Annotated in this window: 207 protein-coding genes, 5 tRNA genes, 2 pseudogenes and 1 riboswitch (1 of these 215 cut by a window edge); of the genes and pseudogenes, 119 read left to right on the top strand and 95 right to left on the bottom strand. The window is 70.1% G+C overall.

The features are described from left to right. Positions 1–124 carry the final stretch of a bifunctional DNA primase/polymerase gene (locus tag ABZY12_RS05570; protein ID WP_356887424.1) on the top strand. 815 nt of this gene lie to the left of the window's left edge, so the window shows 124 of its 939 coding nt (coding positions 816–939); its start codon lies off the left edge, out of view; its stop codon occupies positions 122–124. A gap of 24 nt (positions 125–148) precedes the next feature. Here ABZY12_RS05570 and ABZY12_RS05565 read toward each other — a convergent pair. Further along, positions 149–235, bottom strand: a tRNA-Ser gene (locus ABZY12_RS05565). Between the two features lie 190 nt (positions 236–425). Here ABZY12_RS05565 and ABZY12_RS05560 point away from each other — a divergent pair. Both ABZY12_RS05560 and ABZY12_RS05555 read left to right on the top strand, forming a co-directional pair. Beyond that, entirely contained in the window at positions 426–746 is a 321-nt protein-coding gene (locus ABZY12_RS05560) for a hypothetical protein (protein ID WP_356887422.1), read from the top strand. Between the two features lie 79 nt (positions 747–825). Further along, on the top strand, positions 826–1131 hold the full coding sequence (locus ABZY12_RS05555) for a hypothetical protein (protein ID WP_356887420.1): 306 nt from the start codon (positions 826–828) through the stop codon (positions 1129–1131). Between the two features lie 286 nt (positions 1132–1417). Here ABZY12_RS05555 and ABZY12_RS05550 read toward each other — a convergent pair whose 3' ends face one another. After that, positions 1418–2887 carry a trypsin-like peptidase domain-containing protein gene (locus ABZY12_RS05550; RefSeq protein WP_356887418.1) on the bottom strand — a complete coding sequence of 490 codons (1470 nt, stop codon included), beginning with the start codon at positions 2885–2887 and terminating at the stop codon, positions 1418–1420. A 177-nt stretch (positions 2888–3064) separates the two neighbouring features. Here ABZY12_RS05550 and ABZY12_RS05545 point away from each other — a divergent pair, with 177 nt between their 5' ends. The 3 genes from ABZY12_RS05545 to ABZY12_RS05535 all read left to right on the top strand — a co-directional run bounded on the left by ABZY12_RS05545 (position 3065) and on the right by ABZY12_RS05535 (position 5870). Further along, the gene (locus ABZY12_RS05545) at positions 3065–3886 is read left to right on the top strand and encodes a glycerophosphodiester phosphodiesterase (protein ID WP_356887416.1); all 822 of its coding nucleotides are present in this window, start codon (positions 3065–3067) and stop codon (positions 3884–3886) included. A 72-nt stretch (positions 3887–3958) separates the two neighbouring features. Continuing rightward, entirely contained in the window at positions 3959–4561 is a 603-nt protein-coding gene (locus tag ABZY12_RS05540; protein WP_356887414.1) for an ATP-binding protein, read from the top strand. 340 nt (positions 4562–4901) lie between these two features. Next, positions 4902–5870 carry a DUF5926 family protein gene (locus tag ABZY12_RS05535; protein ID WP_356887412.1) on the top strand — a complete coding sequence of 323 codons (969 nt, stop codon included), beginning with the start codon at positions 4902–4904 and terminating at the stop codon, positions 5868–5870. 1020 nt (positions 5871–6890) lie between these two features. On the opposite strand, the gene ABZY12_RS05530 is transcribed toward ABZY12_RS05535, so the two are convergent. Further along, positions 6891–7583, bottom strand: coding sequence for a bifunctional DNA primase/polymerase (locus ABZY12_RS05530; RefSeq protein WP_356887410.1), 693 nt, complete (start codon positions 7581–7583; stop codon positions 6891–6893). A gap of 415 nt (positions 7584–7998) precedes the next feature. On the opposite strand from ABZY12_RS05530, the gene ABZY12_RS05525 reads away from it, so the two are divergent. Together ABZY12_RS05525 and ABZY12_RS05520 are read left to right on the top strand one after the other, a co-directional pair. Continuing rightward, a complete protein-coding gene (locus ABZY12_RS05525) occupies positions 7999–9504 on the top strand; it encodes a PP2C family protein-serine/threonine phosphatase (protein ID WP_356887408.1) in 1506 nt (501 codons plus the stop codon). Positions 9505–9631: 127 nt separating this feature from the next. Continuing rightward, the gene (locus ABZY12_RS05520; RefSeq protein ID WP_356887406.1) at positions 9632–11089 is read left to right on the top strand and encodes an aminopeptidase P family protein; all 1458 of its coding nucleotides are present in this window, start codon (positions 9632–9634) and stop codon (positions 11087–11089) included. Between the two features lie 159 nt (positions 11090–11248). Here ABZY12_RS05520 and ABZY12_RS05515 read toward each other — a convergent pair whose 3' ends face one another. Next, positions 11249–11701 carry an ATP-binding protein gene (locus tag ABZY12_RS05515; RefSeq protein ID WP_356887404.1) on the bottom strand — a complete coding sequence of 151 codons (453 nt, stop codon included), beginning with the start codon at positions 11699–11701 and terminating at the stop codon, positions 11249–11251. A 205-nt stretch (positions 11702–11906) separates the two neighbouring features. Between ABZY12_RS05515 and ABZY12_RS05510 the strand changes: the two genes are divergently transcribed. From ABZY12_RS05510 to ABZY12_RS05470, 9 genes are all read left to right on the top strand, one after another. Beyond that, complete coding sequence (locus ABZY12_RS05510) at positions 11907–12731, top strand: hypothetical protein (protein ID WP_356887402.1); 825 nt, start codon at positions 11907–11909, stop codon at positions 12729–12731. A gap of 113 nt (positions 12732–12844) precedes the next feature. Further along, complete coding sequence (locus ABZY12_RS05505) at positions 12845–13600, top strand: YcnI family protein (protein ID WP_356887400.1); 756 nt, start codon at positions 12845–12847, stop codon at positions 13598–13600. 30 nt (positions 13601–13630) lie between these two features. Continuing rightward, positions 13631–14341 (top strand): SCO family protein, encoded by a 711-nt coding sequence (locus ABZY12_RS05500; RefSeq protein ID WP_356887398.1) that lies wholly within the window; start codon positions 13631–13633, stop codon positions 14339–14341. Beyond that, complete coding sequence (locus ABZY12_RS05495) at positions 14338–14796, top strand: copper chaperone PCu(A)C (protein ID WP_356887396.1); 459 nt, start codon at positions 14338–14340, stop codon at positions 14794–14796. The genes ABZY12_RS05500 and ABZY12_RS05495 overlap by 4 nt, the downstream gene beginning before the upstream one ends. A gap of 24 nt (positions 14797–14820) precedes the next feature. Continuing rightward, positions 14821–16881, top strand: a complete 2061-nt coding sequence (locus ABZY12_RS05490; RefSeq protein WP_356887394.1) for a copper resistance protein CopC — start codon at positions 14821–14823, stop codon at positions 16879–16881. Between the two features lie 4 nt (positions 16882–16885). After that, positions 16886–18148 (top strand): iron uptake transporter deferrochelatase/peroxidase subunit, encoded by a 1263-nt coding sequence (efeB, locus tag ABZY12_RS05485; RefSeq protein WP_356887392.1) that lies wholly within the window; start codon positions 16886–16888, stop codon positions 18146–18148. A gap of 47 nt (positions 18149–18195) precedes the next feature. Next, positions 18196–19131, top strand: a complete 936-nt coding sequence (gene pheA, locus ABZY12_RS05480) for a prephenate dehydratase (protein ID WP_356887390.1) — start codon at positions 18196–18198, stop codon at positions 19129–19131. A 573-nt stretch (positions 19132–19704) separates the two neighbouring features. Then, a complete protein-coding gene (gene serS, locus ABZY12_RS05475) occupies positions 19705–20994 on the top strand; it encodes a serine--tRNA ligase (protein WP_356887388.1) in 1290 nt (429 codons plus the stop codon). Beyond that, the gene (locus tag ABZY12_RS05470; RefSeq protein ID WP_356887386.1) at positions 20991–21797 is read left to right on the top strand and encodes an HAD family hydrolase; all 807 of its coding nucleotides are present in this window, start codon (positions 20991–20993) and stop codon (positions 21795–21797) included. Before serS ends, ABZY12_RS05470 begins: the two co-directional genes overlap by 4 nt. A gap of 92 nt (positions 21798–21889) precedes the next feature. Here ABZY12_RS05470 and ABZY12_RS05465 read toward each other — a convergent pair. The 3 genes from ABZY12_RS05465 to lpdA all read right to left on the bottom strand — a co-directional run bounded on the left by ABZY12_RS05465 (position 21890) and on the right by lpdA (position 24186). After that, positions 21890–21992: transfer RNA gene (locus tag ABZY12_RS05465), tRNA-OTHER, on the bottom strand. 86 nt (positions 21993–22078) lie between these two features. Continuing rightward, positions 22079–22738 (bottom strand): rhomboid-like protein, encoded by a 660-nt coding sequence (locus ABZY12_RS05460; RefSeq protein ID WP_356887384.1) that lies wholly within the window; start codon positions 22736–22738, stop codon positions 22079–22081. 44 nt (positions 22739–22782) lie between these two features. After that, positions 22783–24186 carry a dihydrolipoyl dehydrogenase gene (gene lpdA, locus ABZY12_RS05455; RefSeq protein WP_356887382.1) on the bottom strand — a complete coding sequence of 468 codons (1404 nt, stop codon included), beginning with the start codon at positions 24184–24186 and terminating at the stop codon, positions 22783–22785. A 118-nt stretch (positions 24187–24304) separates the two neighbouring features. Between lpdA and ABZY12_RS05450 the strand changes: the two genes are divergently transcribed. Both ABZY12_RS05450 and ABZY12_RS05445 read left to right on the top strand, forming a co-directional pair. Then, positions 24305–24982: a FadR/GntR family transcriptional regulator gene (locus ABZY12_RS05450; protein ID WP_356887380.1), complete on the top strand. Its 678-nt coding sequence runs from the start codon at positions 24305–24307 to the stop codon at positions 24980–24982. A 54-nt stretch (positions 24983–25036) separates the two neighbouring features. Then, positions 25037–26317 carry an MFS transporter gene (locus tag ABZY12_RS05445; protein ID WP_356887378.1) on the top strand — a complete coding sequence of 427 codons (1281 nt, stop codon included), beginning with the start codon at positions 25037–25039 and terminating at the stop codon, positions 26315–26317. A 110-nt stretch (positions 26318–26427) separates the two neighbouring features. Here ABZY12_RS05445 and ABZY12_RS05440 read toward each other — a convergent pair whose 3' ends face one another. Genes ABZY12_RS05440 through ABZY12_RS05425 form a run of 4 tightly spaced genes read right to left on the bottom strand, consistent with a single transcriptional unit; the run spans position 26428 to position 29990 of the window. Further along, positions 26428–27147, bottom strand: coding sequence for an ABC transporter permease subunit (locus ABZY12_RS05440; RefSeq protein WP_356887376.1), 720 nt, complete (start codon positions 27145–27147; stop codon positions 26428–26430). A 14-nt stretch (positions 27148–27161) separates the two neighbouring features. Continuing rightward, complete coding sequence (locus ABZY12_RS05435) at positions 27162–28073, bottom strand: ABC transporter ATP-binding protein (protein WP_356887374.1); 912 nt, start codon at positions 28071–28073, stop codon at positions 27162–27164. Between the two features lie 49 nt (positions 28074–28122). Next, positions 28123–29025, bottom strand: coding sequence for an ABC transporter permease (locus tag ABZY12_RS05430; protein WP_356887372.1), 903 nt, complete (start codon positions 29023–29025; stop codon positions 28123–28125). Next, positions 29022–29990 (bottom strand): ABC transporter ATP-binding protein, encoded by a 969-nt coding sequence (locus tag ABZY12_RS05425; RefSeq protein ID WP_356887672.1) that lies wholly within the window; start codon positions 29988–29990, stop codon positions 29022–29024. The genes ABZY12_RS05430 and ABZY12_RS05425 overlap by 4 nt, the downstream gene beginning before the upstream one ends. A gap of 249 nt (positions 29991–30239) precedes the next feature. On the opposite strand from ABZY12_RS05425, the gene ABZY12_RS05420 reads away from it, so the two are divergent. The 7 genes from ABZY12_RS05420 (at position 30240) to ABZY12_RS05390 (ending at position 37283) form a co-directional block, all read left to right on the top strand. Beyond that, entirely contained in the window at positions 30240–31091 is an 852-nt protein-coding gene (locus ABZY12_RS05420) for a M24 family metallopeptidase (protein WP_356887370.1), read from the top strand. Positions 31092–31093: 2 nt separating this feature from the next. Beyond that, entirely contained in the window at positions 31094–32869 is a 1776-nt protein-coding gene (locus ABZY12_RS05415; RefSeq protein WP_356887670.1) for an SDR family oxidoreductase, read from the top strand. 226 nt (positions 32870–33095) lie between these two features. Beyond that, complete coding sequence (locus ABZY12_RS05410) at positions 33096–34043, top strand: MerR family transcriptional regulator (protein ID WP_356887368.1); 948 nt, start codon at positions 33096–33098, stop codon at positions 34041–34043. A gap of 162 nt (positions 34044–34205) precedes the next feature. Beyond that, positions 34206–34748 carry an RNA 2'-phosphotransferase gene (locus ABZY12_RS05405; RefSeq protein ID WP_356887366.1) on the top strand — a complete coding sequence of 181 codons (543 nt, stop codon included), beginning with the start codon at positions 34206–34208 and terminating at the stop codon, positions 34746–34748. Positions 34749–34859: 111 nt separating this feature from the next. Further along, positions 34860–35312: a hypothetical protein gene (locus ABZY12_RS05400; RefSeq protein ID WP_356887364.1), complete on the top strand. Its 453-nt coding sequence runs from the start codon at positions 34860–34862 to the stop codon at positions 35310–35312. Positions 35313–35438: 126 nt separating this feature from the next. Next, positions 35439–36341 carry an LLM class flavin-dependent oxidoreductase gene (locus ABZY12_RS05395; RefSeq protein ID WP_356887362.1) on the top strand — a complete coding sequence of 301 codons (903 nt, stop codon included), beginning with the start codon at positions 35439–35441 and terminating at the stop codon, positions 36339–36341. Between the two features lie 84 nt (positions 36342–36425). Then, entirely contained in the window at positions 36426–37283 is an 858-nt protein-coding gene (locus ABZY12_RS05390; RefSeq protein ID WP_356887360.1) for a Cof-type HAD-IIB family hydrolase, read from the top strand. 155 nt (positions 37284–37438) lie between these two features. Here the strand turns inward: ABZY12_RS05390 and ABZY12_RS05385 are convergent, their stop codons facing one another. From ABZY12_RS05385 to ABZY12_RS05370, 4 genes are read right to left on the bottom strand one after another with little or no spacing between them, the layout of a single operon-like run. Next, a complete protein-coding gene (locus ABZY12_RS05385) occupies positions 37439–39166 on the bottom strand; it encodes a GAF domain-containing protein (RefSeq protein WP_356887358.1) in 1728 nt (575 codons plus the stop codon). A 20-nt stretch (positions 39167–39186) separates the two neighbouring features. Then, positions 39187–42879, bottom strand: coding sequence for a thiol reductant ABC exporter subunit CydD (gene cydD / locus ABZY12_RS05380; RefSeq protein ID WP_356887356.1), 3693 nt, complete (start codon positions 42877–42879; stop codon positions 39187–39189). A 15-nt stretch (positions 42880–42894) separates the two neighbouring features. Beyond that, positions 42895–43899 (bottom strand): cytochrome d ubiquinol oxidase subunit II, encoded by a 1005-nt coding sequence (cydB, locus tag ABZY12_RS05375; RefSeq protein ID WP_356887354.1) that lies wholly within the window; start codon positions 43897–43899, stop codon positions 42895–42897. An 18-nt stretch (positions 43900–43917) separates the two neighbouring features. Continuing rightward, positions 43918–45426 (bottom strand): cytochrome ubiquinol oxidase subunit I, encoded by a 1509-nt coding sequence (locus tag ABZY12_RS05370; RefSeq protein WP_356887352.1) that lies wholly within the window; start codon positions 45424–45426, stop codon positions 43918–43920. A gap of 206 nt (positions 45427–45632) precedes the next feature. On the opposite strand from ABZY12_RS05370, the gene ABZY12_RS05365 reads away from it, so the two are divergent. After that, positions 45633–46013 carry a cyclophilin-like fold protein gene (locus tag ABZY12_RS05365; protein ID WP_356887350.1) on the top strand — a complete coding sequence of 127 codons (381 nt, stop codon included), beginning with the start codon at positions 45633–45635 and terminating at the stop codon, positions 46011–46013. Here ABZY12_RS05365 and hisC read toward each other — a convergent pair. Continuing rightward, entirely contained in the window at positions 46010–47068 is a 1059-nt protein-coding gene (gene hisC / locus ABZY12_RS05360) for a histidinol-phosphate transaminase (protein ID WP_356887668.1), read from the bottom strand. The genes ABZY12_RS05365 and hisC overlap by 4 nt on opposite strands. Positions 47069–47517: 449 nt before the next feature. On the opposite strand from hisC, the gene ABZY12_RS05355 reads away from it, so the two are divergent. The 3 genes from ABZY12_RS05355 (at position 47518) to ABZY12_RS05345 (ending at position 51134) form a co-directional block, all read left to right on the top strand. Beyond that, positions 47518–48624 (top strand): LacI family DNA-binding transcriptional regulator, encoded by a 1107-nt coding sequence (locus ABZY12_RS05355; RefSeq protein WP_356887348.1) that lies wholly within the window; start codon positions 47518–47520, stop codon positions 48622–48624. A gap of 224 nt (positions 48625–48848) precedes the next feature. Further along, positions 48849–50147, top strand: a complete 1299-nt coding sequence (locus ABZY12_RS05350; RefSeq protein ID WP_356887666.1) for a metallophosphoesterase — start codon at positions 48849–48851, stop codon at positions 50145–50147. Positions 50148–50306: 159 nt separating this feature from the next. Continuing rightward, the gene (locus ABZY12_RS05345; protein WP_356887346.1) at positions 50307–51134 is read left to right on the top strand and encodes a hypothetical protein; all 828 of its coding nucleotides are present in this window, start codon (positions 50307–50309) and stop codon (positions 51132–51134) included. Positions 51135–51257: 123 nt separating this feature from the next. Here the strand turns inward: ABZY12_RS05345 and thiC are convergent, their stop codons facing one another. Continuing rightward, positions 51258–53039, bottom strand: coding sequence for a phosphomethylpyrimidine synthase ThiC (gene thiC / locus ABZY12_RS05340; protein WP_356887344.1), 1782 nt, complete (start codon positions 53037–53039; stop codon positions 51258–51260). Beyond that, positions 53033–53181: riboswitch (TPP riboswitch) on the bottom strand. It overlaps the preceding gene by 7 nt. Before the next feature lie 161 nt (positions 53182–53342). Here thiC and ABZY12_RS05335 point away from each other — a divergent pair. Next, entirely contained in the window at positions 53343–54623 is a 1281-nt protein-coding gene (locus ABZY12_RS05335) for a YibE/F family protein (RefSeq protein ID WP_356887664.1), read from the top strand. A gap of 34 nt (positions 54624–54657) precedes the next feature. Here ABZY12_RS05335 and ABZY12_RS05330 read toward each other — a convergent pair whose 3' ends face one another. The 4 genes from ABZY12_RS05330 to ABZY12_RS05315 form a co-directional block, all read right to left on the bottom strand. Further along, on the bottom strand, positions 54658–55092 hold the full coding sequence (locus ABZY12_RS05330; protein WP_356887662.1) for an SsgA family sporulation/cell division regulator: 435 nt from the start codon (positions 55090–55092) through the stop codon (positions 54658–54660). Between the two features lie 139 nt (positions 55093–55231). After that, complete coding sequence (locus ABZY12_RS05325; protein WP_356887342.1) at positions 55232–56002, bottom strand: helix-turn-helix domain-containing protein; 771 nt, start codon at positions 56000–56002, stop codon at positions 55232–55234. A gap of 279 nt (positions 56003–56281) precedes the next feature. Further along, positions 56282–56500: a DUF5326 family protein gene (locus ABZY12_RS05320; RefSeq protein ID WP_356887340.1), complete on the bottom strand. Its 219-nt coding sequence runs from the start codon at positions 56498–56500 to the stop codon at positions 56282–56284. Positions 56501–56665: 165 nt separating this feature from the next. Beyond that, the gene (locus tag ABZY12_RS05315) at positions 56666–56983 is read right to left on the bottom strand and encodes a cupin domain-containing protein (protein ID WP_356887338.1); all 318 of its coding nucleotides are present in this window, start codon (positions 56981–56983) and stop codon (positions 56666–56668) included. Between the two features lie 51 nt (positions 56984–57034). Here ABZY12_RS05315 and ABZY12_RS05310 point away from each other — a divergent pair, with 51 nt between their 5' ends. The 4 genes from ABZY12_RS05310 (at position 57035) to ABZY12_RS05295 (ending at position 60258) form a co-directional block, all read left to right on the top strand. After that, on the top strand, positions 57035–57412 hold the full coding sequence (locus tag ABZY12_RS05310) for a phage holin family protein (RefSeq protein ID WP_356887336.1): 378 nt from the start codon (positions 57035–57037) through the stop codon (positions 57410–57412). Between the two features lie 56 nt (positions 57413–57468). Then, entirely contained in the window at positions 57469–58623 is a 1155-nt protein-coding gene (locus tag ABZY12_RS05305) for a cystathionine gamma-lyase (protein ID WP_356887334.1), read from the top strand. Between the two features lie 223 nt (positions 58624–58846). Then, complete coding sequence (locus tag ABZY12_RS05300; protein ID WP_356887332.1) at positions 58847–59743, top strand: LysR family transcriptional regulator; 897 nt, start codon at positions 58847–58849, stop codon at positions 59741–59743. Between the two features lie 35 nt (positions 59744–59778). Beyond that, positions 59779–60258, top strand: a complete 480-nt coding sequence (locus tag ABZY12_RS05295; RefSeq protein WP_356887330.1) for an NUDIX hydrolase — start codon at positions 59779–59781, stop codon at positions 60256–60258. A gap of 15 nt (positions 60259–60273) precedes the next feature. On the opposite strand, the gene ABZY12_RS05290 is transcribed toward ABZY12_RS05295, so the two are convergent. After that, entirely contained in the window at positions 60274–61461 is a 1188-nt protein-coding gene (locus ABZY12_RS05290; RefSeq protein ID WP_356887328.1) for a globin domain-containing protein, read from the bottom strand. A gap of 108 nt (positions 61462–61569) precedes the next feature. Then, a complete protein-coding gene (locus ABZY12_RS05285; protein WP_356887326.1) occupies positions 61570–62226 on the bottom strand; it encodes an HAD-IB family phosphatase in 657 nt (218 codons plus the stop codon). A gap of 77 nt (positions 62227–62303) precedes the next feature. Here ABZY12_RS05285 and ABZY12_RS05280 point away from each other — a divergent pair, with 77 nt between their 5' ends. The 4 genes from ABZY12_RS05280 (at position 62304) to ABZY12_RS05265 (ending at position 64721) form a co-directional block, all read left to right on the top strand. Continuing rightward, positions 62304–62831 (top strand): DUF2269 domain-containing protein, encoded by a 528-nt coding sequence (locus tag ABZY12_RS05280; RefSeq protein WP_356887324.1) that lies wholly within the window; start codon positions 62304–62306, stop codon positions 62829–62831. Positions 62832–62836: 5 nt separating this feature from the next. Further along, positions 62837–63700, top strand: a complete 864-nt coding sequence (locus tag ABZY12_RS05275) for a GNAT family N-acetyltransferase (protein WP_356887322.1) — start codon at positions 62837–62839, stop codon at positions 63698–63700. Positions 63701–63779: 79 nt separating this feature from the next. Further along, positions 63780–64238, top strand: a complete 459-nt coding sequence (locus ABZY12_RS05270) for a MarR family transcriptional regulator (RefSeq protein WP_356887320.1) — start codon at positions 63780–63782, stop codon at positions 64236–64238. A gap of 30 nt (positions 64239–64268) precedes the next feature. Further along, on the top strand, positions 64269–64721 hold the full coding sequence (locus ABZY12_RS05265; RefSeq protein ID WP_356887318.1) for a GNAT family N-acetyltransferase: 453 nt from the start codon (positions 64269–64271) through the stop codon (positions 64719–64721). 78 nt (positions 64722–64799) lie between these two features. Here the strand turns inward: ABZY12_RS05265 and ABZY12_RS05260 are convergent, their stop codons facing one another. The 3 genes from ABZY12_RS05260 to ABZY12_RS05250 all read right to left on the bottom strand — a co-directional run bounded on the left by ABZY12_RS05260 (position 64800) and on the right by ABZY12_RS05250 (position 68275). Beyond that, positions 64800–66194, bottom strand: coding sequence for a serine hydrolase domain-containing protein (locus ABZY12_RS05260; RefSeq protein ID WP_356887316.1), 1395 nt, complete (start codon positions 66192–66194; stop codon positions 64800–64802). Positions 66195–66352: 158 nt separating this feature from the next. Then, positions 66353–66742 (bottom strand): cupin, encoded by a 390-nt coding sequence (locus tag ABZY12_RS05255; protein WP_356887314.1) that lies wholly within the window; start codon positions 66740–66742, stop codon positions 66353–66355. Between the two features lie 96 nt (positions 66743–66838). Beyond that, positions 66839–68275: an amidase gene (locus ABZY12_RS05250; RefSeq protein ID WP_356887312.1), complete on the bottom strand. Its 1437-nt coding sequence runs from the start codon at positions 68273–68275 to the stop codon at positions 66839–66841. Between the two features lie 122 nt (positions 68276–68397). Between ABZY12_RS05250 and ABZY12_RS05245 the strand changes: the two genes are divergently transcribed. Together ABZY12_RS05245 and ABZY12_RS05240 are read left to right on the top strand one after the other, a co-directional pair. After that, the gene (locus ABZY12_RS05245; RefSeq protein WP_356887310.1) at positions 68398–69246 is read left to right on the top strand and encodes a helix-turn-helix domain-containing protein; all 849 of its coding nucleotides are present in this window, start codon (positions 68398–68400) and stop codon (positions 69244–69246) included. 157 nt (positions 69247–69403) lie between these two features. Beyond that, positions 69404–69967: a dihydrofolate reductase family protein gene (locus ABZY12_RS05240; protein WP_356887308.1), complete on the top strand. Its 564-nt coding sequence runs from the start codon at positions 69404–69406 to the stop codon at positions 69965–69967. Positions 69968–70245: 278 nt separating this feature from the next. Here the strand turns inward: ABZY12_RS05240 and ABZY12_RS05235 are convergent, their stop codons facing one another. From ABZY12_RS05235 to ABZY12_RS05225, 3 genes are all read right to left on the bottom strand, one after another. Next, positions 70246–70641: a hypothetical protein gene (locus tag ABZY12_RS05235; protein WP_356887306.1), complete on the bottom strand. Its 396-nt coding sequence runs from the start codon at positions 70639–70641 to the stop codon at positions 70246–70248. Between the two features lie 103 nt (positions 70642–70744). Then, entirely contained in the window at positions 70745–71101 is a 357-nt protein-coding gene (locus ABZY12_RS05230; RefSeq protein ID WP_356887304.1) for a hypothetical protein, read from the bottom strand. Continuing rightward, a complete protein-coding gene (locus ABZY12_RS05225; protein ID WP_356887302.1) occupies positions 71098–71523 on the bottom strand; it encodes a hypothetical protein in 426 nt (141 codons plus the stop codon). Before ABZY12_RS05225 ends, ABZY12_RS05230 begins: the two co-directional genes overlap by 4 nt. 109 nt (positions 71524–71632) lie before the next feature. Between ABZY12_RS05225 and ABZY12_RS05220 the strand changes: the two genes are divergently transcribed. The 3 genes from ABZY12_RS05220 to ABZY12_RS05210 all read left to right on the top strand — a co-directional run bounded on the left by ABZY12_RS05220 (position 71633) and on the right by ABZY12_RS05210 (position 74006). Then, positions 71633–72883: a hypothetical protein gene (locus ABZY12_RS05220; RefSeq protein ID WP_356887300.1), complete on the top strand. Its 1251-nt coding sequence runs from the start codon at positions 71633–71635 to the stop codon at positions 72881–72883. Between the two features lie 326 nt (positions 72884–73209). Further along, a complete protein-coding gene (locus ABZY12_RS05215) occupies positions 73210–73608 on the top strand; it encodes a hypothetical protein (protein WP_356887298.1) in 399 nt (132 codons plus the stop codon). 8 nt (positions 73609–73616) lie between these two features. Next, positions 73617–74006: a hypothetical protein gene (locus tag ABZY12_RS05210; RefSeq protein ID WP_093895167.1), complete on the top strand. Its 390-nt coding sequence runs from the start codon at positions 73617–73619 to the stop codon at positions 74004–74006. 12 nt (positions 74007–74018) lie between these two features. Here ABZY12_RS05210 and ABZY12_RS05205 read toward each other — a convergent pair whose 3' ends face one another. The 6 genes and pseudogenes from ABZY12_RS05205 to dnaB form a co-directional block, all read right to left on the bottom strand. Beyond that, positions 74019–76037: a LysR family transcriptional regulator gene (locus ABZY12_RS05205; RefSeq protein ID WP_356887660.1), complete on the bottom strand. Its 2019-nt coding sequence runs from the start codon at positions 76035–76037 to the stop codon at positions 74019–74021. Between the two features lie 243 nt (positions 76038–76280). Next, a pseudogene (locus tag ABZY12_RS05200) lies at positions 76281–76673 on the bottom strand (TniQ family protein); the annotation flags it as partial. Then, the gene (locus ABZY12_RS05195; protein ID WP_356887296.1) at positions 76670–77788 is read right to left on the bottom strand and encodes an AAA family ATPase; all 1119 of its coding nucleotides are present in this window, start codon (positions 77786–77788) and stop codon (positions 76670–76672) included. The pseudogene ABZY12_RS05200 and the gene ABZY12_RS05195, both read right to left, overlap by 4 nt. Further along, positions 77785–79914 (bottom strand): transposase, encoded by a 2130-nt coding sequence (locus ABZY12_RS05190; protein ID WP_356887294.1) that lies wholly within the window; start codon positions 79912–79914, stop codon positions 77785–77787. The genes ABZY12_RS05195 and ABZY12_RS05190 overlap by 4 nt, the downstream gene beginning before the upstream one ends. Then, positions 79911–80618: a TnsA-like heteromeric transposase endonuclease subunit gene (locus tag ABZY12_RS05185; protein ID WP_356887292.1), complete on the bottom strand. Its 708-nt coding sequence runs from the start codon at positions 80616–80618 to the stop codon at positions 79911–79913. The genes ABZY12_RS05190 and ABZY12_RS05185 overlap by 4 nt, the downstream gene beginning before the upstream one ends. A 199-nt stretch (positions 80619–80817) precedes the next feature. After that, complete coding sequence (gene dnaB / locus ABZY12_RS05180; RefSeq protein WP_356887290.1) at positions 80818–82305, bottom strand: replicative DNA helicase; 1488 nt, start codon at positions 82303–82305, stop codon at positions 80818–80820. Positions 82306–82730: 425 nt separating this feature from the next. Between dnaB and ABZY12_RS05175 the strand changes: the two genes are divergently transcribed. After that, on the top strand, positions 82731–84068 hold the full coding sequence (locus ABZY12_RS05175) for an MATE family efflux transporter (RefSeq protein WP_356887288.1): 1338 nt from the start codon (positions 82731–82733) through the stop codon (positions 84066–84068). Between the two features lie 98 nt (positions 84069–84166). On the opposite strand, the gene rplI is transcribed toward ABZY12_RS05175, so the two are convergent. The 4 genes from rplI to rpsF all read right to left on the bottom strand — a co-directional run bounded on the left by rplI (position 84167) and on the right by rpsF (position 85854). Further along, on the bottom strand, positions 84167–84613 hold the full coding sequence (gene rplI, locus ABZY12_RS05170) for a 50S ribosomal protein L9 (RefSeq protein WP_356887286.1): 447 nt from the start codon (positions 84611–84613) through the stop codon (positions 84167–84169). 18 nt (positions 84614–84631) lie between these two features. Then, complete coding sequence (rpsR, locus tag ABZY12_RS05165) at positions 84632–84868, bottom strand: 30S ribosomal protein S18 (protein ID WP_005315025.1); 237 nt, start codon at positions 84866–84868, stop codon at positions 84632–84634. Between the two features lie 43 nt (positions 84869–84911). Continuing rightward, positions 84912–85490, bottom strand: a complete 579-nt coding sequence (locus tag ABZY12_RS05160) for a single-stranded DNA-binding protein (RefSeq protein WP_356887284.1) — start codon at positions 85488–85490, stop codon at positions 84912–84914. A gap of 73 nt (positions 85491–85563) precedes the next feature. Further along, complete coding sequence (gene rpsF / locus ABZY12_RS05155; protein WP_004950685.1) at positions 85564–85854, bottom strand: 30S ribosomal protein S6; 291 nt, start codon at positions 85852–85854, stop codon at positions 85564–85566. 285 nt (positions 85855–86139) lie between these two features. Between rpsF and ABZY12_RS05150 the strand changes: the two genes are divergently transcribed. The 3 genes from ABZY12_RS05150 to ABZY12_RS05140 all read left to right on the top strand — a co-directional run bounded on the left by ABZY12_RS05150 (position 86140) and on the right by ABZY12_RS05140 (position 88814). Next, a complete protein-coding gene (locus ABZY12_RS05150; RefSeq protein ID WP_356887282.1) occupies positions 86140–86454 on the top strand; it encodes a hypothetical protein in 315 nt (104 codons plus the stop codon). 112 nt (positions 86455–86566) lie between these two features. After that, a complete protein-coding gene (locus ABZY12_RS05145) occupies positions 86567–87685 on the top strand; it encodes a peptidoglycan bridge formation glycyltransferase FemA/FemB family protein (protein WP_356887280.1) in 1119 nt (372 codons plus the stop codon). Between the two features lie 97 nt (positions 87686–87782). Then, complete coding sequence (locus ABZY12_RS05140) at positions 87783–88814, top strand: alanine racemase (protein ID WP_356887278.1); 1032 nt, start codon at positions 87783–87785, stop codon at positions 88812–88814. Between the two features lie 54 nt (positions 88815–88868). Here ABZY12_RS05140 and ABZY12_RS05135 read toward each other — a convergent pair whose 3' ends face one another. Both ABZY12_RS05135 and ABZY12_RS05130 read right to left on the bottom strand, forming a co-directional pair. After that, on the bottom strand, positions 88869–90362 hold the full coding sequence (locus ABZY12_RS05135; protein WP_356887276.1) for a glycosyltransferase 87 family protein: 1494 nt from the start codon (positions 90360–90362) through the stop codon (positions 88869–88871). 119 nt (positions 90363–90481) lie between these two features. After that, complete coding sequence (locus ABZY12_RS05130) at positions 90482–93190, bottom strand: transglycosylase domain-containing protein (RefSeq protein ID WP_356887274.1); 2709 nt, start codon at positions 93188–93190, stop codon at positions 90482–90484. Positions 93191–93558: 368 nt separating this feature from the next. Between ABZY12_RS05130 and ABZY12_RS05125 the strand changes: the two genes are divergently transcribed. From ABZY12_RS05125 to ABZY12_RS05115, 3 genes are all read left to right on the top strand, one after another. Then, positions 93559–94248 (top strand): helix-turn-helix transcriptional regulator, encoded by a 690-nt coding sequence (locus tag ABZY12_RS05125; RefSeq protein ID WP_356887272.1) that lies wholly within the window; start codon positions 93559–93561, stop codon positions 94246–94248. 49 nt (positions 94249–94297) lie between these two features. After that, complete coding sequence (locus tag ABZY12_RS05120) at positions 94298–95380, top strand: inositol-3-phosphate synthase (protein ID WP_356887270.1); 1083 nt, start codon at positions 94298–94300, stop codon at positions 95378–95380. A 73-nt stretch (positions 95381–95453) separates the two neighbouring features. Beyond that, positions 95454–96722, top strand: a complete 1269-nt coding sequence (locus tag ABZY12_RS05115) for an MFS transporter (RefSeq protein WP_356887268.1) — start codon at positions 95454–95456, stop codon at positions 96720–96722. 75 nt (positions 96723–96797) lie between these two features. Here the strand turns inward: ABZY12_RS05115 and ABZY12_RS05110 are convergent, their stop codons facing one another. Continuing rightward, the gene (locus ABZY12_RS05110; protein WP_356887266.1) at positions 96798–98240 is read right to left on the bottom strand and encodes a CCA tRNA nucleotidyltransferase; all 1443 of its coding nucleotides are present in this window, start codon (positions 98238–98240) and stop codon (positions 96798–96800) included. Between the two features lie 182 nt (positions 98241–98422). Between ABZY12_RS05110 and ABZY12_RS05105 the strand changes: the two genes are divergently transcribed. From ABZY12_RS05105 to trxA, 7 genes are all read left to right on the top strand, one after another. Beyond that, complete coding sequence (locus tag ABZY12_RS05105; protein ID WP_356887264.1) at positions 98423–100711, top strand: DUF6049 family protein; 2289 nt, start codon at positions 98423–98425, stop codon at positions 100709–100711. A gap of 45 nt (positions 100712–100756) precedes the next feature. Further along, on the top strand, positions 100757–102979 hold the full coding sequence (gene murJ, locus ABZY12_RS05100; RefSeq protein ID WP_356887262.1) for a murein biosynthesis integral membrane protein MurJ: 2223 nt from the start codon (positions 100757–100759) through the stop codon (positions 102977–102979). A gap of 116 nt (positions 102980–103095) precedes the next feature. After that, positions 103096–104808: a protein kinase family protein gene (locus ABZY12_RS05095; RefSeq protein ID WP_356887260.1), complete on the top strand. Its 1713-nt coding sequence runs from the start codon at positions 103096–103098 to the stop codon at positions 104806–104808. Positions 104809–104832: 24 nt separating this feature from the next. Continuing rightward, positions 104833–105537, top strand: coding sequence for an RNA polymerase sigma factor SigM (gene sigM, locus ABZY12_RS05090; RefSeq protein WP_356887258.1), 705 nt, complete (start codon positions 104833–104835; stop codon positions 105535–105537). Beyond that, positions 105534–106451, top strand: coding sequence for a hypothetical protein (locus tag ABZY12_RS05085; protein WP_356887256.1), 918 nt, complete (start codon positions 105534–105536; stop codon positions 106449–106451). Before sigM ends, ABZY12_RS05085 begins: the two co-directional genes overlap by 4 nt. Before the next feature lie 127 nt (positions 106452–106578). Continuing rightward, entirely contained in the window at positions 106579–107553 is a 975-nt protein-coding gene (gene trxB / locus ABZY12_RS05080; protein WP_356887254.1) for a thioredoxin-disulfide reductase, read from the top strand. Between the two features lie 50 nt (positions 107554–107603). Next, positions 107604–107948 carry a thioredoxin gene (trxA, locus tag ABZY12_RS05075; RefSeq protein WP_356887253.1) on the top strand — a complete coding sequence of 115 codons (345 nt, stop codon included), beginning with the start codon at positions 107604–107606 and terminating at the stop codon, positions 107946–107948. 87 nt (positions 107949–108035) lie between these two features. Here the strand turns inward: trxA and ABZY12_RS05070 are convergent, their stop codons facing one another. The 9 genes from ABZY12_RS05070 to rpmH form a co-directional block, all read right to left on the bottom strand. After that, complete coding sequence (locus tag ABZY12_RS05070; RefSeq protein WP_356887251.1) at positions 108036–108653, bottom strand: GNAT family N-acetyltransferase; 618 nt, start codon at positions 108651–108653, stop codon at positions 108036–108038. Positions 108654–108813: 160 nt separating this feature from the next. After that, on the bottom strand, positions 108814–109932 hold the full coding sequence (locus ABZY12_RS05065) for a ParB/RepB/Spo0J family partition protein (protein WP_356887249.1): 1119 nt from the start codon (positions 109930–109932) through the stop codon (positions 108814–108816). Continuing rightward, on the bottom strand, positions 109929–111005 hold the full coding sequence (locus ABZY12_RS05060) for an AAA family ATPase (protein WP_356887247.1): 1077 nt from the start codon (positions 111003–111005) through the stop codon (positions 109929–109931). The genes ABZY12_RS05065 and ABZY12_RS05060 overlap by 4 nt, the downstream gene beginning before the upstream one ends. Before the next feature lie 267 nt (positions 111006–111272). Further along, entirely contained in the window at positions 111273–111989 is a 717-nt protein-coding gene (gene rsmG, locus ABZY12_RS05055) for a 16S rRNA (guanine(527)-N(7))-methyltransferase RsmG (protein WP_356887245.1), read from the bottom strand. 117 nt (positions 111990–112106) lie between these two features. Next, positions 112107–112619, bottom strand: a complete 513-nt coding sequence (locus ABZY12_RS05050) for a R3H domain-containing nucleic acid-binding protein (protein ID WP_356887243.1) — start codon at positions 112617–112619, stop codon at positions 112107–112109. A 14-nt stretch (positions 112620–112633) separates the two neighbouring features. After that, a complete protein-coding gene (yidC, locus tag ABZY12_RS05045) occupies positions 112634–113932 on the bottom strand; it encodes a membrane protein insertase YidC (RefSeq protein ID WP_356887241.1) in 1299 nt (432 codons plus the stop codon). 3 nt (positions 113933–113935) lie between these two features. Further along, positions 113936–114262: a membrane protein insertion efficiency factor YidD gene (gene yidD / locus ABZY12_RS05040; RefSeq protein WP_015034858.1), complete on the bottom strand. Its 327-nt coding sequence runs from the start codon at positions 114260–114262 to the stop codon at positions 113936–113938. Continuing rightward, a complete protein-coding gene (rnpA, locus tag ABZY12_RS05035) occupies positions 114259–114630 on the bottom strand; it encodes a ribonuclease P protein component (protein ID WP_356887239.1) in 372 nt (123 codons plus the stop codon). The genes yidD and rnpA overlap by 4 nt, the downstream gene beginning before the upstream one ends. A 24-nt stretch (positions 114631–114654) precedes the next feature. Continuing rightward, complete coding sequence (rpmH, locus tag ABZY12_RS05030) at positions 114655–114792, bottom strand: 50S ribosomal protein L34 (protein WP_015659252.1); 138 nt, start codon at positions 114790–114792, stop codon at positions 114655–114657. 394 nt (positions 114793–115186) lie between these two features. Between rpmH and dnaA the strand changes: the two genes are divergently transcribed. From dnaA to ABZY12_RS04975, 11 genes are all read left to right on the top strand, one after another. Continuing rightward, on the top strand, positions 115187–116977 hold the full coding sequence (gene dnaA, locus ABZY12_RS05025; protein ID WP_356887237.1) for a chromosomal replication initiator protein DnaA: 1791 nt from the start codon (positions 115187–115189) through the stop codon (positions 116975–116977). An 890-nt stretch (positions 116978–117867) separates the two neighbouring features. Continuing rightward, a complete protein-coding gene (dnaN, locus tag ABZY12_RS05020) occupies positions 117868–118998 on the top strand; it encodes a DNA polymerase III subunit beta (RefSeq protein WP_356887235.1) in 1131 nt (376 codons plus the stop codon). 111 nt (positions 118999–119109) lie between these two features. Continuing rightward, on the top strand, positions 119110–119988 hold the full coding sequence (gene gnd, locus ABZY12_RS05015; RefSeq protein WP_356887233.1) for a phosphogluconate dehydrogenase (NAD(+)-dependent, decarboxylating): 879 nt from the start codon (positions 119110–119112) through the stop codon (positions 119986–119988). A gap of 56 nt (positions 119989–120044) precedes the next feature. Further along, the gene (gene recF / locus ABZY12_RS05010; protein WP_356887231.1) at positions 120045–121166 is read left to right on the top strand and encodes a DNA replication/repair protein RecF; all 1122 of its coding nucleotides are present in this window, start codon (positions 120045–120047) and stop codon (positions 121164–121166) included. Continuing rightward, a complete protein-coding gene (locus ABZY12_RS05005) occupies positions 121163–121723 on the top strand; it encodes a DciA family protein (protein ID WP_356887229.1) in 561 nt (186 codons plus the stop codon). Before recF ends, ABZY12_RS05005 begins: the two co-directional genes overlap by 4 nt. Before the next feature lie 394 nt (positions 121724–122117). Next, a complete protein-coding gene (gyrB, locus tag ABZY12_RS05000) occupies positions 122118–124163 on the top strand; it encodes a DNA topoisomerase (ATP-hydrolyzing) subunit B (protein WP_356887227.1) in 2046 nt (681 codons plus the stop codon). Positions 124164–124204: 41 nt separating this feature from the next. Then, on the top strand, positions 124205–126835 hold the full coding sequence (gene gyrA / locus ABZY12_RS04995) for a DNA gyrase subunit A (protein WP_356887225.1): 2631 nt from the start codon (positions 124205–124207) through the stop codon (positions 126833–126835). A 105-nt stretch (positions 126836–126940) separates the two neighbouring features. Then, a complete protein-coding gene (locus tag ABZY12_RS04990) occupies positions 126941–127522 on the top strand; it encodes a DUF3566 domain-containing protein (protein ID WP_356887223.1) in 582 nt (193 codons plus the stop codon). A gap of 74 nt (positions 127523–127596) precedes the next feature. Further along, positions 127597–127670: transfer RNA gene (locus tag ABZY12_RS04985), tRNA-Ile, on the top strand. 158 nt (positions 127671–127828) lie between these two features. After that, entirely contained in the window at positions 127829–127963 is a 135-nt protein-coding gene (locus ABZY12_RS04980; RefSeq protein ID WP_003958712.1) for a DLW-39 family protein, read from the top strand. 324 nt (positions 127964–128287) lie between these two features. After that, complete coding sequence (locus tag ABZY12_RS04975; RefSeq protein WP_356887221.1) at positions 128288–129622, top strand: hypothetical protein; 1335 nt, start codon at positions 128288–128290, stop codon at positions 129620–129622. A 44-nt stretch (positions 129623–129666) separates the two neighbouring features. Here ABZY12_RS04975 and ABZY12_RS04970 read toward each other — a convergent pair whose 3' ends face one another. Both ABZY12_RS04970 and ABZY12_RS04965 read right to left on the bottom strand, forming a co-directional pair. Then, the gene (locus tag ABZY12_RS04970) at positions 129667–131001 is read right to left on the bottom strand and encodes a protein kinase (RefSeq protein ID WP_356887219.1); all 1335 of its coding nucleotides are present in this window, start codon (positions 130999–131001) and stop codon (positions 129667–129669) included. A gap of 85 nt (positions 131002–131086) precedes the next feature. Continuing rightward, positions 131087–131635 carry a DNA-binding protein gene (locus ABZY12_RS04965; RefSeq protein ID WP_356887217.1) on the bottom strand — a complete coding sequence of 183 codons (549 nt, stop codon included), beginning with the start codon at positions 131633–131635 and terminating at the stop codon, positions 131087–131089. A gap of 129 nt (positions 131636–131764) precedes the next feature. Here ABZY12_RS04965 and ABZY12_RS04960 point away from each other — a divergent pair. The 3 genes from ABZY12_RS04960 to ABZY12_RS04950 all read left to right on the top strand — a co-directional run bounded on the left by ABZY12_RS04960 (position 131765) and on the right by ABZY12_RS04950 (position 133795). Then, positions 131765–131837, top strand: a tRNA-Ala gene (locus tag ABZY12_RS04960). A 178-nt stretch (positions 131838–132015) separates the two neighbouring features. After that, a complete protein-coding gene (locus ABZY12_RS04955; RefSeq protein WP_356887215.1) occupies positions 132016–133275 on the top strand; it encodes an MFS transporter in 1260 nt (419 codons plus the stop codon). A 145-nt stretch (positions 133276–133420) separates the two neighbouring features. After that, on the top strand, positions 133421–133795 hold the full coding sequence (locus ABZY12_RS04950; RefSeq protein WP_356887213.1) for a DUF6344 domain-containing protein: 375 nt from the start codon (positions 133421–133423) through the stop codon (positions 133793–133795). A 45-nt stretch (positions 133796–133840) separates the two neighbouring features. Here the strand turns inward: ABZY12_RS04950 and ABZY12_RS04945 are convergent, their stop codons facing one another. Further along, complete coding sequence (locus ABZY12_RS04945; protein ID WP_356887211.1) at positions 133841–134584, bottom strand: DUF5324 family protein; 744 nt, start codon at positions 134582–134584, stop codon at positions 133841–133843. 213 nt (positions 134585–134797) lie between these two features. On the opposite strand from ABZY12_RS04945, the gene ABZY12_RS04940 reads away from it, so the two are divergent. Together ABZY12_RS04940 and ABZY12_RS04935 are read left to right on the top strand one after the other, a co-directional pair. Beyond that, entirely contained in the window at positions 134798–135331 is a 534-nt protein-coding gene (locus tag ABZY12_RS04940) for a peptidylprolyl isomerase (RefSeq protein ID WP_356887209.1), read from the top strand. A gap of 228 nt (positions 135332–135559) precedes the next feature. Beyond that, entirely contained in the window at positions 135560–136426 is an 867-nt protein-coding gene (locus ABZY12_RS04935; protein ID WP_356887207.1) for a rhomboid family intramembrane serine protease, read from the top strand. A 295-nt stretch (positions 136427–136721) separates the two neighbouring features. On the opposite strand, the gene crgA is transcribed toward ABZY12_RS04935, so the two are convergent. Further along, on the bottom strand, positions 136722–136976 hold the full coding sequence (gene crgA / locus ABZY12_RS04930) for a cell division protein CrgA (RefSeq protein WP_356887205.1): 255 nt from the start codon (positions 136974–136976) through the stop codon (positions 136722–136724). Between the two features lie 140 nt (positions 136977–137116). Between crgA and ABZY12_RS04925 the strand changes: the two genes are divergently transcribed. The 6 genes from ABZY12_RS04925 to ABZY12_RS04900 all read left to right on the top strand — a co-directional run bounded on the left by ABZY12_RS04925 (position 137117) and on the right by ABZY12_RS04900 (position 141379). After that, on the top strand, positions 137117–137884 hold the full coding sequence (locus ABZY12_RS04925) for a DUF881 domain-containing protein (protein WP_356887203.1): 768 nt from the start codon (positions 137117–137119) through the stop codon (positions 137882–137884). A 46-nt stretch (positions 137885–137930) separates the two neighbouring features. Then, complete coding sequence (locus ABZY12_RS04920) at positions 137931–138635, top strand: class E sortase (protein ID WP_356887201.1); 705 nt, start codon at positions 137931–137933, stop codon at positions 138633–138635. A 63-nt stretch (positions 138636–138698) separates the two neighbouring features. Next, on the top strand, positions 138699–138860 hold the full coding sequence (locus ABZY12_RS04915) for a hypothetical protein (RefSeq protein ID WP_356887199.1): 162 nt from the start codon (positions 138699–138701) through the stop codon (positions 138858–138860). Beyond that, positions 138857–139495, top strand: coding sequence for an aminodeoxychorismate/anthranilate synthase component II (locus ABZY12_RS04910; RefSeq protein ID WP_356887197.1), 639 nt, complete (start codon positions 138857–138859; stop codon positions 139493–139495). Before ABZY12_RS04915 ends, ABZY12_RS04910 begins: the two co-directional genes overlap by 4 nt. Beyond that, complete coding sequence (locus ABZY12_RS04905) at positions 139492–140661, top strand: class E sortase (RefSeq protein WP_356887195.1); 1170 nt, start codon at positions 139492–139494, stop codon at positions 140659–140661. The genes ABZY12_RS04910 and ABZY12_RS04905 overlap by 4 nt, the downstream gene beginning before the upstream one ends. Positions 140662–140698: 37 nt before the next feature. After that, positions 140699–141379, top strand: coding sequence for a class E sortase (locus tag ABZY12_RS04900; RefSeq protein ID WP_356887193.1), 681 nt, complete (start codon positions 140699–140701; stop codon positions 141377–141379). Between the two features lie 109 nt (positions 141380–141488). Here the strand turns inward: ABZY12_RS04900 and pknB are convergent, their stop codons facing one another. The 6 genes from pknB to ABZY12_RS04870 form a co-directional block, all read right to left on the bottom strand. After that, positions 141489–143450: a Stk1 family PASTA domain-containing Ser/Thr kinase gene (gene pknB, locus ABZY12_RS04895; protein WP_356887191.1), complete on the bottom strand. Its 1962-nt coding sequence runs from the start codon at positions 143448–143450 to the stop codon at positions 141489–141491. Positions 143451–143615: 165 nt separating this feature from the next. Continuing rightward, the gene (locus ABZY12_RS04890; RefSeq protein WP_356887189.1) at positions 143616–145082 is read right to left on the bottom strand and encodes a penicillin-binding transpeptidase domain-containing protein; all 1467 of its coding nucleotides are present in this window, start codon (positions 145080–145082) and stop codon (positions 143616–143618) included. Next, positions 145079–146509 (bottom strand): FtsW/RodA/SpoVE family cell cycle protein, encoded by a 1431-nt coding sequence (locus ABZY12_RS04885; RefSeq protein ID WP_356887187.1) that lies wholly within the window; start codon positions 146507–146509, stop codon positions 145079–145081. The genes ABZY12_RS04890 and ABZY12_RS04885 overlap by 4 nt, the downstream gene beginning before the upstream one ends. Positions 146510–146535: 26 nt before the next feature. Further along, positions 146536–148014, bottom strand: coding sequence for a Stp1/IreP family PP2C-type Ser/Thr phosphatase (locus ABZY12_RS04880; RefSeq protein WP_356887185.1), 1479 nt, complete (start codon positions 148012–148014; stop codon positions 146536–146538). A 176-nt stretch (positions 148015–148190) separates the two neighbouring features. Beyond that, complete coding sequence (locus ABZY12_RS04875; protein WP_356887183.1) at positions 148191–148715, bottom strand: FHA domain-containing protein; 525 nt, start codon at positions 148713–148715, stop codon at positions 148191–148193. A 10-nt stretch (positions 148716–148725) separates the two neighbouring features. Continuing rightward, positions 148726–149571, bottom strand: coding sequence for a DUF3662 and FHA domain-containing protein (locus ABZY12_RS04870; RefSeq protein WP_356887181.1), 846 nt, complete (start codon positions 149569–149571; stop codon positions 148726–148728). A gap of 564 nt (positions 149572–150135) precedes the next feature. Here ABZY12_RS04870 and ABZY12_RS04865 point away from each other — a divergent pair. The 3 genes from ABZY12_RS04865 to ABZY12_RS04855 all read left to right on the top strand — a co-directional run bounded on the left by ABZY12_RS04865 (position 150136) and on the right by ABZY12_RS04855 (position 152847). Further along, positions 150136–150222 (top strand) — tRNA-Leu (locus ABZY12_RS04865). A gap of 249 nt (positions 150223–150471) precedes the next feature. Next, a complete protein-coding gene (locus ABZY12_RS04860) occupies positions 150472–152148 on the top strand; it encodes a histidine kinase (protein WP_356887658.1) in 1677 nt (558 codons plus the stop codon). A gap of 39 nt (positions 152149–152187) precedes the next feature. Next, positions 152188–152847, top strand: coding sequence for a response regulator transcription factor (locus ABZY12_RS04855; protein ID WP_356887179.1), 660 nt, complete (start codon positions 152188–152190; stop codon positions 152845–152847). 84 nt (positions 152848–152931) lie between these two features. Here ABZY12_RS04855 and ABZY12_RS04850 read toward each other — a convergent pair whose 3' ends face one another. After that, a complete protein-coding gene (locus ABZY12_RS04850) occupies positions 152932–153387 on the bottom strand; it encodes a MarR family winged helix-turn-helix transcriptional regulator (protein WP_356887177.1) in 456 nt (151 codons plus the stop codon). Positions 153388–153481: 94 nt separating this feature from the next. Between ABZY12_RS04850 and ABZY12_RS04845 the strand changes: the two genes are divergently transcribed. From ABZY12_RS04845 to ABZY12_RS04830, 4 genes are all read left to right on the top strand, one after another. Next, a complete protein-coding gene (locus ABZY12_RS04845) occupies positions 153482–154561 on the top strand; it encodes a hypothetical protein (protein WP_356887175.1) in 1080 nt (359 codons plus the stop codon). A 152-nt stretch (positions 154562–154713) separates the two neighbouring features. Then, complete coding sequence (locus ABZY12_RS04840) at positions 154714–156162, top strand: DUF2252 domain-containing protein (protein ID WP_356887173.1); 1449 nt, start codon at positions 154714–154716, stop codon at positions 156160–156162. Positions 156163–156507: 345 nt separating this feature from the next. Further along, positions 156508–157329, top strand: a complete 822-nt coding sequence (locus ABZY12_RS04835) for a J domain-containing protein (RefSeq protein WP_356887656.1) — start codon at positions 156508–156510, stop codon at positions 157327–157329. Positions 157330–157384: 55 nt separating this feature from the next. Beyond that, complete coding sequence (locus ABZY12_RS04830) at positions 157385–157729, top strand: rhodanese-like domain-containing protein (protein WP_356887171.1); 345 nt, start codon at positions 157385–157387, stop codon at positions 157727–157729. Between the two features lie 50 nt (positions 157730–157779). Here the strand turns inward: ABZY12_RS04830 and ABZY12_RS04825 are convergent, their stop codons facing one another. From ABZY12_RS04825 to paaA, 6 genes are all read right to left on the bottom strand, one after another. After that, a complete protein-coding gene (locus tag ABZY12_RS04825) occupies positions 157780–158913 on the bottom strand; it encodes an acyl-CoA dehydrogenase family protein (protein WP_356887169.1) in 1134 nt (377 codons plus the stop codon). A 115-nt stretch (positions 158914–159028) separates the two neighbouring features. Beyond that, on the bottom strand, positions 159029–160117 hold the full coding sequence (locus ABZY12_RS04820; RefSeq protein ID WP_356887167.1) for a 2Fe-2S iron-sulfur cluster-binding protein: 1089 nt from the start codon (positions 160115–160117) through the stop codon (positions 159029–159031). Continuing rightward, positions 160118–160615: a 1,2-phenylacetyl-CoA epoxidase subunit PaaD gene (gene paaD, locus ABZY12_RS04815; RefSeq protein ID WP_356887165.1), complete on the bottom strand. Its 498-nt coding sequence runs from the start codon at positions 160613–160615 to the stop codon at positions 160118–160120. Then, a complete protein-coding gene (gene paaC, locus ABZY12_RS04810; protein ID WP_356887163.1) occupies positions 160609–161331 on the bottom strand; it encodes a 1,2-phenylacetyl-CoA epoxidase subunit PaaC in 723 nt (240 codons plus the stop codon). The genes paaD and paaC overlap by 7 nt, the downstream gene beginning before the upstream one ends. Further along, positions 161328–161615 (bottom strand): 1,2-phenylacetyl-CoA epoxidase subunit PaaB, encoded by a 288-nt coding sequence (paaB, locus tag ABZY12_RS04805; protein WP_356887161.1) that lies wholly within the window; start codon positions 161613–161615, stop codon positions 161328–161330. Before paaB ends, paaC begins: the two co-directional genes overlap by 4 nt. Next, the gene (gene paaA, locus ABZY12_RS04800; RefSeq protein ID WP_356887159.1) at positions 161612–162733 is read right to left on the bottom strand and encodes a 1,2-phenylacetyl-CoA epoxidase subunit PaaA; all 1122 of its coding nucleotides are present in this window, start codon (positions 162731–162733) and stop codon (positions 161612–161614) included. The genes paaB and paaA overlap by 4 nt, the downstream gene beginning before the upstream one ends. 111 nt (positions 162734–162844) lie before the next feature. Here paaA and ABZY12_RS04795 point away from each other — a divergent pair, with 111 nt between their 5' ends. The 3 genes from ABZY12_RS04795 to ABZY12_RS04785 are packed head-to-tail and all read left to right on the top strand — an operon-like array spanning position 162845 to position 165545. Then, positions 162845–163552: a DUF5819 family protein gene (locus ABZY12_RS04795; RefSeq protein ID WP_356887157.1), complete on the top strand. Its 708-nt coding sequence runs from the start codon at positions 162845–162847 to the stop codon at positions 163550–163552. After that, complete coding sequence (locus ABZY12_RS04790) at positions 163549–164829, top strand: HTTM domain-containing protein (RefSeq protein ID WP_356887155.1); 1281 nt, start codon at positions 163549–163551, stop codon at positions 164827–164829. The genes ABZY12_RS04795 and ABZY12_RS04790 overlap by 4 nt, the downstream gene beginning before the upstream one ends. Then, the gene (locus ABZY12_RS04785; RefSeq protein WP_356887153.1) at positions 164826–165545 is read left to right on the top strand and encodes a TrmH family RNA methyltransferase; all 720 of its coding nucleotides are present in this window, start codon (positions 164826–164828) and stop codon (positions 165543–165545) included. The genes ABZY12_RS04790 and ABZY12_RS04785 overlap by 4 nt, the downstream gene beginning before the upstream one ends. An 18-nt stretch (positions 165546–165563) precedes the next feature. Here the strand turns inward: ABZY12_RS04785 and paaN are convergent, their stop codons facing one another. Beyond that, the gene (gene paaN / locus ABZY12_RS04780; protein WP_356887151.1) at positions 165564–167258 is read right to left on the bottom strand and encodes a phenylacetic acid degradation protein PaaN; all 1695 of its coding nucleotides are present in this window, start codon (positions 167256–167258) and stop codon (positions 165564–165566) included. Between the two features lie 121 nt (positions 167259–167379). Here paaN and ABZY12_RS04775 point away from each other — a divergent pair, with 121 nt between their 5' ends. Further along, positions 167380–169017, top strand: a complete 1638-nt coding sequence (locus ABZY12_RS04775) for a 3-hydroxyacyl-CoA dehydrogenase (protein WP_356887149.1) — start codon at positions 167380–167382, stop codon at positions 169015–169017. Next, positions 169014–169607: a TetR/AcrR family transcriptional regulator gene (locus tag ABZY12_RS04770; RefSeq protein ID WP_356887147.1), complete on the top strand. Its 594-nt coding sequence runs from the start codon at positions 169014–169016 to the stop codon at positions 169605–169607. The genes ABZY12_RS04775 and ABZY12_RS04770 overlap by 4 nt, the downstream gene beginning before the upstream one ends. A 20-nt stretch (positions 169608–169627) precedes the next feature. On the opposite strand, the gene ABZY12_RS04765 is transcribed toward ABZY12_RS04770, so the two are convergent. Beyond that, a complete protein-coding gene (locus ABZY12_RS04765) occupies positions 169628–170125 on the bottom strand; it encodes an Lrp/AsnC family transcriptional regulator (protein WP_356887145.1) in 498 nt (165 codons plus the stop codon). Positions 170126–170302: 177 nt separating this feature from the next. Here ABZY12_RS04765 and pdhA (ABZY12_RS04760) point away from each other — a divergent pair, with 177 nt between their 5' ends. The 7 genes from pdhA (ABZY12_RS04760) to ABZY12_RS04730 all read left to right on the top strand — a co-directional run bounded on the left by pdhA (ABZY12_RS04760) (position 170303) and on the right by ABZY12_RS04730 (position 178639). Further along, positions 170303–171463, top strand: coding sequence for a pyruvate dehydrogenase (acetyl-transferring) E1 component subunit alpha (gene pdhA, locus ABZY12_RS04760; protein ID WP_356887654.1), 1161 nt, complete (start codon positions 170303–170305; stop codon positions 171461–171463). Further along, positions 171463–172488: an alpha-ketoacid dehydrogenase subunit beta gene (locus ABZY12_RS04755; RefSeq protein WP_356887143.1), complete on the top strand. Its 1026-nt coding sequence runs from the start codon at positions 171463–171465 to the stop codon at positions 172486–172488. The genes pdhA (ABZY12_RS04760) and ABZY12_RS04755 overlap by 1 nt, the downstream gene beginning before the upstream one ends. Further along, positions 172488–173978 (top strand): 2-oxo acid dehydrogenase subunit E2, encoded by a 1491-nt coding sequence (locus ABZY12_RS04750; protein WP_356887141.1) that lies wholly within the window; start codon positions 172488–172490, stop codon positions 173976–173978. Before ABZY12_RS04755 ends, ABZY12_RS04750 begins: the two co-directional genes overlap by 1 nt. Positions 173979–174152: 174 nt before the next feature. Continuing rightward, positions 174153–175160 (top strand): DUF6457 domain-containing protein, encoded by a 1008-nt coding sequence (locus ABZY12_RS04745; RefSeq protein ID WP_356887139.1) that lies wholly within the window; start codon positions 174153–174155, stop codon positions 175158–175160. Next, positions 175157–176563 carry a molybdopterin molybdotransferase MoeA gene (locus ABZY12_RS04740; protein WP_356887137.1) on the top strand — a complete coding sequence of 469 codons (1407 nt, stop codon included), beginning with the start codon at positions 175157–175159 and terminating at the stop codon, positions 176561–176563. The genes ABZY12_RS04745 and ABZY12_RS04740 overlap by 4 nt, the downstream gene beginning before the upstream one ends. A 20-nt stretch (positions 176564–176583) precedes the next feature. Then, on the top strand, positions 176584–177642 hold the full coding sequence (locus ABZY12_RS04735; protein ID WP_356887652.1) for a potassium channel family protein: 1059 nt from the start codon (positions 176584–176586) through the stop codon (positions 177640–177642). Positions 177643–177652: 10 nt separating this feature from the next. Continuing rightward, positions 177653–178639 carry an NAD(P)H-quinone oxidoreductase gene (locus ABZY12_RS04730; protein ID WP_356887135.1) on the top strand — a complete coding sequence of 329 codons (987 nt, stop codon included), beginning with the start codon at positions 177653–177655 and terminating at the stop codon, positions 178637–178639. A 71-nt stretch (positions 178640–178710) separates the two neighbouring features. Here the strand turns inward: ABZY12_RS04730 and ABZY12_RS04725 are convergent, their stop codons facing one another. From ABZY12_RS04725 to ABZY12_RS04705, 5 genes are all read right to left on the bottom strand, one after another. Continuing rightward, the gene (locus ABZY12_RS04725) at positions 178711–179256 is read right to left on the bottom strand and encodes a bacterial proteasome activator family protein (protein ID WP_356887133.1); all 546 of its coding nucleotides are present in this window, start codon (positions 179254–179256) and stop codon (positions 178711–178713) included. Positions 179257–179352: 96 nt separating this feature from the next. Then, the gene (locus ABZY12_RS04720) at positions 179353–182208 is read right to left on the bottom strand and encodes an ABC transporter permease (RefSeq protein ID WP_356887131.1); all 2856 of its coding nucleotides are present in this window, start codon (positions 182206–182208) and stop codon (positions 179353–179355) included. Further along, positions 182205–182939 (bottom strand): ABC transporter ATP-binding protein, encoded by a 735-nt coding sequence (locus ABZY12_RS04715; protein ID WP_356887129.1) that lies wholly within the window; start codon positions 182937–182939, stop codon positions 182205–182207. Before ABZY12_RS04715 ends, ABZY12_RS04720 begins: the two co-directional genes overlap by 4 nt. Positions 182940–183089: 150 nt before the next feature. After that, positions 183090–183737 carry a PadR family transcriptional regulator gene (locus tag ABZY12_RS04710; protein WP_356887127.1) on the bottom strand — a complete coding sequence of 216 codons (648 nt, stop codon included), beginning with the start codon at positions 183735–183737 and terminating at the stop codon, positions 183090–183092. An 84-nt stretch (positions 183738–183821) separates the two neighbouring features. After that, positions 183822–183944, bottom strand: a complete 123-nt coding sequence (locus ABZY12_RS04705; protein ID WP_356887126.1) for a hypothetical protein — start codon at positions 183942–183944, stop codon at positions 183822–183824. A gap of 367 nt (positions 183945–184311) precedes the next feature. Between ABZY12_RS04705 and ABZY12_RS04700 the strand changes: the two genes are divergently transcribed. Further along, the gene (locus tag ABZY12_RS04700) at positions 184312–184719 is read left to right on the top strand and encodes a hypothetical protein (protein ID WP_356887124.1); all 408 of its coding nucleotides are present in this window, start codon (positions 184312–184314) and stop codon (positions 184717–184719) included. Between the two features lie 123 nt (positions 184720–184842). Further along, positions 184843–185085, top strand: a complete 243-nt coding sequence (locus ABZY12_RS04695; RefSeq protein WP_356887122.1) for a hypothetical protein — start codon at positions 184843–184845, stop codon at positions 185083–185085. A gap of 213 nt (positions 185086–185298) precedes the next feature. Here ABZY12_RS04695 and ABZY12_RS04690 read toward each other — a convergent pair whose 3' ends face one another. Then, positions 185299–186936 (bottom strand): protein kinase, encoded by a 1638-nt coding sequence (locus tag ABZY12_RS04690; protein WP_356887120.1) that lies wholly within the window; start codon positions 186934–186936, stop codon positions 185299–185301. Positions 186937–187214: 278 nt separating this feature from the next. On the opposite strand from ABZY12_RS04690, the gene ABZY12_RS04685 reads away from it, so the two are divergent. Next, complete coding sequence (locus tag ABZY12_RS04685; RefSeq protein ID WP_356887118.1) at positions 187215–188873, top strand: protein kinase; 1659 nt, start codon at positions 187215–187217, stop codon at positions 188871–188873. Positions 188874–188883: 10 nt separating this feature from the next. Here ABZY12_RS04685 and ABZY12_RS04680 read toward each other — a convergent pair whose 3' ends face one another. The 3 genes and pseudogenes from ABZY12_RS04680 to ABZY12_RS04670 all read right to left on the bottom strand — a co-directional run bounded on the left by ABZY12_RS04680 (position 188884) and on the right by ABZY12_RS04670 (position 191219). Further along, a complete protein-coding gene (locus ABZY12_RS04680) occupies positions 188884–189900 on the bottom strand; it encodes a phosphotransferase (protein ID WP_356887116.1) in 1017 nt (338 codons plus the stop codon). Positions 189901–190074: 174 nt separating this feature from the next. Next, positions 190075–190464: pseudogene (locus ABZY12_RS04675) on the bottom strand (pyridoxamine 5'-phosphate oxidase family protein); the annotation flags it as partial. Positions 190465–190559: 95 nt separating this feature from the next. After that, on the bottom strand, positions 190560–191219 hold the full coding sequence (locus tag ABZY12_RS04670) for a response regulator transcription factor (protein WP_356887114.1): 660 nt from the start codon (positions 191217–191219) through the stop codon (positions 190560–190562). A 348-nt stretch (positions 191220–191567) separates the two neighbouring features. Here ABZY12_RS04670 and pdhA (ABZY12_RS04665) point away from each other — a divergent pair, with 348 nt between their 5' ends. From pdhA (ABZY12_RS04665) to ABZY12_RS04645, 5 genes are all read left to right on the top strand, one after another. Beyond that, positions 191568–192734: a pyruvate dehydrogenase (acetyl-transferring) E1 component subunit alpha gene (gene pdhA, locus ABZY12_RS04665; protein ID WP_356887112.1), complete on the top strand. Its 1167-nt coding sequence runs from the start codon at positions 191568–191570 to the stop codon at positions 192732–192734. A gap of 2 nt (positions 192735–192736) precedes the next feature. Further along, positions 192737–193717: an alpha-ketoacid dehydrogenase subunit beta gene (locus ABZY12_RS04660; RefSeq protein WP_356887110.1), complete on the top strand. Its 981-nt coding sequence runs from the start codon at positions 192737–192739 to the stop codon at positions 193715–193717. 31 nt (positions 193718–193748) lie between these two features. Continuing rightward, positions 193749–195164: a dihydrolipoamide acetyltransferase family protein gene (locus ABZY12_RS04655; RefSeq protein WP_356887650.1), complete on the top strand. Its 1416-nt coding sequence runs from the start codon at positions 193749–193751 to the stop codon at positions 195162–195164. Positions 195165–195385: 221 nt separating this feature from the next. After that, entirely contained in the window at positions 195386–196027 is a 642-nt protein-coding gene (locus tag ABZY12_RS04650; RefSeq protein ID WP_356887108.1) for a GntR family transcriptional regulator, read from the top strand. Then, the gene (locus ABZY12_RS04645) at positions 196024–197337 is read left to right on the top strand and encodes an MFS transporter (protein ID WP_356887106.1); all 1314 of its coding nucleotides are present in this window, start codon (positions 196024–196026) and stop codon (positions 197335–197337) included. The genes ABZY12_RS04650 and ABZY12_RS04645 overlap by 4 nt, the downstream gene beginning before the upstream one ends. 19 nt (positions 197338–197356) lie before the next feature. Here the strand turns inward: ABZY12_RS04645 and ABZY12_RS04640 are convergent, their stop codons facing one another. Further along, positions 197357–198184 carry a maleylpyruvate isomerase family mycothiol-dependent enzyme gene (locus tag ABZY12_RS04640; protein WP_356887104.1) on the bottom strand — a complete coding sequence of 276 codons (828 nt, stop codon included), beginning with the start codon at positions 198182–198184 and terminating at the stop codon, positions 197357–197359. Positions 198185–198339: 155 nt separating this feature from the next. Here ABZY12_RS04640 and ABZY12_RS04635 point away from each other — a divergent pair, with 155 nt between their 5' ends. Further along, positions 198340–199137 carry a carbon-nitrogen family hydrolase gene (locus tag ABZY12_RS04635; protein WP_356887102.1) on the top strand — a complete coding sequence of 266 codons (798 nt, stop codon included), beginning with the start codon at positions 198340–198342 and terminating at the stop codon, positions 199135–199137. A gap of 521 nt (positions 199138–199658) precedes the next feature. Here ABZY12_RS04635 and ABZY12_RS04630 read toward each other — a convergent pair. Beyond that, complete coding sequence (locus ABZY12_RS04630) at positions 199659–201095, bottom strand: PLP-dependent aminotransferase family protein (protein WP_356887100.1); 1437 nt, start codon at positions 201093–201095, stop codon at positions 199659–199661. Positions 201096–201180: 85 nt separating this feature from the next. Here ABZY12_RS04630 and ABZY12_RS04625 point away from each other — a divergent pair, with 85 nt between their 5' ends. Then, positions 201181–202389: an aminotransferase class I/II-fold pyridoxal phosphate-dependent enzyme gene (locus ABZY12_RS04625; RefSeq protein WP_356887098.1), complete on the top strand. Its 1209-nt coding sequence runs from the start codon at positions 201181–201183 to the stop codon at positions 202387–202389. Positions 202390–202538: 149 nt separating this feature from the next. On the opposite strand, the gene ABZY12_RS04620 is transcribed toward ABZY12_RS04625, so the two are convergent. Further along, positions 202539–203030: an LURP-one-related family protein gene (locus ABZY12_RS04620; protein WP_356887096.1), complete on the bottom strand. Its 492-nt coding sequence runs from the start codon at positions 203028–203030 to the stop codon at positions 202539–202541. 30 nt (positions 203031–203060) lie between these two features. Continuing rightward, complete coding sequence (locus ABZY12_RS04615; protein WP_356887094.1) at positions 203061–203669, bottom strand: hypothetical protein; 609 nt, start codon at positions 203667–203669, stop codon at positions 203061–203063. Between the two features lie 16 nt (positions 203670–203685). On the opposite strand from ABZY12_RS04615, the gene ABZY12_RS04610 reads away from it, so the two are divergent. From ABZY12_RS04610 to ABZY12_RS04600, 3 genes are all read left to right on the top strand, one after another. Next, a complete protein-coding gene (locus ABZY12_RS04610; protein WP_356887092.1) occupies positions 203686–204924 on the top strand; it encodes a hypothetical protein in 1239 nt (412 codons plus the stop codon). Between the two features lie 147 nt (positions 204925–205071). Continuing rightward, on the top strand, positions 205072–205335 hold the full coding sequence (locus ABZY12_RS04605) for a hypothetical protein (RefSeq protein WP_356887090.1): 264 nt from the start codon (positions 205072–205074) through the stop codon (positions 205333–205335). Between the two features lie 868 nt (positions 205336–206203). Beyond that, positions 206204–208009 carry an NHL domain-containing thioredoxin family protein gene (locus ABZY12_RS04600; RefSeq protein WP_356887088.1) on the top strand — a complete coding sequence of 602 codons (1806 nt, stop codon included), beginning with the start codon at positions 206204–206206 and terminating at the stop codon, positions 208007–208009. 14 nt (positions 208010–208023) lie between these two features. On the opposite strand, the gene ABZY12_RS04595 is transcribed toward ABZY12_RS04600, so the two are convergent. From ABZY12_RS04595 to ABZY12_RS04560, 8 genes are all read right to left on the bottom strand, one after another. Beyond that, positions 208024–208368, bottom strand: a complete 345-nt coding sequence (locus tag ABZY12_RS04595; protein ID WP_356887086.1) for a hypothetical protein — start codon at positions 208366–208368, stop codon at positions 208024–208026. 53 nt (positions 208369–208421) lie between these two features. Next, a complete protein-coding gene (locus ABZY12_RS04590; RefSeq protein ID WP_356887085.1) occupies positions 208422–208649 on the bottom strand; it encodes a DUF6458 family protein in 228 nt (75 codons plus the stop codon). 68 nt (positions 208650–208717) lie between these two features. Next, positions 208718–210022, bottom strand: coding sequence for a M18 family aminopeptidase (locus ABZY12_RS04585; protein WP_356887083.1), 1305 nt, complete (start codon positions 210020–210022; stop codon positions 208718–208720). A gap of 143 nt (positions 210023–210165) precedes the next feature. Then, a complete protein-coding gene (locus ABZY12_RS04580; protein WP_356887081.1) occupies positions 210166–211992 on the bottom strand; it encodes an acyl-CoA dehydrogenase in 1827 nt (608 codons plus the stop codon). 212 nt (positions 211993–212204) lie between these two features. Then, positions 212205–212687: a hypothetical protein gene (locus tag ABZY12_RS04575; protein ID WP_356887079.1), complete on the bottom strand. Its 483-nt coding sequence runs from the start codon at positions 212685–212687 to the stop codon at positions 212205–212207. 194 nt (positions 212688–212881) lie between these two features. Then, entirely contained in the window at positions 212882–213361 is a 480-nt protein-coding gene (locus ABZY12_RS04570; protein ID WP_356887077.1) for a hypothetical protein, read from the bottom strand. A 58-nt stretch (positions 213362–213419) separates the two neighbouring features. Beyond that, on the bottom strand, positions 213420–215189 hold the full coding sequence (locus ABZY12_RS04565; RefSeq protein WP_356887075.1) for an alpha/beta hydrolase: 1770 nt from the start codon (positions 215187–215189) through the stop codon (positions 213420–213422). Between the two features lie 7 nt (positions 215190–215196). Next, positions 215197–215637, bottom strand: a complete 441-nt coding sequence (locus tag ABZY12_RS04560; RefSeq protein ID WP_356887073.1) for a hypothetical protein — start codon at positions 215635–215637, stop codon at positions 215197–215199. A gap of 171 nt (positions 215638–215808) precedes the next feature. On the opposite strand from ABZY12_RS04560, the gene ABZY12_RS04555 reads away from it, so the two are divergent. The 3 genes from ABZY12_RS04555 to ABZY12_RS04545 all read left to right on the top strand — a co-directional run bounded on the left by ABZY12_RS04555 (position 215809) and on the right by ABZY12_RS04545 (position 218711). Next, positions 215809–216309, top strand: coding sequence for an SseB family protein (locus ABZY12_RS04555; protein ID WP_356887071.1), 501 nt, complete (start codon positions 215809–215811; stop codon positions 216307–216309). Positions 216310–216490: 181 nt separating this feature from the next. Beyond that, positions 216491–217453 carry a pirin family protein gene (locus ABZY12_RS04550; RefSeq protein ID WP_356887069.1) on the top strand — a complete coding sequence of 321 codons (963 nt, stop codon included), beginning with the start codon at positions 216491–216493 and terminating at the stop codon, positions 217451–217453. Positions 217454–217592: 139 nt separating this feature from the next. Continuing rightward, the gene (locus ABZY12_RS04545; protein ID WP_356887067.1) at positions 217593–218711 is read left to right on the top strand and encodes an AI-2E family transporter; all 1119 of its coding nucleotides are present in this window, start codon (positions 217593–217595) and stop codon (positions 218709–218711) included. 73 nt (positions 218712–218784) lie between these two features. Here ABZY12_RS04545 and ABZY12_RS04540 read toward each other — a convergent pair whose 3' ends face one another. Then, positions 218785–219603, bottom strand: a complete 819-nt coding sequence (locus ABZY12_RS04540) for an MBL fold metallo-hydrolase (protein WP_356887065.1) — start codon at positions 219601–219603, stop codon at positions 218785–218787. Positions 219604–220013: 410 nt separating this feature from the next. After that, the gene (locus ABZY12_RS04535; protein ID WP_356887063.1) at positions 220014–222137 is read right to left on the bottom strand and encodes a SpoIIE family protein phosphatase; all 2124 of its coding nucleotides are present in this window, start codon (positions 222135–222137) and stop codon (positions 220014–220016) included. 136 nt (positions 222138–222273) lie between these two features. Between ABZY12_RS04535 and aspS the strand changes: the two genes are divergently transcribed. Then, complete coding sequence (gene aspS, locus ABZY12_RS04530; RefSeq protein ID WP_356887061.1) at positions 222274–224049, top strand: aspartate--tRNA ligase; 1776 nt, start codon at positions 222274–222276, stop codon at positions 224047–224049. 146 nt (positions 224050–224195) lie between these two features. Then, positions 224196–224762 (top strand): Uma2 family endonuclease, encoded by a 567-nt coding sequence (locus ABZY12_RS04525; protein WP_356887059.1) that lies wholly within the window; start codon positions 224196–224198, stop codon positions 224760–224762. An 88-nt stretch (positions 224763–224850) separates the two neighbouring features. On the opposite strand, the gene metG is transcribed toward ABZY12_RS04525, so the two are convergent. Next, positions 224851–226467: a methionine--tRNA ligase gene (gene metG, locus ABZY12_RS04520; RefSeq protein ID WP_356887057.1), complete on the bottom strand. Its 1617-nt coding sequence runs from the start codon at positions 226465–226467 to the stop codon at positions 224851–224853. Between the two features lie 123 nt (positions 226468–226590). Between metG and ABZY12_RS04515 the strand changes: the two genes are divergently transcribed. Further along, the gene (locus ABZY12_RS04515; protein WP_356887055.1) at positions 226591–227244 is read left to right on the top strand and encodes a response regulator transcription factor; all 654 of its coding nucleotides are present in this window, start codon (positions 226591–226593) and stop codon (positions 227242–227244) included. Beyond that, positions 227241–228356 (top strand): ATP-binding protein, encoded by a 1116-nt coding sequence (locus ABZY12_RS04510; RefSeq protein ID WP_356887053.1) that lies wholly within the window; start codon positions 227241–227243, stop codon positions 228354–228356. Before ABZY12_RS04515 ends, ABZY12_RS04510 begins: the two co-directional genes overlap by 4 nt. 55 nt (positions 228357–228411) lie before the next feature. Here ABZY12_RS04510 and ABZY12_RS04505 read toward each other — a convergent pair. Continuing rightward, positions 228412–229313, bottom strand: a 902-nt coding sequence (locus ABZY12_RS04505; RefSeq protein WP_356887051.1) for a VWA domain-containing protein, incomplete at its 5' end; no start/stop codon positions are given.

Raw genomic sequence — 229313 nt, 5'->3', positions numbered from 1 at the left:
CACGGGCCTCCCCGAACACGAGGCCCGCGCCACGATCCTCTCGGCCGCCCGCCTGACCAGCCGCAGCCCCGCCCCCTCAGCGAACGCCGAAGGCGGGCCCCCGATTCGGAGACCCGCCCTCTGACCTGCTACTTCTCTGACCTGCAAGCGGTGGGTGTGGGATTTGAACCCACGGTGACATCGCTGCCACGACGGTTTTCAAGACCGTTCCCTTAGGCCGCTCGGGCAACCCACCCACGCCCCGCACTCACCTGCTGCGGAGCGGGACACAGCCTACCGGCTGGCGGCCGGAACCCGTCAGCTCTGAACACAGGATGACCACAGCCCCACTCACCGGCCGCGAGAACCATCCCGGCATGCGCTCTGACTGTCGCCCTCGCGCCGTGCCGCAGGGAGCATGAGCGCGCTCCGGATGCTTCTCGCCAGTGACGCTACCGTCCACCCCGAGGTCGACGCGCGCCTCCTCGTGGGAGTTGTCGATCCCGCGGACAACGGCGCGGTTTCGCTCGCAGGAGGCCCACCGCAAGGCCCTCCCGAAGGAGGACCTGAAGACTCCGCTCGCTGAAAAGCCGTACTCACTCCGCCACGCGGGCGTCTCCCTGTGGATCAAGGCGGGCGTCGACCCGGTCGAAGTCACCCGCCGCGCCGGCCACAGCATCGCGGTCCTCTGGCGCTTCTGCGCGAAGATCCTGCGGGGCCGGCAGCACAAGGCGAACGAGCTCATCGGCGCCGCGCTGGACGCTTGAACTCGCCATCACCGATACCTCCCGGGGCCAATTCCGCTGCCTGCACTGCGTGTTGGTCGCGTGAACTAGTCTCAGCGCCATGGCTGCACAGAAGCGGATAGTCGCGCTGACAGCACTGCTGAGTGCGCTCTGCGGCTCGGCATCGACAGCGGGTGTGGTCGTTGCGATGAGCGGAAACGGCACTGTCTCGGTGGAGGCTCACAGGGCCGAGCCGCAGACACGCGAGGACTACCTTCGGCTCTGGGAGGCGGCTCTGGCGAAGTCCGGTAAGCAGCTACCGGCCAACGTGGACAGGATGACCGACCGGGAGATCTTCGAAGCGATGTGGTCGGAGTGGCGAAAATACGCCGTTCTTGAAAAGCAGCCCACGGGCCCGGCTGGCTGAGACAAATCGGCGACGGGCCTCTCTCCGCTCCGAGAGGGCCCCGTCGCTGCATGACCATCCAGGAATCACACACCGTTGGCGGTGTTGATCACCGCAGCCGCATAGCTTCCGTGTTCAGAAGGGAACAGGTCATCATCGGCCCGCTCCTGCCGCGGAAGTCGCTGGTGTCCGCCCGAAGCTCGCCCGGAAACCGATCGCGGCCTTCAAGACCGTTCCCTCAGGCCGCTCGGGCAACCCACCCCGCGCCAGGGCCCGTCAGGGGTGGCGCGGGGGGATGCCTAGCCGGTCAGTTGTCGCCCGTGCGTTCGCCGAGGGTGACCGTGGTGGTCGACGTCTTGCCGTCGCGTTCGTAGGTGACCTTGACCGAGTCGCCCGGCTTGTGGGTCCAGATCTCGCTGATCAGGGTCGGGCCGCTGTCGATCTGACGGTCGCCGAAGCCGGTGATCACGTCGCCCGCCTTCAGGCCCGCCTTCGCCGCCGGGCCGTTCGGGGTGACCGGCGGCGTACCGCCCGCGCCCTGGTCCGCGATGGTCGCGCCCTCGCCCTCTTCGGTCATGTTCACCGTCGCGCCGATCACCGGGTAGACCGGCTTGCCCGTCTTGATCAGCTGCTCGGCCACGTTCTTGGCCTGGTTGACCGGGATCGCGAAGCCGAGGCCGATCGAGCCCGCCTGGGACTGGCCGAAACCGTTGCCGGTCGACTGGATCGCCGAGTTGATGCCGATCACCGCGCCGCTGGCGTCGAGCAGCGGGCCGCCGGAGTTGCCCGGGTTGATCGAGGCGTCGGTCTGCAGGGCGCTCATGTACGAGTTCTTGCCGCTGGAGCCGTCGCCCGAGGCGACCGGGCGGTTCTTGGCGCTGATGATGCCGGTGGTGACCGTGTTCGACAGCCCGAAGGGCGCGCCGATCGCGATCGTCGAGTCGCCCACCGCCACGCTGTCGGAGTTGCCGAGCGGCAGCGGAGTCAGACCCTCCGGCGCCTCCTTCAGCTTCAGGACGGCCACGTCGTAACCCTCGGCCCGGCCGACCACCTGGGCGTCGTACGTCTTCCCGTTGGAGAAGGTGGCCGAGAGCGTGCCGCCGCCCTCCGCCGCGGAGGCCACCACGTGATTGTTGGTGACGATGTGGCCTTCCTTGTCGTAGACGAAGCCGGTGCCCGTGCCGCCCTCGCCCTCGTTGCCGCCGGACTTCGCCTGGATGGTCACGACGCTCGGCAGCGCCTTGTTGGCCACGGCCGCGACCGTGCCCGGGTCGCGCTTGAAGGAGGCCGGGGAGTCGCCCGCGGACACCGTCGTCGAACTCGTGCCGGTCTCCCCGCGCTCGGCCGCCCAGTAACCGATGCCACCGCCGACGCCGCCGGCCACCAGAGCGGCCGCGAGGACCGCCGCGACGAGGCCACCGGTCCGCTTGCGGGGGCCCGCCGGCGCGGGCGGGACGGGCGCGCCCCAGGCCGGCATGGTCGGCGGAGGCGGAGACCAGCCGCCCGCGTGCCCCGACGCCTGCGCGGCTCCCGGGGCGTGCGCGGCCGGGGCGTGCGCGGACGCCCCGGCCGGAGCCTCGGCCGGGGGTGTCACAGGCAGCGGCGCCGTGGCGGGCTCGGACCGGGGGGAGTGTCCGGGCGCCGCCTCCGGCACCGCTGCCGGCTCGGGTGCGTCCACCGTCGACGCAGGCGGTACGGGAGGGGCGGGAGGCGTGGGAGGGGCGGACGGGGCAGTCGGGTCCGCCGGAACCTCCGTGCCCTCGTTCTCGGTGCTCACAGCTCTCTCCTCGTTTACTGCGCGGGTGGATGAAATGGGGCTCTGTGTGCGAACAGCTTTTCCCACAGGGCGTCAGGCCACTGTAAGCCGGAGCTGTGCGTCCGCACGCCTTTCTTTATTTACGGACAGAACGGACCTGATCCGGTACGACCGCCCCGCCAATGGCACCATGTCGCGGTGACCCACGCACGGCAGCACACGAACCGCGGCCCCGTCCAGGTGGTCGCCCACCGCGGAGCATCCGACGACGCCCCGGAACACACCCTCGCCGCTTATGTGAAAGCCATCGAGGACGGAGCCGACGCCCTCGAGTGCGATGTCCGCCTCACCGCCGACGGCCACCTCGTCTGCGTCCACGACCGGCGCGTCAACCGCACCTCCAACGGTCGCGGCGCCGTCTCCGCCCTGGAGCTCGCCGACCTCGCCGCCCTCGACTTCGGCGTCTGGAAGGGCCGCGAGGAGGCGGGCGAGAGCCCGGACTGGAAGGACCCGGGCCTCACCTCCGTACTGACCCTGGAACGGCTCCTCGAGCTGGTCTCCGACGCCGGGCGACGCGTCGAGCTGGCCATCGAGACCAAGCACCCCACCCGCTGGGCGGGCCAGGTGGAGGAGCGGCTGATCCAGTTGCTCCAGCGGTTCGGCCTCGCCGCACCGTCGGCCCCGGAGGACTCTCCCGTACGCGTCATGAGCTTCTCGGCCCGCTCGCTGCTCCGGATCGCGGCCGCGGCACCGCACCTGCCCACCGTCTCCCTGACGCAGTTCCTCACTCCCCGGCTGCGCGACGGGCGCCTGCCGGCGGGCGCCCGGATCGCCGGACCGTCGATCCGGATCGTCCGCCACCACCCCACCGTGATCATGCGGCTCCAGAAGGCCGGGCACCAGGTCCACGTGTGGACGGTGGACGATCCGGAGGATGTCGAGCTGTGCGAGCGGCTCGGTGTCGACGCGATCATCACCAACCGACCGAAGCAGGTCCTGTCCCAATTGGGACGCCTTTAGCCCCTTTCCCCTCCCGTATCGCGGCTTACACGGAGTGCACCGGCGCGTTCGGTCCGTACTCGATCGTCACGAGTGCGTCACCGCACGCGTATCGGCCGGTTTCCGGTCCAGTCCATTGGGGCATCCACACCGTGGCGTGGGGCAAAGGAGGTCTCGGGGGTGGCGTTGGTGGTGGCACAGGAGGTGCCCACGTCGTCGAGCATGGCCGTACCCCATGGCCCTGCGGGCGTGGGTAAGGCGCGACACCGTATGCGGGAGCAGTTGCACCGCAGCGGCATGTCCGAATCGGTCGTCGACGACGCGGTACTGATCCTTTCCGAATTGCTCAGCAATGCCTGCCGGCACGGCAGGCCGCTGGGCCGGGCAGAGATGGGCGACGGGGACGTCCGTGCGGCCTGGCACATCGACACGTCGGGCGGTCTGACGGTCGAGGTGACGGACGGCGGTGGTCCCACACGGCCTGTTCCGTCGACGCCCTCGGTCACCGCACGCGGCGGCCGCGGGCTGAACATCATCAGCGCGCTCGCCCGGGACTGGGGCGTACGGGACAGCGCGACCGGCGAGGTCACGGTCTGGGTGGTCGTCACCGAAGGCCATCGCCGCGAGGACTTCGCGGCCCGGGTCGGCGGCGGCTCCGGCTTCGACTTCCTGGACGCGTACGACGACCTTGACTGAACGGCGCGGGCGGCACGTACGACAACCCGAACCCCGGCCAGTGGGCACGACGGCCGGCGACGAACCCCGGCCGGTGGGGACGAGGACCAGGAACGAACCCCGGCCAGTGGGCACGACGGCCGGCGACGAACCCCGGCCGGTGGGGACGAGGACCACGACCGCGCGCTCGTACGGCCCGCACGACGACATGGACTGAACGTCGGGCGGACCGAACTCCCGGCCTGAACTCCCAGCCTGATCCCCGTGGCGCGTTCGGGCGGCTAGGCTCGCCCGACACAGAGCCGTGCACCGCGCACCGCACTGCACCACCGCACCGCCGCGATCGGGAGAAAGCCACACCATGGCCAAGAAGCGCCCCCAGACGAAGGCCGCCAAGGCACAGGTCACGAACGGGGAGATCCCGGTCGTCGGCGCACGCGAACCGTGCCCGTGCGGCTCGGGCCGCCGCTACAAGGCGTGTCACGGCCGGGCCGCCGCGCACGCCGTGACCGAGCTGGTCCAGCGCCCCTTCGAGGGCCTGCCGGGCGAGTGCGACTGGGTCGCGCTGCGCGAACTGGTGCCCGCCGCCACCGTCCCGCTCACGCTGAAGAACGGGCTGCCCGAGGGCGTACCGTCCGTGACCCTCGCGACCGTGCTGCCGATGGCGTGGCCGGCGCTGCGCCGCGACGACGGCTCCGTGCTGCTCGCGCTGCAGAACGACTCCACCTCCGGCGACCTCGCCCGCGATCTCGCGGACACGCTCCAGCGCGCCCTGGAGGCGGAGCCCGGTACGCCGGTCGCCGCCCGCCGCGTGCCGGCCGAGGGGCCCCGCCTGCAGGATCTGCTCGACCCGAACGGCGATTTTGCGCCGGTCGTGCACTCGGGCTTCGAATTCTGGATTCCGGAATCCGCGGAGAACTCCAACCCCGAGGTCGCGGCCTCCCTGGAGCGCGCCAACGCCGCCGCTATCCCCACGGTCAAGCTGACCGGTGTGGAATCGGCGTACTGGTGCGAGACCCCGGAGAAGAACCACCTGCGCTGGGTCATGCCGCACCCCGAGGAGAAGCTCCTCGACGCGCTCGCCCGGCTGCACGCGGCCGGTACGTCCTCGCTCGGCGACGACACCCGTCTGGTCGGCTCCTTCCGCGCCCACGGCCTGATGGTTCCCGTCTGGGACCTGCCGACGGCGATGGGCGCCGAGGAGTGCGAGAAGCCGGCCGCCGAGTTCGCCGAGCGGCTGGCCGCGGCGCTGGCCTCCGACGCCCCGCTCACGCAGGAGGAGCGCCGGGCCCGTGGCGGCCTGACCAACCGCCAGGTCACGCTCAGCTGATGCCCGGGGTGGCGGCGGTGACTGACAGACCGACCGGTCGGTGACTTCGGCCACAACTCCCGCAGAGGCCAGGAAAATACCTGTCCGAATAACCGAGATCGAATTTGCGAACAGCAGATCTCTTGTTACCGTTCTAGAAGCCCGGTCGCTGGTGCATCCCCCGTCGCCAGCGACCGGGCGTTCTCATGCCCGCATCCGGCTCCCGGATCAACTCAACTCCCGGCCGCTCCCGCCGGGTTGCTCCCGGAGCGCAGAAGCAGTGGCGTACTCGCGCCCTCCCCCGCTCCCGCGAATTCCGCGACAGCCGAATATGCCGAAGCCTCTCCCCGGGAGCGCTCCTTCGGCGTCTCACACGCCCCCGGTTCGTCCTGTGCCGTGATCGGGCAACGCACTTGTACGGTCCGTCCGCCGGGCCCCATCAGGGTGAGGACGGATTCGAGCTCCTGGCCGCCGGCATTGCGGTAGTACGTACGCCCCCAGGTGTCGGGCCCCTCCGTCAGGACGCAGGTCTGCGCCTCGATCCCGTGGGGAGAGGTGAGTTCGGGGCCGCAGCGCGAGGCCCGCGCGGGCGGCCGAGCGGGCGCCGGCGACGAAGGGGACGCGGAAGTCGGAGCAGTACCCCCGACTGCCAGGCCGGTCCCCGGCAACAGGCCACCGCCGCCATCACGGCGGCCGTCGTCCGTCGCCTTCGCGTCGTCGGAGGGCCCCGGGCCGGCCGCGGGCCCCGCGAGGGCGGCCAACGGCAGAAGCGTGGCGCTCACCACGACGGCCCCGAGCCCGATCATGCGGAGATTCAAGGGACCCACCTGCCCGGCTGACTGCGACTCGTGAACGGTGGGCCGAAGATATCGGCGGATCGCGGGCGCGCGGCACGCTCCGCGCCCGTTTCCGTACAAGTCGGGCCGACTCACACCCGTACGGGTGACAGAAACGGTCCCGACAACCCGAGGTTGTCGGGACCGGTGCCCGTACTGCGTCGGCCGGCGTGCGCGTACGTCCCGCGCCCCGGCCGGGATCGGATCAGTAGGCGAGTCTGCTGCCGCCGCCCGGCGCGCCAGTGCTGGCCTCCACCAGCGCGTCGACCACGGCCTCCACGTCCGGCAGCCACGGACGGGCCGAGCCGGCCAGCGGCGCGCGCTCCCAGCGCACCTGTCCCGTACCCGCGACCGACGGCGGCAGCAGGAGATACCCGCCCTCGCCGTGGAAACGCAGCGAACTGGGCACGCTGTCCTTCGCGTAGAGGAGTTCGCCCAGCCGCTCCAGGCTGTACGGGGCGACCATCAGCGACCATCGCGTCGGGGTCGCCAGCACCGGGCCGAGCCGCATGCCCATCGCGTCGAGCGCGACCAGGGCCCGCGCCCCCGCCACGGCCGGCAGGCTCACCGCGCACGGCGCGCTCCCGCCGGTCGCCAGGAGGAGCGGCGCGTCCGGCCGCCGCGTCCACCACCAGCGGACCATGCGCTCGTCCGTGGTCGCCGCGAGGAGTCCCGGGTCGAAGGGGTGCGCGCCGGGCACCACGCACTCGGGGTCCGGGCAGGCGCAGCCCGCCCCTCCGGACGTACGGGCCGCGGCCCGTGTCGTCGCCTTCAGCCCCACGCCGGGCAGTACGGGCCAGTCCCACTCGAGAGCGCAGGTGAGCGCCGCGTCGAGCTGAGCGGTCCTCTCCTTGCGCCGGAACCGGAGCCTGCGTCGCCTTCCGAGGATCTCGCGCATGAGCGCTCGTTCCTTTCCGTTGAACGCCGAATCCACATCACACCACGTGCAGATCACTTCACTGTGCGTATCAGCGCGTACAAGGTCGGCGGTTCGCCGCCCCGTGCCGATGGGGCGGGACGGACCGAGCCGCAGCTCGTCATCCACTCGGGCCACTCGAAACACGTTCCCCGCCACTCGGGGACGGGTGCGGCCTGCGGCGATGAAGACGCCCGGGCTCCGCGTCAGGTTCCGGAGCAGCGTCAACTGCCCCTGAGTATCACCGTTTACGTACCCAGCACGCTCGGAATGACGCGCTTTCAAACGTCGCCAGTCGACCGCAAAAGGTGCACACCGAGGGCAATTTTCGGCCAACTTCCCTCGCACTTCAACCCTTCTGCAGAACCCCATAGACACCACAAGTCCCGTGGGGACAATGCTGGACATCGCTCCTCTTGTGCGTGTACATGTGGATGCATGGATAGCGGCGCAGAATGACATGGGGGTTTGCGATGCTATTGCGCGAAACGCACCAGTCGGAAAGCCGACGGCTATGAGCGCCCCTCACCTGCCGAAAGTGGCTGGAATCGATTCAACGGTTCCCTCTCCCGCGCACACTGCGACGCCCCTCCCGGGCGTGCCCGCCGCGCCCCTCCCGCCCGGCGCGCTGATCCAGGACCGGTTGGCCGGCTGGGTCTCCGACCTCACCACCCTCCATGAACTCACCGAGCGCCTGGTCAGGACCGGTTCGCTCGACGACGCGCTGCACGAGCTGCTCAGCGCCGGCGCCACCCTCGTCGGCGCGCGCCGCGGCATGGCGGTCCTCGAACCCGCCGACGGACTCGGCCCGGCCACCACCATCGGCCTGGGCCTCGCCCACGCCGACCTCGGCACCATCGAGACCGTGCCGCGCAGCGCCACCTCCTACGGCCGCATCCTCGAAGGTCTTCCCGATCCGGTCGCGATCCCCGACCCGATCGCCGTCCCCGACCTGCTCGGCGAGGCCGAGCTCGACCCGCGCCACCGCGAGGTCGCCGCCCGCCTGGGCTACGCCGCCAGTTACGCCCTTCCGCTGGCCACCGAGGCCGCCGGAAGACTCGGCGCCGTCGTCTGGCTGTACGACGAACCCGCCGAACCCTCCGAACGCCGGCGCCATCTCGTCGGCCTCTACGGCCGGTACGCCACCGAACACCTCGCCCGGCTCCTGGAGCTGGAGCGCGCCCGGGTCCAGGTCGCCACCGTCGCCGAGGAACTGCTCCCCAGCCGCCTCCCCCGCGTCCCCGGCGTCCAGCTCGCCGCCCGCCACCGCACCGGCCCCCAGGGCGGCGGCGACTGGTACGACGCGCTCCCGCTGCCCGAGGGCGCCCTCGGGCTCGCCGTCGGCTCCGTCTCAGGAACCGGCCCCAGCGCGCTCGCCGCCATGGGACGACTGCGCGCCTCCCTGCGCGCCTACGCCGTCATGGAAGGCGAGGACCCCGTCGCCGTCCTCTCCGACCTGGAACTCCTCCTCCGGCTGACCGAACCGGCCCGCTCCGCCACCGCGCTCTTCGCCTACTGCGAGCCCAAGCAGCACAAGCTCGTGCTGGCCGGCGCCGGGCACACCCCGCCGCTGATCATCGGAGACCACCGCACCGAATTCGTCGAGACCTCCCTGTCGGCGCCCCTCGGCATGCTCGCCTGCTGGGAGGCGCCCAGCGTCGAGCTCGCCCCCGCGCCCGGAGAAACGGTGCTGCTCTACACCGACGGGCTGCTCCGCCGCACCGGCGACCCCATCGACCGAGCCTTCGCCCGGCTGCACGCCGCCGCCGTGAGCGTCCCCAAGGCGGACCGGACCGACCCGGGCGCCGTCGCCGACCACGTCCTGCGCACGATGCTGCCCGACGGGCTCGGCGACACCGCCGACGGAGAGGACGTGGTCCTGCTCGCCGCCCGCTTCGAGTGAGCGGAACGCGACGCGGTAGGTGACCGGACGGCAGCTCACCGGTCAGGGGTCTTACGGCCCTGGGGCCCTCTTCCGTACGACCGTACGATGGTGAAGGTTCAGTGTCGTACCAAGAGGAGGCAGACCCGTGGCCGAGGAGCTCACCCCGGAGACCCCGGAAGAGACCGAAGAGCCGATCAAGCAGCGCAAGAACGGCCTGTACCAGGGCGTCTCCGACGAGCTGGCCGAGAACATGAAGTCCGGCTGGGCCGACACCGAGCTGCACGGCCTGGCGCCGATCGCGCAGGCCGAGCACACCGCGGCCCGCCGCGCCGCGCTGTCCGCGCGCTTCCCCGGCGAGCGGCTGGTGATCCCCGCGGGCAACCTGAAGACCCGCTCGAACGACACCGAGTACAGCTTCCGCGCCTCCACCGAGTACGCCTACCTCACCGGTGACCAGACGCAGGACGGCGTCCTGGTGCTCGAGCCGGTGAAGGACGGTCACCGGGCGACGATCTACCTGCTCCCGCGCTCCAACCGCGAGAACGGCGAGTTCTGGCTCGACGGCCAGGGCGAGCTCTGGGTCGGCCGCCGCCACTCCCTGGCCGAGGCCGAGCAGCTGCTCGGCATCCCCGCCAAGGACGTGCGCGAGCTGCCCGCCGCCCTCAAGGAGGCCACCGGCCCGGTCCGCGTGGTCCGCGGCCACGACGCCGCCATAGAGGCCGCCCTGACCGACAAGGTCACCGCCGAGCGCGACGAGGAGCTGCGGGTCCAGCTCTCCGAGGCCCGGCTCGTCAAGGACGACTTCGAGATCGCCGAGCTCCAGAAGGCCTGCGACGCCACCGCCCGCGGCTTCGAGGACGTCGTCAAGGTCCTCGACAAGGCCGAGGCGACCAGCGAGCGCTACATCGAAGGCACGTTCTTCCTCCGCGCCCGCGTCGAGGGCAACGACATCGGCTACGGCTCCATCTGCGCCGCCGGCCCGCACGCCACCACCCTGCACTGGGTCCGCAACGACGGCCCGGTCCGCTCCGGCGACCTGCTGCTGCTCGACGCCGGCGTGGAGACCAACGAGCTCTACACCGCCGACGTGACCCGCACGCTGCCGATCAACGGCCGGTACACCGAGCTCCAGCGGAAGATCTACGACGCCGTGTACGAGGCGCAGGAGGCGGGCATCGCCGCGGTGAAGCCCGGCGCCGCCTACCGCGACTTCCACGACGCCGCCCAGCGGGTGCTCGCCGAGAAGCTCGTCGAGTGGGGCCTGATCGAGGGCCCGGTCGAGCGCGTCCTGGAGCTCGGCCTCCAGCGCCGCTGGACCCTGCACGGCACCGGCCACATGCTCGGCATGGACGTGCACGACTGCGCCGCCGCGCGCACCGAGGCGTACGTCGACACGACGCTGGAGCCGGGCATGTGCCTGACCGTCGAGCCCGGTCTGTACTTCCAGGCCGACGACCTGACGGTGCCGGAGGAGTACCGCGGCATCGGCGTCCGGATCGAGGACGACATCCTCGTCACGGAGGACGGCAACCGGAACCTCTCCGACTCGCTGCCGCGCCAGGCCGACGAGGTCGAGGCGTGGATGGCCGGCCTGAAGGGCTGATCCGCCGCCGCCTTCGTACGCGAGCGCCAGTTCGTACGCGAGCATGAGAAAGCCCCCGCCGATCCGCATACGGGTATCGGCGGGGGCTTTCTCGCGCTCGGATGCGGGTATCGGCGGGGGCTTTCTCGCGCTCGCGTACGCGAGTCGGACCAGCGCGTGTCAGGTCAGCGCGAGCGGCGCGTCGGACCGCCACTTCACGATCTTGTCGAAGCTGACCACGGCCCCGCCCAGGCCCGCTCTGTTGCCGAAGTGGACATGGTCGGCCAGCTCCTCGATCAGCCGCAGCCCGCGGCCGTTCTCGCCGTCCGGAGCCGCCCGCTGGACCGTCGCGGGCCGGCCCTCCGGAAACCCGGGCCCCGAGTCGGCCACTTCGATACGGCAGGTCTCGCCGTCCAGATAGGCGGTGACCCGGTACGCCTCCGAAGCGTCTCCCATGGCCCGGTCGCCCCCGTGCTCGACGGCATTGGCGCACGCCTCGGTCAGCGCGACCGACAGCTCGTAGGAGATGTCCGGGTCGACGCCCGCCGTCTCCATCGTGCCGAGAAGAAGCCGCCTGGCGAGCGGAACGCTCGCAGCCTCGCGCCGCAGATGGAGAGACCACCACATGCTCATGCTCCAGCCTCCCGGCCGCGGCTCGACATTACCGTTACGTATTGCCGCGCTCTGCCGTTCGTAAGCCCTCCGGGAGCACAACAGCCCTCATTCGGCGGATGCACTCATGCCGCGCGCCGGTGTATGTCGCCGCGAAGACCCCCAAGTGTGATCTTCCGGACCTGCCGCATGGCGGCAGAGGCGCTGGTGCGATGATGGGCCCGCCATGTCTGCCCCCACGCTCGGTCCCCAGCTGCTGCGGGCCGCGGTGTTCGCCGCGGTCTGTGTCGTGCTGTCCGGCCTGGGCCACGCCCTCGCCGCCTGCGCGGGCATCGCCCTGTGGAGCGTGCTCGCCGGCTTCCTGGGGGTGTTCGCGAGCATCCTCCTCTTCACGGGGCGGGAACGCTCGCTGCCCTTCATCGTCGGCGCGCTGACCGTCGGACAGCTCGGGCTGCACACCCTGTTCGGGCTCGGGCAACGCCCCCTCGCGCTCGGGGCGGGCGCCTCGCCTGGCCGCGGCCTGGGCCTCGGCCCGGACGCGAACGACGCGCTCGTCCGCATGGCCGCCAAGCTGGTCTGCGGCGCGGGTGCCGCCTCCCTCAGTCCCGCCGACGCGAGCCGGATCATCACCGACGCCGGCCTCGACCCGGCCGACGCGGGCGCGCACCTCCACCCGGGCGGCCACCTGGCCGCCGGCGCTCCGCAGAGCGCCGAGCTGCTGCCGAACCTGCCCATGGCGATCGGCCATCTCCTGGCCGCTCTCGCCACCGGCTGGCTGCTGCGCCGAGGCGATCTCGCCCTGCGCCGGCTCGTGCAGCTCTCGGCGCAGGGCGCGACCGGGCTCGCCGAGGCCGCCCTCGTCCAGTCGCTGCGGGCCGCGCTCGCTCTCGTACGGGCGCTGCTCGCCGGCCTTCCCGGAGTTCCGGTGACCGGGCCGCTGCGCCCCGTCCGTACCGCGGCCGACGACCCGCCGCCGCAGGTGGCGGAGGCACTCCAGCACACGGTGATCCGGCGCGGCCCGCCGGCCGCCGCCTGCGTCCTCGCAGCCTGACGCGGACCGCTCGAAGGGAGCGGGTCCGCGGTCGCCCACGCGCGCACGACCGGTCGAGACCGTCGGCGTGCCGGGGCGCTCACCCTCTTCTCCGAGCTGGAGTGTCTTCCGCCATGAACGTTTCCCGTATCGCCGTCGCCGGCGGCGTCGCCCTCTCCTCCGTCGTCCTGCTCTCCGGCACCGCCTTCGCGCACGTCAGCGTGCAGCCCCAGGGCGAGGCCGCGAAGGGCGGCTACGCGACCGTCAACGTCAAGGTCCCCAACGAGCGCGACAACGCCTCCACCGTCAAGGTCGAGGTCAACTTCCCCACCGACCACCCGCTCGCCTCCGTCATGCCGCAGCCGGTGCCCGGCTGGAAGGCCGAGGTCACCAAGGCCAAGCTCGCCAAGCCGCTGGAGCTGCACGGCAAGAAGATCAACGAAGCGGTCGCCAAGGTCACCTGGACCGCCGACGGCTCGAAGATCGGCCCGGGGCAGTTCCAGCAGTTCCCGCTCTCCCTCGGACAGCTGCCGGAGAACACCGACCGGCTCGTCCTCAAGGCCATCCAGACCTACGACAACAACGAGGTCGTCCGCTGGATCGAGGAGCCCAAGGAGGGCGCGGCCGAACCGCAGAACCCGGCCCCCGTACTGAAGCTCTCCGCGGCCTCCGACGACCACCACGGCGGCGGCGCCACCGGCGACAAGGCCGGTGACCAGGCCGGGGACACGGCCGGTCACGGCGAGAAGGCCGGTGGCACCGCCCACACCGAGACCGCCGACGCCGGCAGCGGCGACACCACCGCGCGAGTCCTCGGCGTCGTCGGCATCCTCATCGGCATCGCGGGCGTCGCCTTCGGCGTGCTCGCCGGCCGCCGCCGCTCGGCCTGACGCCCCCGAATCCTCCCGAGAGAGAACACCATGTCAGTCCAGAAGAACGACGAGCAGGCCCGGCCCGGCCGGCGCGCCCCCCTGATCGTCGCCGCCGTCGCCGCCGTCGCGGCCCTCGGCGTGACGGCCGTCGTCGGCCTGTACGGCGACAGCACCACGAGCGCCGGAGTCGGACCCGTCGCCGAGGTCTCCAGCGACACGGACACCACCAAGGCGGGCACCGTCCTCGACCGCCCGTTCGCCAAGCCCGACCTCGTCCTCACCGACACCCAGGGCAAGAAGTACGACCTGCGCGAGCGGACCAAGGGCAAGCCGACCCTGATCTACTTCGGCTACACCCACTGCCCCGACGTCTGCCCGCTGACGATGAGCAACATCGCCATCGCCAAGAAGCAGCTCCCCAAGGCCGACCAGGACAAGCTCCAGGTCGTCTTCGTCACCACCGACCCCGAGCGGGACACCTCGGCCGAGCTCGCCAAGTGGCTGCCGGCCGCCGGCGACCCCTCCTTCACCGGCCTCACCGGTGACTTCTCCACGATCCAGGCGGGCGCCCGCCAGATCGGCATCGGCATCGACCCGCCGAAGAAGGAGAAGGACGGCTCGGTCGTCTCCATGCACGGAGCCCAGGTGATCGCGTTCTCGCCCACGACCGACCAGGGCTACGTCCTGTACGGCGAGGACACCACCGTCGACGAATACGCCAAGGACCTGCCGAAGCTCATCAAGGGGGAGAACCCGTGAACCGCCGCACCACCACCCTGTTCGCCGCCATAGCTCTCTCCGCCGGGCTGGCTCTGACCGGGTGTTCGACCGACAGCTCCGGCGACCAGCCCCGGCTGAAGGTCAGCGGCGCCTTCATGCCCCAGCCCGTGATGGACATGGCCGGCGGCTTCCTGACCATCGAGAACGACAGCGACACCGCGGACAAGCTCACCTCCGTCACCAGCTCCCTCTCGGACGACGTCCAGATCCACGAGACGAAGGACCAGAAGATGCGGGAGGTGAAGTCCTTCGACATCCCCGCCAAGGGCGAGCTGAACCTCGTCCGCGGCGGAAACCACATCATGTTCATGAACATCAAGCAGAAGCCGAAGCAGGGCGAGAAGGTCAGCATCGAGCTGCACTTCGAGAAGTCCGACCCCATCAAGGTCGACCTTCCCGTCGAGGCCGCCACCCACAACCCGAAGCAGCACTGAGCCAGTCGAGGGACTGACACACACATGCCAGCCACCGCCCCGCGCCTCGGAACCGCCCTGACCCGGCTGCTGCTCGTCGTGGCCGCGCTCCTGGGCACCCTGCTCGCCGGTGCCGCCCCCGCGTCCGCGCACGCCGCGCTCACCGGCAGCGACCCGAAGGACGGGGCGGTGGTCGCCACCGCCCCCAAGGACGTCAACCTCACCTTCTCCGAACAGGTCGCCATGAGCGCCGACTCGATCCGGGTCCTCGACCCGGCGGGAAAGCGCGTCGACACCGGCGAGATCCGCGACCTGTGCAGCGGATCGATCGTCCGGTACGGCGTGGGGCTCCGCTCCGGCCTGCCCGAAGGCACCTACACCGTGGCCTGGCAGACCGTCTCCGCCGACAGCCACCCCATCGCGGGCGCCTTCACCTTCTCCATCGGCGCCCCCTCCCAGACCTCCGTCGCCCTCCCCGACCGGGAGGCCGGCGGCGGACTCGTCGGCACGCTGTACGGCATCGCGCGCTATCTCGCGTACGCCGGTTTCACCGTCCTCGTCGGCGGCGGCGCCTTCGTCCTCGCCTGCTGGCCGCGCGGCGCGAGCGCCCGACCGGTACAACGGCTCGTGGTCCGGGGCTGGCTGACCCTCACCGCCGCCACCCTCGCCATGCTGCTGCTCCGCAACCCGTACACCGGATCGGGAGAGCTCGCCGACGCCTTCGACCTCAGCGGGCTGAAGGCGGTCCTGGAGACCAAGACGGGCGCCGCGCTGATCTCCCGGCTGATGCTCCTCGGCGCGGCGGCGCTCTTCGTGGCCGTGCTGTTCGGGGCGTACACGAAGCGGACCGACGAGAAGGAGAAGAAGGACCTCACCTTCGGACTCGCGATCGGCGGCACGGTGGTGGCGGCCGGGATCGCCGGCACCTGGGCGCTCGCCGAGCACGCCTCCACCGGCATCCAGCCGGGCGTCGCCATGCCCGTCGACATCCTGCACCTGCTCGCGGTGGCGGCCTGGCTCGGCGGCCTCGTGACCCTGCTCGTCGCGCTGTACCGGGCACCCGGGATCGAACGGGCCGCCGTGGAGCGCTTCTCGAAGATCGCCTTCGGTGCGGTACTCGTCCTGACGGCGACCGGGCTGTACCAGTCCTGGCGGCAGGTCGGCTCCTGGTCCGCGCTGACCGGCACCTCGTACGGCAGGCTCTTGCTGGTCAAGATCGGACTCGTCGCCGTGCTGGTCGGCATCGCCTGGGTCTCGCGCCGCTGGACCCAGCGACTCGGCGCACCGGCGAGGGCCGAGGCGTCCGCGGAGACGAACGCAGCCGCGGAGGACCCGGCCGCCGAGGACGAGGCGGCGGAGGACGAGGCCGCGGAGGAGACGCCCTCGGCCGAGGAAGCCGCCGAGGCTGAAGAAGCCGCGGAGGCTGAAGAAGCTGCCGAGACCGAAGATGCTGCCGAGACCGAAGAAGGCGCCGGGACCGCTGATACCGAAGAGGCCGCCGAGGCCGTACGAGCGGAAACCGTCGCCCCCGAGCGCGCCGCGCAACTCGCCCGGCAGCGGGCCGCCGTCGCCACCGCGCGCCGCAAGCGGGACCGGGACGCCGACCCCGAGCGCGCCGGACTCCGGCGCTCCGTACTCACCGAAGCCGCCGTCGCCGTGGTGCTGCTCGCCGTGACGACCGTACTGACTTCGACCGAGCCCGCCCGTACGGAGGAAGAGGCCGGCCGGTCCTCCTCCGCCTCCGGCTCGACCGCCGTACCCGACCGGCCCGTCGACATCCGCCTCCCGTTCGACACCGGGGGCGTGGACGGCAAGGGCACCGTACGGCTGAGCCTCGACCCGGGCCGCACCGGGGCCAACGCCCTGCACATCTACGTGGACCGGCCCAACGGACGCCCCCTCGACGTCCCCGAGATCAAGGTCGCCTTCACCCTCAAGGAGAAGGACGTCGGCCCGCTCCCCGTCGCGCCGGACCGGATCCAGACCGGCCACTGGAGCGCCAGCGGCGTACAGATCCCGATGCCCGGCGAATGGCAGATCCAGGTGACCGTCCGCACCTCGGACATCGACCAGACCACCATCGACAAGAACGTGAAGATCGGCTGACCTCGTGAGCGACGACAACCTTGAGATCTCCCGGCGACGGATGCTCGGCACGGTCGGTGCGGCGGGTGCGGCCGGTCTCGCGCTCGGCGCCGCCGGCGGCGCCGGGATGTACGCGGCCGTCTCGGGGGGCGGCCCGGACTCCGGGTCCGACACTTCCCCCGCACTGACCACGGTCGGTTCGACGGAGGTGATGTTTCACGGGAAACATCAAGCGGGGATCACCACTCCGCTTCAGTCCCGAGGCCATCTCGTCGCCTTCGACCTCGCCCCCGGCGCGGGCCGCAAGGAGGCCGCCGCCCTGCTGCGCCGTTGGTCGGCGACGGCGAAGGCGCTCATGGAGGGCAAGCCGTCGACCGACGACACGGGCATCGCGCTCGACGCCGGCCCCTCCTCGCTGACGGTCACCTTCGGCTTCGGTCACTCCTTCTTCAGCCGTACCGGGCTCACCGCGCGCCGCCCGGCGCAGCTCGACCCGCTGCCCGCCTTCTCCGCCGACGCCCTCGACCCGAAGCGGTCGGAGGGCGATCTGTGGGTACAGATCGGCGCCGACGACGCGCTGGTCGCCTTCCACGCCCTGCGCGCACTGCAGAAGGACGCCGGCGCCGCCGCCAAGGTCCGCTGGCAGATGAACGGCTTCAACCGCTCGGCCGGCGCCACCGCCCGCCCGATGACGGCCCGGAACCTCATGGGCCAGGTCGACGGCACCGGCAACCCCAAGCCGACCGACCCCGACTTCGACCGCCGGATCTTCGTCCCTCAGGGGGCGGCCGGGACGCAGGAGTGGATGGCCGGGGGTTCGTACGCCGTCGTCCGCCGGATCCGGATGCTGCTCGACGACTGGGAGAAGCTGTCCCAGGACAAGCAGGAGAAGGTCATCGGGCGGCGCAAGTCTGACGGCGCCCCGCTCACCGGCGGGACCGAGACGACCGAGCCGGACCTGGACAAGCTCGGCCCGGACGGGAAACCGGTCATCCCGGACAACGCCCATGCCCGCATCTCCGCCCCCGAACAGAACGGCGGAGCGGCCATGCTGCGCCGGCCCTTCTCCTTCCACGACGGGATCGGCCCCGATGGGACCCCCGACGCCGGTCTCCTCTTCATCTGCTGGCAGGCCGATCCGCTGCGGGGCTTCGTACCGGTCCAGCGCAAGCTCGACCGGGGCGACGCCCTGTCCCCCTTCGTCCGGCACGAGGCGAGCGGCCTCTTCGCCGTACCCGGCGGGCCCGCCGAGGGCGAGTACGTGGGCCAGCGGCTTCTGGAGTCATGACCCCGCTCGGCGCGGCGGGCGCCGTCGGCGCCTATTAGGGTGACCGTATGTCAGCCACGCGGTATACGTATCTCGGTCCCGAAGGCACTTTCACGGAGGCCGCGCTGCGTACGCTGCCCGAGGCGGCGACCCGGGAACTCGTCCCGATGGTCTCCGTCCCGGCCGCGCTGGACGCCGTACGCAACGGAGAGGCCGCTGCCGCTCTCGTACCGATCGAGAACTCGGTGGAGGGCGGGGTCACCGCCACCCTGGACGAGCTGGCCTCCGGCGAGCCGCTGATGATCTACCGCGAGGTCGTCCTCCCCATCGCCTTCGCCCTGCTCGTACGGCCGGGAACCAAGCTTTCCGAGATCAAGACCGTCACCGGCCACCCGGTCGCCCAGCCGCAGGTGCGGAACTGGCTGCGCGCTCATCTGCCCGACGCCCTGTGGGAGTCGGCCGCGTCCAACGCGGACGGGGCCCGGCTCGTGCAGGAGGGCCGTTTCGACGCGGCCTTCGCCGGCGAGTTCGCGGCCGCGACCTATGGCCTGGAGTCGCTGGTCACCGAGATCCACGACGCGGAGAACGCCGAGACCCGGTTCGTCCTCGTGGGCCGTCCGGCCCGGCCGGCGGCTCCCACCGGCGCGGACAAGACCTCCGTCGTGCTGTGGCTGCGCGAGGACCACCCCGGTGCGCTCCTCGAACTGCTCCAGGAGTTCGCGGTGCGCGGGGTCAATCTGATGCTGATCCAGTCCCGCCCCACGGGCGCGGGCATCGGCAACTACTGCTTCGCCGTGGACGCCGAGGGCCATATCTCCGACCGGCGCGTGGGCGAGGCGCTCATGGGGCTGAAGCGGATCTGCCCGCAGGTGCGGTTCCTCGGGTCGTACCCGCGGGCGGGCGTCGCGAAGAAGGACGTACGGGCGCTGCGGCTCGGGACGTCGGACGCGGAGTTCATGGCGGCCTCCGATTGGCTGGCGAGGGCCCAGGACGGTCGGGCCTGAGGCGATAGTCCCCGATCGCCCCCTTGCGTGGGGGCGGTCGTCCACAGGTTTGGACCACAAGTCCTACCTGCATACTTTTCGCTTACCCACAGAAGTTATCCACAGGCGTTCTCTCGACCTGGGGACAAGTCGATAATGCATGCCGACATGATCGACAAATCGCCCTAGCCACTCACATGCGTCCACAGCGCCGCACGGCAGCCCGTGTCAGCTCAATTCCCTTGATCAACTCTTTAGGGCGAGGAATTCCCACGGAATGAGTACGCGAGGGGGGTTTGGTCGGAGAATTCTCGGACCCCGGTGCCCGATTCGGAATGATCTCCTCCGTGATCCACAGAACTCCCGCACAGGCTGTGGATAACTTGACGGGTCCCCCTCCTCCTGTGGAGAAGTCACGTGATCCACTCGGCGGTTCGGTCAAGCCACCCCAGGCGATCCGCCCCTTTTCGGGGGCTCGCACACTGTTTATTGACGAATAGGGAGAGCATTTCCCAATTCTGGCAATTAGGGCAAAGCGACACGCTCGGCGATATCGGGTGGGGGGCCGCGAGCCCGCACCGGTAGCCTGGTGGGGTGATTGACCTTCGCCTGCTCCGTGAGGACCCCGACCGTGTTCGCGCCTCCCAGCGCGCCCGTGGAGAGGACGTCCAGCTCGTCGACGCCCTGCTCTCCGCCGATGAGCGGCGCAGGTCGTCCGGCGTCCGCTTCGACGAGCTCCGTTCCGAGCAGAAGGCGCTCGGCAAGCTGATCCCCAGGGCCACCCCGGAGGAGCGCGCCGAGCTCCTGCAGAAGGCCGAGCAGCTGAAGGCCGACGTCAAGGCCGCCGAGGCCGAGCAGAACGAGGCCGACGAGACGGCGCGCGCCCTTCTCCTCCAGCTCGGGAACATCGTCCACGAGGACGTGCCGGTCGGCGGCGAGGAGGACTTCGTCGTCCTGGAGACGCACGGCACCATCCGCGACTTCGCGGCCGAGGGCTTCGAGCCCAAGGACCACCTGGAGCTGGGCGAGGCGCTGGGCGCCATCGACGTCGAGCGGGGCGCCAAGGTCTCCGGCTCGCGCTTCTACTACCTCACGGGCGTGGGCGCGCTCCTCGAGCTCGCCCTCGTCAACGCGGCGATCGCGCAGGCCACGGAGGCCGGGTTCATCCCGATGCTGACGCCGGCGCTGGTCCGTCCGCGCGCCATGGAGGGCACGGGCTTCCTCGGCCAGGCCGCGGAGAACGTGTACCACCTGGAGAAGGACGACTACTACCTCGTCGGTACGTCCGAGGTGCCGCTCGCCGCGTACCACATGGACGAGATCATCGACGCGGACAAGCTGCCGCTGCGCTACGCCGGATTCTCGCCGTGCTTCCGCCGCGAGGCCGGCACGTACGGCAAGGACACCCGGGGCATCTTCCGGGTCCACCAGTTCGACAAGGTCGAGATGTTCTCGTACGTCGCTCCGGAGGACGCCGAGAACGAGCACAAGCGTCTCCTGGAGTGGGAGAAGCAGTGGCTGACCAGCCTGGAGCTGCCGTTCCAGGTCATCGACGTGGCCACCGGCGACCTGGGCGCCTCGGCCTCGCGGAAGTTCGACTGCGAGGCGTGGATCCCGACGCAGGGGAAGTACCGCGAGCTGACCTCGGCGTCGAACTGCGACGGCTTCCAGGCGCGCCGGCTGTCCGTGCGGATGCGTGACGACCGCGACGGCAAGAAGGTCGTCCAGCCGCTGGCGACGCTGAACGGCACGCTGTGCGCCGTACCGCGCACGATCGTGGCGATCCTGGAGAACCACCAGCTGGCCGACGGCTCGGTGCGGGTGCCCGAGGTGCTGCGGCCCTACCTCGGTGGCCGTGAGGTCCTGGAGCCGATCTCCAAGTGAGCCCCTTTCCCTACCGGCTCGTCGCGACGGACCTGGACGGCACGCTGCTGCGTGGCGACGATTCCGTCTCGGAGCGCACGCGTGACGCTCTCGCCGCCGTGGTGGCGGCGGGGGCGGCGCACATCGTCGTCACCGGCCGGTCCGTGCCCTGGACCCGGCACATCCTCGACGACCTCGGTTACGACGGGCTCGCGGTGTGCGGTCAGGGCGCGCAGGTGTACCACGCGGGTGAGCACCGCCTGCTGACCTCGCTCACGCTGGACCGGCAGCTCGCCGGGCTCGCCCTGTCGAAGGTCGAGGCGGAGGTGGGCCCGCTGGCGCTGGCCGCGAGCCGTGACGGCCTGGAGGGCGAGGTCCTGGTGGGCCCGGGCTACCGCGTCCTCGGGGGCGGCCTGCCGTCGGTCCCGTACGAGGACCCTTCGGAGCTGTGGTCGGCCCCGCTGAACAAGATCTACATCCAGCACCCGACGCTGTCGTCCGACGAGCTGGCGCGGGTCACCCGCGAGACGGTCGGCAGTCTGGTGGACGTCGTCATGGCGGGGGAGGGGATCGTGGAGATCCTTCCGCTCGGCCTGAGCAAGGCGACGGGGCTGTCGCTGGCGGCGCGCAGGCTGGGTGTGAAGGCGGCGGAGACGATCGCGTTCGGTGACATGCCGAACGACATACCGATGTTCGCGTGGGCGGCGCGGGGCGTGGCGATGGCGAACGCGCACGACGAGCTGAAGGCCGTGGCGGACGAGGTGACGTCGTCGAACGAGGACGACGGCATCGCGGTCGTCCTGGAGCGTCTGCTGGCGCGCTAGGGAATGTCTCGTCGATCAGGCCGGATCAGCCGCGAGCCCGGCAAGATCGGCGAGACGCCCCCCAGCCCGGGACACGACCTCGGGTGCCGCGGCGGAGGATGCGCGGATCGAACGCGCGCGGGGGCGACCCCGACCAGGACTCGCCGTGAATCAAACACAGCGCAAGCCCGTGCCTTCCCACTCGGCAAATCCTCCGGGAGGGCGGTCCGCGCGGACCGAGGTCCGCGCGCTCGAAGCGACCGCCCCGGCGAGGAAGGCGTCCCCCGACGTCCCCCGCGCATCTAGTCTGCGCGAGGCAGACGTAGGACGGCCATCGGTTTTCCGCGCGTCAGCGGACGGCACGCCAGGCCGATCACCAGCGAGAGCGCGTGACCGACGTCGGTGTACGTCTGCCGGGTGCACAGCGGTACGGCGAAGAACGCCACCGCCGCCGCCAGGTAGAGCCGTCGCCACGGCCGGGGCAGCCGGTACGTGAGGATGCCCGCCGATGCCGCGAGGCCGTAGCTGACGCCGATGTCCACGACATGCGCCATGCTGCGCGGCAGGTCGTGGTCCTGGATGGCTTCCAGGACCAGCTTCTGGCTGATGAGCGTCGCCGCGACGTGGGCCGTGGCGACGGTGAGGAGCCACCTCGGCGTTCCGATCCACCGCTCGACGGGCGCGTGGAAGACCTCGAAGAGCAGCGCGTACAGCAGCAGGGCCGACGGGTTCTCGATCCAGAACGCGCTGCCGAGCAGCGCCTGGACGGGGTGGTGGGAGAGCTGGTGCAGATTGCTGCTGTTGCGGTGCAGCAGGTAGTGCTCCAGGCCGTCGGAGGACAGCGCGATGACGAGGCCGGTGATCGCGATGATCAGCAGCCAGACATGCGTACCGGGTGACGAACGCACCCACGACCCGATCGGTCGGGACGGTTCGCCACCCGGGAGGGTTTCGCTCGGCACGTTTCCGTGCCTACCACGGTGAAGTGGGAGATTCCTGAGAAGCCTCAGAAATTGATCATGTGGCCGGCGAGGCCGTGGATCGCTTCCTTCACCGCTTCGCCCAGGGTCGGGTGGGCGTGCACGTTGCGCGCCACCTCGTGGACGGTCAGGTCCCACTGCTGCGCCAGGGTGAGCTCGGGCAGCAACTCGGTGACGTCGGGGCCGATCAGGTGGGCGCCGATGATCTCGCCGTACTTCGCGTCGCTGATGATCTTCACGAAGCCGGTCGAGTCGCCGAGGCCGTGCGCCTTGCCGTTCGCGGTGAACGGGAACTTGGCGACCTTGACGTCGAAGCCCTTCTCACGCGCCTGCGCCTCGGTCCAGCCGAAGCTGGCGATCTGCGGCTGGCAGTAGGTGGCGCGCGGGATCATCGGGTAGTCGAGCTCCATGGTCTCGGCGTCCGCGATGGTCTCGGAGGCGATGACGCCCATGGACTCGGCGGTGTGCGCGAGCATCAGCTTGGCGGTGACATCGCCGATGGCGTAGATGTGCGGCACGCTGGTGCGGCAGCGGCCGTCGACGTCGATCGCGCCGCGCTCGGTGAGGGCGACGCCGGTGTTCTCCAGGCCGTAACCGGTGACATTGGGCGCGAAGCCGATCGCCTGGAGGACCTTGTCGGCCTCCAGGACCTTCTGGGCGCCGTCCTTGCCGGTGACGGTGACGCGGACCTGCGGGCCCGACTCGTCGATGGTCTCGACGCGGGTGGAGGTCAGGACGTCGATGCCGAGCTTGCGGTACTGCTTGGCCAGCTCCTTGGAGACGTCCTCGTCCTCCAGCGGGGCGATCCTGTCGAGGAACTCGACGATGGTGACCTTCACGCCGTAGTTGTGCAGGACGTACGCGAACTCGATGCCGATGGCTCCGGCGCCGGCGATGACGATCGACTGCGGGACGTCCTCGGCGACGATCTGCTCCTCGAAGGTCACCACGCGCTCGCTGCGGGCGGTGCCGGGCAGCAGGCGGGGGGTGGCGCCGGTGGCGATGATGCAGTTGTCGAAGGCGATCGTCTGCGTCGTGCCGTCGGACTTGGCCACCTGGAGGGTGTTCGCGTCGAGGAAGGTGCCCCGGCCGTCGAACTCGGTGATCCCGTTCTTCTTCATCAGATAGTGGACGCCCTTGACCCGGCCGTCCGCGACCGTGCGGCTGCGGCGGAACGCCTCGCCGTAGTCGAAGGAGACCGTGCCGTCGACCTTGATGCCGAAGGTCTTGGCCTCGTGGTTGAAGATGTGGGCCAGCTCGGCGTTGCGCAGCAGCGCCTTGGTGGGGATGCAGCCGACGTTCAGGCAGACACCACCCCAGTACTTCTCTTCGACGACCGCGACCCGCTTGCCCAGCTGAGCGGCGCGAATGGCGGCGACGTAGCCGCCGGGGCCGGCTCCGAGCACGACGACGTCGAAGCGGTCTGACATGACTGACTCCCGAAGGTGGTGAGGATGTTCGTGTCCGCGTACGAGCCCACAGTAATCCCGGGCGCCGCAGCGACCCACTTGTAGGATGACTGGGCAACCGGGCGAATAGGGAGTGGTGATGGCGCTGAAGGCGGCGGGTCGGACCTCGCTGGTGGACTCCGTGGTGGAGCAGTTGCGGGCCCAGCTCGCTGAGGGCGAGTGGGCGGTCGGTGACCGTATTCCGACCGAGCACGAGCTCGCCGGGCAGCTGGGCGTCGGCCGCAACACCGTCCGCGAGGCGGTACGGGTGCTGGTCCACGCGGGTCTGCTGGAGTCCCGCCAGGGCAACGGCACCTTCGTCAGGTCGACGGCCGATCCGGCCGCCGTCCTGCGCGGAATGCGCCATGCGGGTGCGCGGGACGTCCTGGAGCTGCGGGTCGCTCTGGAGGCGGAGGCAGCACGGCTGGCGGCGGGACGGCGGGACACCCACGACCTGCTGCGGCTGCGGGCGGCCCTGGCCACCCTGCGCGAGGAGGGCGACCGCGACGCGGACGCGGACCTGGCCTTCCACCTCGCGGTCGTCGAGGCCACGCACAACGCCGCCTTCGTCGAGGTGTACCGCTTCTTCTCCGCCCAGGTGCACGAGGTGCTGGTGGAGGCGCTGGGCGACCGGCAGATGCCGCCGGTCGACATCGACGCGCACGAGGCGGTGGTCGGGGCGATCGAGGCGGGGGACCCGGCGGCCGCGGAGGCGGGTGCCCGGGAGCTGCTGCGCGTCCCGATGGAGACGGTCGCCTTGCTTTCCGGCGCCCCGTGACGCCGCCGCCCGTCCGCTGAACTCCCGTACGCAGAAGAAAAAAGGAACGATCTCTTGTCCCGCCCCGAAACACCTCTGCTCGTCGACGCCGAGGCCGGTGTCCGGCCCTCGCCTCAAGGGGCCGCCGCGCGGCGGGCGTTGCTCGCCCACCCCGCTCTGCTGATGGTCGGGATCGTGCTGGCCTCCCTCAACATGCGGGCCGCGCTGGCGAGCGTCTCGCCGCTGGTGAGCGAGATCTCGACGGCGTTCGGGCTGTCGTCGACGGCGAGTTCGCTGGTGACGTCCGTGCCGGTGCTCTTCCTCGGGGTCGGCGCGCTGGTGGCTCCATGGCTCGGGCGGCGCTTCGGCGCGGAACCGGTGCTCCTCGCCGCGCTGGTGCTGCTGGGGACGGGGATCCTGGTGCGAGTCCTGCCGTCGGTGTACGCGCTGTACGGCGGCGGTGTCCTGGTCGGTACGGCGATCGCGCTGCTCAATGTGCTGATGCCGGGCCTGATCAAGCGGGACTTCCCGGACCGGGCGGCGTCCATGACCTCCGTCTACACGGGGGCGATGATCGCGGGTGCGACAGTGGTCGCGGCGGCCTCCGTTCCGCTGGAGCGGGCCTTCGGCGGGAGTTGGGAGGCCTCACTCGCCTTCTGGTCGCTGCTCGCGGCGCTCGCGGCGGTGGCGTGGCTGCCGCAGGTGCTGATCGCCCGCGGCCGTACGGGCCATGAGGTGGGTGCGGGGGTACGGGCAGGGGGACGGGGCGTTCCGGCGGTGCCCGCCAGGAGCGTCTGGCGGTCGGCGCTCGCGTGGCAGGTGACCCTTTTCATGGGCCTGCAGTCGCTGTGGTCGTACGTCCTGATCGCGTGGATGCCGACGATCTTCACGGACCACGGGATGAGCCGGGAGACGGCGGGTGTCGTCTTCGCCTTCAACAACCTGATCCAGGTGGCGGGCGCCTTCGCCGTGCCGCTCCTCGCGGGGCGGATGCGGAGCCAGCGTCCGCTGGTCGTCCTGGTCACGACGCTGGTCGCGGCGGGGTACGCGGGGCTGATGGTCGCCCCGGTCCAGGGGGCGTGGCTGTGGTCCGCCGTCCTCGGTGTCGGGCAGGGCGGGGCGGTGGGCCTGGCCCTCACGTTGATCGTGCTGCGCTCGGGCGACGCGGTGACCGCTTCCCGGCTCTCCGGGATGGCCCAGACCGTCGGTTATCTGCTCGCCGCGGCGGGCCCGCTGGCCGCCGGGGCGGTGCACCAGACGACAGGCTCCTGGACCGTGCCGATCGTGCTGGTGCTGTGCGTCTGCGCGGCGGCCCTGGGCGTGGGACTGCTCGCGGCGAGGGACCGGAAGGTCTGAGACCACCGGTCCCCCGCGAGCCGTGGGCGGGGCGCCCGGCTGCCGGGGCGCCGGGGGGTGGGCGCTCGGGGGCCGGTCGCGGTGCTGGGTGCTGGGTGCTGGGTGCTGGGCTACTCTTCGCCCGCCAGCTTCAGCGTCCGCAGCTTCTGGCCGGCGTACCAGGTCGCCAGGACCGTCACCCCGACCAGCAGTGCCACGGCGGCCGGAAGGCCCACGTCCGAGGTGACCAGGCCCTCGCCGCTGACCTTCTGGGCCACCGCCAGCGCCCACTGCTGGACGCTGAGGGTCTTCGCCCCGGAGATCAGAGAGCCGAACAGGGCCTCCCAGACCAGGGCGTAGACCAGTCCGATGACCACCGCGTGGCGGCTGACCGTGCCGAGCAGCAGGAAGAGGGCGCTGTACGCGATGGAGGCGACCAGGGCGGCGACGGTGTAGGCCACCGCGACCTGCTGCCCGTTGCCGTTGAGGATCATGCCCGCGGCGAAGGTGGGGACGGCCGAGAAGACCATCGTCACGGCGATCGCCACGATCAGCTTGGTGAAGATGATCGCGGGCCGCTTCACCGGCTTGGAGAGCAGATAGACGATCGAGCCGTCGTCGATCTCGGGGCCGATCGCTCCCGTTCCGGCGATGACGCCGATCAGCGGGACCATGGTGGCGAGGGCGAAGCCGCCCAGGACGTCGGCGGCGATCTGGTCGTCGGCGCCGTTGAAGAAGCGCACCGCCGTGGCGATGACGATCAGGAGCGCGGGCAGCGCGAAGAGGATCAGGGCCCGTCGGCGGCCGAGCAGGGCCCGGTAAGTGAGCCGGGCGACTGTGGGGTTGTACATCGGTCAGGCTCCTTTCAGGCCGCTACGAGGTACGAGAAGACCGATTCGAGGGACTCGTCCGACGGCGACACCGTCAGGAGCCGGATCCCCTGGCTCCGGGCGACACGGGGCAGCAGCTCCGTGAAGCGGCCGAAGTCCACCGCCTGGATGCGCAGCGCGCCCTCCGCCAGGTCGACCTCGATGCCGGCCGTGGACGGATCGGCGATCAGCGCGGCGGCGAGCGCCCGGTCGTCGCTGGAGCGTACGAGATAGCGGTGCGGCCGGTCCGTCATCAGCCGGCGGATCTTGCGGAAATCGCCGGAGGCGGCGTGCCGTCCGGCCACGATCACCTCGATATGAGAGGCGAGCTGTTCGACCTCCTCCAGGATGTGGGAGGAGAACAGCACCGTACGGCCCTGGGCGCCCATGCGCCGCAGGAGGTCCATCAACTGCATGCGCTGGCGCGGGTCCATGCCGTTGAACGGCTCGTCGAGCAGGAGCACCGAAGGGTCGTGGACGAGGGCGGAGGCCATCTTCACGCGCTGCCGCATGCCCTTGCTGTACGTGGCGATCTTGCGGTCCTGCGCGTACTCCATCTCGACCGTGGCGAGCGCCCGCTGGGCCTCGGCGGCGCCCAGGCCGTGCAACTCGGCGTTGGCGACGACGAATTCGCGGCCGGTGAGGAAGTCGTACATCGCCTCCCGCTCCGGCACGACGCCGATCTGCCGGTAGACGGACTCGTTGCGCCAGATCGGCTGCCCGTCCAGGGTGACGGTGCCGGTGGAGGGAGCGAGGAAGCCGCCCATCATGTTGATGAGGGTGGACTTCCCGGCGCCGTTGGGTCCGAGGAGGCCGGTGACGCCCGGGCCGATCGTCATGGTGACGTCGTTGACGGCCACGACGTTGCCGAACCACCGCGAGGTGTGGTCGATGGAAAGAGTGCTCATGGGCGCGGCCCATCCGTGGAAAGGGTGGTCGTGGGCGACGGAAGGGAGGTCACAGCCCGACCTTTCGGTAGCGGCGCATCAGGACGGCGTACGAGCCGGCGATCAGCGCGAGGACGACGAGCAGATAGACCGCGCCGGCTCCGGCGCCCGGTCCCGCTCCTTCCCCTCCGGGGAAGGAGGTGGTGGCACCGAGGAAGGCGGTCTGCACTCCGTCGATCAGGGTGATCGGAGAGAACAGGCCCATCCACTTGATGGCGTCGAGGTTGTCCGTGCCGTAGGCGATGCCCTGCAGCGTGGAGACGGCGCCGTAGGAGATCACCAGGGTGGCGATGACGGCGGCCACTCCGAAGCCGCGGCGGGGCGTGAGCGCGGCCATGACCAGTCCGATGCCGCCGAACAGCAGCGACAGCAGGGTCACCGACACCAGGCCCTGACCGAAGCCCTTGGTCTGGTCGGCGAAGTCCATCTTGGCGAGCAGCGAGCCGATGTAGAGGATCACCAGAGGGGAAGCCGTCAGGATGAAGAGCGCCGAGGCCATCGCGCCGTACTTGGCGAGGACGTAGTCGATGCGCTCGATGGGACGCGAGAAGTACAGCGGAACGGTTTTGAACCGCAGGTCGCGGGAGACGGACTGGGGCGCCTGGGCGGCGAGGTACAGCCCGATGACGGCCTGGGTGAAGATCGCGTACCGCGTGTAGTCCAGCGGCAGGTCCTTCAGCTTGGTGGCGACGGCCACGGCCACGATGATCAGCGCGGGAACGCACATCACGGCGAAGAGGATCATCGGCAGCACCTTGGACTTGGCGCTGCGGCCGAGGCCGTACGCTCCGCGCAGCGACTGCGAGAACAGCGCCCGGCGCGCGTACGCGCGGCCGAGGCGCGCCCCGTCGTAGGTGCGGTAGCCGATGTTGTGGATCTGGGTGGTCTCGGGGGTCTGGGCCTGGGTGCTCATCGCGCCGGCACCTCCTGCTGCTGTTCCTGGGAGCCCTCGGGACGGAAGACCTCGGCGATGTGGTGCCGTCGCTGCTCCATGCGGACGAGACCGAGGCCGAGGTCGGCGACGGTGTCACGGACCAGGTCGTACGTCTCCTCACCCGCGGCCTCCACGAGGAGGATGTGGCCGGCGCCCGGCAGCCCGTCCTCCACCCCCTCGTGGAGGGTGACGCCCCCGCCGGCGAGCGCCGTGCGCAGGGCCGCCGCGCCGTCGGGGTGGGTGTCGGAGTCGGTGACCTCGACCGCGAGGGTCGTGGTGGTCTGGGTGAAGTCGCTGGTGGAGCTGGAACGCAGCAGCCGCCCGCCGTCGATGACGACGACGTGGTCGCAGGTGCGCTCCAGCTCTCCCAGGAGGTGGGAGGTGACGAGGACGGAGATGCCGAAGTCGGTCCAGACCCGCCGGATCAGGCCGAGCATCTCGTCGCGGCCGACGGGGTCGAGGCCGTTGGTCGGCTCGTCGAGGAGGACCAGCTGCGGGTCGTGGACCAGGGCCTGGGCCAGCTTCACCCGCTGCTTCATACCGGTCGAGTATCCGCCGATGGGGCGGTACCGCTCCTCGTACAGGCCGACGTGGCGCAGGGTGTCGGCCGTCCGCTCGCGGGCGGCGGTGGCGGGCAGGCCCGACATCCGCGCCATGTGGACGACGAACTCGGTGGCCGAGACGTCGGGGGGAAGGCAGTCGTGCTCCGGCATGTACCCCACGCGCTCACGGATCTGGGCGCCGGAAGTGGCGACGTCCAGGCCGAGCACGGCGGCACGGCCCTCCGTGGCGGGGGACAGCCCGAGCAGAATCTTGATCATCGTGGACTTGCCGGCTCCGTTGGCACCCACCAGTCCGGTCACACCGGGCCCGATGTCCAGGGAGAGCCGGTCGAGAGCGGTCACCCGGGGGAACCGCTTGCTGAGGCTTTCGGTGGCGATCACAGTCACGCTTCGACGGTAGTGGCGCACACCACAGCGGTCGTCAGCCCAACGGCTCGATCCGTATCAGACTCCAGGTGTACGGACCCGTAGGGGAGTCGAGACCAAAGTCGTTCGTCGCGCCCTCGCCCGGAGTTTTCCACAGGCCTCGCGCAGCACCCTTGACGCAGCCGCCGGGCATTGTCACATTCATCAGTGTCAAGTTACGGCCGCGTAGCGCACGCATACGCTCACACGGGACGGACGAGTGGCATGACCTCAGCAGTGACAGGCGAACTGACCCCGGAACTGCGGGGGTTCAGGGAGGTGCAACGCCTCGCGTACGCATGCGCGGAGGCCGTCGCGGCGCAGCTCAAGCCGGGGGTGACCGAGCGCGAGGCCGCGAAGATGCAGCGGGACTGGCTGCACGAGCGGGGCGTACGGGACTGGTTCCACCGGCCCTTCGCCTGGTTCGGTGACCGGACCGCCTTCGTCGACTTCAGGATCCCCCTCCAGTTCTTCCCCACCAACCGTCGCCTCGAAGCCGGCATGCCCTTCATCCTGGACATGGCCCCGGTGTACAAGGGCTACACCTCCGACATCGGCTATTCCGGCTGTCTGGGGCTCAACCCCGTGCACGACAAGCTGCTCGCCGATCTGCGGGCCCACCGTGAGCTGATCCTGACCGAGGTGCGCGAGCGGCGCTCGCTGCGGGAGATCTACGAGGACGTGGACCGTCTCATGGTCCGCCAGGGCTACGCCAACCGCCACCGCGCGTATCCCTTCGGCGTCATCGCCCACAAGATCGACCGGGTGAAGGAGCGCCGCTGGTCACCCACGCTCTTCGGCTTCGGCACCCAGTCGCTCAAGGGCCTCGCGAGCGACGCGATCCACGGCCACCGGGACGGCTGGTCGCCGCTCTGGTCGCCCTACAGGTTCTCCGACCACCCGCCCCGGCCGGGGCTGTGGGCGGTCGAGCCGCACCTCGGATTCCGGGGGACGGGCGCGAAGTTCGAGGAGATCCTCGTCGTCACCGACTCGAAGGACCCCGAGCAGAGCGCGTTCTGGCTGGACGACGACCTGCCGCACGTGCGGCGCTGGAACGAGAACGAGAGGGCGGCGTGAACGTGAATCTCGAGGGGGCGCGTGAGCGCTGGATCCGTACGGGCGGGATCGAACTGTGTGTCGCCGAAATGGGCGACGAGAGCCGGCCGACCGTCCTGTTGGTGCACGGATACCCGGACTCCAAGGAGGTCTGGTCACAGGTCGCGCACCGGCTCGCCGAGCGCTTCCACGTGGTGCTGTACGACGTCCGTGGACACGGCCGGTCCACGGCGCCGACCCCGCTGCGCGGCGGGTTCACGCTGGAGAAGCTGACGGACGACTTCCTGGCCGTGGCCGACGCGGTCAGCCCGGACCGGCCCGTCCACCTGGTCGGTCACGACTGGGGTTCGGTGCAGTCCTGGGAGTTCGTGACGGTGGCGCGCACCGAGGGACGGATCGCCTCCTTCACCTCGATGTCAGGCCCGTCCCTGGACCACTTCGGACACTGGATCAAGCGGCGGATGGCCCGGCCCACCCCGCAGAGGGTCGGCCAGCTCCTCGGCCAGGGCGCCAAGTCCTGGTACGTATACCTGCTGCACACGCCTGTGCTACCGGAACTGGCCTGGCGCGGACCGCTCGGCAGGCAGTGGCCCAAGATCCTGCAGCGGGTCGAGAAGCTACCGGCCGGGGACTATCCGACGCCCTCCCTGCCCACCGACGCCGCGCACGGTGCCTGGCTCTACCGCGACAACGTCCGCTCACGGCTGCGCCGGCCGCGCGCCGACGCCTACGCCCACGCGCCCGTGCAGCTGATCACGCCGACCGGTGACGTGTTCCTCTCCGAGCGGCTCTACGACGAACTGGGCTCCTGGGTGCCGGATCTCACCCGGCGCTCCCTGCCCGCCAAGCACTGGGTTCCCCGTACCCGGCCCGACCAGCTGGCCGCCTGGATCACCGAGTTCGTGGAGAACAACGAGGAGCCGGCCACCAAGGCGCCGAGGACGGCGGCGAGGGGCGCGGTGAAGCCCGAGTACGCCGAGCGGTTCGGCGGACAGCTGGTCCTGGTGACCGGCGCCGCCAGTGGCATCGGGCGGGCCACCGCCTTCGCGTTCGCCGAGGCCGGTGCCCGCGTCGTCGCCGTCGACCGGGACGGCGAGGGCGCGGCCCGGACGGCGGAGATGTCCCGGCTGATCGGCGCCCCCGAGGCATGGGGCGAGACCGTCGACGTGAGCGACGAGCAGGCCATGGAGAAGCTGGCCGCGAAGGTGGCGAGCGACCACGGCGTCGTCGACGTGCTGGTCAACAACGCCGGCATCGGACTGACCGGTTCGTTCTTCGACACCACCAGCGAGGAGTGGAAGAAGGTCCTCGACGTCAATCTGTGGGGCGTCATCCACGGCTGCCGGATCTTCGGCGGACAGATGGCCGAGCGCGGCCAGGGCGGCCACATCGTCAACACCGCCTCCGCCGCCGCCTTCCAGCCGTCCCGTGCCCTGCCCGCGTACAGCACCTCCAAGGCGGCCGTGCTGATGCTGAGCGAGTGCCTCCGTGCCGAGCTGGCGGGGCAGGGAATCGGGGTCTCGGCCATATGCCCGGGCATCGTGAACACCAACATCACCGCGACGGCCCGGTTCGCCGGCGCCGGCGACGAGGAACAGAAGCGCCGGCAGAAGCAGGTATCCCGCCTGTACGGGCTGCGCAACTATCCGCCGGAGAAGGTCGCGGACGCGATCCTGCGCGCGGTCCTGCGCAACGAGGCCGTCGTACCGGTCACCCCGGAGGCGCGCGGAGCCCGTTTCATGTCCCGGTTCGCTCCCAGGGCCCTGCGAGCGATAGCCCGGCTGGAGCCGCCGGCATGAGCGCCGAGGGGGCGGGGCAGCGGGCGGTCGCCTGCGACAGGTGCCGGCACCGCGGCGGGGGAGCGGCGCGCCGCTCTCTCCGGCGGTCGTACCATCCCTCGCAGGATGGGCGCCCGCGCAAGGCCGTGGAGTACCTCGCGGCCCAGGTGGCGAGGACCGCGGCCGGTGCGGCGGGCCACGCCGTGCCGGCGTAGGCGAGCGGGCGGAGCAATCGGTGGGAGCGGGTGTGTCGGAGCAGTCAGCACAGGCGGCCGGCGGTGGGCAGCCGTCCCCGCACGAGTACCGGATCGAGGATCTGGCCCACCACAGCGGCGCCACGGTCCGGACGATACGCGCCTACCAGGACCGTGGTCTGCTGCCCCGTCCCGAGCGCCGGGGCCGGTCCAACGTGTACGGGGACACGCATCTTGCACGGCTGCGGCAGATCGCGGACCTGCTGGACCGGGGTTACACCCTGGCCTCCATCAAGGAGCTCCTGGAGGCCTGGGACGCGGGGCGGGGGCTGGGCGGGGTGCTGGGTCTCGTCGCGGAGGTCGACGGTCCCTGGACGGACGAGGAAGCCGACCGCATCTCCCGCGAGGAGCTGGACGCCACGTTCGGCGGTAAGCCCGACGAGGAGGCGATCCACGAGGCGATCGAGCTCGGTGTCCTGGAGCGGATCCCGGGCCGCGAAGACGAATTCCTTGTGCCCAGTCCTCAGGAGCTGGCGGTGGCAGCGGAGTTGTACGCGGCGGGGGTTCCGCTCTCGGCAATCTCCGGTCATCTGAGGGAGCTTCGGGTCCAGGTCGAGCACATAGCGTCCCGTTTCCTGGAGTTCACCACCGAGCACGTCTTCGCACGCTATCTGGAGCAACGGCCACCGACCGACGCGGACGCCGCCGAGGCGGCGACGCTGGTGCGGCGGTTGCGGCCGCTCGCGCAGCAGACGGTTGACGCCGAACTCGCGCGCGCGATGCGGTTGTTCGCCACCCGCCACCTTCAGCACCACCTTTCGGCGGGCCCGGCTCCGTTGCGGGACGATGAGCCCCGCCCGGTGGCGTTGCCCGCCGGGACGGTCCGGGCCGTACAGAGGCTTGTTGGGCCGGAGCGCGTCGCCGACTTCATTGCCGCGGCAGCGGAACGCGAGGTACAGACACGCACATTGGATGCACTCAGCTCAAATCAACGCGAATAGACCTGAATAGATCAACTCCCCTCAACTCGCCCCAGAGTTGTCCACAGGATCGTCAATTCTCCTGTGGATAAGTCGAGTTGGTTGTGGATCAAACATCTGATCCACGAAAATGGAATGGTGGCGTGAAACACACTTCGGCATCCTGGCGCCATGGACAGACCCATGGACGAGAGACGCACCGTGAAGGTGTCGAAGTACCTCAGCAAGCATCTGCGTCACCAGCCGGAACGGATCGGGCTGGTCCTCGACGCGAACGGCTGGACCGAGATCGACGCCCTGCTGCGGGCAGCCGCCGCCCACGGCTTCCCGATCACGCGTGACGAACTGGACCATGTCGTCGCGAGCAACGACAAGAAACGCTTCGCGATCGACGGAACGCGGATCCGCGCCAGCCAGGGCCACACGGTCGCGGTGGACCTCGGTCTTCCGGCCGCCGAACCGCCCGCGTACCTCTACCACGGTACGGTCGCCGCCCGTTTGGACGCGATCCGGGCGGAGGGCCTGCGCCCCATGGCCCGCCACCATGTCCATCTCTCCCCCGACCGGGAGACCGCGACCCGCGTCGGCGCACGGCGGGGCCGCCCGGTGGTCCTGAGCGTGGACGCCGGCGCGATGCACCGGGCCGGTCATGTCTTCCACGTCAGCGCCAACGGCGTCTGGCTGACCGACGCGGTGCCCCCGGAGTTCCTCCGCTTCCCGGGCTGAGGCCGACCCCTCCGCTTCCCGGGCTGAGGCCGACCCCGACGACGGAGACCCCGACGACCGCCCTTCCCGGGCCGAGGCTTTGACGCCGCCCCCTGCGGCATGATCGTCCCCATGGGACACGCGCATCTGCCGACCACCGAGTCCGCCGTCGCCGCGATCCGGGAGATCGCCCGCGAGTACGGCCTCGACATGAGCGTCACGGACGACATCGGCGCCGACCAGACCTCCCGCCGGACCTCCTCCGGCGCCTTCACCGTTCTCGACCCGGACGGCTCCCTCCCGCACGAGGCGTTCGTCGAGCTCGGCGGCTCCCCGGCCGTGAGCGTGCGGCTCTTCCCCGAGGACGACGCGAAGATCACCGTCGACGGTGTGGAGTTCGACGACGTCCCGCGTGACTCCGTGCCGGCCTTCCTGCGCTCCGTCCACGGCGGACTCGCCCATGTGAAGGGCAGGTTCTTCCCGCCGGGATGGTGGCTGGTGGTTCCGCTGCCCGGCGACGAGACGTACAAGGAGCTCATCGAGCACGGGACGCTCAGCCCCTGGCTGAGCGGAAGGGTCCGCTGAGAGCCACGGAGGCCACCTGATACCCGCAGGAGTCGACCGGGACAAGGGAGGCGGGAGCCCACCCGGGACAGGGAGGCAGGAGTCGGCCGGGGACAGGAGAATCGTGGCGGTCGTAGGCTCGTGGGCATGACCTTGCGCCTGAGCACCGTGATCCTGCCCATCCACCGCTGGCACGAGGGCGGCCGTGACCGCTGGCTGCGCGCCGAGGAGCTGGGCTTCCACGCCGCGTACACCTACGACCACCTGTCCTGGCGGACCTTCCGCGACGGCCCGTGGTTCGGCGCCCTGCCGACGCTGACGGCCGCCGCGACCGCCACGGAACGCCTGCGCCTGGGGACGCTGGTCACGTCACCGAACTTCCGTCACCCCGTGACGCTCGCCAAGGAGCTCATCTCCCTCGACGACATCTCGGGCGGCCGCGTCACCGTCGGCATCGGGGCCGGCGGCAACGGCTTCGACGCCACCACCCTCGGCCAGGAGGCGTGGAGCCCCCGCGAGCGGGCGGACCGGTTCGGTGAGTTCCTGCCCCTCCTCGACCGTCTGCTCACCGAAGACGCGGTCACCCAGCAGGGCACCCACTACTCCGCCCTGGAGGCCCGTAACATCCCCGGCTGTCTCCAGCGCCCCCGGCTGCCCTTGGCGGTCGCCGCGACCGGGCCGCGCGGGCTGAAGCTCACCGCGCGGTACGGGCAGGCGTGGGTGACGACCGGCGACCCGAAGCTCTTCGAGGAAGGGACTCCGGAACAGTCGGTGGACGCCCTGCGCGGCCAGCTGGAGAAGCTCGGCAAGGCCTGCGCCGAGACCGGCCGGGACGTGGCCGAGCTCGACAAGATCATGCTCACCGGTTTCACCCCGGACCGGGGGCGCCCCCTGGAGTCGCTGGACGCCTTCGTCGACTTCGCCGGCCGCCACCAGGAGCTGGGCTTCACCGAGCTGGTGATCCACTGGCCGATCCCGGACTCCGACTTCGCCGCCGACCAGGCGGTCTTCGAGCGGATCGCGACGGAGGCCGTGGCCCAGCTCGGCTGACCGCACGCACGGGCAGGTCACCGTTCCGCACTCAGATGTGCGCCCTCTCGCACGACCGTGCATCTTGTACGGAAGAATGGATCGGTGACCTCACCTCACTCTGCGCGCCCCGCCGCCCCGGCCCCCCGGTTGATCGCCACCGACCTCGACGGCACCCTGCTGCGCGACGACAAGTCCGTCTCGGAGCGTACGGTCGCGGCGCTCGCCGCCGCGGAGCGGGCAGGTGTCGAGGTCTTCTTCGTCACCGGCCGCCCGGCCCGCTGGATGGACGTGGTCAGCGACCACGTCCATGGCCACGGTCTCGCGATCTGCGCCAACGGCGCGGCCGTCGTCGATCTGCACGCCGGCGGCACGTTCCTCGAGGTGCGGCCGCTGGACCGGTCGGTCGCCCTGGAGGTGGTACGGGCGCTGCGCGAGGCGGCCCCCGGCGCCTCCTTCGCGGTCGAGCTCACCACCGGCATCCACTACGAACCGGAGTACCCGCCCTTCTTCCTCGACCCGGGCGCGACCGTGGCGACCGCGGAGAAGCTGCTGTTCGAGGAGGAGCCGGGCGCGGCCGCCCCCGTACTCAAGCTGCTCGCGCAGCATTCGGAGCTCGACCCGGACGGTTTCCTGGCCGTGGCCCGTGCGGCCGCCGGCGACCTGGCCTCGTTCACCCGGTCCAGCCCGACCGCCCTGCTGGAGATCAGCGGGCTCGGCGTCTCCAAGGCGTCCACCCTCGCCCTGTGCTGCGCCGAGCGGGGCATCTCGGCGGACGAGGTCGTCGCCTTCGGTGACATGCCCAACGACATCGAGATGCTCAGCTGGGCCGGCCGCTCGTACGCGATGGGCAACGCCCACCCGGACGTGATCGCCGCCGCCTCCGGTCATACGGTCGCGAACAACGACGACGGAGTGGCCGTGATCATCGAACGCATCCTCGCGGGCACCCTCGACGACTGACACGCTGCGGGGCAGCGAAAGGGCCGGAGCCGGGCGGCCCCGGAGCGGGCGGACCTGGAGCGGGCGGGCCTGGAGCGGGCGGCCCCGGAGCGACCGAGCCCGGAGCGGGCGGCCCCGGAGCGGGCGGCCCCGGAGCGGGCTCCGGACCCGGCGGGCTACAGCGGGGCCTCCCACACCACCGTCGTACCGCCGCCGTTCTCGCCGATGCCCGGCCCGCACCAGCTCGATCCGCCCAGCGACTCGGCGCGCCTCGCCAGGTTGCGCAGACCGCTGCGCCGCCCGCCCTCGGGGATGCCGACGCCATCGTCGGCGACCGAGAGCCGCACGCCGGCGCTGCCGTCGGGCAGCTCGGTGTCCGCGTCGACCACGACCTCGATGCGCGTGGCCTCCGCATGCCGGAAGGCGTTGGAGAGGGCCTCGCGGAGGGCGGCGATGAGGTTCTTGCCGGTGAGATCACCGACGGCGGAGTCGATCGGACCCAGAAAGCGGTGCGCGGGCTTGAAACCGAGCGGCACGGCGGCCATGTTGATCTCCCGCAGCACACGGGTCCGCAAACCCGAAGGAGCCTCGGCCGGGCCTTGCTGGAGCGCGAAGATGGCCGTCCGGATCTCCTGGATCGTCACGTCCAGTTCGTCCACGGCCTTGCCGACCCCCTCCCGCACGGCGGGCACGATCGACTTGCGCTGCGCGCTCTCCAGCATCATCCCGGTGGCGAACAGCCGCTGGATGACGAGGTCGTGCAGATCGCGGGCGATCCGGTCACGGTCCTCGTAGACGGCGAGCCGCTCCCGGTCGCGCTGCGCGTCGGCCATCATCAGGGCCAGCGCCGCCTGGGAGGCGAACTGCGTGGCCAGCGTCCGCTCCGCCTCGGTGAACGCCCGGGCGCCCCGCGTGCGGGGCGTCGCGAGAGCCCCGAGCACCCTGCCTCCGCTGTGCAGCGGCAGCAGCATGCTGGGTCCGTACTCGGCGGCCACCCGGCTGAGCATGCGGGCATCGGTCGAGACGTCGTCCACGAACACCGCCTCGCCGTCGAGAAGACGCTCCACCACCGCGCTCTCCGGCGGGATCACCACGCCCAGGGACTCGCTGGGCGTGTCGGAGGAGACGGCGACGATCTCCAGGCCGCCCTCCTCGGCGGGCAACAGCACGATTCCGGCCGCAGCGTCGGCGAGCCGGCGGGCCTGTTCGGCCACGACCGCCAGGGCGTCGTCGGCGTCGCCGCCGGAGAGCAGGGCGGTGGTGACGGCGACCGAGCCGTCGATCCAGCGCTCCCGCTGCCGGGCGGCCTCGTACAGGCGGGCGTTGCCGATGGCGATCCCCGCCTCGGTGGCGAGGACCCGGACCATGTGGACGTCGTAGTCGTTGAACTCGCCCCCGCCGTTCTTCTCGGCGAGATAGAGGTTGCCGAAGTTCTCGCCCTGGACGCGGATGGGGACGCCGAGGAAGCTCCTCATCGGCGGGTGGCCGGGTGGGAAGCCGGCCGAGCGGGCGTCGGTGGACAGGTCGGTGAGCCGGATCGTCCCGGGGTTCCGGATCAGCGCGCCGAGGAGCCCGGCCTGGCCGTCGGGGAACCGCCCGATCCGACGGGCCACGTCCTCGCCGACGCCGTGGGTGACGAAGTCGGAGAGGCCCTCTCCCTCCTCGTCGACGACCCCGATGGCCGCGTAGCGGGCATCGGCGAGTTCGGCGGCGGTCTCGCAGATACGGTCGAGGGTCGCGTGCAGTTCGAGGCCCGTGCCGACCGAGCGCATGGCCTCCAGGAGCTGCGGCACCCGCGCGGTGAGCTCCGTGGACAAGCCCTGCAGGCTGCGGGTGGCCCGGGTCGCGGCGTCGAGGGAGTCGGGTTCCTGGGGCTCCGGGGCGTCGGGCACGGCGGCGGTCATGACCTTGAGCCTAGTAAGTCCTATTTGGCGAGAAAAGTCGGCTGCTCGGGCGTACGGTCTCCGGCGGCGAGCGCCAGGTCGCTCGCCCGTTCCCGCTCCAGCATCCGGCGCAGCGGACCGTCCACCCCGGCCAGCTCCGCGTACTGACCGCGCTGCACGGTCCGGCCCTCGTCCAGGACCACCACCTCGTCCACGGCGTCGAGGCCGCGCAACCGGTGGGTGATCAGAACGGTGGTACGGCCCTCGGTGGCCCGCAGCAGATCATCGGTGAGCGCGTCCGCCGTGGCGAGGTCGAGGTGCTCGGCCGGCTCGTCGAGGACGAGGACGGGGAAGTCGGCGAGCAGCGCCCGGGCCAGCGCGAGGCGCTGCCGCTGACCGCCGGAGAGCTTGGAGCCGTGCTCGCCCACCATGGTGTCGAGGCCGTCGGGCAGCCCGCTCACCCAGTCGAGGAGCCTGGCCCGGCCGAGCGCGGCGCGCAGGTCGTCGTCGCTCGCTTCAGTACGGGCCAGGCGCAGGTTCTCGCGCAGGGAGCTGTCGAAGGTGTGCGCGTCCTGGGCGCAGAGCCCGACGAAGCGGCGGACGTCGTCCCCGTCGAGCGCCGCCGCGTCCACCCCGCCGAGGCGGTAGGTGCCCGCGCCGGCGTCGAGGAAGCGCAGCAGCACCTGGGCGAGAGTGGTCTTCCCCGACCCGGAGGTGCCGACGACGGCGACCCGCCTCCCGGCCTCCAGGGTGAGCGCGAAGCCGGTGAGCGCGTCCCTCTCCTGCCCGGCGTGCCGGGCGGAGAGACCGGCGACCTCCAGCGGGAAGGGGCTCCGCGGCGGCGCGGCGGCGCGCTCCGGTTCGTGTACGGGAAGAGGCGCGTCGAGCACCTCGTACACCCGCTCGGCGCTCCGCTTGACGCGCTGGCGGTACTGGACGGCCAGCGGAAGGCCGATGACGGCCTCGAACGCGGCGAGCGGGGTGAGGACGACGACCGCGAGGTTCACGCCGTCCAGGCGACCGTCGCGGACGGCCTGGACGCCGGCGAACGCGGCGGCGGCGACCGTCAGACCGCAGGCGAGCGCGGACAGACCGGCGCCGAGTGCGGTCGCGGCCGCCTGCCGTGAAGCGATGCCGGTGAGGGTGCGGTCGGCGGTCCGGGCCTTGTCGACGCGGTGGCGCAGAGCGCCGGCGACCGTCAGTTCCGCGCAGCCCCGCAGGAGGTCGACGACCGTGGTGGCGAGGGCGCCCCGAGCGGGGGCGAGCTGCCGCTCGGCCCGGCGGGCGAGGACACCGCTCAGCGCGGGGACCGCCACGCCCGCGGCCAGCAGACCGGCGGCGAGGACCGCCCCGGCCTCGGGCAGGAGCCAGGTGGTGAACCCGACGGAACCGGCGCCCACGACGAGCGCGGCACCCACGGGGAGCAGCCAGCGCAGCCAGTAGTCCTGAAGGGCGTCGACGTCCTGGACGAGCCGGGAGAGAAGGTCGCCGCGCCGGGTGCGGCGCAGTCCGGCGGGGGCGATGCGCTCCAGACGCCGGTAGACGGAGACGCGCAGCTCCGCGAGCATCCGCAGCACGGCGTCGTGGGACACGATCCGCTCGGCGTAGCGGAAGACGGCTCGACCGATGCCGAAGGCGCGGGTGGCGGTGACGGCCACCATCAGATAGAGGACCGGCGGCTGTTCGGAGGCGCGGGAGATGAGCCATCCGGACACCGCCATCAGGCCGACGGCCGACCCGAGCGCCAGGCTCCCGAGGAGCAGGGCGAGCCCCATCCGCCCCTTGAGCTCCCCGGCCATGGCACGCACGCGCCCGAAGAGACCGCGACCGCCGTGGCCGACGGCGCTGGTGCCCTCACCGCGACCACCCTCGCCGGCGGGACCGGTGCCCTCACCACGACCGCCGAGACCCTCGTGACCGACGGGGTCGGCGGCACCGCCACGATCGTCGTGGCCGGCCGATTCGACACCCTCGGCGGTCGTGCCGCCGTCGCCGAACCGGTCGTCCGCCCCCGGCGTCGCCCCGAAGAGGTCGCCGCGCACGGGGGCATCGACACGATCAACACCGTCGACGCGAGTCGGCTCCGCCGCGGGCATCGGCGGGGTCAGCTCCACCACACGGTCGGCGACCGCGAGCAGCGCCGGGCGGTGGACGACCAGGAGCACCGTGCGACCCACCGCGAGGCGGCGGACCGCGTCGACGACGGCCGCTTCCGTCTCGCCGTCCAGCGCGGCCGTCGGCTCGTCCAGGAGCAGCAGGGGTCGGTCGGCCAGGAACGCCCGGGCGAGGGCGAGGCGTTGCCGCTGCCCCGCCGAGAGCCCCGCTCCGTCCTCGCCAAGGACGGTCTCCACACCGTCGGGGAGTCCGTCGACGAAGCCGTCCGCACCGGCGTCCCGCAGGGCCTGCTGTACCGCCAGGTCCGAGGCGTCCGGCCGGGCCAGGCGGACGTTGTCCGCGATCGTGCCCGCGAAGAGATACGGCCGCTGCGGCACCCAGGCGATCCGGGACCGCCACTCCGCCAGGTCCGAAGATCCGAGCTCGCGGCCGCCGACCCGTACCGTTCCGCCCGCCTCGGGCACCGCGAATCCCAGCACCACATCGAGCAGCGTCGACTTGCCGACGCCGCTCGGACCCACCAGCGCCACCGTCTCGCCCGGCTCCACCACCAGCGAGGCCGCGGCGAGCGACGGCTCGGCACGCCCCGCATGACGGACGGTCACGTTCGCCAGCTCAAGGCGCGGGGACGACGAGGGCACCGACGCGGCGCCACCCTGCCGTACCGGCGTCTCCAGTACCTCGAAAATCTCCTCCGCGGCGGCGAGCCCCTCCGCCGCCGCGTGGTACTGCGCACCGACCTGCCGGATCGGCAGATACGCCTCGGGCGCCAGGATCAGAATGACCAGACCTGTGTAGAGGTCCAGATCGCCGTGGACCAGCCGCATACCGATACCGACCGCGACCAGCGCCACCGAGAGGGTCGACAGCAGTTCCAGGGCGAAGGACGACAGGAACGCGATCCGCAGCGTCTTCATCGTCGCCCGCCGGTACTCCGACGTGATGGCGCGGATCGATTCGGCCTGGGCCTTCGCCCGCCCGAAGACCTTGAGCGTCGGCAGCCCGGCCACCACATCGAGGAAGTGCCCCGAGAGGCGTGACAGCAGCTTCCACTGCCGGTCCATCCGGGCCTGGGTGTACCAGCCGATGAGGATCATGAAGAGGGGAATGAGGGGCAAGGTGACGACGATGACCGCCGCCGAGACCCAGTCCTCGGTGACGATCCTCGCCAGGACGGCCACCGGCACCACCACCGCGAGCCCCAGCTGCGGCAGATACCGCGAGAAGTAGTCGTCGAGCGCGTCCACCCCTCGGGTCGCCAGCGCGACCAGCGAGCCGGCCCTCTGGTCGCTGAGCCACCCGGGCCCCAGCGCCGCCGCCTGCTGGAGCAACCGTCCGCGCAGCTCCGACTTGACCGCCGCCCCGGCCCGATGGGCGGCCAGCTCCGTCAGCCAGGAGACCAGCGCCCGGCCACCCGCGACGCCGGCGAGCAGCAGCAGCGGCGTGGTCAGCGCGGAGACCGCCAGCCCCTTCTGGAAGGCCCCCACCACCACCTCGGCGATGAGCATCGCCTGGGCGACGACCAGCGCCGCCCCGGCCAGGCCGAGAACCACCACCGCCATGAGGAAGAGACGGGTGGCCCGGGCGTACCGAAGCAGACGCGGATCGATCGGTTTCACGTGAAACATCCCCCACTAGTGAGCGGCGTCGGCGATGTGCTGCGTGCCGATCCGCTTGCGGAACACCCAGTAGGTCCAGCCCTGGTAGAGCAGCACGAGCGGAGTGGCGATCGCCGCCAACCAGGTCATGATCTTCAGCGTGTAGGGGCTCGACGACGCGTTCGTCACGGTAAGGCTCCACGCGGGGTCGAGCGACGACGGCATGACGTTCGGGAAGAGCGTCAGGAACAGCATCGCGAAGGCTGCCGCGATGGTCACGCCCGACAACGCGAACGACCAGCCCTCGCGCCCCTGCTTGATCGCGCCGATGGCGCCGACCAGCGCCGCCACGGCCACGACCATGGCGACCAGGCTCCAGGTGCCACCCTTGTCGGCCTGCGTCCAGAGCAGGAATCCGAGCGCGAGAACGGCGGTGGCGAGCCCCACCTTCAGGGCGAGCGCACGCGCCCGTACCCGGATGTCCCCCACCGTCTTGAGTGCGGCGAAGACCGCCCCGTGGAAGGTGAAGAGCGCAAGCGTGACGAGGCCGCCGAGGATGGCGTACGGGTTGAGCAGGTCCCCGAAGGTGCCCACATACTCCTTCTGCGCGTCGATCGCGACTCCGCGCACGATGTTGCCGAAGGCGACGCCCCACAGCACGGCGGGGATGAGGGAGGTCCAGAAGATGGCCTGTTCCCAGTTGCGCTGCCAGTTCTCCTCGGGCCGCTTCGCCCGGTACTCGAAGGCCACACCACGCACGATCAGGCAGACCAGGATGATCAGCAGCGGCAGGTAGAAGCCGGAGAAGAGGGTCGCGTACCAGTCGGGGAACGCGGCGAAGGTCGCGCCGCCGGCCGTCAGCAGCCACACCTCGTTGCCGTCCCAGACGGGGCCGATGGTGTTGATCAGGACCCGCTTCTCGCTGCGGTCGCGAGCGAGCAGCTTGGTCAGGACGCCGATCCCGAAGTCGAACCCTTCGAGGAAGAAGTAGCCGATCCAGAGGACGGCGATGAGTACGAACCAGACGTTGTGGAGTTCCATGCCTCGATCTCCTGAGCCTCAGTACGAGAAGGCCATGGGCCGGTCGGGGTCGCGGTGGTCCCCGCCGATCTTGGTGGGCGGGTTGAGGTCGGCCTCCGTGAGTTCGGGCGGTCCGGCCTTGACGTACTTGACCAGGAGCCTGACCTCGATCACGGCGAGCACGGCGTAGAGGAGGGTGAAGACGATCATCGACGTGAGGACCTCAGCCGTCGAGACGCCGGGGGAGACCGCGTCCCGGGTGCGCAGCACGCCGTAGACGACCCAGGGCTGCCGGCCCATCTCGGTGAAGATCCAGCCCCAGGAGTTGGCGATCAGCGGGAAGAGCATGGTCCACAGGGCGACGAGCCAGTACCACTTCGCCAGTCGGGGGCTGAGCGCCTTCCGCCTGAACAAGACGAGGTTCGGCACCTCGTCCTCACCGGTCCGCATCCCCGGCGACAGCAGGAACTTCTTACGGGTCAGCCAGAGGCCGATCATGCCGAGGGTCAGCGAGGCCATGCCGAAGCCGATCATCCAGCGGAAGCCCCAGTAGGCGACCGGGATGTTGGGCCGGTAATCGCCGGGCCCGTACTTCTCCTGCTGGGCCTTGTTGACGTCGTTGATGCCGGGGACGTGCGAGGTGAAGTCGCCGTTGGCGAGGAAGGAGAGCAGACCCGGGATCTCGATGGCGACCTTGTTGTGGCCCTTCTCGACATCGCCGTAGGCGAAGACCGAGAAGGGTGCGGGCGCCTCGCCGTCCCAGAGCGCCTCGGCGGCGGCCATCTTCATCGGCTGCTGCTTGTACATGACCTTGCCGAGCAGATCGCCGCTGACGGCCGTGCCGAGTCCGGCGATGATCAGTGTGATCAGACCGAGCCGCAGCGAGGTCCGCATCACCGGAACGTGCTTCTTGCGCGCCAGATGGAAGGCGGAGATGCCGACCAGGAAAGCGCCGCCGACCAGGAAGGCCGCCGTCATGGTGTGGAAGAACTGGGTGAGGGCGGTGTTCTGGGTGAGCACCAGCCAGAAGTCCGTGAGTTCGGCCCGGCCGCGCTCCTCGTTGATGCGATAGCCGACCGGGTGCTGCATCCAGGAGTTGGCCGCCAGGATGAAGTACGCGGAGAGGATGGTGCCGATCGACACCATCCATATGCAGCCGAGGTGGATCTTCTTGGGCAGCTTGTCCCAGCCGAAGATCCACAGGCCGATGAAGGTCGACTCGAAGAAGAAGGCGATCAGCGCCTCGAAGGCGAGGGGTGCGCCGAAGACGTCGCCGACGAAGCGCGAGTAGTCGGACCAGTTCATGCCGAACTGGAACTCCTGGACGATGCCGGTGACCACACCCATCGCGATGTTGATCAGGAACAGCTTGCCCCAGAACTTCGTCGCCCTGAGGTACTTCTCCTTCTCCGTCCGCACCCAGGCGGTCTGGAGACCGGCGGTGAGCGCGGCGAGGGAGATCGTCAGAGGGACGAACAGAAAGTGGTAGACGGTGGTGATGCCGAACTGCCATCGCGCCAGAGTCTCTGGCGCCAGAGCGAGGTCCACGTCGTCTTCTCCTTACATCGCCGTGGTCACAGGGAGCGATTTGCCCCTTCAATCCCACCCATCTCGGGATGAACTGCGACACGCTTGTGAACGCGTTCACATTCACAAGCATTATGGCTCATACGAAATCCGTACGTAAGACCGGGGTACCCCTACTCGAAGGTCACCCCTTCCCCGGACCTTCAACATATTGTTGAATCAGGGGCATGGACCTTCAGATCCGTATCTCCTGGCCGGCCGGACACACCACGGCCACTCTCGACGAAACCCCCACGAGCAAGGCGCTCGTGGGGGCTCTTCCGATCTGCTCCACCGCCCGGACCTGGGGCGAGGAGGTGTATTTCGACACACCGGTCTCCGCAGCCGTCGAAGCCGACGCGCTTCAGGTGGTCGAGCCGGGCACCGTCGCCTTCTGGACCGAGGGCGACGCGCTCGCGCTCCCCTACGGCCCGACCCCGATATCCCGGGGTGCCGAGTGCCGACTCGCCGGCCCGTGCAACCTCCTGGGCGCACTGGACGGCGACCCGCGCGTGCTGGCCACCGTCAGGGACGGTGACCCGATCCGCGTGGAGCTGGTGACGGACTAGCGGTCCTCGCGGAAGCTCTCCGCCGTCTTCAGGAACAGGTCGTTCGCCTCGCACTCACCGATCGTGACGCGCACGCCCTCGCCCGCGAACGGCCGCACCACCACGCCGTGCCGCTCGCACTCCGCCGCGAAGTCCACCGTCCGCTCACCGAGCCGCAGCCAGACGAAGTTCGCCTGGGTGTCCGGCACGGTCCAGCCCTGGGCCACGAGCCCCGCGTGGACCCGCTCGCGCTCGGCCACCAACGAGCCGACCCGCCCGAGCAGTTCGTCCTCCGCACGCAACGACGCCACCGCCGCGTCCTGCGCCACCTGGCTCACCCCGAAGGGCACCGCCGTCTTGCGCAGCGCCGCCGCCACCGGCTCGTGGGCGATCGCGAAGCCCACGCGCAGCCCCGCCAGGCCGTACGCCTTGGAGAACGTCCGCAGCACGGCCACGTTCGGGCGGTCGCGGTAAAGCTCGATGCCGTCCGGGATGTCGGCATCGCGGACGAACTCCCGGTACGCCTCGTCGATCACGACCAGGACGTCGGAGGGCACCCGGTCCAGGAAGCGCTCCAGCTCGGCCCGGCGCACCGCCGTGCCCGTGGGGTTGTTGGGGTTGCAGACGAAGATCAGCCGGGTCCGGTCGGTGATCGCCTCGGCCATCGCGTCGAGGTCGTGCACCTCGCCCTCGGTCAGCGGCACCTGCACCGGGGTCGCCCCACTGATCTGCGTGATGATCGGGTACGCCTCGAAGGACCGCCAGGCGTAGATCACCTCATCACCCGGGCCGGCCGTCGACTGGATCAGCGACTGCGCGATGCCCACCGAGCCGGTGCCGGTGGCCAGGTGCGAGACGGGGACGCCGAAGCGGTCGGCGAGCTCCTCCATCAGACCGGTGCACGCCATGTCGGGGTAGCGGTTGAAGTTCGCGGCCGCGGCCAGCGCGCTCTCCATCACTCCCGGCAGCGGCGGATACGGGTTCTCGTTGGAGGACAGCTTGAAGGCGACCGGGCCACCCGCGGCGGCCGGCTTGCCCGGCTTGTAGGTGGGAATGCCGTCCAGTACGGCGCGCAGCTTCGGGCCGCCCGCGCTCGTCCCGCCGACCCCGCCGGCCGCCTCGCCGGCCCCGCCGGTCTCGCTCACTGCGCTCACTGTGGTCCTCCTCGACCGTCCGTACCACCAATACTCCTCACCTTATGAGGATTCGCCCCCGCTGCGAATGGGCTGTGGACAACGAACGGCGCCAAGCTGTGGAAAACGGAAGAGAGCGCGGGGACGGGTGGCGTGCGCCGGTGGCGTGCGCCGTGGCGCGCGTCCCCCGTAGAGGTGAGTTGAGACCTCTTCGAGACATGACCCCCTTGGCAGGCTCATGCGCGTGGACAACCATAGATCTACCCATAGCCCCCGCAACTGCCTTGATTTCCAAGGCAGTTGACACTTGTCGATCATGCAAAAACGTGCCTGTCAACGAGTGAATATGCGACCGGCCCAACCACCGGACCTCGCCCTACTATCGGCTCGCCATGACAGCAGCAGGGAAGCACCAGGTGAGCCGGGCACAGACCCGGGGAGGCCGGCAGGGCAGAGCGGGCATCCGGGATGTGGCCGCCGCCGCCGGGGTCTCCATCACGACTGTCTCCGACGCACTCAACGGAAAGGGCCGGCTCCCGGACGCCACTCGTCGCCACGTTCGCGAGGTCGCAGACCGGCTGGGCTACCGCCCGTCCGCGGCTGCTCGCACCCTCCGTACCGGCAAGTCAGGACTCATCGGCCTGACCGTGACGACGTACGGGGATGAACCTTTCACCTTCACCGAATTCGCGTACTTCGCGGAGATGGCCAGAGCCGCCACCTCGGCCGCGCTCGCCCGCGGCTATGCCCTGGTCATCCTGCCCGCCACCTCCCGCCACGACGTCTGGTCGAACGTCGCTCTCGACGGGACCATCGTCATCGACCCCTCCGATCACGACCCGGTCGTCACCGAGCTCGTCCGCCAGGGCCTGCCCGTCGTCTCCGACGGGCGCCCCGCCGGCACCCTCCCGGTCACCGCCTGGGTCGACAACGACCACGAAGCCGCCGTCCTCGACCTCCTCGACCACCTCGCCGCCGCCGGCGCCCGCCGGATCGGCCTGCTCACCGGCACCAGCACCGACACCTACACCCGTCTGTCCACCACCGCGTACCTCAACTGGTGCCAGCGGGTCGGACAGGACCCCGTCTACGAGGCCTACCCGGCGCACGATCCGTGCGCGGGCGCCGTCGCGGCCGACCGGCTGCTCGCCCGCCCCGATCGGCCCGACGCCGTGTACGGACTCTTCGACCCCAACGGGACCGACCTCCTGGCGGCCGCCCGCCGCTACGGACTGCGCGTACCGGACGATCTCCTGCTGGTCTGCTGCAGCGAGTCGACCGTCTACGCCAACACCGAGCCGCCCCTCACGACCCTCTCGCTCAAGCCCCGCCGGATCGGCACGGCCGTCGTCCAGCTCCTCATCGACGCCATCGAGGGGACCGACACCGACCGACCGGTCGAGCAGGTCATACCGACCGAACTCATCGTCCGCACGTCCTCCCAGAGGCGTCCACCGCGGACGACCGTCAGTCCGCCCCGGTCTCCCTCGACGGACTGAAAGAACCTGTACGTGCCGCGGCTCGGCCCAAACCATGGGTCGGCCCGGCTCTTACCCTGGCCTGGACCTTCTCAATTCGGGCGAAACGACCGGTGAACCCGGAGTGGACCCGGATTCACCACCCCTGGTGCGTCACACAGGAGGACCCTCATTCCTATGATGGGCGCACGACACCGCGGACCACCCCGACCAGGCCGGTCCGCGATGTGCAGGGCATCGCGACGGTGGTGGAGGGGTCGATGACTCAGGGGGCCGGGCAGGAACCCGTGGTGCGCACGGCGACATTGCGGGACTTCCGCGTACCGCCGTACGCCCGGGTGCCCGTGCAGGGCCACGCCGTCGAACCGCCCACGGGAGCCGCCGGATTCCCGGGGGCCGCCGAAGCCGCCGCACCCACCGGCTCCCCCACCGCACCCGGCATCGTCGGCGCGCCCGGCGTCCCTGGCGCCCCGCTCGACCCGACGCTCCACCTCAGGCATGCCCCGGTGGGCCAGGGCCAGGGCGGCCAGGAGCGGTCCGGCCCGTCCATCGTCGCCGTCGCCACCGGCCACCCCGGCAACGCCTTCCCGGAGGACGGCCTCCCCGAGGGCTACACCCCCACCGAGCGTGACCTCCCGGTCATCAACCGTGGCGACACCGTGCAGGTCCGGGTCGACCAGGACCCTGTCCCCGCCCCCGCGCCGACCCCGGCGGCGGGCGAGGGCCCCGGCCCGCTCTACGTCGTCGGCGACGTCCACGGCTATCTCGACGAACTCCTCGACGCCCTGCGTGAGCAGGGCCTCATCGACGAGAACGGCGCCTGGGCCGCCGGAAACGCCCGTCTCTGGTTCCTGGGCGACTTCACCGACCGCGGCCCCGACGGCATCGGCGTCATCGACCTCGTCATGCGCCTCTCGGCCGAGGCCGCCGCCGCCGGCGGCTACTGCAAGGCCCTGATGGGCAATCACGAGCTGCTGCTGATCGGCGCCAAACGCTTCGCCGACACCCCCGTGAACTCCGGCGCCGGCACCGCCACGTTCCAGGCCGCCTGGCTGCTCAACGGCGGCCAGAAGTACGACATGGACCGGCTCCAGGACGTCCATCTGCAGTGGATGTCCCGGCTGGACGCCGTGGTGGAGGAGGACGGGCACCTCCTCATGCACTCCGACACCACCGCGTACCTCGAGTACGGCAGCACCATCGAGGACGTCAACGAAACCATCCACGAGATCCTCAACCGGAACGACGCCGACGAGGTCTGGGACCTGTTCCGGAAGTTCACCAAGCGCTTCGCGTTCCGTGACGACGCCGGCCCCCAGGCGGTGCGGGAACTGCTCGGCACCTACGGTGGACGCCGTGTCGTGCACGGTCACAGCCCCATCCCGTACCTCCTCGGCCAGGTCGGCACGGAGGACGGCGAGGGCCCGTCGGAGCCGGTCGTCGACGGCCCGCACGTGTACGCCGACGGTCTGGCGATCGCCATGGACGGCGGTGTGACCATGGCCGGAAAGCTTCTGGTCGTCCAACTCCCCCTGGTCGGCTGAGGCATAACCCTGCGCATCCGGGAAAGGCGATTTCAGGAAACCCCCTGTCACCCTGTGCCGTAACCGCAATACCATCGGCTCATCCGTAGCAGGCTCTCCTCCGTTTCCGCCCAACTGCCCGTGATCCGCGGGTGGCCAGGGCCTACGGAGCATCGGGGGATGCACATGAACGTGGCTCCGCACCTGCTGACCGAGGACCGCGCCGAGTACGAGCGCATCCTCGACGACGCACTGCGTAACGCGCACGCACGTCCGGAACTCGCCGAAGTCGGGAAACGGCTCACGGCCGAACAGCTGCGCACGATGGCGCTGAACGCGACAGCGCTGATCACCACCGCGGCGGCGACCGAGTACGACCACTTCGTGAAGATCCGCGAAGAGGGACGCTCACCGAGCGGTACGAGTGTCATGGGCGCCGTCCTCGCGGCGGACGGCGACGGTGCGACCGGTGGTCCCGGCGCCGGTGTCGTCGCGATCGTCACGGTCCTCGCGCCCGTGCTCGCCGGCACGGCCGCGGTGATCTTCCTGCTGGTCGGAGCCGCACTGAAGACACTGGCCCCGACACTGGTGTTCGCCGAGACCCTGTTGACGGCGGGCTGGTTCTTCGGCGCCGTCGCGGCGGCCGGGCTGCTCTGCGCGGCCGCCGGGCTCCTCATGACCGCGCTGCGCAACAGCGCCACGGAGGTGGCCGCGACGGGGCCCGCCCCGGGAGGAGACGACGAGCTGTCCCAGGCCAGGGAAGCCTGGCGCCGCGCGCTGCTGGAACGGGGAATCCTGCCGTTCCTGCGCGACGCGCTGGCCGACCCCGGCGCGGCCCGGCCGGCCTCGCCGCCCCGCCCCCTGCCGACCTCCCGAATACCGAAGATCGGCTACAGCGGCCCGGAGTTCTCCAGCCCAGGCGAGGGCGCGTCCGGCACTCGTCCGACGTTCAGCAGCCCGGACTTCAGCAGCCCCGACTTCGGCTCTCCGGAGAACCGACCGGAGTGAACGCCGGAGAACCAGCCGGAGTGAACGCCGGAGGGACGGCACGGGAGCGGACGCCAGGACGGACGGAACCGGGCCGGCCCGCGACTCCCCCCGGGGCCGCGGGTCCGCCCGGTGTCCTCCAGGTCAGTCCGCCAACGGGAGGTAGACCCGGTTGCCGGAGGCGGCGAACTCCTTGGACTTCTCCGCCATACCGGCCGAGATCTCCTCCGACTTGAGGTCGCCACCGTGCTCCCGGCGAATGTCCTGCGAGATCTTCATCGAGCAGAACTTCGGGCCGCACATCGAGCAGAAGTGCGCGGTCTTCGCGGGCTCGGCCGGCAGCGTCTCGTCGTGGAACTCACGGGCCGTGTCCGGGTCGAGGGCCAGGTTGAACTGGTCCTCCCAGCGGAACTCGAACCGCGCGTCCGACAGCGCGTCGTCCCATTCCTGCGCCCCCGGGTGCCCCTTGGCCAGATCGGCCGCATGCGCCGCGATCTTGTACGTGATGACGCCGGTCTTCACGTCGTCGCGGTTGGGCAGGCCCAGGTGCTCCTTGGGCGTGACGTAGCAGAGCATCGCCGTGCCCCACCAGGCGATCATCGCGGCGCCGATCCCGGACGTGATGTGGTCGTACGCGGGCGCGACGTCCGTGGTCAGCGGGCCGAGGGTGTAGAACGGCGCCTCCTCGCAGATCTCCTGCTGGAGGTCGATGTTCTCCTTGATCTTGTGCATCGGGACATGGCCCGGGCCCTCGATCATCGTCTGCACGTTGTGGCGCTTGGCGATCGTGTTCAGCTCACCGAGCGTGCGCAGCTCCGCGAACTGCGCCTCATCGTTGGCGTCCGCGATCGAACCGGGGCGCAGACCGTCGCCCAGCGAGTACGTGACGTCGTACGTCGCCAGGATCTCGCAGAGCTCCTCGAAGTTCGTGTAGAGGAAGTTCTCCTTGTGGTGCGCGAGGCACCAGGCGGCCATGATCGAACCGCCACGCGAGACGATGCCGGTCTTTCGGCGGGCGGTCAGCGGCACGTACGGCAGCAGTACGCCGGCGTGGACCGTCATGTAGTCGACGCCCTGCTCGGCCTGCTCGATGACCGTGTCCTTGTAGATCTCCCAGGTCAGCTCCTCGGCCTTGCCGTCGACCTTCTCCAGGGCCTGGTAGAGCGGCACGGTGCCGATCGGCACGGGGGAGTTGCGCAGCACCCACTCGCGGGTGGTGTGGATGTTACGGCCGGTGGACAGGTCCATGACCGTGTCCGCGCCCCACTTGGTCGCCCACGTCATCTTCTCCACCTCCTCCTCGATGGAGGAGGTGACGGCGGAGTTGCCGATGTTGGCGTTGACCTTGACCAGGAACCGCTTGCCGATGATCATCGGCTCGATCTCCGGGTGGTTGACGTTGGCCGGGAGCACCGCGCGCCCCGCGGCGATCTCCTCCCGTACGACCTCGGGGGAGACGTTCTCGCGAATGGCGACGTACTCCATCTCCGGGGTGATCTCACCCCGGCGGGCGTACGCGAGCTGGGTCACCGCCTGGCCGTCGCGGCCCCGACGGGGCTGGCGCGGGCGGCCGGGGAAGACCGCGTCGAGGTTCTTGAGTCCCCCGCGCGGCGAGGTGTGCTTGATCCCGTCGTCCTCGGGGCGGACCGGGCGGCCCGCGTACTCCTCGGTGTCGCCGCGACTGATGATCCAGTTCTCGCGCAGCGGCGGAAGACCCCGCCGTACGTCGGTGTCGATGGTGGGGTCGGTGTACGGACCGGACGTGTCGTACAGCGTCACGTCCTTGCCGTTGGTGAGGTGCACCTGACGGACCGGCACACGGAGGTCGGGGCGGGAGCCCTCGATGTACCCCTTGTGCCAGCCCGGTGTGCGCTCGTCCTGGCCGTCCTGGCTGGTGGCAGGCGTGCGTGCATCCTGAATGGTCATGAGACCGATCTCCCTACGCCGGCATTACCCGGTAACAGGTTCGGCGGTCGGCGCAGCCTCTTCCCGTACGTACGTCAGTACGCGCGCGTACGGTGATCAGCGCCCTCTCAGCCCGGTGCTCCGAGCTCCCGCGTGTGCAAAGGTGCCACCACGCTAGCGTCAACCCGGGCGTGCTGAACAGTGGGCCCCCGCCGTTCTTGCGATGATCGGTCGGTGACTTCCTCGCAGCAGACCCCCGAACCGCACGGCGACGGCACCGGCCACGGGCATGGGCACGGGCAGGACGACGGCCATGGCGGGCATGTGGCGCACGGCCACACGCACAGCCATGGGCCCGCCGCGCCCGTCTCCCTGCATCTGCGCAAGGTCATCGCCGCGGTCCTGATCCCGTTCGCCACCGCCGTCCTGGTCGGGCTCGCGGTCCTGTGGCCCGGCGGCACCCCGGCGCACGAGCGCACTGGCGTCGGCTTCGACCGGCAGACCGAGCAGGGCAAGGTCGTCTCGGTCGAGTACGTCGACTGCAAGGACGTGAACGCCGCGCAGGTGCCGCCGACCGGTGACACGACGACACCCCAAGGGCGGGAGGCGGTCAACGCCCAGCAGGGGCAGTGCGCGAAGGCGACGATCGAGGTCACCACGGGCAACGACAAGGGCCGCACCTTCATCGAGATCGTGCAGCCGGACGCGCCCCGGCAACTGCGCGAGGGGCAGGGCGTGGTGGTGGCGTACGCCCCCGACGCCCCGCGTGACCTGCAGTATTCGGTGACCGATGTGAACCGCAAACTCCCGATGGTGCTGCTCGCCGGAATCTTCGCGCTCGCCGTCGTGCTCGTCGGCCGGTTGCGCGGGCTGATGGCCCTGATCGCGCTCGCCGTGAGCTTCCTGGTGCTGACCTTCTTCATCCTGCCGGCGATTCTGCAGGGCTCGAATCCGCTGGTCGTGGCGGTGGTGGGGTCCAGCGCGATCATGCTGATCGCGCTCTACATGTGTCACGGGCTTTCGGCCCGTACCTCGGTCGCGGTGCTCGGCACCCTGATCTCGCTGCTGCTGATCGGGCTGCTGGGCTCGCTCTTCATCGGCTGGGCTTCACTCACTGGCAACACGGACGACAACACCGGCCTGATCCACGGCCTCTATCCGGACATCGACATGTCCGGTCTGCTGCTCGCCGGCGTCATCATCGGGTCGCTCGGGGTGCTCGACGATGTAACGGTGACCCAGACGTCGGCGGTGTGGGAGCTGCATCAGGCGGATCCGCGGATGGGGCCGCGCGCGCTGTACCGGGCCGGGATCCGCATCGGCCGCGACCACATCGCCTCGGTGGTGAACACCCTGGTGCTCGCGTACGCCGGTGCGGCCCTGCCCCTGCTGCTGCTCTTCTCCATCGCGCAGAGCAGCGTGGGGACCGTGGCCAACAGCGAGCTGGTCGCGGAGGAGATCGTCCGGACGCTGGTGGGGTCGATCGGTCTCGTCGCCTCGGTGCCGGTCACCACCGCCCTCGCGGCGCTGGTGGTCTCCGCCGACCGGCCGGGACCCTCGGAGAGCCGCCCGGCCAGGGGTGGGCGACGCCGCCGGGCGAAGTGACCGGCTTGCCGCCTGGTCGGCGGCTCTCCTCCGCTCAGCCGGCGTTCTCCTCCGCGAGGATCCGACCCAGCGCGGCCTCCAGGTTGTCCTCGAAGTCACCGAGTGTCCGTTCCTGACCGAGCGGAACCAGTTTGTCCGTTCGGTCGAGGAAGGCGACCAGTGGCGGCGCGCTGGCCCGGAACAGGGCGCGGTCGCTGCCCACCTGAAGGCGGATGGAGACGTCCGAGAGCGCCTCGGAGCCGGTCGGCGCGATGTGCACATCGCCGTCCCCGCTGGATCCGTTGATCCCGTCGAGCAGCAGCTCCCGTCCGAACGCCCAGGTAACGGGCGCGTCCCCGGGAAGATGGAAGGTCATCCGCACCGCGTAGGGATCCCGGCTCTCATAGCGCAGTTCCACGGGGATTCTGAAGGAGAGCTCCTCGGAGACGAGGAAGCTCATCAGGACTTCGGCCTGAACCGACTCTCGCATCATGTACCCCGCAGTAGATGAAGCAGTTGCGTAAAGACAGCTGCTGAAAGCTGTGATCCCAAACGGCCAGGAATGATCCCCCATGGCCCTCTTGACGCCATCGTGCTGGAAGCGCTAGCAGATCACAAGGAGTGATTTTTCAGATACTGATAGAGAAAGCGAGCGAACTGAAGAGCTTTCCGATCTCACTGCGTAGTCGATCGACTGCGGGCAGCAACCGTTCTTCCTGGTGAAGGGGCAGGGAAATCGCCATGGCGGCCGCGGTGGAGCCCGCCGTGATGGGAACGGCGGCGCAAACCGTGCCGAGGGCGTACTCCTGACGCTCCACCAGGGGCTCCATGCGCCCCATACCGCCCAAACGCTCCAAAAGGGCACGACGGTTACGCACCGTGTACGGAGTGATGGCCTCGACCGGATGGCGGTCGAGGTGGTCTTGACGGCTCCTCAGATCAAGTTGGCTGAGCAGGCACTGCCCGATCGCATGGGCGTGCCCGGTCTCCCGGAAGTCGGCCCACTCGTCCACGGCGGGGGCGGACGGGGTGTCGGCCACGGCGACGAGCTCGATCTCGCCCTCACGGTAGATCGCGAAGTAGATGGGGACGCCGATCTCGTCGCGCCAGCGCGCGAGGGAGTCTTCGATCTTGGTGCGACGATTCTGCAGAACTCCGCCACCGGCCAGACGGCCGGCGGCGTCGCCGAAGACGAACACACCCTTCTCGCGGCGGAGATAGCCTTCGTGCGTCAGGGTGCGGAGCAGGTGGTACGCGGTGGGAAGCGGGAGTCCCGTCTCGCGCGCGAGCTGTTTGGCGGGAGCGCCGTCCTCGTGGGAGCCCACGGCCTCCAGAAGTCTCAGCGCCCGCTGCACCGAGCCGATCAGGGTAGGGACAGCGGATTGCGAAGCCGTGGCCAAAGGTCACCCCCAGGCGTTTCGACGGGTGCCCTGCACCCGCCCGCGGGGGCCGCCCCCGCGCGCCCGCCGCGGCCTAGGATCCGTGGGGTCCGTGGGTGGACCCACCCGGGACAGAAAAGAACTCGCTGGTCAACGTGAGATCAACGCACTGTTTTCCCCGGGGCGGCGGAGCTTTTCCACTCTAATGGCACCCCATGGGCACCCAAGCGGTTTCAACCATCGGGTTCCCTCGCCCGGGCTAATACCCGGAAGCCGGTTCATACCAGCGAGTAGCCGGCGCTACCAGTCCTCGCGCGAGGTCGACGACGACATGAACTTCCGCACCACGTAGACGAGCCCGGCGACCAGCGCGACGAAGACCAGCACCTTGAAGAGCAGACCGATCACAAACGTCGCGATGCTGGTGATCAGACCGCCGAAGACGAACAGGGCGATGACAGGTATGGCCACCCACTTCACCCACCAGGGCATGCCCGCGAGAATCTCCCGTACCGCCATTGTCCTTACCCCATCTCCGAAGAGTCCGTTCCGCGCACTCTGCGCCGAACGCTTTCGATGCTAGGGGCGGCGGGGGTGCTCGCGGGGGCCTCACGGCCCTTGCTCTCCCCTGATCCACCCCCTAGGGGAGCTCGGACCCGGCCGGGCCTCGGCTTTCGGGGCGACTCAGCTCTCCGGCGGGGAGAAGACCACCATGACCCGCAGGTCCTCGGTGATGTGGTGGAACTTGTGGGCCACCCCGGCCGGCACGTAGACGACGCTGCCACGGGCCACCTGAGTCGTCTCCGTCCCCACCGTGATCGAGGCCCGGCCGCTGACGACGAAGTACACCTCGTCCTGGCCGTGCGGTTGCTGCGGGTCGAGCGCGCCCGCGTCCAGCGCGTACAGGCCGACCGACATGTTCCGCTCGCGCAGGAACTGAAGGTACGCGCCGTCGTTGGCGGCACGCTCCGCCTCCAGTTCGTCCAACCGGAATGCCTTCATCGTCCGTCCGCCCCTGCACTTGGCCCGATCATGTCTGCCACGATCAGACACATGAAGAATTTCGTAGTCAAGACACTCGCCAACGCGGGTGCCCTGGCGGTGGCCATCTGGCTCCTCCAGGACATCACGCTCACCGGTGAGAGCACCGGCAAGAAGGCCCTGACGCTCATCCTTGTCGCCCTGGTTTTCGGGCTGGTGAACTTCTTGGTCAAGCCCGTCGTGAAACTGCTCACGCTTCCGCTGTTCATCCTCACGCTCGGCCTGATCACCTTGGTGGTCAACGCCCTGATGCTGCTGCTGACGTCCTGGCTGGCCGACCAGCTCGACCTCAGCTTCCATGTCGAGGGATTCTGGACCGCCGTCCTCGGCGGCCTGATCATCTCTGTCGTCTCGTGGGCGCTCAACGTCGTGCTGCCCGACGGGGACTGAGTGCGAACGATGACGTACCGCCTGCGGGCGGTGCGCGAGAGTGTGGAGGAACCGGCGTGAACACGGACGCACGGGGCGCAGAACTCGGTGACGGAACGCGGGCGGTCCGGGCCGGGCTGCCCGAACCGGTCAAGTACGAACCCACCCTGCCGGGGCCGGTCTTCGCCGCCCACTTCCATCTGCCGGGCGATCCCACCGGCCCCTACACCTACGGCCGGGACGAGAATCCCACCTGGACCCATCTGGAACGCGCCATCGGCGAACTGGAGGCCCCGGGGGAGCCGGACATCGAGACGCTCGTCTTCGCCTCCGGCATGGCGGCCATCTCCGCCGTCCTCTTCTCCCAGCTCAAGGCCGGCGACGCGGTCGTCGTACCGGACGACGGCTATCAGGCGCTGCCCCTCCTCCACGAGCAGCTGAGGGCGTACGGGATCGAGGTCCGCACCGCGCCGACCGGCGGCGACGCCCAGCTCTCCGTACTGGACGGAGCGCGGCTGCTGTGGATCGAGACCCCCTCCAACCCCGGGCTCGACGTCTGCGACATCCGGCGCCTGGTGCGTGCGGCGCACGAGTCCGGAGCGCTGGTCGCCGTCGACAACACCCTGGCCACCCCGCTCGGACAGCGCCCCCTGGAGCTGGGGGCGGACTTCTCCGTCGCCAGCGACACCAAGGGCATGACCGGGCACGGCGACATCCTGCTCGGACATGTCAGCTGCCGCGATCCCCGCCGGGCCGCGGAGGTACGGCGCTGGCGCAAGGTCGTCGGGGCGATCCCCGGCCCCATGGAGGCCTGGCTCGCCCACCGTTCCCTGGCCACGCTCCAGCTGCGCGTCGACCGGCAGTGCTCGTCGGCCCTCGCGCTCGCCCGGACGCTGCGGACTCGCGGGGAGGTGACCGGGCTGCGCTATCCCGGGCTTCCCGACGACCCCTCGCACGCGGTGGCGGCCTCGCAGATGCGGCGGTTCGGTCCCGTCGTATCGTTCGTCCTCCCGGATCGGGAGTGGGCCGAGCGGTTCCTCGACGGACTGCGTCTGGTGGACGACGCCACCAGCTTCGGCGGTGTGCGCTCGACCGCCGAACGGCGCGGCCGGTGGGGCGGCGACGCCGTCCCGGAGGGTTTCATCCGCTTCTCCGTCGGCGCCGAGGACCCCGAGGACCTGATCGCGGATGTGCTCCGCGCCCTCGACCTGGCCGAAAAGGCCGTCGGCTGACGCGTCGCACACGGAACGGGGCGCTCCGAGCCTCCCCCCTCATGGCTCGGAACCCCCCGGTTCCACGCGCGGAGATCCCGCTCGCACAAGGCTAGTTGACTCTGCGTCAGTGTCCAATCACGGTAGCGACAGCGACCTATCGACTTATTTATAGTTGGACGGTCTTGAGGCGCCATCAGCCGACGCCTGAGTCGAACGGCCGCACGGCCGGGAGGGGGCGGGCATGGACTTGGCCCTGCTGCGCACGTTCGTCACGGTGCACCGGGCCGGCTCCTTCACCCGCGCGGCGGCGCTTCTCGGGCTCTCCCAGCCGGCCGTCACCAGCCAGATCCGCACCCTGGAGCGGCAGCTGGGCCGCCCCCTCTTCCTCAGACAGGCCCGTGGGGTCACCCCCACCACCATCGGGGACGAGCTCGCCCACCGCGCCGCCCCGCATCTGGACGCCCTGGTGGAGATCGCCGAGAGCGATCCGGACGAGGAGAACGGCGTCCGCACCCTCCATCTCGCCGGGCCTCCGGAGTTCACCTCGGCGCGTGTCCTGCCGGCCCTCACTCCTCTGGTCTCCCAGGGCCTCGCCGTCAGGGCCTCCTTTCTCGGCAGTGCCGAGGAGGTCCTCGACGGGCTCGCCGCCGGACATCACGATCTGGCCATCGCCACCGCTCGTCCGCGCGGCGGTCTGTTCACCTCCACACCGCTCTGCGACGAGGAGCACGTCCTGGTCGCCGCCCCGCGCTGGGCCGCCCGGCTGGGCCCCGAGACGCTGCTGCGCAAGGGATCGGTGGTCCTGGAGCAGCTGCCGGTGGTGGAGGTGCACGAGTCGCTGCCGTTCGTCTCCCGCTATTGGGCCGCCGTATTCGAGACGAAGCCGGCGGCCACCGGCACCGTCATCGCGCCCGACCTGCGGGCCGTCCTGGAGTCCGCGGCCTCCGGCGCCGGCCTGGCGGTACTGCCCCGGTACCTGTGCGAGGACGCCCTGCGGCAGGGCCGGCTGGTGGCGCTGCTCGATCCACCGGTGCCCCCTCTGCGGACATACTTCGTGATCGTGCGCACCGGCACCCTCGCGCTGCCCCCGATCGCGCGGGCGCACGAGTGGCTCCTGAGAGCCGCCGGGGACTGGTGAGTTTCAGGACACCTGTGGCGGGCCATTTTCTTCCCATGACCGAACGACCAGTGGTCAAGCGCACCGCACGCGCCATCCTGCTCGATGGAAACGACCTCATCCTCATCAAGCGCACCAAGCCGGGGATGGATCCCTACTGGCTGACGCCCGGCGGCGGGGTCGAGCCTTCGGACAGCACCGTCGTCGAGGCCCTCCACCGCGAGGTGCACGAGGAGCTCGGCGCCAAGATCACCGATGTGGTCCCCTGCTTCGTCGACACCGTCGAGCACATCGTCGACGGCGGCGTCTCCGGCGTGAAGGTCCAGCACTTCTTCGTCTGCCGGCTGGAGTCGATGGACACCTCCCTGCGTCACGGCCCCGAGGTCGAGGAGCCGTGCGGCGAGTACGAGATCGTCCGGGTGCCGTTCAGCCGGGTCGGGATCGCCGCCGTCCACCTCGTACCCCTGTCTCTCCGGCATTACCTGGACGGCAACATCGAGGGCGTCCGCGCGATGCACGCCCCCGACCTGGGCTGATCCACGGGACAGGACCTAACGGCCGCCGACCGCCACCAGGTCCTCGAGGGAGTCGTGGCGGATGCGCTCGGCGGGAATGCCGACGCCCCGGAGGGCGTCGACCCCGCTGCGAATCATTCCGAGCGGGCCTGAGAGATAGGCGTCGTACTCGTGCCAGGGGCCGTACCGGCACACGGCGTCCGGCAGGCGTCCCTGGTCGTCGGTGACCGGCCGCACCGACAGCCAGGGGAAGGCCTGCTGGAGCCGCATCATCGTGTCGATGTCATAGAGGTCATGGTCGCTGCGCGCTCCGTAGAACACCTCGACGGGGCGCCGGTCCCCGTGCTCGGCGACGTCCTCCACCAGCGCCTTGATGGGCGCGATCCCGGTCCCTCCGCCCAGGCAGAGCATGCCGTTGTCGGTGGAGTGGTCGACGGTCATGGACCCCGCGGGAGGCCCGAGCCGCAGCACGTCCCCGGGGCGCGCGTGGTGGACCAGCGCCTGGGACACCCACCCCGCCGGAACCGCCTTGACGTGCAGCGAGAGCAGCCCGTCGGGCCTGGGTGCCGAGGCGAAGGAATAGTGCCGCCACACGCGGGGCCACCGGGGCGTCTCCAGCGTCGTGTACTGACCGGCGAGGAAGGGATAGGGCTGGTCGGGCCGCAGGGTGATCACCGCGACGTCCGGGGTCCGCAGGTCGTGTGAGACGACCTCGGCGTGCCACCAGGCCGGCGCATGCTGCTCGTCCTCGGCCGCCGCGTCGATCATGATCTGCGAGATCGTGGCGTACGTGCGGACCCAGGCGGCCTCGGTCTCCTCGTCCCACGTCGTGGTGGCGTACCGCATGAGCGTCCCGATGAGGGCTTCACCGACTGCCGGATAGTGGGAGGGCTGAGTGCCGTATTTGCGATGTCCGCGCCCCAGGCTCTGGAGGTGTGCGGTGAGCACCGGGGCGTTGTCCATGTGCTCGGCGGCCGTCAGCAGCGCTCTGAGAAGGCGGTCGCGCTGGGTGTCCATCGCCGCGGGGAACATCGAGCGCAGTTCGGGCCTGCTGATGAAGAGCAGCGCGTAGAAGTACGAGGTCACCTTGTCGGCGACGGGTGCGATCTCCGTCAGGGTGCGACGGACGAGGAGGGCATCGGGAGAGGGCCCCGAAGGTATTCGGGGCGGCGCGTCGCCCACAGCGTCCTTCTCAGCGGCCGACGGGGTGGTCGGAGCGTTCATCGTGTGCCTCGCCCTCGCGCAACCGGCTGTTGTCGCCGCAGCATGGCAGTTTCGACCACCGGTTCGGACAGAGAGTGGAATTCTCGGGCATTCGCACCGGGATTCCGGTTAGGCTGCGCTTTTTCGCACCAGTTCGTACGCCTCTCGCAGATCGGTTCCCGTGTAGCTGTGACGGGAAAGCCCGGCCAGATGACGGTCCGCGTTCACTGCCACGGTCTCCGGAACCGCCGCGAAGAGCGCCGCGTCGGACATCGAATCGCCATAGGCGACGCAGTCCTCGAAGCTCACGCCGAACTCCGCACACAACCGCTGCGCGATGCTCACCTTCGCCGCGGCATTGAGAATCCCCGGGCGATGGATCGGCGCGGTGAAGGGAACCGACGGCCAGCGGGACCCATGGGCGGCATCGGCCCCCCAGTCCAGCAGACGCTCGACGAAGAAGTCGGGCGAGAGTGAGATGACGGCGCAGCGACCTCCCTGAGCCCGGATGTCGGCCCAGACCTCTCGGATGCCGGCGAGCCAGGGCGCCCCCTCGAAAGCGGCTGTGACCTGTTCCGTCGTGAGTTCGGACCACAGCTCACGGGCCCGGACCGCGAACTCGTCGGGTGTCAGCCCCCGTAGCAGGAAAGCCTCCTCCAGCGCGGCGATCTCCTCAGCCAGACCGAGCTGCCGCGAGATCTCCACAGCGGCGGCCGACCCACGGATCAGGGTGCCGTCGAGATCGAAGAGGTGAAGCCTTCGTCCACTGCCCGGAGGGGTCGTCATGTACGCCGAGGCTAGTACGCGCGGTTACTCCCCCCGTCAGACGCGGGGCGAGGAGGTCGAACGGCACGGTGTTTCACGTGAAACATCTCAAGCGTCCCGCTCGTCGGGCTCTCCTCGTCGTCCATGTCTCCGTCTCCGTGGCGTGGCTCGGGCTCAGTGTGGGGCTGCTGACGCTCGGCATCACCGCCTATGTGACGGGCGACGCCTCGCTCACGGAGGCGGCCTACCGTGCCATGAAGGTGTTCGCGGACTGGCTGCTGGCTCCGGTCGCCCTCGTCACCTTGATGAGCGGTCTGGTGCTCGCTCTGGGCACGCCCTGGGGACTGGCCCGCCACCGGTGGGTCTGGATCAAGTTCTGGATCACGCTGGCGACTGCGACCGCGACGGTGTTCGCACTTCGGCCGGAGATCGAACACGCGGCTGCGGCCGGAGTCCCGGACAGCAGCCTGGTGGCAGCCCCCACGGTGTCGACGGCGGCCTACCTCTTCATGACCGCGATCTCGGTCCTCAAGCCATGGGGACCGACCCGGCGGGGGCGCCACCTGCGGGTATCGGCCAGTTCCTGTAAAGCGGTGGACGGACGATCAGTGCGTCGGACAGCCTGAACGCCATGCCGACATCGCTCACCCCGCTCGACCAGCTACCCATCCGACGTCTCACCTCCGGCGACCTCCTTGCGTGCGCCGATCTCTCGGAAGACCGGGGCTGGCCGCGCGAGGAGCACAAGTGGGGCCTGCTGCTCGCCGCGGGGACCGGTTACGGCATCGACGACCCGGGCGGCAAGGGACTGGCCGCGGCTTGTGTCGTGACGTCGTACGGCCGGGGGCTCGCAGCCATCGGCATGGTTCTGGTCGCCGAGCGGCACGCCCGCCGGGGCGTCGGGCGCCGACTGATGCGGCATGTGGTGGCCGAGGCGGGTGACACCCCGCTCACCCTCCACGCCACTCCGAACGGACAGCCGCTCTACGAGGAGCTGGGATTCGCCGTCACCGGCCGCGCGGAAATGGTCCAAGGCCGCTTCACGCCCAAGGAACCGGATCCTGGTATCCCGACCCGGCCGGCCACAGCGGAGGATCTCCAGGCCATTCTGCGGCTGGACGCCGAAATCTTCGGACTCGACCGCACGCATGTGATCACACGCCTCCCGGCCTTCGCCGACCACCTTCGCGTCGCCGAGGAGAACGGCCGGATCACCGGCTTCGCCGCGGCCTGGCCGAATATGGAGACTCATGTCATCGGGCCTCTCATCGCCCAAGACTCCGCCACCGCGCAGTCACTCATCGCCTCGCTGGCCGCCGCCACGGACCGCCCGCTCCGTACGGACATCGATGTTCGGCACGAGTCCCTTCTACGGTGGGTGAAGGCGAACGGTCTCGCCCCGATCGCCTTCAACGCCGTCATGACGCGCTCCCTGCCCCACCTTCCCGGCGACTGGAGCCGCCGGTTCGCTCCCTTGACCGTGGCAGCGGGATAAGGATCAGGTAATTGCATACGCGGGCTATTGCGTTCATCGTCTACTCTGGGAGAAGCCGCTCCGGGACCGAGGAGAGACCATGACCGCGACCGACCCCGCACTCACCGCCCTCTCCCAGGGCTGGTGCGCCCTTTCCCTGCTGCACGGCAGGATCGAGTCGCACATCGAGCGGGAGCTGGAGGCCAAGCACGGCCTCAGCATGCGCGAGTACTCGCTCCTCGACGTGCTCAGCCGCCAGCACAGCGGCCCCGGGGGCCATCTTCAGATGAAGCAGGTCGCGGACGCCGTCGTACTCAGCCAGAGCGCCACCACCCGGCTGGTGACCCGGCTGGAGGACCGCGGTCTGCTCACCCGGTACCTCTGCGCCACCGACCGGCGCGGCATCTACACCGATGTCACCGAAGCCGGCTTGAAGCTCCTCGAAGAGGCACGGCCCACCAACGACCGTGCTCTGCGCGAAGCGCTCGACCAGGCTGCGGAGAACCCGGAGCTGGCTCCGCTGGTCCGTGTCGTCGAAGGGCTGCGCGTTCCCGCCTGACCGGCCGGTCCTGGGCGTAGCCTGCGCTCCATGAGCGATCTTGAGATACGACCCGCCACCGCGGGAGACCTCCCCGACATCGTCGCGATGCTCGCCGACGATCCCCTGGGCGCCCAGCGGGAGTCCCCGGGTGACCTCACTCCGTACACCGTGGCCTTCGAGCGGCTGGCCGGCGACCCGAATCAGCACGTGATCGTGGCCGTGCGCAGCGGAAGGACCGTCGGCACCCTTCAGCTCACGATCATCCCCGGACTCTCCCGCCGAGGCGCGACCCGGTCGATCATCGAGGGCGTCCGCATCCACTCGGAGGAGCGCGGCAGCGGCCTCGGATCCCAGCTCATCGAGTGGGCCGTCGAGGAATCCCGGCGCCAGGGCTGCCAACTGGTCCAGCTGACCTCGGACGCCACGCGTACAGACGCCCACCGTTTCTACGAGCGGCTCGGCTTCGAGGCCTCCCATCTGGGTTTCAAGATGAGCCTCTGAGTCTCGGAGCAGCACAGGATGCCGAGGCGGGCCCTCGGCATCCTGTTTCACGTGAAACGTCGGCACCGTGGCATCACCTCAGAGGCCGCGCCAACCTTCCTCGTCGACACCACCCGGAACCGCGTCGCCCTGCTCGTACGGCTCCCGCGTGAAGACGAAGGACGCCAGATCGAGATGGCCCACCGAGCCGTCCGCCCGCCGTACCGCCCGCAGGGTCTCCCCCGCGTAATAGCCGTCCAGCCCGATCCATCCACCGTCCGGCAGGGAATGGAAGGTCGCTCGCCGTCCCACACCGCGCAGTGGCTCCAGGACCACGCTGCGCTCCGGCCCCAGTCGCAATGCGTACGCATACGTTCCCCAGTACCAGGGACCGGTCAGTTCCAGCAGTTCCCGGTCGACCTCGGCATCCGGAAGCGGCCGCCACGGCTCGGGGAACCTCGGCTCGGCCTCCGCCACGATCCGTACGAGATCGGCGGCGACAACCGCGGTCAGCGGGCCTGAGGTGGCATTGGCGAGCGCGACCGCCGCCACGTCGTCGTCCACACTCACCCAGAGACAGGCGACGAAGCCGGGCAGCGATCCGGTGTGACCGACCAGGGTCCGGCCGTCCTTACGAAGCAGCTGCAGGCCGAGGCCGTAACCGCCTTCCCAGTCCTCGGCGCCGGGCGGAGCCGCCGGTGTACGCATCTCCTCGACCGAGGCCGCACTCAGGACCCGGTCATCGCCTTGGGCAAGGAACACCGCGAAGCGGCAGAGGTCTTCCGCCGTCGACCAGAGCTGTCCGGCCGGCGCCATCAGCCCCAGGTCCTCGGACGGCTCCGGGAGCATCACATCGGCCCACGGATGCACTGCCCAGCCGCCGGCATGGGGAGCGACCGGCTGGGTGCTCGTCCGGGTCAGCCCCAGCGGCTGCAGGATCTCACCACGCAACGCCTCTTCCCAGGACACTCCTCGGACCGCCTCGATCAGCGCACCCAGCAGCGTGTAGCCGGGGTTGGAGTAGTGATGGCGCCGCCCCACGGGGTGAAGGAGCGGCTGGTCGCCGAGGACGTCGGCCAGTTCCGGCCGTGCCGTCCCTGGCGTGCGTTCCCACCACGGCGCGGGTGTCTCTGCGCCGAGACCGGCGCTGTGCCCGAGGAGCTGGGCGATGGTCACCTCGCCGACGCCGTCGACCAGATCGGCGTGTGCGAGGTGCTTCTCCAGGGGATCGTTCAGATCCACGAGCCCCTCGTCCCGCAGCCGCATCACCAGGACGGCGGTGAACACCTTGGTGAGCGAGCCGATCCTGTACTGCGTGTCGGCGTCCGGGGCATGCCCGTCGACGCAACTGCGCGATCCGCTCCAGACCATCCCCCCACCCCGGGCCACGGCGCCGACGAAGGAGGGGGCGCGGCCCTCCGCTTGAGCGACGGCCACACGGTGTGACAAGGCCCGCTCGGTGCTGGGAAGCAGAGCTTCGAAAGATGACGTCATAAGGAGATCAAACGCCGCCTGCCCCGCTCGGTCGACCCCATTCCCGCGAGGCGGGCTGCCGACTCGACTCCGATGCGGGAATCCCGCTGTCCCGTCTCGCTCGACCGAGTCCGGGCAAGCGCTGTGCGCGCCCGCCCGAACACGCTTGTGGCTCTGGCCTAGGCTTCCGTCCGTTTCTCCAAGCGGCTGCCACGGGGCAGGGTGACGGACATGATGTCGCTGGGGGCGTCCAGGGCGATACGGTGCCATCGCCCGCGCGGCACGATGGCCGCGGTTCCAGCCGCCAGCTTGATCTCCTCCTCCTCATCGCCCGGCTGCTCCGGGCGGAAGTAGAGGCGTATCCCTCCGGTGAGGCAGGAGACGACCTCGTCCGCGGCGGTGTGGATCTCCCAGTGGTCGCCGTGGATGTCGGCGTCGGTCTCCACATGGAAGGTCATCACCTGCCAGCCGTCCCGTTCAGGATCGAACACCGGCTGCTCGGCACGCACTTGACCGCCTTGATGAAGGTGGATGAAGGAGGCGAAGAGATCGATCGGGGTCACGGTCACGCCGAGACATCCTTTCAGTGGTGATCTTTCATCTGTGGGCTGTGACGGGGGGCCGGGCCGGCTGGGGCCGCGTCGCTGCTGAAGTCTTCGAGGTCGTCAGCCGACAGCCGGGCGACGATCGGCCCAGGGGTGTGCGAGCTCGAGGGTCCGGGCCACCTGGAGCAGGAGGTCTTCCCGCCATGGTGCGGCGACGAGCTGGACGCCGACGGGCAGGCCGGTGGCGTCGTCGTGGTGGACGGGAACGGAGATCGCCGGTTGGCCGGTCACGTTGAACAGTGACGTGAATACGGCCAGTGGGTAGCTCTTGAGCAGTGGCGTCAGGGGATCGTTGTCGGCGCCTGTTCGCCAGAAGCCGACGGGCGGCGGCAGGCACGCCATCGTGGGCGTGACGAGCAGGTCGTAGCTTGTGACGAAGGCTTCGACGATGCGCCGCGACAGGCGTTGGGTCTTCTGCACGCCCTCTGCGTAGGTCCAGGAGTCGATGGCTCGCGCCGCCTCGCGCAACGCCCGGTTGTGGGGCTCGACCCGGTCCGGGTCCGCGAGGGCCACCCCGGCGCCCCCGACGTTCCAGATGGTCGTGAACGCCGCGACCAACTCCTCGGCCGGGGGCAGCGGAAGGGGAACGTCGACGATGTGGTGGCCGGCCGATTCAAGGGTCCGGAGGGTCTTGTCGACCGCTGCCGCGCACGCCGGGTCGACGTTCAGACCGTCGATGGGAGGAGCGAGGAGCACGCCGATCCGCAACCCTCTCGGCGGGGCCGTCGTCATCGCGTCGGCGAAGGACCGCCGCGGGGTCGGGGGCGACCACCACGCGGCAGGATCATGCCGGGCGAGCACGTCCAGGGTGGCCGCGGTGTCGGCCACAGAGCGCGTGAGGACGCCGTTGGTTGCCAGACCCTCGCTGTCGACGGCCACGTTCGTGACCAGGCCGCGGGTGGGCTTGAGTCCGACAAGGCCGGTGCAGGACGCCGGGACGCGGATCGACCCGCCCCCGTCCGCGGCGTGGGCGAGGGGCGCCATCCCGGCGGCGACGGCGGCGCCCGCGCCGCTCGACGACCCGCCCGGCGTACGGTCCGGGTCCCACGGGTTGCGGGAGATGCCCAGGGCCTCGCTTTCGGTGAAGGACACGGTGCCGAATTCGGAGGTCGTGGTCTTCCCGAGCAGTACGAACCCCGCGTCCACGAACCGTTGCACCACCGGGTCAGATACCCCGGCAGGCGCCCGGTCGGCACCGGCGGACCCATGGGTCGTCGGCCAACCGGCCACATCGAGGAGGTCCTTGATCGGTAGCGGAACGCCGTGGAACGGCGGGAGGTCCTCGGTCGAGGCGGCCCGCACCACCGCGTCAGCTGCCGCGGACGCGGCTTTGCGGACGTCGTGATCGGCCCGGTGGCAGAACGCGTTGAGCCGGGGGTCGAGCTCGTCCATCCGCTCCAGGTAGCTGTCGGCCACCTCGACGGGGCTCACCTCCTTGCGGCGTATGGCAGCGGCGAGTTCGACGGCCGGCGTGAACGGATCGATCGGATGGCGCATCACAAGCTGTCCTCTCCAGGGCGGTTGCTGGGCCGTCAGTGTTGTCGCGTGCCTGGAGGCGCGTCTTGGATAAATGTCGCGACGGCGGCGCTACCGCCGGCGGCGACTCGTAGCCTGAAGCCATGCGAAATGCCGAGTGCGCTCGTGCCGCCGCAGCGAGGTGGGAGATCACCACCCCGTCGCGGCCCGGTCGGCTTCCGGGAATCGGCATGGCTGGATTCCGGGATCGAAGAACGGACCTCGTCGACCTTCAGGTGGTCCCGTACCCGGCTGTCACGGTGGTCGTCGACTTCGGCGATGGGCTGCTCGTTGACGACGTCAGTCGTCGGCAGCAGCGAGGCAGCGCCGTTCTCGGCCTCGCGCCCGGCAGCGTTCGGGTGCACGGCCGGGATATCGAGTGCCTGCAGATACGGCTGTCACCGGTGGTCGCGCACGCGGTGCTGGGAGCCTCCCTGGAGGCGGGTGGGACGGTGGTCGCCCTCGATGATCTCTGGGGCCGCGATGCCAGGCGAACTCAGGAGCAACTGCGCGCTGCCGCGTCGTGGGAGGACCGGTTCGCGATCGCGGAGGCCGCGCTTGCTCGAAGAAACCAGACAGGCCGGGCGGTCGACCCGGAAGTCGGCTACGCCTGGCGGCAGATGGTGATCCGCCGAGGGCAGGTTCGGGTCGAACCACTGGCAACCGAGATCGGATGGAGCCGTAAGCGTCTGTGGACCCGGTTCCGATCCCAGATCGGCCTCACGCCTAAGCGCGCTGCGCAACTGGTCCGCTTCGACCATGCCGCCCACCGCCTCGCCGCAGGTCACAGCGCTGCCCTGGTGGCGGCGGAGAGCGGCTATGTCGACCAGTCCCACCTGCATCGGGACGTCATGGCCTTCACCGGGGTGACGCCCACGGCCGTTGGGGCCGCGCCATGGCTCGCGGTCGACGACGTCGCGTGGGCCGCCTCGGAACACCCATCCGAGACCTGAACCAGCGGCCAACACGTCACCTTGCGCTGGATTCCGCTCCACCTGCTCGAAGAGGCGATCCGCCTGGTGGGTGGTTGTAGGGCTCGCCGCGCATCGATGAGTTTCCCGCGCCGCGCCGGTCTGTACGCGTGAGACCGACTCACGGAAGGCTGGCGCCATGCGGAAACTGATCTACGGCATGAACCTGACCCTGGACGGCTACATCGCCGCGCCCGGCGACGACATCGGCTGGAGCGCGCCGAGCGACGAGCTGTTCCAGTTTTGGTCCGACCAGTTGCAGGCGACCGACCTGTCGCTGTACGGGCGCAAGCTGTGGCAGACGATGAGCTCCTACTGGCCGACCGGCGACCAGCAGCCCAACGCCACCCCGGCGGAGATCGAGTTCGCGCGCCGCTGGCGGGACATGTCGAAGGTGGTGTTCTCCTCGACGATCGACAAGGTCGACTGGAACACCCGCCTGGTCCCCGGCGACGCGGTCGCCGAGATCACCCGGCTCAAGGCCGAGGACGGCGGCCCGATGGACATCGGCGGCGCGACGCTCGCCGGGGCGGCCATGCGGGCCGGGCTGATTGACGAATACGTGCTGGCCACCGCGCCGGTCCTGGTGGGCGGCGGCACGCCGTTCTTCACCGCGCTGGACAGCTGGGTGAACCTGAACCTGGTGGAGACGCGGACGCTTCCCTGCGGCGTGATCCTGACCAGGTACGAGACGAGGCGCTGAGCGCTGACGGGCGGAGCGGGCCGGACCCCGCCACCCGAAAGGGTGAGAACTCCGACCAGCGAATCTCACGAAGACGGCATAAGTGCCGCCGATGTGCCATCGGAGATGAGACTGTGCCGTGAAATCTGAGCCCCTACACGGCTTGTAGGTTCTCACTTTCGGTGTCATGCGCCGACGCTATGACCTGGAGGTTCCCCTCCAGTCTCACGACGTGTCGGCAGGCGGCTGTCTCAGATCGATGTCATTTCCTCAGACTGCCCAGCCGGCTGCGCCGGACCTCATGAACCTGCATCGGCGGCCGTCCGTTCCATCCACTCCCGCACCTTCACTGCTTGCTCGATGCGGTTGACGATGTCCTTCTTGGACGCCGTATCCAAGGTCTCCGGGATCTTGTCGAAGGTGTCGGGAAGGACATCGATCAGACCCCAGATCTGTTCGCCGGTGCTGACGGTCAGCAGTTGCTGGCACCTCCACTGCAGCGGCGTCTCGGGACGGTGCGTGAGCCGCTGCACGAGTGTCGGGAACAGGTAGTGCGTCGCCTCTGCGGCGAGGTGCTCTTGGAGCCAGTCGACCGGGAGACGCTGGCTGAAGCTGTGCGTGGCGGCCTCTTGGGCCAGGTCCAGGAGCTGAGCGGTGTCGACGGCCCGGACGGTGCGGGGAAGGGTCGGGGTCATGTCGCGATGATGCCAAGAAGCCCTCGGAACACCGAGAGGTCGGCGGGGTCGGGTTGCAATCTGTCAAGGAACTCGGCCCAGGCTTTGTCGAACTCGCCGGAGGTCACCCTTCCACGGACGGTTCGCCGTTTATGCGGATCCATTCGTGGATGGTCTCGATGGCGTCGAGAAGGTCCTGGAAGGTGCAGAGATCCCGGTGCTGTTGTCGGACCTGGCCTGTTGCCATGTCCCCGTACTCAAGCTCGGCTTCCCCGCTGCTCCAGACGATGAGCACGCCGACGAAGTCATCGTTTTCGAGCGTCATCCAGGTGCTGTTCTTGGTTCGGCCGTCCTCGGGCGACTGCTGGACCGCACCCGTGATTCCGCAGGATTGCAGGCGTTCCTCATGCTCGGCGAACCAGGCCTGGAGCCTCTCCGGCAGTTCGACCGATATGGGCTGCTTTTCTTCGCTTTGTCTCATGGCTGGGCGATGAACCCTGCGGATCGGTCGAGCTGGAAGGGAGATCCGGCCTTGGTTGGTTCCCAGCCTCGGTCCCGTGCTTCTCGGATGCTGGCAGCAACGTGGGCTGGGCGGATGGGCACTGCCTCGGCACCCACCCAGTTGCTGGGATGGGCCTGGCCGCTGGCGACGATCAAGGTCGCGCCCGACTGGCTGCCGCTGGCCGCTTCAACTGCATAGGTCATCGGTGTCCAGCAGAGTCCCTGCATGTAGGAGGGCTTCCTGCGGATCCGCCAGCGGTACTCGATCCCGTCAACGGTTATGCGCCGGGAACCCTTCTTGTTCAGCGCCATCTTCGCCTCCTGCGCCGTTGGAATCTGATGTGTCGCCGCGGTCGCGAAAAGCAGGTTGTACGCGAACGTACCGAACGTTATCGCCGACAAGCACCTTCGGGCTACGGATGGGTTGATCAGCCCATAAGTTGGTGTCAGTGCCGAGCGACCCGGCGCATCGCACCCACCCCGGGTGCACTCACCGCGATCGGAGAGCACCGTGAAGAACAGCCCGCTATGGCGAGTGGTTGACAACGAGAGCGGTACCCAGTCCATCGTCAGCACGCCCTCCGAGGCGGTCGCGTTCGTCAACAGCCGGTTCGACACCGATGACGACGACGAACCCTTCAGCATCACCGAGGTCGGCTCTCTCCTTCCGAAGCCACTCGAGATCATCACCGCATGGGCCGCCGAGAAGGACGGTGAGCGAACCGACGGGCGTACTGCCCCGATCACCATCAGGCCGGTTGTGACGGACAACGCCAGCGAGTGCGACGACGTCGTGCTCTGGGGCGACGTGTACGTCTCCTGGGACCACGACATGTACACCGTCGAGGAGCCAGACAGTTCCGTGTACAGCGAGGCTTACAGCGCAACCGAGTTGAGTGCGATCCTCGACGAGTACGCCGACGACTATGAGTACGCGCCTGAAGGGCCTGAAGGGCCCGACAGCCACAGGTGGCCGAAACCGGAAGAGTTGATCACCTACGGCGCCCAGGAGTGTGCCAAGCGGTTCGGGCACCTCGACGACGACGCCCTGCTGTGGCTCGCTGCCACCCGCATCACGCTCGCCGTGTGGCGCAACACACCCGTCGAGAACTGGCATGCCGGGAAGAGTCCGCTCCACGACGGCACAATGATGCGGATCAACACGGCAACCACCCGACTCGTGCGCTCGATGCTGTCGTTCGACCATGTCGACTGGATCGGTCTCGGTCTCGCGATCGTCAACCCGTCCCGGGTTCTACCGACAGGGCAGTCCGTACTCGAGCTCGGGCTGGCCTGCCACAACCCTGACGACCCGGCGCACGAGGTTGATCCGCGAGAAGAACTCGCGGAGATGGCGCAGGTCGCGATCTCATGGGGGCGAAGGCACTGCCTTCACGAGAAGGAGTTCGGCCTGCGAACCCTGATCGAATCCTTCTGTGCGTCCGACAATGGCTGGTTCGGAGCACCGAGTTGGGGGCGCATCGTCGATCGGTTCCTTACGGCTGTCGACGACCGGGAGAATGCGCACTGGCGCATGCGCCGGGACGAGGCTTGGTTCGACGAGTGGTTCACCAACCGGCCGGCCGACATTGCGGACACCACGGAATTTCGTCGGCTGCTCCTTGCCGGGCCCGACCTGCTTTCCGAGGAGGCCGCCGAATGGTGCGTGGATGGTGCCATCGGCTACGTCTGCCAGGACGACCACGCGAACGACTGCTGGCGGTGCGGTATCCCGCTGGCAACGGAGTCCCCCAACGAGTGAATGTGTGCACCAGCATAGGAAAGCAGCAATCCACTGACCGCACTCTCTCCCGCCTACTCGGCGGCCTCCCCTGCTTGGGGAGCCAGTCGCGGCTCCACTGACTGGAGATGTGCGGGTGCTTCTGACGGATCTGTGGCAGCAACGCTGGCCCGGCTGCCCGCCGGTCGGCCACAAGCTCCGTGAGCCCTACAGGAATGCCTGGGTCCGCTTCCATAGTCCGTCGGGTCTTTTGACATCAGTATCACCGGCCTGCCGGTTTCTTGATCACCACGGCTTCCACGACACGGAGGTCGAGCAGGTCGCCGGACCTCCGGGATCATGACGCCATGCAACTCCGATACTTCAATCAGACCGGATGGACCGCCATCTTCAATGGCACTGAGACCGAGATCGGTCGCATGGTGCGCGTGGAGGGATGGGATCCCGCAACCGGGACAGCCTTGGTGGTCGACCCGCAACGAGGGGCACTGCGCCAGGTCACGGACTACGTGGACTTCTCCCACTTGGAGCGGGCCGATCAGGTGGTCGCCGCGATACCCGGTGGGGGATGGCGGGCACACTGGACGGATGAAGGGCCGGGTGGATCACCTCTCACGGAGCAGGTGCTGGCCTGGTTGATCACTTCGCAGGGCCGGGCGACTGCCATCACAGTCGATGCTCAGGGGCATGTGGAGGACGCCGACAGCGCCGACGCCCTCATACCGCCGGGTGAGGAACTTCAGTGACGGCGTCGATGCCGCAACAGGCGGGCCCGGCGTCCGAGGGTCGGGCTTCTGATGCCGACTGGGAGGCTCCCTACTACCGGGTTCGGGCCGCCGGCTTCCAGGTGCTCTTCCTCGTGGAACCGGACGAGGCGATCGAAGAGGTCTGCAACGTCGATGCCGAGGTTCATCTTGCCGACGGGTCGCGCTGGAGTTCCACGATCTTCACCCTCGCCGAGGTGGATCGGCTCATGCGGAGCTGGGAGGCGAGCGGAGAGGCGGTCTCCGGGCAGTGCTTCTTCTGCGCGGACGGGCTGATCGTGCGGAATCCCGGCATCGGCAGCATGGTGCGCGTGATTGCCGGGCTGGTGGCATCAGGCGAGTTCGACGGGGTGTTTCGGCGCATTGCCGACCCGGAATGATCATGCCACGTCTCAGGGCATCGTGTTGTCCTGCATCTTTCGAATGGCCTTGAGCACCTTCTTCCCCAGGGGAGTGAGCGTCATGGGCCTACCGCGTTCGGCCCGGACCAGGAGTGGTCCACCGAGTTCTCGTTCGATCCGGTTGATCTGTGCGACGAGGGTGAACGTGTTGAGGCCGAGGCCGCTCGCTGCGGCACCGAGGCTGGGGTAGTCAGATGCAGCCGCGAATCGGCTCAACCGTTCGCTGGCCCCCTGGCCGCCGAGTGCCGGCCGGAGGATGCTTGGTGCTCGGCTGGCCTGGTCGATTGCCCGAAGTACCTGGCTGTGACTGGATCCTCCGCGTGGTCGCAGCGGAACGTTGTGGGTCTTGGCCCAGCGGGCCATGTTCGCGGTGCTCATGCCAGCTTCTCGGGCGAGGTCCGGCAGGGTCCGGCGGCGGTGGACGTACTGCTCGATGAGCCAGGCCCGTTCGACGGTGCCGCGGCGCTTGTAGTCCTTGGGGCCCTCGCGGAGCGGGATGCCGTACTCCTTGGCAAGGTCGGTCAGCACTCTGCGGGAGAAGCCGGTGAGGGTGGCGATCTGCTGGAGGGACCGGTGTTCGTCAAGGTAGAGCCGGGTGAAGCGCTCTGCCGGAATGGCTTGCCGGGCCTGCTGCCGGATGCGGCCGGCGGCCCTGGCGGTGCTCTTCGTCAGCGGGGGTGCAGGGGCTGGATGTTCGTCGAGGACATGTCGGATGGCTTCGACGGTCGTGCCCAGAACCTGGGCGGCGTGCTGAACAGGGTGCTGGCGTTCGCGGACAAGCTGGTGCAGGCGGGGTAGGTCGACGTGTGCCGGATCGGGGCCGGGAAGGGAGAGCCCTGCCAGCAGGGTGGCGGGCGGCTGCCAGGTCATGGGCTCGTCGTGGATGTGATGTGAGGCCAGGAAGTTGAGGGCTTCCTGCTGGAGGGCGTGCGCGAGTTCAGGGGTCTGAAGCGCAGTGAACCGCAGGGACGTCGCCCGGAACTCTGCGCTGTCGGGACCGCCCAGGTCGTCGGGGGCAGACTCGGCGGGCAGGCCGCTGAGACGTTGGAAGAGCTGGCTGCGTGCGATGCGTTCGCGCCGTCCGGTTCCCGGTGGTGTTCCGGTGTGGCGGCAGATCTCCAGCCAGCGGTCATGAGGAAGCAGGCCGGTGTAGTCGAGGAGTCGGCGTCGGCCGTAGTCGATGGGGGTGCTGTTGGCATCGAGGTAGTCCGCGAGCCGGTCCAGAGCAGTGGCGATGTCCGGCCATTGCGGAAGGTCGTCGACTTCCTGGAGGAGGCGTGAGACCTCCGTGCCGTCGATGGCGTCACCGATCAGCCCGGCTGCTTGGTCCAGGGATGTGCGGCTGTCGGGAATCAGTAGCAGGGCGGCGAGAACGGGAGCCAGAGCCCGCGCATGGATTCCCTCAGGTGGTGCGAGGCGGATCGTCCAGGGCGGCCAGAACATCGTGGGGATCTTCCTGGCTCGCTGCTCGATGTCCCGAGTGGTCCGGGTCGGTCGGCGGGGGGTCTCGGTCATGATGCGGTAGCGGACGTATTCGCTGGGGCGGAGGGAAGGGGCGAGGGCCGCCAGGTGCACGGACTGCAGCACCGGGCTGATGCCCCTGCCCCAGCTGTCGATGCTGGTCGCCGAGATCTGCGTGAGTTCCTCGCGTACTGCTTCCAGCAGGCTCCGCAGGGCCTCGCCGGCCGGGTGGATTCCTGGTTGCTCCAGGATGCTCAGGGCCATGGTGACTGCGACGGCCGTGTCCGCGGCTCGGGGCGGGGCCATGAACCCCGGACGTTCCATGGCCTTTCCGGTGTGCGGGGAGACCGCATCGGTGCTGAGGTGAGCTTCTGCGATGTCAGCCGGGATCTGTTCCCGTAGGACAGCTGCGGGCAGGTCGCTCAGGACGCGTATGCCCAGGGCACGGATGTCCGCCAGCACCGCCGATGCCGGCTGGGGAGAGGTCCAGTAGGGGCCGAAAGCTGTTGTTGCCCCGTCGATGATCTCCATCATTCGGTCCTGAGCCATGAGAACCGGATGGCCAGGAGGCAGGAGAAGCGTCGAAGCGCGGGTCAGATCGGTGCCGCAGCCAGCCGAAAACGGGCGGGTGGGGCGGGTCGGTGGATTGCCACAGAGTTCAGGCCGGGGGACGGACCGGCCGGAACGGGGCCGCTGCCGCGGCACCCTCCCGCAGTGCGGGCAGCAGTCCGCCAGCAGTCTGCGGTGCTGGGTGCAGGCGAAGGAGAAACCGAGCCTCCAGGACAATTGCCATCGCCCATCACTGGCAAGAAGGCACTCCGGGCAGAACCGGGATCCCCCTCCGCGGCCCCAAAGGACGTGCCGTGACACGGCCCGGCCTCCAGCACTCATGTGGAGGGCCCGTCCGTCGTAGTGCGCCAGGGTCAGGGCAGCGACTGTCTCCGGGGACGTCCCGGTGGCGTGCGCGACAGCATTGGTCTGCTGTTCGTCGAGGACGATCGTCCAGTCTGCCGGGATGCCCCTGAACTGGTTTCCTGCTCGGTGTCGGACCGGGAAGCCGAAGTGCAGCAGGACATCACCGAGTGCGGTGTCCATCCGTCTGGCCGTCGCCTCCAGCCATGAGTCCAGGGCCTCGCCGGGCAGTGGAGGCAGCCGGATCGGCAGGGTGCGGGCCGGCGTTGTCATGCGGGTCGTCGGCTCCGGGCCCGCGGACGGCTGGTCAGCCGTTTTTTCTCCAGGGCAGCCTGCAGTTCGAGGCGGGCAGCCTCGGATGCCTCGTCGTTCTTCACTCGGTCCATGAGCTCCTGGTCAAGGCGTTCGGCGCCGGTGCGAACCGCCCGCTGGCAGCTGCGGTTGATCAGCGTCATCAGCGAGCCGATGTGTCCGGTGCTGCGGGCGAAGAGGTAGTCCGACAGGTCGTCCGCGAGCATGCCGGGGTGCTTGTCGGTGAGGACGACGCGCTGTTCGAGGGCCAGCAGCATCTGCCGCCATTCCCGGCGCCCGGCCTCCGTATCGATGGTGAACGGCCGCAGCCCGAGGCGGGTGGTGCGGCGGCCGGTCTGGGCCAGAGCGGTGTCGCGCCCGTTCGTTCCCTCGCCGAACAGGCCCTTCTTCGCGAGCTCGACCCCCACCATCAGCAACGTCACCGGAAACTCGTTGGCGATCCACTTCAGGTGGTTGCTCACCTCGATGCCGCTCTTCTGTCCCCATTTCAAAAAGTGCAGATCGTCCAGAACCACCAGGCGGACATCACAGGACAGCACGCAGTCCAGCACCCGCCGTCCGAACTGGGCGGTGGTCCCCCGCGTCTGTCCGGGGTGGCCGAAGAACTCCAGCATGGCCCGGTTGAGATCCTTCATTCCAGTGTTCCCGGTCAGCCCGACCCGGCAGACGGGGATCCGCTCGTGCCCCTGGCTGGTGAACGCTCCAGACTCCTCGATCTCCCGCTGGTGGAAGTCGCGGGCGAAGGCCAGCACCGAGGTCGTCTTGCCCAGCCCCGGGAACGCGTCGACGGCCACTGCCCCTTTGGCCTTGTCGCCGTCCTGCTCGTTGCTGTCGACGATGTCCCACAGGTCTTCATGGAGCTCTGTCAGTTGCGGCGTCTTGACCGGGCCGATGTTCGCGTGCCACTGCCGCCGCTGACGGTCGTAGTCTGCTCGCGCCTGTGTGGGAAGGGACTTCAGCTGTTTTCGGCTCAGCAGGTCGGGCCGGCTGCGGCGAGGGCTCTCTGCGAACGCCTTGAAGTCCTCCTTCCGCGACAAGGCAAGACTGCCCGGCTGCGGAACGCTGCCGTCGTTCACACGTCCTCCAGGGCATCGGCGTAGAAGTCGTCCTCCCCGGCGAGGTCCTCCAGATCAGCCTCGTCGTCATCCCCGGTCTCCGTCACCACGTCGGGCTCCCGCAATTCCGCGGTCTGCTCGTCCTGGCCGAGGGCCTTGCGTACGGACGGAAGCGAGACGACCGTCTCCGCCTCACTCTCCGGAAGCTCGATGGCGGCCTGCTCGCGCGAGAGCCGCAGGGCCATGCGCCGCTCGGCGATCGTGGTGCCCAGCCCGAGATTCCACCGCTCCAACAAATCAGCGACGGCAAGCCGGTCGTCGGGAAAGCGATACTTCGAGGCCGCCAGCTGCCGGGCGAACGTCAACGCATCCTCGCTCAGCGGCATCTCAGCCGACGGCGCGTGCTCCCAGACCAGCGTGCGCCAGGCCCGAGTAGCCGGATCGCGGAAGTAGATCCGGGTGATGTCGTCGGGGTCCACCTGGAAAGGCCAGCCGTTCTTGACCGGACTGTCGTAGGGGCTACGGACTCCCGGCTCAGGCAGGCCGGGGCCGCTGTAACGGCGCCGGCCGATCTCGACCCCGTAGTGCTGGACCGTGCGCCACTTCGTCTGCAGGAACTCGTAAGCCAGGTCCCGGTCGCGGGGCGCTTCGATGTAACCCGCCCGCGCCATGCCGTGCTCGAACATCTTCGCCGGGGACATCCACAGACCCGGCAGACCCGGATCGACCAGACTGGAATGCGGCCGGCAGTGATAGACCGCCGCGGTCCACTCCCGGATGATCGCCTCAAGCTCGTCGAGGAAGAAGAACGCGTCGTCCTCCGGGCTCTCGCCCCGCGAGTGGATATCGGGCCCCTTGTAGCCGGGCAGCACCTGCAGCAGCCCTTCCCGAAGGGTCCGGAAGTAGCGCTCGACCGGCCCCTTGTCGCGGCCCGTCCGCAGCCGGGCCGGCTGGATGGAGATGCCCATCCGTCGGCAGACGCTGGTCAGATGCTCCGAGACGTAGACCTTTCCGTGGTCGACGACCAGCGTCTCGGGAACCAGAGGCGGCGAGGCCAGGCCCGGCCCGGTGGCACCTTCGACATCGACCAGGACGGTGCGAGGGATGCCGTGCTCGGGCCAGACCGCGTGCCGCGGCCAGTCCCGCCCCGCCGGCCTCGGCCGAAACGACTGGAACAGCACCGCGCTGACATCCACTGCCTTCGTCGAGACCGGCGTGAGCCGGATTCCCGTGATGCAGCGGGAGTACCAGTCCATCCCGACACTCAACTCGGCCTGCACCCACTTCAGGGTCAGCGGGTCGAACGCGAAGACGTCCAGGCGCGTGGAGTCCATCAGCAGATACTCGCCCGGCCGCGTCGGCCGCAGCTTCCCGTACGGACCTTCCGGCCGACCGGCGATATCCCGGTTGCGCTTCGTACTCAGCCGGAACAGTGGATGGCGTCGCTCCAGCTCCTCCAGCAGCCGAAACGCCGTCGCCCGACTCGGTTGCGGCACCACCCCCTCGCCGAACCGCGCGATCACCCGAGCTCGGGTCCGATCGATCACCATCGTCCGCGACGGCCGCGACTGGTCAGCGTGCTCGACCATCACCTCCACCGCGGTCTCCACCCACCGGTCATCGACCGAGATCCTTGACCGTTCTGACTGCGTCCTCCTCAGTGCAAGCCCGGCCTCACCATGCTGGAGAAACCCAGCGACCCAGCGCTCAATGGTGCGGGTCGTCACGCCAAGTTCCGCCGCCTTCGCTGCCTTCCTCGCTTCCATTGGCACTGTCGTGGCGTAGGCGGCCTTCGGCTCGTCGCCGGCCGCCAACTCCCCGCTGCCGGAGCGGTAACCGGTCAGCACCTCGCGAACGTGCCCAGCTCGCTCCAGGACCTTCTGTCTCTCCTCCACATCGAGCTGCCCTAGGACCACGGAGGCGATCTCGCCTTCGTCATCCGCAGACGGTCCCGGGCCATCAGGACTGATCACGGCACGGTCAGAGAAAAGCAGTTCCTTAAGCGACAGCCGCAGAAGCCGCCCGTGGCTATCCTTCAGAACTACTTCGTTGCCCGCCGTGGTCGCGGCCATCTCCACCACCTCGACGGATTCCCCGTCGTAGCGGAAGCGCGTACCAACTCCGACTCGAGTCGCCGCCCTGCTCACGCTGGCCTCCGCAGGATGTGCGAAGGACCGAGGGGCCGATCGAGATCGATTAGAAAAGCCTGTGTCCAGAGCAAATGGTTCATAGCGGAACGGACTTGAGGTTCTGGATGATCTGGCAGACACCCCATGACCTGCCCCAGAAGGAGCCCGTCGAGATCTGCCTCCCGCAGCGCTTCCAAAATCTCGGGGTTGAACAGCCAATCCCTGCGGTAACCCGCGAGGAACCGGATGTTCTCCAGCTCTGCGGCCGGAGGCTCACTCCAGACCTCGTACTTCCAGCCCCGCGATTCCACCGCCCTTCGGGTCCAGTCGAAGGTGAACGCCACCTCCGGCTTGGACAACCGCTGCAGCGGCTTGACGTCGACAACTACCGGCCCCTGCCTGGTGAGCAGGAGATAGTCCGGGATGTGCCGACGCACCTTCCTTTCCAGCACCGTCTGCAGCAGAAAGGGCTGGGCCACGATGGCGCGTACGGACGGATCAAAATCGGCGAAGAGCAGACGCGACAGCTCAAGTCGTGACTCGTAGATCACGTGGTCGCGCATCGTCGCCGACCAGTAGGTGCCCGAGTAGTGCTTCTGGTCCCTGTACCAGCGAAACGTCCGCCACGGACTAGCCATCTGCAGCAACGCCGGTGCCACAGAGGCCCAGGAACACTCTTCCACCCCGCCACCGTGCCCACGAAAGCTGACCGTCGCTTCCATCCCCACTCCCGAGTTGGAGTTGCCCCCTGGCAGCACGATGCTCCCGCCCAACACGCCGACGGGAGCACACCAGCAACGCTTTCACTCGAATGAGGTACGGCAGCGACCTGCGAATCTCAGCTCGGTGTCGGATCCGACTTCCATCCGACATCGAACGTGAGATTCCGACACGAAATTTGAGACCCTACACGGCTGGCGATCAGGTCTGGGCCATGTCCACGAAGCGCGAGTAGTGGCCCTGGAAGGCGACCGTGATCGTCGCCGTCGGGCCGTTACGGTGCTTGCCGACGATGATGTCCGCCTCGCCGGCGCGCGGTGACTCCTTCTCGTACGCGTCCTCGCGGTGGAGCAGGATCACCATGTCCGCGTCCTGCTCGATGGAGCCGGACTCACGGAGGTCGGAGACCATCGGCTTCTTGTCCGTGCGCTGCTCGGGGCCACGGTTCAGCTGCGAGAGCGCGATCACCGGCAGCTCCAGCTCCTTGGCCAGGAGCTTGAGGTTTCGCGACATGTCCGAGACTTCCTGCTGACGGCTCTCGGCCCGCTTGGAGCCGCCCGACTGCATGAGCTGCAGATAGTCGATGACGACGAGCTTGAGGCCGGCGCGCTGCTTGAGCCGTCGGCACTTGGCGCGGATCTCCATCATCGACAGGTTCGGGGAGTCGTCGATGTACAGCGGGGCCTGCGAGACGTCCGGCATCCGGCGGGCCAGCCGGGTCCAGTCCTCGTCGGTCATGGTGCCGGAGCGCATGTGGTGCAGCGCGACCCGGGCCTCCGCCGAGAGCAGACGCATCGCGATCTCGTTGCGCCCCATTTCGAGGGAGAAGATCACGCTGGGCAGGTTGTGCTTGATGGAACAGGCCCGGGCGAAATCGAGAGCGAGGGTCGACTTACCCATGGCGGGGCGGGCCGCGATGATGATCATCTGCCCGGGGTGCAGTCCGTTGGTGAGCTGGTCGAGATCGGTGAATCCGGTGGGAACGCCCGTCATCTCGCCGCTGCGGGAGCCGATCGCCTCGATCTCGTCGAGCGCGCCCTCCATGATGTCGCCGAGCGGCAGATAGTCCTCGGTGGTGCGCTGCTCGGTGACCGCGTAGATCTCGGCCTGGGCCGAGTTCACGATCTCGTCGACGTCGCCGTCGGCGGCGTATCCCATCTGCGTGATCTTGGTGCCGGCCTCCACGAGGCGCCGCAGCACGGCCCGCTCATGAACGATCTCGGCGTAGTACGCGGCGTTCGCCGCGGTCGGCACCGACTGGACGAGGGTGTGCAGATACGAGGCACCACCCACGCGGGTGATCTCGCCCCGCTTGGTGAGCTCCGCTCCTACGGTGATCGGGTCGGCCGGCTCACCCTTGGCGTACAGGTCGAGGATCGCCGCGTACACCGTCTCGTGGGCCGGCTTGTAGAAGTCATGGCCCTTGATGATCTCCACGACGTCCGCGATGGCGTCCTTGGACAGCAGCATGCCGCCGAGGACGGACTGCTCCGCATCGAGGTCCTGCGGGGGAACCCGCTCGAACCCCGAGAGACCACTGTCCCAGGGACCACTGTCACTACCGCGGTCATGCTGGTCCTCACGGCCTCGTCCGCGCCCGCGCCCTTCGCCGCGAGGACGGGCGACGGGCAACCGGTCGCTGGGTCCGGTGTCGGCCCAGGGGTCGTCCAAGGGCTCGGGAATGCTCACCAAGCCACCTCCTCCCGTCCGCTCCGCGGACCTAGCCGTGCCACTCTGTCGTACGCCACGGCTCGGACAAACAAGAGGCTTTGACTCCGCTTCTGGCGCGTCGTGCGCCGGACCACGGTAGGCCCGTCGGCAGCGTCAGCCAATCTGGTTATCCACAGGGCCTGTGGGTGAACGACGAGATGCTGTGGAGAACTCCCCGGAACCTGTGCACGGACCGGGGGACAGTCATGTGGACAAACTCATAACCACCCCCGAGGCGCCGCTCTGACCTGGTCTTTTTCCATCCACGGGCTGTGGGGGAGAAAAACTTTTCTCAGCCGACCAAGATCAGAACAAACGGCGCACACCCGAAGCCCTGAACCCCCTGTCCGTAAGGGCCACAGATGCATTGCGTCTCTTACCTGTGGAAGATTAGATTGGAGCGCATGACCCAGGCCCCCTCGACGACCAAGGCCGCCCGACGACGGCACGACCGAGAGATCATCTCGCTCGCCCTCCCGGCCTTCGGCGCGCTCGTTGCCGAGCCGCTCTTCCTCATGGTCGACAGCGCCATTGTCGGCCACCTCGGCACCCCCCAGCTCGCCGGTCTCGCCATCGCGGCGGCCCTGCTGTCCACCGCGGTGAGCGTCTTCGTCTTCCTCGCCTACGCCACCACGGCAGCCGTCGCCCGCCGGGTCGGGGCCGGTGACCGCCAGGCGGCGATCCGCCAGGGCATGGACGGCATCTGGCTCGCACTCCTGCTGGGCGCGGCCGTCGTCGCCGTGGCGCTCCCGACCGCCCCTTGGCTGGTCGACATCTTCGGGGCCTCCGACACCGCGTCCCCCTACGCGGTCACCTATCTCCGCATCTCCATCCTCGGCATCCCGGCGATGCTGGTCGTCCTGGCCGCCACCGGAGTCCTACGAGGACTCCAGGACACCCGCACCCCGCTGTATGTGGCCATCGCCGGCTTCGCGGCCAACGCCCTGCTGAACGTCGGCCTGGTCTACGGGGCCGACATGGGCATCGCCGGATCCGCCTGGGGCACCGTGATCGCCCAGTGCGGCATGGCCGCCGCCTACCTCGTCGTGGTCGTCCGGGGCGCCCGACGCCACGGCGCCTCCCTGCGCCCGGACGCCGCGGGCATCCGCTCCAGCGCCCAGGCGGGCGTCCCCCTCCTCGTCCGTACGCTCTCCCTGCGCGCGGTACTGATGATCGCCACCGTCGTCGCGGCCCGGCTCGGCGACGCAGATGTGGCCGCCCACCAGATCATCCTGTCCCTGTGGAGCCTGATGGCCTTCGCGCTCGACGCCATCGCCATCGCCGGTCAAGCCATCATCGGCCGCTATCTCGGCGCCGAGGACCCCGACGGCGCCCGACAGGTCTGCCGCCGCATGGTCCAGTGGGGTGTCGTCTCCGGCCTGGTCCTCGGGGCGCTCATCGTGGTCTCGCGCCCCCTGTTCATCCCGCTCTTCACCAGTGACACCACCGTCCAGAACACCCTGCTGCCGGCCTTGCTGGTCGTCGCGCTCTCCCAGCCGATCGCGGGAGTGGTGTTCGTCCTCGACGGCGTCCTGATGGGCGCGGGCGACGGCCCCTACCTGGCCTGGGCCATGCTGCTGACCCTCGCGGTATTCGCTCCGGTCGCGCTCCTCGTCCCCGTACTCGGCGGCGGGCTGACCGCGCTCTGGTGCGCGATGACGCTGATGATGACGGTCCGGTTGCTGACGCTCTGGCTGCGCTCCCGATCCGGCCGCTGGATCGTCACAGGCGCCACCCGCTGAACCATCGGCGCGTTTCACGCAAAGCGCGATGTTTCACGTGAAACGGCGGAAGGGCCGCACCCTGAGGTGCGGCCCTTCCGTACTGCTGAGAAGCAGCGTTACGCGGCGACGACCTCGACGCCGAGCTTCGCGGCAACCTCGGGGTGCAGACGCACGGACACCTGGTGCGAGCCCAGGGTCTTGATCGGCGAGCCGAGCTCGACGCGACGCTTGTCGACGTCGGGGCCACCCGCGGACTTGATCGCCGTGGCGATGTCGGCCGGGGTCACGGAGCCGAAGAGGCGGCCGGCGTCGCCGGAGCGAACGGCCAGACGCACCTTCACGCCCTCGAGCTGGGCCTTGACCTCGTTGGCCTGCTCGATGGTCGCGATCTCGTGGATCTTGCGGGCGCGGCGGATCTGCGCCACGTCCTTCTCGCCACCCTTGGTCCAGCGGATCGCGAAACCACGCGGGACCAGGTAGTTGCGAGCGTAACCGTCCTTGACGTCGACGACATCGCCGGCGGCACCGAGGCCAGAGACCTCGTGGGTGAGGATGATCTTCATTTTTCGGTCACCCTTCCCTTATCGCGCGGTGGACGTGTAGGGCAGCAGCGCCATCTCACGGCTGTTCTTGACGGCCGTGGCGACGTCACGCTGGTGCTGCGTGCAGTTGCCGGTCACGCGGCGGGCACGGATCTTGCCGCGGTCGGAAATGAACTTCCGCAGCATGTTCGTGTCCTTGTAGTCCACGTATGCGGTCTTGTCCTTGCAGAACGCGCAGACCTTCTTCTTAGGCTTGCGCACAGGCGGCTTCGCCATGGTGTTTCTCCTGTGTGATCAAGAAGTGGGGGTACGAGCTGCCCTAGAAGGGAGGCTCGTCCGAGTAGCCGCCGCCGCTGGAGTTTCCACCCCAGCCGCCTCCGCCGCCCTGCTGCTGGCCGCCGGCCGGCGCGCTGGTCGCCCACGGGTCGCTGGCGGGAGCACCGCCACCACCCTGCTGGCCACCACCGGAGCTCCCGCCCCAGTCGCCGCCGCCCTGCTGCTGACCCCCGCCGTAGCCACCCTGTCCACCACGACCGGTGGTCTTGGTGACCTTGGCCGTGGCGTTCTTGAGGCTGGGGCCGACTTCCTCGACGTCCAGCTCGTAGACCGTGCGCTTGACGCCCTCACGGTCCTCATAGGACCGCTGCTTCAGCCGGCCCTGCACGACCACGCGCATGCCTCGCTGGAGCGACTCGGCGACGTTCTCCGCCGCCTGACGCCAGACCGAGCAGGTGAGGAAGAGGCTCTCGCCGTCCTTCCACTCGTTGGTCTGACGGTCGAAGGTGCGGGGAGTGGACGCGATACGGAACTTCGCGACCGCCGCACCGGACGGGGTGAAGCGCAGCTCGGGGTCGTCGACAAGATTGCCGACGACCGTGATGACGGTCTCGCCTGCCATGGATGAACCTCTCGGCGGGATTGCTTCTGGCTGCTTACTGCTACTCGAACCCGATGACCTCTGAGCTAAATGCTCAGTGGGTCTCGGGACGGAGGACCTTGGTCCGGAGGACCGACTCGTTCAGGTTCATCTGTCGGTCGAGCTCCTTGACGACCGCAGGCTCGGCCTGCAGGTCGATGACCGAGTAGATGCCCTCGGGCTTCTTCTTGATCTCGTAGGCGAGACGACGACGGCCCCAGGTGTCGACCTTCTCGACCTTTCCGTTGCCCTCACGGACGACGGAAAGGAAGTTCTCGATCAGCGGGGAGACAGCGCGCTCCTCGAGATCGGGGTCGAGGATGACCATCACCTCGTAGTGACGCATGTGGAACCCACCTCCTTTGGACTCAGCGGCCACGGTCGTTCCGTGGCAGGAGGGTCGTGATGCGTAAGCGACGGTATCGGCCACCACTGACAATCCCCCTCAGCGAGTGAGGAGTGCTGTCGGACCCTGGATGGGCCTGGGCAGACACCGGCGCAGACCGTACAGAGTACCCGCACACCGGCTTCCGGTTGAAATCCGGTGATGGGGGGACGCAATCTGTACACAACGGATGTCGGCGGCGCCACGGATGCGCCGCCTTCCGGCAGCCACGCCAGGAGGTGCCCCATGGCACAGGCAATGCGACCCGACCCCGGACATTCCCTTCTCGCCACCGACGGCAAGCCGCACCCGCTCCAGGACACCCTGGTCGGAGTGACGCTCGTACTGGGCGCACTGGCCTTCGTCACCGCGATGTTCCATGACCTGCACCTGCTCAGCTCCTGGGCAGGGCTGATCGGGATCATCACGGGCGCGTACGGACAATTCATCTCCGTCACGACGAGGGAACGCTTCGCGCTGATCGTCGGGCTCGGCGCCGCGGGCGTGGGCTTCTTCCTCGGCATGGCCCACGGCGGTCTCTTCGGCGGTGTCCTGGGCTGACCACCGGGCGGACGACCACACCAATCGGGGCACTCCCCGGCCGCAGTAGGCTTCGGCGCGAGAGCCGGAGCCCCTGTACCGATGGGGACACACCTGCCGAGGAGCGCCCCGCATGAGCCTGACCCTTCGGACCATCAGCCGTGAGCAGCATCTGGCATTCATCCAGAGCCAGCCCTCGGCGAGCCACTGCCAGGTTCCGGCATGGGCTGATGTGAAGACCGAGTGGCGCTCGGAGAACCTGGGTTGGTTCGACAAGGCCGGCGAGCTCGTCGGCGCGGGTCTGGTGCTCTACCGCCAGCTCCCCAAGATCAAGCGGTACCTCGCGTACCTGCCCGAGGGCCCGGTCATCAACTGGTACGCCCCCAACCTCGACGACTGGCTGCAGCCGATGCTCGCGCATCTCAAGCAGCAGGGCGCCTTCTCCGTGAAGATGGGCCCGCCCGTCGTCATCCGACGGTGGGACTCGGCCGCCATCAAGTCCGGCATCCAGGACCCGGACGTGAAGCGCCTGAAGGACGTCGAGGCCACCCACGTCGAGCCGCGCGCCTTCGAAGTAGCCGACCGGCTGCGGAAGATGGGCTGGCAGCAGGGCGAGGACGGCGGCGCCGGCTTCGGCGACGTGCAGCCCCGCTACGTGTTCCAGGTGCCGCTCGCCAACCGCTCGCTGGACGATGTCCTCAAGGGCTTCAACCAGCTCTGGCGCCGCAACATCAAGAAGGCCGAGAAGGCCGGTGTCGAGGTCGTCCAGGGCGGCTACGAGGACCTGGCCGAGTGGCAGCGCCTGTACGAGATCACCGCGGTCCGTGACCACTTCCGGCCGCGTCCGCTCTCCTACTTCCAGCGCATGTGGACCGTCCTCAACAACGAGGACCCCAACCGCATGCGGCTGTACTTCGCGCGCCACGACGGGGTGAACCTCTCCGCCGCCACCATGCTCGTGGTCGGCGGACACGTCTGGTACTCCTACGGAGCCTCCGACAACATCGGCCGTGAGGTCAGGCCCTCGAACGCGATGCAGTGGCGGATGCTGCGCGACGCCTACGCGATGGGCGCGACCGTCTACGACCTGCGCGGCATCTCGGACTCGCTCGACGAGACCGACCACCTCTTCGGCCTGATCCAGTTCAAGGTGGGCACGGGCGGCGAGGCCGTGGAGTACGTCGGCGAGTGGGACTTCCCGCTCAACAAGCTCCTGCACAAGGCGCTCGACATCTACATGTCGCGCCGCTGACGCCCGTGCCGACGGTTGCGTAGTCTCGTACGTAATCTCGTCGGTGTCGTACATACCTCTGATACACCGCAGCCACCAGAAAGGTTCCGGGCCGGCCATGGCGCTCTCCCTCTACGTCGACACCGCTCGCTGGCGGGCGCACCAGAAGACCGTGATCGATCAGTTCCCCGGACTGGTCCCGGTCTGCAAGGGCAATGGCTACGGTTTCGGCCATGAGCGGCTGGCCGACGAGGCCGCCCGGTTCGGCTCGGACATGCTCGCCGTCGGCACCACGTACGAGGCGGCGAGGATCAAGGACTGGTTCGGCGGCGATCTGCTGGTCCTCACCCCCTTCCGGCGGGGCGAGGAGCCGGTGCCCCTGCCGGACCGGGTGATCCGCTCCGTGTCCTCCGTCGACGGTGTGCACGCCCTGGTGGGCGCCCGGGTCGTCATCGAGTGCATGAGCTCGATGAAGCGCCACGGCGTTCGCGAGGAGGACCTCGGCAAGCTGCACGCCGCCATCGAGGACGTACGGCTCGAAGGTTTCGCCCTGCACCTTCCCCTGGACCGCACGGACGGCACGGACGCGGTGGAGGAGGTCATCGGCTGGATGGACCGGCTGCGGGCCGCCCGGCTGCCCCTGCACACCATGTTCGTGAGCCATCTGCGGGCCGAGGAGCAGACGCGGCTTCAGCAGCAGTTCCCGCAGACCCGGTTCAGGGCCCGGATCGGCACGCGGCTGTGGCTGGGCGACCACGAGGCGACCGAGTACCGCGGCTCAGTCCTCGACGTCACCCGCGTGGCCAAGGGCGACCGGTTCGGCTACCGCCAGCAGAAGGCCGCCTCGGACGGCTGGCTGGTGGTCGTCGCCGGAGGCACGTCGCACGGGGTGGGTCTGGAGGCTCCCAAGGCGATGCACGGCGTGATGCCGCGCGCGAAGGGCGTGGCCCGCGCCGGCCTGGCGACCGTGAACCGGAACCTTTCGCCGTTCGTCTGGGCCGGCAAGCAGCGCTGGTTCGCCGAGCCGCCGCACATGCAGGTCTCGATCCTGTTCGTCCCGTCCGACGCCCAGGAGCCGAAGGTCGGTGACGAGCTGGTGGCCCATCTGCGGCACACGACGACCCAGTTCGACCGACTCGTCGAGCGCTGAGGCTCTGAGGCTCTGAGAACGCGCTGAGCCCCCGGGGCCCGCCCCCGGGGGCGGCTACCCCCGGACCGCGCCCCACTCCACCCGCGGTCCCTCCACGGCCGACGCCGCGTGCCGGGCCGGGTGGGCCGCCCTGCCCATGACGAAGACGTCCTCCGCGCCGTCCAGGACGCCCCCGGAGGGATCGTCGGAGCCGTCCTGCCGCACGACGTCCCGCTCGGGCGCCAGGATGTCGCGGACGACGACCGCGCACAGGAACAGCGTGCCGAGCAGATGCAGGATGACGGCGAAGTGGTAGCCGTCCGTCGGCAGGCCCTGCTTGTTGCCGCTGGTGGTGAAGGCCAGGTACATCCAGATGCCCAGGAAGTACATGACCTCGCACGCCTGCCAGATCAGGAAGTCGCGCCAGCGCGGCCTGGCCAGCGCGGCGAGGGGGATGAGCCACAGGACGTACTGCGGCGAGTAGACCTTGTTGACCAGGACGAACGCGGCCACGACCAGGAAGGCGAGCTGCGCGAAGCGGGGCCGACGGGGAGCCGTGAGCGCCAGGACGGCGATACCGGCACACGCCAGCAGCATCAGCACCGCCGCGAAGACGTTGGCCGTCTCCGGCGGGATCGGCTCACCGGTGCGCTGGCTGACCAGCAGCCACAGGGAACCGAAGTCGATGTTCCGTTCGCTGCTGAAGGTGTAGAACTGCTTCCACCCCTCGGGCGCGAGCAGCATCACCGGCAGGTTCACCACGAGCCAGGCGCCGGCCGCGCCGAGCAGGGAGGCGCTGAACTCCCGCCATTTACCGGCCCGGCAGCAGAGCAGCAGCAGCGCGCCGAGCAGGAAGACCGGGTACAGCTTCGCCGCCGTGGCCAGGCCGATGAGGATGCCGAACGCGAGAGGCCGGCCGCGTGACCACATCAGGACGGCGACGGCCGTCAGGGCCACGGCCAGCAGATCCCAGTTGATGGTGGCGGTGAGCGCGAACGCGGGCGCCAGGGCGACGAGCAGGCCGTCCCAGGGCCGGCGACGATGGGTCCGGGCGACACAGACCGCCATGACGGCGGCGCAGACCATCAGCATGGCCGAGTTGATCATCCAGTACGTCTGCTCGCGGTGCATCATGTCGCCGCCGTCCGGCGTCAGCCAGGCCGCGACCTCCATGAACAGCCCGGTGAGAACCGGATACTCCAGGAACTCTATGTCGCCGCTCAGCCGGTCGAAGTACGGGACCAGGCCCTCGGCGAAGCCCCGGCCCACGAAGAGATGCGGGATGTCCGAGTAGCAGGCGTGGGTGTACTGGGAGGTGGAGCCGCGGAACCAGGCCCAGTCGTAACACGGGATCTTCTGCACCATGCCGAGCGCAAACATCCCGATGGCCACCAGTGCGATCACCCGCACCGGCGTGAGGGCGCTGGTGCCGAGCAGGGCCCGGCGGCCGACCGGCCCGCCGATCAGTTCGCTGCCCGCCGCGGCCACTTCGTCCCGGTGGGTGGGACACACCACCGCCCGGTCCCGCGACCGGTCCTGCTGCGGACTCGTCTTCTGGAGGCTCGGCATGGGTGACATCCTGCCGTACGTACCTGGGGAAACGGCGAGGGCCGCCACACCCGACGCGTACGAAGGTACGGATCGGGTGCGGCGGCCCTCAGGATGCTGTCGGCGCTACCTGCGACGGATCAGCCGCCGAGCCAGCCGGTGCCCCCATTGGGTCTGCCGGCGCCACCATTGTCGTCGGTGGCCGTCGGCGTGGGTGTCGTGGGCGTCCCACCGGTCGCGCCGCCCTCAGTGGTCCCGCCGTTCTCGTTGCCCTCGGTGGTGCCGCCGTCCTGGCCGCCGTCGGTGTTGCACGGCCAGTCCCACACGTCACAGGTCTTCTCCGGGTCCGGCGTCTTGCTGGGCGTGGAGGACGGTGTCGACGAGGGGGTGGACGACGGGGTCTGGGACGGGGTGACCGAAGGCGTCGGCGTCGGGCTGGTGAGGCCGCCGCCCCAGACGGACTCGGCGTCGGTCAGCTCCTCCGGCTCCGGGAAGGACTCCGGCTCCATGCCCTGGAGGGCATCGGTCATGTAGTCGTTCCAGATCCGCGAGGGGAACGACGAACCGTGGATCTTGGGCTGGGCACCGGTGCCGAACATGGACTCGAACTTGCGCGCGGTGTTGCTCTCGTCGTCGTCGAAGCGGTACATGTCGATCGCCGTCGAGAGCTGCGGGGTGTACCCCACGAACCAGGCGGAGTTGTTGCCGTCGGTGGTACCCGTCTTGCCGGCCACGTCGCGGCCCGGGATGGCGGCCTTGCGGCCGGTGCCCTTCGGGTTCTCGACCACGTCGCGCAGGACGTCGGTGACGTTGCTCGCGATGGCCGTGGAGAAGGCCCGCTCGGGCTTCGCCTTGTGCTCGTAGATGACCTCCCCCTTCTTCTTGACCTGGGTGACGGAGTACGGATCGTTGCGCTCGCCGTTGTTCGCGAAGGTGGCGTAGGCGCCGGCCATACGGATCGCGCTCGGGTCGGAGATACCGAGGGAGAACGACGGCACGTTGGCCTTCACCAGGGAGCTCTCCCGCAGGCCGGCCTTGACGGCCGTCTCACGGACCTTGTCGATGCCGATGTCCATGCCCAGCTGGACGTAAGGCGAGTTCGCCGAGCGGATCATGGCCTCACGCAGGCTCATGGGGCCGTAGCTGGCGTCGTCGTCATTGACCTGTTCCCACTCGTTGCCGTTCTGGTCGCGCCAGATCGTGCCGTCGTAGTTCTTGATCTTCAGCTTGTTCTTGCCGGAGTAACGGCTCTTGTCAGGATCGACGATCCTGCGGGTGCTGGGATCCCGAGGGTCCCGTACGCCGTACTCCATCGCCGCGGCCAGCACGAACGGCTTGAAGGTCGATCCGACCTGCGCACCGGTCTGGTCGGCGTTGTTGGTGAAGTGCTTGGTGGCGTCGGCGCCGCCGTAGATGGCGACGATCTTGCCCGTCTTGGGGTCGACCGAGGCGCCGCCGAACTGGACGTGGGTGTCCGTCTTCGGCCGCTTCTCTGGGTCGATGTACTCCTTATAGATCTTCTTGACGGACTCTTCGAGCGCGTTGACCTTCTTCTTGTCGAAGGTCGTGTGGATCTCGTAGCCGCCCTCGGAAAGATCCTTCTCGTCGATCCCCCGATCGTTGCTGTTGAGGAAGTTGGCCTTGGCCGTGCTCACCAGATAGCCGATCTGGCCGGTCAGCGCCGCGTTCTTCTTCGGCGGCTGGACCTTGGGGAAGTCCGGGTACTTCGCGCGCTCCTCGGGCGAGAGGTGGCCGTCGTTGACCATTTCGCCGAGGATCCACCGCCACCGCTTCTCAGCGCGGTCGCGGTTCGCCTGCGGCGTCGCAGCCGGGTCGATCTCCGTCGAGCCCGCCGGATCGTAGTAGGTCGCGCCCTTGAGCAACGAGGCGAGGAAGGCGGACTCGCTGACGTTGAGATGCCGGGCGTCCTTGCCGAAGTACGTACGGGCCGCGGCCTGGATACCGTAGGCACCGCGTCCGTAGTACGCAGTGTTCAGATAACCCGCCATGATCTCGGGCTTCTCCATATCGGTACCGACCTTTATGGAAATGAAGAGCTCCTTCACCTTTCGGCTCAGGGTCTGCGACTGGTCAGCCAGCAGATTGTTCTTCACGTACTGCTGGGTGATGGTCGAACCACCCTGGGTCTCTCCGCCCTTGGCCATGTTCCACACGGCGCGACCGATGCCCATCGGGTCGATGCCGGAGTCCTCCCGGAACGTCTTGTTCTCAGCCGAGATGACCGCGTTCTGCATGTGCACAGGGATCTGGTCGAGGCCGATGATCTGGCGGTTGACCTCACCACCGGTCGCGGCCATCTGGCTGCCGTCAGCCCAGTAGTAGACGTTGTTCTGCGCCTTGGCGGCCAGGTCCTCGTTGGGGACGCCCACCACGGCGTAGCCGATCGTCGCCGCGCCCATCAGGCTGCCCATGAACGCCAGGAACAGCCCCGTCACGAGCTTCCAGGAGGGCACCCAGCGGCGCCAGCCGTACTTGCCGTACCGCGGGTAGTCGATCAGCCTCTTCTTGCCCGGGGGCCTGCCCCCGCGGCCCCGGCCCGGTCCACTCTCGTGGCCGCCGCCCCCACCGCCACGCCGGCCGCTCCCGTGACCGCCCGCACCACCGCCGTCGGGGGCGCGCCGACGGCCGCCTCTCTGTGCGGCGCGACGGGCCTCGGCCCGTCCACCGTAGGGGCGCTCCTCCTCGTACCCGGACGAAGGGGATCCCATATCGACATCCCGCGCCTGGGCCGACCTGCGGCCCATGGGCTGCTGGGCAGCGCGTCGGGCCGCCGCGCGGCCGCCACTCGGCGGCTGCGATTGCGGCATCTTGCGACGGTGCTCGCTCATCGAACGACTACTCCTCGGGCAGGCGCGTACGCCTGGAAGCGGCAGTTGAGTTCCGGTCCCCCCGAAATGCGCACGGACGAGCCCCATGGAAGGCCCCTCCGTACCGCAGCCGGTCACCCGCAGCACTGACGCCCTGCGGCGTCGCTTGGTTCCCGGTGGTCTGCATGCCGCACAGACTACGCACGGCCAAAACCCTCCTAGGGCCGAAGTTCACCCCAAATAGGGCAAGTCGATTGCTGTGAATTGTCGATGTGACGCCGGTCACTGCAGCCCCCCTTGTCGCATCTGGGTCGCCGTTCTATCGTCGTGATGTATCGAGTCGATACATCAGTACGGCATAAGAGTCCCGGCGGCGGAGGAGGCGACGAATGAGCAGGCGCTCAGGAATCCTTGAGTTCGCCGTCCTCGGCCTGCTCCGCGAGGCACCCATGCACGGCTATGAGCTGCGGAAGCGCCTCAATACGTCGCTGGGGATCTTCCGGGCCTTCAGCTATGGGACCCTCTACCCCTGCCTCAAGACGCTGGTCGCCAACGGCTGGTTGATCGAGGAACCGGGCAGTGCTCCCGAGGACGCGCTCGCCGCGTCACTCGCAGGGCGCCGCGCCAAGATCGTCTATCGGTTGACGGCGGAAGGTAAGGAGCACTTCGAGGAGCTCCTCTCCCACACCGGCCCGGACACCTGGGAGGACGAGCACTTCGCCGCCCGCTTCGCCTTCTTCGGGCAGACCGAGCGCGAGGTACGGATGCGGGTACTGGAAGGCCGCCGCAGTCGGCTGGAGGAGCGCCTGGAAAAGATGCGCGCCTCTCTGGCCCGTACGCGCGAGCGCCTCGACGACTACACCCTTGAGCTGCAGCGCCACGGAATGGAGTCCGTGGAGCGCGAGGTGCGCTGGCTGAACGAGCTCATCGAGAGCGAGCGGGCGGGGCGGGATCAGCGATCCGGCCCCGACGCCCCCGAGGGCGCCGCTCAGCAGGACAACGATTCTGGAGAAACGGGCGGCCTGCCCCGGCACGGGGGCAGTACCCGGCCGGATCCGTCCGACGACACCGCCAAGTGAAGCCCTGCGACATGCAGGGCTTCCACGATCACACAGGGAGCAACCGGAAATGGGTTCGGTTCGCGTAGCCATCGTCGGCGTGGGCAACTGCGCCGCCTCACTGGTGCAGGGCGTCGAGTACTACAAGGACGCCGACCCGGCGGCCAAGGTGCCCGGCCTGATGCACGTCCAGTTCGGCGACTACCACGTCGGTGACGTCGAGTTCGTCGCCGCGTTCGATGTCGACGCCAAGAAGGTCGGCCTCGACCTCTCCGACGCCATCGGCGCCAGCGAGAACAACACCATCAAGATCTGCGACGTTCCGAACAAGGGCGTCACGGTCCAGCGCGGCCACACCCTCGACGGTCTCGGCAAGTACTACCGCATGACCATCGAGGAGTCCGCCGAGGAGCCGGTCGACGTCGTCCAGGTCCTCAAGGACAAGCAGGTCGACGTCCTCGTCTGCTACCTGCCCGTGGGCTCCGAGGACGCGGCGAAGTTCTACGCCCAGTGCGCCATCGACGCCAAGGTCGCCTTCGTCAACGCTCTTCCGGTCTTCATCGCCGGCACCAAGGAGTGGGCGGACAAGTTCACCGAGGCGGGCGTCCCGATCGTCGGTGACGACATCAAGTCGCAGGTCGGCGCCACCATCACGCACCGCGTCATGGCGAAGCTGTTCGAGGACCGCGGTGTCCGTCTTGAGCGCACCATGCAGCTCAACGTCGGCGGCAACATGGACTTCAAGAACATGCTGGAGCGCGACCGCCTGGAGTCCAAGAAGATCTCCAAGACCCAGGCCGTCACCTCGCAGATCCCCGACCGCGAGCTGGGCGAGAAGAACGTCCACATCGGCCCGTCGGACTACGTGGCCTGGCTGGACGACCGCAAGTGGGCGTACGTCCGCCTCGAGGGCCGTGCCTTCGGCGACGTTCCGCTGAACCTGGAGTACAAGCTCGAGGTGTGGGACTCCCCGAACTCGGCGGGTGTCATCATCGACGCCCTGCGCGCCGCGAAGATCGCCAAGGACCGCGGCATCGGCGGCCCGATCCTCTCCGCCTCCTCGTACTTCATGAAGTCCCCGCCGGTTCAGTACTTCGACGACGAGGCTTACGCCAACGTCGAGAAGTTCATCAAGGGCGAGGTCGAGCGCTAAGCACCGCCCGCACGACGATCGAGGGTCCCCGGCATGCGCCCGGGGGCCCTCTTCGTATGTGAGTCTTGCTGCCATGTCCGTCGTACGTGATCTGCGCGTACTCCTGCGCCTGACGAACTTCCGCCGTCTGCTGGCCGTCCGCCTGCTCTCCCAGTGCGCCGACGGGGTCTACCAGGTGGCGCTGGCCACGTACGTCGTCTTCTCCCCGGAGAAACAGACCTCCCCCGTCGCCATCGCCTCGGCCATGGCCGTGCTCCTGCTCCCGTACTCACTCATCGGCCCCTTCGCCGGCGTCCTTCTCGACCGCTGGCAGCGACGGCAGGTCTTCCTCTACGGGAATCTGCTGCGGACGGTACTCGCCTGCATGACGGCGGTACTCATGCTGGCCTCCGTGCCGGACTGGCTCTTCTACGCCTCGGCCCTCTCGGTGACGGCTGTCAACCGTTTCGTCCTGGCGGGCCTCTCCGCCTCGCTGCCGAGAGTCGTCGACGCCGAGCGGCTTGTGGTGGCCAACTCGCTCTCACCGACGGCCGGCACTCTGGCGGCGACAGCGGGTGGCGGTCTGGCCTTCGCGGTGCGTTTCGTCTCCGCCGACTCGGACGCCGCTGTGGTGACGCTGGGCGCTTTCCTCTACCTCTGCGCCGCCCTCGCCTCCCTGCGGATGTCCCGCGAACTTCTCGGGCCTGAGCCGGAGCTGGTGCAGTCACGCCTTTCCGCCGCACTGGCGTCGACGGCCCGTGGCCTGAAGAGCGGGCTGCGGCATCTCTCCGAGCGGCGACCGGCGGCCCATGCGCTGGCGGCCATGACGCTGATGCGCTTCTGCTACGGCGCACTGACGGTGACCGTTCTGATGCTCTGCCGGTACGCCTGGAGCTCTACGGAGCAGGAAGGACTCGCCCTGCTCGGCCTGGCCCTCGCGATCTCGGGGGCGGGCTTCTTCGCGGCGGCGGTCATCTCCCCTTGGGCGGTCGGACGGCTCGGCCCCTTCGGCTGGATGACCGTCTGCGCGGGGTCAGCCGCGCTGCTGGAGCCGGCGCTGGGACTACCCTTCGAGCCGGTCCCGCTTCTGGTCGCCGCCTTCGTACTCGGACTCATCACCCAGGGAACCAAGATCGCCACGGACACAGTGGTCCAGACGTCGGTGGACGACGGTTTTCGGGGGCGCGTCTTCTCGCTCTACGACGTGCTGTTCAACGTCGCCTTCGTCGGCGCCGCCGGAGTCGCCGCGCTGATGCTGCCGCCGGACGGCCGGTCCGTTCCCCTCGTGGTCATGGTCGCGGTGCTCTATGCCACGACGGCCGCCCTGCTGCTGAGCCGGCGCTACCGACAGACTGAGGGGTGATGTTTCACGTGAAACATCACCGCTCGGCGTCTTTCGTGCGGTCGATGTTTCACGTGAAACATCGACCGCCCTCCCTCAGCTCTGAGCCGCCCACCACTCCTTCAGGGCGGCAACGGCCGCCTCGTGCTCCATGGGCCCGTTCTCCAGGCGCAGCTCCAACAGGAACTTGTAGGCCTGACCGACAGCCGGGCCCGGATGGATACCCAGCAGCTCCTGAATCTGATTGCCGTCCAGGTCGGGCCTGATGGCGTCCAGCTCCTCCTGCTCCTGCAGCTGCGCGATGCGTTCCTCCAGGCCGTCGTAGGCGCGAGAGAGGGCACCGGCCTTCTTCTTGTTCCGGGTGGTGCAGTCGGAACGCGTCAGCTTGTGGAGCCGCGAGAGCAGAGGACCGGCATCCCGTACATAGCGACGCACTGCCGAGTCGGTCCACTCGCCCGTCCCGTAGCCATGGAAGCGCAGATGCAGCTCCACCAGGCGCGAGACGTCCTTGATCATGTCGTTGGAGTACTTGAGCGCGGTCATGCGCTTCTTGGTCATCTTCGCGCCGACCACCTCGTGATGGTGGAAGGAAACGCGACCGTCCTTCTCGAAGCGCCGGGTGCGCGGCTTGCCGATGTCGTGGAGCAGGGCCGCCAGACGCAGCACCAGGTCCGGCCCGTTCTCCTCCAGGTCGATCGCCTGGTCGAGAACCGTCAGGGAGTGCTCGTAGACGTCCTTGTGGCGGTGGTGCTCGTCACTCTCCAGCCGCAGCGCCGGAAGCTCGGGCAGCACATGATCGGCAAGGCCTGTGTCGACGAGCAGTCCGAGCCCCTTACGGGGGTGGGCGGAGAGCAGCAGTTTGTTGAGCTCGTCACGGACGCGTTCGGCGGAGACGATCTCGAGCCGGCCGGCCATCTCGGTCATCGCCGTGACGACCTCGGGCGCCACCTCGAAGTCCAGCTGCGCGGCGAACCGCGCCGCACGCATCATGCGCAGGGGGTCGTCGGAGAAGGACTCCTCCGGCGTTCCCGGGGTGCGCAGCACCCGCTCGGAGAGGTCCTCCAGCCCGCCGTGCGGGTCGATGAAGTCCTTCGCCGGGAGGGCCACGGCCATGGCGTTGACCGTGAAATCACGCCGGACGAGGTCCTGCTCGATGGAGTGGCCGTAGGAGACCTCGGGCTTGCGCGAGGTGCGGTCGTACGCCTCCGAGCGGTACGTCGTCACCTCGATCTGGTAGCCACTCTTCTGACAGCCGACCGTTCCGAAGGCGATCCCGACCTCCCAGACCGCGTCGGCCCAGGGACGGACGATCTTCAGGATCTCCTCCGGGCGGGCATCGGTCGTGAAGTCGAGGTCATTGCCCAGCCTGCCGAGCAACGCATCCCGTACCGAGCCGCCGACCAGCGCGAGGCTGAACCCGGCCTCCTGGAAACGGAGCGCGAGGTCGTCGGCGACAGGGGACACACGCAGCAGTTCACTGACCGCGCGGCGTTGCACCTGGCTCAGTGCAGTCGGGGTGTCTTCGTTGGCGTTCGGCACAACAGAAAAGGGTACGTGCCCCGGCCCCCGGTAGCGTCCTGGATTTCCTCCAGCCCCGATCGCTTCTCTCCGATCAGCTGGAGCAGTCCCCGGCACTTGGTCACAGCGTGCCTCGTTACCATGCGTGGACACAGCAACCGGGAACCACCGACACCACTGATACGACGAGGACGGGCGAACGCGTGGCCGAGGCGGCAGACAACCAGGGGACCGTTCCCTCACCTGCCCGTCGCTGGCTGCGGCGCGCGGCCTCCCTGGTCGCCGGAACGCCACTCCTGGCCGGCCTGCTGCAGGGCCCCGCCGCGCCTCCGGCGATGGCCGCCGACGACGCGAGCGGGTCCAGGACGGTCAGTGTGTCCCTCGACACGCTCGCGCCGACCGCTCCTCTGGAGAGCGACACCCTCACGATCTCCGGCACGGTGACGAACCAGAGCAAGCAGGCCGTCACGGATGCCACGGTGGACCTCCGGGTCGGCCCCCGTATGACCAGCCGAAGCGAGATCGACCAGGTCTCCGGGCGGACCGGCTTCCGGCCGGGCAGCGATCCGGCGGCCCTCGGCGGCGCCCACACCGTCAAGATCCCGCGGCTGGCGGCCGGCCTCAGCAAGGAGTTCACGCTGTCCGTCCCGGTCTCCAAGCTCGGACTCAAGGACGCGGGCGTCTACCAGCTGGGGGTCTCCCTCTCGGGGCGGACGGTCGCCCAGCCCGGCGGGCAAGTCCTCGGCATCGAGCGGACCTTCCTGCCCTACCAGCCCGAAGCCACGGAGAAGAAGACACAGCTCACCTCTCTCTGGCCCCTCGTCTCCTCGGCGCATGTGTCGGCGGAGACCGGCTCGGACGACCAGCAGACGCCGGTCTTCGAGAATGACGACCTGGCCGCCGAGCTCGCCCCGGGGGGACGTCTGGAGCAGATGGTCGCGCTGGGCAAGGACCTTCCGGTCACCTGGGTGATCGATCCGGACCTGCTCGCCACCGTCGATGCCATGACCGGCAGCTATCGCGTCAAGGCCGGCACGGACACCGTGCCGGGGACGAACCAGGCGGTCGCCGAGCGGTGGCTGGACTCCCTGGAGAAGGCGGTGGCGGGCCGCAAGGTCGTCGCCCTGCCGTTCGCCGATCCTGACATCGCCTCCCTGGCACACCGCGGGAAGGACGTCCCCGGATCGCTGAGCCATCTCCAGCTGGCGACGGAGTTGGCCGCGAGGACCGTGGAGACCACCCTCCACGTGACACCGTCCACCGACTTCTCCTGGCCGGTCGACGGAGCCGTCGACCCCTCGATCATGGATGTGGCGACCTCGGCCGGAGCCCACAAGGTGATCGCCCGCAGCGACACCTTCCAGGACGATCTCCCCTACACCCCCACGGCCGCGCGACCCATCGGCGGCGGCACCACCGCCATCGTCAGCGACGCCTATCTCTCGACGGCCTTCGAGGGCGACATGGTCCGTACGGGAAACTCCACGCTCGCCGTCCAGGAGTTCCTGGCCCAGTCGCTCGCCGTCACCCTGGAGCAGCCCGACGAGCAGCGCAGCGTCGTGGTCGCCCCGCAGCGGATGCCGACGACCGCCCAGGCACAGAGCATGGCGACCGCGCTGCACGGACTGGCCGCCCAGCGCTGGACACAGCCGCTCGACCTGATCGCGGCCGCCGCGGTGAAGCCGGACCCGGACGCCACCACCAAGGTGCCCAGCGCCTCCCGCTATCCGCAGGAGCTGCGCAAGCAGGAGCTGCCGGTCGAGGCCTTCCGCGACATGAAGGCCACCCGTGAGGAACTGGACGAATTCAAGGTCATCCTGACCCAGCCGGACCGGGTGGTGACTCCCTTCGGCAACGCGATCAGTCGTGAGATGTCCACGTCCTGGCGCGGTCAGGGCCCCTCGGCCTCGCTGTACCGGATCGGCGTACTGAACTATCTGCGGGGCCTCACCAAAGAGGTCGAGCTGATCGACAAGTCCGATCTCATGCTCTCCGGGCGCAGTGCCACCATCCCGGTGACCGTTCAGAACAGGCTGCTCCAGGGCGTGGATCACCTGGTGCTGCGGCTGACCTCCGGCAACAAGACACGTCTGCAGCTCGACGGCGGTGTCGCCATCGCCGAACGTCCAGTCGTGATCAACGGCGGGCACAGCCAGTCGGTGAAGTTCACGGCCTCGGCCAACGCCAACGGACCGGTCCCCATGACGGCCCAGCTCTTCACCGAGGACGGCAAGCCTTACGGTGAGCCGATCACCTTCACCGTGAAGGTCTCCGAGATCACGTCGACCGTGATGCTCGTCCTCGCCGGCGGTGTGCTGCTGCTCGTTCTCGCCGGTGTACGGATGTACACCCAGCGCAAGCGCGCGGCGGCCAAAAACGCCGAAGCGGAGGCCGCGGAGGACGACGATCCCGAGCAGCCGAGTGACCTGACACCGGACACCGGTCCCGAAAGCGGCGACCCGTCGGGCGCGAGTGAGAAAGTGGACCGTTGAGCGATGTCGTGGCCGGTCGGCCGGGGACGATGAGGTGGGGTAACCATGAACGCGCCGTACGACGGTGACCGCGGCCAGGGCGCGGGCGGCACCGAGCCGTCCGGTGGAACGCCCCCGGCGTCCACGGGCCCCGGCCAGGCGCCGGTTCCGCCGCAGCAGCAGCCCGTGCCGGACCCCTACGCACAGGACCAGTACGCCCGGGATCAGCTCCCCCAGGACCCGTATGTCCAGGACGCCTATGCCCATGATCCGTACCGGGCACAGGACCTGTCCGCGCAGGACCCGGTGACGGAAGCGCTCTACGACCGCGCGGCGCACCCACCGCCGCCGCCGGGCACCTACCAGGAGCCTCAGCCGCTCTACCAGCAGCCGGCCGCACCCCAGCACGCCCCGGACCCGCGGGTCTGGGCGCAGACCCCCGCGCCCGAGCCCGACGGCCCTTCACGCCATCTGCCCTACGGCGACGACGCCCGCACGGTCCAGTTCACCGGCGTGGACGACCTGGTGACCCGGGCCGGCGACGAGCAGCCCGAGCCGGACGCCTTCGCGCACCTCTTCCGGGACCAGCAGACCCCCGGACAGGTGCCTTCGCCCGCTCCGGAGCCGAATCCGATGCCCGCCCCCGCCCCGAAGAAGACCGGCCGCGCCTCCGGGCTGCTGAAGTCGAGCGCGGTGATGGCGGCCGGCACCCTGGTGTCCCGCCTCACCGGCTTCGTCCGCAGCCTGGTGATCACCGGCGCGCTCGGCGCCGCCCTGCTCGGCGACACCTTCACCGTCGCGTACACCCTGCCGACGATGATCTACATCCTCACCATCGGCGGCGGCCTCAACTCGGTCTTCGTGCCGCAGCTGGTCCGCTCGATGAAGAACGACGAGGACGGCGGCGAGGCGTACGCCAACCGTCTCCTGACCCTGGTCATGGTGGCCCTCGGCGCGATCGTCGCGATCGCCGTCTTCGCGGCCCCGCTGCTGATCCGGCTGATGTCCAACACCATCGCCGACGACGCCGCGGCCAACAGCGTCGCCGTGACCTTCGCCCGCTACTGCCTGCCCACCATCTTCTTCATGGGTGTTCATGTGGTGATGGGTCAGATCCTCAACGCTCGTGGCAAGTTCGGCGCGATGATGTGGACCCCGGTCCTCAACAACATCGTCATGATCGTCACGTTCGGTCTGTTCATCTGGGTCTACGGCACCTCGGCCGAGTCACAGATGGGTGTGCAGACCATTCCCGACGACGGCGTCCGCCTGCTCGGCGTCGGCACCCTGCTCGGCCTGGTCGTCCAGGCCCTGGCGATGATTCCCTACCTCCGCGAGGCGGGCTTCCGGTTCCGTCCCCGCTTCGACTGGAAGGGCCACGGTCTCGGCAAGACGGTCAAACTCGCCAAGTGGACCGTACTGTTCGTCCTCGCCAACCAGGCCGGTGTGCTGGTCGTCACTCAGCTCGCCACCGCCGCCGGTGAGGAATCCGGCAAGAGCGGCGCCGGCTTCCTGGCGTACTCCAACGCCCAGCTCATCTGGGGCATGCCGCAGGCCATCATCACCGTCTCGGTCATGGCCGCCCTCCTGCCCCGTATCTCGCGCGCGGCCCACGACGACGACCCCGGCGCCGTCCGTGACGACATCTCTCAGGGTCTGCGCAACTCCGCCGTCGCGATCGTCCCGGTCTCCTTCGCCTTCCTGGCCCTCGGCGTCCCGATGTGCACCCTGCTGTACGCCTCCAGCGGCCTCCAGGCCGCCCAGGGCATGGGCTTCATCCTGATGGCCTTCGGCCTCGGACTCATCCCGTACTCGGTCCAGTACGTCGTGCTCCGCGGCTTCTACGCCTACGAGGACACCCGGACGCCGTTCTACAACACGGTCATCGTCGCCGCCGTCAACGCGGCGGCCTCGGCCGCCTGTTACTTCGTGCTGCCGGCCCAGTGGGCCGTCGTCGGCATGGCCGCCTCGTACGGTCTCGCCTACGCCGTGGGTGTCGGCGTCGCCTGGCGCCGACTGCGCAACCGGCTGGGCGGCGACCTGGACGGTGCCCATGTCATGCGGACCTACGCCCGCCTCTGTCTGGCCTCCCTGCCCGCCGCGATCGTGGCCGGAGCAGTCGGCTTCGGCCTGCTGAAGGCCCTGGGCGAAGGGGCTCTCGGCTCGCTCGTGGCCCTGCTCGTCGGCGGTGTCGTCCTGCTCGGCGTCTTCTTCGTAGCGGCCAAGCGCATGCGGATCGAGGAGCTGAACTCCATGGTCGGTATGGTCCGTGGGCGCCTCGGACGGTAGGACACCGTCCCGCACAACCATCGTCGGCCGCCGTGTGTCGTGCATAGCGGCCGACTGTGGGCACAATTGGCTTGGCTGTTGGATGTGGCGCAACGGATGGGGAGGCAGGAACGACGGTGGCGGAACGTAGCACGGCTGCCGTCGACGTGGCCGACAACAGCGGTGACGACCCGCTGACCGCCAAGGCGGGCAAGGCCGCGACCGACGGGGTGGCGAAAGCGCAGGACAAGGCGGAGAAGTCCGCCGATGACGCGGACAACGATGCCGACAACCGGCAGAACGGCGAGCAGCCCTCCATCGAGACACCCGAGCTGCACAGCGGGCACAAACTGGCCAGGCGCTACCGCCTCGAGGAGTGCGTCACCCGTCTGGACGGTTTCAGCAGTTGGCGAGCCGTCGACGAGAAACTGCGTCGGGCGGTCGGCGTCCATCTCCTGCCCGCAGACCACCCCCGGGCCCGTTCGGTGCTCGCCGCGGCCCGCTCCTCGGCGCTGCTCGGCGACCCCCGCTTCGTCCAGGTACTCGACGCCGTCGAGGAGAACGACCTCGTGTACGTGGTGCACGAGTGGCTCCCCGACTCCACGGAACTCACCACGCTGCTGGCGTCGGGGCCGCTGGAACCGCACGACGCCTACCAGCTCGTCAGCCAGGTCTCCCAGGCCATGGCAGCCGCCCATCGCGAGGGACTCGCCCACCTGCGCCTCACCCCGAGCGCCGTACTGCGCAGCTCCACCGGCCAGTACCGGATCCGCGGCCTCGCCGTGAACGCCGCACTCCGCGGCATCAGCGCCGAGCGGCCCCAGCGCACCGACACCGAGGCGATCGGGGCCCTGCTGTACGCGGCCCTGACCCAGCGCTGGCCGTACGACAGCGACGCCTACGGCCTCTCCGGCCTCCCCAAGGGCGTAGGACTGCTCGCCCCCGACCAGGTACGGGCCGGGGTCCATCGCGGCCTCTCCGAGATCGCCATGCGAGCCCTGGTCAACGACGGCGCCACCGCCTCACGCCAAGAGCCCCCCTGTACCACCCCGGACGAACTCGCCAAGGCCGTCGCGGCGATGCCCCGCATCCGCCCGCCGGAGCCGGAGTTCCCCACACCGCCCGAGTACCAGCGCACCACCTACCAGCAGGGCACGTACGGCCGTCCGCAGCAGCGCCCGGGCATCGCGGTCACCCAGCCGGTGGTCGCGCCGCCGGCGCCCCTGGAGAGCCGTACCGGGCGGGCCCTGAAGTGGGCCGTCTCCGCGCTGCTCATCGCCGCTCTGGGACTGGGCAGCTGGCAGATCGCGGACCGGCTGCTCGACCAGCGGAACAAGGACACCGAGACCCCGCAGAACACACAGCCACAGAACACCGACGACGAGAAGGAAAAAGTCGCGACGGGCAAGCCGATCGCGATCGTCGGGGCGCGCGACTTCGACCCGCTCGGTTCCGGCTCCGAGAAGCCACAGGGCATAAAGAACGCCTACGACGGCGACCCGAGCAGTTTCTGGAACACCGACGGTTACTACAGCGCCGACTTCGGTCGGCTCAAGGAAGGCGTGGGCCTCATCCTCGACCTGGGCAAGGCTCAGCAGGTCGGCTCGGTCGAGGTCTCCTTCCTGGGAGACACCTCGGTGCAACTGCGGACCGCCCCGGCGGACGCCTCGGCCGAGCCGACCACTCCGGGCGGCTTCGCCACTCAGGCTTCGGGCTCCGGCACCAAGGTGTCGCTGAAGCCCACGAAGCCTGTGACGACGCGCTACGTTCTGGTCTGGCTGACCGAGCTGCCCGCCAGCAACGAGGGCGACTTCCGCGGCAAGGTCACGGACATCAAGATCACCAGCTGACGGCCGAAGGGAGGGGGGTCACCGTTGGACGATGCGATATACGGCGACATCAGCGACCAGGAACTCCTGACGTGGCATGTGGCCGGTGACCCGGACGCCTTCGGTGAGCTCGTGCGGCGCCACCGCGATCGGCTGTGGGCGGTGGCGCTGCGGACGCTGGGGGACCGCGAGGAGGCCGCTGACGCCGTCCAGGACGCCCTCGTCTCCGCCTTCCGGGCCGCCCACACCTTCCGCGGCCAGTCGGCCGTCACCACCTGGCTCCACCGCATCACCGTGAACGCCTGCCTCGACCGGGCCCGCAAGACCGCCTCCCGCAAGACGTCCCCCATGGATGACACCGCGCGCTTCGAGCAGCTCCTCGAACCGGTCGAGTCGGCTGAGGCGCCCGCTGAGCGCCAGGACCTCCACCGCGAACTGCTGGCCGCGTTGGCCAAGCTCCCCGAGGACCAGCGGGCGGCCCTCGTCCTGGTCGACATGCAGGGATACCCGGTGGCGGAGGCTGCCCGCATCCTGGATGTGCCCACCGGAACGGTGAAGAGCCGCTGTGCACGCGGGCGTGCCCGGTTGCTGCCGATGCTCATCCATCTGCGCGCCGATACGGGGGGTAACGAAGCCTCCGACCGGGGAAGGAACCGGACGCCGGGGACATCCGTCCCACCGGTGTCGGGGCCAACGGATAACGGATCGAATGGTCCGGCTGCTGTGAAGGGCGGAGGTGGGCGCGCGTGACTTCCACGACCGGCAGAGCCGACACAACACAGCACCCGGACGTCTCGGAGATCTCCGACCTCACCGAGGGGCTGCTTTCCCCGTCCCGTACCGCCTCCGTACGACGCCATGTCGACGGCTGCTCCCTGTGCGCGGATGTACGGACCTCCCTCGAAGAGATCCGGGGACTGTTGGGAACGTTGCCCGGCCCGCCGCGGATGCCCGCCGAGATCGCCGGTCGCATCGACGCCGCTCTGGCGGCGGAAGCGTTGCTCCATGCCAGCAGGCCCGAGGCGGATGCTGATGTTTCACGTGAAACAGCGACCACCCTCCGAGACGCCCGCCCCTCCGCCACTCCCGAGCCGGGCGGGGATCGGCCCGCCGGCCGGCCTCGCGCGGCCACCGGCCCCGGTCGTCCCGGCAAGACCCACCGGCGCCGCGTCGCGGCCCTCGGCGCGGCCTTCGGGGCCGCCGCTCTGGGACTCAGCCTGTTCTTCGTCCAGGGGGGCATCCAGACCCTCAGCAGCGAGTCGGGGGACAAGAAGCGCGACACGGCAGTCAGCGGTGCCGCGACGACCCGTTTCGAGGGCGAGACGGTCGAAACACGGGTCCAGGCACTCCTGCATCAGGACGCGCCTCTCAAGGCTCCCAAGGAGAGCAGTCCCGAGTCGATGTCCGCTGAAGGGGGCGATACCCCCAAGCGCGGCATCGCCGAGGCACTGCCCGCGTGCGTCAAGGCCGGTACCGACCGCCCCGACCTGGTCATCGCCTTCCAGAGGGGCGACTACGACGGTCGGCCCGCCTATCTCCTCGTCCTGCCCCACCGCACCGAACGCTCTCAGGTGCAGGCCTATGTGCTGGACGCCTCCTGTGCGGACGGCGGAGGAAAGGGCAAGGCCGAGGTTCTGCTGACGCAGTCCTACCCTCGCTCCTGACCTCCCCGCCGTGCCGCGCGGCGCTCTCGGGAATGCGCGCCCCGTAGGATCCGTTGGGTGGGGTGAGAGTCATCGACCCGACCGCCCCGTAGGCAGTAGGCAGTCTGCAGAGACGAGGAAGAAACCCGTGAGCGACGTCCGTAACGTGATCATCATCGGCTCCGGGCCCGCGGGTTACACCGCCGCGCTCTACACAGCGCGAGCGTCGCTGAAGCCGCTGGTCTTCGAGGGAGCAGTCACCGCCGGTGGCGCCCTGATGAACACGACCGACGTGGAGAACTTCCCCGGCTTCCGTGACGGCATCATGGGCCCCGACCTGATGGACAACATGCGCGCCCAGGCCGAGCGCTTCGGCGCCGAGCTGGTTCCGGACGATGTCGTCGCCGTGGACCTGACCGGTGACATCAAGACCGTCACGGACACCGCCGGGACCGTGCACCGTGCCAAGGCCGTCATCGTCACGACCGGCTCTCAGCACCGCAAGCTCGGCCTCCCCAACGAGGACGCGCTCTCCGGCCGCGGTGTCTCCTGGTGCGCCACCTGCGACGGGTTCTTCTTCAAGGACCAGGACATCGCCGTCGTCGGCGGCGGCGACACGGCGATGGAGGAGGCCACGTTCCTCTCGCGCTTCGCCAAGTCGGTCACCATCGTCCATCGCCGTGACACCCTGCGCGCCTCCAAGGCCATGCAGGAGCGCGCCTTCGCCGACCCGAAGATCAAGTTCGCGTGGGACAGCGAGGTCGCCGAGATCCATGGTGACCAGAAGCTCTCCGGCCTGACGCTGCGGAACACCAAGACGGGCGAGACCAGCGAGCTTCCCGTCACCGGTCTCTTCATCGCCGTGGGCCACGACCCGCGCACCGAGCTCTTCAAGGGTCAGCTCGAGCTGGACGACGAGGGCTACCTCAAGGTCGACGCTCCCTCGACGCGGACGAACCTTCCCGGTGTCTTCGGCGCCGGCGACGTGGTCGACCACACCTACCGTCAGGCGATCACCGCCGCCGGCACCGGCTGCTCCTCCGCTCTCGATGCCGAGCGCTTCCTGGCCGCTCTTGCCGACACCGACAAGTTCGCCGAGCCGGAGAAGACCCCCGCGGTCTGACCCCACCCGGCATTCCTCACCCCACACCCCGCGAAGTTAAGGAGGTCGCCGTGGCCGGCGCCCTGAAGAACGTGACCGACGCTTCCTTCGAGGACGACGTCCTCAAGAGCGACAAGCCCGTCCTGGTGGACTTCTGGGCCGCCTGGTGCGGTCCGTGCCGCCAGATCGCTCCGTCGCTCGAGGCCATCGCCGCCGAGCACGGCGAGATCGAGGTCGTGAAGCTGAACATCGACGAGAACCCGGCCACGGCTGCCAAGTACGGCGTCATGTCGATCCCGACACTGAACGTCTACCAGAACGGCGAGGTCGTGAAGACCATCGTCGGCGCCAAGCCGAAGGCCGCGATCCTCCGGGACCTCGAGGGCTTCGTCTCCGACGAGGTCGCCAAGGGCTGACCCGCCCTGTGCCCTGTTTCACGTGAAACAGCGACGGCCCGCCCCGCATGGGGCGGGCCGTCGTCGTACGGGCTGACATGAGGTCGGCTAGAGAGGCCGAAGAGCCGGCTCCTTCTGGACCGCGCCGAGGAGCCGGTCCAGCGCCAGCTCGACGTCCTCCTTCCAGGAGAGCGTCGTTCTCAGTTCGAGCCTCAGCCGAGGATGGGCGGGATGGGGCCGGACGGTCTTGAATCCCACCGCCAGAAGATGCTCCGCCGGCAGCACACAGGCGGGTTCCTTCCACCGGGCGTCGCCGAACGCCTCGATCGCCTTGAAACCGCGCCGCAGCAGATCCTTGGCGACGGTCTGCACCATCGTCCGGCCCAGCCCCTGTCCCTGGTACCCCGGCATGATCCAGGCCGTCATCAACTGCACGGCGTCCGCGGAGACCGGACTGGTGGGGAAGGCCATGGAGCGGGGCACATAGGCCGGAGGCGCATAGAGGACGAAGCCGACGGGCACCTCGTCGACATAGACCACCCGACCGCAAGATCCCCATTCCAGGAGTACGGCGGAGATCCAGGCCTCCTTCTCCAGTTCGGGTCGCCCCGCCTTCACCGCGGCCTCCCCGCTGACCGGGTCGAGCTCCCAGAAGACACAGGAGCGACACCGCTTGGGGAGGTCCGGAAGGTTGTCCAGCGTGAGCGGTACAAGCCGACGCCCCACGGCTGTTCCTCGCTTCCCTCGGCCAACGCAGCACGGATACGCCCTCCCAGAATCGTATCGATGGGGCGATCAGGTCGATACCGTCCACAGCCAAAGGGCGGGCCGTGTTCCGGTCTTTCACCGGATCACGGCCCGCCCTGGGGACAGGCAGAGGGGTGGATCAGCCCGCGGTGTCTTCCTCACTCTGCTCGGCGTTGCCGAGGTCCATGACGCGTCCCTCTCCGGGCGCCAGGGTCGCGAGGATCCGGTCGAGATCCTCCACCGAGGCGAACTCGACGACGATCTTGCCCTTCTTCTGGCCGAGGTCGACCTTCACCCGGGTCTCGAAGCGATCCGAGAGCCGGGAGGCCAGGTCGGTGAGCGCCGGGGAGACACGGGTTCCCGCCCGCGGCCCCTTCGGCTTGGCCGTGGACGTGGGCTCCGAACCCATCAGCGTGACGATCTCCTCGACCGCACGCACCGAGAGCCCCTCCGCCACGATCCGGTACGCCAGCTTGTCCTGCGTCTCCGGATCGTCCACGGAGAGCAGGGCACGGGCATGCCCAGCCGACAGAACACCGGCAGCGACCCGACGCTGAACCGGGGGCGAGAGCCGCAGCAGACGCAGCGTGTTGGAGACCTGGGGGCGCGAACGCCCGATCCGGTCGGCCAGCTGGTCATGGGTGCAGTTGAAGTCCTTGAGCAGCTGGTCGTAGGCGGCCGCCTCTTCCAGCGGGTTCAACTGAGCTCGGTGCAGGTTCTCCAGGAGGGCGTCCAGCAGAAGCTTCTCGTCGTCCGTGGCGCGAACGATCGCGGGGATACGCTCCAGGCCCGCCTCACGACAGGCCCTCCAGCGACGCTCACCCATGATGAGTTCGTAACGCTCGGGACCCAACTGCCGTACGACGACGGGCTGCAGCAGGCCGACCTCCTTGATGGAAGTGACCAGCTCCGCCAGCGCGTCCTCGTCGAAGACCTCACGAGGCTGGCGCGGGTTGGGCGTGATGAACTCCAGCGGCAGCTCGGCGAAGTGCGCCCCGGCGGGGGAGTCCAGCTCGGCAACCGGCTCCACCTCGGCCGCCGGCACCGGTACAGGCACCACGGAGTCCGGGGACTGCGGGCTCTGCGGAAGAGCCGCCACCTTCGCAGCGGCCACCCCTCGATCCGAGGACAGCGCCGGAATGGCACCGGGCGAGGCCGATCCCGACCCCACACCGACGGCCGGCGCCTGCCGCTCCTGGGGAGCAGCAGGGATCAGCGCACCGAGCCCACGCCCCAATCCCCTACGTCGCTCACTCACTGGATCCCCTCCGACATGCTTCGCTGGCTGTTCTGCTGGCCCACATGGGCGTTCTGGGCGTCGTAGTGGATACCGACCCCCCGCAGCGCGATCTCACGGGCCGCCTCGAGATACGACAGTGAACCACTGGAGCCCGGGTCGTAAGTGAGTACGGTCTGCCCGTAGCTCGGCGCTTCCGAGATCCGTACGGACCTTGGAATGCTGGTCCGCAGCACCTCTTCGCCGAAGTGACTGCGCACCTCGTCGGCGACCTGGGACGCGAGCCTCGTCCGGCCGTCGTACATAGTGAGCAGAATCGTCGACACATGGAGCGTGGGGTTGAGGTGCCCCCGCACCAGGTCGACATTCCGCAGGAGCTGGCCCAGGCCCTCCAGCGCGTAGTACTCGCACTGGATCGGGATCAGCACCTCGGCCCCCGCCACCAGGGCGTTGACCGTGAGCAGACCGAGCGAGGGCGGGCAGTCGATCAGGATGTAGTCCAGCGGCTGCTCGTACGCCTGGATCGCTCGCTGCAGTCGACTCTCCCGCGCCACCAGCGACACCAGCTCGATCTCCGCACCGGCGAGATCGATGGTGGCAGGGGCGCAGAAGAGGCCTTCGACGTCCTGGACGGGCTGCACCACGTCGGAGAGCGGCTTGCTCTCCACCAGGACGTCATAGATGGAGGGGACGTCGGCATGGTGGTCGATGCCCAGCGCCGTCGAGGCATTGCCCTGGGGGTCGAGGTCGATCACCAGGACCCGTGCGCCGTGCAGCGCCAGGGAAGCGGCAAGGTTGACCGTTGTGGTCGTCTTGCCGACTCCGCCCTTCTGGTTGGCGACCACCATCACGCGGGTCTGGGGAGGCCGGGGAAGGCCCTCGCCGGCACGACCCAGCGCCTCTACTGCCAGCTGGGCAGCACGACCAATGGGGGTGTCGTCCATCGGGGGCGGTGTTTCACGTGAAACATCCTCCCCCACCGATTCGGTTCGGGGACCGGGGACCGGATCGGTCATCGGTCCCGCGATGTTGGCGTTGGACCGCAAGGATTCACTCTCCTCGGCTTCAGGCTCGCGATGAACAGAGCGTGCCATGCTTTCGGGGTCGTGAACCAGCGAGGCCCGTGGTTCTGTGGGTGAATCCACCTCTGTGGACAATCCCCTCACTCTCGCGGGGGGCTTCACGGGCGGTTTGCGGTCCCGGGGCGTGGCAGCCGCGCGGCCGCGGCTGATGATCCCCTGCAGCAGTGAGCGACGTTTCACGTGAAACACGATGCACTCGCCGCAGACCCAGGACCGCTCGACACTCCGAAATACGTACGTATGGCAGCTTGTACGGCTCAGTTGCGTGGCGTTGACGGCTCAGCGGCGTCGGCGGGTGCGGCTCGGACGGGCAGCCTTGGCCCGCTTGGCGGCGAACCGCACACCCCCCGGGCTCTCCCCGACCTCCACCCGTACGACGGTCGACAGCGGGTCCACGATCCCCTCGCCGACCTGGAGCACCGAGGTCTTCACCACACCGAGCTTGGAGAGCGCGGCGCGGGCGCCGTTGATCTCCTCCTCGGCGGTGTCGCCCTTGAGAGCCAGCATCTCGCCGTAAGGGCGCAACAGGGGAACGCCCCAGCCGGCCAGACGGTCGAGGGGGGCCACGGCGCGAGCGGTCACCACATGCACGGGCGGCAGCTTGCCGAGCATCTCCTCGGCACGGCCTCGGACCACCGTCACATGGTCCAGCCCCAGCAGCTCCACGACCTCCTGGAGGAAGTTCGTACGGCGAAGCAGTGGCTCCAGCAGCGTGATCTTGAGATCAGGCCGGACCAGGGCCAGTGGGATTCCGGGCAGCCCGGCGCCCGAGCCGACATCGCAGACGGTGACACCCTCGGGGACCACCTCCGAGAGCACCGCGCAGTTCAGCAGATGGCGCTCCCACAGGCGGGGAACCTCGCGCGGGCCGATCAGCCCGCGCTTGACTCCCGCGTCCGCGAGGAGCTCCGCGTACCGGACGGCCTCCGGGAAGTACTCACCGAATACCGTCCGCGCCTGCTCAGGCGCAGGGGGGAGCTCCGCTGCCTCCGTCACGGGAACCGTCCTTCCGCACCGCACGCATACCGTGCGAGCGCACTGTCGTGGCTGACTATCAGGCTGACAAAGATCGGCCCCGCCTGCGAGCAGACGGGGCCGACACTGCGAGAGGGGTCAGGCAGGGAGGACGACGACGAAGCGCTGCGGCTCCTCGCCCTCGGACTCACTGCGCAGGCCGGCGGCGGCGACCGCGTCGTGCACGACCTTGCGCTCGAACGGGGTCATCGGGTCCAGCTTGACCGGGGCACCGGTGGACTTCACCTCGTTCGCCGCCTTCGCGCCGATCTCGGCGAGCTCTTCGCGCTTCTTGGCGCGGAACCCGGCGATGTCGAGCATCAACCGACTGCGGTCACCGGTCTCCCGGTGCACGGCCAGGCGGGTCAGCTCCTGGAGAGCCTCCAGCACCTCGCCGTCGCGGCCTACGAGCTTCTGCAGATCGCGGCTGTTCGAGTCGCTGACGATCGAGACCGCGGCCCGGTCGGCCTCGACGTCCATGTCGATGTCGCCATCGAGGTCGGCGATGTCGAGGAGACCCTCGAGGTAGTCGGCCGCGATCTCACCCTCCTGCTCCAGGCGGGTCAGGGTGTCGCCACCCTCTACGGCGGCGGAGGTGGTGCCTTCCGTCACGGGATGGACTCCTTCTACTTCTTGGACGACGGGTGCTTGGGCCGCTGCTGGCCCTTGCGCTGACCGGACTTTGTCTGCCGGGAGGCCCCGGAGTTCGCCCGGCTCGGCCGCCCGGGCTTCTCGCCCTGCGCCGAGTCCTTGGCGGAATCCTGAGCCGAGTCCTGCGGCTTCTTCTCCAGCGAGGTGGTCGGCTCCTCAGCGGCGTCCTCGGTGCTCTTCGCCGTGGACTGCTGGCTCGTGGACGCCTGGCGCTTCGCCTTGGTCTGACGCTTGGGCTGCTGCCGCTTGGCAGCGGCGCCGCCCTCGGTCTCGGCCGCGATGGTGTCGCTCTTGATCACGGTGCCGTCGGCCTGGGCGGCGAAGCCGGCCTTGGACAGGCCCGCGAAGAAGCGGCGCTCGTTCTCGTTGCGGTCGCTGCCCTTGACGACGATGGCCTTGACGACGTTCTTCCGGCGACGGCCCCGGACCTCACCGTGAGAGGTGATGCTCTTCAGCAGCCGCTGGAGGTAGGAGTCCTGCGCCTTGCTGCCCGGGGTCGGGTTCTGGCTGATCACGTACATCTGCTGGCCCATGGTCCACACGTTGGTGGTCAGCCAGTAGACGAGAACACCGACGGGGAAGTTGATGCCCATGACGGCGAAGATCACCGGGAAGATGTACATGAGCATCTTCTGCTGCTGCATGTACGGCGTCTTCACGGAGAGGTCGACGTTCTTCATCATCAGCTGGCGCTGCGTGTAGAACTGCGAGGCCGACATCAGGATGATCATGATCGCGGTGACGATGCGGACCGAGGTCAGCGAGGCGTCGAGGGCGGCGACGTGCTGAGCGCTGTCGGTGAAGGTCGCGGCCAGCGGGGCACCGAAGATGTGCGCCTGTCGCGCGCTCTCGAGCAGCGACTGGTTGATGACACCGACCTCGTCGCCCTCGGCGATGTTCGAGAGCACGTGGTACAGCGCGAAGAAGAACGGTGACTGCGCCAGGATGGGAAGGCACGAGGAGAGCGGGTTGGTGCCCGTCTCCTTGTACAGCTTCATCATCTCTTCGGACTGACGCTGTTTGTCGCTCTTGTAGCGCTCCTGGATCGCCTTCATCTTCGGCTGGAGCGCCTGCATGTTCCGGGTGGACTTGATCTGCTTGACGAACAGCGGGATCAGGCAGATCCGGATCAGCACCACCAGGGACACGATCGACAGGCCCCAGGCCCAGCCCGTGTCAGGACCGAAGATCGCCCCGTACACCTTGTGGAACTGGACGATGACCCAGGAAACGGGCCAGGTGATGAAGCTGAAAAAACTGGCAATCGTGTCCACTAATCAGGCTCCTTGAGCATTGGGCGAGGTCTCTGCGGCCGGGCTCGTCTCGGCGGTGGACCCGCCCTTGTCGCCACGCAGTGCGTTCCGCAGCATTTCGTGCCAGCGAGGACGCTTACGCGGTGGCACGTGGTCCACGCCGCCGGGCGACCACGGATTGCACCGCAGGATGCGCCAGGCGGTCAGGGCTGTGCCCTTGATCGCGCCATGCCGGTCGATGGCCGTGAATCCGTAGTGGGAACACGACGGGTAGTACCGGCAGACGGGCCCGAGAAGCGGGCTGATCGTCCACTGGTACAGCTTGATGAGAGCCAGCAGCGGGTACTTCATCGCGTGCCCCCTCCCAGGAGCCGCTGAAGAGCGGCGTCCAGGTCTCGGGCCAGCTGAGAGTGATCGGCGTCGCCGGCTCCGGGCAACGCCCGTACGACCACCAGGCTACCGGGGGGCAGCTCGGACAGCCGCTCGCGGACGAGATGGCGCAGGCGTCGCTTCACCTGGTTGCGTACGACCGCACCGCCTACGGCCTTGCTCACGACGAAACCCGCACGCGTCGGGGGAGCGCTCTCCCCAGGCGCGTGCGGGTCCGTTGCACCGCTACGTAGGTGGACGACGAGGAGCGGGCGACCGGCCCGGCGCCCTCGGCGTACCGCGGTTGCGAAGTCCTCGCGCCGCCTCAGCCGATTCTCGGTAGGCAGCACGTCATGACCTGTTTTTTAAGCGGATCAGGCGGACAGGCTCGCGCGACCCTTGGCACGGCGGTTCGCCAGGATGGCGCGACCGGCACGCGTACGCATGCGCAGGCGGAAGCCGTGGGTCTTGGCGCGACGACGGTTGTTCGGCTGGAAGGTGCGCTTGCTCACTCGGGGGCTCCAGAAATGATTCGTGTGGTGGCGGGACATCGCCTGGCTGTCACCGTGCGCCCACGAGTAGCTCGCAATACGCCCGAGTGCACCGCTTCACGATCACAGACCGTGATCTTTGCCCATCGGAGGCAGGCGGCAGCAGCCATCGACAACTCGACCTGGTTACGGTACGCGCGGCTACGCCATCCGGTCAAACCAGCCGATCGCCGGGGTCCATTGTGCACAGGCTGTGGACAACAACTTGAACGAGGTCAGCCGCCGCGACTACCGTGGCTGGACTCCTAAATCTTTTTCCGTTCTGTCCTTACCTGTCCTGTCACCTGTCCTGACGGACTTCGACCAACCGTCCCGAGAACCACACATTCGTGGGACCTGCGAGGAAGCGTGCCCTGTGGCTGACGTACCTGCCGATCTTGCCGCAGTGTGGCCACGCGTGCTGGAGCACCTCCTCGGAGAGGGCCAGCAGGGCATCGAGCCCAAGGACAAGCAGTGGATCGAGCGCTGCCAGCCTCTCGCGCTGGTGGCCGACACCGCGCTGCTCGCCGTCCCCAACGAGTGGGGCAAGCGAGTCCTCGAAGGCCGCCTGGCGCCGCTGATCAGCGAGACCCTGAGCCGCGAATGCGGCCGGCCGATCCGGATCGCGATCACCGTCGACGACTCGGTCGGTGAACCCACGCCGCCGGCGCCGCCGATCCACCAGCAGCAGCAGCAGCGGTACGACGACCGACCGTCCCCGGAGTCGTACGACAAGTACGACGGCTACGGACACCGGCCGATGCAGGACGACGGGCTTCCCACCGCCCGCCCCGCCTACCCGGACTACCAGCAGCAGCGCCCCGACCCCGGCTCCTGGCCGCGCACCCAGGAGGACCTCTCCTGGCAGCAGCCACGACTCGGAGGTTTCCAGGAGCGCGACCCCTACGCCGGTCCCCGCCACCAGCAGTCCCAGCAGCCGCGGTACGACGAGCGCCCGCCGTCGTACGAGCAGCAGCAGCGCCCCGAGCGGGCCGAGCTTCCCGAGCGGCAGGGCCCGGGCGCCGGCCAGGGCCCCCGTCCCGGCGGCCCCGCCGGTCCGGCAGTGGGCGGCCCCGGGACGGGCCGTCCCGGCTCGTCCTCCGGGCAGGGCTCGTCCGGCGCCCCCGGTGAGCAGCACGCGCGTCTGAACCCCAAGTACCTCTTCGACACCTTCGTCATCGGTTCCTCGAACCGCTTCGCCCACGCGGCCGCCGTCGCCGTGGCCGAGGCGCCGGCGAAGGCGTACAACCCCCTGTTCATCTACGGCGAGTCGGGCCTCGGAAAGACGCACCTGCTGCACGCCATCGGGCACTACGCGCGAAGCCTCTACCCCGGCACCCGCGTGCGGTACGTGAGCTCGGAGGAGTTCACCAACGAGTTCATCAACTCGATCCGCGACGGCAAGGGCGACACCTTCCGCAAGCGCTACCGCGACGTGGACATCCTGCTGGTCGACGACATCCAGTTCCTCGCGAGCAAGGAGTCGACGCAGGAGGAGTTCTTCCATACGTTCAACACGCTCCACAACGCCAACAAGCAGATCGTGCTCTCCTCGGACCGGCCGCCCAAGCAGCTGATGACCCTCGAGGACCGGCTGCGCAACCGCTTCGAGTGGGGGCTCACCACCGATGTGCAGCCGCCGGAGCTGGAGACGCGGATCGCGATCCTCCGCAAGAAGGCGGTGCAGGAGCAGCTCAACGCCCCGCCGGAGGTCCTGGAGTTCATCGCCTCCCGCATCTCGCGGAACATCCGCGAGCTGGAGGGCGCGCTGATCCGGGTGACCGCGTTCGCGAGCCTCAACCGGCAGCCGGTGGACCTCGGACTGACGGAGATCGTCCTCAAGGACCTGATCCCCGGCGGCGAGGACGCGGCACCGGAGATCACCGCCGGCGCGATCATGGCGGCGACGGCCGACTACTTCGGCCTCACGGTGGAGGACCTCTGCGGGTCCTCCCGCAGCAGGGTCCTGGTGACGGCCCGCCAGATCGCCATGTACCTGTGCCGCGAACTCACCGACCTGTCGCTGCCGAAGATCGGCGCGCAGTTCGGCGGCCGCGACCACACGACGGTGATGCACGCGGACCGGAAGATCCGCGCGCTCATGGCCGAGCGGCGCTCCATCTACAACCAGGTCACCGAACTCACCAACCGCATCAAGAACGGCTGAGACAGCCTCTCCGCCTCTGGAAGGCGGCTGTGAAGGGCGCTCCGGGGAATCCCGGGGCGCCCTTCGGCGTACTGGGGTGTCTCGGAGGCGGCTCCGAGACGGCTCCGAGGCGGCTCCGAGGCGGCTCCGGGGCGGCCCTCCGGGCCTTTCCACACGGCTGTGCGCGGGCTCGCCGTTCGAATAGAGGGAGAGGCGCGCCGGTTCTCCACAACTTGGGGGATGATCTTCCGTCCACAGGGTGGGGATCGCCGAGTTATCCGGATCATGTCCACAGGCTCTCCGGATGGGAGATCATCACACCAGGTCAGGACCGTGTGGATTTGTTGGCAACCGTGATCCACAGCTTGTGGACGAATCATTCGTCCACAGGGGCCGGTGTGGGTTGTCCACCGGCGGCCCACAGGGCCCGGGGAGTTGCCCACAGCTTCTCCACACCCCTGTCCACTGTTCGGCAACGAAACACCCGGGCTCCCCGCTCCGAGTGAAAGCGGTCACACCAAGGGAGACGATTGGCCTGTGGGGAACGTGGGTAAAGCTGGGGACAGCACTGGGGAGAACTCCGGGGTGCCTGTGTACCGGGTGTGCAGAACTTTCGGGCGTCCACAGAACGCCCCGGTTGTCCACGGGCTCCACCCACAGGGTCGGTGGACAAAAAACCGGCGTTGACCTGCACAGATGGCGTTATCCACGGTTTCCACAGGCCCTACTACTACTCCCACATAGGGTTAGCCCGGAATCTGCTTCGAAGTGGGACCTGTGCACAACTCGAGCCCGGACCGTCGGCGACCTCTTGTCGCGACTTGACCCCGAGCCGCACCGAGTGTCGGTGGCGTGCGTCAGACTGGTTCCCGCAGTCGACGAAGAGCCAGCAACAGCAGGAGGCGGTTCCGGTGAAGATCCGGGTGGAGCGCGATGTACTCGCGGAGGCGGTGGCCTGGGTGGCCCGCAGCCTTCCGGCCCGTCCGCCGGCGCCCGTACTCGCGGGCCTTCTGCTGAAGGCCGAGGACGGCGCGCTGAGCTTCTCCAGCTTCGACTACGAGGTCTCGGCCCGGGTCTCCGTCGAGGCGGAGGTCGAGGAGGACGGCACCGTCCTCGTCTCCGGCCGCCTGCTCGCCGACATCTGCCGCGCCCTGCCGAACCGGCCGGTCGAGATTTCCACAGACGGTGTACGGGCGACCGTGGTCTGCGGCACCTCCCGCTTCACCCTCCACACCCTGCCTGTGGAGGAGTACCCGGCGCTGCCGGAGATGCCCACCGCCACCGGCACGGTGCCCGGTGAGGTCTTCGCCTCCGCGGCCGCCCAGGTCGCCATCGCCGCTGGCCGCGACGACACGCTGCCCGTCCTCACCGGTGTGCGCATCGAGATCGAGGGCGACACGGTCACCCTCGCCTCCACCGACCGCTACCGCTTCGCGGTCCGCGAGTTCCTGTGGAAGCCGGAGTCCCCGGACGCCTCGGCCGTCGCCCTGGTCCCCGCGAAGACGCTGCTGGACACCGCCAAGGCGCTCACCAGCGGCGACACCGTGACCCTGGCGCTCTCCGGTTCCGGCAAGGGCGAGGGTCTGATCGGTTTCGAGGGCGCGGGCCGTCGCACGACCACCCGGCTGCTCGAGGGTGACCTGCCGAAGTACCGGACGCTCTTCCCGACGGAGTTCAACTCGATCGCGGTGATCGAGACCGCTCCGTTCGTCGAGGCCGTCAAGCGTGTGGCCCTGGTGGCCGAGCGCAACACCCCGGTCCGGCTCAGCTTCGAGCAGGGCGTGCTGATCCTGGAGGCCGGCTCCAGCGACGACGCACAGGCTGTGGAGCGTGTGGACGCGCAGCTGGAGGGCGACGACATCTCGATCGCCTTCAACCCGACGTTCCTGCTGGACGGTCTGAGCGCGATCGACTCCCCGGTCGCCCAGCTCTCCTTCACGACCTCCACCAAGCCCGCGCTCCTGAGCGGCAAGCCCGCGGTCGACGCGGAGGCGGACGAGGCGTACAAGTACCTGATCATGCCGGTCCGCCTCAGCGGCTGACCCCGGCCGGACAGCCGTCGACTGAGCGGTTGACCCCACAGGTGTGCACCCGCGTCCGGGCGTAGGCTCGGACGCGGGTACGAACCGCACACGACGCTTAAGGAATCTCTGATGGAGCTCGGTCTCGTCGGTCTCGGCAAGATGGGCGGCAACATGCGTGAGCGCATCCGCCGCGCAGGCCACACCGTCATCGGATACGACCGCAACCCGGACCTCGCCGATGTCCACAGCCTGGAAGAGCTTGTGGGCAAGCTCAAGGGTCCGCGCGTCGTGTGGGTCATGGTCCCGGCCGGTGCCGCGACGCAGTCCACCATCGACGAGCTGGGCGAACTGCTCTCCCCCGGCGACATCGTCGTGGACGGCGGGAACTCCCGCTGGACGGACGACGAGAGGCACGCCGAGGAGCTCGCCGCGAAGGGCATCGGCTTCGTCGACTGCGGCGTCTCCGGCGGCGTCTGGGGCCTGGAGAACGGCTACGCGCTGATGTACGGCGGCGACGCCGAGAACGTGGCGAAGGTCCAGCCGATCTTCGACGCGCTCAAGCCCGAGGGCGAGTTCGGCTCCGTCCACGCGGGCAAGGTCGGCGCCGGCCACTTCGCGAAGATGGTCCACAACGGCATCGAGTACGCGATGATGCAGGCGTACGCCGAGGGCTGGGAGCTCCTGGAGAAGGTCGACTCCGTCACCGACGTGCGCGAGGTCTTCCGCTCCTGGCAGGAGGGCACGGTCATCCGCTCCTGGCTGCTCGACCTGGCGGTCAACGCCCTGGACGAGGACGAGCACCTGGACCAGCTCCGAGGTTTCGCACAGGACTCCGGCGAGGGCCGGTGGACCGTGGAGGCCGCCATCGACAACGCCGTGCCGCTGCCCGCGATCACCGCGTCGCTGTTCGCGCGGTTCGCGTCCCGTCAGGACGACTCCCCGCAGATGAAGATGATCGCCGCACTGCGCAACCAGTTCGGTGGCCACGCGGTCGAGTCCAAGAAGTAATCCACAGGCTGTGCACCCCGCGGTGCACAGCAGCCGGGGGAAGGTCGGCGCACACCATGCATGTCACGCATCTGTCGCTGGCCGACTTCCGCTCCTACGCCCGGGTCGAGGTCCCGCTCGACCCGGGCGTCACCGCTTTCGTCGGAGCGAACGGCCAGGGCAAGACGAATCTCGTCGAGGCCGTCGGCTATCTCGCCACCCTCGGCAGCCACCGCGTCGCGTCGGACGCGCCTCTCGTACGGATGGGGGCGGACCGGGCGATCATCCGGGCTGCCGTCACCCAGGGCGAGCGCTCCCAGCTGATCGAGCTGGAGCTCAACCCGGGCCGGGCCAACCGTGCCCGTATCAACAGGTCGTCGCAGGTCAGACCCCGTGATGTGCTCGGGATCGTGCGGACGGTGCTGTTCGCGCCGGAGGACCTCGCCCTGGTCAAGGGCGATCCCGGCGAGCGCCGGCGCTTCCTCGACGAGCTGATCACGGCGCGCGCGCCGCGTATGGCGGGCGTGCGCTCCGACTACGAGCGGGTGCTCAAGCAGCGGAACACGCTCCTGAAGTCCGCGGCCATGGCCCGCCGGCACGGGGGCCGTGGCATGGACCTGTCGACCCTCGACGTGTGGGACCAGCACCTGGCCCGGGCGGGCGCCGAACTGCTCGCCCAGCGGCTGGATCTGATCGGTGTGCTGCAGCCGCTGGCGGACAAGGCGTACGAGCAGCTGGCGCCGGGCGGCGGACCGATTCTGCTGGAGTACCGGCCGTCCGCGCCGGGTCCCGGGCACACCCGGGAGGAGCTCTACGAGCAGATGACCGCGGCGCTCGGAGAGGTCAGGAAACAGGAGATCGAGCGGGGCGTCACGCTCGTCGGGCCGCACCGGGACGAGCTGCTGCTCAAGCTGGGCGACCTGCCGGCGAAGGGGTACGCCAGTCACGGGGAGTCCTGGTCGTACGCGCTGGCGCTGCGGCTCGCCTCGTACGACCTGCTGCGGGCGGAGGGGAACGAGCCGGTGCTCGTCCTCGACGACGTCTTCGCCGAGCTGGACGCGCGGCGCCGGGAGCGGCTCGCGGAGCTGGTGGCACCGGGTGAGCAGGTCCTGGTGACGGCCGCGGTGGACGACGACGTGCCCGCGGTGCTCGCGGGGGCTCGGTACGGGGTCGCGGAAGGTTCGGTGGAGCGGCTGTGAGCGAGAACGAGGGCGTCGAGGCCGGCCCCCAGGCGGCGCCGAAGGCGCCGGAGCCCTCCGGCGTCGATCTGGCGCGGGTCGCGCTGCGCGCGGCCAAGGAGCAGGCGCGGGCGCGGGGCGCGGCCGCCCAGCAGAAGAAGCAGGCGCGGCGGGGCGGCGGGCTGCGGTCCGGCGCGCACGCCGACGGCCGGGACCCGATGGCGCTCGGCTCCGCGATCAACAGGTTGATCACCGAGCGCGGCTGGGAGACGCCGGCGGCGGTGGGCGGGGTCATGGGGCGCTGGCCGCAGATCGTGGGCGAGGACCTGGCGAAGCACTGCGAGCCGCTGAAGTACGACGAGGACCCGGAGGAGCGGGTGCTGACCGTCCAGTGCGACTCGACGGCCTGGGCGACGCAGCTGCGGCTGCTCGCGCCGAAGCTGGTGGCGCGGCTGAACGAGGATCTGGGGCACGGGACGGTGCGGGTGATCAAGGTTCTGGGGCCGTCGTCCGGGGCGCGGCGGTACGGGCCGCTCAGGGCGCCGGGGTCGGTCGGGCCGGGGGACACGTACGGCTGACGTTTGCCCCTGGGTGCGGGCCCGGGCGGTGTGGTGCGGGCTCGCCCGTGGTGTGGACGCGCCCGGGGGTGCCGTGTGCGGGGCCCGGGCGGGGGCAGCGTTTTCGTGGGCTGCGCCCACCCGTTCCTCCCCCTGGCTTCGCCGGGGGGACGCCCAGCGGACGATTGCCCACAGCTGGTAACAGCCCGAAGCGCTGGGTGGCCGTCAGAGCCCTTTGGAGCCCCTCCCTGGATATGGGGAGTCGTCTCGCTCCCGCCCAGGGCGGCACATGCGGACTCAGGTACCGGCAAACCCCCATGAGTGTCAGCGCTACCGGTAGACTGGGAGACAATCCCGCCACCCTGCGGAACATGTCGAACGACGCAGCCGCTCCCGTATGCCCGGAGAACGGCCTGTGCTGTGCCAGAAAGGGCGCTTCGTGGCCGATTCCGGCAACCCCAACGAGAACACCCAGTCCGCCAACGCTGCGTCGTACGACGCCAGCGCGATCACCGTCCTCGAGGGTCTGGACGCTGTCCGCAAGCGACCCGGCATGTACATCGGCTCGACCGGTGAGCGTGGTCTGCACCACATGGTGCAGGAGGTCGTCGACAACTCGGTCGACGAAGCCCTGGCCGGTCACGCGGACACCATCCACGTGACGATCCTGGCCGACGGCGGCGTCCGCGTCGTCGACAACGGCCGCGGCATCCCCGTCGGCATCGTCCCGTCCGAGGGCAAGCCGGCCGTCGAGGTCGTGCTGACGGTCCTGCACGCGGGCGGCAAGTTCGGCGGCGGCGGCTACGCGGTCTCCGGCGGTCTGCACGGCGTCGGCGTCTCCGTCGTCAACGCCCTCTCCACCAAGGTCTCGGTGGAGGTCAAGACCGACGGCTACCGCTGGACGCAGGACTACAAGATGGGCGCCCCCACCGCGCCCCTCGCGAAGCACGAGGCGACCGACGAGACCGGCACCTCGGTCACGTTCTGGGCCGACCCGGAGATCTTCGAGACGACCGACTACTCCTTCGAGACGCTCTCCCGCCGCTTCCAGGAGATGGCCTTCCTCAACAAGGGCCTGACGATCACGCTCACCGACGAGCGCGAGTCCGCGAAGGCCACGGTCGGCGCCGACGACCCGGACGCGGAGGCGGCCGAGCCCACGGCGCGCACGGTGAAGTACCACTACGAGGGCGGCATCGTCGACTTCGTCACGTACCTCAACTCGCGCAAGGGCGAGCTGATCCACCCCACCGTCATCGACGTCGAGGCCGAGGACAAGGAGCGCATGCTCTCGGTCGAGATCGCGATGCAGTGGAACTCGCAGTACACCGAGGGTGTCTACTCCTTCGCCAACACGATCCACACCCACGAGGGCGGTACGCACGAAGAGGGCTTCCGCGCCGCGCTGACGGGTCTGGTCAACCGGTACGCGCGCGACAAGAAGCTGCTGCGCGAGAAGGACGACAACCTCACGGGCGAGGACATCCGCGAGGGTCTGACGGCCATCATCTCCGTCAAGCTGGGTGAGCCGCAGTTCGAGGGCCAGACCAAGACCAAGCTGGGCAACACGGAGGCCAAGACCTTCGTGCAGAAGGTCGTCCACGAGCACCTCAACGACTGGTTCGACCGCAACCCCAACGAGGCCGCGGACATCATCCGCAAGTCGATCCAGGCGGCCACCGCGCGCGTGGCGGCCCGCAAGGCCCGTGACCTCACACGTCGCAAGGGTCTGCTCGAGTCGGCGTCGCTGCCCGGCAAGCTGAGCGACTGCCAGTCGAACGATCCCTCCAAGTGCGAGATCTTCATCGTCGAGGGTGACTCCGCCGGCGGCTCGGCCAAGTCCGGCCGGAACCCGATGTACCAGGCCATCCTGCCGATCCGCGGCAAGATCCTGAACGTCGAGAAGGCCCGGATCGACAAGATTCTGCAGAACACCGAGGTCCAGGCGCTGATCTCGGCCTTCGGCACCGGAGTCCACGAGGACTTCGACATCGAGAAGCTCCGCTATCACAAGATCATTCTGATGGCGGACGCCGACGTCGACGGCCAGCACATCAACACCCTGCTGCTGACCTTCCTCTTCCGCTTCATGCGTCCGCTGGTCGAGGCCGGTCACGTCTACCTCTCCCGCCCGCCGCTCTACAAGATCAAGTGGGGCCGGGACGACTTCGAGTACGCGTACTCGGACCGTGAGCGCGACGCGCTGGTCGAGCTGGGCAAGCAGAACGGCAAGCGGATCAAGGAAGACTCGATCCAGCGCTTCAAGGGTCTGGGCGAGATGAACGCCGAGGAACTGCGCATCACCACCATGGACCAGGACCACCGTGTGCTCGGCCAGGTCACTCTGGACGACGCGGCCCAGGCCGACGACCTGTTCTCGGTGCTGATGGGCGAAGACGTCGAGGCGAGGCGCTCGTTCATCCAGCGCAACGCCAAGGACGTCCGCTTCCTCGACATCTGAGTCGGTCTCAGCTGACCGCACGAAAGGACTGAAGACCAGCAATGGCCGACGAGAACACCCCTGCCACGACCGAAGAAGAAGAGCCGGTGGCCCTCCGTGTCGAGCCCGTCGGGCTCGAGACCGAGATGCAGCGCTCGTACCTCGACTACGCGATGTCCGTCATCGTGTCCCGCGCGCTGCCCGACGTACGGGACGGCCTCAAGCCCGTCCACCGTCGCGTGCTGTACGCGATGTACGACGGCGGCTACCGGCCCGAGAAGGGCTTCTACAAGTGCGCCCGCGTCGTCGGTGACGTCATGGGCACGTACCACCCGCACGGTGACTCCTCCATCTACGACGCCCTGGTCCGCCTGGCCCAGCCGTGGTCGATGCGGATGCCGCTCGTCGACTCCAACGGCAACTTCGGTTCCCCGGGCAACGACCCGGCCGCCGCCATGCGGTACACCGAGTGCAAGATGATGCCGCAGTCGATGGAGATGCTCCGGGACATCGACGAGGAGACCGTCGACTTCCAGGACAACTACGACGGCCGCAACCAGGAGCCGACGGTCCTCCCGGCCCGCTTCCCGAACCTGCTGGTCAACGGCAGCGCCGGTATCGCGGTCGGTATGGCGACCAACATCCCGCCGCACAACCTGCGCGAGGTCGCCGCCGGTGCCCAGTGGGCGCTGGAACACCCCGAGGCCACCCACGAGGAGCTGCTCGACGCGCTCATCGAGCGGATCAAGGGCCCGGACTTCCCGACCGGCGCGCTGGTCGTGGGCCGCAAGGGCATCGAGGAGGCGTACCGCACCGGTCGTGGCTCGATCACGATGCGCGCGGTCGTCGAGGTCGAGGAGATCCAGAACCGCCAGTGCCTGGTGGTCACGGAGCTTCCGTACCAGACCAACCCGGACAACCTCGCGCAGAAGATCGCCGACCTGGTCAAGGACGGCAAGATCGGCGGCATCGCCGACGTCCGCGACGAGACCTCGTCCCGAACCGGCCAGCGGCTCGTGATCGTGCTCAAGCGCGACGCCGTCGCCAAGGTCGTGCTGAACAACCTGTACAAGCACACCGACCTGCAGACGAACTTCGGCGCGAACATGCTGGCGCTCGTCGACGGTGTGCCGCGCACCCTCTCGCTGGACGCGTTCATCCGCCACTGGGTGACGCACCAGATCGAGGTCATCGTCCGCCGGACGAAGTTCCGGCTGCGCAAGGCGGAGGAGCGCGCCCACATCCTGCGCGGTCTGCTCAAGGCGCTCGACGCGATCGACGAGGTCATCGCGCTCATCCGGCGCAGCGACACCGTCGAGGTCGCGCGCGAGGGCCTGATGGGCCTGCTCCAGATCGACGAGATCCAGGCCAACGCCATCCTCGAGATGCAGCTGCGCCGGCTCGCCGCCCTGGAGCGCCAGAAGATCGTCGCCGAGCACGACGAGCTCCAGGCCAAGATCAACGAGTACAACGCGATCCTCGTCTCCGAGGAGCGCCAGCGCGCCATCGTCAGCGAGGAGCTCGCGCTCCTCGTCGAGAAGTTCGGCGACGACCGCCGCTCCAAGCTGGTGCCCTTCGACGGTGACATGTCCATCGAGGACCTGATCGCCGAGGAGGACATCGTCGTCACCATCACGCGTGGCGGCTATGTGAAGCGTACGAAGACCGAGGACTACCGCTCGCAGAAGCGCGGCGGCAAGGGTGTACGCGGCACGAAGCTGAAGCAGGACGACATCGTCGACCACTTCTTCGTGTCGACGACCCACCACTGGCTCCTGTTCTTCACCAACAAGGGCCGGGTCTACCGCGCCAAGGCGTACGAGCTTCCGGACGCCGGCCGGGACGCGCGTGGCCAGCACGTGGCCAACCTGCTGGCCTTCCAGCCGGACGAGCAGATCGCCGAGATCCTGGCGATCCGCGACTACGAGGCCGCGCCGTACCTGGTGCTCGCCACCAAGGGCGGCCTGGTGAAGAAGACCGCGCTGAAGGACTACGACTCGCCGCGTTCGGGCGGCGTCATCGCGATCAACCTCAGGGAGACCGAGGACGGCAGCGACGACGAGCTGATCGGCGCCGAGCTGGTGTCGGCGGAGGACGATCTGCTGCTCATCAGCAAGAAGGCGCAGTCGATCAGGTTCACCGCGACGGACGACGCGCTGCGTCCGATGGGGCGTGCCACGTCCGGCGTCAAGGGGATGAGTTTCCGCGAGGGCGACGAGCTGCTCTCGATGAATGTCGTCCGGCCGGGTACTTTCGTCTTCACCGCCACCGACGGTGGGTACGCGAAGCGGACCAACGTCGACGAGTACCGCGTCCAGGGTCGCGGTGGCCTCGGTATCAAGGCCGCCAAGATCGTGGAGGACCGTGGTTCGCTCGTGGGCGCGCTGGTGGTCGAGGAGACGGACGAGATCCTCGCCATCACGCTCTCCGGTGGTGTGATTCGCACGCGAGTCAACGAAGTCAGGGAGACCGGCCGTGACACCATGGGCGTCCAGCTGATCAATCTGGGCAAGCGCGATGCCGTCGTCGGCATCGCACGTAACGCCGAGGCGGGCAGCGAGGCCGAAGAGGTCGAAGGTGCCGGGATCGTCGACGGTGACGAAGGTGTCGAGGACACGGAAGGCGTCGAGGTCGCTGCCGCGACCGAGGCAGCCGAGGGCATCGAGCCCTCGGCCGGGGAGCACGAGGAGTAGAGCGTGAGTGGAGCCACGGGCGCCGGATCGGCGGCTGCCGGAGCTTCTGCTGGTGCTGGAGCGGACGGTGCCCGTGGTTCCACCACGGACTCCCAGGGGGTTGCGGTGACGGACAGTCGAGGGTCCAAGCCTTCGTACGACACGTACAACGGGCCGCTGCCGGGCGACCGCGCGGGAGCGCAGCAGCCGGGCGGGCCGTACCATCCGCCGCAGGCGTACGGCGCGCAGGCGCCGGCCGCCGGCGGTACGGGTGGCGCGGACGGCCAGAACGCGGCGGCGGTGCGCCGGCCGCGTACGGGGGCACGCACCACGCCCCGCACCCGCAAGGCGCGGCTGCGGGTGGCCAAGGCCGATCCGTGGTCGGTGATGAAGGTGAGCTTCCTGCTCTCCATCGCCCTCGGCATCTGCACGGTCGTGGCGGCGGCGGTGCTGTGGATGGTCATGGACGCCATGGGCGTCTTCTCGACCGTCGGCGGCACGATCAGCGAGGCGACGGGCTCGAACGAGTCCAACGGATTCGATCTGCAGTCGTTTCTGTCGCTGCCTCGGGTGCTCATGTTCACGTCGGTGATCGCGGTCATCGACGTGGTCCTGATGACCGCGCTGGCGACGCTGGGCGCGTTCATCTACAACCTGTCGGCCGGTTTCGTGGGCGGCGTGGAGCTCACGCTGGCGGAGGACGAGTAACCGATTTTGGGACTGGCCCCCACGTGCGCTAATCTTCAGGAGTCAGCGCGCGGGACACCCCGCAAGAGCGCGGCGGGGCTATAGCTCAGTTGGTTAGAGCGCATCCCTGATAAGGATGAGGCCACAGGTTCAAATCCTGTTAGCCCCACAGTGACGATCGGCCCGGACGGATTCTCCGTCCGGGCCGATCGCTTTGTCATTGCCACACGGCCGTCAAGACCGGGGAGTAGGTCACCGATCGGTATCGGTCGATGTGTAGAGTGGGCGTCAGAAGTCTCCTACGTCAACGAAAGACGAGGTCGCGCGGTGAAGAAGCTTCTCCTGGTCGCACTGGCCGCCATCGGCGGGCTCCTCGTGTACCGCCAGATCCAGGCGGATCGCGCCGAGCAGGATCTGTGGACGGAGGCGACCGACTCCGTGCCCGCAGGTTCGGGTGTGTGAGACGCAGACTGTCTGTGGGCGAAGCCCCGGCCGCGCTTGAGCGGCCGGGGCTTCGTGCTGTTCGGGGGCCGAGGGAAATCTCTTGAGTTCGCTTTCGTGAACGCTTACGTTGCTTTGGTGAATGCGGGGGCAGGTGTCCGACTCCTTCAGCTTCCCCGGCCGATGACGACGGCTCGTACAGCCGGGTGATTCGGCCGCGCGCAGACAGCGGAGTGACGGGCGGGGCAGGATGGACCGCACCGCCGCGGCGCTCGGTCCGGTCGGCCCGATTCCGGCGGCGGCCTCCTGAGGGCACGGTACGGCGACGGAGACGAGGAGAGGCGCGTGAAGACGCAGCGCGGGCGGGGCGTGCTCCGCACAGGACGGATGGCCGGAGCCGTGGTCGCGGCGGTGTGCGCGGCCGGCGCGCTGTCCGGCCAGGTGTGGGCGGCCGGCGAGAGCCCGTACACGTTCGACGGCACGGCGCAGCGGGTCAAGGGCGCGGCCTCCAGCCTGGACGCCGAGCGGCTGAAGGCCGGCGGCACCTACCGGGACACCATCGAGAAGGACGGCAAGCTCTACTACCGCGTCGATCTCGACGCCGAGCAGAACGCGTACGTCTCCGTGGTCGCCGTCCCCAAGCCGGGAGGCAAGGCCGAGTACGGCGACGGCATCAAGGTGAGCATGCGGGACGGTTCCAACGCCCAGTGCGGCTACCAGGACACGGCCTTCGAGTCCGCCGGGTTCACCCGGCCCGTCACCGCCTACGCCCACCGCACGATCGAGGCGGGCGGCTCCACCTGCCAGCAGGCCGGCACGTACTACGTGCTCGTCGAGCGGACCTCCAAGTCCGCCTCCACACCCGAGGACTGGGAACTTGAGATCCGCTACCTCACCGAGCCGGGAGTGAAGCGGACCGGTCCCACCGCACTGCCGGACAACTGGCCCTCGTCCTCGCCCCCGCCACCCGCGGGCGGGCCCCAGAAGCGGCAGGGCGGCGCCGGCTTCCATGACGCCACCTCGCTGGGGCAGGGCGAGTGGCGCACCGACATCAAGCCCGGCCAGACGCTGTTCTACCGGGTGCCGGTCGACTGGAATCAGCAGATCTTCGCCAGTGCGGAGCTGGGCACGAGCACCTCCGGTGACACGTACATCGGCAACGCGCTCGTGCTGTCGCTCGACAACCCGGCGCGCGGGCACGTCGATCAGGACACCGTCAGCTACGACGGCGACCCGGCGACGCTGGCGCTGGACCCGCACCGGCCGGTGGCCTTCGAGAACCGTTACTCCTCCAACAGCTACACGAACGCCCTGCGGTTCGCCGGCTGGTACTACCTGTCGGCCACGCTCAGCCCGGAGGTCGCCAAGGCGTACGGGGACAAGCCGGTGCCGCTGACGCTCCGGGTGAACATCACCGGCACGCCGAAGGCCGGGCCCGCGTACGCCGGGGACGCCGGGCCGTTCCAGGTCACCGAGGGCGACAAGGACGCGGCGGCCAGCGGTCTCAGCGGACCCCAGGTGGAGAGGAGCGACTCCATGCGGCTCGTCGCCGCGGCCGGCATCGGGGCCGGTTCCGTGCTGGTCCTCGCTCTCGGGGTGTGGACGGTCGTGGCGCGACGGCGGGCGGCCCGGGTACCGCAGGGCGGTCCGGCGCGGTTCGGACCACCGGCGGCCTGGTAGCGGTCGGCCTTCGGCCCCCGGCCAGGATCCGAGGCCTTCGGCCGTCAGGTCTGGGTGAGCGCCCAGATACCGACCGCGAAGCAGATCAGCGCCACGATGAGCACCGGGACCGCCACCTTCGGGGGCGGTCCCGGCCGCTTCACGGGAGCGTTCACCGGGGTGTTCACCGGGACGCCGTCGGCCTGAGTGGGAACCCGCGCGGCCCGAGCGGTGTATGGACGGGTAGCGGCTTGTTCGTACGACACCGCGGCCGTCGGGACCTGGGCGACGTCCGCCGCGGCGGCGGGACGGGGGGAGACGGTGTGCGCGGAGGGAGCGGGGACCGGGGGCTGCGTGGGGCCGGCGGCGGCCGGCCGTGGCGGCGGGGGCAGATGGAAGCTGCCCGTCTCGGAAGGATGCGGCAGCGGCCGCAGGGGCTGCTCGGGAGACTGCTGCGGCCGCTGCTGTACGTGTGTGGGGGCGGGAGCGGGCATGGCGGCAGGGGCCGGTGGCGCCGGCTTCTCGGGGCCGTTCGGGCCGAAGCCGGGCGGCAGCGGCCCGATCTGGTCGAAGACCTCGACCGGCTCCTCGTCCGGTCCCGCGTCGGGCAGCATCTCGACCGCGGCGGTGAGCGCCTTGCGTACGCCCGTGGCCGTCCGGAACCGTGCCTGCGGATCGGGCTGCAGCAGACCCGCGATCACCTGCCACAGCGGCTCGGGAATGCCCTCCGGGGCGCCGGGGGTGCCGTGCGCCATGAAGTACTCGATCAGCGCCCGCGAATCGGGCTTCTGACCCTGGAGCAGATAGAGCGCGACCAGGCCGACCGCGAACAGGTCGGCCGGAAAGTCCGGTTCCGCGCCCATCATCTGCTCGGGTGCGAAGTAACCCGGCGTGCCCACCACGTAGTTGGTCTCGGTCAGGCGCGGTTCGCCCTTGCGCATGGAGATGCCGAAATCGGACAGCCGCAGATGCGGCCGCCCGGTTCCGGTCACGTCGAGCAGGATGTTCGCCGGCTTGATGTCGCGGTGCACGACCCCCTCGGCATGCACCGCGGCAAGACCGGACAGCAACTGGTCGAGCAGCGTGCAGACGAAGCGCGGAGGCAGCGGGCCGTAGTCGCCGATGACATGCGCCAGAGAACCGCCGGCCACCAGGTCCATGGTGAACAGCACCTTGTCGTCGTCCGCGGCCCAACTGGCCGGGGCGAGAACATGCGGGTGGTCGATCCGCAGCGCCTGCTCGCGCACGAAGCGGAGCAGAGTGTGGGCGTCGCTCTGCTGGAGGACCTTGGCCGCCACATAGCGACGGCGCCGGTGGTCCCAGGCGCGCCAGACCGCGCCGACGCCACCGCGTCCGATCGGATCGATCAGCTCGTACCGACCAGCGAAGACCTCACCCATTGCGCTGCGCCCGCTCCCCGTCGTGCCGTCTCGGTCCCGCCGTGCCCGTCTCGGTCGCCGTGTCGAGCGGGCCGGCGGCTCCGCGTCAGTTCTGGTGCGACTCGTAGTGCGCGACCGCGTCCGCGGTGCGCCCGGCGCCGTACACCCGGAGGAACTCTGCCAGTTCCGGGTGGGCCGGGGCGAGGGAGTCGGCCGCGTCGATGATGTCGCCGGCGGCCGCCACCGAGCGCAGCAGCGACTGGATCTCGCGGACCACCCGGCGCACGGTCGGCGCACCGGAGCTGTTGGTCGTCTGGCTGGTGCCGGTCAGGACGGAGCCCCCCTGCGACTTCTTGATCTCGTCCATCCGGTCCGTGGCCTCGGCCGCGCTGACGCTGCCGTCGGCGACCTGGCTCGCCAGTTCCTGCAGCGCCTGCACCCGCTGCACGACCGCCGGGTTGCCGATCTTGGCTCGCTGGCCGCTCATCAGCTGGGAAAGCATGGGTGCCGACAGTCCGAGCACGGCCGCGAGCCTGGCCTGATTCAGCCCGAGATCGTCGATCAGTCGACGGAAGAGCGCCCCCAGCGGCTCTCCGTACCAACTGCGCTGAAGCTCCCTGGCTCTTGCCGTGGCTTCCTGCTGCGCTGCGTCCATTGCTTCTCCCCATCCCTGCGGTTCGCCACTGCGAACCTCGGTCTGCATCTTACGGAGCGTGGTCGCCGACCGGGAGTCCCAATCCTTTTGCGAGATCCAGGGGGTGACCCGGTACTCTGTTCTCGTTCCGGGGCCTTAGCTCAGTTGGTAGAGCGCTGTCTTTGCATGGCAGATGTCAGGGGTTCGACTCCCCTAGGCTCCACAGAATGAGACCCCTCTGACCTGCGTAAACGCGGTCAGAGGGGTCTTTTTTCGCTCTGCCTCCGACGTACTGCGCCGCCCGCTGCCGCGTACAGCCGCCTCCGGAGCCGAAGTGGCCCAGGTTCCCCGGCGATCAATGGACCTGTGGGCCTGGGCCACCCGCTTCTAGCGTCGTCTGTATGGCGAACACCTTCTCCCGGGCTCCCCGAGCCGCCGGAGCGCCGCGGGCGCTCCTCCTCGCGCAGTTGAGCAACGCGATCGGCGATGGGGCCTTCTATGTCTCCTCGGCCCTCTACTTCACCCGGATCGTCGGCCTCTCCGCGCCCCAGATCGGCCTCGGGCTCACCCTCGCCTGGGCGGTCGGCTCCGTCGCCGGCGTACCGCTCGGGCATCTGGCCGACCGGCGGGGACCGCGCGGCACGGCGGTTCTCCTCGCGCTCACGACCGCGGCCGCCGTCGGCTCGTTCCTCTTCATCCGCTCCTTCGTGCCGTTCCTGATCGCCGCCACCGTCTACGCCACCGCCCAGAGCGGCCTCGCCGCCGCCCGTCAGGCACTGCTCGCCGGGCTCGTCGCACCCACGGCCCGTACGGAGGTCCTGGCCAGACTTCAGTCCACGCTCAACGGCGGACTCGCCGTCGGCGCGGGAATCGGCGGACTCGCCCTGCACGCGGGAACCCCGGCCGCGTATCTCTCGGTGTTCGCCCTGGACGCGCTGAGCTTCCTCGTCTGCGCGCTCGTGCTGCGCCGGCTGCCCCTCGTACCCGGCACCCCGGCGACCGGCGGCGGCGAGCCGCGCCTGCTGGTGCTGCGCGACCGTCCGTACGCGCTGCTCACCCTCCTGAACGCGCTGCTGCTCCTTCGGCTGCCGCTGCTCAGCCTCGCCCTGCCGCTGTGGATCGTGGAGCGGACCTCGGCACCGGGCTGGATCGTCTCCGCGCTCTTCGTCCTCAACACCGCGGCCGTGATGCTCTTTCAGGTCCGTACGGCCAGGGCGGTGACCGGTCTCGCCGAGGCCACGCGCGCGGTGGGCCGCTCCGGCGTCGTCATGCTGGCCGCCTGCGGGGTTTTCGCGGTGACGGCCGCCGGACTCGGGCCGTGGACGACGGTCGCCGTCCTCGTCCTGGCCGCCGCCCTCCAGGTCGCCGCGGAGATGCGTCACTCCGCCGGGTCCTGGCAGATCGGCTTCGCGCTGGCACCGGCCGACCGGATCGGGCAGTACCAGGGGTTCTACGGCATCGGGGTCCCGGTCGCGAGGACGCTGGGACCGCTGCTGGTCACAGGACTCCTGGTGACCTGGGGCGTGCCCGGATGGCTCGTGCTCGGCGGGATCTTCCTGGCCGCCTCGGCGGCGACCAAGCCCGCGGTGCGGTGGGCCGAGCGGTCCCGGGCTCAGGCCTCCGGGGAGGGGGAGCACAGCGAGCCCGTCGGCGCCCGCTGAGCCGGACGGGTGGTGTTCATCGGAAGAACTGCGCGCCGACGGCGTCGCTCCGTGGAATCCGGGAGTGCGTACACATCATGAGAAAGGTATGTAAAGCGCGCAACCTGAAATGAACCATCCGGGAACGTCACGAAAGCGAGGGGCCATGGCCACCGCCAAGGTCAAGCAGTTCTGGACCGCCTTCATCTCCGTACTCTTCGCCCTGCTCGCCTCCGTCGGCCTGGCGAGCACCGCCACCGCCGCGCAGGTCCCCTCCGTCCAGCAGCCGGAGGAGCCGACCACCCCCGGCACCGTCGCCCACCGTGACGCGCGCACCTTCGCCGCCGTACCGGCACAGCGAACGCATCGGTGGAGCCCGGTACGGGATCGCTCCCTGCCGCCGACGATCAAGCAGCGCATCGGCGCCGAGGCGCACGGCTCCTCGCCCTCCGTACGCCACCGTCGCGCCGGCTCCCCGACCGAGACGGACACGGCCGACCACTCCGAGCTTTCGGGACTGGCGCTTGCCGCCGCGGCGTAGGGCGCGGGGAGTCGTTTCGCTCCCCACGCTCCACGTCGAGGCCGCTCAGCGACGCTCGTCGCGATCCGTGGCCTCGGACTCCTCAGCGGCCGCCGCGTCGGCCTCGGCCTGCTTGGCCTCCATCTCGGCGTCGAGAGACCTGCTGCCGTCGACGGACGACAGCGGAACCCCTTCGTCGACCTCGGTAGGAGCGGGCGGTTCGACCAGCCAGTCCGGGTTGGCCTGCTTGTCCCACCACTTCCAGGCGGCGTAGGCGCCGCCGACCAGCACACCGAGGATCGCGAGTCGCTTTCCGAGACGTCCGGCCCTGGCCCGACGCTCGTGCTTCCTCACGATCTTCTGAATCTCCTTCGGTGTCACCTGACCGCGCAGCGCGGCCCAGGCGGCAGTGGAGCGCGATCCGGCCTCGTCGAGAACAGGACCGGTCGCGGCGACCGCGTGCTCGACACGCGGAACGGTGTAGTTGGCCGCCTGACGGGCGGCCTTGCGGGTCCGTACCGCGGCACGATGCGCGGCGGCGTCGACCCGCGGCGGTACATGCGGTGCGACACGGGAGTTGTACTGCACACGAGCTTGAGTGCGGGCCTGAAGAGCGGCCTTCGAGACTTTCGGCGCGAGCCGGACGCGTGCCTCGTGCGCGTAGAGCGCGGCGTGGTCCTTGGCCGAGCCCGCATACACCGCGGCATGGCCCTTGGCCGTGCTTGCATAGGGCGCCACCACTTCCGCGGCGTGCAGCACGCTGTCCTTGGCCGAATCGGTCGCGGCGCGCACGCTGTCCATCCGGGTCACGGGATCCTCCTACTCGGTGGTGGTGTCGGTTTTTCGCCTTTCCACCCTTTTCGAAATCATGCCTGCCCGATCGCGGTCCGGCATGCGGGGCGGGCATCCGGGGCATGCGAGGATCGGATCCGCCAGGGGAGACCTCGGAGGAGACCTTCGTAGGAAGACCTTCGGAGAACATCTCCGAGGAGGCCCCCAGAAGAGATCTATGGAAGGCGGACCGTGGCCGAGCAGCTTTACGCCACTCTGAAGACCAGCCAGGGCGACATCGAGATTCGGCTGCTGCCGAACCACGCCCCCAAGACGGTCCGGAACTTCGTGGAACTGGCCCAGGGCGAGCGCGAGTGGACGCACCCCGCCACCGGCGAGGTCTCCACGGACCGTCTCTACGACGGCACGGTCTTCCACCGCGTCATCAGCGGCTTCATGATCCAGGGCGGCGACCCGCTGGGGAACGGTACGGGCGGGCCGGGCTACGAGTTCCCCGACGAGTTCCACCCCGAGCTGTTCTTCGACCGCCCGTACCTGCTGGCCATGGCCAACGCCGGCCCGGGTACCAACGGGTCGCAGTTCTTCATCACGCTCGGCGCCACGAGCTGGCTCAACCGCAAGCACACCATCTTCGGCGAGGTGGTCGGCGAGGCGAGCAAGAAGGTCGTCGACGCGATCTCCACCACGGAGACCAACCCGCGCACCGAGCGCCCGGTGCAGGACGTGGTCCTCGAGTCCGTCGTGATCGAGAAGCGCCAGAGCTGAGCACCGGAGCCGGCCGCCGGAGCCGGGCGCGCACCCGGCCGGGCACGGGTTCGGCCGGGCGCGAAGCCGGCCGCGCCAGGGCCGGCCGGGCCCCCGGAACCCGCGAACCCGGCGACCCGGGAACCTTTTCGCCCCGCTCGTCCGTATGGAGGGCGGGGCGGTGCCGTGTGGCCCTTTCGCCGCCGGTACGCAGACCCCAGCCGCCCCCTGAACCCGGGAGGGACCTCCATGGAGCCGGAGTCCGGCCTGCCGCGCTGTTACCGCCACCCGGACGTCGAGACGGGCATCCGCTGCACCCGCTGTGAGAAGCCGATCTGCCCGCGGTGCATGGTCTCCGCGTCCGTCGGCTTCCAATGCCCCGACTGTGTGCGCAGCGGCTCCGGTACGGGGCACGCGCCCGACGCCAACCAGCCGCGGACCCTCGCCGGTGGGCGGGTGGCGTCCGACGGGCGCTTCGTCACCAAGATCCTCATCGCGATCAACCTCGCCCTCTTCATCGCCGTGCAGGTCGCCGGCGACCGGCTCGTGGACGAGCTGTCGCTGATCGGCTACGCGTACAACCCGGTGCTCGGCGAGGTGGTGGGCGTCGCGGACGGCGAGTGGTACCGGCTGGTGACCTCCACCGTCCTGCACCAGGAGATCCCGCACTTCGTCTTCAACATGCTGGGTCTGTGGATCATCGGCGGCATCGTCGAACCGGAGCTGGGGCGGATCCGCTACGCGGTCCTGTGCCTGCTCTCCGGGCTCTCCGGCTCGGTGCTCGCGTTTCTGTTCGCCGCGCCGAACCAGCCCTCGCTGGGCGCCTCCGGCGTCGTCTTCGGCCTGATCGGCTCGTGGGTGGTACTGGCCCGCCGCAGGCGGTACGACATGCGGCCGGTCATCCTGTTCACCGCGCTGTCCCTGCTGCTGACCTTCACCCGCCCGGGAATCTCCTGGGAGGCGCACATCGGGGGCCTCGTCGGCGGCGCCCTGGTGACGTACGGCCTGGTGCACGCACCCAGGAAACGGCGGGCGCTGGTGCAGTACACGGCCTGCGGGTTGGTGCTCCTGCTCGACCTGGGGACGGTCGTCGCCCGCACAGCCGCGCTCACCTGAGCGTAGGAGGCTGTGGACGAGCTCCAGGGCAAGCTTTCCCCAGAGTTATCCACAGCGCGTGGTGGATCGGGCGCCTGTCCTGAGGAACAACTGTGCCCCTCGTCCCTGAGCTGGGTCTTTCCAGGAGGGACAAGGGGCATGCCGCACCCTCGACGAGCCTGTCGCGGTCACACCGGCGTCAACCTGACACCGGGTTATCCACAGATCTTCGTAAGTTATCCAGTGCTGTGCACAACGCTGTGGATAACTCGGGTCGCAGACCCTAGAGGGAGGCGTGACACCGCGCCTCGGGAGGCTACTTCCACTGGGTGGAGACGCCGAACCCGGCCGCGATGAAGCCGAAGCCCACGACGATGTTCCAGTTGTTGAGCGACTTCACCGGCAGTGTGCCGTCGGTGACGTAGAAGACGACGATCCACACCAGCCCGATCAGGAACAGCGCCAGCATCACCGGTGCCACCCAGCTGCGGTTGGTCAGCTTGATGTTGGTGGCCTGCTTGGCGGGCGGAGGCGTGAAGTCGGCCTTCTTGCGGATACGTGACTTCGGCACGAGGGACTCTCCTGTCGATGCGCTGCGTGACCGCGCAGGGAACTGTGGCTGGCGCCGGGATGTGACGTAGGAGGACCACTGCGTCCCCCGGGCGTCCGTTAGCGTAGTGCTTCCGTGGCACCGAAGGGGATCAGGGTACGTTGAGCAATTCTGCCGACTCTCCCACCGGGCCGGGCCGAGCCTTCCGATGGCGGCCCGTCCGGCTCCTCACCGCTGCCGTTTTCGCCCTCGCCGGGCTGATCTTCGTCACCAGTTTCAACACCGCCAAGGGCACCAACATCCGTACGGACGCCTCGCTGCTGAGGCTCTCCGACCTGATCGAGGAGCGCAGCCACAAGAACGCGGGCCTGGACGAGTCCACCGCCGCGTTGCGTCGGCAGGTTGACGCCCTCGCCGCCCGCGACGACGGCTCCACCAGGGCCGAGGACGAGAAGCTCCGCGCCCTGGAGGCGGCCGCCGGGACCGCGGAGACCTCCGGTTCCGGGCTGACCGTCACCCTCAATGATGCCCCCGCGAACGCCCAGGCGGCCCCCGGCTACCCCGAACCGCAGGCCAACGACCTCGTGATCCACCAGCAGGACCTCCAGGCCGTCGTGAACGCCCTGTGGAAGGGCGGCGCCAAGGGGATCAAGGTCATGGACCAGCGGCTCATCTCGACCAGCGCGGTGCGTTGCGTGGGCAACACCCTGATCCTCCAGGGCCGGGTCTACTCACCGCCGTACAAGATCACCGCCGTGGGTGACCGGGGCAGGCTCACCAAGGCGCTCGCCGACTCCCCGGCGATCCAGAACTACCAGCTGTATGTGAAGGCCTACGGGCTCGGCTGGAAAGTCGACGAGCACGGGGCGGTGACTCTCCCCGGTTACTCGGGCACAGTGGATCTCCACTACGCGAAGCCTGTGAGCTAGCCGGAACCGCGGGGAGGGCCGGGTGGGGCCGTCCGTACGACTGGTCGTGAGGACCCTCAGCGAGCTGTGCATCACCGTCGGAACCCTGATCGTCCTCTTCGTCGTGTACGTGATGTTCTGGACGGGTGTCCAGGCCGACAGCGCCACCGCCGGCCAGATCGACCTCCTGCGGCGGGAGTGGGTCGACCAGCCCGTCGCGGACACCCCGGAGACCGCACCCGGGCCCGCTCCGGCTCCCCCGGCCGCGCCCCCGCCCAAGCCGTACACGGCCGGCAAGGGCATCGCCGTCATGTACATCCCCCGTCTCGGCAAGGACTGGGAGTGGCCCGTCCTGGAGGGAACGGCGGCCGCCACCCTGAAGAAGGGCCTCGGCCACTACGCCTCCACCGCGCGGCTCGGCGAGACCGGGAACTTCGCCGTGGCCGGCCACCGCCGCACCCACGGAGATCCGTTCAAGGACTTCCCCCGGCTCCGCCCGGGTGACGCGGTGGTCCTCACCGACGGGACGACCTGGTTCACGTACCGGATCGCGAACGAGCCGTACCGGACCGTGCCCACCGACATCGGGGTGATCGACCCGGTGCCCTCACCCATGAGGAAGAACGCCGCCGCATTCGACGGGCCGGGCCGCTATCTCACCCTCACCACGTGCGAGCCGGAGTGGGGAAGCAGCCACCGACTGATCGTCTGGGCACACCTGGACGCCATCCGGACTGTGACGCAGGGCAAGCCACCGGCTTTGGACAGCTGACCCCCCGCGAGGGCATCGCCCCGTAGTCTGGTGCCGTAACGAACGGAAGGGGTAGCGGACGTCATGTACGGCTGGATCTGGCGGCATCTGCCGGGCAACGCGTGGGTGCGAGGCATCCTGTCGCTCGTGCTGGTCCTCGGCGTCGTCTACGCGCTCTTCCAGTATGTGTTCCCCTGGGCAGAGCCTCTGCTTCCGTTCAACGACGTGACGGTGGAGGGACAGTGAGCGCGCGGATTCTCGTCGTCGACAACTACGACAGCTTCGTCTTCAACCTCGTTCAGTACCTCTACCAGCTCGGCGCCGAGTGCGAGGTGGTGCGCAACGACGAGGTCGAGCTGAGCCACGCCCAGGACGGCTTCGACGGCGTCCTGCTCTCCCCCGGCCCGGGCGCGCCCGAACAGGCCGGTGTCTGCATCGACATGGTGCGCCACTGCGCGGCCACCGGCGTACCCGTCTTCGGTGTCTGCCTGGGCATGCAGTCGATGGCCGTGGCGTACGGAGGTGTGGTCGACCGCGCCCCCGAGTTGCTGCACGGCAAGACCTCCCTCGTCCGCCACGAGGGCAAGGGTGTCTTCGCGGGCCTGCCGTCGCCGTTCACCGCGACCCGCTACCACTCGCTGGCCGCCGAGCCCGCGGACCTCCCGGCCGAGCTGGAGGTCACGGCCCGGACCGAGGACGGCATCATCATGGGGCTGCGCCACCGCGAACGGGCCGTCGAGGGCGTGCAGTTCCACCCGGAGTCGGTGCTCACCGAGTACGGCCACCTGATGCTCGCCAACTGGTTGGAGCAGTGCGGCGACAAGGGGGCGGTCGGGCGGTCGGCGGGGCTCGCGCCGGTGGTGGGCAAGGCCGTCGCGTGACCGCGGGGTCGCCGTGGTTCCGGGCGACGAACCTGCCGGAGGAACCAGAGTCTGTGCCCGCATCGGAGTACGGAGCGCCTGTGCCCCAGTCCGCACCGCAAGCCGCACCGCAAGCCGTACCTCATTCCGTGCCGCCCTCCGCTCCGGAGCCCATATCCGCGCCGGCGTACGAGGAGACGGCCTACCAGCCCGCCTACGGGACCGCGGCGGGGTACGAGCCGGTACGGGAGCCACAGGCGTCCCAGGAGCCCCAGAGGCCCCTTCAGGCGCCCTACGAGGCTCCGCACGAGCCGTACCAGCCGTTCGACGAGACGATGGCCATGCGCTCCATGGAGCCCGCCCCCACGCCCACGCCCGACCTCGGACCCGGCCGAGCCGAGCGCCGGCGTGCCGCCAAGGGCAAGGGCCGGCGCGCGGCGGCGCCCACGGAGTCGGCCGACCCACCCGCCGCGCCCCTGTCACGCGTCGAGGCCCGCCGGGCGGCGCGCGCCCGCAAGGAGAGCGTCGGCGTGGTCGCCAGCCGGGTGGTGGGCGAACTGTTCATCACCTTCGGCGTCGTCATGCTCCTGTTCGTCACGTACCAGCTGTGGTGGACCAACGTCCGGGCCGGGCAGCAGACCGACAAGGCGAAGGAGCAGATCGAGGACGCCTGGTCCAAGGGCCGCGCACCCGAGGCGTTCGAGCCCGGACAAGGCTTCGCGATCATGTACATCCCCAAGCTCGACGTGGTCGCCCCCATCGCCGAGGGCATCAGCAAGCCCAAGGTCCTGGACCGGGGCATGGTGGGCCACTACGCCGACGGCACGCTGAAGACGGCCATGCCCTCCGACAAGCAGGGCAACTTCGCCGTGGCCGGACACCGCAACACGCACGGCGAGCCGTTCAGGTACATCAACCAGCTGGAGCCGGGCGATCCCATCGTCGTCGAGACCCAGGACGCGTACTACACGTACGAGATGACGAGCATCCTGCCGCAGACCGTGCCGTCGAACGTCGCGGTCATCGACCCGGTACCCAAGGGGTCGGGCTTCACGGCGCCGGGGCGGTACATCACGCTGACCACCTGCACCCCCGAATTCACCAGTACCTACCGCATGATCGTGTGGGGCAAGATGGTCGAGGAACGCCCGCGCAGCAAGGGAAAGCCGGACGCGCTCGTAGGCTGAGACCCCACGACACCACACCTCAAGACGGGACGACGCAGTGGCACGTGCGCGCAACAGGATCGCCGGAATCATCAGCTTCTTCGGTGAACTCCTCATCACCGCGGGCCTGGTGCTCGGTCTCTTCGTCGCCTACTCCCTGTGGTGGACCAACGTCCTCGCCGACCGCGCCGCCGACCAGGAAGGCGAACAGGTCCGCGACCGCTGGGCCGGCGGCCCGGGGGCCCTGGACACCAAGGACGGCATCGGCTTCCTGCACGTACCGGCCATGGACAACGGCGAGATACTGGTCAAGAAGGGCACCGACAACGACACCCTCAACAACGGCGTCGCGGGCTACTACACCGACCCGATCAAGTCGGCCCTCCCGCAGGACAAGCGGGGCAACTTCTCGCTCGCCGCGCACCGGGACGGGCACGGGGCGAAGTTCCACAACATCCACAAGTTGAAGAACGGCGACTCGATCGTCTTCGAGTCCAAGGACACCTGGTTCATCTACAAGGTGTACAAGTCTCTGCCGGAGACGACGAAGTACAACGTGGACGTCCTCCAGCCGGTCCCGGAGGAGTCCGGAAAGAAGAAGCCGGGCCGCTACATCACGCTGACGACGTGCACACCGATGTACACCTCGGACTACCGCTACATCGTCTGGGGCGAACTGGAACGCACGGAGAAGGTGGACAGCGACCGCACACCGCCGGCGGAGCTGCGCGCTCAGTAGGAACGAACGGACAGGAAGAAGCCCCGGCATCCTCATGGATGCCGGGGCTTCTTCCGTGGTGCGCGCGGTGGGCTGGGGCCTGTCCGACGGATCAGGCCGGAGATAGGCCCTAGTCGAAGAATCCGTTGCCGTCGTCGCCGCCCGCCGTGTAGACCGTGATCGTCTGGCCCTGGGTGACCGGGCTGCCTTCCGGCGGGTTGGTGCCCAGGACCGTCGCGTTCCTCTTGTCCGAGCCCTGTGCCGCCACGACCAGGCCCAGCGCCTCGAGCTGCTGCTTCACTTCCTCGAACTTCTTCCCGGCGAGGCCGGTCGGGAGCGTGGTCTGCTGCTGCTGCGGGCCCTTGGAGACCTTCAGAGTGATCTGGACGTCCTTGGACTGATCGGTGTTGGCCTCCGGGGTCTGGCCGATGACCGTACCCGCGGGCTGGTCCGAGTCCACGTCCTGGCGGGCGATGTTGCTGAAGCCGAGCGTGGTCAGCTGCTGCACCGCCGCGTCGTAGGACTTGTTGGTGACGTCAGGCAGGGGCGTCTGCTTCTTCTTCGACACCGTGATGGTGACCTCGGTGTTCTGCTCCGCCTTCGAGCCGCCGGTCGGGTTCTGACGCAGGACCCTGCCCGGCTCCTCGTCGGACTCCTCCTTCTCGACCTTGACCCGGAAGCCCTTGGCCCGGAGCTGTTCCTCCGCGCGCTCCTGGGACTTCTCGGTGACGTCCGGGACCTCGATCTGCGGCGCGCCCTCGGAGACGACGACCGAGATCGTCTCGTTGACGTTCATCTTCGCCGTGCCGTCCGCCACCGGGGTCTGCCGGCAGATCGTGCCCTTGGGCTGGTCGCAGCGTTCGGAGCCCGACTGCACGACCTTCACCTGGGTGTTGGTCGCGAGCCCCTGGGCTTCCTCCAGAGTCTTTCCGACGAGCTGCGGCACGGGCACCTGCTCCGTGCCCTCCTTGCCGTCGAAGATCGATCGGCCGATCAGGATCGCGCCGACGAGCACCAGGACGCCCGCGAGCACCAGCAGGATCGTCGAGGTGTTCGACTTCTTCTGGCGGCGGCGGTCCGGGCGGTCGTCGTAGCCGTAGCCGCCGTCGTCCGGATTCATCGGAGGCAGCATGGACGTCTGGCCGGCCGGGTCGGCCTGGCGCAGGGCCGTCGTCGGCTGATCGTCCGGCGCGTAGCCGCCGTAGCCGCCGCCGTACGCCGCCGCTCCCATCGCCGCGGCCGCCGCGACCGGCTGACCGTCGAGGCACGCCTCGATGTCGGCGCGCATCTCGTCCGCGGACTGGTAGCGGTAGTCGGGGTCCTTGACCAGTGCCTTCAGGACGATGGCGTCCATCGAGGGCGTGATCTCGGGGTCGAAGTTGCTCGGCGGCTGCGGCTCCTCCCGTACGTGCTGGTAGGCGACCGCGACCGGCGAGTCGCCCACGAAGGGCGGCCGGACGGTCAGCAGCTCGTACAGCAGACAGCCGGTGGAGTACAGGTCGGAGCGGGCGTCGACCTGCTCACCCTTGGCCTGCTCCGGGGAGAGGTACTGGGCGGTGCCGATGACCGCGGCGGTCTGCGTCATGGTCATGCCGGCGTCGCCCATGGCGCGGGCGATGCCGAAGTCCATGACCTTGACCTGGCCGGTGCGCGTCAGCATGACGTTCGCCGGCTTGATGTCGCGGTGCACGATGCCGGCCCGGTGCGAGTACTCCAGCGCCTGGAGGATGCCGACCGTCATCTCGAGCGTGCGCTCGGGCAGCAGCTTGCGCCCGGAGTGCAGCAGCTCACGCAGGGTCGAGCCGTCGACGTACTCCATCACGATGTACGGGATGGAGACCCCGTCGACGTAGTCCTCGCCGGTGTCGTAGACCGCGACGATCGCCGGGTGGTTGAGCGAGGCGGCGGACTGGGCCTCACGGCGGAACCGGGCCTGGAAGGACGGGTCACGGGCGAGGTCGGCCCGCAGCGTCTTCACGGCGACGGTGCGGCCGAGCCGGGTGTCGTGGGCGAGGTAGACCTCTGCCATGCCACCACGGCCGAGCACCGAGCCCAGCTCGTACCGGCCGCCGAGGCGACGCGGCTCTTCCATAACTGATCCAGCCCTCTCCGTCTGTCCCGACCGCACCCGTGTGTGGTCCGGCGGTGTGCTGTTCGCGCATACGCTACCGGCCTTACGGAAGGCGTTCCGACCGCGACCGGCACCTGATACCTGACCGGTACACGGCCGGTATCCGGCCGGTGCCCGGCCGGCGGGTCAGCTCCTGTTCGTCAGTACCGCCTTCATCACGGCCTTGGCGATCGGGGCGGCGAGGCCGCCACCGCTGATGTCCTCGCGGGCCGTGCCGTCGGAGTCCTCGACGATGACGGCGACCGCGACCGGCGATCCCTGGTCGGTCTTGGCGTAGGAGATGAACCAGGCGTAGGGCCGCTTGGCGTTCTTCTCGCCGTGCTGGGCCGTACCCGTCTTGCCGCCGACCTTCACGCCGTCCATGTTCAGGTCGGCCTTGCCGCCGGTGCCCTTCTCGACGACGTTCTCCATCATCGTCTGGATCAGCTGGGCGTTCCGCTGCGAGACCGGGCGGCTCATCTCCTCGGGCTCGTTCCGCTTGAGCACGTCGAGGTTGGGTGCGCGCAGCTCCTCGATCATGTACGGCTTCATGAGCTTGCCGTCATTGGCGATCGCGGCGGTGACCATCGCCATCTGGAGCGGGGTGGTGGCGGTGTTGAACTGGCCGATGGAGGAGAGCGCGTTCCCGCCGCGGTCCATCTTCTTGTCGTAGACCGAGGCGGCGGAGCGGACCGGGGTGAACTGCTCGGCGTTGAAGCCGAACTTCTCGGCCGTCTCGACCATCTTGTCCCGGCCGACCTCGTCACCGAGCTTGGCGAAGACCGAGTTGCAGGAGACTTCCAGCGCCCTGTTCAGGCTGGCGTTCTGGCAGCCGCCCGCATGGTTGACCATGTTCTTGGTCGACAGCGGGATCTTGTACGGCTCGGGGGTGTCCGTCGGGGCGTTGATGTCCGTGACGTTGCCGTGCTCCAGCGCCGCGGCCGCCGTGACGACCTTGAAGACGGAGCCGGGAGGGTAGATCTCGCGCAGCGCGCGGTTGAGCTTCGGCTTGTTCTTGTTCTTCTCGAGCGCGACCCACGCCTTCTCGTCCTTGGCGGAGTACCCGGCGAAGGAGGAGGGGTCGTACGAGGGGGTGGACGCCAGCGCCAGGATCTTGCCCGTCTTGGGCTCGATGGCGACGACGGCGCCCGTCTTCTTGCCCAGCCCCTCGAAGGCGGCCTTCTGGGCGGCACCGCTGAGGGTGGTGACGACGTCGCCGCCCTTCTTCTTGTCGCCGGTGAACATCGCCAGCGTGCGGTCGAAGAAGAGCCGGTCGTCGTTGCCGGTCAGGATGCCGTCCTCGATCTTCTCGATCTGGTTGGCGTCGTAGGCCTGGGAGGCGTACCCGGTCACGGGGGCCCACATGGGACCGTCGGTGTAGGTCCGCTTGAACCGGTAGTACGGGTCCTGGGAGTCGACCGATCCCGTGATGGGCTTGCCGTCCACGATGATGTTGCCGCGGACGTTGGCGTACCGCTCGATCTGCACCCGCTTGTTCCGGGGGTGCGCGTTCAGTTCGTCGGCGCGGACGTACTGGATCCAGTTGTCCCGGATCAGCAGGGCGAGGACCAGCAGGCCGCAGAAGATCGCGACCCGGCGCAGGGGCTTGTTCACGGACGGACCACCTGGGTCATCTCGGCGTCGGGGGACGGGGCGGGGGCGGGCGCCGGGCGGCGCGCGGTGTCGCTGATCCGGATGAGGATGCCGATCAGGGCCCAGTTGGCGATCACGGAGGAACCGCCGTACGCGAGGAACGGCATGGTCATACCGGTCAGCGGGATGAGGCCCATCACACCGCCGGCGACGACGAAGATCTGGAGCGCGAACGCGCCCGACAGGCCCATGGCGAGCAGCTTGCCGAACGGGTCGCGGGCCGCGAGGGCGGTGCGGACACCGCGCTCGATGATCAGGCCGTACAGCAGCAGGAAGGCCATCACACCGGTCAGCCCGAGCTCCTCGCCGACGGTGGCGAAGATGAAGTCGGAGTTCGCGGCGAAACCGATGAGGTCGGAGTTGCCCTGGCCGAGGCCGGTGCCGAGGATGCCGCCGGAGCCGAAGGACATCAGCACCTGCGACATCTGGTCGCAGGCGGCGGCCATGTTGGACCCCTCGGGAGCCGTCTTCAGGCACCCGAACGGGTCGCTCCACGCGGCCACGCGGGACTGGACGTGTCCGGCGAACGAGGCGACACCGACGGCGCCGGCGACGGACATCAGCAGACCCATGACGATCCAGCTGGTCCGCTCCGTCGCCACGTACAGCATGATCACGAACATGCCGAAGAACAGCAGCGAGGTGCCGAGGTCGTTCTCGAAGATCAGGATGAGGAGGCTGACGGCCCAGATGGTGAGGATCGGGCCGAGGTCACGGCCACGCGGCAGGTAGAGCCCCATGAAGCGGCGGCTGGCCAGGGCCAGCGCGTCGCGTTTCACCATGAGATAGCCGGAGAAGAAGACCGCGAGGACGATCTTGGCGAACTCGCCGGGCTGGATGGAGAAACCGCCGACGTTGATCCAGATCTTGGCGCCGAAGACGTCCGCGCCGAGGCCCGGCACCAGCGGCAGCAGCAGCAGCACGAGGGCCGCCACCATCGAGATGTAGGTGTAGCGCTGCAGGACGCGGTGGTCCTTCAGGATCAGCAGCACGCCCACGAACATCGCGATGCCGATGGCCGAGTACAGCATCTGGTTGGGGGCGTCCGGGGTGAAGGTCTTGTACCGGGCGATGATGCGCGGCGACTGGTCGAGCCGCCAGATCAGCACCAGGCCCATGCCGTTGAGCAGCGTGGCCAGCGGAAGCAGCAGCGGATCGGCGTACGGCGCGAACTTGCGCACCACGAGATGCGCCACGCCCGCGAGCAGGCCGAGGCCGAGGCCGTACCCCAGCATGCCCGACGGCACCTCGCCGTCCAGCGCCAGGCCGACGTTGAGGTACGCGAACACCGGGATGACGACGGCGAACGCGAGCAACGCCAGCTCGGTGTTGCGGCGGCTCGGCGCCTCGATCGCGCCGATGGTGGTCGTGTTGGTGACAACGCTCATGGTGGTGAAAGGCCCCCTACGGGTGCTTACTGCTTGCCGCAGTTCGAGGCCAGCTTCTGCTCGTCCTCCGAGAGGGTGGGGCCCGGGGAGGGAGCGGCTGTGGTGGGCTTGGTGTCGGGCGAGGTCGCGCCGGCCGGGGGCTTGCTCGCCTGGTCCGCGGCCTTGTCGGCCGCGGCACGGCGCTGCTCCTGCTTCTTGCAGGCCGAGGCCTGCAGGGCGAGCTCCTGGATCTTGGTCTGGGCCTTGCCGAGGCTGCCCCCGGCGATCGTGTCCTCGACCTGCTTGCGCTGGTACGGCGGGAGGTACTTGAGTTCGATCTCGGGATGGTCCTTCTCGACCTCCGAGAGCGACAGCCAGGCGAGATCCTGGCTGATGCCCCGGTACAGCGCCACGTGCTCGTCCTTGGAACCGACGTAGTACTGCGTCTGCGTCCAGCGGTAGCCGCTGTACGCGCCGCCGCCGATCACGGCGAGCGCGAGGATCAGGAAGAAGCTCCGCTTCAGCCACTTGCGGCCAGTGCGCGGCTTGGCGAAGTCCTCGTCGGTGTAGGCACCGAACGAGCCCTGCGGCGGCATCCCGCCGTAGCCGTGGTCGTCGCCGCTGCCGGGCGGGCCGAACCCGCCCGTCGGCGGCTGCTGGTGCGAGGCCGCGCGGCCGAGCCCGGAGGCGCGGCCGGCCGGGGTCTGCATCGCTCCGCCGTCGTGGGGCTGCGCCTGGTTCTCGGCGACCGCGCCGACGATGACGGGGGTGTCGTTGAGCTGACCGGCGAGGGTGTCGCCACCGTCGACGTCGAGGACGTCGGCGACGATCACCGTGATGTTGTCGGGGCCGCCGCCGCGCAGCGCGAGCTGGATCAGCTCCTGCACGGTCTCCTGTGGGCCCTGGTAGCTGGCGAGGGTGTCCTCCATCGTCTGGTGGGAGACGACTCCGGACAGCCCGTCGGAGCAGATGAGGTAGCGGTCCCCGGCCCGGACCTCGCGGATCGACAGATCCGGTTCGACGTGGTCGCCGCTGCCCAGCGCGCGCATCAGCAGGGAGCGCTGCGGGTGGGTGGTGGCCTCCTCCTCGGTGATCCGGCCCTCGTCGACGAGCCGCTGCACCCAGGTGTGGTCCTGCGTGATCTGGGTCAGGACCCCGTCGCGCAGCAGATAGGCGCGGGAGTCGCCGACGTGCACCAGGCCGAGGCGCTGGCCCGTCCACAGCAGGGCGGTGAGCGTGGTGCCCATGCCCTCGAGCTGCGGGTCCTCCTCGACCATCATCCGCAGCTGGTCGTTGGCGCGCTGCACCGCGGCACCGAGCGAGGTGAGGATGTCCGAGCTCGGGACGTCGTCGTCGAGGGTGACGAGGGTGGAGATCACCTCGGAGGAGGCGACCTCACCGGCGGCCTGGCCGCCCATGCCGTCGGCGATCGCCAGCAGCCGCGGCCCGGCGTAACCGGAGTCCTCGTTGCCCTCGCGGATCATGCCCTTGTGGGACCCGGCGGCGAAGCGCAGTGACAGACTCATGCGCACCTGCCCTGTCGACGCCGCCTCGGGGTACAGCCGGTCTCGAGCCACACTGCCCACCCTCCGGTCGGGAGCCCGTGCCGGTGCGCGGCCCGGACCTGCCGGTCCGCCGCGCGATCCGTCGTGGGGACCGCCTCGGCCCGCTCGCTCCGCTCGCACTCATACATGACGTAGCACTACTTCCGCAGCTCGATGACGGTCTTGCCGATGCGGATCGGCGCGCCCAGCGGAATCGGTGTGGCGGTGGTGAGGCGGGTCCGGTCGAGATACGTGCCGTTGGTGGACCCGAGATCCTCGACGATCCACTGCCCGTCCCGGTCCGGGTAGATCCTGGCATGCCGGCTGGAGGCGTAGTCGTCGTCCAGCACGATCGTCGAATCGTGGGCCCGGCCGAGCGTGATGGTCTGCCCCTGCAGGGCGACCGTCGTGCCGGTGAGGGTGCCCTCGGAGACGACCAGTTTCGTCGGGGCGCCACGGCGCTGGCGGCCGCCGCCTCCGCTCTGCTGGCCGCGCTGCTGGGGAGGCGCGGCCGCCTGGCGTGCGTTGTTCTGCTGCGGTCTGGCGTCCTGGCGCCGCGAACCGCGCTGTGTGACACGTGTGCCGAACAGATCGCTGCGGATGACCTGGACGGCCACGATGACGAACAGCCACAGAACGGCCAGGAAACCCAACCGCATGACCGTCAGGGTCAGCTCTGACATTGCCCCCGCTTCACCCTTCGGCTTGCCGGTAAACGATGGTGGTGCTGCCCACGACGATCCGCGAGCCGTCGCGGAGCGTAGCGCGGGTGGTGTGCTGCCCGTCCACCACGATGCCGTTGGTGGATCCGAGATCCTGGATCGTCGAGGGCGTTCCGGTCCGGATCTCGCAGTGCCGGCGCGAAACGCCGGGATCGTCGATCCTCACGTCCGCGTCGGTGCTGCGGCCAAGGACCAGGGTCGGGCGGGAGATCTGGTGGCGGGTGCCGTTGATCTCGATCCAGCGGCGCACCTGGGCGCCGGAGGAAGGCATCGGGCCGGCCGCGCCGGCCGCGGGACGGCCGGCGGCCGGAGCCGTGCGCTGGGGGCTGCCCGGCGGCGGGGCCGCGGGCATCGGCGGAGCGCCGACAGGCGGGTAGCCGTAGCCACCGGGGGCGCGGCCCTGCTGCTGGTGGCCGGCGGCGGGCGGCTGCGGCTGTGACGAACTCGACGCGAGGGTGCGGCTGCGCACCCGGTACAGACCGGTGTCGAGGTCGTCGGCCTTCTCCAGATGGACCTTGATGGGGCCCATGAAGGTGTAGCGCTGCTGCTTGGCGTAGTCGCGGACCAGGCCGGACAGCTCGTCGCCGAGTTGGCCCGAGTAGGGGCTGAGACGCTCGTAGTCGGGCGTGCTCAGCTCGACGATGAAGTCGTTGGGAACGACAGTCCGCTCGCGGTTCCAGATCGTGGCGTTGTTGTCGCACTCGCGCTGGAGAGCGCCCGCGATCTCGACGGGCTGGACCTCGGACTTGAAGACCTTGGCGAAGGTGCCGTTGACCAGACCTTCGAGACGCTGCTCGAAACGCTTCAGGACTCCCATGGGGCACCTCCTCCGTCGTTGCCGTCCTGGTACTGCTTACTGATCGTATCCACGCGTCGGGAAATCGGCTGGTTCCCCTTCTCTGCCCTGTGGACGAGTGTCACCTCTCACACGGATCGTAGAGGCGGCCTGTGGACAGTGTCCCGCACCCGGGCAGCGTCCTGGGAGACTGGGGCGACGCGGCGGGGCGGCCGGTGGGTGGTCCGTCCCGTTCCTCCCGGTACTCGACAGCTTCCCTCGCCGGTACGCCACCACGTTCCTCGCCGGTACGCGCCCGCGTTCTTCGGCGGTACGCGCCCGCCTTCCTCGCCGGTGCTCGGCCGCCGTGCCCGCCCGGACGCGACCGACTCGCTCCCGCTGCTCGATCGATTCGTCGGGCCCTCCTTCTTCTTCCCGCTTCTTCTTGTGGCCGGTGTCTCTTCCCTCGCTCGTGTCTCCTCCCTCCCTGTTCACTGGGCGGGCGGCCGAAACAACGGATGTGAATCCACGGTCAGCGGCGTGCTAATCTTCTGATGTCGCCAGGCGCTCGCACCGAAAGGTGAGGGAGCCCGGAGCACACCCAATGCGCGGGTGGCGGAATAGGCAGACGCGCTGGATTCAGGTTCCAGTGCCCGAAAGGGCGTGGGGGTTCAACTCCCCCCTCGCGCACCAGACGGAAGCCCCGTAGGTCATCGACCTACGGGGCTTCCGCGTTGTCCGCGTCGCTTTGCGTTTCGCGTTGCTCGGCTTTGTTCGGGGTGGGGCCGGTCGCGAGGGTGGTGTGCGACGTTCGTCGCACCAGGGGGCGACGAAAGTGGGCCGCGGGCGGGGCGGGGCGCTGCCTAGGGTGCGAGCGTGGACGCGTCTTCGAAGATCAGAGCCGGGATCGGCGCCGGACGGCGGTGGTTCGCGGCGCCCGGCATGTGGTCACGGCGCAGGGCCGCCGGCGAGGCGGTCCTCGCGGTGGTGATGGCGCTGCTCGCGGCCGGGACCGAGGAGCTGGTCGGCGGCGAGGGATGGCGGCTCGCCTGGGTCGCGCTGACCGCCGCCCTGCTGTCATTGCTGCGGCGCCGGCTGCCCGCGACGGTACTGATCGCGACCGGGGGGCTCGCGCCGCTCGTCCCGGGGTTCCTGGTGCTGCTGATCCTCGTCGGCTGGTCGGCGGGAAGCCATGTCGCCGGCGCCGGACGCGCACTGATGGCGTACACCGTCTCGTACGTACTGAACGTCGGCACGACCCTGCTGGAGTCCTGGGACCAGCAGCGGTTGCTCAGCCTCGTGCTGCTCACGACGCTTTACTACCTGGCGACGACGCTGGCACCCGGGCTCGCCAACCGGTACTGGACCCAGCGCCGGACGCTGCTGCACGCCCTGCAGGAACGCAACGCCCAACTGCTGCGCGAGCGCGTCATGGTGGCGAGCCAGGCGCGGCTGCGGGAGCGGCAGCGGATCGCCCAGGACATGCACGACAGCCTCGGACACCAGCTGGCGCTCATATCGGTGCACACCGGCGCCCTTGAAGTGGACAAGGAACTGACCGACCGGCAGCGCGAGGCGGTCGGGGTGCTGCGCAACGCGTCGGTGACCGCGATGCACGAGCTGCGCGAGGTCGTCGGCATCCTCCGGGACGGAATCGAGGCACCGGACACGGAGCCCGTCCTACCCGCGCGGGCCGGTGACGAATCGGGACGGGCGGCACGGGGGACCGCCGGTATCGAGGGGCTCGTGGAGGCGGCACGGGCCGCGGGGAACCAGGTGGAGCTGCGCCGGCTCGGGGGCTACCAGCCGCTGCCGCCCGCCGCCGACCACGCGGCGTACAGGATCGTCCAGGAGGCGCTGACCAACGCCTACAAGCATGCGCCGGGTGCCCAGATCGAGGTCGAGCTGCGCTACGAGCCGGACTCGTTCGTGGTGGAGATCGTCAACGAGGCGGCCGCGGAGCCGCCGCGTGACGTGGTGAGCGGCGGTCAGGGGCTGACCGGGCTGCACGAGCGGGCCCGGCTGGTCGGCGGCATGGTCCACGCCGGCCCGGTGGACGACGGGGGCTTCCGGGTCGCCGGAGTCCTGCCGTACGGCGTCGTGGAGGCAGCACCTTTGGTCGATGTGGCCGACGACTTCCGGCAGCAGTCGACGGCACCCGTGATCGGCGACGGTGGACGGGTGTCAGTCGGACCGGCCGACTGGACGTTCACGGAGCGGGAGTTGGCGATGGCGCTGAGCGGGGGCAGGAGCAAGGGAGGCGGGGTCGCGCTGGGGTGCGGGATCGCGTTCGCGGCGCTGGTGCTGCTGATGGTGGTCGTGGGCTTCGGTATCTACTTCCTGATGGGATCGGTGAAGGAGGGGATGATCGATCCGGGCCAGTACGACGCTGTGAAGGTCGGCATGGCCGAGCAGGAGGTCCGCGACCAGCTCCCCTCCGGAGACACGCTCGCCACCACGGGTCTGCATGGCAGAGGGCCCGCGGAGCCCGAGGGGTCGAAGTGCCTGGTGCTGATGTCCTCGGAGATGGGGGAAGGGATCGAGACGGAGCCGGTTTTCCGGTTCTGCTTCAAGGACGGCAAGCTGATCGAGAAGAAGTCGTACGAGGTCAAGCGGTAGCGCTGGCCCGCCCGTATCGGTAGCCGTGGGGGAGTAGCTGTGGCAGGGCAGCGCATCAGGGTCGTGATCGCCGATGACGAGCCGTTGATCAGGGCCGGGATCCGGATGATCCTCACCTCGGACCCGGAGATCGAGGTCGTCGCGGAGGCCGCGAACGGTCGGGAGGCGGTCGAGGAGGCGCGGGCGCATGCCGCCGACGTGGTGCTGCTCGACATCCAGATGCCGGTGCTCGACGGGCTCTCCGCCCTGCCGGAGCTGCGCAGGGCCGCGCCGTCGGCGCGGGTGATCGTGCTGACGACCTTCGGCGAGCGGGAGAACGTGCTGCGGGCGCTGGAACACGGGGGCGCCGGGTTCCTGCTCAAGGACACGGCGCCGGCCGAGCTGATCAGGGCGGTTCGGGCCGCGGCGGCCGGGGACGCGTACCTCTCGCCGGCCGCCACCCGGCACGTGGTCGAGCGTCTGGCCTCGGGGCGGGAGGCGGCGCGCGCGGAGGAGGCCAGGGGGCGGGTGGCGGCGCTGAGTGAACGGGAGCGTGAGGTGCTCGCGCTGCTGGGGGAGGGGCTGTCCAACGCGGACGCGGGCAGGCGGCTGCATATGAGCGAGGCGACGGTGAAGACGTATGTGAGCCGGATCCTGGCCAAGCTGGGCTGCGAGAACCGGGTCCAGGCGGCACTGCTGGCGAGGGACGCGGGTCTGTAGCGGGACGGGAGCCGGGGGCGCACCGTCGTCGGGCCGGGCTTGGCCGGAGCTGGCGGTGCGCGGTCGTGGTGGCGGGGCGGGTGTTCAGCGAGGGGCGTCGGGGCTGCCGGCGGTGCCCGCGGCGTTGTAGCGGAGCAGGTACGCGGCGAACCGGGCGAGGTCCTCGGCCGACCAGTCCTTGAGGCGTTCCTGGTATGCGGCCAGACGGCTCGCCTGGGTGGAGGAGAGGACGGCGGCGCCCGCCTCCGTCGGGTGGAGGACCTGGACGCGGTGGTCGTCCGGGTCCGGGCGGCGCTCGACCAGACCCAGCTTCTCCAGGCCCGCGACCTGTCGGCTGACCGTCGACTTGTCCAGCAGGTAGTGCGCGGCGAGATCCGTGGCGCGGCAGCCCTGCTGGTCGACGATGTGCGCGAGCAGTGTGTACGAGACGAGCGGCAGCTCGGGATGGAGCCGGGCCGCCGCGGCGCGTGCCCGGCGCGCGAACGCCGTCAGCTCCCGCTGGATGATGTCGACGGATGACTCGCGCGCGCCGTCGGTCATGGTGCGCTCCTCGCTGTGGTTCGCGGACTGTCCCGCTTCAGTTGTATAGTACAACGGTTACTTAGTTGTAAAAGCCAACCATGGAGGTCTGCTCGTGTCCGCCCGACCCGCCCCCACAGGAACGAACGCCCCGGGCGCGCTGCGGCACGTCCTCGGGCACCTGCTCACCCCGCTCCTGATGTGCGTCGGCATGGGGCTCGCCTACCTCGGCGCCTTCCACGCCCCCCAACCTCACGACCTGCGGGTCGATGTCGTCGGCTCCGGACCCAGCGCCCAGGTCCTCGCCCAGACCCTCCACGACAAGGGCGACGGCGCCCTCGACGTCCGTACCGTCACAGACCGGGACACGGCCGTCTCCGCCCTGCGCGAGCGGTCCAGCTTCGGCGCCTACATACCCGGCACCCGCCCCGAACTGCTCGTGGCCTCCGCTTCCTCGGACACCAGCGCCATGGCGGTGGAGAAGGTCTTCACCAAGGTCGCCGCCGGACAGGGCGCGCCGCTCACGGTGACCGACGTCGCCCCCGTCTCCGACGGCGACCCCACCGGACAGGGCATCTTCTTCCTGCTCGTCGCCCTCAGCATCGGCTCGTACGCCTCCGTCGCCGTGATCGGCGGCGCCGGTGCGGTACTGCCCCTACGGATCAGGGCGCTGCTCGCCGCCGGCATGTCGCTCGTCGTCAGCCTCATCGGCACTGTCTTCGCCGGACCGATGTTCCACCTCGTCGACCAGGGCCTCGCCGGCGTCTGGGCCATGTCCTGGCTCTACTCGGTCGGCATCCTGCTGATCGGCGTCGGACTCCACACCTTCCTGCGCCGCTGGACGACCCTCGGCGTCATGGTGCTGTTCGTGATGCTCAACTTCACCAGCTCCGGCGGCATCTACCGGCCCGAACTCCAGCCCGGCTTCTTCGGCGCCCTGCACGCCTTCTGGAACGGCGCCGGCTTCGTCGAGGGCGTCCGCAGCCATGTGTACCTCGACGGCCACGGCCTCGGCGGACACCTCCTGGTCCTCGCGCTGTGGTTCCTCGCCGGAGTCGCCATGACCGCCCTCGCCGGACTGGCCGAGGCACGCCGCCGGCCGCTCGGGGCACAGACCGAGAAGACCGAGAAGACCGAGAAGACCGAGGAGAGCGAGGAGAACGAGGAGGAGATGGAAGAGGCCGTCGGCGTGTAGGTACACCCCCTGCGGTCAGTCAGTTGTCCACAGCACATGGGTTGTCCACAGGGGGAAGACGACCCGAACAGCCCGGCGGTACGGTCGTGCCCGGTTGATGGTTGATGTTGGACATCGCACCGGACAGGCGCGACATCGGGGGAGGACGTCCCATGGGCGAGAACCAGGCAGCGGTACCAGGACAGCGGAGCACGGGCAGCGAGCGCAACCCGCACGTACCAGGGTTCGCGGCGCGCACCGCCACGGGAGCGACAGACTCCCCCAAGCAACAGGGCAAGCGGCTGCGCCAACACGTCCCGCGCTCCGCCCACAAGGAACTGTCGCTGCCGGCCGACCGGCCCGACGCGGTCCGCGCCGTCGAGGAGTCGAGCCGCGACCGGGTACCGGAACTCGCGCCGATACGCGTCGGCAGAATGGCCGCGAGCCCCTTCGCGTTCCTGCGCGGCTCCGCCGGCCTGATGGCCCACGACCTCGCCGGCTCACCCGTCACCGGCATCGCCGCCCAGATATGCGGCGACGCCCACGCGGCCAACTTCGGCCTCTACGGCGACGCCCGCGGCGGGCTCGTCATCGACCTCAACGACTTCGACGAGACCGTCGTCGGCCCCTGGGAATGGGACCTCAAGCGGCTGGCCACCTCCCTCGTCCTCGCCGGACGGGAGGTGGGCGCCGGCGAGGAAACCTGCCGGGCCGCCGCGTTCGACACCGTCGGCGCCTACCGCCGGACCATGCGGCTGCTGGCCCGACTCCCCGTCCTCGACGCCTGGAACGCGATCGCCGACGAGGAACTCGTCTCCCACACCGACGCCCGCGACCTGATCGGCACCCTCGAACGGGTCTCGGAGAAGGCCAGGAACAACACCAGCGCCCGGTTCGCCGCCAAGTCCACCGAGACCGTGACCCACGAAGAAGGCGGCGGTCGTCGGTTCGTCGACGCGCCACCGGTGCTGCGACGGGTACCGGACACGGAAGCGGCCGAGGTCGTCGCCTCCCTCGGCCCGTACCTCGAAACCGTCTCCGAGGACCGGCTGCCGCTCCTCGCGCGCTACGCCGTCCACGACGTCGCGTTCCGGGTCGTCGGCACCGGCAGCGTCGGCACCCGCTCCTACGTGGTGCTGCTCCTCGACCACCGGGGCGAGGCGCTCGTGCTCCAGGTGAAGGAGGCACGGCCCTCCGCCCTGCTCCCCCACCTCCCGGCCGTCGGCTTCCCGGTCGAGGACCCGGGGCACGAGGGGCGGCGCGTGGTGCTCGGACAGAAACGAATGCAGGTCGTCAGCGACATCCTTCTCGGCTGGACCACCGTGCGGGGGCGTCCCTTCCAGGTGCGCCAGTTCCGCAACCGCAAGGGCAGCGTCGACCCGGCCGCCCTCACCCCGGACCAGCTCGACGACTACGGCCGTATGACCGGCGCGCTGCTGGCCCGGGCCCACGCGCACAGCGCCGACCCACGGCTGATAGCCGGCTACTGCGGCAAGAACGAGGAGCTGGACGAGGCGATCACGGCGTTCGCCGTGGCGTACGCCGACCGCACCACCGCGGACCACGCCGAACTGGTGACGGCGGTGAACGACGGCCGTATCGCGGCGGAGCTCGGCGTGTGACGGCGGCGGGCTGCCGACGCGGGTAGCCGAGGCCGGCTGCTGGCGATTGGTCGCCGACGACCGGCTGCCGACGATCGGCGACGCAGGGCAAGGGGGCGGGGAGGGGCGGGGGAGGGAGGGGGGAGGGGCCCCCGAGGACCGTAGGCTGGTGGGGTGACGAGCCGGAACGAGGACGTTGACGTGGACCGACACACGGACCCAGCCGTGGATCCAGGCGCTGGGCAGGGCCCCGACGAGGGCGCCGGCCAGCTTTCGGCCGAGAACCCTGGCCAGGGCACGGACGGGACCCCGGACGAGAACGCCGGCCAGGGGACCGACGGGGTCGCGGCCGAGAGCGTTGGGCAGATTCCGAACGAGGGCAGCGGCCAAGGCCCTGAGCAGGGGGCGGGTGCGGAGCGGCCCGAGGCGCGGCTGGAGAAGGCCGTGCGGGTGGCCGAGCAGGCGCTGATCGAGTTCGAGATCGCCGTGGAGACGTTCCGGGTGGAGGTGGAGAACTTCTCCCGATTGCATCACCAGAAGCTCGGCCCCATGTACACGCGGCTCGACGAGCTGGACGCGCAGATCGCCGAGGCGCGCGCGGCCAGGACCGGGGATCCGGAGGATGTGCGCCGGGCCCAGGAGGCGCGCGCGGCCGTCATGCCGATGCCCGGTGTCGACGAGCTCTTCCACGACTGGATGGACTCCGACGGGCTGTCCGCCGAGGCCGCCGCGATGCTGACCGAGCAGCCGGTGCAGCCGCCGAAGCGCGTCAGGCCGGGCGAGGAGGCCCGCAAGCTGTATCGCGAGCTGGCCCGCAAGGCACACCCCGATCTGGCCCGGGAGGACGACGAGCGCAAGCGGCGCGAGGAGTTCATCACCCGGGTGAACGCGGCGTACGCCCGTGGTGACGCGGCGATGCTCCGCGAGCTGTCCGAGGAGTGGGCGGCCGGTCCGGCGCCCGCCGAGGAGCGGCTGAGCGAGAGCGAGGAGCTGTACGCGCGTCTCGAGTGGCTGTCGCAGCGCAAGGAGCTGTTGAGCGTGGTCGCGCGTGAGCTGGAGGAGAGCGCGATCGGCGCGATGCTGCGGATGGCGCCCGACGACCCGGACCGGCTCCTGGAGGAGATCGCCGAGCAGCTGCTCGCGCAGGTGTCGGAGCGTGAGGCTGAGCTGGCCGGGCTGGTGCAGTAGTTTTTCGAAGAGCTCGAGTTCGTTCGAGCGGCTGAGACGAGAGAAGGCAAGTCCCATGAATTTCGCCCCGCTGCCCTCGGTGGACGCTGCCTCCGTGCCGGCCGATGCCCTGGTGCTGGATGTCCGGGAGGACGACGAGTGGGTGGCCGGTCATGTCGAGGGCGCCCTGCACGTTCCGATGAGCGATTTCGTGGCGCGCTTCGGTGAGGTGACGGAGGCGGTGGCCGATGGGCGCCGCGCGTATGTGATGTGTCGCGTGGGCGGTCGGTCGGCGCAGGTCACGCAGTACCTGGTGCAGCAGGGGATCGACGCGGTGAACGTCGACGGCGGCATGCTCGCCTGGGACGGTGCCGGGCGTCCGATGGTGACGGACAGCGGTAGCCCGGCCTTCGTCCTCTGAGCGGTTCGCGGATTCGCCCCTGAGGGGTCCGCGGGCTTCGCGGGGGCGCTTCAGGTGAGGGGGTGGGCGGCCAGGAGGTCGCCCAGGGCCTCCTCGTGGGCCGCGGCGGGACCGAGGGAGAGTTCCAGCTGCTTGGCCCAGGCGTGGTAGCGGTGCAGGGGGTAGTCGGTGTCGGCGCCGAAGCCGCCGTGCAGGTGCTGGGCGGTCTGCACCACGCGGCGTACGCCTTCGGACGCCCAGATCTTGGCGACGGCGATGTCGGCGTCCGCGGGGAGGGGGCCGCCGGCCGAGGTGCTGATCCGCCAGGCGGCCTGCCAGAGGGTGACCTCCATGGCGCGCAGGTCGATGTAGCGGTCGGCGGCCTGGACGGCGACGGCCTGGAAGGTGGCGACGGGGTGGCCGAACTGTTCCCGCTTGCCGGTGTACCGGCTCGTCATGGTGAGGACGGCTTCGCCGAGGCCGAGGGCGAGGGCGCAGGTTCCGGTGGCGAGGACGGCGCGCAGCCATTCCCAGGCGCCGTCGGTGTCGATGACGGAGTCGGCGTCGAGGCGGACGGAGTCGAGGTGGAGCTCGGCGAGGAGTTCTCCGCTGGTGGAGTACTGCTCGGCGAGGGTGAGGCCGTCGTGGGTGCGGGGCAGCAGGGCGAGGACGGTGCGGCCTTCGGCGGTGTGGGCGGGGACGGCGATGAGGTCGGCGCCGTGAGCCCAGGGGACGGCGCTCTGGAGGCCGTCGAGGATCCAGTGGGCGCCGTCACGGAGGGCGGTGACGGCGAGTTCGGCGGGGTCGTGGCCGCTGCGGCCGTTGGAGGCGGCGGTGAGGACGAGTTCGCCTCGGCCGACGCGGGGCAGGAGGTCGGCGGCCGTGCGGCCGGTGGCGTACCTCTCGACGGTCATGGCGACGGCGCTGGTTTCCAGCAGGGGGACGCGGGCGAGGACGCGGGCGGATTCGCGCAGGACGAGGCAGAGCGCGATGGTGTCGAGGCCCGCGCCGCCGTGTGCGGGGGTGAGGACGAGGCTGAGGAGGTCGGCGGCGGCGAGGCGGGACCAGAGGGGCCGGTCGATGTCCTCGGCGACGGCGCCCGGGGTGAGGGCGGGGCTGGGTACTCCGTCGGGCGTGACGTCCGAGAAGACCGCCCGGGCCGCCTCGACTGCCGCCTGCTGTTCCTCGGTGAAGGTGAAGTCCACAGCCTTTCCCTCCCGTTGCTGCCCGATACCGGTTCGTGACGGCCCGTCGCCTGACAGGCCGTCAACATAGAACACGTTCTAGGCGATGGGAAGGGCTGCGCGTGGAAGGGCGGCGTCAGCGGTCGAAGTCCAGCTCCACTTCCGCGGTGGCCGGGTGGGACTGGCACGCCAGGACGTATCCGGCGTCGGTCTCCTCCGGCTCCAGGGCGAAGTTGCGGTCCATCCGCACCTCGCCGCCGACCAGGAAGGCGCGGCAGGTGCCGCACACCCCGCCCTTGCAGGCGTACGGGGCGTCGGCGCGGGCCCGCAGCACGGTGTCGAGGAGGGTCTCCCCCTCCTGCACGGGCCAGTTGCCGGAGCGGCCGTGCAGGGTGGCCGTCAGTGTGGCGTGGACGGGCGCGTTCGCGGTGGGCGCCGAGGCGGGTGCCGAGCCGTCGTCGACGTGGAAGATCTCCTGGTGGATCCGCCCGCGTTCCACACCGAGTCCGCGCAGAGCGCGCTCGGCGCCCTGGACGAGGCCGAAGGGGCCGCACAGGAACCAGCCGTCGATCTCGTCGACCGGCAGCAGGGCGGGCAGCAGGGCGGTGAGCCGTTCCTTGTCGAGCCGTCCGGACGGCAGGCCCGACTGCTGCTCCTCGCGGGAGAGGACGGTGACGAGCTGGAAGCGGTCGGGGAAGCGGTCCTTGAGGTCGGCCACCTCGTCGAGGAACATCGTGGAGGACGCGGTGCGGTCGCTCCGGACGAGGCAGAACCGGGCCTCCGGTTCCTGGGCGAGCAGGGTGGCCGCCATGGAGAGGACCGGGGTGATGCCGCTGCCGCCGACGATGGCAGCGAAGTGCCCGGGTCGGGGCGCGAGGAGGAAGCGGCCCATCGGCTCCATGACCTCGATGGTGTCGCCGACGGCCAGTTCCTTGAGCGCGTACGTGGAGAACTCGCCGCCGTCGACAAGTCGGATGCCCACGCGCAGCACGGGTTCCTGTCCGGCCGGGGATGCCGGTGCGCAGATCGAGTACGTGCGGCGGATCTCCTCGCCGTTCGACGCGGTGCGGCGTAGGGCGAGGTGCTGGCCGGGGGTGTGGCGGTAGGTCTCGCGCAGCTCGGGCGGGACCGCGAAGGTGACGGCCACCGAGTCGTCCGTGAGCTGCTCGACGTCGCTCACCCGGAGCGGATGGAACCCAGCCCGTCCGGCGCTTGAGGGCAACATCTACAACTCCTTGAAGTGGTCGAACGGTTCGCGGCAGGCGACGCACCGGCGCAGCGCCTTGCACGCGGTGGAGGAGAAGCGGCTCAGCAGCTCGGTGTCGGTGGAGCCGCAGTGGGGGCAGCGGATCGCGAGGGTGAGCGGTACCGGTCCTCCGGCGGGGCCCTGCGGGCGGGGCGGCGCGATCCCGAAGTCGGCGAGTTTGCGCCGGCCTTCCTCGCTGATGTCGTCGGTCGACCAGGCGGGGGCGAGGACGGTGACGACGGACACCTCCTGGACGCCGTGGTCGTGCAGCGCGCGCTCGATGTCCGAGGACATCGTCTCGATGGCGGGGCAGCCGGTGTACGTCGGGGTCAGCGCGATCTCGACCTTGCCGGGTCCGAGAACCCGCGCCCCCCGCAGGACGCCGAGCTCCTCCAGGGTGAGGACGGGCAGCTCCGGGTCGGGAACGGCGCCGGCGATCCGGCTCAGCTCCTCCTCCAGGGCTGTCATGGTCACCATGTCGCGCCCGGGTGGCTGCGGTGCAGATGCTGCATCTCGGCGAGCATCCTTCCGAAGGACTCGGTGTGGAGCCCTTGTCGGCCGGCGCCCGCGCTCCAGGCGCCGCCGCGCGGCCCGTCGGGGAGGGTGAGCGTGGCGCGTTCGAGGACGGCGGTGACCGAGTCCAGCCAGGCGGTTTCCATGGCCTTGTGGTCGATGTCGAGTCCTTCGACGGGCTGGAACAGTTCGCCGGTGTAGCGCCACAGGGCGTCGCAGGCGCGCTGCATCCGGTCGTGGCTCTCGGTGGTGCCGTCGCCGAGGCGCAGGGTCCAGTGTTCGGCGTGGTCCTGGTGGTAGGCGACTTCCTTGACGGCCTTGGCGGCGAGGCCGGCCAGGGGGCTGTCGCCGGTCGCCAGCCGGGCGTAGAGGAGCCGCTGGTAGGTGGAGAAGTAGAGCTGGCGGGCGATGGTGTGGGCGAAGTCGCCGTTCGGCTGCTCGACGAGCTGGACGTTGCGGAAGGCCCGTTCCTCGCGGAGGTAGGCCAGTTCGTCCTCGTCTCCGACGAGGGAGAGCAGGACCCGGGCCTGGCCGAGCAGGTCGAGGGCGATGTTGGCGAGGGCGACGTCCTCTTCCAGGACGGGGGCGTTGCCCGCCCACTCCCCCAGCCGTTGGGCGAGCACCAGTGCGTCGTCGCCGAGGGCGAGTGCGGCCTCCGTGGTCAGTGCGGTGTCGCTCACAGGTGCTTCACCCCCTCCGGGATGTCGTAGAACGTCGGGTGCCGGTAGGGCTTGTCCGCCGACGGTTCGAAGAAGGGGTCCTTCTCGTCGGGGGAGGAGGCGGTGATCGCGGTGGAGGGGACCACCCAGATCGACACGCCTTCGTTGCGGCGGGTGTAGAGGTCGCGGGCGTTGCGCAGGGCCATTTCCGCGTCGGGTGCGTGCAGGCTGCCCGCGTGGGTGTGGGACAGTCCGCGGCGCGATCGCACGAACACCTCCCACAGGGGCCATCCGTCGGTGGTCATGCCCGTGCCTCCCCGTCCTGCTGGTCCGCGCGCGTGCCGCGCTCGGCGTGCTCGGTGTTCTTGTCGTGCGCGGTGTGGCTGCCGTGCCCGTCGTGCCTGTCGTGCTTTTCGTGCTTCTCGGCGTAGGCCGCGGCGGCCTGCCTGACCCAGGCGCCGTCCTCGTGCGCTTGGCGCCGCTTGCTGAGCCGCTGTTCGTTGCAGGGGCCGTTGCCCTTGAGGACTTCCCAGAACTCGGTCCAGTCGATCGGCCCGAAGTCGTAGTGGCCGCGCTCCTCGTTCCAGCGCAGGTCCGGGTCGGGGAGGGTGAGTCCGAGGGCCTCGGCCTGCGGGACGGCGATGTCGACGAACCGCTGGCGCAGCTCGTCGTTGGAGTGCCGCTTGATCTTCCAGGCCATCGACTGGGCGGAGTGGGCCGACTCGTCGTCCGGCGGGCCGAACATCATCAGCGAGGGCCACCACCAGCGGTTGACGGCGTCCTGCGCCATCGCGTGCTGGGCCTCGGTGCCCTGGGAGAGGGCGAGCAGCGCTTCGTACCCCTGCCGCTGGTGGAAGGACTCCTCCTTGCAGATCCGGACCATCGCGCGGGCGTACGGGCCGTAGGAGCAGCGGCAGAGCGGGACCTGGTTGGTGATGGCCGCGCCGTCGACCAGCCAGCCGATGGCGCCGACGTCGGCCCAGGTCAGCGTGGGGTAGTTGAAGATCGAGGAGTACTTCTGGCGGCCGGAGTGGAGCTTGTCGAGCAGCTCGTCGCGGCTGGTGCCGAGCGTTTCGGCGGCGCTGTACAGATACAGGCCGTGGCCGGCCTCGTCCTGCACCTTCGCCATGAGGATCGCCTTGCGCCGAAGAGAGGGCGCGCGGGTGATCCAGTTGGCCTCCGGCTGCATGCCGATGATCTCGGAGTGGGCGTGCTGGGCGATCTGGCGGACGAGGGAGGCGCGGTAGGCGTCGGGCATCCAGTCGCGCGGCTCGATGCGTTCGTCGGCGGCGACGGCGGCGTCGAACGCCGCCTCATAGGCGTCCTGGGGCGCTGCCGTGGCCACGGCCGTGGCTGGGCCCTGTCCGGCCCGCGCGTCCTGTGCGTCCGCGGTCGCTGTTGTCGCTGCCGTCCCTGCCGTCATCTGATCCCCTACCGACCGATCGTTCGGTTGAATGACTTCAATGGTGGGTCGGCGGCCCGTATGGTGTCAACCCTGTGGATAACGCGGTGGGCCGATCGGGATCGGGGCGGGATGGACGCGTACGACGACGAGGATGTGCGTGAGGAGCCCCGCGCGGGCGCCGGCATCGCCTCACTGTCGCTGCCGTACCAGGTCGTCGCCGCTGTCGCCCTTGCCGTGATCGGGGTCTTCGCCTGTGCCCACCTCGCGATGGTGTTTCTGCACGTCGCGCCCTCGAACACGCTGACCAAGCAGCATGGCGAGGCGGTCGACGGCTGGGTCTACCCCGAGTTCGAACAGAACTGGAAGCTGTTCGCGCCCAACCCGCTCCAGCAGAACGTCGCCGTCCAGGTGCGCGCCGAGGTCGCCGGCGACGACGGGGGCCGGCGCACCACCGGCTGGATCGACCTGTCCGCGCAGGACGCGGAGGCGATCCGCGGCAGCCTGCTCCCCAGTCACGTCGACCAGAACGAGCTCCGCCGGGCGTGGGACTTCTACCTCAACTCCCACACCGACGACCACCGGCCCAACGGTCTGCGCGGCCGGCTCTCCGAGAGCTACATGCGCCGGATCGTGATGCTCCGGCTCGGCGAGCAGGATCTCGGCGGCACGGTGGAGCGGATACAGCTCCGCTCCTCGGCGCGCGCGATCCCGGCCCCGGTGTGGAGCACCGAGAAGATCGACACCGAGCCGGTGTACCGGGAGGTTCCCTGGTGGACGGTGAGCACGGCCGATCTGCCCGGCCGGGCGCGGGACGACCGTACGGAGGCGGACCGGTGAACCGACCAGCAGGGGCGGCACGCGGCCGCGACGCCCGTGAGCCGTTCGACCGCCGGCTCGCCCGGGGCGTCCAGCGCGTCACCGCGTCGGCCCTCGGCCCGTACCAGACCGCCATCGTCCGGATCGGCTTCTCGCTCACCTGGCTGCTCTTCCTGCTGCGCGAGCTGCCCCACCGCCATGAGCTCTACGGGCCGGACGGCCCCTGGTCGTGGGAGATGGGACGGCAGTTGATCGCCGACAACAGTGCCTTCACGGCGCTGATGTGGTCGGACGGCCGGCTGTGGTTCGAGATCGTCTACGGACTCGCCGTGCTCTCCGCCGTCCTGCTGCTGCTGGGCTGGCACACCCGCGCCGTGTCGGTGGTCTTCATGGCCGGGGTGCTGTCGCTGCAGAATCGCTCCATCTTCGTGGGGGACGGCGGCGACAACGTCGTGCACCTCGCCGCGATCTATCTCGTCCTGACCCGCTGCGGGCAGGTCTGGTCCCTGGACGCCCGCCGAGCCGCACGGCACGAGCGCGAGGCCCGTTCCGCCCGTGAAGCCCGTGAGGCCGGCCACCACCCGCCCCCGTGGCCGCGGCGCGATGTCGTGGGACCGCTGCTGTGGACCGTGCTCGGCGGCTTCCTGCTCGCCGCCACCGCCTTCTCCGGCGTCACGGGTGAGCCATGGCTGCTGGTGCTGTTGTGGGTGCTGTGGCTGGGGCAGGCGCTGTGGTGGCTGGTGTGCCGTCACGCGTCCGGCGAGCCGCGCACGCTCCTCGACGTGCTGGCCAACCTCGTCCACAACGCCACGCTCGTCGTGATCATGGCCGAGGTCTGTCTGATCTACGCCACGGCCGGCTGGTACAAGATCCAGGGCTCGCGCTGGCAGGATGGCACCGCGCTGTACTACCCGCTCGAGCTGGACTACTTCACCCCCTGGCCCGCCCTCTCCGACCTGCTGGGCTCCAGCGGGGTGATGGTGATGGCGCTGACCTACGGCACCGTGCTCGTCCAGGTCGCCTTCCCCTTCACGCTCTTCAACCGCAAGGTCAAGAACGTCCTGCTGGTCGCGATGATGCTGGAGCACGCGGGGATCGCCGTGCTCCTGGGGCTTCCCGTCTTCTCACTGGCGATGATCTCCGCGGACGCGGTGTTCCTGCCGACGGCGTTCCTGGTGGGCCTCGGCGCGGCGGTGGGGCGCGGCCGGGACCGGCTGCTGTCGCGGCTGCCCGGCGGTGCGGTGCCGAAGCAGCGCCGTGCGGGTGAGGAGCCGGCCCCCCGTACCCTCGTCGGGTGAGCACCACCGACGAGAACCCCGAGGCCGGCGGGTCGACCGAGCCGATCCAGTACGACGACGGGTACGCGCCCGAGGTCGGTGTCGGTCCGCACCCGCAGCCCTGGCCCCAGGGCGTGCGCTACGACCCGGAGCTGCTGGCCGGCGGGGACCGGCGCAATGTCGTCGACCGGTACCGGTACTGGACACGCGAGGCGATCGTCGCCGACCTGGACACCCGGCGTCACGACTTCCACGTGGCGGTGGAGAACTGGGGTCACGACTTCAACATCGGTTCGGTGGTGCGGACCGCCAACGCCTTCCTGGCCAAGGAGATCCACATCGTGGGGCGGCGGCGCTGGAACCGGCGCGGCGCGATGGTCACCGATCGCTACCAGCATGTGCGCCACCACCCGGACACCGAGTCGCTGACGGCGTGGGCGGCGACCGAGGACCTGCCGATCATCGGGATCGACAACCTGCCGGGCGCGGTGCCCCTGGAGCGGACCGTGCTGCCGCGCCGCTGTGTGCTGCTCTTCGGCCAGGAGGGGCCCGGTCTCACGGAGGAGGCCCGCAAGCACGCGCTGATGGTGTGCTCGATCGCCCAGTTCGGTTCGACCCGGTCGATCAACGCGGGGGCGGCGGCCGCGATCGCCATGCACGCGTGGGTGCAGCGGTACGCCGAGATCACGGTCGATGGGGAGGCCGGCGCGACCGGGGCGGGCGCGGAGGCCCCGTAGGGCCCCCGCGCGCGGGCCTCACGCCTGGCGGCGGACCTCCACCACCCGGAAGCGGTTGGAGACGAACGCCCCGTCGCACAGGGCCGCGTTCGCGGCCGGGTTGCCGCCGGAGCCGTGGAAGTCGGAGAACGCGGCGGTCTGGTTGACGTAGACCCCGCCCGTCAGATTCAGCGAGAGCTGGGCCGACTCCTCCAGGCAGACCTCCTCGACCGCGCGCTCGGTGTCGGCGGACGTCGTGTACGCGCCGACCGTCATCGCGCCCTTCTCGCGGACCGTGCGGCGCAGCAGCTCGAGCGCGTCGGCGGTCGAGTCGACCGATACGGCGAAGGAGACCGGGCCGAAGCACTCGGAGAAGTACGCCGCCTCCGCGTCCGGCTTGGAGCCGTCCAGCTTCACGATCACGGGCGTACGGACGACGGCGTCCGGGAAGTCCGGGTTGGTCACCTCGCGGGAGGCGAGCGCCACCTCGCCGAGGCCCGCCGCGGCCTCCAGGCGCGCCTTCACGTCGGGGTTGACCAGGGCGCCGAGCAGGGCGTTCGCCCGGGCGTCGTCACCGAGGAGGCCGCCGACCGCCGCCCCGAGGTCGGCGACGACCTCGTCGTACGACTTGGGGCCCGCGTCGGTGGTGATGCCGTCCCGGGGGATCAGCAGGTTCTGCGGGGTGGTGCACATCTGGCCGCTGTACAGCGAGAGGGAGAACGCCAGGTTGGACAGCATGCCCTTGTAGTCGTCGGTGGAGTCGACGACGACCGTGTTGACGCCGGCCTTCTCGGTGTAGACCTGCGCCTGGCGGGCGTGGGTCTCCAACCATTCGCCGAAGGCGGAGGAGCCGGTGTAGTCGATGATCCGGATCTCGGGGCGGACGGCGAGGGTCTTGGCGATGCCCTCGCCGGGCCGCTCCACGGCCAGTGCGACCAGGTTCGGGTCGAAGCCGGCCTCGGCGAGGACCTCACGGGCCACCCGGACGGTGAGGGCCAGCGGGAGAACGGCGCGCGGGTGCGGCTTGACCAGGACGGGGTTGCCGGTCGCGAGGGAGGCGAACAGGCCGGGGTAGCCGTTCCAGGTCGGGAAGGTGTTGCAGCCGATCATCAGCGCGATGCCGCGGGCGACCGGGGTGAACGCCTTGGTCAGCTCCAGCGGGTCGCGCTTGCCCTGCGGCTTGGACCAGTCGGCGCTGCCGGGGGTGCGGGTCTGCTCCGCGTACGCGTACGCCACCGCTTCGAGGCCGCGGTCCTGGGCGTGCGGGCCGCCGGCCTGGAACGCCATCATGAACGCCTGGCCGCTGGTGTGCATGACGGCGTGCGCGAACTCATGGGTGCGGGCGGAGATCCGGGCGAGGATCTCCAGGCAGACCAGGGCGCGGACCTCGGCCCCGGCGTCGCGCCAGGCGCCCATGCCGGCGCGCATGGCGGGCAGCAGGACGTCGATGTCGGCGTGCGGGTACTCCACACCGAGCGCGGGGCCGTACGGCGAGATCTCGCCGCCGGTCCAGCCGTCCGTGCCGGGCTGGTCCAGCTCGAAGCGGCTGTTCAGCAACGCCTGGTACGCGGCGAGGCCGGCGGACGCGTCCAGCGAGCCGTTCTCGCCGTACGCCTTGGGGTGCTCGGGGTGCGGCGACCAGTAGGCGCGGGTGCGGATGGTGTCGAGAGCCTGGTCCAGTGTGGACCGGTGCGTCGCGGCCAGGTGGTCGGTGGTCAGCTGAGCGGCGGCCATGGGCGCAACTCCTCGTCGAGCTGTGCAGGGGCAGGCGGACAGAGTTAGAGTAACCGAACGATCGGTCGGGACAAGGGGGTCTGTCGAAGCTGTGGACAACCCATCGGGGAGGATCAGTCGTATGACCGCCAATGCGAGCGACGCCGTGCCGGACGCCTTCCCGGACACCGTGCCGGACACCCGGACCGACGCCATCGACCGGAGCCGTACCGTCGCCGTCGTCGGCACGGGGACCATGGGCCAGGGGATCGCCCAGGTCGCTCTGGTCGCCGGCCATCCCGTACGGCTCTACGACAGCGCTCCCGGCCGGGCCGAGGCGGCTGTGACCGCCCTCGCCGCCCGCCTGGACCGGCTGGTCGAGAAGGGCCGGATGGACCCGGCCGAGCGGGACGGCGCGATCGCCCGGCTGCACGCCGCGGCCGACCTGACGGAGCTGGCCGACGCCGCGCTCGTCGTCGAGGCGATCGTCGAGGAACTCACGGTCAAGCAGGCGCTCTTCGCCGAACTGGAGAAGATCGTCGGCGACGACGCGCTGCTCGCCACCAACACCTCCTCCCTCTCGGTCACCGCCATCGCCGGAGTGCTGCGACTGCCCGGCCGGTTCGTCGGGCTGCACTTCTTCAACCCGGCCCCGCTGCTCCCGCTGGTCGAGGTCGTCAGCGGCTTCGCCACCGACCCGGCCGCCGCCACGCGCGCGTACGCCACGGCGAAGAGCTGGGGCAAGACGCCGGTGCGCTGTGCCGACACCCCGGGCTTCATCGTCAACCGCATAGCCCGGCCCTTCTACGCCGAGGCGCTGCGGGTGTACGAGGAGGGTGCGGCCGACCCGGCCACCATCGACGCGGCCCTGCGCGAGTGCGGCGGCTTCCGGATGGGGCCCTTCGAACTGACCGACCTCATCGGCCAGGACGTGAACGAGGCCGTCACCCGGTCCGTGTGGGACTCCTTCTACCAGGACCCCAAGTTCACCCCGTCGCTCGCCCAGCGCCGACTGGTCGAGTCGGCGCGGCTCGGCCGCAAGTCGGGGCACGGCTGGTTCCCGTACGGGGAGGGCGCCGCGGCCCCCGAGCCGCACACCGCACCGCCGGCCGAACCGCCGGCCTCCGTGGTGGTGCAGGGCGAGATGTATCAGGCCGAACCTCTGGTCCGGCTGCTGCGGGAGACGGCCGTCGCCGTCGAGTTCCGGCAGGACGCGGTGCCCGGCTACCCGGGCTGGATCGAGCTGCCGAGCGGGACCCGGCTCTTCCTCGCCGACGGCACCGCCGCCGACGACGCGTCGATGCCGGTCATCCACTTCGACCTCGCGCTGGACTACTCCACCTGCGAGCGGATCGTCCTCGCGCCCGCCGCGACCGTCGACGAGCGCTCCCTCCGGGAGGCGATCGGGCTCTTCCAGGCGGCCGGCAAGAAGGTCAGCGTCATCAAGGACATCCCCGGGATGATCGTCGCCCGTACGGTCGCGATGCTCGCGGACTTCGCCCTGGACGCCGCCACGCGCGCGGTGGCGGACGCGGACGACATCGACACCGCGATGCGGCTCGGCGTGAACTATCCGCGCGGGCCCCTCGCCTGGGCCGAGGAGCTGGGCGCGGGCTGGGTCCTGGAGACGCTGTCGAACCTCCACGAGGAGTACCCGACGGGCCGGTACGCCCCTTCCCAGGCGCTGCGGCGCCTGGTCGCCGCCGAGTCGGTCTCGGCGGAGGCGGACTCGGCCGATGGTGTGGAGCCGCTCGCGGCGGGCGAGGAGAGCTCGTCATGACCACCGCGAAGCGTGACACGTACACGCCCGAGACGCTGCTCTCCGTCGCCGTTCAGGTCTTCAACGAGCGCGGCTACGACGGCACGTCCATGGAGCACCTGTCCAAGGCCGCCGGCATCTCCAAGTCCTCGATCTACCACCATGTCGCCGGCAAGGAGGAGCTGCTGCGGCGGGCGGTCAGCCGGGCGCTGGACGGGCTCTTCGCCATCCTCGACGAGCCGGGGGCCGGACAGGGCCGGGCCATCGAGCGGGTCGAGTACGTCACCCGGCGCACCGTCGAGGTGCTGACGGCGGAGCTGCCGTACGTCACGCTGCTGCTGCGGGTCCGCGGCAACACCAGGACCGAGCGGTGGGCGCTGGAACGGCGCCGGGAGTTCGACCAGAAGGTGGCCGAGCTGCTCAAGGCGGCGGTGGCCGACGGGGATCTGCGGGCCGACGTGGACATCCGGCTCGCCACCCGGCTCCTCTTCGGCATGATCAACTCGCTGGTGGAGTGGTACCGGCCGCACCCGGGTGCCGACGCGGAGCGCGAGCAGCTGGCCGACACCGTCGTCCACCTCGCCTTCGACGGGCTGCGCACGGCGCGCTGAGCCGTCCCTCCGGCCATTGCTCAGCGAGGGTGGTCGGGATCGAGGTCCGTCTCCTCGAAGACCAGCAGCGTGCGGGTGGAGAGCACCTCCGGAATCGACTGGATCCTGGTCAGGACAAGCTCCCGCAGGGTCCGGTTGTCCGGCGTGTGCACCAACAGCAGGACGTCGAAATCACCGCTGACCAGGGCGATGTGGGCCGCTCCCGGCAGCGCCTGGAGCTGTTCGCGGACGGTGCGCCAGGAGTTCTGGACGATTTTCAGCGTGATGTAGGCGGAGGCGCCGTGGCCCGCCCGCTCGTGGTTCAGCCGGGCGCTGAAGCCGCGGATCACCCCGTCGTCGATCAGCCGGTTGATCCGGGCGTAGGCGTTGGCCCGCGAGACATGGACCCGCTCGGCGACGGAGCGTATCGACGCGCGACCGTCCGTCTGCAGGATGCGCAGGATGGACCGGTCGATGGCGTCCAGCGGCCGCGCCGTCGGCTCCCGCTCCCAGGCGTCGGCCATTTGTTCATCCGCCATGTCCCCCCGCCTCTCTCCCATGGACGACATGCCTCTATCCCAGGCTGTGGAGAACCGATTGTCCACAGGCTGAGGGTGCCTGTAGCCAAAATGCCTCCACGACCGAACAATCGGTAGGTGAGGCGCGCCACACTCGCGCCACCCGCCTTCGGGTCTTATGCCCGCTCCCACGAGGAGGTGGACTCGTTGCAACAGCGCAGTTCGACAGTCCAAGAGCCGCCCGCCGCCGCCCCTGCCTACCGGCCCACCCCGCCTCCGGCGTGGAAGCCGCGCACGGACCCCGCCCCGCTGCTGCCGGACGCCGAGCCGTTCCGGGTCCTCGGCACGGACGCGGTGGCCGACGCCGACCCCGAGCTGCTGCGGCGGCTCTACGCGGAGCTGGTGCGCGGACGGCGGTACAACGCGCAGGCCACGGCCCTGACCAAGCAGGGCCGGCTCGCCGTCTACCCGTCGACCACCGGCCAGGAGGCGAGCGAGGTGGCCGCCGCGCTGGCGCTGGAGGACCGCGACTGGCTCTTCCCCTCGTACCGCGACACCCTGGCGGCCGTCGCCCGCGGCCTCGACCCCGTGGAGGCGCTCACGCTGCTGCGCGGGGACTGGCACACCGGGTACGACCCGCGCGAGCACCGGATCGCCCCGCTCTCCACCCCGCTCGCCACCCAGCTTCCGCACGCGGTGGGCCTGGCCCACGCGGCCCGGCTCAAGGGCGACGACGTGGTCGCGCTCGCCATGGTCGGCGACGGCGGCACCAGCGAGGGCGACTTCCACGAGGCGCTGAACTTCGCGGCCGTCTGGCAGGCCCCCGTGGTCTTCCTGGTGCAGAACAACGGCTTCGCGATCTCCGTACCGCTCGCCAAGCAGACGGCCGCGCCGTCCCTGGCCCACAAGGCCGTCGGCTACGGCATGCCGGGCCGGCTCGTCGACGGCAACGACGCCGTCGCCGTCCACCAGGTGCTGACCGAGGCCGTGGCACGCGCGCGGCGGGGCGGCGGACCGACGCTGGTCGAGGCTGTCACGTACCGCATCGACGCCCACACCAACGCCGACGACGCCACCCGCTATCGCGGCGACAGCGAGGTCGAGACCTGGCGGGCACATGACCCGATCCTGATCCTGGAGCGGGAGCTGACGGAGCGCGGGATGCTCGACGAGGACGGGAAGCGGGCCGCGGCCGACGCCGCCGAGACGATGGCGGCGGCGCTGCGCGAGCGGATGAACGCCGACCCGGTGCTCGACCCGATGGACCTGTTCGCGCACGTGTACGCCGAGCAGACGACCCAACTGCGCGAGCAGGCGGCGCAGCTGCGGGCCGAACTCGACGCCGAGAGCGAGGCGTGATGACCACCGCGCAGAAGACGGCGAGGCGGGCCGCGGCCAAGCCCGCCACCATGGCACAGGCCCTGCAGCGGGCCATGCGCGACGCGATGGCCGAGGACCCGACGGTCCACGTCCTCGGAGAGGACGTCGGCACGCTCGGCGGGGTGTTCCGGGTCACCGACGGCCTCGCCAAGGAGTTCGGCGAGGACCGCTGCACGGACACCCCACTGGCCGAGGCGGGCATCCTCGGCACGGCGGTCGGCATGGCGATGTACGGACTGCGGCCGGTCGTCGAGATGCAGTTCGACGCCTTCGCCTATCCGGCGTTCGAGCAGCTGATCAGCCATGTGTCGCGGATGCGGAACCGTACGCGCGGTGCGATGCCGATGCCGCTGGTGGTCCGGGTGCCGTACGGCGGTGGCATCGGCGGCGTCGAGCACCACAGCGACTCCTCCGAGGCGTACTACATGGCGACGCCGGGGCTCCATGTCGTCACGCCGGCCACGGTCGAGGACGCCTACGGGCTGCTGCGGGCGGCCATCGCCTCCGACGACCCCGTGGTCTTCCTGGAGCCCAAGCGGCTCTACTGGTCGAAGTCCGACTGGTCGCCCGAGGCGCCGACGGCGGTGGAGCCGATCGGCCGCGCGGTGGTGCGGCGCACTGGTCGCAGCGCCACGCTGATCACGTACGGGCCGTCCGTGCCGGTCTGTCTGGAGGCGGCGGAGGCCGCGCGGGCGGAGGGATGGGACCTGGAAGTGGTCGATCTGCGTTCGCTGGTGCCCTTCGACGACGAGACGGTCTGCGCGTCGGTGCGGCGCACCGGGCGGGCGGTCGTCGTGCACGAGTCGGCCGGATTCGGCGGGCCCGGCGGCGAGATCGCGGCCCGCGTGACCGAGCGGTGCTTCCACCACCTGGAGGCGCCGGTGCTGCGGGTCGCCGGATTCGACATCCCGTACCCGCCGCCGATGCTGGAGCGGCACCACCTGCCGGGTGTGGACCGGGTCCTCGACGCGGTGGCGCGGCTGCAGTGGGAGGCGGGGAGCTGATGGCCCAGGTGCTCGAATTCAAGCTGCCGGACCTCGGTGAGGGGCTGACCGAGGCGGAGATCGTGCGCTGGCTGGTGGATGTCGGCGACGTCGTCGCCATCGACCAGCCGGTCGTCGAGGTGGAGACCGCCAAGGCGATGGTGGAGGTGCCGTGTCCCTACGGCGGTGTGGTGACGGCCCGGTTCGGTGACGAGGGCACCGAACTTCCGGTCGGGGCCCCGCTGCTGACGGTCGCGGTGGGTGGCACGGAGGGCTCGGGTGCATCCGGTTCGACCGCGACGTCCGCCGGTTCGCACGCCTCCGCCGGTTCGCACGCGTCTACCGGTTCGCACGCCTCCACCGGCTCGGCCGCCGACGCCGAGTCGTCGGAGTACTCCGGCAACGTCCTCGTCGGCTACGGCACGGCCGGCCCCACGGCCCGGCGCCGCCGGGTCCGCCGCGACAACCCCGCCGCCCTGACGACCCAGGCCGAAGCGAAGCCCGTACGGACAGCCGGCGCGCAGCCGGGCACCTCCGGCTCCCTGACCTCCCCCGCCTCCTCTGCCGGATCGGTGCGTGGGAACGGCGCCTCCCCCGTGGCTGGTGGCCACGAGGGGCCCGTGCCCGTCATCTCGCCCCTCGTGCGCAAGCTGGCCCGGGAGCGCGGGCTCGACCTGCGGACGGTACGCGGTTCGGGGCCCGAGGGGCTGATCCTGCGGGCGGACGTGGAACTCGCTCTGACGGCCGCCACCACCGGATCGGACGCGGTCGCGGACGCGGCCCCGGCCGCCACGGTCGCCGCGCCGCCCGTCGCCGTCGTCGGCGGGGAGCGGATCCCGCTGCGCGGGGTCAGGGGCGCCGTCGCCGACAAGCTCAGCCGAAGCCGTACGGAGATCCCCGACGCGACCTGCTGGGTCGACGCCGACGCGACCGAGCTCATGGCGGCCCGGGCGGCGATGAACGCGGCGGGCGGCCCGAAGATCTCGCTGCTCGCGCTGCTCGCCCGGATCTGCGCGCACGCGCTCGCCCGCTACCCCGAGCTCAACTCCACCGTGGACACGGCGGCCCGGGAGATCGTGCGGCTGCCCTCCGTCCACCTCGGCTTCGCGGCCCAGACCCCTCGCGGTCTGGTCGTCCCCGTGGTCAGGGACGCGGGCACGCGCACCGCGGAGTCGCTCACGGCGGAGTTCGCGAGGCTGACCGAGTCGGCCCGGCAGGGGACGCTGACCCCGGCGGACCTGACCGGCGGGACGTTCACGCTGAACAACTACGGGGTGTTCGGGGTCGACGGCTCGACGCCGATCATCAACCACCCCGAGGCGGCGATGCTCGGGGTGGGCCGGATCATCCCGAAGCCGTGGGTGCACCAGGGCGAGCTGGCCGTCCGGCAGGTCGTCCAGCTGTCGCTCACGTTCGACCACCGGGTCTGCGACGGCGGCACGGCGGGCGGCTTCCTCCGCTACGTCGCGGACTGCGTGGAACAGCCCGCGGTCCTGCTCCGCACCGTCTGACCCCTGGGGGGCGGGGCGGGTCCCCACGGCCCGTCCCGCCCGTACGCCTTCTCCGCCGGCCCGGCCCGTACGTCTCCGCGCGTACGACGTCTTCGGCCGCGTGCGACGTCTCCGTCCTTGAGACGTCGCCGATCATCCGGGTTCAAGCGGGCGGGCGCGGCTCATACTGCTGGGATGACGACCGCGTATGACGCCATCGTGCTGGCCGGAGGGGCGGCCAGACGGCTCGGCGGGGTGGACAAGCCCCAGGTGCGGGTCGGCGGCCGGGCACTGCTCGACCGGGTGCTCGGCGGCTGCCGGGGAGCCGGGCGGACGGTCGTCGTCGGCAGCCGACGAGAGACCGTACGGCCTGTGGAGTGGGCCGGGGAGGAACCGCCCGGTGGCGGGCCGCTGGCCGCGCTCGGCGCCGGGGTACGAGCGGTGACGGCCGGTACGGTGCTCGTCCTCTCGGCCGATCTGCCCTTCCTGGACGAGGAGACCGGCCACCGTCTCCTGGACGCTCTGGCCGAGACCCCGGCTGCGGGGACTTCCGGCCCCGAAGCCCCCGACGACCGGAATTCCCAGGCCCCCGGCGACCGGAACGCCCCAGACGCCCCCCGTCCCGACGACGCCCCCCGCCCCGGCGCCCCCCACGCCGGATCGGCCGAAGCCGCGGTGCCGGCCGAAGCCGCGGTGCTGGTCGACAGCGAAGGGCGGGACCAGCCGTTGGTCGCCGCCTATCGCACCGAGCCGCTCCGGCGTGAGATCGCTCTCATCGCCGCCGAGCACGGCACCCTCACCGGCCTCCCGCTGCGTCTGCTCACACGAAGGCTCCGCACCGTCCGGGTCACCGCGGAGCCCCTGGCCTCCTTCGACTGCGACACCTGGGAGGACATTGCCACGGCCCGGGCCAGGATCAGGGAGCATGGGAACGTGCTGGACGAATGGATCACCGCAGTCAAGGACGAGCTGGGCCTCGAGATCGACGTCGACACCGGCGTGCTGCTCGACCTGGCCCGTGACGCCGCCCACGGGGTCGCCCGCCCCGCCGCACCGCTGACCACGTTCCTGGTCGGGTACGCGGCGGCTCAGGCCGCCGCCGGCGGTGAAGGGGGATCCCAGGCCGTCGCCGAGGCGGCCCGCAAGGCCGCCGCGCTCGCGCACCGATGGGCCGCGGAGGCAGAGCAGGACTCGGCAGGATGACCCCGCAAGAGCGCACCGCACCCACCTCTCAGGACGCCGAGCCCGAGGACCCGCCCCAGCGCCGCCCCGAACCCGACGGCGACGGCGTCGACGAGGCGCTCGCCCTCGTCGCCCGGCCCCGGACCCAGCGCCGGCCCCGGCCCGCGGAGCCCCACCGCGCCACCCTCTGGTCCGACGCGCGAGCCGTCGCGGCCCGCGCCGGAGCGGCAGCCGGGGCCGGGCGCCCGACGCGAAGCGTTTCCCTCGGGCAGGCGCTCGGGCAGGTGCTCGCCGAGCCGTTGCGCGCCCTCACCGATCTGCCGTCCTTCGACACCTCCGCCATGGACGGATGGGCGGTCGCGGGCCCCGGCCCCTGGGAGATCCGCGAGACGGAAGCCGTACTCGCCGGCCATGCGCCCACCGCCGCGCTCGCCGACGGCACGGCGGTACGGATCGCCACCGGCGCCCGGATCCCGGCCGAGACGACGGCGGTCCTCCGCAGCGAGCACTCCCGTACCGACTCCGGTGGCCGTCTGCACGCCCTGCGCCCGGTCGTCCAGGGCCAGGACATCCGTCCCCGGGGCCAGGAGTGCCGTTCCGGCGACCAGTTGCTGCCCGCCGGCACGACGGTCACCCCGGCGGTCCTCGGCCTCGCCGCGGCCGCCGGATACGACGAGCTGCGCACACGGCTCCGGCCTCGCGTGGAGGTCCTGGTCCTGGGCGACGAGCTGCTCACCGCCGGACGCCCCCACGACGGCCTGATCCGTGACGCCCTCGGCCCCATGCTCGGCCCCTGGCTGAGCGCGCTCGGCGCCGAGGTCCTCGCCACCCGCCGGATCGGCGACGACGCCGACGCCCTCCACGCGGCCGTCACCGGCTCCGAGGCCGACCTGGTCATCACCACCGGAGGCACGGCCGCGGGCCCCGTCGACCACGTCCACCCCGTTCTGGCCAAGGCGGGAGCCGCCCTTCTCGTGGACGGCGTGAAGGTCCGCCCCGGTCACCCGATGCTCCTCGCCCGCCTCGATCCCGGCCCCCCGGGCGGGCGGGCCGGGCCGGTCAGGCATCTGGTGGGGCTGCCCGGGAATCCGCTGGCCGCCGTCTCCGGCCTCCTCACGCTCGCCGAGCCGTTGCTCCGCGCACTGGCTGGCGCCCCGCTGCCTCCGCCGTACCGCGTGCCCGTACGCGACGAGGTGCACGGCCATCCGCACGACACCCGACTCGTCCCGGTCGTCCACCACGGAGACCGGGCCGTGCCCCTTCACTACAACGGCCCGGCGATGCTTCGTGGCATCGCGGCGGCGGACGGCATGGCCGTCGTTCCGTCCGGCGGTGCGCGGCCGGGTGACGCCCTGGAGATCCTGGACCTCCCCTGGACGGTGTCCCCGGCTCAGGAAGCGTCCCAAGGAGTGTGTTTCACGTGAAACTTCCCAGTCGGGACATCATGGCTCGCCATGCCGACGAGAAGATGGCCCCGTCCCGTATCCGGATGCCCCGGCGGGTGGTCGAGCGTCCCCTGCGCCAGGTGGGCAAACGGCTGCTGATGGCGCTGGCCGTGTTGGTCGTGACGGTCGTCATCGTCTACGTCGACCGGGATGGGTATCACGACAACGCCAACGAGACGGTCGACTTCCTCGACGCCGTCTACTACGCGACCGTCACGCTCTCGACCACGGGATACGGCGACATCGTCCCGTACAGCGACTCGGCGCGGCTCGTCAACATCCTGCTGGTCACGCCCCTGCGCGTGCTTTTCCTGATCATTCTGGTCGGCACCACTCTCGAGGTCCTCACCGAACGGACCCGGGAGGAGTGGCGACTGAACCGCTGGAGGTCCACCTTGCGTGACCACACCGTCATCGTCGGCTTCGGGACGAAGGGACGCTCCGCGATCCAGACCCTCTGTGCGACAGGGCTGCGCAAGGAGCAGATCGTCATCGTCGACCCCTCGAACAAGGTGATCGAGACGGCGAACGCCGACGGCTTCGTGGGCGTGATCGGCGACGCGACCCGCAGCGATGTGCTGCTCCGTGCCGAGGTGCAGAAGGCCCGTCAGATCATCGTCGCGACCCAGCGCGACGACACGGCGGTCCTGGTGACCCTGACGGCCCGGCAGCTCAACCGGGGCGCGAAGATCGTCGCCGCGGTACGGGAGGAGGAGAACGCGCCGTTGCTGCGTCAGTCCGGGGCGGATGCCGTGATCACCAGTGCCAGCGCGGCAGGGCGGCTCCTCGGTCTGTCGGTGCTCAGCCCCAGCGCGGGCACGCTGCTGGAGGACCTGATCCAGCAGGGCTCGGGTCTCGACCTGGTCGAACGGCCGGTCATAAAGGCAGAGGTGGGCAAGAGCGTCCGCGAGACCGAGGATCTGGTGATCAGCGTGCTGCGCGGACACCGGCTGCTCGGTTACGACGATCCGGCCGCCAGCCCGCTGCAGTTGACGGACCGTGTGATCACGATCGTGCGCGCGGCGCCCGTCCCTCCGCTGTCGACTCCTCCCGAGTAGCCTCGCCGCCATGCATGCGATCACGATTCCGGAACCCGGTGGTCCCGAGGCCCTGGTCTGGGCCGAGGTGCCCGATCCCGTGCCCGCCGAGGGCGAGGTCCTCGTCGAGGTGGTGGCGAGCGCCGTCAACCGTGCCGATCTGCTTCAGCGCCAGGGCTTCTACGACCCACCGCCCGGCACCTCTCCGTACCCCGGTCTTGAGTGCTCGGGCCGGATCGCCGCGCTCGGCCCCGGGGTGTCCGGCTGGTCGGTCGGCGACGAGGTGTGCGCCCTGCTCGTGGGCGGCGGTTACGCGGAGAAGGTGGCCGTCCCCGTCGGCCAGCTGCTGCCGGTCCCGGACGGCGTGGACCTGGTCACGGCGGCCGCGCTGCCCGAGGTCACCAGCACGGTCTGGTCGAACGTCTTCATGATCGCCCATCTGCGGCCGGGCGAGACGCTCCTCGTGCACGGCGGCGCCAGCGGCATCGGCACGATGGCGATCCAGCTGGCCAAGGCGGTCGGGGCCCGGGTCGCGGTGACCGCCGGGGGCCCGGAGAAGCTGGCGCGCTGCGCCGAGCTGGGCGCGGACATCCTGATCGACTACCGCGAACAGGACTTCGTGGAGGAGCTGCGCAAGGCGACGGACGGGGCCGGCGCGGACGTCATCCTCGACATCGTCGGAGCGAAGTACCTCGACCGGAACGTGAAGGCGCTCGCGGTCAACGGGCGCCTCGCGATCATCGGCATGCAGGGCGGGGTGAAGGGCGAGTTGAACCTGGGCGCCCTGCTGGCCAAACGTGCCGCGATCACGGCGACCACGCTGCGCGCCCGGCCGCTGGAGGAGAAGGCGGCCATCGTCGCCGCGGTCCGCGAGCATGTCTGGCCGCTGGTCGGCGCCGGCAGGATCCGTCCGGTCGTCGACCGCACGCTGCCGATGCCGGATGCCGCCGAGGCCCACCGTGCCCTGGACTCCGGCACCCACGTGGGCAAGGTCCTGCTGCTCGCGCCCCGGGACTGACGATCGTACGCAGGAAAGGGTGAGGGGCCCGGCGCACACCAGCGCACCAGGCCCCTCACCTGGTTCGTGCCTTAGAGGTACGGACCCGAGCGGACCGGGTGGCCGGGGCCCTGGTCCTCGTCATCGTCGTGCCCGGCGCCCGGCGGCAAAGCCCGGCGCATCTGCTCCAACTGGGCACGGGCCGCCATCTGCTGGGCGAACAGCGCCGTCTGGATGCCGTGGAAGAGACCCTCCAGCCAGCCCACCAACTGGGCCTGAGCGATCCGCAGTTCCGCCTCGGAGGGAATGGCCTCGTCCGTGAACGGAAGGGAGAGACGCTCCAGTTCCTCGACCAGTTCGGGCGCGAGCCCGTCCTCCAGCTCCTTGACCGAGCTGGCGTGAATCTCCTTGAGCCTGACCCGGCTGGCCTCGTCGAGAGGTGCCGCGCGTACTTCCTCCAGAAGCTGCTTGATCATGCTGCCGATGCGCATGACCTTCGCAGGCTGCTCGACCATTTCCGTCACCGGGACCTCGCGGGATTCGTCGTCACCCTGGGTGCCGCCGAGCGCCATCCCGTCCTGTCCCACGATGAGGACCTGGGGGCTCTCCTGCGACCGTTCATTCCTCGGCATCTCCATGCCGCCATTCTCTCGCACGCATGCCTCACCACACGGTGTGCCCCTGTACGAGGGTGATCCACCCTCGTACAGGGGCACAGGTAGGCAACGAACCCGTCAGGTCGCGGCGCGGCGGGCCAGTGCTCCGCGCGAGCGCGTCACCAGAGCGGCCAGGAGAGCGGCGCCGAGGGGCACGAGGACCAGCAGCGCGAGAAGCGTCTCCCAGGGGACGACGACCGGGACGTACGGAGGCGTGCTCGTGCCGCCCCAGCCCTGTGCCAGGGCCTCCTCGTAGAACCGCGTCTGCGCGCGCTCCTCGGTGAGCCGCAGCCCGATCGCCGGCAGCACACCGGCCACCGATCCGAGGATCACCCCCATCGCCGCGACCACCCCGCACTGGAATCCGCTCAGCGTGCGGCGGACTCGCGGCGGCGCGCCGACCGCGGAGAGCGTCTTGAGGTCGGCCTCGGCATCGGCCTGGGCCAGGCCGGTGGCGATACCGGCCGCACCGATGGTGACCAGGCCGGCGAAGACGGTCAGCGCCAGGAGCACGATGCTGCTGTCGCCGACGAACCCCTCCTCCAGATGCAGCTCGACATTGCTGCCGATCTTGGCGAGCTCGCCGTCGAGCTTCTGCCGCGCTTCGGTGCTCGGCATCCGGTCCGTGGAGAAGAACGAGCCGAGCGGCACCGTGGACAGTCCGGCGGTCCTGGCCGTGGCCGGGGTGATGAGCCCCTGGAGGCCGTACGAGTTCTGCCCCTCGGGCACCAGGTAGGCGGGGAGGCTCTTGACCTCGCCCGGTACCGGCTTGCCCGCCTGCTCGGCCTGCTCGGCCTTCTCCTGGTCGGCGATCAGCTTGATGTCGATCGTGCCGTCCCGGTCGATCTGGGGCTTGGCGAAGGAGACGATCTTTCCTTCGGCGAGGGCCTTCTCGGCACCGGCGTCCTTGATGCCGAGCACCTTCAGGAGCTTGGCGTCACCGATGACCAGGCCGCCCTCGACGTAGACGCCGCCCTCGTCGCTCTGCTCGCACCGCCAGTCCTTGGCCAGCTTCTCCCGCTCCTGCCGGGAGAACTTCGCCGCCGGGTCCTCGCCGTCGTCGGAAGAGGCCCACAGCGGGCATTCGTTGGCCTTCGGGATGACGATCTCGTAGCGTCCGCAGCCCGGTCCGCCGTACGGCGAACAGTTGGCCTTGCCGACCTGGACCCGGTCTACGTCCGCGCGGGCGTCGACGGGAAGCAGCCGCTGCACGGCGTCGCGGACCGCCGGGACGTCCCGGCCGCCCTCCTCGACGACGAGCGCGGAGACCGCTCCGTACGGGAGCCTGGCCCGGTACTCGGCCTCGTCCTGGGCCTCCCGGCTCGCCGCGTACGTGGAGACGGCGACGGTTCCGGCGACGGCGGCGAGCACGGCGGCGACGGCGGGGGCCGTACGGCCCCGGTTGCGCACGGCGTCCCGCAGGGCGAGGCGGGGGGAGAGCGGCAGCCAGCGGCCGGTCCGGCCGAACAGGCCCACCAGGGCGGGGGTCAGCGCGACCACGCCCAGCTCGGCGATGGCGCTGCCGCCCGCGACGATGATGAACTGGTCCGAGACGACTGATCCGTAGAGCGCGATCGCCCCGCCGAGGAGCACGGCGGCCAGGCCGATCAGGGGCAGTACGCGGCTGCTGCGGCGGACCCCGCGGCGGCCGGTGAGCGAGGCCAGGACGGTCTGCCGGGACGAGGTGATGGCCGGGACGATCGCGGCCAGCAGGCCGGTCAGCACGGCGAGCAGCGCGATGCCGAGCAGTTCCAGCGGTCGGATGTCGAAGCTGCCGAACCGCTGACCCATGTACTCCTCGAGGAGCGGCTGCAGCGCGAAGGTCAGGATCAGGGCGAGGACCGTGCCGACGACCGCGGCGGCGACGCCGATGACCAGGCCACCGCTCAGCACGATGGCCCGGATGTGGCTGCGGTCGCCACCGTTGGCGCCGACGAGACCCAGCTGGCGGCGCGAGCGGCGGGCGCCGACGGCGAACGCGGGACCGGCGAGAAGGCAGATCTCCAGCATCGCGAGGCCGACGACGGTGCCGAGGGCGGCGAGTTCGGCGGCTTGGGCGCCGGCGCCCATCCCGTAGTTGGCCCAGTCCTCCTTCTGGTAGAGCGGTACCTCGGAGTCGGCGGGCGGGTCCATCAGGACGACGCGTGAGACGACCACGACGCCCTTGGTGTTGATCTGCTGGACCATGTTCCACGTGAAACCACCGGACGCCTTCACCAGATACCTGGTGGAGTGCTCGGGCTTCGTCAGTCCGGCGCTCTCGGCGGCCTTCGCGTACGGGGCGAGGAAGGCGCCGGGCAGGGCGTTGACCTGGTCGGCCTTCAGTTCGTTGGGCAGCTCGTAGGAGCCGACGATCCGGTACGGACGGTCGTAGCCGCGCGCGGATACGGTGGAGCCGATCGTCAGACCGCTGCTCTCCAGGAAGTGTGTGGTCGCGGCGACCTCGTCCGCCTTCTCCGGGAAGCGGCCCTCTTGGAGGGTCATGATGCCCCGGGCCATCGGATCGGCGGCCTTGAGCTCACGGATCTCCGTTTGGAGCAGTCCGTGGACGGTCGTCAGCTTGCCGCTTCCGGAGGTGTCGGTGAGGACGGTCGAGCCGGCCGGGAAGGTCTTGGTGACATCGGTGGAGCCGCTCGGCCAAGCGTTGTCGCCGTAGTCCTTGGCCGGCGTGTTCATCTCGCCGTCCGGGGACTGCAGGACCGGGACACCGCCGTAGTTGCTGTCGTCGAACCAGGCGTCGGCGGCGCCTATGGTCCGGTTCAGCCGCTCCTCGGTGGAGAGTTCGGAGCTGCGCAGGGTCAGGTCGGCAGCGCTCACACCCAGGATGGGCAGGGCGATCATCGCGAGCACCAGGAAGCTACGGCCCTTGTAGCGCCAGGCGTCACGGCGGGCTATGCGGATCGCGGCGCGCCAGGAGTGGAACCACTTGTTCACCGTTCGGCCGCCTGGCCGGACAGGAGCGAGTCGGCGTCACTGCGCACGGTCTGGTCGACGACGGCGCCGTCCCGCAGGAAGACGACCCGGTCGGCCCAGGCGGCGAACCGCGGCTCGTGGGTGACCAGGACGCCCGCCGCCCCGGCGTCGCAGCGGGTGCGCAGCAGGGCGAGGACGGATTCGCCGGTCTCGGAGTCGAGGGCTCCGGTGGGCTCGTCGGCGAGGACGAGACGCCGGTCGCCGACCAGGGCGCGGGCGATGGCGACGCGCTGCTGCTGACCGCCGGACATCTCGTCGGGGAAGCGGTCGGCGAGGTGGCCGAGTTCCATCTCCTCCAAGGCGGCGACGGCTTCGACGCGGGCCTTGCGGGCGGAGACACCGTCCAGCTCGCGGGGGAGGGCCACGTTCTCGGCGGCGGTGAGGGCCGGGATGAGGTTGTAGTCCTGGAAGACGTAACCGATGCTGCGGCGGCGCAGGGCGGCGAGCGCCTTGCGGTCGGCGGTGGTGATGTCGGTGTTCTCGACGATCACCTGGCCGGAGGTCGGGGTGTCGAGGCCGCCCGCGATGGTGAGCAGGGTGGACTTGCCGGAGCCGGACGGGCCCATGACGGCGACGAGTTCACCGGGGTAGACGTCGAGGTCGATGCCGCGCAGGGCGTGCACCTCGGTGGCGCCCGAGCCGTGGACACGAGTCAGGTTCTTCAGATGCAGCACGGGCTGCTGTGTGGACATGGAGGTCCCCCTTGGGCGTACGCGGCCGCAGGTCCGGGTGACAGGCGGTCGTGGTCGCGTACGGAGCGGTTGATGAGGTGGTACGGGTCATGGGGCCGCGGGGCAGGCGCGGCGGTGGAGCGGTGGTCTGACGGCGTGGCGGTGCCGGCGTCAGCGCAGCGGTGCCGGGCGCACGGCCTCGGTGGGTGCGGGCGCGGCCTCGGGTGGCCGGGCCGGCTTCTCGCCGGCGGTGGCACCGGCGGTCGCGCCGGCCGCGGCCGAGAGGCGGATGAGCCGGGCCTCGCAGTGGTCGAGCCAGCGGGCCTCGGCCTCGGTCTGGAAGATCAGCTGCTCCAGGACGAGCAGCCAGGCCACGTCGTCGCGCTCCTGGGTCCCACCGCTTTCGAGGGCGGTGAGGGCCTGTGCCTTCAGCCGGGTGTAGTCCTGCATCGCCTTCACGGTGTGGCGGCGCTGAGCCTGGATGACGGCGCGGATGTCGACCCCCGGCGCCCCGACGGCCATGGCGAGTTTGATGGAGAGCTCGTCACGGGCGGGGCTGGTGCGGTCGACGGGCTTCTCGAACCAGGTCATGAGCTCGGCACGACCGCTGTCGGTGATCGTGTAGAGCGCGTGACCGGCCTCGTCCTCGCCGCCCTGGGCGACCATGCCGTCGCGTTCGAGACGGCTGAGGGTCGTGTAGACCTGGCCCACGTTGAGCGGCCAGGTCGAGCCGGTGCGGGACTCGAACTCCGTGCGGAGCTGCGAGCCGTACCGAGGACCCTGTTCGAGGAGGGCGAGAAGCCCGTGGCGGATCGACATACTCAGTATGTATACCGAGTATGCCGATGCCGACAACCGACCTGAGACGGAATCGCGGCGTCCGTCTCAAGGGGGATCCCCGGGTCAGCGGCGTCGCATCCGGATGCCGAGGAAGCCGATCCCGAGGCCCACGAGTGCGAGGCCGGCGCCCAGGGTGAGGACGGGAACCTGCCGGTCAACGGTGGTGGAGCCGGCTTGGGCGCTCACCCGGTGGCCTGCGGCGGGCAGGCTCGCGGGCGGCGCGGAAGGGGGCGCCGCGTCCCCCGGGGGTACCGCTTCGAGGTCCTCGGGGGTCTCGTCCCGCGCGTCGGAAGGCTCATCGGTTGTTGCCGTACTGGTACGAGAGGAGTCGTCCGGCTCCTCGGGAAAGACCGGCGCCAGAGACGAGGCCGGTCGGCCCGGGCGCTCGCGCCCCTCCCCCGCGGGGCGTCCGGCGAGGGAGGCGGAGCGGCTGGGGCCGGCGGGTTCGGAGGGCCCGGGCGTCAGCGAGGGTGCGGCGGGCGCGGCAGGCGCACCCGAGGCGCCGGGGGCGGGGCGGACGGCGGCGCTCGCGGCAACGGTCGGGCGGGCGCCCGTGACCTTGCCGTGGACCTTCCCCGAGGGGGCTCCCGTCGCCTTGCCGGGGTCTTTCGTGGGCGCCTTCGTGCCCGTCGCCTTCCCGGGGCCCTTCGCGGGCGCGTTCCCCGAGGGTGCTCCCGTCGCCTTCCCGGGGCCCTTCGTGGGCGCCTGTCCTGAGGGTGTGCCCGTCGCCTTCCCGGGGCCCTTCGTGGGCGCCTGTCCTGAGGGTGTGCCCGTCACCGTGCCGGGGCCCTTCGTGGGCGCCTTCCCCGAGGGGGCTCCCGTCACCGTGCCGGGGCCCTTCGTGGGCGCCTTCCCCGAGGGTGAGCTCGTCGCCTTCCCGGAACCCTTCACGGGCACGTTCCCGGATCCCTCCACGGCCGCTTTTCCCGGAGCGTTCCCTGGCTTCTTCCCGGCCCCCTGAACCCGGCCCTTCCCAGGAGCCTTCCCGAGAGCCTTGCCAGGGGCCTTCTCAGGGTCACTCCCGGAAGTCTTCCCCGGTGCGGTTCCGGCGCCGGCGTCCGATGACGGACCGGGCGCCGGCGTCGTGTCCGCCGTCGCACCAGCCACCGCCCCCGCCGTCGCACCAGCCACCGCCCCCGCCGTCGCACCGGCCATCGAGCCGGCCATCGAGCCGGCCGCCGAGCCGGCCATCGAGCCGGCCGCCGAGCCGGCCGCCGAGTCGGCCATCGAGCCGGCCATCGAGGCGGCCACCGACCCCGCCGCCGAGCCGACGGCCCCCGCCGAGGTGCTCGGCGGCGGCGGAGAGGGCGTGCCCTGCGCTCCGTGAGCGACCGGCACGGCGCCCGCCGCCAGCCAGCACGCGAACACCGGACCGAGGGCCCGTGTCCCTGCCCTGCGGAGTCCTGGAGTCACCGCGTGACCCCCCTCCCGTACCGAGCCGCCGAGGTTTCGACTCAGCGTCACATGACGGGACACATCCGGCATCCCGGACATGTGAGGGGGGTGAGAGCAGCGGCGAGGCCGGTGCGGGCGGTGCCGGTTACTGCGGCGGGTTGCCCGTCGAGACCTTCAGCGTGAACTCCGCGTTCTCCTCGGTCGCGTCCTCGCCTGCCGGCGGGTACTGCTCCAGGACGGTGCCCTCGCCGTAGGTGGCCTCGTCGACCGGTGTCTGCGTGACGATCTTCCAGCCGGCGGCCTGGACGCACGCCTTCACGGACTGGATGTTCTTGTAGGTGAAGTTCGGGATCTCGAACTTCGCCGGGTCGTCGCGCGACTCGGTCGGCTCCGTGCACTTCTTCGGGTCGATGGTCTTGGTGAGGTCCGGGCCCTTGTGTCCGGGCGCGGCCGTCTGGCCCTGGCTCGGGTCGTCACCGCCCGCGGTGGTGTTCGGGTCGTCCTCCTTGAGGGAGAGCGCCATGATCACCCCGCCGACCGCGATCAGCGCCACGACGATCGCGCCCACGATCATCGGCATGTTCCGCCGGGACCCGCCGGAGCCGCCGGAACCCCCGCTCACGGGCGACGCCGAGGGCTGGGGCGTCATCGTGTACGGCCCCGGGGCGGGCGTCTGATAGGCGGGGGCGGGCGTCGGGGCCTGCTGCGGGTATCCGTACGAGGGCGCGGGGGCCGGCGTCGGAGCACCGTAGGGGCCCGGCTGCGGCGTGGGCGCCTGGTACGGCTGCTGCACGCCGTGCGTGGACGGCGGCGGGGTCTGGCCGACCGGCGGGAAGACCGCCGAGCCCACGCCCGCACCGCTGCTCACGGGACCGCCCGCGACGATCACCGGTGCGCTCGTCTGCCCCGCCGACAGCACCCGCAGGCACTCGTCCTGCATCGCGGCCGCGCTCGGGAAACGCTCGTTCGGGTTCTTCTTCAGCGCGCGGGCGACGAGCGCGTCCATCGCCGGGGTCACCGAGCGGTTGATGGAGGAGGGAGCGACCGGCTCCTCCTGCACATGCGCGTACGCGATGGCCAGCGGCGAGTCCGCGTCGAACGGAAGACGGCCGGTGAGCAGCTGGAACAGCATGATGCCGACCGAGTACAGGTCGGAACGGGCGTCCACCGCGCGGCCGAGCGCCTGCTCGGGGGAGAGGTACTGGGGGGTGCCGACGACCATGCCGGTCTGCGTCATCGAGGTGACACCGGACTGCATGGCGCGCGCGATGCCGAAGTCCATCACCTTGACGACGCCACGCTTGGTCATCATCACGTTGCCGGGCTTGATGTCGCGGTGGACCAGGCCCATCTCGTGGCTGGTCTCCAGCGCGGCCAGCACGTCGGCCGTCACCTTCAGCGCCTTGTCGGCCGGCATCGCGCCGAACTGCCGCACGTCGGAGGCGAGCACCGAGCCGAGCGGCTGCCCCTCCACGTACTCCATGACGATGTACGGCATGACCGCGCCGTCGAGGGTGTCCTCGCCGGTGTCGAAGACCGAGACGATGTTGGTGTGCGACAGCTTGGCGACGGCCTGCGCCTCACGCCGGAACCGCTCGCGGAACGACTGTTCCCGGCCGAGTTCGGAGTGCAGGGTCTTGATGGCGACCTGGCGGTCGAGGGCGCTGTCGTAGGCCAGGTACACCGACGCCATTCCGCCCTCGCCGAGCAGGTCGCGAAGCTGGTAGCGGCCGCCCGCGACCGAACCGCCCGCGTAGCGGCCTTGTGCGCCGTCCTGGCTCATTCGTGCTTCCCCCTACGCGCGCGCGGCGGCGCTGATCCGGAATTTCCTGGCCAAGTCTGCCCCAGGGCACCGACACGTCAAGCCAGGTGCCCGTTCCGTGACCCTCAGCACAAGAAGCGTCTCGGAAGCGTTACAGGAACCGCATGGAATTTGCGTCCGTGTACACGGAACGGGTTGGATGGCCGGTCCATCTCGGACCGTGCTGTCGGACGAAGCCTGTAGCGTGACGGGAAAGACGTGACGGCAAGGCACGGCAAGACACATGACGGCGAGGACTGATGGCACCCGAATCCGAAGCAGGCGGTGGCGGTGTGTCGGACGCCGGTGCGGAGTCCTGGGGCATCGGCGGAGTGGTCGGTGACGGACGCTACCGCCTGACCCACCGTCTGGGCCGTGGTGGCATGGCCGAGGTGTTCGCCGCCGAGGACGTCCGCCTGGGCCGTACGGTCGCCGTCAAGCTGCTCCGCGCCGACCTCGCCGAGGACCCGGTCTCCAAGGCCCGCTTCACGCGCGAGGCGCAGTCGGTCGCCGGGCTCAACCACCATGCCATCGTCGCGGTCTACGACTCCGGCGAAGACGTCGTCGGCGGCCAGTCCGTTCCGTACATCGTGATGGAGCTGGTCGAGGGCCGCACGATCCGCGATCTGCTGATCAGCGCCGAGGCGCCGGGGCCCGAGCAGGCCCTGATCATCGTCTCGGGCGTGCTCGAAGCGCTCGCCTACTCCCATCAGCACGGCATCGTGCACCGGGACATCAAGCCCGCCAACGTCATCATCACGCACAGCGGTGCCGTGAAGGTGATGGACTTCGGCATCGCGCGCGCCCTGCACGGCGCGCAGTCGACGATGACCCAGACCGGCATGGTCATGGGCACGCCGCAGTACCTCTCCCCCGAACAGGCTCTCGGCAAGGCCGTGGACCATCGTTCGGACCTGTACGCCACGGGCTGCCTGCTCTACGAACTTCTCGCGCTGCGGCCTCCGTTCACCGGCGAGACGCCCCTCTCGGTGGTGTACCAGCACGTCCAGGACACGCCGGTGCCGCCGTCCGACGTGACACAGGCGTCGCCGCCGGAGCTCGACGGGCTCGTCATGCGCTCGCTGGCGAAGGATCCGGACGACCGGTTCCAGAGCGCCGAGGAGATGCGCGCCCTCATCCAGTACGGCCTGCAGATGCTCCAGCAGCAGGGCAGCCACACCGGCACGTGGAACACGGGCCCGGTGGAGGTGCACGAGGGCGGTCACACGCCGGTCGGCGGTGTGGCGGCGACGGCCGCGCTCGGCCACCCGATGCACCACGAGACCTCGCAGGGGCCGATCCTGCCGCCGATGAACCCGGACGACGGCGGGTACGACGGTGGTCACGGCGGGGCATACGCCCACGGGGCCGGCGGCAGGCGCGGTCGCGGCAAGATGTGGCTGTTCGTGGCGCTCGCGCTGATCGCGATCGTGGCCGGTGTCGCCTACGCCGTGGACAAGGCGGGCGGCAACGGCGGCGGTACGACGGACAAACCGACCGTCACCAACTCCCCGTCCACGGTCTCGGACTCTCCGACTCCGTCGGACGAGCCCACGCCGGAGACGCAGGAACCGGACACCTCCACGGGCGGCGGTCAGGACACCTGGGTGCCCCCCACCAAGCCCTCGTACCGGCCGTCGACGCCGAGCACGCCCTCGGGCGATCCGTCGACCCCGCCGACCGACCCGACCGACGGCGGCACCGACGACGGTGGGACGACGGAGGGCAACACCGACGAGGGCACCACGGAGGGCAACACCGACCAGGGCACGTCGACGGGCACCTCCACCGGCACGACGACGGGCAACACCAACACCGGTACGTCGACCGGCACGTCGGCCGGTACGACGACGGGCAACACCAACACCGGTACGTCGACGGGCACGTCGGCCGGCACCACGGCGGGCACCACGCCCTGACGGAGCCGCCTCACCCCGTGAACGCGTCGCGCACCGCCTCGTATTCGCGGGTCCACCACACCACCAGGGCCGACGCCGCGGGGAACTGCGCGTCGGCCCTTCGGTCGTGGAGCTGGTAGCGCCAGCGCAGTATCCAGAAGTCGTTGAGCCGCTCCCACCACACCCGGTGCACCGCGGCCGCCAGTTCGGCGCCGTCCGCGCCCGCCGCCCGCCGGTAGGCCCGCGCGTACGCCCGTACCTTCCCCAGCTCCAGCTCGCCCGCCGGCCGTACGAAGAAGATGGCGGCGGCCCGGACCGCCTCCTCGGCCCGTGGCTGGACGCCGAGGCGGTCCCAGTCGACGATCGCGGCCGGCTCCGCGCCCCGGTAGAGCAGGTTCAGGGGGTGGAAGTCGCCGTGCACCCAGCCGGCCGCGGCGGCGGGCGGGGGGCGGCGGTGGGCGTGCTCGGCGAGAAGGACACGGCGCTCCAGCAGGCGGTGCTCGGCGAGCTCGTCGAAGCCGTCGCGGGGGTGCCGGGCGCGGGCGAGGCGGAGCAGATCGTCGATGACGCGGAAGGTGTCGGCGGGGCGGGCGCTCTCGTACTCCTCCCCCGGCGGCGGAGACTCCATCACCTGCTCCAGACAGGTGTGCACGTGGCCGAGGAGGGCGCCCAGGCGGCGGGAGCCGGCGGCGGAGAGCTGGGCGCCGTCGCGGTGACGGCCGTCGACCCAGGGGTGCAGGGCGTAGCAGCGGCCGCCGATCACGGCGACCGTACGGCCCGCGGAGTCGGCGAGCGGCGGGGCGACGGGCAGGCCCAGGGCGTGCAGGCGCTGCGTGGCCCGGTGCTGTCGGCTGATCGTGTCCCGGTCGGCGGTCGGGGCGTCGAGATGCTGCTTCAGGAAGTAGGCGCCACGGGTGGTGGCGAGGCGGTAGCCGCGGTTGAGGAGGCCCTGGGAGACGGGTTCGCAGGAGAGCGGCTCGCCGGCGTCGCGGTAGCGGCGCAGCAGGGCACCGAGGGGTGGAGCGAGCGTTTCAGATGAGCGCGGCACTCACCAAATGTTAGATCACGCTACGTGGTGAAGGTGTCGCGCTTCGGAAGGCCCCGGAGAGTGCGCGGAGTCCGCCCCGGCGGCGCGCTCGGCAGGGCGGTCGGCGCGGGCTTCGGCGCCGTCCGTGGCACGCGTCTCGGTGCGCGTCTCGGTGCGTGGCTCCGTACGGCTATCGGCCGTGTAGTCGAGGGCGTGCACGGTCACGAACCGCGGCTCGACGCGCATGTAGACCGGCTCGAAGGGAGCGCCGTCCACGATCCTCGGCGCCGGCCCGAAGGCCGCGAGCTGCTCCTCGGTCGGCTCGACGACCTCGGCGGTGCCGGTGAACTGCACGGACCAGAGATGGTCGGCCCCGGAGTTGAGGTTGTCCGCGCCGTAGGCGACCACGCTGCCCTGGCAGGCCCGGTGGTAGCCGAGCCCCCGGTGCATCCGGAGCAGCACACGGCCGTCGGCCACGATGTGCCGGGCCGGTGCGACGAAGGGCATCGCCCGCATGCTCGTCGCCACCCGCCCGTACGACACGCGGCGCAGCAGCTCGATGGCGCGGATCTCCTCGGTGGACATGGGCTCCACTCTCCGCCACCGGCGCCGCGTCGCGAAAGGGGCCCCCTGACCCGCCGGTTCGGGACATAGGTCCCGGATCGGCGCTCCCGAGCCGATCAGCGGCGCTCGGCCTGCATGCGGGCCACGTACGCCGCGGCCTGCGATCGCCGCTCCATGCCCAGCTTGGACAGCAGGCTGGAGACGTAGTTCTTGATCGTCTTCTCGGCGAGATGGAGCCGCTCCCCGATGGCCCGGTTGGTCAGACCCTCGCCGATCAGGTCCAGGATCTTGCGCTCCTGTTCCGTCAGGTTGGCGAGCCGGTCGTCACCCTTGGGGCTGTTTCCGTCGCGCAGCCGCTCCAGCACGCGGGCGGTCGCCACCGGGTCGAGCAGGGACTTGCCGGCGGCCACGTCGCGTACCGCCGAGATGAGTTCGCTGCCGCGGATGGCCTTGAGGACATAACCCGAGGCACCGGCCATGATCGCGTCGAAGAGCGCCTCGTCGTCGGCGTACGAGGTGAGCATCAGACACTTGATGGCGTCGTTCCGCGACCGGACCTCGCGGCAGACCTCGACCCCGCTGCCGTCCGGCAGCCGGACGTCGAGCACGGCCACGTCGGGGCGGGTCGCGGGGATCCTGACCAGGGCGTCCGCCGCCGTACCGGCCTCACCGACGACCTCGATGTCGTCCTCCACGGAGAGCAGCTCGTGGACCCCGCGCCGGACCACTTCGTGGTCGTCCAGCAGAAATACCCTGATTTTTCCGTCTTCGCGCACGGGGTCAGTCTCACATATTGGCTCTTCCCGTGCCCGGGGTGGCCGGGATAACGTGCCCGTGTTCCGGCGGCCCTCAAAGCTGTTGCCAACGCGCTGACCAGCTACTGCTCCCCTTTTTCGCGACCTTTTCGAGATTTACTTGGAAATCCAAGCAAAATCGCAGGTCAAATGGGGTTTCGCAGGAATGCGGCGCACTGGGTAACGTGCCTATGACAGGGCGCTCGCCGGGGCACCTGTCACGCCCGACCCCGGCCGAGTCGCACCCCACCCCGTGCGCGGGCACGGAGAAGGCGAGCCGCACTGGCTGCCCGGCGAACCCGGGGGCCGGACCGACGGAGGAGCACGCACGTGACCGTGGAGAGCACTGCCGCGCGCAAGACGACGCGACGCAGCAGCGGCACCAAGCGCACTGCCAGCGCGAGCGTCAAGAAGGGGCAGGGCGCCGAGCCCGAGCTCGTTCAGCTGCTGACGCCCGAAGGGGAGCGCGTCCAGCACCCCGAGTACGACATCGACCTGAGCGCCGACGAGCTGCGCGGCCTCTACCGGGACATGGTCCTCACCCGCCGCTTCGACGCCGAGGCCACGGCCCTGCAGCGTCAGGGCGAGCTGGGCCTGTGGGCGTCGCTGCTCGGCCAGGAGGCGGCGCAGATCGGCTCCGGGCGCGCGCTGCGCGACGACGACTATGTCTTCCCGACCTATCGCGAGCACGGTGTCGCCTGGTGCCGTGGGGTCGACCCGACCAACCTGCTGGGCATGTTCCGCGGTGTGAACCACGGAGGGTGGGACCCGAACAGCAACAACTTCCACCTGTACACGATCGTCATCGGCTCGCAGACCCTGCACGCCACCGGCTACGCCATGGGCGTCGCCAAGGACGGTGCCGACTCCGCCGTGATCGCGTACTTCGGCGACGGAGCGTCCAGCCAGGGCGACGTGGCCGAGTCCTTCACCTTCTCGGCGGTCTACAACGCCCCGGTCGTGTTCTTCTGCCAGAACAACCAGTGGGCGATCTCCGAGCCCACCGAGAGGCAGACCCGGGTTCCGCTCTACCAGCGCGCGCAGGGCTACGGCTTCCCCGGCGTCCGCGTCGACGGCAACGACGTCCTCGCCTGCCTGGCCGTGACCCGCTCCGCCCTGGAGCGTGCCCGCCGCGGCGAGGGCCCGACCCTGGTCGAGGCGTTCACCTACCGCATGGGCGCGCACACCACCTCCGACGACCCGACCAAGTACCGGGCCGACGAGGAGCGCGAGGCCTGGGAGGCGAAGGACCCGATCCTGCGGCTCAAGGCGTACCTGGAGAAGGCCGGCCACGCCGACGCCGCCTTCTTCGAGGAGCTGGAGACGGAGAGCGAGGCGCTCGGCAAGCGCGTCCGCGAGGCCGTCCGTGCCATGCCCGACCCGGATCACATGGCGATCTTCGAGAATGTCTACGCCGACGGGCACGCGCTCGTCGACGAGGAGCGCGCGCAGTTCGCCGCCTACCAGGCGTCCTTCGCGGACGGAGGGGCCGAGTAATCATGGCTGTACAGAAGCTTCCCCTGGCCAAGGCGCTCAACGAGTCGCTCCGCACGGCCCTGGAGACCGACCCCAAGGTCCTCATCATGGGCGAGGACGTCGGAAAGCTCGGCGGTGTCTTCCGGGTCACCGACGGGCTGCAGAAGGACTTCGGCGAGGACCGGGTCATCGACACCCCGCTCGCCGAGTCCGGCATCGTCGGCACCGCGATCGGCCTGGCCCTGCGCGGCTACCGGCCCGTCGTCGAGATCCAGTTCGACGGTTTCGTCTTCCCCGCGTACGACCAGATCGTCACGCAGCTCGCCAAGATGCACGCCCGTGCCCTCGGCAAGATCAAGCTGCCGGTCGTCGTCCGCATCCCGTACGGCGGCGGCATCGGCGCGGTCGAGCACCACTCCGAGTCGCCCGAGGCGCTCTTCGCGCACGTGGCCGGCCTGAAGGTCGTCTCGCCGTCGAACTCCTCCGACGCGTACTGGATGCTCCAGCAGGCCATCCAGAGCGACGACCCGGTCATCTTCTTCGAGCCCAAGCGCCGCTACTGGGACAAGGGCGAGGTCGACACCGAAGCCATCCCCGGCGAGCTGCACAAGGCCCGGGTGGCCCGCGAGGGCACCGACCTCACGCTCGCCGCGTACGGTCCGATGGTGAAGGTCTGCCTGGAGGCCGCCGCGGCCGCCCAGGAGGAGGGCAAGTCGGTGGAGGTCCTGGACCTGCGCTCGATGTCCCCGATCGACTTCGACGCCATCCAGACCTCGGTCGAGAAGACCCGCCGTCTGGTCGTGGTCCACGAGGCCCCGGTCTTCTACGGCTCCGGCGCGGAGATCGCCGCCCGGATCACCGAGCGCTGCTTCTACCACCTGGAGGCCCCCGTCCTGCGGGTCGGCGGCTACCACGCGCCGTATCCGCCGGCGCGCCTGGAGGAGGAGTACCTGCCGGGCCTGGATCGCGTGCTCGACGCCGTCGACCGCTCGCTGGCGTACTGAGGAGAGCATCGTGACGATCCGCGAATTCAAGATGCCCGACGTGGGCGAGGGCCTCACCGAGGCCGAGATCCTCAAGTGGTACGTCCAGCCCGGTGACACGGTCACCGACGGGCAGGTCGTCTGCGAGGTCGAGACGGCCAAGGCGGCGGTCGAGCTGCCGTGCCCCTTCGACGGTGTGGTGCACGAGCTGCGCTTCCCCGAGGGGACGACGGTCGACGTCGGCGAGGTGATCATCTCGGTGAACGTCGGCGGCGGTACGGCGGAGGCCGAGGCCCCGGCCCAGGCACCGGTCGAGGCTCCGGCCGCCGAGGAGCCGGCCGAGGAGGAGCCCCAGGGCCGTCAGCCGGTCCTGGTCGGCTACGGCGTGGCCGCGACCTCCACCAAGCGCCGCGCCCGTAAGGGTGTGCCCGCCGCACCCGCCGCACCCGCCGCACCCGCCGCACCCGCCGCTTCGGCACCGGCCACCGCCACCGCGCCGGTCTCCGTACCGGAGCAGCTCAACGGGCACGGTGGCCCCGCCGCCACCCGCCCGCTGGCCAAGCCGCCGGTGCGCAAGCTGGCCAAGGACCTCGGGGTGGACCTGGCGACGGTCACGCCGACCGGTCCGGACGGGATCATCACCCGCGAGGACGTCCACGCGGCCGCAGCCCCGGCACCGGCCGCCGCGGCACCCGCCGTCGAGGCCCCGGCAGCGGCTCCGGCCGCGGCCCCCACGCCCGCCGCCGCCTCCGTGGCGTCGACGGACGCGCGGGAGACCCGTGTCCCCATCAAGGGCGTACGGAAGGCCACGGCGGCGGCGATGGTCGGCTCGGCCTTCACCGCGCCGCACGTCACCGAGTTCGTGACCTTCGACATCACGCGCACGATGAAGCTGGTCGAGGAGCTCAAGTCCGACAAGGACATGGCGGGCCTGCGGGTCAACCCGCTCCTCCTCGTCGCCAAGGCCGTCCTGGTCGCCGTGAAGCGCAACCCGGAGATCAACGCGGCCTGGGACGAGGCGAACCAGGAGATCGTGCTCAAGCACTACGTCAACCTGGGTATCGCCGCGGCCACCCCGCGCGGTCTGATCGTGCCGAACATCAAGGACGCGCACGCCCAGACCCTGCCGGAGCTGTCGCGCTCCCTCAGCGAGCTGGTCGCCACCGCCCGCGAGGGCAAGACGACCCCGGCGGCCATGCAGGGCGGCACGTTCACCATCACCAACGTCGGCGTCTTCGGCGTCGACACCGGTACGCCCATCCTCAATCCGGGCGAGTCCGCGATCCTCGCGGTCGGTGCGATCAAGCTCCAGCCGTGGGTCCACAAGGGCAAGGTGAAGCCACGTCAGGTCACCACGCTCGCGCTCTCCTTCGACCACCGCCTGGTCGACGGCGAGCTCGGCTCCAAGTTCCTGGCGGATGTCGCCGCGATCCTGGAACAGCCGAAGCGGTTGATCACCTGGGCGTAGCAGCCCGGTCACGTCGTTTCACGTGAAACGCCCGGCCGAGCCGGTCGGCGAGGGGCCCGGACGCCTATGGGTGTCCGGGCCCCTGCCGTTGCCCGGCGAGCCGAGGGACGGCGTCGCGTCCGGGCCCGCGGCCGTTCCGTTCTGTCCTGTGTGTCGCCGTACCCCGTCCGCGATGCGGACAGCGCTCCCTGTTGCACCCCTGTTGTATCTAAGCTGTGCGCATGCCTTCCGCGCCCGCAGCAGCCGACCGCGTCTACACGCACGTCAAGCAGGCCGTCCTGGACCGCCGTTACGAGGGCGGGACGCTGCTCACCGAGGGGGAGCTGGCCCTGGCCGTCGGGGTGTCCCGGACGCCCGTGCGCGAGGCGCTGCTCAAGCTGGAGATGGAAGGGCTGCTCAAGCTCTACCCCAAGAAGGGCGCCCTGGTGCTCGCCGTCTCCGCGCAGGAGATCGCCGACGTCGTGGAGACCCGGCTGCTCGTCGAGGAGTTCGCCGTGCGCCGGGCCGTGCCCGCCTCGCCGGCGCTGATCGCCCGGCTGGAAGAGCTCTTGGAGGAGCAGAAGCGGCGGGCCGAGGCCGGGGACCTCGCCGAGGTCGCCGTCACCGACCGCTGCTTCCACGCCGAGATCGTCCAGCACGCCGGCAACCAGATCCTCGCCCGCCTCTACGACCAGCTGCGCGACCGTCAGCTGCGCATGGGCGTCGCCGTGATGCAGTCCCACCCGGACCGCATCGCCAAGAACATCACCGAGCACGCCGAGATCCTGGAGCGGATCCGGGCGGGCGACGTCGAGGGCGCCGCCGCCTGCGTCCGGCAGCACCTGAGCTGGGTCAAGGTCCTGGTCCGGGGTGAGGCACGGTGAGCGGACGTGGATTCGGATCCGCCGTCACCCTCCCCGGTGACCCGCCCGGGGGCAGGCGCGCCGCCCTCGTCTGGGGCGTCGGCGTCGCCGTCTACTTCGTCGCCGTCATCTTCCGTACGTCACTGGGCGTCGCCGGCCTCGACGCAGCCGACCGCTTCGACGTCAACGCCTCCGCCCTCTCCACCTTCTCGATCCTCCAGCTCCTCGTCTACGCGGGCATGCAGATACCCGTCGGCCTGCTGGTCGACCGGCTCGGCACCAAGAAGGTGCTGACGCTCGGCGTCGTCCTCTTCACCCTCGGGCAGCTGGGCTTCGCGCTCTCCCCCTCGTACGGCATGGCGCTGGCCTCCCGCGCGCTGCTCGGTTGCGGCGACGCGATGACCTTCATCAGCGTGCTGCGGCTCGGCGGCCGCTGGTTCCCCGCCCGGCGCGGACCGCTGATCGCCCAGCTCGCCGGTCTCGTCGGGATGGCCGGCAACCTCGTCTCCACCCTCGTCATCGCCCGGCTCCTGCACGGTGTCGGCTGGACCGCCGCCTTCGCGGGCAGCGCCGTCGCCGGTGTGGTGGTCCTCGTCCTGCTGCTGATCTTCCTCAAGGACCACCCCGAGGGCCACGAGCCCACGCCCGTCGCGCACGCCGGTGCCACGTACGTCCGCCGGCAGATCGCGGAGTCCTGGCGGGAGCCGGGCACCCGGCTCGGCATGTGGGTGCACTTCACCACCCAGTTCCCGGCCATGGTGTTCCTGCTGCTGTGGGGGCTTCCGTTCCTCGTCGAGGCACAGGGGCTCTCGCCCGAGACGGCCGGGGGGCTGCTCACCCTGGTGGTGGCCTCCAACATGGTCGTGGGGCTGGTCTACGGCCAGATCATCGCCCGGCACCACGCCGCCCGCGTACCGCTGGCGCTCGGCACCATCGCCGTGACCGCAGCCCTGTGGGGAACCACCCTCGCCTTTCCCGGCGACCACGCCCCCATGTGGCTGCTGGTCACCCTCTGCACGGTCCTCGGCGCCTGCGGACCCGCCTCGATGATCGGCTTCGACTTCGCCCGCCCGGCCAACCCGCCGGAGCGTCAGGGAACGGCCTCGGGAATCGTCAACATGGGTGGTTTCGTCGCCTCGATGACGACCCTGCTCGCGGTCGGCGTCCTCCTCGACGCCACCGGCGGCAACTACCGGATCGCCTTCTCCTCCGTCTTCGTCCTGGAGACCCTGGGCGTCGTGCAGATCCTGCGCCTGAAGGCCCGTACGGCGAAGCGCGAGCGTGAACGCCTGGTCGCCAGCCGGGTGGAGGTCGTGCACGTGCCCGTGTGAACGGGGCGCCCGAGGGTGCCTACCGGGGCGTCACCGTGAAGTGGTCCAGGATCGCCGCCGCGAGGTCCAGGTCGCCCTCGGTCTTGACCCGGTCGGCCACGTCGGCCGGCCGGACCCTGCCGCACGCCAGACGGACGTACGTCTCCCAGTCCATCGCCAGCGTCGCCGCGGGCCCCAGCGACGGCGCGCCATCGACCGAACCGCGTCCCTCCGCGTCCACCCGGACAGTCCGCAGGAACTCCACGGGCCCGTGCACGTCGAGGACGACCGCCGAGTTCGTGGGCGCGCCCGCGTCCTTGGCGACCACCTTCGGCAGCGCTTCGAGCAGGACGTCACGGGTGACCAGGGCGGCGGGGGAGTCGAGGTTGCCCGGCCGGCCCAGCGCGGTGCGCAGATCCTGCTCGTGCACCCAGACGTCGAAGGCGCGCATGCGGTAGGCCAGTTCCAGGGTCTGCTCGGCGCCCAGGGGGGCGCGGACGAGCTGGTCCGGCTTCCGGTTCTCGTTGCGGAGCATCCGCGCCCGGCGGATCAGGACGTACTCGAGCTCCGAGGTCATCTCGGGTGCGGTGTGGTGCCGGCGCACATCGACCTGCATCTCCATGTAGCGCGCGAAGTCACTGCGTACGTGGTAGAGGTCGCGGGGCAGGGAGTGGATGGGACGCGGGTCGCCCAGCATCTCGCACTCCATGCCGATGACATGGGACACGATGTCGCGCACCGACCAGCCCGGGCACGGTGTCGCGCGGTTCCATTCGCCTTCCACGAGCGGCTGCACCAGCTCGGATATCGCTTCGATGGAGTGGGTCCAGGCGTCGGCGTAGGTCTGAAGGCTGGGATGGACGGTCACGGGACCCCTCGGCGGTTCTGCGGTGCGCGGGCTGAAAACAAGACTGCTTGGGAGGCTCGGACGCTAAGTTACGCTGCCCGAAGGCACCCCGGCAGTGCTTTCGTGTGACGATCGTAGGCCCGTGTTGACGACTCGAATGCCAGGACGGTGGTAGTGTGCGCGCCTCGCTGATCCAGATCGCAGTAAACCCGGAGGAATCGGTCGAATCCCGCCGTGCGCGGGTGGCCGGTCTGGTACGGGAGGAGCGCGGCGCCGCGGATCTCGTCGTGCTGCCGGAGCTGTGGCCGATGGGGGCGTTCGCGTACGAGTCCTTCGCGGCGGAATCGGAGCTGCTGAAGGGGCCGACGTTCGAGGCGATGGCGGCCGCGGCCCAGGACGCGGGGGTCTGGCTGCACGCCGGGTCGGTCGTCGAGGCGGTGGGCGGCGCGCTCTACAACACGTCGCTCGTCCTCACACCGGAGGGCGAACTCGCCGCGAGTTATCGCAAGATCCACCGTTTCGGCTTCGACAAGGGCGAGGCCGTGATGATGGCGGCGGGCGAGGAGCCGGTGACGGTCGCCCTGCCCGGCCTGACGGTGGGGGTCGCCACCTGTTACGACCTGCGCTTCCCCGAGCTCTTCCGGGGTCTGGTCGACGCGGGCGCGCAGGCGTTCGTCGTCCCGGCCGGCTGGCCGGCCCGCCGCCGCGAGCACTGGACCGTGCTGGCACGGGCGCGGGCCGTGGAGAACCAGGCGTACATGCTGGCCTGCGGCACGGCCGGCACGCACGCGGGCGTGGAGCAGGCGGGGCACTCGATCGTGGTGGACCCCTGGGGCGAGGTCATGGCGGAGGCGGGCCCGGACGAGGAGATCCTGCGGGTGGAGCTCGATCCGGCGAAGGTGACGACGACCCGGGACCAGTTCCCGGCCCTGAAGGACCGCGTCCTGGGCGTGGCGAAGCCGAGGCGGCCCTGAGCCGCTGACGGGGCGGACGCCTCGGTCGCCGGGGGGCCGGGGCTCCCCGGACGGGCCTTGGTCCCCGGGCCCCCGGGCTCCGGCCCCTGGCTACCCAGGGCACCCGCACCGGCCCCGTCGCCCGGCCGTCCCCCCGGCACCGTCCGCGAGCCCTGGGCCCTCGCCCCCGGGCTCCCGGCACCGCCCCATGGGGCCCTCCGGCACCCGGGCACCGGCCCCTGGGTCCGCAGGGCCCCATCGGGCCCCCGGCCGCCCTCGGCACCGTCCATGAGGCCCTCAGGCCCTCTCCCGTCCGTGAGCCCCCTGGGCACCCGGGCACCGGCCCCTCGGGCACCCGGGCACCCGGGCACCGGCCCCTCGGGCACCGGCCCCTCGGGCACCGGCCCCTCGGGCACCCAGGCCCGGCGGGCCCTAGGCCCGCACCGGCCCCAGGCCCGCACCGGACCTGGGCCCTCGTCCCCCGGGCCGTCGTCCCCCGGCCCCCGGGGCACGGTCCGTCCCCCGCTCCCCCCGCCTCGCCCTCAGACCGCTATCGCGTTCAAGGCCGCCCGGGACGGTTCCGCCGTCGAAGCCGCGGGGGCGTACTCGCGCCAGGCCGCCGCCAGTCTGCGGACCGCCTCCGTCAGGACGTCCGGGGGCAGCAGGAAGTGCAGGCGCAGATGGCCGGTGCTGCCGCCCAGCGCGTCCATCGTGGCGCCCGGGAGGACGGCCACCCCGTGGCGCAGCGCGACCTGGGCGAAGGCCACGCCGTCGCCGTACGGGAGGCGTACCCACACCGTCTGGCCGCCGGTGGCCGGAGCCCAGGTCCACGACGGCAGCTGCCGGGCCAGCTCCGCCAGCAGCCGGTCGTGGCCCGCGCGCAGGGTCCGTACCCGGTCGGCCACGATCGCGTCGAAGTCGTCGAGCAGCCGCGTGGCCACCAGTTGCGCCGGGACGTCGGACCCCAGGTCGTGGATGGCCTTGAGCCGGGCCAGCCGCGCGACGAGCCCCGCGGGCCCCCGCACCCAGCCGATCCGCAGCCCGGCCCACACCGCCTTGCTCAGCGAGCCGACCCCCACGACCTCGCCGAACGACGACAACGGCCGTGGCGCCCGCCCGGGTTCGAACGCGAGATCGGCGAGCACCTCGTCGTCGACCAGCGGCACCCCGAGCGCGTTCGCCGCCTCGACGAGACGGCGGCCCGGCAGCGGCGGAAGAACGGTCCCGGTCGGATTCTGGAAACGCGGCACCACATACGCCAGGGCAGGCCGGTGACGCTCCATCAGCCGGATCGCCTCCGCCACGTCCACCCCGTCCGCCCCCACCGCCACGGGGTACGGCACCGCCGCCGCCTCGCGGAACAGGTCGAGCGCCCCCGGATACGTCGGCGCCTCGACGAGGACCCCGTCGCCGGGCGCCACGAGCAGCCGGGTCAGCAGCGAAAGCCCCTGCTGGGCGCCCGTCGTGACCAGGATCTGCTCCGGATCGGTCGGCACGCCCCGTTCCGTGTACCGCCGTGCGATCGCCGCCCGCAGGCCCGCGAGACCCGCCGGGTGATAGCCGAGGTCGTCGTCCGGCAGGGTGAGCGAGGCGTACGCCCGCGCCAGCTCCGGCGGCGGGCCCACCGGCGCCGCGCAGCTCAGCAGGATCACGTCGTCCGGCGTCTCGAGCAGGTGCAGGAAGAGCGGATTCGACGTCTCCCTGACCCGGGGGCCGGGAGCGAGCGCGGCGGACGCAACCCGCGTGCCGCTGCCCTGCCGCCGCACGAGCCGCCCCTCCTGGCGCAGCGTGTCGTACGCGGCGACGACCGTCGTACGGCCCACCGCGAGCGCGGCGGCGAGCCGCCGGTCCGGCGGCAGCGGGGCGCCCGCCGGGAGCAGCCCCTCGTCGATCAACTGCCGGAAACGGGCCGCGAGGAGGAGATACAGCGGCCCCCGCCCGGCGGACCAGCGGCCGAGCCGGGCGACAAGGTCGTCCACGGAGAGAGAGATTGGTTCCATCGACGGACCAATCTGCCGCGATTGGTTCTGTAGGGGCAAGGGGATTGTCCACAGACTGGCGATCATGATGGACGACAACGACACCGCAGCGCTCCGCCCCGAAACCCTCGCGGTCCACCCCCCGCAGCCGCGGATCAGCGGCAGCACGCCACTCGGCGTCCCCCTCCACCAGGGGCACGTCTTCGCCTTCGACAGCGCCGAGGCGATGGCCGACGCCATCCACACCCCCGGCACCTTCCTCTACAGCCGCCTCGGCAACCCCACCGTCCGCGCCCTGGAGGAAGCCGTCGCCCGCCTGGAGGGCGGCGTCGCCGGCCTCTCCTTCGCCTCCGGCATGGGCGCCATCAACGCCGTCCTGCTCGGACTGCTGTCCTCCGGCGGCCATGTCGTCGCGCAGAGCTGCCTGTACGGCGGTACGTACGCGGTCCTCAGCGACCTCGCCGAGCGCTGGGGCGTCGAGGTCACGTACGTCTCGGGGACGGACCCGGAGGAGGTCCGCCGCGCCCTGCGGCCCGAGACGCGGCTGCTCTACCTGGAGACCATCGCCAACCCGACGACCCGCGTCGCCGACCTTCCCGCCCTGATCGCCGTCGCGGCGGAGGCGGGCGTCCCGACCGCCGTCGACAACACCTTCGCCTCGCCGCTCCTCTGCCGGCCGATCGAGTTCGGCGCGGACGTCGTCATCCACTCCGCGACCAAGTACCTCGCCGGGCACGCGGACGTCCTCGGCGGCATGGCCGTCTTCCGGGACGCCGAGCTGTACGGCCGTATCCGCCGCTACGCGATCGAACAGGGCGCCTCCACCGACCCGTTCGCGGCCTGGCTGACGCTGCGCGGCATGCAGACCTTGTCGCTGCGCATCGAGCGGCAGTGCGCCACGGCCCTCGACCTGGCCGAGCGGCTCGCGAACCACCCGGCGGTCGCCGCCGTACGCCACCCGGCGCTGCCCGGGCACCCTGATCAAGCCGTCGCACGGCGTCTGCTGCCGAACGGCGGCGGCGGGGTGATCTCCTTCGACCTCGCGGGCGGACGCGAGGCGGGCGGTACGTTCGTCGGCGCGGTACGGGTGGCTTCGCTGAGCCTCTCCCTCGGCGACGTGAAGACCCTCGTGATGCACCCCGCCTCCACCTCCCACCGCCAACTGGACGCGGCCGCCCTCGACACGGCGGGCATCGGACCCGGGACGGTACGGGTGTCCGTAGGCATCGAGCACGTCGAAGACCTGTGGGCGGACCTGGAACAGGCGCTGGAGCGGGCGGCGAAGGCGGCCTGAGCGGCGACCGGAGGCGGGCGGACGGCGCCGGGCGGACGATCCGGGCGGCTTTACCCGTCCAGCCGGGGCCGGGGCGGCTTGCCCCGTCCGACCGGGGCGGGGGCGGCTCTACCCGTCCGCTCTCGGGTGTCCTGCTCCTGCTCCTGCTCCTACCCCTCCCGCTCGCGTTCGGACATCCGGATCACACACACCGCCACCGCGATCAGCAGCGCCGCGTCGGCGTCCTCCCGGACCACGTTCACGGCGTACGTGTCCCGGACGTGGAACCACTGCCGGGAGATGTGGGCGAGGAGTTCACCGTCGTACTCGACGGTGAACTCCCGGTCCAGGATCCTGCCGCTGACGTCCAGCTCCGTGCCCTCGGCCAGCGTGACGCGGTAGTGGTTGCGGAGCAGCGAGAGACGCTTCCTGCGGATGGTGGCGAGCGGCCGGTCGTCCCTCTCGAGGGTCATCGCGTCCCGCAGACTGAACACCTTCTGCCGCAGCGTGACCAGGACCCGCCCGTGAGGGTCCTTCAACTCCAGGGTGTCGCGCAGCCGCAGGGCTTTGCCGTCGACGAGGAAGGCGTGGTGGCCGTTCTCGTCCTCGATCCAGTAGTCGTCGCCGATGGCGAAGATTTTGTCCCGTACGAGATATTTCATGGCGTCAGGGGTTCCCCGCCCGCGCCCGCTTCACGCAGGACCGAAGTAGCGGATGAACGGGTCGGCGGTGACGCCCAGCACATCGCCGAAGGGCGCGTTCAGCTGGTGGATCAGCAGCACCGTGAAGGCGATGAAGCCGGCCAGGCCCATCACCATCACCACATGGGTGACATTGCGCCGGATGCCGAACAGGAACATGAAGGCCGGCGTCAGCGCACCGCCGATGAGCAGACCCGTCCACAGGACCGGTGACAGCCTTTCCTGGGCCGCCGCCTCCCGGCCGCGCCGGGCGTCGTCCACGTAGCCGAGTTGGGCGACCATCTCCTGGGCGGCGATCTGCTGGGACGTCGAGGCCGTCCTGTCCACCTCGCCGGCGGAGCGGAGCCGGTCGAGCAGGCTCCAGCCCGTCGTGCCCAGGGGGCGGCCGGCGGCCAACAGGGGCCATTCGACGTCGACGACGTGGGTGGCGTACGAACGGGCCGCGGCGCGCACGGGTCCGCGCCGGTCCTCCGGGAGAGAGGCGGCCAGCAGATAGGTCTGGTGCAGGGCGCTCGCCTCGACCTGGACGTGGTCGGCGGCGGCGGAACGGTTGTCCCAGACGGAGACGAGGCAGAGACCGAGCACCACGGCGTAGAGCACCGAGACCATCATCGCGATGTACTCGGCGACGCTCGCGGGGCTCCTCGTCGTCCGCGACCGGGAACAGCTTGGTCTTGACGACCACGGCGAGGGCGGCGAGCAGGGCCACGCCGAGCACGATGGCGATCGTTTCCAGCAGTGCCATGGTGTCTCCCGTGGGGCGGCGTGGTCAGCGTGGGCGGGAGCCGAACAGGGCGGCCGCGATCGCCGCCGGGATCAGGATCAGCAGGAGGATCAGAACGACCCCCATCTCGGGGAGTTCACGGGAGCGGCGACGGAGCCGGGGGAGGAGCCCTTCGTCGTCAGCGGGAGCGGGGACGCGGGTGTCCGGGACGCGTCCGGGGGGCTGGTCGGGGCCCAGGGCGGGGAGCTGGGCAGGGACCTCGGCCGGGGGTCGGCCGACGGGTACGTCGGCGGGGGCGCGGGCGACGCCTGGGGTGGCCGGGTCGGCGGGCGGTGCTCCTGGCGGCGCCGCCGGCCCGGCCACCGCCCCGGGGGCGGCTGCGGCATCCGGGGCGCCGGGGGCGGCTGCGGCATCCGGGGCGCCGGGGGCGGCTGCCGTACCGGTACCGGTACCGGCGGCATCCGGGGCGCCGGGGGCGGCTGCGGCACCGGTATCGGCACCGGCGGCACCCGGGGTGCCGGGGCCAGCTGCCGCACCGGCAGCACCCGGTGCGTCTGCGGCACCGGCAGCAGCCGGGGCACCCGGGGCATCTGCGGCACCGGCAGCACCCGGTGCGTCTGCGGCACCGGCAGCATCCGGGGCGCCGGGGGCACCGGCAGCATCCGGGGCGCCGGGGGCACCGGCAGCATCTGGGGTGCCGGGGGCAGCTGCCGTGCCGGCACCGGTATCGGTACCGGCGGCATCCGGGGCATCTGCGGCACTGGCAGCACCTGGGGCATCTGCGGCACCCGGGGCGCCGACGACTGGGGCGGCCCCTGCGGCATCCGGGCCACCCGGGGCAGCTGCCGCACCGGCCCCGGCGTCGGCAGTACCCGGGGCGCCGGGGGCAGCTGCCGCACCGGCACCGGCGTCGGCAGTACCCGCGCCCGCCGCCCCCGCCACACCCGCCACATCCGTTCCTGCCGGCGCGCCCGGCACCCCGCCCGCGACCGCACTGGCCCAATCCGGTGGTCCTGCGGGGAGCGGCGCAGGGGCAGCGTCCACCGCCCCCGGCGTCGTCTCCACCGGCGTCGGGGCCTCGCTGACCCCCGTGTACCCGGAGCGGGCGGTGGCCGTGAGCCGTCGCTGTAGCGAGGGAATGGTCCCCACCGCCTGCGCCGTACCCCCGTGGTGGCCCTCCTCGGCCGGGAACCTGGCCGTGCACACCAGGGAGGCCAGGGCCGCGAGGGTGTGGCTCGGGCAGCGCAGGGTCCCGGCCGGGGCGCCGGGGTCGGTGACATGGACGTCGTGGAGATCGGCTTCGCCACGATTGACCAGGTGGTACCGCTTCTCGACGATGCCCCCGGCCCGTACGGCGGGCGGCAGGGGCCCGATGTCGCCGACGGTGCTCACGGTGACGGTCAGCTGCAGGGCGCCGTCACCCGCCCCGCCCGCCCGCGCCGCCGGAACGGGAAGGAGGAGGACCACCGCCAGGAGCGACAGCCCGGCACGCCGACGCAGCATGACACCTCACCCACCGCTCTCAGCCGGAAGGACGAATAATCAGATGATCTGCCCGCCATGGTGGCCAGTCCGACAGCACATGCCATGGGCAAGACACGCCCTCCCTCCCCACCCGGCCCTCGGTTTCACCCGTACGGCACCCCTGGAGCCATGAACGACTCCGCGTCTGCCTCCCACCGCGCCCGCGCCCGTGTCCGCGCCCCCGAGCTCGTCGGGTCGTGCGGCTCCGGGGTAGGCCGACTTCCGGAGCGACAGGCCCGGCAGGACGCGGCGTCGGACGTCCAGGTGCTCGTTGCTCACGAACTCGCGCAGAGCAGCTTCATTCCACTCGACCACCCCGGCCGAGCAGTCATCGGGCTCAGCCTGACCGGTGGATCCAGGGCTCTTGGCCCGCACGAGGGGCATCCGTAGGGGCAGGGCTGACCAGTACCAGGCCCGCGCGGCGCCCGCTCGCTCAAGGTCCGTGCCGGTCCGCAGGTACCCGAGCAGCGCGGATTGGACGCGGCTGTGTCCGAACGCGTTCAGAGCCGGCTCGATGAAGCCACGGTTGGAACTCGGGTCGGGATCATGGACGGCCGCGTTGACGAGTGCGCCGAACGCTGCCTCGGACAGGTCCATGCCCTGGCGGTTGCCTCACGCAGCGCCGCCCGAGCGCGGTGCTCCCAGGTCGGGGGTCCACCCGGCTGAGGCTCCAGAGCGACGGCGAGCCCGAGGATCCGGACGACCTCCTCCAGACACGTGGCGAATGGCTCCCGCTTGTCCTCGGTGCGGTCCTGCAGCGCCATGAAGCTCTGTTCCGCCCGCGCCGTCTCACCGGCAGGCGTCTCGTTCCCGTCCGCAGCCAGTCGTCGCCCCCCCAGCCGTACGCGCGTGATCCGGTGTGCATGCCGGATGGCAAGCTTGAAGCATGAACGATGCCGCCCCGGCGCCCACCCCCGCGCCCGCGCCCCGCCGTGCCCGTGTCCGCGCCCCCGAGCTGATCGGCAAGGGCGGCTGGCTCAACACCGGAGGCAAAGAGCTGACCCTCGCCGACCTGCGAGGTAAGTGCGTTGTCGTAGATTTCTGGACCTTCTGCTGCATCAACTGCCTCCACGTCCTCGACGAGCTGCGCGAGCTGGAGGAGCAGCACCGGGACACCCTCGTGATCGTCGGCGTCCACTCGCCGAAGTTCGTGCACGAGGCCGACCACCAGGCCGTCGTCGACGCCGTCGAGCGCTACGAGGTGCACCACCCGGTCCTCGACGACCCGGAGCTCACGACCTGGAAGCAGTACGCCGTACGGGCCTGGCCGACGCTCGTCGTCATCGACCCCGAGGGGTACGTCGTCGCCCAGCACGCCGGCGAGGGGCACGCCAACGCGATCCGTACCCTCGTCGAGGAGCTGGAGGCCGAGCACGGCGCCAAGGGGACGCTGCGGCGCGGGGACGGGCCGTACGTGCCGCCGGAGCCGGTCGCCACCGATCTGCGGTTCCCCGGCAAGGCGGTCGTCCTGCCCTCCGGCAACCTCCTCGTCTCCGACACCACCCGTCACCAGCTCGTCGAGCTGGAGCCGGACGGCGAGAGCGTCGTACGGCGGATCGGGGACGGGGAGTTCCGTGAACCGCAGGGACTCGCCCTGCTCCCCGACGGCAAGGTCGTCGTCGCCGACACCGTCCACCACGCGCTGCGCACGTTCGACCCGGAGACCGGTGCGATCGAGCTGATCGCCGGAACCGGCCGCCAGTGGTGGCAGGGCTCCCCCACCTCGGGGCCGGCGCTCGATGTCGACCTGTCCTCGCCGTGGGACGTGGCCTGGTGGCGGGGCAAGGTGTGGATCGCCATGGCCGGTGTCCACCAGCTGTGGACGTACGACCCCGAGACCGGAACGGTCGAGGTCGCGGCCGGTACGACCAACGAGGGACTGGTCGACGGGCCGGCCGCCGAGGCGTGGTTCGCCCAGCCGTCCGGGCTCGCCGCCGCCGAGGAACGGCTGTGGATCGCCGACTCCGAGACCAGCGCCCTGCGCTGGATCGACACCGACGACGTCGTGCACACGGCCGTCGGCACCGGGCTCTTCGATTTCGGCCACCGCGACGGCGCCGCCGGCCAGGCCCTCTTCCAGCACCCGCTGGGCGTCACCGCCCTGCCCGACGGGTCCGTCGCCGTGAGCGACACGTACAACCACGCGCTGCGCCGTTACGACCCGGCGAGCGGCGAGGTCACCACCCTCGCCACCGATCTGCGCGAGCCGAGCGACGCCGTCCTGGTGGGCGACGACATCGTCGTCGTCGAGTCGGCCCGGCACCGGGTGACGAGGCTGCGGCTGCCGGAGGAGGCCGTGCGGGTCGAGTCGGTCGCCCACCGCACCCGGCGCGAGGCCACCGAGATCGCTCCCGGACGGCTCCGCCTCGACGTCGTCTTCCAGGCGCCGACGGGCCAGAAGCTGGACGAACGGTACGGTCCCTCGACCCGGCTCCTCGTCTCCTCGACCCCGCCCGAGCTGCTGCTCGGCGGCGAGGGCACGGGCACGGACCTCTTCCGGGAGCTGGACCTCAACCCCGAGGTCGGCGAGGGCGTCCTGCATGTCTCCGCGATGGCGGCGTCCTGCGACGACGACCCGGCCAACGAGTACCCGGCCTGCCATGTCCACCAGCAGGACTGGGGTGTCCCGGTGACGGTGACGGAGAACGGCGCCGCCCGGCTGCCGTTGATCCTCGCGGGCATGGACGCCTGACACACCGGACAGCCCTACGGGAGGATCCCCTGGTTCATGGACGGGCGGCCCGCCGCGCCGTCCAGGCAGCCGGCCACCCACGCCTCCGGGGCGTGGACGGCCCGGTCGCCGCCCATGCCCCGGCGTTCCATGGCCACGCACTCGCCGGCCAGCAGGGCGCGGGTCCGTTCCCCCGTCATGTCGTACTTCCGGATGCGGACGGCCTGGAGATAGCCGCCCTCGTACGCGATGTCCGTGCCCCACGGTGGCCGTTCGCCGTACTCCGTGATGACGTATGCCGCCACCCCCGTGCCGAGCAGCACGGCGGTGGCGGCGCAGGCGACGAACTTCCGTAGTGGTGGGCCCTCGTGACGAACCATGAGAAGGACGGTGTCAGGAAGGGCCTTTCCCGGATGTTTCGTCTGTCGGCGCGTCAGAAGCCGCGGTCGCGGCGGTCGTCGTCCACCACCGTGGGGGCGACAGGTGGTACGACGGCCCGCCGGCGCCGCGCGATGCTGGTGAAGGTCGCCGTGCCGATGAGACCGACCGCCATCATGATCAGTCCCACCAGGTCGAGGTTGACGCCGTCGAGTTCCCAGTCCGTGGCGAACGTGAGAATCGCGCCCACGGCGATGAGGATGATGCAGCCTCCCAGGCCCATGGATCCCGCCTCCTAGTGGGGTTGTCGGAATCGGGTACCCGGGTCGGCCGGCTCTATCCCTCCTCGCCCTATCCCTCCAGGAAGGCCACCAGTGCGTTGGCGAGCAGGAACGGGTCGTCGGCGCCGCACAGTTCGCGTGCGCTGTGCATGGAGAGGATGGCGACGCCGATGTCGACGGTCGTGATGCCGTGGCGGGCGGCGGTGATCGGACCGATTGTCGTGCCGCAGGGCATGTCGTTGCTGGAGACGAACGTCTGCGACGGCACGCCGGCCTTCTCGCAGGCCGCGGCGAACACCGCGCGGCCGCTGCCGTCGGTGGCGTACCGCTGGTTGACGTTCACCTTGAGGATAGGGCCGCCGTTGGCGCGCGGGTGGTGCGTCGGGTCGTGGCGCTCGGCGTAGTTGGGGTGGACGGCGTGGCCGGTGTCGGAGGAGAGGCAGACCGTGCCGGCGAAGGCGCGCGCCTTGTCCTCGTACGCGCCGCCGCGGGCGAAGACGGAGCGTTCGAGGACGGAGCCGAGCAGCGGGCCCTGGGCGCCGGTGTCCGACTCGGAGCCGTTCTCCTCGTGGTCGAAGGCGGCCAGGACCGGGATGTACGGGAGGTCGGTGCGGCCCGCCACGGCCGCCAGCGCGGCGACGCCGGCGTGGACCGAGATGAGGTTGTCCATGCGCGGGCCGGCGACCAGTTCGCGGTCGCGGCCGAGGTAGGAGGGGGCCTCGATGGAGTGGACCATCAGGTCCCAGCCGGTCACGTCCTCGGCGTCGACGCCCGCCTCGTCGGCGACGAAGGAGATCAGGTCGCCCTCGTGGACGTCGCCGAGGCCCCAGATCGGCTGCATGTGACGCTGCCGGTCCAGCTTCAGGCCCTCGTTGACCTGGCGGTCGAGGTGGATCGCGAGCTGCGGGACGCGCAGCACGGCCCGGTCGATGTTGACCAGGTGGTCGCTGCCGTCCCGCAGGGTGATCCGGCCGGCGAGGCCGAGGTCGCGGTCGAGCCAGGTGTTGAGCAGCGTGCCGCCGTAGATCTCGACCGCGACCTGGCGCCAGCCCTGGGTGCCCATGTCGGGCTGCGGCTTGACGCGCAGGTTGGGGGAGTCGGTGTGGGCGCCGACGATGCGGTACGGGGTGTGGGGGGCGGCGCCCTCCGGTACGTACCAGGCGATGATCGCACCGCCGCGGATCACGTACTTCCCGCCCGACGTGCCGTCCCAGGCCGCGGTCTCCTCGACCTGCCGGAATCCGGCCTTCTCCAGGCGCTCGGCGGCGTTCGCCACGGCGTGGTACGGCGACGGGGAGGCCGCCAGGAAGGTCATGAGGTCATCGGTGTGGCCACGGTCGAACGGCTGCGACGGGCGGGAGGGTGCGCTACTCATGCGCTCACCTTACGCACGGTCCGAAAGGCGTCGAGGGGACCCCGGAAAACGGATCGGTCCGGCGGGCGGAGCTGGTACGGAAGGCGGAACGGCCCGCCCCCCTCCCCGGGGACGAGCCGTTCCTGTGTGGACGAGGGTGCGTACTAGAACGCGGCCTCGTCCAGGTCCATCAGCGAGCCGTCGACGGCCTCGGCCAGCGCCCGCTCGGTGGAGACGCCCGGCAGGACGTTGGCGGCGAAGAACTTCGCGGCCGCGATCTTGCCGGTGTAGAACGCCTTGTCCTTGGCGGAGGCGGTCTCCAGCTTCTCGGCGGCGACGGCCGCGCCCTTCAGCAGGAGGTAGCCGACGACGACGTCGCCGGAGGCCATCAGCAGGCGGGTGGTGTTGAGGCCGACCTTGTAGATGTTCTTGACGTCCTCGCCGGTCGCGGTGAGGTCGGTGAGCATCTTGCCGACGATGCCCTCCAGGTCCACGGCGGCCTTGGCGAGCGCGTCGCGGGCGGCGGCCAGCTCGTCGCCGCCGGTGCCGACCGCGAGGAACTTCTTGATCTCCTCGGCCAGCGCGTTCAGGGACGCGCCCTGATCGCGGACGATCTTGCGGAAGAAGAAGTCCTGGCCCTGGATGGCCGTGGTGCCCTCGTAGAGGGTGTCGATCTTGGCGTCCCGGATGTACTGCTCGATCGGGTACTCCTGCAGGAAGCCGGAGCCGCCGAAGGTCTGGAGCGACTGCGCGAGCTGCTCGTAGCCCTTCTCGGAGCCGTAGCCCTTCACGATCGGCAGGAGCAGGTCGTTCAGGCCGTGCAGGGCCTTGGCGTCCTCGCCGGCCGCCTCCTTGACCTGGATCGCGTCCTGCACGGAGGCCGTGTAGAGGACGAGGGAGCGCATGCCCTCGGCGTACGCCTTCTGCGTCATCAGCGAGCGGCGGACGTCGGGGTGGTGCGTGATGGTGACCTTGGGCGCGGCCTTGTCCATGAAGTTCGCCAGGTCGGTGCCCTGGACGCGCTCCTTGGCGTACTCAAGGGCGTTGAGGTAGCCCGTCGAGAGGGTGGAGATCGCCTTCGTGCCGACCATCATGCGGGCGAACTCGATGATGAGGAACATCTGGCGGATGCCGTCGTGCTTGTCGCCGATCAGCCAGCCCTTGGCGGGGTGCTGGTCGCCGAAGGTCATCTCGCACGTGTTGGAGGCCTTGAGGCCCATCTTGTGCTCGACGTTGGTGGCGTAGACGCCGTTGCGCTCGCCCAGCTCGCCGGTCTCCCAGTCGAAGTGGTACTTCGGCACGAGGAAGAGGGAGAGGCCCTTGGTGCCGGGGCCGGCGCCCTCGGGGCGGGCGAGGACGTAGTGGAGGATGTTCTCCGACATGTCGTGCTCGCCGGACGTGATGAAGCGCTTCACGCCCTCGATGTGCCAGGAGCCGTCCTCCTGCTGGACGGCCTTGGTGCGGCCGGCGCCGACGTCCGAGCCCGCGTCGGGCTCGGTGAGGACCATGGTGGAGCCCCACTGCTTCTCGACGGCGATCTGGGCGATCTTCTTCTGCGCCTCGTTGCCCTCCTCGAAGAGGACGCCGGCGAACGCGGGGCCGGAGGAGTACATCCAGACGGCCGGGTTCGAGCCGAGCAGCAGCTCCGCGTACGCCCAGATCAGGGAGCGCGGCGAGGTGGTGCCGCCGATCTCCTCGGGCAGGCCCAGGCGCCAGTACTCGGAGTCCATGAAGGCCTGGTACGACTTCTTGAAGCCGGCCGGGACCGGGGCGGTGTTGGTCGCGGGGTCGAAGACCGGCGGGTTGCGGTCGGCGTCGGCGAAGGACTCGGCGAGCTCGTTCTCCGCGAGGCGCTGGATCTCCTCCAGGACGCTCTTGGCGGTCTCGACGTCCATCTCCTCGAACGGACCGGTGCCGTACACCTTGTCGCGCCCGAGGACCTCGAAGAGGTTGAACTCGATGTCGCGGAGATTCGACTTGTAGTGCCCCATGGCGACGGCTCCGTTAAGGCTCGGGGAGGCGGATGTCCTTGTGCGCGCACTCGTCACACGGCGTACTACCGGTGAGTAGCCCACGCTCTCTACGATGATGCTACCCACCGGTAATAAGAGCAACCCCTGTCCGGACATCTGTGACGTCAATCGCGTACGTCAAGGGGCCCGGGGTGCCGTGCCCGTCCAGGCACTCCTCCTCGGCGGTCCCCCTACTGATCGCCGACCTTGTACTCCGGATCCACGTAGCAGGGGGAGTCGAGGGCCACGTACAGGCCGTCACGGCCCTTCTTCTCCCAGGCCGAGGCGTCCGGACCGGTGGGTACGAAGTCCTCCTCGATCGTCGCCGTGTGGTGCTCCCTGGTGTCCTCCACGTCGAGCTGCATCTGCTGGTTCTTCGACTTCGCCTTCTCGAAGCGGTAGACCTTCCAGCCCCGCTTCGGCAGCTCGTCGTGCAGCCGCCGCAGCGCCGTGCTCAGCTCGGCCTTGGACGGCCCCTCGATCTTCCAGAAGTGCTTGATGCGGTATCCGTGCTCCACGCCCTCACAGGGTGCGGCGTGCGGGGCACCGTTCGTGGCCGTCGCTCCCTTGAGCCCGGCGACGTCGAAGATCACGCTCGACTGCGCCCGCACGAGATCCTTGGCCTCGGCGACCGACAGCTTCCGCGGTTCGTAGTCGAGTGCGTCCTGGTCCATGGCGGTGCATCCTGTCGCGGTCAGAAGGGCGGCGGCGGCAAACAGAGCGAGCCGGGCGGGGTGAGAGCTGTTAATCGGCATGGGTCACCTGACCGTACTTGCCCACGGTTACGCGGGCCTGATGGAGCACACGCTCGGACCGTCGCCGTCGATGAACGACGGCAGGATGCGATGTCGAGCTTCTTCGGCCGGCCTCAGTAGTGCTCGACCGTCTGGCCCTCGGGTACCTGGTAGCAGCCGGAGATCACGTTGACGACCAGGGACGGGGGGTTCTTGTCCCCGCCGCTGTTCTTCCTCCAGAAGCTGATGTGGACGCCGAACTTCCGCTCGTCGTTGTCCGCGGTGAGCTCCAGGTTCTTGGAGGCGCTGCTGTCCTGGCCGTACTTCACGATCTTCCAGCCGTGCTTGGGAAGCTCCTCCTTCAGGCGTTCCATGGCCTGGGCCAGCTCGTCATCCGTCTGGGCGACGAGGCTCCACGGATGGAACATCGTGTAGAACTTCTCCCGGTCCTTGCCCGCGCAGGACTGGACACCGGCGCCGGTCTTGGAAGCCGTTCCCTTCACGCCGATGAGGTCGTAGAGCTCGCTCGACACCTTCTTGATCTCGGTGTTGACCTCGTCCTGCTCGCGTGTGCCGACGACTTTCGTTCCGCTGGAGCCGGAGGACTCGGACATGCTGCATCCCGTGAGTGTGAGAAGGGTGACGGCTACCGCCAGGGCGCCGACCCGGACCTTATTCAACGTGTTCCACCTTGCCGTACTGACCTGTGACGACCGCGGCCTGATTCCTCAGGCTCTGGGTGTTCCGATTCCAGTAGTCGCTGTGACCGCTCGTGTCGGTGGCCATCTGGTTCGCCCCGAACGGTTCGTCGCTCGGGACGAGGAAGACGCCACCGCCCAGGCGCCACTGGCTGCCGCCGTGACCCCAGCGCCCGATGTCGGGCACCTTGTCGCCGTCGGCCTCCTCGTTCCACACGTGCCCCTTGGGCACGTCCATCTCCTCCGCCGAGCCCACCTGGACACCAGGACTTCCCGCAAAGATCACGTCGTCCGCGTGCAGATCGCCCTGCCGGGCCGCCGAGCCGATGAGCGTCGTGCCGTAGGAGTGGCCGACGGCCGTGTTGTGGCTCTGGTCGGGACCGCCCTGGGCTGTCTCCAGGCCCTCCATAAACTTGTTGTAGGCGGGTGCGCCGTCATCGGCGTAGTGGCTGAAGGGGGCGTCCTTGACGATGTCCTGGGGAGCGTCGTAACCGAGCCAGGTGATCGTCGAGACGTTGGTGTCTCCGGGCATCGCGTCCGATTCGCGCCACAGGTTGACCATGCGGTCGATGTTGCCCCCGATGTTGCCGAGGTTCGACGTCGTACCGGGGACGTAGACCGCCGTGTGGTCGGCCGTGTCCGGATTGCCGTTGGCGATGATGGCCCGGCCGTTCTTCTCGGCCGAGAACCCCAGTAGGTATGCCTCCGGCAGCCCTTCCTTACCCGTCTCGTCGAAGCGCTTCTCGATGCTCTTGATGCCGTTGAGGGAGCTGTCCAGCTGCGCCTTGCGGTCGCCATACTCCTTGTTCCACTTGATCCACTCGTCGCTGTAGATCATGCCGACGCGGGGGCCGCCGAAGACCTTCTGCGGGAACGGCTCCGCCGGGATGCCCTTCAGGTCCGTCTGGATCTGCGCCTTCGACTCCGCGAGGACCATCCGGTTCGCGTCGTCGCGGACGGTCGACGGCAGGCCGTCCAGGGCGCCGATCGAGGCCGGGTAGAGCGTGGCGTACTCGTCACGCTGTTCCTGGGTGAGGCCGTTCCACCACTCGGCGTTCTCCTTGGGGGACTTGCCGTTGGGGATCGCGGAGTCGTCGGCGTACTTGCCGGCCGCGTCCTGGAGGGCCTTCGTGTCGGCCGCGGCGTCGACGAGGGCGGCGTCGTCGACGGTGAGGCCCGGCGGGGCCTTGAGCTTGCGCAGGACGGCGGCGTAGCGGCTGTCGATCTCGCCCGCCTCGCGGACCGCGTCGCCGATGCGCTGGGCGATGTCCTCGGCCTTGCCCTTGTTGGCGTCGGCGCTGCCGATGCCTTCGGCCGCCCCCGGCGCGTACGGGACGGGGGCGCCGTGCTGGGCGGTGTTGGTGCCGGGGGCGAGGACGGCGGACTGCATCGGATACTCGACCGAGCCGTCGGGCTTGACCGTGAACTTGAGGTTCTCGGCGTCCTCGAGCGCCTGCTTCAGCTTCTTCTGCGGGGCGGCGAGTTCGGAGGCCAGACCGTTGAGCGCGGTGCGGATCAGTCCGCACTCGGTGTGCAGGTACTGGTAGTTGCGGCTGAGCTGCCGGACGTCCTCGGTCGCGCGAGTGGCGGTCTCGCCCTTCTGCGTGTCGTGGATCTTGGCGAACATGCCGTTGTCGACACGATCCTTGTCGGCGTTGGACCGGGAGCTGATCTTGCCCCAGCCGTCCGCCGCGTCCGTGTACTCGTTCAGCTTCACGTCGCGCAGTTGCTGCCAGGTGGGCACGGCGGCCTCAGCCCTCCTTCTTCGGGGCCGGGGCGGGAGCCTCGGCGGCGATCTTGCGCCGGGTGTCGGTCTCCCGCTCGCCGAAGTCCCGCCCGGCGCTCTTGAGGGCGGATTCCAGCCGTCCGCACTCGTCGCGTACGGAGGTGATGCGGGACTTCCAGGTGCCGAGGATCTCGGTGAGGGCGGCGGAGGAGTCGAATCCGGCCGTTGCGCCTGTGACGCCTTCGTTCGCCGAGTCGAGGTCGGTGAGCGAGGTCGAGGTGCTGGTGCGCAGTTCTCCCGCGGTGTTGCCGGCGGAGTGCCAGGGTCCCTCGTCCGCCTTCAGGTTCGGACCGCCGCTGCCGCCCCCGCCTTCCTGCCCCGGAAGCCCCGCCAGCGTCATCGAGGCGGGCTGTTCCGGCGGTCCGCTCGCGCCGAACAGCTCTTCCCATTGTGCGTTGAGTGCCATGCTCCACCCCCGTGGCGACCGGATTGCTCACGCGAACCTAGCAAGAGACGGCGAGCGGTGTGAAAGGAAGTGTGAAGAACGTTCCGGTGGCGTGGGCGGGCGGTGTCCGGGGGGCGTCCCGGCCCGCCGTATCCGCTCGGCGTGGGCGGTCCGGTCGATAGGCTGGGGCCCATGTACGGATACGGCCAGCACGCAGACGGTAGTGCCGCCCAGCAGCAGTACGCCCCGCCGCAGCAGCAGCCGATGCAGGGCATGCCCGGCGGGATGCAGGGGGGCGGGTACGGACAGCAGGCGCCGCTGTATCCGGAGCCGTCGCCGCCCTCGCTCGCCGACGCCGTACGGGCCTTCACGACCGGGTCGCTGGCGGCCGAGGACTTCCAGCAGATCTTCGCGACCTCGAAGGTCTACTGCCCCCGGGGCGACAATCCCGGCTTCCTCGCCCTGCACAACACCCAGCAGCCGGTCATCCCGATGTTCACCTCGCTGAAGGAGCTGCGGCGGTACGCGGGCAAGGAGTCGAAGTACTTCGTGATCACCGGCGCCGAGGTGATCGACCTGCTGCCGACGGGCTACGGCTTCGTCCTCGACATGGAGGGCGACCACCGGATGGTCTTCGACGCGAAGGCCGTCGAGCAGATGGTCGACTACGCGATGCGGCGGATGTACGGCTGACGGGTCTGACGGGACTGACGGGACTGACGGGACGAGGGTGGGCCGGGCGGGACGCCCACGGTCCGGCGGAGGCTCAAGGAAGTACGGGAGCGCCCGGGAGGAATTCCTCCCGGGCGTTCGGCGTTCCGGGTGGCAGGAAGTTCATTGTTCAACTAAACTGGTCGCACAAGGAGGTCCCGCCATGCCCGCCGTGACTGTCGAGAACCCGCTCACCCTGTCGCGCGTCGCCGCCCCGGCCGACGCCACCCCCCGCCCCGTGCTCGCCGTGACCACGGCACCCTCAGGCTTCGAGGGCGAGGGTTTCCCGGTGCGCCGCGCGTTCGCCGGGATCAACTACCAGTACCTCGACCCGTTCATCATGATGGACCAGATGGGAGAGGTGGAGTACGCCCCCGGAGAGCCCAAGGGCACCCCGTGGCACCCCCACCGCGGCTTCGAGACCGTCACGTACATCATCGACGGGATCTTCGACCACCAGGACTCCAACGGTGGTGGCGGCACCATCACCAACGGCGACACCCAGTGGATGACCGCGGGCTCCGGCCTCCTCCACATCGAGGCCCCGCCGGAGTCCCTCGTCGTCAGCGGCGGAGTCTTCCACGGGCTCCAGCTCTGGGTGAACCTTCCCGCGAGCGACAAGATGATGGCCCCCCGCTACCAGGACATCCGCGGCGGCCAGGTGCAGCTGCTGACCTCGCCCGACGGCGGCGCGCTGCTCCGCGTCATCGCCGGCGAGCTGGACGGCCACGCCGGCCCGGGCATCACGCACACCCCGATCACGATGATCCACGCGACGATCCGGCCGGGCGCGGAGGTGACCCTGCCCTGGCGCGAGGACTTCAACGGACTCGTGTACGTACTGGCCGGGCGCGGATCCGTCGGTACGGAGCGGCGGCCGGTCCACATGGGCCAGACCGCGGTCTTCGGCAAGGGCGGCGCGCTCACCGTCCGCGCGGACGACAGGCAGGACGGCCACACGCCGGACCTGGAGGTCGTCGTCCTCGGCGGCCGGCCGATCCGCGAACCGATGGCGCACTACGGCCCGTTCGTGATGAACAGCCAGGCGGAGCTGCGCCAGGCCTTCGAGGACTTCCAGGCGGGCCGGCTCGGCACGATCCCGGCGGTCCACGGCATGGGCGAGTAGGCCGGACGGCTCCGGTACGGAGTCGGTACGGCGCCGGGCGAGGGTCCTCCCTCGCCCGGCGCCGTTGTTTGACGAGGCGTCACCCGTGCGGACCCGTACCACAGGACGACACGCGGAGGGCCGTGGTCGGCTGGGGCTCGTGCAGACGCAGAAGCCGCAGCCGGAGCCGCCACCACGACCGCGGAGACCGCTCCTTCCCGAGGCCGCCCGACGGGTCGCCGCCTGGTGCGTCGTCGCGCTGCTGGTGACCGGCGTCGCCGCCGTCGGCGTGTGGCTCTGCGTCGTGTTCAAGACGGCCGTCACGCCCGTCCTGCTCGCCCTCCTCGGAACGGCGCTTCTCGGCCCGCTCCACCGGCGCCTGCTGCGCATGAAGGTGCAGAGGTCGCTCGCCGCCGCGATCACCTGTGTCGCCGTGGTCGCCGTCGTGGGCGGCGCCACCTACATCGTCGTCAGCGCGCTCATCGAGACCGGCGACCAGATCATCACCTCCCTGCGCCAGGCCGCCGCGGACCTCGCCAAGCACCTCGGCGCCGCCGGGACCTCCCTCGACGACCTCGCCGAGAACTCCAGGGAACTGCTGCGGAAGTTCGGCGGCACCGCCGCCTCCGGGGTGATCAGCGGACTCAGCGTCGTCGGCGAGATGATCGCCGTCGCCGTCCTCGCGCTGTTCCTCGTCTTCTTCTTCCTCCGCGACTCCGACAAGGCCGTGGGCACCCTCCGGTCCCTCGCCCCGCGTGCCACCGGCGACACGGTCGAGGCGATCGGCCGCCGCGCGTTCGAGGCGGTCGAGGGGTTCATGCGCGGCACCACTTTCATCGCCCTGATCGACGCCCTCGTCATCACCATCGGGCTGCTGATCCTGCGGGTGCCCGGCGCCGTCGGGCTCGGCGCGCTCGTCTTCGTCGGTGCCTACATCCCGTACCTCGGCGCCTTCATCTCCGGTGCCGTCGCCATCCTCGTGGCCCTCGCCGACCGGGGCTTCGTCATCGCGCTGTGGGCGCTCGGCGTCGTCCTGGCCGTGCAGGTCCTGGAAGGCCACATCCTCCAGCCCATGATCCAGAGCCGGACCGTCCAGATGCACCCGGCCGTGGTCATGCTCACGATCACGGCCGGGGCGTCGGTCGCCGGAATCCTGGGCATGCTGCTCGCCGTACCGCTGACCGCCGCCGCGTTCGGCGTGATCGGCGAGCTGCGCAGCCGGTACGGGAACCACGGCGGCGAGACGGCGGTCGGCGAGGTGACCGGAGGCGGGGGCTGAGGCGGGCGCCACCGAGCGCGCCGCCGAATCGGACGGCCTGGTCGGGTCGGTCGGGTCACGCCCACCCGTCGGTTCAGGTCGCCGCGGGCATGCCGCCCGGCTCGAAACTGGCCAGCATCTGTTCGAGCGCGGCCTGGTCCGGGCCCACGAAGGGATCCGAGTCCGGCGCCATCGCGATCGTGTCGATCATCGGAGCCGTCATCCGGACGGCCGGTGGCAGATGCGTGCTGAGGACGATCTCCGGGTTCATGTCTCGTAGCGGATCCACCGTCGCCCGGTACTTCTCCGCGTCCACGAGGTGCACCCACGGGCTGTCCACCGTCGCCCACAGCAGCTGGGCGGCGCGCAGCTCTTCCGGCTTCAGGTCGCTCGCGTGCCCGCTCTCCGCGATCTCCGCGGACGGCATCGGCCCGCCGAAGCAGTCGGAGGTGAAGCAGATCCGGGTCTTGTCGTCGTAGAACCCGACGGTGGCCGGGTTGTCGAAGAGCGGCGGCCGGAAGGCGTGCAGCGAACGGTCGCCGACGTCCATCGACTGGCCGGGATTGAGGAAGTAGACGCGGTCCATGGGCAGTGGGCGCTCGGTGGTCATGATCCCGGCGCCGATGAAGGTGGTCACCACCCGCGCGCGGGGAGCGGCGACGAGGAGGTCGAAGATGCCGCCCGTGTGGTCGCGATCGGGGTGGGTGAGCCAGATCCAGAGGATGTCGGCGGGGTCGACGACGCCGCCGACCGCTGTGACGAAGTCACGGTCCGAGAGGGAGAGTCCGGTGTCGACGACGACCGGCTCCTCGGCGGTGAGGACATAGGCGTTGACGGGGATGTGACCGATCCCCGGCACTTCGAGGCTGTCGGCCAGGACGGTGGTGTCGCTCCCGACCTTGTGGGTGTCCATGGCATGCTCCGTGGTCCCCCCGGCGGCCGTACGGCACCAGTCTCCTCCGACCCGGCACCCGGCGCGCGCCCGACGGCCGAGGGCCCACGGCTGACGGCCCACGCCCGCCCGACGACCGGTGCGGCTGCGGCGGCCGCGGCTGTGCCGGCGTCGACCCCGATCCCGGACCCCGGGCCCGCCCCGCCGAACGTCCGATCCTGGACCCCGGACCCGCGCCATCCAACGCCCGACCCCGGGCCCGCCCCGCCGCCCGCGCGACGCCCGAAGCGCCGCCCCACCCAACGCAGCGACGCCCGCGAAGCGCCGCCCCGCCGCCCGCGCGACGCCTGAAGCGCCCCGCCGTACGCCCGACCCCGGACTCCGGGCCCGCCCCGCCGCCCGCGCGACGCCCGAAGCGCCCCACACCCGCCCTACGCGCAGCAACCCTTCCCCGACGGTGGCTCGTTCAGTTCGAACCAGATCGACTTGCCCTCGCCCCGCGGGTCCACGCCCCACGCGTGCGCCAGCATCTCCATCAGGACCAGGCCGCGCCCCGAGGACGCCATCTCGCCCGGCTGCCGCTTGTGCGGCAGCTCGTCGCTCGTGTCGGCGACCTCCACCCGCAGGCGGCGTGCCTCGTCGTCGCAGGTCACCTCGGCGACCAGCAGCGCGTCGCCGTCCGTGTGGATGAGCACGTTGGTGACCATCTCCGAGACCATGAGGACCGCCGAGTCGATCTGGTCGTCGTCGGTCCAGTCGTGCAGCAGCTGGCGCAGGTGCTGGCGGGCGGTGGCGATGCGCTCCGGCTCGGCCTGGGCGACGGTCATCATCGTGCGGCGCGGGGCCTGGCGTACGGCGCCGCCCTGGCGGGAGAGGAGCAGCAGGGCGATGTCGTCCTCGCGGCGGTCGGCGAGCGGCCCGGTGGTGTGATGCGAGCCGGGGCCGTGGACGGCTTCGACGAGACGGTCGGCGAGCCCCTCCAGGGAGTCGCCGTCGTGCCCTTCGAGGAGCGTACGGACGCGTTCCCAGCCACTGTCCAGGTCGTGGCCGCCGGTCTCCAGGAGCCCGTCGGTGCACATCATCAGGGTCTCGCCGGGCTCCAGGGTGAACCGGGTCGTCGGATAGTCGGTGTCCGGGTCGATGCCCAGGGGCAGCCCGCCGGCGGTCGGCCGCAGCAGAACCGTTCCGTCGGTCATCCGGACCGCCGGGTCGGGGTGCCCGGCCCGGGCGATGTCCACGACACCGGTGACCGGGTCGATCTCCAGGTAGAGGCAGGTCGCGAAGCGCGGCCCGCCGTTCTCCTCGGCCCCGTGCCCGCCCCCGTCGCCGTTGGTGATCCCGTACAGGAAGCGGGAGGCGCGCGAGAGCACCGCGTCGGGCCGGTGGCCCTCGGAGGCGTACGCGCGCAGGGCGATCCGCAGCTGCCCCATCAGCCCGGCGGCGCGGACGTCATGGCCCTGGACGTCGCCGATGACGAGGGCGATCCGCCCTCCGCCTCCGGCGCGGGAGGTGCCGCCGGGGAGCGGGATCATGTCGTACCAGTCGCCGCCGACCTGGAGACCGCCGCCGGTGGGGACGTACCGGGCGGCGACATGGAGGCCGGGGATGCCCGGGCCGAGGACCGGCATCATCGTGCGCTGGAGGCCGAGCGACAGCTCGCGCTCGGACTCGGCGACGCCGGCCCGGGCGAGCGCCTGCGCGAGCATGCGGGCGACGGTGGTGAGGACGGAGCGCTCGTCGGGGGTGAAGGCGACCGGGTGCTTGAACGCGGCCATCCAGGCGCCCATGGTGCGGCCGGCCACGATGAGGGGGAGGTAGGCCCAGGACCGTCTGCCGAATTGCCGTGCCAGCGGCCAGGTGACCGGGAAGCGCCGCTGGTACTCCTCCGGCGTCGGCAGATAGAGCGCCCGCCCGGTCCTGGCGACCTCGGCCGCCGGATAGTCGGTGTCCAGCGACATCGAGCTGAACGGGCCCTCGTCGCCCGCGTTGTGCCCGTGGTGGCCGATGATCGTCAGCCGGTCGCCCGCCACGCCGAAGACGGCCAGCCCGTCCGGCGAGAAGCCGGGCATCGAGAGGGAGGCGGCGACGCGCAGGACCTCGGCGGTCGACCGGGCCTCGGCGAGCGCCCGGCCGGCGTCGAGCAGGAACGCCTCGCGCGAACGGCGCCAGTCGCCGGTGACGGGGGTGCGGGCCGCGGTGCCGGGCTGGGGTTCGGCGACCTCCTGGAGGGTGCCGACGAGCTGGTAGTCGTCGCCCTCGATGAGCGGCTTGGACCGGCTCCGTACGGTACGGATCACCCGGCCGTGCTCGTCCATGATCCGCAGCCGGGCCTCGGCGAGGGTCCCCTCCGCCACGGCCAGGTTCACCACCCCGTCGATCTCGTTCCAGTCGACGGGATGAAAGCGCGAGCGCACGGCCGCCTCGGTGAGCCGGGCGGGTTCGGCGGGCAGCCCGAGGAGCCGGGCCGCCTCTGCGTCGAGCGTGACGATCCCGGACGCGTTGTCCCAGCGCCACAGGCCGGTCGCGATCGCGGCCAGGACGTCCTCGGTGCGCATTGACCTACTTTATGAATATCGGACTCCAGGTCGCCACCGAGAGTATTCGATGAGCGATCTTGGGGCGCCCGGTACCCTTGACGGGCCTGGATATATCCAGGCTCCCCACCGATTTCCGAAGACTGGATGAACGACGATGCATCGGTACAGGTCCCACACCTGCGGCGAGCTCCGCGCCTCTGACGTCGGCACCGACGTCCGGCTGAGCGGCTGGCTGCACAATCGGCGCGACCTGGGCGGCATCCTCTTCATCGATCTGCGCGATCACTACGGCATCACGCAGCTCGTCGCCCGGCCCGGCACCCCGGCCGCCGAGGCCCTGGACAAGCTGACGAAGGAGACCGTCGTCCGCGTGGACGGCAAGGTCGTCTCGCGCGGCGCCGAGAACGTCAACCCGGAGCTGGCGACCGGCGAGATCGAGATCGAGGTCTCCGAGGTCGAGGTCCTGGGCGCGTCCAAGCAGATCCCGTTCACCATCAACGCCGACGACGGCGTGAACGAGGAGCGGCGCCTGGAGTACCGCTTCCTCGACCTGCGCCGTGAGCGCATGCACCGCAACATCATGCTGCGCTCGGCCGTCATCGCCGCCATCCGCTCCAAGATGGTGGCCCTCGGCTTCAACGAGATGGCGACCCCGATCCTGGCCGCGACCTCCCCCGAGGGCGCCCGCGACTTCGTCGTCCCGTCCCGTCTGAACCCGGGCAAGTTCTACGCCCTGCCGCAGGCCCCGCAGCAGTTCAAGCAGCTGCTGATGATCTCCGGCTTCGACCGCTACTTCCAGATCGCGCCGTGCTTCCGCGACGAGGACGCGCGCGCCGACCGCTCGCCGGGCGAGTTCTACCAGCTCGACGTCGAGATGAGCTTCGTCGAGCAGGAGGACGTCTTCCAGCCGATCGAGAAGCTCATGACCGAGCTCTTCGAGGAGTTCGGCGGCGGCCGCCACGTCACGTCGCCGTTCCCGCGGATCCCGTTCCGCGAGGCGATGCTGAAGTACGGCTCCGACAAGCCGGACCTGCGGGCCCAGCTGGAGCTCGTCGACATCTCCGACGTCTTCGAGGAGTCCGAGTTCAAGGCCTTCGCCGGCAAGCACGTGCGCGCGCTGGCGGTGCCGAACACGGGCGACCAGCCGCGCAAGTTCTTCGACGGCCTGGGTGACTTTGCGGTCGAGCAGGGCGCGAAGGGCCTGGCCTGGGTGCGCGTGGGCGAGGGATCGACGCTGACCGGCCCGATCGCCAAGTTCCTCACCGAGGAGAACGTCAAGGTCCTCACCGAGCGCCTCGGCCTGCAGGCCGGCCACGCCGTCTTCTTCGGCGCGGGCGAGTTCGACGAGGTCTCGAAGATCATGGGCGCGGTCCGCGTCGAGGCCGCGAAGCGCGCCGGCCACTTCGAGGAGGGCGTCTTCCGCTTCTGCTGGATCGTCGACTTCCCGATGTACGAGCGGGACGAGGAGACCGGGAAGATCGACTTCTCGCACAACCCGTTCTCGATGCCGCAGGGCGGCCTGGAGGCCCTGGAGACCCAGGACCCGCTGGACATCCTGGGCTGGCAGTACGACATCGTCTGCAACGGCGTCGAGCTGTCCTCGGGCGCGATCCGGAACCACGAGCCCGAGATCATGTTCAAGGCGTTCGAGATCGCGGGCTACTCCCGTGAGACCGTCGAGCACGAGTTCGCGGGCATGCTCCGCGCCTTCGAGTACGGCGCCCCGCCGCACGGCGGCATCGCCCCGGGCGTCGATCGCATCGTGATGCTCCTCGCCGACGAGCCGAACATCCGCGAGACGATCGCCTTCCCGCTCAACGGCAACGCCCAGGACCTGCTGATGGGCGCCCCGACGGAACTGGACGAGGCGCGCCTGCGCGAGCTGAACATCCAGCTGCGCAAGCCGGTGGAGAAGTCCACGGAGAAGTAACCCACAGGTGTGAAGGGCCCGGGATCCACGGATTTCGGGCCCTTGGCATATGCCAATGTGCCGCCATGGCAACAGCGACGAACCCGGCCGCGCGGGCCGGGAAACACGTACCGTGGAAGGCACCACCGATCCGGGAGGAGTCTGTCGTGAGCGTCCTGACTCAGGAAGGGTTCGAAGAACTCGCCCGTCTTGGCGAACGCGTGGACGAATCTCTGCGTCTGGAGTTCATCGACGGGACGATCGGGGAGAAGGCCTTGCCGGACGGCGACCACGGGCGAATCATCGCCTGGCTCACGCGACTGTGCGTCCAGACCAATGCGGGCTGGTGGCTCTACCCCGACCAAGGGCTGAGGGTCGAGAAGTACAGGAAGGGCAACGCCCGTCCCGACGGTTGCCTCGTACCGTTGGAGGCGTTCGTCGGCCAGGGCGAGTGGGCCGACGCCGACGGCGTTCTCATGGTCGTCGAGGTGACCTCCGGCGACTCCGACACCGGCCACCGTGACCGCGTCGAGAAGCCGCGCGCCTACGCCGAGACCGGCATCCCCGTCTACCTCCTGATCGACAGGACCACCGGCGAGGTCAAGGTCCACTCGCAGCCGGACGGGGAGCGGTACGAAATGGTGGCGACGGTGCCGTTCGGGAAGACGGTCACGCTGCCGGAGCCGGTGGGCATGGAACTGGACACCGACCCGCTGAAGAACTGGGTGCGCTGAAAGGTCATTCGCGTACCGAGGCCGAAACGACCGCGGCTGCCGTCCCCCCGAGGGAGCGGCAGCCGCGGTGTGTGGTGCGGGTGGAGCGTCAGTCCTTCTTCGGCTCCTCGAGGCGCGGGAAGAGCACCGCGCCCTTCGTCACCGTCGTGCCCGCCGGGAGCCGGCCCCACTCGCCGGCCGACTGGACCGGCTGGGTGGGCAGGGCGCCCAGGGAGGCTTCGGCGCCCAGGGAGTCCCAGAGCTGCTGGGAGGTCTCCGGCATGATCGGGTTCAGCAGGACCGCGACCGCGCGGAGCGACTCGGCGGCCGTGTAGAGGATCGTCGCGAGGCGGGCGCGGCCCGCCTCGCTGTCGTCCTTCGCGACCTTCCACGGCTCCTGCTCCGTGATGTAGCCGTTGACCTGCTTCACGAAGTCGAAGATCGCCAGGATGCCGCCCTGGAAGTCCAGCTCCTCGCCGATCTTCCGGTCGGCCTCCGCGACCGCCTTGGCCAGGCCCTCGTGGATCGCCGTCTCCGCGTCGCCGTCGGCCGTCGCGGCCGGCAGCGCGCCGTCGAAGTACTTGCCGACCATGGCCGCCACGCGCGAGGCGAGGTTGCCGTAGTCATTGGCGAGCTCGGAGGTGTAACGGGCGGTGAAGTCCTCCCAGGAGAACGAGCCGTCCTGGCCGAACGCGATCGCCCGCAGGAAGTACCAGCGGTACGCGTCGACACCGAAGTGCGAGGTCAGGTCCTGCGGCTTGATGCCGGTCAGGTTCGACTTCGACATCTTCTCGCCGCCGACCATCAGCCAGCCGTTGGCCGCGACCTTGCCCGGCACGGGCAGACCCTGCGCCATCAGCATCGCCGGCCAGATGATCGCGTGGAAGCGCAGGATGTCCTTGCCGATGAGGTGCACGTTCGCCGGGAACGTCTCGTCGAACTTCGCCTGGTCGGAGCCGTAACCGACCGCCGTGGCGTAGTTCAGGAGCGCGTCGATCCACACGTAGATGACGTGCTTGTCGTCCCACGGGACCGGAACGCCCCAGTCGAAGGTCGAGCGCGAGATCGAGAGGTCCTCGAGGCCCTGCTTGACGAAGTTCACGACCTCGTTGCGGGCCGACTCCGGCTGGATGAAGCCCGGGTTCGCCTCGTAGAACTCGATCAGCTTCGGGCCGTACGCGCTCAGCTTGAAGAAGTAGTTCTCCTCCTTGAGGATCTCCACCGGCTTCTTGTGGACGGGGCACAGCTTCGTGCCGTCCTCCGCCTCGATGAGATCGCCCGGGAGCTTGTACTCCTCACAGCCCACGCAGTACGGGCCTTCGTACCCGCCCTTGTAGATCTCGCCCTTGTCGTACAGGTCCTGCACGAACTCCTGGACGCGGTCGGTGTGACGCTTCTCCGTCGTCCGGATGAAGTCGTCGTTCGCGATGTTCAGGTGCTCCCAGAGAGGCTTCCACGCCTCCTCCACGAGCCTGTCGCACCAGGCCTGGGGCGTGACGTTGTTCGCCTCGGCCGTGCGCATGATCTTCTGACCGTGCTCGTCCGTGCCGGTGAGGTACCACACCTTCTCGCCGCGCTGACGGTGCCAGCGCGTGAGCACGTCGCCTGCGACGGTCGTGTAGGCGTGGCCCAGGTGAGGAGCGTCGTTGACGTAGTAAATCGGGGTCGAGACGTAGTACGCCTTCACGCCTTCGCCCCCCTGCTTCTCGGATCCAGTGGCCGCCATGGTCGAAATCCTAACGGGCCGACGAAGATCCACTCACATCGATAAAGGGCCCCGGGAGACGGAGAGGTCCGCGAAACGTTTCCCGGCGTAGAAAGCATCGTGCGCAGCAGCGAGGAAGAGAGCATGCGAGTACTGGTCGCCGAGGACGAGGAGGTCCTCGCGGAGCTGGTCGCCACCGGACTGCGGCGGGCCGGCTTCGCCGTCGACACCGTCTACAGCGGTGACGCCGCCCTCGCCTACCTCGGGCTGTACGACTACGACGTCGTCGTCCTCGACCGGGACCTGCCCCGCGTCCACGGCGACGACGTGGCGCGCGCCCTCGTCGGCGGGGCCGCCAGGACCCGGATCCTGATGCTGACCGCCGCCGCCACCCTGGAGGACCGCGTCGAGGGGCTCGATCTGGGGGCCGACGACTACCTCGGCAAGCCCTTCGAGTTCCCCGAACTCGTCTCCCGTGTGCGCGCCCTGCGGCGGCGCAGCGCCCGTCCCGTACCGCCGCTCCTGGAACGCGAGGGGCTGTGCATGGACACCGTCCGGCGGACGGTGACGCGCGACGGGCGGGACCTCGACCTCTCCCCGAAGGAGTTCTCCGTGCTGCAGATCCTGCTGGAGGCGGACGGCGCGACCGTCTCGGCCGAGGAGCTCCTGGAGCGTGCCTGGGACGCGCACACCGACCCCTTCACCGGCGCGGTACGGGTCTGCATGAGCAAGCTGCGCGGCAAGCTCGGCGAGCCGCCGCTGATCCGTACGGTGCAGGGCGTGGGGTACGCGCTGTGAGCGGCGGTCCGATCGGTTCGGGCTCCACGATCCGGACGCGGATCGCGCTCGTGTACGGAGGGGTGTTCGTCGTTCTCGGCGGGTGCCTGCTGGGGCTCGTGAACCTGCTCTCGCGCGCCGGTACGGAGGGCGAGGCGGAAGCCATCGCGGCGCGCGTGCGGGTGGTGGCACCGTTCGAGACGGTCACCGCGTACCGGCTGAGCGACGACGTCAGCCGGGCGGCCGGCGAGCAGATGCTCATGTGGTCGTGCCTCGCTCTCGTCGTCATGGCCTTCGTCGCGGTCGCGGTGGGCTGGTGGACGGCGGGGCGGGTCCTGCGGCCCGTCCACGAGATGACGGCGCGGGCACGGAAGCTGTCCGAGCGGAATCTGCACGAGCGGATCGCGGCGAGCGGGCCCGACGACGAGCTGAAGGAGCTCGGCGACACGATCGACGCGCTGCTCGGACGCCTGGAGACCGCGTTCGACAGCCAGCGGCGGTTCATCGCGAACGCCTCGCACGAGCTGCGGACGCCGCTCGCCACCCAGCGTGCGGCCATCCAGATCGGGATCGACGACTCCTCGGAGGTCAAGCAGGTGCTCCTCGACAGCAACCGGCGCAGTGAGCGGCTCATCGAGGGGCTGCTGGTGCTGGCGCGGAGCGAGCGGGGGCTGGAGGAGCGGGAGGACGTGAACCTGGGGGCGGTGGTGGCGGAGGAGTGCGAGAGGTACGGGGTGGTGATGAAGGGCGAGGGCGACGGTGGCGGGGTGCGGGGGAACCGGGTGCTGCTCGCCCAGGCGGTACGGAACCTGCTCGCCAACGCCGTCGCCTACAACGTGCCCGGGGGAACGGTGGAGGTGACGGTGGACGGTGGCGCGGTGACCGTCGTCAACACCGGGCCGGTGGTCGCCGCCGGGGATGTGCCGGGGCTCTTCGAACCGTTCCGCCGGGGGGAGGGGCGCGACCGGATGGGGCCGGGGGCGGGGCTCGGTCTGTCGATCGTACGCTCGATCGCCGACGCGCACGGGGGGAGCGTGGAGGCCGTGGCGCGGGGGGCCGGGGACGGGGGCGGCCTGGTCGTGACCGTGACGCTGCCCGTCACGGTCGCCGACCAGGCCGTCGCCCGGCGGTAGAGCCTGCCCGGCGGATCTTGCCGGGGCCGCTCGGCGTGGGAGCCGCCGTCCGGCGTCAGATCTGCCAGTCGGCGAGCAGCCCGCGGAAGAAGGCGGGGTGCGCGGTCTCGGCGGGGGTCGGTCCGGCGAGGAAGGTGCCGGTACGGGGGGCGGTGAGCTTACGGAGGTAGTCGAAGGCCTTGTTGTCCTCGTCGCCCCAGGCCACGAACTGCCAGTGGATCGGGCGCTCGGCGGCCTGGGCCATGGCCTGGGTCGCGGCGGTCTTCGACTCGGGGGCGCCGTCGGTCTGGAAGACGACGAACGCGGGCCGGGTGGGGTCGCTCTTCTCGTGGTGGGCGAGGACCTCTTCGACGGCGCGGTGGTAGTTGGTACGGCCCAGGCGGCCGAGTCCCGCGTTGATCTCGTCGACGCGGCCCTCGATGCCCTGGGGGCGGAGTTCGGCGATGCCGTCGATGTCGGTGGAGAAGAAGACGGCGGTGACGGTGGCGTCCTCGTCGAGGTGGGCGGCGAGGGCGACGGTCTGCTCGGCGAGGCGCTGGACGGAGCCGTCCTTGAAGTAGCCGCGCATCGACCCGGACCGGTCGACGACGAGGTACACGGCGGCCCGCGCCCCGAGAAGCCCCTGCTTCTTGAGCACGGCTCCGGCGGCCTTGTACGCCTCGGCGAGCTGGGGCGCGTCCGCCTTGACCTTGCCGAGCGTGGTGGCGGACCCGGCGCCGGCCTCTGCCGGAGCGTCGGCGGTGACCTCGGTGGTGCCTTCCGCCTCGACGGCCTGCGTGTCGGCCTCCGGCTCGGGGGCGGTTTCGGGCGCGTCGGTCTCGGTGGCGGGCGCGGTTGCCGGTGCGGCGGCCACGGGCTCGGCGGCCTGCGTGTCGGCCTCCGGCTCGGGGGCGGTTTCGGGCGCGTCGGTCTCGGTGGCGGGCGCGGTTGCCGGTGCGGCGGCCACGGGCTCGGCGG

It is taken from the genome of Streptomyces sp. NPDC006551 (assembly GCF_040611675.1).
Classification (GTDB): Bacteria; Actinomycetota; Actinomycetes; order Streptomycetales; family Streptomycetaceae; genus Streptomyces.
The sequence above is the reverse complement of the archived record's forward strand: the minus strand, read 5'-3'. Positions and strand labels throughout refer to the sequence as shown.

Coding starts and splice junctions, on each gene's coding strand:
- ABZY12_RS05555 (WP_356887420.1), top strand. CDS start 826: ATGGCTGCACAGAAGCGGATAGTCGCGCTGACAGCACTGCTGAGTGCG.
- ABZY12_RS05535 (WP_356887412.1), top strand. CDS start 4,902: ATGGCCAAGAAGCGCCCCCAGACGAAGGCCGCCAAGGCACAGGTCACG.
- ABZY12_RS05530 (WP_356887410.1), bottom strand. CDS start 7,583: ATGCGCGAGATCCTCGGAAGGCGACGCAGGCTCCGGTTCCGGCGCAAG.
- ABZY12_RS05525 (WP_356887408.1), top strand. CDS start 7,999: ATGCTGGACATCGCTCCTCTTGTGCGTGTACATGTGGATGCATGGATA.
- ABZY12_RS05515 (WP_356887404.1), bottom strand. CDS start 11,701: ATGAGCATGTGGTGGTCTCTCCATCTGCGGCGCGAGGCTGCGAGCGTT.
- ABZY12_RS05510 (WP_356887402.1), top strand. CDS start 11,907: ATGTCTGCCCCCACGCTCGGTCCCCAGCTGCTGCGGGCCGCGGTGTTC.
- ABZY12_RS05505 (WP_356887400.1), top strand. CDS start 12,845: ATGAACGTTTCCCGTATCGCCGTCGCCGGCGGCGTCGCCCTCTCCTCC.
- ABZY12_RS05500 (WP_356887398.1), top strand. CDS start 13,631: ATGTCAGTCCAGAAGAACGACGAGCAGGCCCGGCCCGGCCGGCGCGCC.
- ABZY12_RS05490 (WP_356887394.1), top strand. CDS start 14,821: ATGCCAGCCACCGCCCCGCGCCTCGGAACCGCCCTGACCCGGCTGCTG.
- pheA (WP_356887390.1), top strand. CDS start 18,196: ATGTCAGCCACGCGGTATACGTATCTCGGTCCCGAAGGCACTTTCACG.
- lpdA (WP_356887382.1), bottom strand. CDS start 24,186: ATGTCAGACCGCTTCGACGTCGTCGTGCTCGGAGCCGGCCCCGGCGGC.
- ABZY12_RS05450 (WP_356887380.1), top strand. CDS start 24,305: ATGGCGCTGAAGGCGGCGGGTCGGACCTCGCTGGTGGACTCCGTGGTG.
- ABZY12_RS05440 (WP_356887376.1), bottom strand. CDS start 27,147: ATGTACAACCCCACAGTCGCCCGGCTCACTTACCGGGCCCTGCTCGGC.
- ABZY12_RS05435 (WP_356887374.1), bottom strand. CDS start 28,073: ATGAGCACTCTTTCCATCGACCACACCTCGCGGTGGTTCGGCAACGTC.
- ABZY12_RS05430 (WP_356887372.1), bottom strand. CDS start 29,025: ATGAGCACCCAGGCCCAGACCCCCGAGACCACCCAGATCCACAACATC.
- ABZY12_RS05420 (WP_356887370.1), top strand. CDS start 30,240: ATGACCTCAGCAGTGACAGGCGAACTGACCCCGGAACTGCGGGGGTTC.
- ABZY12_RS05405 (WP_356887366.1), top strand. CDS start 34,206: ATGGACGAGAGACGCACCGTGAAGGTGTCGAAGTACCTCAGCAAGCAT.
- ABZY12_RS05400 (WP_356887364.1), top strand. CDS start 34,860: ATGGGACACGCGCATCTGCCGACCACCGAGTCCGCCGTCGCCGCGATC.
- ABZY12_RS05395 (WP_356887362.1), top strand. CDS start 35,439: ATGACCTTGCGCCTGAGCACCGTGATCCTGCCCATCCACCGCTGGCAC.
- ABZY12_RS05385 (WP_356887358.1), bottom strand. CDS start 39,166: ATGACCGCCGCCGTGCCCGACGCCCCGGAGCCCCAGGAACCCGACTCC.
- cydB (WP_356887354.1), bottom strand. CDS start 43,899: ATGGAACTCCACAACGTCTGGTTCGTACTCATCGCCGTCCTCTGGATC.
- ABZY12_RS05365 (WP_356887350.1), top strand. CDS start 45,633: ATGGACCTTCAGATCCGTATCTCCTGGCCGGCCGGACACACCACGGCC.
- ABZY12_RS05355 (WP_356887348.1), top strand. CDS start 47,518: ATGACAGCAGCAGGGAAGCACCAGGTGAGCCGGGCACAGACCCGGGGA.
- ABZY12_RS05345 (WP_356887346.1), top strand. CDS start 50,307: ATGCACATGAACGTGGCTCCGCACCTGCTGACCGAGGACCGCGCCGAG.
- thiC (WP_356887344.1), bottom strand. CDS start 53,039: ATGACCATTCAGGATGCACGCACGCCTGCCACCAGCCAGGACGGCCAG.
- ABZY12_RS05330 (WP_356887662.1), bottom strand. CDS start 55,092: ATGCGAGAGTCGGTTCAGGCCGAAGTCCTGATGAGCTTCCTCGTCTCC.
- ABZY12_RS05320 (WP_356887340.1), bottom strand. CDS start 56,500: ATGGCGGTACGGGAGATTCTCGCGGGCATGCCCTGGTGGGTGAAGTGG.
- ABZY12_RS05315 (WP_356887338.1), bottom strand. CDS start 56,983: ATGAAGGCATTCCGGTTGGACGAACTGGAGGCGGAGCGTGCCGCCAAC.
- ABZY12_RS05310 (WP_356887336.1), top strand. CDS start 57,035: ATGAAGAATTTCGTAGTCAAGACACTCGCCAACGCGGGTGCCCTGGCG.
- ABZY12_RS05300 (WP_356887332.1), top strand. CDS start 58,847: ATGGACTTGGCCCTGCTGCGCACGTTCGTCACGGTGCACCGGGCCGGC.
- ABZY12_RS05295 (WP_356887330.1), top strand. CDS start 59,779: ATGACCGAACGACCAGTGGTCAAGCGCACCGCACGCGCCATCCTGCTC.
- ABZY12_RS05290 (WP_356887328.1), bottom strand. CDS start 61,461: ATGAACGCTCCGACCACCCCGTCGGCCGCTGAGAAGGACGCTGTGGGC.
- ABZY12_RS05285 (WP_356887326.1), bottom strand. CDS start 62,226: ATGACGACCCCTCCGGGCAGTGGACGAAGGCTTCACCTCTTCGATCTC.
- ABZY12_RS05275 (WP_356887322.1), top strand. CDS start 62,837: ATGCCGACATCGCTCACCCCGCTCGACCAGCTACCCATCCGACGTCTC.
- ABZY12_RS05270 (WP_356887320.1), top strand. CDS start 63,780: ATGACCGCGACCGACCCCGCACTCACCGCCCTCTCCCAGGGCTGGTGC.
- ABZY12_RS05265 (WP_356887318.1), top strand. CDS start 64,269: ATGAGCGATCTTGAGATACGACCCGCCACCGCGGGAGACCTCCCCGAC.
- ABZY12_RS05260 (WP_356887316.1), bottom strand. CDS start 66,194: ATGACGTCATCTTTCGAAGCTCTGCTTCCCAGCACCGAGCGGGCCTTG.
- ABZY12_RS05250 (WP_356887312.1), bottom strand. CDS start 68,275: ATGCGCCATCCGATCGATCCGTTCACGCCGGCCGTCGAACTCGCCGCT.
- ABZY12_RS05245 (WP_356887310.1), top strand. CDS start 68,398: ATGCGAAATGCCGAGTGCGCTCGTGCCGCCGCAGCGAGGTGGGAGATC.
- ABZY12_RS05240 (WP_356887308.1), top strand. CDS start 69,404: ATGCGGAAACTGATCTACGGCATGAACCTGACCCTGGACGGCTACATC.
- ABZY12_RS05235 (WP_356887306.1), bottom strand. CDS start 70,641: ATGACCCCGACCCTTCCCCGCACCGTCCGGGCCGTCGACACCGCTCAG.
- ABZY12_RS05230 (WP_356887304.1), bottom strand. CDS start 71,101: ATGAGACAAAGCGAAGAAAAGCAGCCCATATCGGTCGAACTGCCGGAG.
- ABZY12_RS05215 (WP_356887298.1), top strand. CDS start 73,210: ATGCAACTCCGATACTTCAATCAGACCGGATGGACCGCCATCTTCAAT.
- ABZY12_RS05210 (WP_093895167.1), top strand. CDS start 73,617: ATGCCGCAACAGGCGGGCCCGGCGTCCGAGGGTCGGGCTTCTGATGCC.
- ABZY12_RS05205 (WP_356887660.1), bottom strand. CDS start 76,037: ATGGCTCAGGACCGAATGATGGAGATCATCGACGGGGCAACAACAGCT.
- ABZY12_RS05185 (WP_356887292.1), bottom strand. CDS start 80,618: ATGGAAGCGACGGTCAGCTTTCGTGGGCACGGTGGCGGGGTGGAAGAG.
- ABZY12_RS05175 (WP_356887288.1), top strand. CDS start 82,731: ATGACCCAGGCCCCCTCGACGACCAAGGCCGCCCGACGACGGCACGAC.
- rplI (WP_356887286.1), bottom strand. CDS start 84,613: ATGAAGATCATCCTCACCCACGAGGTCTCTGGCCTCGGTGCCGCCGGC.
- rpsR (WP_005315025.1), bottom strand. CDS start 84,868: ATGGCGAAGCCGCCTGTGCGCAAGCCTAAGAAGAAGGTCTGCGCGTTC.
- ABZY12_RS05160 (WP_356887284.1), bottom strand. CDS start 85,490: ATGGCAGGCGAGACCGTCATCACGGTCGTCGGCAATCTTGTCGACGAC.
- rpsF (WP_004950685.1), bottom strand. CDS start 85,854: ATGCGTCACTACGAGGTGATGGTCATCCTCGACCCCGATCTCGAGGAG.
- ABZY12_RS05150 (WP_356887282.1), top strand. CDS start 86,140: ATGGCACAGGCAATGCGACCCGACCCCGGACATTCCCTTCTCGCCACC.
- ABZY12_RS05145 (WP_356887280.1), top strand. CDS start 86,567: ATGAGCCTGACCCTTCGGACCATCAGCCGTGAGCAGCATCTGGCATTC.
- ABZY12_RS05140 (WP_356887278.1), top strand. CDS start 87,783: ATGGCGCTCTCCCTCTACGTCGACACCGCTCGCTGGCGGGCGCACCAG.
- ABZY12_RS05135 (WP_356887276.1), bottom strand. CDS start 90,362: ATGCCGAGCCTCCAGAAGACGAGTCCGCAGCAGGACCGGTCGCGGGAC.
- ABZY12_RS05130 (WP_356887274.1), bottom strand. CDS start 93,190: ATGAGCGAGCACCGTCGCAAGATGCCGCAATCGCAGCCGCCGAGTGGC.
- ABZY12_RS05125 (WP_356887272.1), top strand. CDS start 93,559: ATGAGCAGGCGCTCAGGAATCCTTGAGTTCGCCGTCCTCGGCCTGCTC.
- ABZY12_RS05120 (WP_356887270.1), top strand. CDS start 94,298: ATGGGTTCGGTTCGCGTAGCCATCGTCGGCGTGGGCAACTGCGCCGCC.
- ABZY12_RS05115 (WP_356887268.1), top strand. CDS start 95,454: ATGTCCGTCGTACGTGATCTGCGCGTACTCCTGCGCCTGACGAACTTC.
- murJ (WP_356887262.1), top strand. CDS start 100,757: ATGAACGCGCCGTACGACGGTGACCGCGGCCAGGGCGCGGGCGGCACC.
- ABZY12_RS05060 (WP_356887247.1), bottom strand. CDS start 111,005: ATGGCACGCTCTGTTCATCGCGAGCCTGAAGCCGAGGAGAGTGAATCC.
- yidD (WP_015034858.1), bottom strand. CDS start 114,262: ATGAAGTACCCGCTGCTGGCTCTCATCAAGCTGTACCAGTGGACGATC.
- gnd (WP_356887233.1), top strand. CDS start 119,110: ATGGAGCTCGGTCTCGTCGGTCTCGGCAAGATGGGCGGCAACATGCGT.
- recF (WP_356887231.1), top strand. CDS start 120,045: ATGCATGTCACGCATCTGTCGCTGGCCGACTTCCGCTCCTACGCCCGG.
- gyrA (WP_356887225.1), top strand. CDS start 124,205: ATGGCCGACGAGAACACCCCTGCCACGACCGAAGAAGAAGAGCCGGTG.
- ABZY12_RS04970 (WP_356887219.1), bottom strand. CDS start 131,001: ATGGGTGAGGTCTTCGCTGGTCGGTACGAGCTGATCGATCCGATCGGA.
- ABZY12_RS04965 (WP_356887217.1), bottom strand. CDS start 131,635: ATGGACGCAGCGCAGCAGGAAGCCACGGCAAGAGCCAGGGAGCTTCAG.
- ABZY12_RS04955 (WP_356887215.1), top strand. CDS start 132,016: ATGGCGAACACCTTCTCCCGGGCTCCCCGAGCCGCCGGAGCGCCGCGG.
- ABZY12_RS04950 (WP_356887213.1), top strand. CDS start 133,421: ATGGCCACCGCCAAGGTCAAGCAGTTCTGGACCGCCTTCATCTCCGTA.
- ABZY12_RS04935 (WP_356887207.1), top strand. CDS start 135,560: ATGGAGCCGGAGTCCGGCCTGCCGCGCTGTTACCGCCACCCGGACGTC.
- ABZY12_RS04915 (WP_356887199.1), top strand. CDS start 138,699: ATGTACGGCTGGATCTGGCGGCATCTGCCGGGCAACGCGTGGGTGCGA.
- pknB (WP_356887191.1), bottom strand. CDS start 143,450: ATGGAAGAGCCGCGTCGCCTCGGCGGCCGGTACGAGCTGGGCTCGGTG.
- ABZY12_RS04885 (WP_356887187.1), bottom strand. CDS start 146,509: ATGAGCGTTGTCACCAACACGACCACCATCGGCGCGATCGAGGCGCCG.
- ABZY12_RS04880 (WP_356887185.1), bottom strand. CDS start 148,014: ATGAGTCTGTCACTGCGCTTCGCCGCCGGGTCCCACAAGGGCATGATC.
- ABZY12_RS04875 (WP_356887183.1), bottom strand. CDS start 148,715: ATGTCAGAGCTGACCCTGACGGTCATGCGGTTGGGTTTCCTGGCCGTT.
- ABZY12_RS04870 (WP_356887181.1), bottom strand. CDS start 149,571: ATGGGAGTCCTGAAGCGTTTCGAGCAGCGTCTCGAAGGTCTGGTCAAC.
- ABZY12_RS04860 (WP_356887658.1), top strand. CDS start 150,472: ATGTGGTCACGGCGCAGGGCCGCCGGCGAGGCGGTCCTCGCGGTGGTG.
- ABZY12_RS04850 (WP_356887177.1), bottom strand. CDS start 153,387: ATGACCGACGGCGCGCGCGAGTCATCCGTCGACATCATCCAGCGGGAG.
- ABZY12_RS04840 (WP_356887173.1), top strand. CDS start 154,714: ATGGGCGAGAACCAGGCAGCGGTACCAGGACAGCGGAGCACGGGCAGC.
- ABZY12_RS04830 (WP_356887171.1), top strand. CDS start 157,385: ATGAATTTCGCCCCGCTGCCCTCGGTGGACGCTGCCTCCGTGCCGGCC.
- ABZY12_RS04820 (WP_356887167.1), bottom strand. CDS start 160,117: ATGTTGCCCTCAAGCGCCGGACGGGCTGGGTTCCATCCGCTCCGGGTG.
- paaD (WP_356887165.1), bottom strand. CDS start 160,615: ATGGTGACCATGACAGCCCTGGAGGAGGAGCTGAGCCGGATCGCCGGC.
- paaB (WP_356887161.1), bottom strand. CDS start 161,615: ATGACCACCGACGGATGGCCCCTGTGGGAGGTGTTCGTGCGATCGCGC.
- paaA (WP_356887159.1), bottom strand. CDS start 162,733: ATGACGGCAGGGACGGCAGCGACAACAGCGACCGCGGACGCACAGGAC.
- ABZY12_RS04795 (WP_356887157.1), top strand. CDS start 162,845: ATGGACGCGTACGACGACGAGGATGTGCGTGAGGAGCCCCGCGCGGGC.
- paaN (WP_356887151.1), bottom strand. CDS start 167,258: ATGGCCGCCGCTCAGCTGACCACCGACCACCTGGCCGCGACGCACCGG.
- ABZY12_RS04775 (WP_356887149.1), top strand. CDS start 167,380: ATGACCGCCAATGCGAGCGACGCCGTGCCGGACGCCTTCCCGGACACC.
- ABZY12_RS04770 (WP_356887147.1), top strand. CDS start 169,014: ATGACCACCGCGAAGCGTGACACGTACACGCCCGAGACGCTGCTCTCC.
- ABZY12_RS04765 (WP_356887145.1), bottom strand. CDS start 170,125: ATGGCGGATGAACAAATGGCCGACGCCTGGGAGCGGGAGCCGACGGCG.
- ABZY12_RS04755 (WP_356887143.1), top strand. CDS start 171,463: ATGACCACCGCGCAGAAGACGGCGAGGCGGGCCGCGGCCAAGCCCGCC.
- ABZY12_RS04750 (WP_356887141.1), top strand. CDS start 172,488: ATGGCCCAGGTGCTCGAATTCAAGCTGCCGGACCTCGGTGAGGGGCTG.
- ABZY12_RS04745 (WP_356887139.1), top strand. CDS start 174,153: ATGACGACCGCGTATGACGCCATCGTGCTGGCCGGAGGGGCGGCCAGA.
- ABZY12_RS04740 (WP_356887137.1), top strand. CDS start 175,157: ATGACCCCGCAAGAGCGCACCGCACCCACCTCTCAGGACGCCGAGCCC.
- ABZY12_RS04735 (WP_356887652.1), top strand. CDS start 176,584: ATGGCTCGCCATGCCGACGAGAAGATGGCCCCGTCCCGTATCCGGATG.
- ABZY12_RS04730 (WP_356887135.1), top strand. CDS start 177,653: ATGCATGCGATCACGATTCCGGAACCCGGTGGTCCCGAGGCCCTGGTC.
- ABZY12_RS04725 (WP_356887133.1), bottom strand. CDS start 179,256: ATGGAGATGCCGAGGAATGAACGGTCGCAGGAGAGCCCCCAGGTCCTC.
- ABZY12_RS04715 (WP_356887129.1), bottom strand. CDS start 182,939: ATGTCCACACAGCAGCCCGTGCTGCATCTGAAGAACCTGACTCGTGTC.
- ABZY12_RS04710 (WP_356887127.1), bottom strand. CDS start 183,737: ATGTCGATCCGCCACGGGCTTCTCGCCCTCCTCGAACAGGGTCCTCGG.
- ABZY12_RS04690 (WP_356887120.1), bottom strand. CDS start 186,936: ATGAGCCAGGACGGCGCACAAGGCCGCTACGCGGGCGGTTCGGTCGCG.
- ABZY12_RS04685 (WP_356887118.1), top strand. CDS start 187,215: ATGGCACCCGAATCCGAAGCAGGCGGTGGCGGTGTGTCGGACGCCGGT.
- ABZY12_RS04660 (WP_356887110.1), top strand. CDS start 192,737: ATGGCTGTACAGAAGCTTCCCCTGGCCAAGGCGCTCAACGAGTCGCTC.
- ABZY12_RS04655 (WP_356887650.1), top strand. CDS start 193,749: ATGCCCGACGTGGGCGAGGGCCTCACCGAGGCCGAGATCCTCAAGTGG.
- ABZY12_RS04650 (WP_356887108.1), top strand. CDS start 195,386: ATGCCTTCCGCGCCCGCAGCAGCCGACCGCGTCTACACGCACGTCAAG.
- ABZY12_RS04625 (WP_356887098.1), top strand. CDS start 201,181: ATGATGGACGACAACGACACCGCAGCGCTCCGCCCCGAAACCCTCGCG.
- ABZY12_RS04620 (WP_356887096.1), bottom strand. CDS start 203,030: ATGAAATATCTCGTACGGGACAAAATCTTCGCCATCGGCGACGACTAC.
- ABZY12_RS04610 (WP_356887092.1), top strand. CDS start 203,686: ATGTACTCGGCGACGCTCGCGGGGCTCCTCGTCGTCCGCGACCGGGAA.
- ABZY12_RS04605 (WP_356887090.1), top strand. CDS start 205,072: ATGGACGTCGTGGAGATCGGCTTCGCCACGATTGACCAGGTGGTACCG.
- ABZY12_RS04600 (WP_356887088.1), top strand. CDS start 206,204: ATGAACGATGCCGCCCCGGCGCCCACCCCCGCGCCCGCGCCCCGCCGT.
- ABZY12_RS04595 (WP_356887086.1), bottom strand. CDS start 208,368: ATGGTTCGTCACGAGGGCCCACCACTACGGAAGTTCGTCGCCTGCGCC.
- ABZY12_RS04590 (WP_356887085.1), bottom strand. CDS start 208,649: ATGGGCCTGGGAGGCTGCATCATCCTCATCGCCGTGGGCGCGATTCTC.
- ABZY12_RS04585 (WP_356887083.1), bottom strand. CDS start 210,022: ATGAGTAGCGCACCCTCCCGCCCGTCGCAGCCGTTCGACCGTGGCCAC.
- ABZY12_RS04580 (WP_356887081.1), bottom strand. CDS start 211,992: ATGGGGCACTACAAGTCGAATCTCCGCGACATCGAGTTCAACCTCTTC.
- ABZY12_RS04575 (WP_356887079.1), bottom strand. CDS start 212,687: ATGGACCAGGACGCACTCGACTACGAACCGCGGAAGCTGTCGGTCGCC.
- ABZY12_RS04570 (WP_356887077.1), bottom strand. CDS start 213,361: ATGTCCGAGTCCTCCGGCTCCAGCGGAACGAAAGTCGTCGGCACACGC.
- ABZY12_RS04560 (WP_356887073.1), bottom strand. CDS start 215,637: ATGGCACTCAACGCACAATGGGAAGAGCTGTTCGGCGCGAGCGGACCG.
- ABZY12_RS04555 (WP_356887071.1), top strand. CDS start 215,809: ATGTACGGATACGGCCAGCACGCAGACGGTAGTGCCGCCCAGCAGCAG.
- ABZY12_RS04550 (WP_356887069.1), top strand. CDS start 216,491: ATGCCCGCCGTGACTGTCGAGAACCCGCTCACCCTGTCGCGCGTCGCC.
- ABZY12_RS04540 (WP_356887065.1), bottom strand. CDS start 219,603: ATGGACACCCACAAGGTCGGGAGCGACACCACCGTCCTGGCCGACAGC.
- ABZY12_RS04535 (WP_356887063.1), bottom strand. CDS start 222,137: ATGCGCACCGAGGACGTCCTGGCCGCGATCGCGACCGGCCTGTGGCGC.
- aspS (WP_356887061.1), top strand. CDS start 222,274: ATGCATCGGTACAGGTCCCACACCTGCGGCGAGCTCCGCGCCTCTGAC.
- metG (WP_356887057.1), bottom strand. CDS start 226,467: ATGGCGGCCACTGGATCCGAGAAGCAGGGGGGCGAAGGCGTGAAGGCG.
- ABZY12_RS04515 (WP_356887055.1), top strand. CDS start 226,591: ATGCGAGTACTGGTCGCCGAGGACGAGGAGGTCCTCGCGGAGCTGGTC.